This window comes from Tatumella morbirosei, from assembly GCF_000757425.2.
Classification (GTDB): domain Bacteria; phylum Pseudomonadota; class Gammaproteobacteria; order Enterobacterales; family Enterobacteriaceae; genus Tatumella; species Tatumella morbirosei.
This window is the reverse complement of sequence record NZ_JPKR02000003.1, coordinates 921,889-1,152,574: the sequence shown is the minus strand read 5'-3', so window position 1 is coordinate 1,152,574 and position 230,686 is coordinate 921,889. Positions and strand designations below refer to the sequence as shown.

The window sequence follows — 230,686 nt, the reverse complement described above, 5'->3', positions numbered from 1 at the left end:
TGTTAACCGCTTTATCACTGACAGCAATAGTATTTAATATTATCGACCTTATGAACGGAAAGGCCGGTACCAGTCATTCGATGCTGATCACCTCCTGTTTTCAGACACTGGTCTATGTGTGGATGTATATCAGGCTAAATCGTCGACAAGCTAAGGCATAAATGCACCACACGTAAGATACTCTGCGATGGTGAAGAGAGACTCCAAGCCGTCTTAAGGTAATTTGATACAGTGATGATCCCCGGTCATCACACGCGCTGTTTCTCACCCAGCGGAAATACTCGCGTTTTACGGTAGCGGTCGGGGTATATCCTGCATCCCCGGGGGGGATTCAGGAGTGTTTTAAACCAACGGAAATAACGGGTTGGAAGCTTCTGAATGCGGGTGACGAATTTTGTAAGCAATAATCTGCTTTTTTGTGCTTCCCTGAGATTAAAAATGAGATTGCCGTCAAAGAATTACTGATGATCCTGAGGGTTGTGTGTTCATTTGTTCTGTAAATGATAAAATGTTCAAATGCAGACCAGGCTCTGAATAAGCCCCAATGAGCCCCCCAGAACATCAACCCGCGTTACCTTTCAGGAGGCAGTCGAATTCTATGAATACCCAATTATATCCTTCCGCACATATCGCGGAACTATTCTTCCCTGAAATGACTCAGGAAACTAAAGTTGCGGATATTGTCCGTCGGATTGCTGATATCGGTTATTACCGGGGCTTCGAAACCGGGATTATTCATCAGCCGGAAATTGCTCGTCAGATTCGCTCGGTAGCCGAAGAGCGACGCCTGAATGTGACACAGTGGCTAACTTTTGAGTTATTAAAAGATAACTTAAATATGTGCAGCCTGGATGCTGAACTCCGTAAAAAGTCGATGCTGCGGGCCTGTGAGCTGGTACATCTGGCGGCGGAATGCGGCACGACTAAATTGTCACTGGTCAGCGGTAGTGATCCGGGTCCGGAGCAGCGTGAGGAAGCAAAGAAAGTATTTGGTGAGGTACTGGTACAGATTGGTGAAGTGGTGCGTCAGTATCCGGGCATGATTATGCAGATTGAACCGCTGGACCGTTTTGCCCATAAATGCCAGCTGATTGGTCCGACCCCGGAAACTGTAAGTTGGATGAATGATCTGAAAGCTGACTGCCCGGATCTGTATATGGCGTGGGACAGTGCTCATGTGGCATTGAATGAGGAAGATCTGGCTGAATCACTCACTCTGTCGGCACCGCTGATTGGACAGTTGCATCTGGCGAATGCCATCCTCGATCCGGCAGCGGAAGGGTACGGTGACTGGCATATGAAATTTGGTGAGCCAGGCTTCCTTACTACGGAAGTTGCAGGAAATATTATTGCGACAGCGCTCAGTCTGCCATTGCCGATGCATAACGGACCGGTTTCGATCGCCGTAGAAATGCGAACTACAGCTCAGGATGATCTGTGGGATAACGAACGGCAGTGTCGCGAGTTTTTACAGGCGGCATGGCGGGTTGCTCTGGGGCTGTAACCTGAACATAAGCGCCTTAAAGGGGACTAAGCAGACTCAAAATCAAAAAAACCTGATATTCTGCACCGCAGAAATCAGGTTTTTTGTGCCATCTGACTGGTATCAGGCTTTCGGTGTTACCGGAGTCAATAATGGCTGCCCGTTAAGAAATGCCGTGATGTTGTCAGTGACCAGTTTGGCCATATCGGCCCGGGTTTCATGAGTACCGCTCGCAATATGGGGAGTCAGCACGACTTCCGGACGATTCAGCAGTGCTTCCGGCACTGACGGTTCTGCGGCAAATACATCCAGCCCGGCGCCGCCAATGTCTCCGTGGGTAATCGCGTCGACTAAAGCAACCTCATCAACCACGCTGCCACGTGAAATATTAATCAGAATTCCCTGTGGGCCCAGCGCCGTTAGCACCTGTTTGTTAATCAGGCCCCGGGTCTCAGGGTTGGCACTGACACAGACCACCAGAATATCACTTTGATGGGCCAGTTCAGTCAAATCGCCATACCACTTAACGTCCTGTTCACTGACCGGATGTCGGCTGAAGCAAGCAACAGACATTGAAAAACCGCGCGCCCGTTTAGCAATCGCCTGACCAATCCTGCCGTAACCCACAATGCCCAAACGTTTACCGGTAACTTTACTGGCCAAAGGAAAAGAGCCTGAGGCCCAATGACCTTGTTCAATAAAGCGCTGGGCGGCGTTGATACGTCGGGATGCATTGAGGAGCAGTGCAAATCCAAGATCGGCGACATCATCGGTTAAAATGTCCGGGGTATTAGTGACCTGGATATTTTTGCTGATGGCGGTGGCAACATCAATTCCATCGTAACCGACGCCAAAAACCGCGATCAGTTTTAAATTCGGAAAACGGCTGATCATCTCTGCATTGACCGTCGACTCTCCGCTGGCCACGATGATCTCAGTCTGTTCACTTATCGCCTGAATCTCTTCAGGCGATGACTGAGTGTAGAAACAGAGCTGATAATCGTTTGCCAGTTTTTCTGCCAGTGCCGGTGGAACTTTGTCGGCTAACACCAGGGAAGAAGACATATTTTTATCCTGTATTAAAGAGAGTGTCCGCCGGCAACCGAAGATTATTTCTGGAACGATAATTGTTTTCCGGTTACCGGAAGTTTATTAAAATTAATACATAACGTTCCCAGTGTATAGCATCCTGCACATATCGCAAAATAGACTAAAACACTTTCGTAACTGCCTGTGGTCTGCAGGATAATCCCTACCAGAATCGGCACCAGGATACCGGCGACACTGTTGGCCATATTCATTAGTCCGCCGACCATACCTACACGATCTTTTGGTGCAAGAATAGCAGGGAAGCTCCAGTATAAGCTGCCAAAAGTCAGAAAGAATGCGGCGACCGCCAGCAATATGACCGCTTTTTGTGGGTCAGTAATGGAAGATAAGGCATACAGAGCGCCCAGGCAGACAATACCCGCCAGAGATAACATCCCCTTCAGAGCAACACCATGGCTGACCCCTTTTTTCACCAAAAAGTCAGTAAAGAATCCGCTGAACAGACAGCCGACGGTCCCCGAAATAAAGATCAGGAAAGTTGAATTGCCGATAGCCGCCAGTTCCAGCCCCTGGGCCTGAGCCAGATAACTGGGGCCCCAGGTCAGTAATCCCCAATACACCATGCCCCAGGAGGCACGACCAATCATAATGGCGATCATCGTCAGCCAGCTAATCCCCAGACCTTTGGTAGGTTGTTCGTCGGTGTCTGTGGCGTCAGTCAGATTACCGGCCTTGATAACATCAAGTTCCTGCTGGTTTACTTTCGGATGCCATTCCGGGCGATCCCGAATGATTCTCCATGCGAAGAACCCCAGTAGCATGGTGAACACCCCTACCACGACGAAAGTAACTCTCCAGGAATCCAGTAACACAATCAGGTGGGCGACAATAATACCGCCAAAAGCTACACCGAGTGGGCTGCCGGAATCCATGATGACCGCACCGCGTCCTCGTTCGTTTTTGGTAAGCCAGGTGGAGCTTAGTTTCGCACCACTGGGAGATACCGGGGCTTCCATCATTCCCAGGCCGATACGGGCCAGAATCATGCTAATACCGCCGGTGGCAAAACCGATAATGGTCTGGAAGAATCCCCAGCCAAACAACGCCCCGGTAACTACTTTACGCGGCCCGAAACGGTCAAGCATCCAGCCGCCTGGAATTTGTAATAACGCATATGACCAAAAGAAACTGCTGAGTATCAACCCCTGCATGGCCGGGGAGAGTGAGAATTCGTCTTTTATATAAGGCATACCAATCGACAGAGTGATACGGTCCATCAGGTTTACCGCGAGTAAAAAGAACATAGCACCAAACATTATCCAGCGGAAACGTGTGGGCTTATGGTTATTTGCAGGAGTCAGTGTAGAGTCAGACATAATTAACCTTCAGTTTTAATCGTTTTGGAATAACAGCAGGGGGTAAATAGTTTCAATTCAACTCTGCTGTGAACTTTGGTTAGGTCTTTTTATTGTGTTATCAGTCAGCCAGTGTTTAAACAGACAATTAACGTCTGGCTTATTATCAGAACAGAAGTTTTCCGCAGGACGGCCATCCACCAGAACATTAGCTGCTGAGTGAATAGCCCAGCCAGTTTTCCAGTTGCTGGCGTGATTGCTGCAGCACCTTCAGGCTGATGGCCGGATCGACCGGAGTATCCCCCCGCAGCGGATAACTGTCGCGTTGGCGATGCATACGCAGTGGTATTTCCAGGCTGCAAGGGATTCCACGTTGTTCCAGTTGTTTAAGCATAGGAACGTAGTCGAGTTGGCCCTGGCCTATGGGGGTAAACCACACCTCGCCGTCGCGTACTTCAAGGTCTTTCAAGTGACAGTGAGCAGCCAGTGGCAGCATTTCTATGGCTGCCTGAATAGGATCGACTTCCGGAATCAGTGACACGATATTACCGGCATCAACGTTAACTGATACCGCGGGGCTGCCTACGGCTTCTACCAGTGCTGCGCCGTCATCAGCCAGACGGAACACGTCATAATTGGGGTCGCCACCGTTTTCCAGACAAATAATACAGTTTTCCTGTTCCGCTATTGGTGCCAGTTCACGCAGGTTGCTGATAATGTTCTGCCGGTCTTCTTTTTTGCCGACACAGACATTGATCCATTTGGCTCCGATCATTCCGGCAAAACGAATGCGGCGGGTAAATTGCTCCACAGCATCGGTAGCACCAAAATTCATGGTGGCTCCCAGTGAGTGGGTCAGTAGTTGATGCTTATCCAGCAACCGGCGGATTTCACGGGCATTCTCTTCAGCAAATAATTCCGGAGGCATGTGTCCTACATAACCCTGGTTATAGGCCAGTTCTACATAGCGGAAACCTGATTCGCGGATGGTGGCGAAGGCGATATCAGGATCAACACCATCGAACATTGCTGTATTCACGCCAACAATGAGTTTACTCATACAGTGGACTCCTTAATGAACGGTGCACATCAGCGGGGGAGAGATATACCCGCTGGTGCGCTGACTGTGATCTGACGCAGTGAGTTCAGTGATAAGTTAGCTGCGACTGCATCTGTGGTTTATTTTTCAATCCGCCCGGTCCCGGCTGGGTGTAGCAGAGTTTCGTAGTAACCAATACGCTCTACTTTTGGGCCTGAACGTCCAGCTTCGAATTCAGAATTCAGCCAGGTATCCACCAGCATCAATGCCAGTTCACTACCGATGACCCGGGCGCCCAGCGTCATAATCTGTGCGTTATTACTTTTACGGGCACGTTCTGCCGAATAAACATCATGACATTGCGCGGCACGGATGCCCGGCACTTTATTGGCCACAATAGCCATACCAATCCCGGTACCACAGAACAGAATACCTCGCTCGAAAGTTCCTTCACGTATAGCCGTGGCCAGGTTGAAGGCAATGTCCGGGTACATTTGATCGTTACCCTCAATATCGTGGCTGAAGTCAGTGACTTCGATACCGCGTTCTGCCAGGTTTTTTTTCACCAGATTTTTTAGCTCTGTGGCAGCATTGTCTGCGCCGATAGCAAGTTTCAGCATTTCTCTTTCCTCATGACTGATAACGTATTCATTGAACTTATGCTCGGATGTTGTTCATGTGATGGTTCCGGGCTTAACATTGAGAACTGTTATTGTACTAAAGTTCAATGAATGAACTAATGATATTAGTAATAGCAGGGAAAAAAGTAGGAAAAAAGTGCATGAAAGGCAGTTTGCGGGGCATTTTACGAATTTAAGACTCCGCTCACAAAATCACAATGTGAACATTTGATTGGGTGGTGGCTTCTGCTAGCTTCAGGGGGTGATGGTTTCAAAACATGCCAGTCGCTGGTTACCGGGCTTGGAAATGTCAAATTTTGTGGAGAAACAAACATGACCTGGATTTTTAACCGCCCCTCAGATTTTGCAAAAGAGATGGTCGCAGGATTTGTAAACGCTCATTCCTCTATGGTGCGTCAGGTTCCCGGCGGTGTTGTGCGTAATACCAAAAGCAAACCAGGCAGTGTTGCCGTCGTGGTCGGCGGAGGTTCCGGACATTACCCGGCATTTGCCGGTCTGGTAGGGCAGGGTCTGGCTCATGGTGCAGCAATGGGTAATCTGTTTGCGTCACCTTCAGCGCAACAGATCTGTTCAGTGGCCCGTGCGGCTAACAACGGTGGCGGTGTGCTGCTGATGTTTGGTAACTATGCCGGGGACGTACTACATTTTGGTCTGGCCTGCGAACGCCTGCGCGCAGAGGGTATCCCGTGTGAAGTGATGCCGGTTACCGATGATATTTCCAGCGCACCTCTTGCCGAAAGAACCAAACGCCGTGGGGTTGCCGGCGATTTGGTCGTATTTAAAACCGCGGCGGCGGCTGCAGAACGTGGGGACTCACTGGCTGAAGTCCTGGCTGTGGCTCGTCATGCCAATGATAATACCCGAACACTGGGCCTGGCATTTTCAGGTTGTAAATTCCCCGGGGCGGAACAGCCGTTATTTACTGTGCCGGAAGGAAAAATGGGCTTCGGCCTGGGGATTCATGGCGAACCTGGTATCAGTGAACTGCCAGTCAGTTCTTCCCATGAAATAGCCTCAAAACTGGCGACCAAACTATTGGAAGAGCGCCCTGAAAGCATTTCACAGACCCCGGGAGCCCGGTTAGGTGTCATTATTAATGGCCTGGGTTCGGTAAAATACGAAGAATTATTCGTCTTATGGAATGATATACAGCCCCTGCTCGAAAAAGCCGGTGTGGAACTGGTTGATATTCAGATTGGTGAATTCGTCACCAGTTTCGATATGGCCGGGTTCTCGGTGAGTTTTGTCTGGTTCGAGGGGGAGATAGAGGAACTGTGGCTGGCACCGGCAACCACTCCGGCTTTCAGCCGGGGTTCTGTTCTGCGACATGAACCCTTGGATCCGGTACAGTTACAACAATCCGGTGAAGTAAAAATTCCTGAAGCGACTGAAGAGGCTAAAACCGCCGCGGAAAACACCATGGTTATCCTGAATGCGCTGGAAACCCTGTTGACTGAAAAATGCGACGAACTGGGCCAGATTGATGCCATTGCCGGTGATGGTGACCATGGTATCGGAATGTTGCGCGGTGTGGTCGCCGCCTGCAAAGCCGCTAACCAGGTGCTTGATCAGGGCGCGGGAGTTGGGTTCCTGTTACAGACAGCAGCAGATGCCTGGTCTGATGATGCGGGCGGAACCTCCGGAGCTATCTGGGGGGTGATTCTGAATACGCTGGGGACAACGCTGGGTAATAGTGAAAAACCGACCGTGACCAGCGTAGCCAAAGGGGTGGTACAGGCTAACCACGGGGTTATGCATTTCGGTAAGGCTAAACCCGGTGACAAAACGCTGGTGGATGTGCTGTTGCCATTCAGTGAAGCTCTGGACAGTGCTGCGGCGGAAGGTCTTTCTCTGGCGGATGCCTGGCACAAAGCTGCTCTGGTGGCAGAAAAGAGTGCTGCTGAAACGGCCCAACTGGTGCCAAAAATTGGCCGTGCCCGTCCGCTGGCTGAGCGAAGTGTCGGAACACCAGATGCGGGTGCTGTGTCTCTGGCATTGATGATTGCGACAGTCGATAAACACCTGAGTCATAAGCATCAAAATGCCCGACAAGGGGAGCAGGTATGTCAGTAAATATGGTGATTGGCACCAGCCATAAAACCTATTTTGGTTACCAGCAAACCCGCCAGTGGTGTCGCCAGGTAGCGGAAATTTTACAACAACAGTCTCCGGAACTGCTGGCACAGCTGGAGTTGTTCACTTTCCCTGCCACCCCGGCACTGGAAAGTGCGCTGCAATGTTTCTCGGGTACGCCAATGGCGACCGGTGCGCAGAACATCTGTGGCGCACCTCAGGGGGCATGGACCGGCGAGAATTCGTCAGAAATGGTCAGTGAGATGGGGGGACGTTATGCCGAAATCGGTCATGCCGAACGCCGTCGTTACTTTGCTGAAACTACTGAACTTATTCAGCAAAAAATTGCGAGATCCTACGCCAGCCAGTTAACACCGGTTATTTGTATTGGTGAGGAGCTGGAAGTCAGTCCGCAGCAGGCTGCAGGTATCGCTATTCAGCAGGTCGATGAACTACTGGTAGCTTTTGCAGGTGAGCCTTTGCCGGCAACTATTTTTGCCTGGGAACCTCAGTGGGCAATTGGTGCCGAAAAGCCAGCCAGTGACGGCTATATTCGTTTTGTCTGTAAGACGCTACGTAACCATCTTCATGAGAAATATGGCCGTCAGTGTCAGGTCATTTATGGTGGCAGTGCCGGTCCCGGGCTGCTCAGTCGGTTATGGCCGGATGTAGACGGCATTTTCCTGGGACGTTTTGCGCATCAGCCTTCTGCCTTTGGTGAGATTCTGGCAGAAGCAGGGCAAATCCTCAGCAAAAAGTAATCAGTTGGGCCGCGGTATTGTACTCCGACGTACTGCGCTTTCATTGTCTGAAAGCGCATCATCTCTGTTATACTTCACGCATATGTTCACCCTTTAAACACTTTTGTTGAATGGAGAAACTGGCGGATGGAAAAATCAGGTATGTCCAGGGACTATGAATTACTGACCGAAATTGCAGTAGCTTATTACTGCGACGAAGTGACTCAGGAAGAAATTGCCAATAAGTTCGGTTTCTCACGAATCAAAGTCGGAAGATTGCTGAAAAAAGCTAAAGAGGAGGGGATTGTTGAAATTAACGTCCGCTACCATCCTGTTTTTAGTACTCAGCTTGAAAAACAGCTCAAAGAGCGTTTTCCTGTGACCCGGGCCCTGATTGCCCTGGATCATAATGATGAAGAAGAACAACGACGTCAGGTCGCCGCTCTGGTCTCAGCACATCTTAATAATGTACTGAAAGACAACATGGTGGTTGCCGTCGGGCAGGGGCGTAATGTTGCTGCTGTTGCTGAATCATCAGGGACCATTCAGCCAAAAGATTGTCGGTTTATTTGTGGTATTGGCGGCACACATCGACCGGGAGATATCATCAATGCTGACCATATCAGTCGTTTATTATCGAAAAAGTTTGGTGGCAGTAGTGAGTCGCTGTATGCCCCAGCCTATGTCGAAAATATACAGCTTAAAGAGTTATTGTTGCAAAACGGTACAATCAAAGAGACTTTGGATCGCGGCCGTAAAGCGGATATTGCTCTGGTCGGTATTGGCGACATGAATGAAGACAGCTATATGGTCAAACTCGGTTGGTTCACCCCACAGGAAATTAACGATGCCAGCCTGACTCAGGGGGTGATCGGGGATATTGCCGGATATGACTTTTTTAATGCCCGCGGCGAACATGTCAACACAGTCATGGATAACCGGGTGATAGGTCTGAATGTCGAAGAACTAAGACAGATCCCGTGTGTTATTGCGATCGCTGCAGAAAATACCAAAGCAATGGCCATCATGGGGGCATTGCGCACCGGAGCCATTGACATTATTGCCACCAGTGCACGTAATGTGCGATCAATACTCAGTATGAGTCAGTAATTCCCCAACATGCACAGTCAGGGAAATACAGACAGTCAGGCGGTTACCTGAGGCAGTGCCAGTGGAACTGCCTGCGACTTATGCCTTATTTGTCACGTCCTCTTATTTCGTTTTACCGATAATACCTCTCCCGGTGCCAGAAGTTTGATCCGGGCGTTTTTTCCTAATCTTTTTATTCACTGCGGCCGGTTTTTTTGGCCAAAAGTGCTAACAAAATCTTTACTTAACTTTCTTCGCGATCTGGCGTTGGTTTTACCAATCCTTGTCTATGATTAACTGTGTAAGCGGTGATTTCCGGCACAAACAGGATTGTTGTCGGAGGTCCGGGAGAGTGGTGTTTTTGCTGATATTTGTTAACAGAATGCTGCAAAAGGCGATTCTTTTGGATTATCTGTTCATCGGCCAATGTCAGGAAGACTTTCCGGCAACAGGGAAAACTGGCCCGGGCCGACAGACTGATTTTGAATAGCTGATTTAATTATCAAAGGATGAACGCTATGCCAGTAGTCCCTGACCAGCAGGTTATTCGTCAGATCATCTCCGGGCACTATGCCGATCCATTTTCGTTTTTGGGAATGCATCTGGTGGCGGCCAGTGTAGAAGTGCGTGCCTTGTTACCCGATGCCGATCAGGTGTGGGTTATCGACTCCAAAAAACAAAGTCGGGTGGCTGAACTCCAACGTTATGATGATGGTGGGGTATTTATTGGAGTGATTCCGCGCCGAAAGAAAACGTTTCGTTATCAACTTGAGGTTCGCTGGGGCGATGATACCCATTTGCTCGATGATCCTTACCGTTTTGGCACCCTGATTCAGGATATGGATGCCTGGTGGCTGGCTGAAGGTAACCATCTGCGTCCTTACGAAGTGCTCGGTGCCCACCCGACGGTCTATGATGAGGTACCGGGCGTCACCTTCGCTGTATGGGCCCCGAATGCACAGCGGGTATCCGTCGTCGGAGAATTCAACTTTTGGGATGGCCGTCGTCATCCGATGCGGTTGCGCCGGGAAAATGGTATCTGGGAACTGTTTGTTCCAGCGGTACAGGAAGGGCAGTTATATAAATTCGAGATTATTGACTGCCATGGGAATACCAGTCTGCGTGCCGACCCTTACGCTCTGGAAACCCAAATGCGGCCGGAAACGGCATCACTGGTTCGTCGGTTACCGGAAAAAGCTCCCGCTTCTGAGTTGCGTCGCCAGGCAAATGCACTGACTTCGCCGGTCTCCGTCTATGAGGTTCACCTTGGATCCTGGCGTCGTCATACCGACAATAATTACTGGCTGAGTTATGGGGAACTGGCCGAACAACTGGTTTCTTATGCTAAATGGATGGGGTTTACCCATATTGAGTTGATGCCGGTCAGCGAACATCCGTTTGATGGTAGCTGGGGATATCAGGCACTCAGTATCTACTCTCCGACCCGGCGTTATGGTTCACCTGATGAGTTTAAAGCGTTTATTAATGCTGCTCACGAAGCCGGTCTGAACGTTATCCTGGACTGGGTACCGGGACATTTTCCTTTTGATTCACACGGTCTGGTGCAATTCGATGGCACGGCACTGTATGAATATGCTGACCCCCGAGAAGGATTTCACCGCGACTGGAACACACTGGTTTATAATTTTGGCCGCAATGAAGTACGTAACTATCTGGCCGGGAACGCTCTGTACTGGCTCGAACGCTATGGGATAGACGGTCTGCGGGTCGACGCTGTGTCTTCCATGATTTATCGCGATTACAGTCGACCGGACGGAGAGTGGCTGCCAAATTATTATGGCGGCCGCGAAAATCTCGAAGCTATCGCTTTTCTGCGTTATACCAACCATACCATCGGCAGTGAAGCCCGTGGGGCAATAACTATGGCCGAAGAATCCACCGACTATCAGGGAGTCACTCTGCCGCCGGAGCACAATGGGCTGGGCTTTCATTACAAATGGAATATGGGCTGGATGAATGACTCATTGCGCTATATGCAAATGGATCCAGCATATCGCAAGTATCACCACAACCTGATGACCTTCGGTATGGCCTATGCCTATACCGAAAATTTTATGTTGCCGCTGTCCCATGACGAAGTGGTACATGGTAAAGGTTCATTGCTGGATAAAATGCCCGGTGATTGCTGGCAAAAATTCGCTACTCTGCGTGCTTACTTCGGCTATATGTGGGCACATCCGGGTAAAAAGTTACTGTTTATGGGCAGTGAATTTGCCCAGGGCCGGGAATGGAATGTGAACCAGAGCCTGGACTGGCACCTGCTGGAGGAGCCGGCAGGCTGGCATAAAGGCGTTCAGTCACTGGTACGTGACCTGAATCACTGTTACACCGGACATCCGGCGATGTATCAGCTGGACTTCGATCAGCGAGGCTTTGAATGGTTGGTGGTGGATGATAGTGAAAATTCGGTTTTTGCTTTTGTCCGTCGGGATAACGAAGGTAATGAGATGTTGGTGGTCAGCAACTTCACGCCGGTAGTTCGTTATAACTATCATATTGGTGTGTCAGAACCCGGACGCTACCATGAAGTGCTCAATACCGATTCTGTCTATTATCGTGGCAGCAACCTTGGTAATCAGGGAGAGGTCATCACTACTGATGAACCGATGCATCAGCGCGAATATTCGCTTTCACTGCTACTGCCCCCACTGGCCACGTTGTATCTGTGGCGGGAGGCGATGTAATGAGCGTACTGTTGCCGGGCAAACCTTATCCTTTTGGTGCCAGCCTGCAGGACAATGGGGTAAATTTCTGCGTTTTCTCGGCTGCTGCAGAGAAAATAGAGCTATGCCTGTTTGACAGTAAAAATAACGAACAAAGACTGGAGATGACGGCCCGCACCGGCAATCTGTGGCATGGATTTTTGCCGGAGGCTAAAGCCGGTCTGCGCTATGGTTATCGTGCTTACGGTACGTTTGACCCGTTACGTGGTCTGCGGTTTAACGGTCAGAAACTGCTGATTGACCCCAGTGCCCGGGCGCTGGAAGGCTCACTGAAGGATGATGCCCATCTCAATGGCGGTATATACCAGCCTGAACCGGTGGATACCGCCTACCGGGTCCCCAAATCCGTGGTCACCGACGAACACTTTGACTGGGAAGACGATACCCCCCTGATGACTCCGTGGGGGCAGACCGTTATTTATGAGTCCCATGTGCGTGGTCTGACTATGCTTCATCCGCAGATTCCGGAAGATATCCGTGGGACTTATCTGGCTCTCGCCCATCCTGCCATGCTGGCTCATTTCAAAAAACTGGGTATTACTGCAGTAGAACTGTTGCCGGTCGCTCAGCATTGTGATGAGCCCCGGTTGCAGCACAGGGGATTGCACAATTATTGGGGCTATAACCTGCTGGCGGCCTGGTCACCGGAACCCCTTTATGCCACCCATCGTCAGGGGAGTTCGGCAGCCAAAGAACTAAAAACGGCGGTGAAAGCTCTGCATCAGGCGGGGATTGAAGTAATCCTGGATGTGGTATTTAACCATACCGCTGAACTGGATATCGATGGCCCGACACTCTCGCAACGCGGGTTAGACAACACCAGTTGGTACTGGCTGAATGCGGATGGAACGAATAAAAATGTCACCGGTTGTGGTAATTCGATGCGGCTGACAGATAACGATGTGGTTGGTTGGGTATTGTCATGCCTGCGTTACTGGGTCGAACAGTTCCATATTGATGGTTTTCGTTTTGACCTGGCACCGCTGCTGGGACGCACCCCGGAGTTTCGTAGTGACTCGCCGATGCTGCGGGCAATCACCACCGATCCGTTGTTGAGCCGTTGCAAACTGATTGCCGAACCCTGGGATATAGGCCCGGGGGGATATCAGCTTGGGAATTTCCCGGCGCCTTTCGCCGAGTGGAACGACCAGTGGCGGGATGGGATGCGGAAATTTTGGTTGCACGGGACGCTGTCAATGGGCGATTTCGCCGGGAAACTTTCCGCGTCTGCCTCTCTTTTCAAACACGAAGGAAGATTACCGAATGCGACCATCAATATGATTACGGCGCATGATGGTTTTACCCTGCAGGATTTAGTCAGTTTTAACCACAAACATAATCATGCTAACGGTGAAAACAACCGTGACGGCCATGATGATAATTACAGCCAGAATCATGGGGCTGAGGGGCCAGAGGCCAGTGACAGCGTTATTGTTCAACGGCGCCTCAGTCAGCGGGCTTTACTGGCAACCTTGCTGCTATCCCAGGGGACACCGATGCTGCTGGCCGGAGATGAAATCGGACACAGCCAGCAGGGAAATAATAATGCCTATTGTCAGGATAACCGGCTGAGCTGGCTCAACTGGCAACGGGCTGATTATGCGCTGACTGACTATGTGAGTGCTCTGATTAAGTTAAGAAAAAAAATTCCGGCGGTCACGCTTAATCGCTGGTGGACGGAAGGTTCCGGAGATGTGGTGTGGCTTAACCGTCACGGACAACCAATGACGACAGATCAGTGGCTGCAACCCGGACTGCAGTGTCTGCAAATATGTTTATCTGACCGCTGGTTAATGGTGGTCAATGCTTCACTTAATGACGTCGATATGACATTACCCACGGGTAGCTGGCATGCCGTTGCACCTTTTGATAATCCTCTCCGTACCCTCGCTGACGGCTTATCCTGTCGGTCTATGGCAAAAACAGTCTGTGTATTCACCCGGGATCTACCAATAACACCAGGAAGGATTCAGCCATGACTACATTAGAGATGAATGATCGCATGATGCTGGCCCGGCAGTTACCGGGAAAATCGGTAGCACTGATTCTGGCCGGTGGTAAAGGGTCAAGATTACAGGGGCTGACAGCGACCCGTGCCAAGCCGGCAGTCCACTTTGGCGGCAAATTCCGTATTATCGATTTTGCTCTGTCAAACTGCCTTAATTCAGGTATTCGACGAATCGGGGTGATCACTCAATATCAGTCACATACGCTGGTACAGCATATTCAGCGTGGCTGGTCCTTCCTGAATGAAGAGATGAATGAATTTGTTGATTTGCTGCCGGCACAGCAACGGCAAAGTTCCGGCCACTGGTACAGGGGCACGGCAGATGCCATCTGCCAGAATCTGGATATTATCCGCCGCTACCGTGCGGAATATATTGTGGTGCTGGCCGGTGACCATATCTACAAAATGGATTACTCCCGGATGTTGATTGACCACGTCGAGAAAGGCGGAGAGTGCACCGTGGCCTGTATTGAAGTTCCGCGGCAGGAAGCGGGTGCCTTTGGCATTATGGATGTCGCGCAGGATGGTCTGATCCTGTCTTTTCTTGAAAAACCAGCAGATCCGCCGGGTATTCCCGGACAGCCGGATAAATCGCTGGCCAGTATGGGGATCTATATTTTTAACGCCGCTTATCTGTTCCGCCTACTGGAACAGGATATGGCAAATGAAAAATCCAGCCATGATTTTGGCAAAGATATCATCCCGCTTATTACGCGGGAAGGTAAAGCCCGGGCGCATTCTTTTAGTCTCTCTTGTGTGACATCCAGCGATGATCTGCCGCCTTACTGGCGTGATGTTGGTACGCTGGATGCTTACTGGAGGGCAAACCTCGATCTGGCCTCTGTGACACCAGAGCTGGATATGTATGACAGTCACTGGCCGATCCGCACCCATATGGAACCTCTGCCACCGGCAAAATTTGTTCAGGATCGTTCCGGTCGGCATGGAATGACGCTGAATTCGCTGGTCTCCGGAGGATGTGTTGTTTCCGGATCGGAAGTGGTGAATTCGGTTTTATTTTCACGTGTCCGGATCAACTCATTTTGCAATATTGATACCAGCATCCTGTTACCTGATGTGGTGATTGGCCGATCCTGTCGTTTGCGCCATTGCATTATTGACCGCGCCTGCCAGATCCCCGAAGGCATGGTTATCGGTGAGAATGCCGAAGAAGACAGTCGCCGTTTTTACCGCACGGAAAGCGGTATTGTGCTGGTTACCCGCAGAATGCTGGAAAAATTATAACGCGCGGTGTACCCGCCGGATTACTGTACAACGCGCCATGCGGATTGGCTGACGCGAGACAAATCAGGAGCTCCAATGCGAATATTACATGTTTGTTCCGAGCTGTTTCCTCTACTCAAAACCGGTGGTCTGGCTGATGTTGCCGGGGCATTACCTGCGGCACAGATTGCTGGTGGTGACGATGTTCGTGTCCTGATTCCGGGCTTTCCGGATATCAAAAAAGGGCTGGGAGAAACCCACCGGGTTACGGGTATTGATACCTTTGCCGGATATGTTGAATTGCGCTACGGCACTTTTCAGGGGGTGGGCATCTATATTATTGATGCCCCCGGTTTATATGACCGGCCGGGTAGTCCGTACCATGATCAGTCGTTAAATGCCTATGGGGATAACCATCTGCGTTTTGGGGTGCTTGGTTGGGTGGCTTGTGAACTGGCAGGTGGGGCTGATTATTTATGGCGACCGGAAGTGGTGCACTCCCATGACTGGCACGCCGGGCTGGCCTCTGCCTACATTGCGGCACGCGGGTACCCGGTGAAGACTGTGTTTACGGTTCATAATCTGGCCTATCAGGGGCTGTTTTATGCTCATCATTTACATCAGTTGTGGCTACCGGATGATTTCTTCAGGATGCATGGTCTGGAATTTTACGGGCAGATCTCATTTCTGAAAGCCGGTCTGTTTTATTCCGACCATATAACGACAGTCAGCCCGACCTATGCGCGGGAGATTACCCGACCGGAATTTGGTTATGGGATGGAATCTCTGCTCTCAGAACGTCAGTTCCAGGGCCGGCTGACCGGAATTCTGAATGGTGTGGATGAGGATATTTGGGACCCGGACAATGACCCATTGCTTACTGCGCGCTACAACGCTGAGCATTTGCAGTCTAAAGCACAAAATAAAACATCGCTGCAACGGACGATGGGACTGGACACTGACAGTTCACGGCTACTGTTTGCAGTGGTCAGTCGGCTGACCAGCCAGAAAGGATTAGATTTAGTATTGGAAGGACTACCGGAGTTGCTTTCCCAGGGCGGGCAACTGGTATTACTGGGCGCTGGTGATGTACCACTACAGCAGGCATTTCTGGCAGCGGCGGCGGAACACCCCGGTCAGGTCGGGGTGCAGCTGGGCTATCACGAAGCGTTTTCACACCGGATTATGGCCGGGGCAGATGTGATTATGGTCCCCAGTCGTTTTGAACCCTGCGGACTGACTCAGTTATACGGACTGAAATACGGCACTCTGCCTCTGGTCAGACGTACCGGGGGGCTGGCGGATACCGTTGTGGATTGTGCTATCGAAAATCTGGCGGATAACACGGCCAGTGGTTTTGTGTTTGAGGAGAGTAATGGTAAGGCCATCAGTAATGCTATCCGCCGTGCTTTTGTGTTGTGGAACCGCCCACGCCACTGGCGCAATGTTCAGCGCCATGCAATGCGTCAGGATTTTAGCTGGTCGGTGGCTGCACGAGTCTACCAGCAACTTTATCAGCGTTTAACCGGCACAGAATTTCAATGACGGTTAGCGGCGACCTTTACCTGTTTGATTTGTGAAACTGCACACCAGCATCAAGGAATACAACGCTATGACATCACCGTTTATTTATAACGCCCCAACTGTCAGTGTGGATGCGCTTAAGCATTCCATTGCTTACAAGCTCATGTTTATTCTCGGTAAAGATCCAGCCATCGCGACGAAGCATGACTGGCTAAATGCCACGCTGTTTGCGGTGCGTGACAGGATGGTCGAACGCTGGCTTAAATCTAACCGGGCGCAACAGTCTCAGGATGTGCGCAAAGTCTATTACTTATCAATGGAGTTTCTGATTGGTCGTACCTTGTCCAACGCGCTTCTGGCACTGGGGTTGTACGATGACATCAATAAAGCGTTAGATGAGATGGGATTGGACCTCGAAGACCTGATCGATGAGGAAAATGACCCGGGGCTGGGGAATGGTGGTTTAGGCCGTCTGGCGGCCTGTTTCCTTGATTCACTGGCCACCCTTGGCTTACCGGGCGGGGGCTACGGGATTCGTTATGAATACGGGATGTTTGCCCAGAAAATTGTTGATGGTCAACAGGCCGAATCTCCGGATTACTGGCTGGAGTATGGTAACCCGTGGGAGTTCCAGCGCTACAGTACCCGCTATAAAGTCCGGTTCGGTGGCCGTTTGCAACACGAAGGTTCTAAAACCCGCTGGCTGGAAACCGAAGAAATTGTCGCGGTGGCTTATGACCAGGTGATCCCGGGATTTGATACTGATGCCACCAATACCCTGCGGTTGTGGGGGGCTCAGGCCAGTAACGAAATTAACCTGGGTAAATTTAATCAGGGTGACTATTTTGCTGCGGTGGAAGATAAAAACCATTCCGAGAACGTGTCACGGGTACTCTACCCGGACGACTCGACTTATTCGGGGCGGGAACTACGTTTGCGCCAGGAGTATTTCCTGGTATCGGCGACGGTACAGGATATTCTTAAGCGACATCATCGCACTCATCAGACCTACGATAATCTGGCGGATAAAGTCGCCATTCACCTGAATGATACCCATCCGGTACTGTCGATTCCTGAACTGATGCGACTGCTGATTGATGAGCATAAATTTAGCTGGCAAAAAGCCTGGGATACGGTCAGCAAAGTTTTTTCATATACTAACCACACCCTGATGAGCGAAGCGCTGGAGACGTGGCCGGTCGATATGCTGGGGAAAATTCTGCCGCGTCATCTGCAGATCATTTTTGAAATTAATGAATATTTCCTTAATGAAGTGGAAGAGAAAGTCCCGGGTGACGATGACCTGAAACGTCGCGTATCGATCATTGACGAGAACAATGGCCGCCGTGTTCGTATGGCCTGGCTGGCGGTGGTGGCCAGCCATAAGGTGAACGGGGTCTCTGCACTGCACTCCGACCTGATGGTACAGTCTTTGTTTGCCGATTTCGCGCGGCTTCACCCGGATCGTTTCCTGAATATGACCAACGGGGTAACACCGCGTCGCTGGCTGGCGCTGGCCAATAAGCCGCTCTCCGATCTGCTGGACGATGCCATTGGCCATCACTGGCGTACCGACTTAAGCCAGTTGGAAGAACTGAAACAGGATATTGATTATCCAAGCTTTTTACAGGCTCTGCAGAAAGCTAAACACGACAATAAAAAGCGGCTGGCAGGTTACGTCGCCGATAAACTGGAAATAGTGATCGATCCACACAGTCTGTTCGATGTGCAGATTAAACGTATTCACGAGTACAAACGTCAGTTGCTGAATGTGCTGCATGTTATCACCCGCTACAACCGCATTATCGATGATCCGGAGGCGGAAGTGGTACCACGTACCGTGATTTTTGCCGGTAAAGCGGCCTCGGCCTATTATGCAGCTAAACAGATTATCCACCTGATCAACGATGTTGCCACGGTGATTAACAATGATCCCCGTACCCGTGAAAAACTGAAAGTAGTGTTTATTCCTAATTACAGCGTCAGTCTGGCACAGTTGATCATCCCGGCTGCGGATCTGTCAGAGCAGATCTCTCTGGCAGGAACCGAAGCTTCCGGGACCAGTAATATGAAGTTCGCCCTGAATGGTGCGTTGACCATCGGAACCCTGGACGGGGCCAACGTCGAAATGCTGGAGCATGTGGGTGAAGATAATATCTTTATTTTTGGTAACACCACACCGCAGGTCGAAGATCTGCGGAAAAATGGTTATAACCCACATGATTATTATGATAAAGATCCCGAACTGCACCGGGTACTGACGCAGATTGCGACCGGCACCTTCAGTCCGTCAGAACCAAAACGTTATCATAATCTGTTCGACAGCCTGGTCAACCTGGGGGACCATTATCAGTTGCTGGCCGACTACCGTAGCTATGTTGATACCCAGGATAAAGTCGATGAACTGTATCTGCAAAAAGATGAATGGTCACGCCGGACCTTACTGAATATCGCCAATATGGGGTATTTCTCGTCCGATCGTACCATCAGCGAATATGCAGAGAAAATCTGGGAAATCAGCCCGGTGAAGATGTAACTCTGTAATGGCGGGGCAGGGAGTTTCTGCTCCGCCGTATGATCCCGAAAATAAAAAACCTCTGCTCCGTTGAAGTCCACCGTTTCTGCTTCTTCTTGTATTTCAGTATTCACTATTCCCACCATAGCTAACCCAGCCAGACCCGGAGCAGTGGATTAACAGGCTGTTTTCCTGTCTTTGGGAATCACATTAGCGTACACAAATCTGTTTGGTGCAGAGGTTACCGGCGGCGTATAACATGCTGAGTGTCTGTTTCTTAAAATGCTGCTTCTGCTGTTACCGATATCAAAAATTTCGGCAATGCCGGCACCCACCACAGGATTCTTTTTCGATATGCATACAGATAAAAAATTTCGTTTATATCGTCCGCTGAAAGGGATAACTCATACTTTCGGCGATGAATGGTTTGCATTAAAAGCAGAAGCTTTCGCCCGTTTTTTCGGGACACCCACCTTTCTGATTGGCCAGACCATCGCGGTGATCGTGTGGATTGTACTGAACGTTGCTGGCCTGCTTAAGTTTGATCCTTATCCGTTTATTCTACTCAACTTAGCTTTTAGCATTCAGGCGGCTTATGCTGCCCCCTTGATCCTGTTGGCGCAAACCCGCCAGGCGGAGCGCGATCAGGCACATGCACTGGCCGATGCACAACATCGCGAAGATCTGGATGCTGCTATGGCAAGTCGCCAGGTGCTATCTGAAGAGTTGTCTGAACAGCTGCTCGAATTGCTGAAGCAAAATACCCAACTGACTCAACAGACCCTGCAAATGGCTGAGCGTATCGAAACACTGACCCGGCAGCTTGAGCAGCGTTAATCGTGTTATTTTTACCCGGAGACTACAATGACCCGGATGCTGACCAACAGAAAAAGCGCAACAACAAAATGCATGCATTCTCTGACAGGAGTAGGGGTGTTACAGGGATAATCCCGGGCTAAACAGGGCAAAGCTGCTGTTTAGTTATCTGAAACACAGGTAACACTTGTAAAAACCTGAGCCTTTACGGTAGGATACCCACCGCTGTCGGGCGTTAGCCAACGTTGCCGCCAGAGTCCTCTTAGTTAAATGGATATAACGAGCCCCTCCTAAGGGCTAGTTGCAGGTTCGATTCCTGCAGGGGACACCATCGTACCTTTCAGGACCCTCCATACACCTCAGCGAATTCCTGATAAACACTGACTCCAGCTGGATTTAATTTCCATGCCCGTCCATACATGTTCATTGACAGCCGCATACTATCCTGGGTAAAAATTGGTTAAAGTTCATTTACCCGCAAAGCATTTCTGTTTCATTCTCTGTTATCCGTCACCGGTGAGGTTGCAGGATACATTTTCGCCGGCTGTAGTTACCGACGAAGCCGGTATGAATGCTGTACCAACTGCCGGAAAGAAGCTTTGCGGAGCAGATTTTCAGTTACGGTTTATTTTCCTGTTTATCCGGATAAAGTATCTTCAGAACATCTTGTTTCGAAAGGTCAAAAATATCAAGATCCTGATTATCATCTCTTCCCTGCATATAAATAGATTTTTCATTTTTAAAATTCTGGTGATGAGTCATAAAGAGTGCCATCAGATAATCGATATCTTTGGCATTCAGGGATGTTTTTAATTTTATTACCTTGTTGTAGCACTCAGGATCATAATCACCGGTTCTGTCTTTCAGCAAACATTCACTTAACATAAATGAGGGTTCGCTATGACCCAGGTTATATATTGAAATAATATTAATTGCTTCCCGGTACTCCCCGGATGAAGCAAGTATTCCGGAGTACATGCGCAGGATGTTGATGTTTTCGGGATTATCTTTGTAAAGCTGATTTAATTGCTTCATAGCCAGAGTCTTAGAAGATTTATCATCAGACATTATGTACTCTCTGACCAGGCCAGAGGCAGTAATAGTTGATAAGTCCTGACTGGATTCAGCATAAACCCCGGGAGTTAGTATAAACAATGCCGGTATTAATAATTTTTTTATGCTCATATCATCCTCTGCTGAACGGTGTCAGAAGTATGGTTTTTCTGAGAGAGGATGGTATAGGAACAGCACTGCCAGTATACCCTGATTCATAAATATATCCGGCGGTGATTTCTATTTTTGGTGACTGAATTGTATTACTGTTTATCAGAAAGCGAGTGGTTCCAATAAAAATGTCATTATTGCCTGTAGCAACATACTCACCTGATTGTCTTTGTAAAGAGTATTCTCTGTAACTTAATAAATCCCTGACCTTACACCAAAATAAAACATTACCATTTCCAGCAGCCCTGGCTGCATTGGTTGCGCCGGTCGCAGATACTGAAAGCTGCTTTCCGGCCGGAATATTTTCGTCATAAACGGTTAACTTCACTGAAAAGCTGGCATGTATACCCACACCCTCAATTCTGAGGTCGGCAAACTGAGAATAATGCAATGATTTTATTGCCATAACAGATTCACTCCCTGTGAAAAATGTTCACCGCACCATAGCAAAAATGTGACGTTGTTCATAGGTCAGTAGTCAGAGCGAGTTTGTCTATGTTGGCAGCGAACTGCTTTATCTTTACCGGACAGCCCTGATCCAGAATAGAGGTGATCACAGACTGAATACGGGGAGATTAGGGTGGAAAAATTGTTATATGGCGTGGCCTATTACCGCGAATATCTGCCGGAAGAGCGGCTGGATGAAGATATTCGGCTAATGAAAGCGGCGGGAATTAATGTGGTGAGAATCGCTGAAAGTACATGGAGTAGTTATGAGCCGCGGGATGGAGAGTTTGATTTCTCGCAGGTGTTAACAGTACTGGACCGGATGCATCAGCATCAGATTTCAGTCATCATCGGCACTCCCACCTATGCGCTCCCCGGCTGGCTGGCAAAAAAACATCCTTCAGTGATGGCAGAGACACCACAGGGAGTGAACAAATACGGTCACCGGCAAAAGATGGATATCACCAGCCCTGTTTATCTGTTCTATGCCGAACGGATTATTCGCCGATTGCTGGCCGCTACAGCCCGCCATCCGGCGGTGATCGGTTTTCAGGTCGATAACGAAACTAAATACTACGACACCTGTGGTTCGCATGTTCAGCGGGATTTTGTGCAACACCTGAAACAGCAGTTTGCCGGTGATACCGATAAGTTGAATGCCGAATTCGGTCTGGATTACTGGAGTAACCGGATCGATGACTGGGAAGATTTTCCGCCGCTGGAAAGTACCATTAATGCCAGTCTCGGGGCCGCTTTTCAGCGATATCAGCGCGAACTGGTGAGTCAGTTTCTTTGCTGGCAGGTCCGGCTGGTTCATGAGTATCGTTTACCACAACAGTTTGTAACCCATAACTTTGATTTTGAATGGCGGACCTGGTCGTTTGGTGTGCGAGGTGAGGTTGACCACTTTGTGGCATCCCGTCCGCTGGATATCACCGGGGTTGATATCTATCATCCCGGGCAACACGCACTGACGGGCGCAGAAATCGCTTTCTGCGGGGATATTGCCCGTACCACCAAAGATAATAATTATCTGGTACTGGAAACCCAGGCTCAGGCCTTCAAAAACTGGACACCTTATCCTGGTCAGTTACGCTTGCAGGCCTTCAGTCATATAGCGTCCGGAGCTGCAATGGTTGGCTACTGGCACTGGCATTCGCTGCATAATTCCTATGAAACCTACTGGAAAGGGCTACTGAGTCATGATCTGCAGCCCAATCCTGTCTATCACGAAGCACAACAGATAGGGCAGCAATTTGCCTGTTTATCGCCGACACTAGCGGGACTGAAGAAGTGCAACCACGTGGCGCTATTGGTCAGCAATGATTCACTGACCGCGATTGACTGGCATCCGTATCAGGGCCATCAGTTTGGCCGGCATAAACAGCACCAGTATAACGATCAGGTTCGCAGTTATTACGATGCGCTGTACCGGTTGAATATCGAGGTTGATGTTCTTTGCGTCGATGACCCTCGGGTGAACCGTTATCAGTTGCTGATTGCACCCTTACTCTATGCGGTTTCCGACCAGTCACTTCAGCGTTTAAATCAGTTTGTAGAGCAGGGGGGGCATGTGCTCTATTCGTTTAAATCCGGTTTTGCGAATCAGCATCTTAAAGTGCGGCATCAGCGCCAGCCGGCGGTGATCCGTGAAACTATTGGCGCCAGTTATCAGTTATTTGTTGAACCTCATGAGGTCACTTTACAGTCAGATGTACTGCAGCTCGACGGGGAAGACGCGGTGGTTACTGACTGGATGGAACTGCTGGAAACTGACGGGGCAGATACCGAAATCTGGGCTCGATATCAGCACCCCTACTGGGACCAATATGCTGCAGTGGTTCATCATCAGTATGGTGCCGGTACTGCAACCTATATCGGTTGTCCGCTGACTGCCGGGGTGTTATCCGGCGTTATAACCCATTTAACCCGGCGAATCGAACTGACCATTGACAATGGCGGGTTGCGTTTTCCTCTGGTTGTTAAACGGGCGATTAGCCGGACAGGTTCAGCTCTGTTGTTTCTGTTCAATTACTCTGCGCAATCACAGGAGGTGACTCTGCCTTTTGCTGGCGGCCATGAATTGCTGACGGGAAGTCGTTTCGCTCAGGGCAGTGTTCTGACACTGCCCGACTGGGGTGTAGCAATCTTTGAATCGGAGACTGCATAATGGCTATCGGTGATGTAAATAGTGATCTGCAACCTGTCGGGCTGCGCGAACGGCTGGCTTTTGGTATCGGGGATTATGGTACTAACCTGACTTATACCCTGATGGTGACTTTCCTCGCTTACTTTTATACTGATGTGGTGGGTATATCAGCGTTACTGATTGGCTCACTGATGTTTTTTGCCCGGGTACTCGACGGTCTGATTTGTATATTCGTCGGGATCCGGATTGATAAAACAAGCTCCCGACTGGGAAAAGCGCGTCCCTGGGTACTCTGGACTGCGGTACCGTTTGGCCTGGCGGCATTTTTAATGTCGACCGTGCCGGCCATCAGCTATCCGCTAAAAGTCGCCTATGTCTGCGCCACCTATTTACTGGCGAATATTTTTTTTACCGCCAACAATATCGCTTATGGATCGCTGCTGGCACTGATCACCCGGGATACTTATCAGCGTGGTATCCTCAGTGTTTTCCGTAAAGGGCTGTCTACCTGTGGGTCGCTGACTGTCGGGGTACTGACCCTGCCGCTGGTAGCGTTCTTTGGCAACAGCCATACCTCGTGGGTCATCGTGTTTGGTATTTTAGGTTTCTTTACTGCACTTTGTCTGTTGCTAACGGCACTGGGCACCAAAGAGCGTGTGACTCCGGTGAGTAAAGATAACAGCCAACGAATCAATGCCCGCCTGGTGATGCATTCCATGCTGGCGAATCGCTACTGGATGATGATCTTCTTTTATCTGCTGATTACTTTTACCAGCCTGACAGCACTGTCATCGGTCGGAGTTTACTACTCTAAATATATCCTGTCAGATGTCAGCCTGATTGCTTATATCAGCATGGCGCAATATATCCCGGGTTTGTTGACCCTACTGATTATCCCTTTTTTGCTAAAAAAGCTGGGCAAACGCAGGTTGGCGATGACCGGACTATTGGTTTGCTGCATCGCTTATCTGATCCCCTTGCTGGGAAAACAGGATGCAGTGTTTGTGATTATTTCGACCGTAGTGCGCAGTATTGGGTTCTGCGGAATCGGTGCAACGATGTTTGCGCTGTTGGCTGACACCATTGATTATGGGGAATGGCGAAGCGGATTACGGATTGAAGGGATACTGTTCAGTGCCGGAACACTGGGGCAGACGCTAGGGATGGGGCTGGGAACGGCCAGTGTGGGATGGATACTCGGCGCAGCAGGATTTATCAGTGGAGGCAATGGACCCCAGTCAGAAACGGTTATCCACACCATTGAGTTTTTATTTATCTGGTTCCCGCTGCTGTTAGCAGTAATGAACATGATAATACTGTGGTTTTACCGGCTGGATAGTTTTTACGAAACTGTGGCCCGCGATCTGTCGGCTGGGCGTTATTCTGCAGAAAAGGATACCCGGAGAGTCAAAACCAGGCAATTACAGGGCCTGCCGTGAGCTTCTTCACAAACTTTCAGCTCGTTACCCGCAGCTCCTGGCAGGGGTATTATCATTCTGGTAAACCCCTGCCGGATAATGATCTATGAGCGAACTGAACGATGCTGAGTTAATCAGTTTTTCACCGCTGGTAAAGAGTTTCACGTTTAACGCGTTTATGGTGTCTGGGTTTACGCCAATCAGCCCCGGCAGCAAACTGGATTTCTTTATTCACCGCGCTAATGGCATGAAAGGTTATATGCTAAATCTGACACTGAAAGGAGAAGGGGTTATCCACCATGCAGAGGGAGAATTTCACTGCCAGCCAAATGAGATGTTATTGTTCCCTCCGACAGTGATTCACCATTACGGAAGAGCCAGGGAGAGTCTGGCCTGGGATCATCTGTGGATCTACTTTATTCCCCGCCCTTACTGGAGTGACTGGCTGCACTGGGACCGAAATGAAGGTGACATAGGACGAATGCAGTTGGCGGATACAGCTGACAGTCTTCAAATGTCTGAGATGTTTCGGGACGTTATCCGCAATAATGCGGCGGCAGACCCTCTGTCAGATGCGATGGCGATGAATACCCTCGAACGGATTATTTTGCAGACTTTTCAGCGCCAGCCGCACAGCAATCATTATCACCGTGATCCGCGGATCACTACCGTCTGCCATTATCTGAATGAACATCTGGCTGAAGATATCCGGATTGAGGCTCTGGCACGAATGACTTTTCTTTCTCCTTCACGGCTGACCCACATTTTTCGACAGCAAACCGGTAAAACTATCTATGGCTGGCGTGAACAGCAGCGTGTTTCCCGGGCCTGCGATTTATTACAACAAACGCAGTTATCCGTGACGCAGATTGCCAGGGCAGTGGGATATCAGGATCCGCTCTATTTCTCCCGTGTTTTTAGTCAGCACCGGCAAATCAGTCCCCGTGAATACCGTAAACGCTTTGAAAACGTTCCGCTTTTCTAAATTATTTCTCAACCTCTCTCTGGCTTAGCGTGGGGCTGCCAGTGATAACTCTGCTATGGCTTTTGATTCGGTCAGGAGGCTGGAAGATATGCATATAACGTATTGTCGGCGGGGTTGACCGGAAGAACAAAACTGGCAAATTATTTTTGTTGAAGATGCATGAAAAATGCTTATGCTTTCTTCTGTGTCAGACATAGTCAGTTTATCAGAGTATTTTCACCAGATTCGGTATTCGTTAAGTCCTGTGGAACTCTGTTGTGTTATGTAAGAACCCCTCATCAGTAGTATGTCGTCTGCCTGTATGTAACCTGAATCAAGGAAAGTCATGGATAAAAGCATCCTGCAGGAAATCGGTAAGAAAACAATTATCGATATCGAACTTAAGGTTGAAGTCATTAATCAGCTTTTACCATTACTCAATCAACAACAGAAAGAAAAGTTGACAGAGTTGTTCAGTGATTTATCCCCTTTTTATGATTCCGCCACACAGTTCCTGGAGCAGCAATCCGGTTCGGGAGATACTAATGAAAGGGTCTGATGCTGTACAGTCACAGATTAATTTACTGCATTCACAATATTCGAATATTGAACGGGATGGGTACTTTTATGCCCGTCTGTCAGAACTTGAATCGCAACACTACTGGCAAAAAAGTCAGGAACGTAAGCAAGCTGAAGCTCAGCAGAAACAGCAAAAAAAGCATCAGGAGCAACAACAGGCCACAGCTAATGCTGCGGCGTCGTATGCCAGAAGAAATAAACTTCAGGCCACCAATACGGCCCTAAAGATTATCAATGAAGATTCAGCAGAAAGCCCTGAAGAACTGCTACTGGCATTGATTTACCGGAAATGTCATTTGCTGGCGGCTAAAAAATTTTCGCTGGATGCTGCACTGGAAAAAATACGAAAAATTGTCGGTGATGAACTTATCCATCAGTACATGGAACAATCAGTCAGAAATATCTCTACTATAGATGCCGCTGCGCTTGAACGTAAGTTTAGTGAGATAGTCACGTCAAAAGGAAAAACAAGTCATGTTAATCTTTAGAGTCCTTAGTCTTATTATTGGCTTTGGTGCTTTTTTTCTGTTGTCATCATTGGCTGCTGGGGCAGGGGTGACTTCTCCGGTTGCCATTATGTGGATAGGTGGCTTTCCGGGAGTTCTGATCATGTTGGCCAGTTTTGTCTGTTTTGAGTTGTATTGCAGGAAGAAAGGCAAAAATGACAGCGAGAAGCAGTTTATCCATGCTGCAGTAATAAATAGCGTGAAATACCGTATCGTGAGTGTTGTGATTGGCTTTCTGTTTTTTATGTGGTGGTCCCAGTGGCTATCACGGCCCGGAGATGGAGTGTTCCTGTCTGTTGTTCTGAAAGTGGTACCCGCTGTGATTGTTTACCTGCTGGTCGCGAAAGTGATTAATGCTATTCCTGCCCATTCAGAGAAAGTACAGTCAGAAGTGAGACGTCAAGATGATCAGAATAAGCAACGTGAGCAGCTGCAACGTGAACAAAAGAAAACACAGTTGGCGTTGTTAAACGAAGGCATTGCGACAGTTAATGTGCAGGAGAAAGATGCAGCAGTTGTACACAGTTTTTATAAATCGCTGAAATGGATAGCTGAACAAGTCCGTATGCAGCCACTGAAAGCCGCCACTTATCGCTATGCTATCGAATATCTGGATTATGCCTACGCCGACCAAAATTTTACCGAACAACTACAGAAACGTAGTGCGAGTGAAGATACCGGAACGTTGGTGAATGAATATCGGGCATTCATCCAGCAGCAACTGCCTTTGGCCCGTGGTTATAACGAAAGGAAAGCCGCCTGGGAAGAATCTCTTAAATTAGCGCCTGTTGCTGCCCCCGGAGTCAACGACATTTAACTTTGTTGACAGCCGTTCTGCAACGGACGGCCTGTCTTTCTTCCATAGCTCTCATCACACCGCCTGAAACCTCCTGAAGGGCGCAAATCTTCCCCGCCTTCCTCAAAGGGTTCTTTCCGCCATAACCGATTCGGTAAATAACGCAAACTGTCTGGCCTTGGCGCTGGTCAGTCGACCGGAGGGAAATACCGCCCACAGATCGATGTCAGGCAATGCCCAGTCGGTTAATACTTTCACCACCTCACCGGATAGCAACTCTTCGTAAAACATCCAGTCTGAGGCGATACATAATCCCATATGATTCAGGACTGCGGCGCGTTGTCCTTCGGCAGCACTGACCCGCATCCGTCCCTGAAGGCTGGCAGAAACTGTCGTCTGCTGGCGGGTAAAAGTCCAGACCGTAGGTTGTGCGGTATAGAGGATGGCCTGATGCTCAGCAAGAGCTGTCGGAGTAAAGGGTTCGCCACAGGTTTTCAGATATTGCGGGGTGGCAATCACCGAACGTTTAGCGGTCGCCAGCTTACGGGCAGTCGCGGAAGAGTCTGGCAGTTTGCCCATTCGCAATGAAACATCGACCCCCTCGGCCAGCAAATCAATGACCCGATCATCGAGGATCACTTCAGTGTGTAGTTCCGGGTGGCTGTCCAGAAAACGGGGCAACTGAGGAATAATATGGATTCTGGCAAAAGTGGTCGCAGCTGAAATACGCAACTGGCCGGATAAACCACTGGCCGAATGGCGGGCGGCCAGTTCCGCTTCGTCAGCTTCATCCAGGGCTGTTTTGGCACGTTCATAATAGCGCTGTCCCGCTTCAGTGGGAGTCAGCCCATGTGTGGTCCTGGCCAGCAACCGGGTATTCAGGTGACTTTCCAGCCGGGCAATCAGTTTAGAGACTGCCGGCTGGCCGAGACTGAGTTGACGAGCCGCGGCGGAAAATGAGCCGGTCTCAACTACCCGGACAAAAGTCGCCATGGCCTGAAATCGATCCATAATATTCCTTCAGGGAACAGAGAGAGTCTGAAAGCAGACTCTACCATTCCCTGAAGGCTCCCACCAGTTGCAGATCCGGGGGCTCAGACATGACTCTGCGTTATCAGGATTTAGGGGGACGTCCTGCCTGTAACTTTTTTTGCTCACTGAAATCGTTACGGATCTGTACGTGGCTCAACAGAGCAAAAATAAAGGTTCCCCCGGTAATATTACCCGCCAGAGTGGGCAGAGCAAAAGGCCACAGAAACTCTGACCAACTGAGGTGGCCGTTAAATACCAGGTAAAAGGCCTCTACGGAACCCACGACAATATGCGATAAACCAGCCAGTGACATTATCCAGGTGATCATGGTAATCACCAGAATTTTAGCTGCACCTGAGTGAGGAAACATCCACACCATGGTAGCAATCAGCCAGCCGGAAACCAGCGAACCGCAAAACATTTGTACGGCATCATGATTTACGGCCTCTTCACTCAGATGAGTGAACGAGTTTTGCAGTTCGTCAGTAAATACTGGCATATGATTAAATGACAGAGCTACCAACGCAGTACCTATAAAATTACCGGCCAGTACCAGCCCCCAAAGCCGCATCAGCAGTTTGAAATTATTCATCACGGGTTTATGCATCACCGGCAATACGGCAGTGATGGTATTTTCAGTAAACAATTGCTGATGGGCGATAATCACAATGATGAAGCCGACACAATAGCCGAAGTTTTCCAGCAAAAAACTACCTGGCAGCCCTTCGGTATGTACCTGCAACAGGCCCTTTACCAATAGTGAGGTGCCCATCGACAATCCCGCCGCAATCGCTGACAGGAGCAGCGCCATACCGTCGCGTTCCAGCTCTTTTTCACCGTTCTGGCGTATGGTTTCATGAATAGCGACGGCTTTCGAAGGCAGTTGTTCCTCTTCAGTATTTATTGAAGTTTCATTACTTTTTTCTTCGCTGTCGACCTGATTGTCACGGGGAGCTGAAGAGTGGGAATTTTGCACGTGGCCTCCGGTGGAAAAGATGAATATTTCATAGTTCTGAGTGTAGTATTTTTCTGCACTTTTGAAGGAAAAATCAGTCGTAGTTGTTGTTATTGCGATGTTGTCTTAATGAAGGTGAGGTGAAATTCAGTTGTAAAAGCCGGAGTGGGGGGAGACAACCCTGTCAGGGTTGTTTTTACAGCACGAATAGCACAAACCCGCATGGTAATTGATGTCGCATCTGGTAGGATTTAGCGCCGGACGATAAATAGCTGTGCTGAAATCCCGCGGAAATGAGAGCCGTAAACTGTGGGTAAATCACAATAAGCGTAACAAAGTTTTATCATTGGCCGGTTTTTAGGCAGAAAAGTTGTCGTTAAGGAACTTTTAAGTAACCGTTTCCATTTTCGACATTCGGCAGAGAGTTTCCTTATGGTATAGTGCGGCCTTCTTAACGTAATCGTGAATATAAGTTGCATGCTGGAAGCCAAAGAACTTACCTGTGCCCGGGATGAGCGGGTGTTATTTTCACAGCTCTCATTTACGGTCGGTGCCGGCAATATTGTCCAGATAGAAGGGCCTAACGGGGCTGGTAAAACCTCCTTGTTACGTATCCTGGCTGGCCTGAGCCGTCCGGAATCCGGAGAGATTCTGTGGAATCAAACGGCAGTTGGCCGGCAGCGTGATATCTGGCAACGTGAGATGTTATATCTTGGACATCTGCCCGGGGTAAAAGGGGTATTGTCTCCGCTGGAAAATCTGCGTTTTTTTCATCCGGATTGTAGCGATGAGCAAATTTTTGATGCACTGGATGAAGTGGATTTGACCGGTTATGAGGACGCGATTGTTGCCCAGCTTTCTGCAGGCCAGCAGCGCAGAGTCGCACTGGCCAGACTATGGCTAAGCCAGGCACGGTTATGGATACTGGATGAACCGCTAACGGCCATCGATAAAGCCGGAGTGGAAAAAATAATGTCACAATTTGCCAGTCACGCAGGGCGGGGGGGATCCGTTATCCTTACCACCCATCAGGATCTGCCCGATCAACAGGATGTGGTGCGTAAAATTCGCCTGACAGCGGAAGGACGTGACGAATGCTGGTAAGTATTATTCGCCGTGAACTTAAAATTGCCTTTCGCAGTGGTTCGGAAATTATTAATCCGCTGTGGTTTTTCCTGATAGTGATTACGTTGTTTCCGCTGGGAATTGGCCCCGAATCAAAATTACTTGCCAGAATTGCACCGGGTATCGTCTGGGTGGCGGCATTGCTGTCATCATTACTGGCACTGGAACGCTTGTTCCGTGATGACTTTCTGGATGGTTCACTGGAACAGTTGGTGTTATTACCGACCCCGTTACCTTTAACGGTACTGGGAAAAGTCATAGCCCACTGGCTGGTGACCGGGGTACCGTTAATTATTTTGTCGCCCCTGGCCTCGTTATTATTGTCGCTGAATTTTCAGGGCTGGTACGGGCTGGCGATGACACTGCTACTGGGTACACCGGTGTTGAGTTTTATCGGTGCTATCGGGGTAGGGCTGACGGTGGGGCTCAGACGTGGCGGAGTATTATTGAGTTTACTGGTTTTGCCTCTGGTCATTCCGGTGCTGATTTTTTCAAGTGCAGCCATTGATGCTGCCAGTCAGGGATTATCGATAAGTGGTTACCTGGCCATATTAGGCGCAATGCTAATCGCCAGTATTACTCTGGCACCTTTTGCCACAGCCGCAGCGGTACGTATTAGTCTTCAATAAACTGCGAGTTGTGCTGCTTTTAGTAAATATTAGTGAGCAATACAAAATGTGGAAATGGTTACACCAACTGGCAAAGCCAGAACGGCTTTATAACATCTGCGGCAGGTTTATTCCCTGGGTAAGTCTGGCGGCGTTGATTACTTTACTGCTCGGATGGATTTGGGGATTTGGTTATGCCCCGCCGGATTATCAACAGGGCGACAGCTACCGTATTATGTATATTCATGTGCCGGCAGCGATGTGGTCGATGGGTGTTTATGCCTCAATGGCCATTGCGGCATTTATTGGCCTGGTCTGGCAGATGAAAATGTCTGATCTGGTGGCCTCAGCCATGGCTCCGGTCGGGGCGGTATTCACCTTTATCGCTCTGGTGACCGGCTCTGCCTGGGGCAAACCGATGTGGGGCACCTGGTGGGTCTGGGATGCACGTCTGACATCGGAACTGGTACTGCTGTTTATCTATATGGGGGTCATTACCCTGTATAACGCCTTTGATGATCGTCGGGTTGCGGGGCGTGCCGCCGGTATCCTGATTCTGGTCGGGGTAGTGAACCTGCCTATTATTCATTACTCGGTTCAGTGGTGGAATACCCTGCATCAGGGCTCTTCCGGTATTTTGCAGCAGGACATTGCTCCATCGATGCGTACCCCGTTACGCTGGGCCATCCTCGGTTATCTGCTGGTTTTCATTTCTCTGACCCTGATGCGTCTGCGTAACCTGATTCTGGTCACCGAACGAAATCGCCCCTGGGTTTCTGCTATTGCAAATAAGGGGCGTAGCTCATGACACCTGCTTTCTCTTCATGGTCCAGTTTTTTCCAGATGGGAGGTTATGCCTTCTATGTCTGGCTTTCTGTCGGTATGACGTTACTGGCACTGGGATGCCTGATCATCCATACCCTGGTACAACGAAAACAATTATTAAAAGAAATAAGACAGCGTGAATCCCGTGAACGCAGGATCAGCGCTGCAAAACGAAAAAAAACCGCCGCTAACACGGCAGGAGATCACTTGTGAACATTCGTCGTCGTCGCCGCTTACTGGTTGTGGTGGCAATACTGGTCGGCCTCGGTCTGGCGACTGGTTTAGTTATGTATGCACTGCGTTCAAACATTGATTTGTTCTATACACCCAGTGAAATTCTGAACGGACGGGGTCCTGAGCATAAGGATATACCTCATCCGGGGCAACGGTTACGCATTGGCGGTATGGTTATGCCAGGCAGCGTAAAACGTGATCCGAAAAGTCTGGCAGTGGAGTTCAAACTGTATGACGCCAACGGCGTTGTCAGTGTGAGCTATGTCGGTATTCTTCCTGATCTGTTTCGTGAAGGGCAGGGGATTGTCGCAGAGGGCGTGCTGGAAGATGGTAATCTGATCAAGGCCGATCAGGTGCTGGCCAAACATGATGAGAAATACACGCCACCAGAAATTGAAGATGCGATGAAACAGAACCACAAAGGGCCTGCTAAACGCTATCAGAACCCACAAGGTGAGCAACAATGATACCTGAAATAGGCAGTTTTTTGTTATGCCTGGCCCTTGGCCTGGCTGTGTTACTGAGTATTTACCCGCTGTGGGGAGCCGCGCGACAGGACAGTCGTTTGATGGGACTGGCCCGGCCTTTGACTTATGGTTTGTTTACCTGTATTGCGGCAGCATTTCTGATTCTGGTGCATTCTTTTATTGTCAACGACTTTACTGTGGCCTATGTCGCTGAGAACTCCAATACCATGCTGCCAATCTGGTACCGCATTGCAGCAACCTGGGGAGCTCATGAGGGATCGTTACTGCTCTGGTTACTGATGCTCAGTGGCTGGACACTGGCGGTAGCGTTGCTGAGTCGTGGTATGCCACAGGATGCCATTGCCCGGGTGCTGGCGGTGATGGGCATGATTAACCTTGGCTTCCTGCTGTTTATTACTCTGACCTCCAACCCGTTTATCCGGACATTACCTGATTTCCCCGTTGATGGCAGCGATCTCAACCCAATGCTCCAGGATATCGGACTGATTTTCCACCCGCCATTACTCTATATGGGGTACGTCGGATTCTCAGTGGCATTTGCGTTTGCCATTGCTTCACTGATGACCGGGCGGCTCGATACGGCATGGGCCCGCTGGTCACGTCCGTGGACGACAGCGGCGTGGATTTTCCTGACCATCGGGATTGTTTTAGGGTCGGCCTGGGCTTATTACGACCTGGGCTGGGGTGGCTGGTGGTTCTGGGATCCGGTTGAAAATGCCTCGCTGATGCCGTGGCTGGCCGGAACCGCATTGATTCACTCACTGGCGGTGACAGAGAAACGCGGGACCTTTAAATCCTGGACTGTGTTACTGGCTATTACCGCCTTCTCACTGAGTCTGTTGGGGACCTTCCTGGTACGTTCAGGTGTACTGGTATCGGTTCACTCGTTCGCGTCCGATCCTTCCCGTGGTATTTTTATTCTGATATTCCTGGTGATTGTCATCGGTAGTTCGTTACTGCTGTACGCTATCCGTGGTGGACAGGTGCGTAGCAGGGTACAGAATGAAGGCTGGTCGAGAGAGTCGTTTCTGTTAGGAAATAATGTTCTGTTGATTGCCGCTATGCTGGTGGTATTGCTGGGGACTTTGTTACCCCTGGTACACAAGGAACTGGGCCTGGGCAGCATTTCGATTGGTGCGCCGTTCTTCAATACTATGTTTACCTGGCTGATGGCGCCGTTTGCTCTGATGTTGGGTATTGGGCCTCTGGTACGCTGGCGTCGTGATGAACCTCAGAAATTGTATAAGCGGTTAATTATTGCGGCGGTTGTCACTCTGATTGCTTCCGTTGTCCTGCCATTACTGTTGCAGGACCGTATTGAAGCGATGACGGTGGTTGGTCTGCTGATGTCAGTCTGGGTAATTGTACTGACGCTGATGGAACTTCATGAGCGTGCAACCCATCGCCATACCTTTTTCCGTGGGCTGGGACATCTGTCCCGCAGTCACTGGGGAATGGTTCTGGGGCATCTTGGCGTGGCGGTGACGGTGATTGGAATAGCGTTCAGTACCCAATACAGTGTTGAACGCGATGTCCGTATGAAAGCCGGTGATAACGTCGATATCCATAATTATCATTTTGTTTTCCGTGATGTTCAGCGCCTGGTGGGTCCTAACTATACCGGCGGGGTGGCAATTATTGATGTCACCCGCAACGGAAAACAAGAAGCTGTGCTGCATGCAGAGAAACGTTTTTATACCGCCGCCCGCACCATGATGACGATGGCTGCAATCAGTGGCGGTTTTGGCCGCGATCTTTACGCAGCCCTGGGTGAAGAGATAGGCCAGGGTTCCTGGGCCGTTCGTCTCTATTACAAACCTTTTGTTCGCTGGATTTGGTTCGGTGGTGTGTTTATGGCGGTTGGCGGTATTTTGTGTCTGCTCGACCCGCGGTATCGCTCCCGCAAGAAAGCACAGGCACAGGAGGAATCACTGTCATGAATAAAAAAATTCTGTTCATCCCGTTAGTGTTGTTTCTGCTGCTGGCAGCGGCGCTACTGTGGCAGTTGAACCGGAATGCAGACGGGGATGATCCAACGCTTCTGGAATCAGCGCTGGTCGGCAAACCGGTACCGGTGTTCAAACTGGAATCACTGCAAAACCCGGGACAACTGTACAGTCAGAAAGCGCTTATCAATGGTAAGCCGTTACTGCTGAATGTCTGGGCCACCTGGTGCCCGACCTGCCGTGCCGAGCATGAGTATCTAAATACGCTGGCTGAGAAGGGGGTCCGGGTCGTTGGACTGAACTATAAAGATAACCGGGTGAAAGCGATTAACTGGCTAAATACTCTGGGGAATCCATATGCTCTGAGCCTCTATGATGGTGACGGAATGCTGGGGCTGGATTTAGGTGTTTATGGCGCGCCGGAAACCTTCCTGATCGACGGCAAAGGTATTATCCGTTATCGCCATGCAGGCGATTTGAATGCTGAAGTCTGGAAAGATGAAGTCCAGCCGTTATGGAACAAGTACAGCAAGTTGGCGGAGGATTGACCCGAATGAGAAAACTGATCCTTTTCCTGGCGGCAATGATGACCAGTTTTAGTCTGTGGGCGGCGATAGATACTTATCAGTTTAAATCTCTGGCACAGGAAGAACAGTATCGGGATCTGACGCAGTCACTACGTTGTCCAAAATGTCAGAATAATAGCATTGCTGACTCCGGCGCGATGATCGCAGCGGATATGCGTCAGAAGGTTTATGAACTGCAGCAGCAGGGGCAAACCCGCCAGCAGATTGTCGAATATATGGTGAAACGTTACGGGAACTTTGTCACTTATGAACCTCCGGTGACACCGTCCACCATTATTTTGTGGGTCGGTCCGCTGTTATTTGTAGTTGCAGGTGCTGCGATAATTATTATGCGTAGCAGAAGAAAAAAAACGCGGGCTGAGCTGGACAGTACAGAACAGCAAAGACTGGCTGCGTTACTGGATAATGACGGGAAACCGCTATGAGTGCCCTTTGGTTAAGTATTTGTATTTTATTACTGGCGGCGTGTGCTTTAATTCTCACCAGTGGCTGGCGTTCAGGAAAAGACACCAGCAATCAGCGTGATCAGCTAAATAAATCTTTTTATCGTCAACGTCTGACAGAGCTGGAAGAGGACGAACAGCAAGGGGTAGTGGCTGAGAAACATGAAATGATTGCTGAGTTACAGCAAACATTACTGACCGATATTCCGGAAAATCAGCAGCAGGCTAAAGCGCGGACTTCCGGTCGCTGGGTACTCTGGCTGGGACTTATCGTCTTAGTACTGATCACCCTCGGCATGTATCTGAAAACGGGTGGGTTGTTGCAGGTCATGCAGTGGAATCAGATCCGTAATGATTATCCGGCGTTGCGCCAGCGGTTAATGGATCCCAATGCTAAAAACCTGAGCATGCAGGAATTACAGGAATTCGAGGTTGGATTGCGGACTTCTCTGCAATCAGAGCCGGATAATCTGAATGACTGGGAAATGCTCGGTCGTCTGGGGATGGTGCTGAATAATGTTCCACTCTCCAGCCAGGCCTTTCAGCGGGCGTTGAAATTGTCACCTAATAATACGGCGTTGAAACTGGATTATGCGGAAGTCCTGGTACGTTCACCGGATCCTGAAGATAACCGTCAGGCAGAGGTCATGCTGGGTGATATGCTGAAAGCTGAGCCGCAAAATCTCCGTATCCTGAGTCTGCTGGCGGCCGATAGCTTTACAGAGCAAAACTATGATAAAGCGATTGGTTATTGGCAAAAAATGCTGACCATGATCCCTGCCGATTCGAAGGAAGCAGACGCGGTACGTAAAGGCATAGAGCAGGCCCGGACTAATGCAGGGCAGCAAACCAGCAAGCTGACATTGAATATTGCCATTGCGCCGGCAGCAGAAAAAATGTTAACACCTAACGGAATATTGTATATTTCCGTAACTGACGGTGTTTCTCCGGTTCCGGTTGCGGTGAAACGACTGCCGTTAAGCCATTTTCCGCTGACGATTACGCTCGATGACAGTAATGCGATGATGCCGGAACGTTTGTTATCTGCACAGCATACTATTCAGGTCCGTGCGCGGATTTCCCGGAACGGAGCAGCGAATCCTCAGTCAGGGGACTGGTTCGGCCAGACTGATAAAATTCAGTATAACGGTCAACAGACAGTGGCTGTTGAAATCAACCAACAGCAGCCCTGAACTCACCAATCAATCATTGCAGAGGGAGCTCAGCATGCATTACCGCCTGACCAGTCTGGGGGTGGCCAGTTTACTACTGGTAGGGTGCGCCGGCAGTAAACCGGCCACTGACAACACAAAGCAGGTCACGAAGCCTGAGACGCAACAAATAGCGAAATCTACTGTTGCGGCCCCGCAGTCACAACCTGCAGCCTCAGGGACCGGGCAGCGTAGTGATCCGTTGGAAGGTTTTAACCGCACGATGTTTAATTTCAACTACAACGTGCTGGATCCTTATGTTCTTCGTCCTGTAGCAGTCGCCTGGCGTAATTATGTCCCGGTGCCTGCCAGAACGGGGCTGAGTAATGCGTTGAGTAACCTGGATGAGCCTTCCAGTATGGTGAACTCCCTGTTACAGGGGCATGTAAACCAGGCGGCTATCCATTTCACCCGCTTTTTCCTGAACTCTACACTGGGGCTGGGCGGGTTTATTGATGTGGCCGGTAAAGCTAACCCTAAACTGGCTCGTGAACATGCCAATGGATTTGGTACAACGCTGGGTCGTTACGGTGTTGGCTATGGTCCGTACGTGGAACTGCCGGCGTATGGTAGCTTCACTGTTCGCCAGGATGGCGGTGATATGGTTGACACTCTGTATCCGCCATTGAGCTTCCTGACCATCTGGCTTTCAGCCGGTAAATGGGCCCTGGAAGGTATTGAATCACGAGCCGAATTACTGGATTCCGACGCAATGCTGAAACAGCAAAGTGATCCGTACTCGTTTATCCGAAATGCATACTTCCAGCGGTACGATTTCCTTGCCAACGGCGGAAAACTGAAACCTGAAGTTAACCCGAATGCTCAGGCGATTCAGGGGGATTTAAGCGAGATTGACTCTGACTGACTGAGGTGTTTTTCAAAGTTGATCATTTAAAGGGCCGGAGAAATCCGGCCCTTTTTTTCAGAAGCGATAGTTAAAGCCGGCACCGTACAGCCAGGCTTTACCCGTAGAATTAAAGGTATAAGGTCCTTCATGAATGGTGACATGCTGTCCATGCATATAGGAAACACCGACATCCACTGAGGCATCCGGGGTAAAGGCGTAGGATGCGCCAGCACTCAGCCAGACTCTGTCCTGGTCAGGAATTGAGATGCTGCGATAATTCGCTGATGCCGGGCTGTCATCAAAGGCGATACCGGTACGGAAGGTCCAGTTGTCATCATAGAAATAGGTGGTACCTAATGCCAGACGATAGGCATCGCGGAATTTTTCATCTTTCTGCATCAGTATCTGGCCATTATCACCGGTTCCTTTCAATTCCTGGAACTGACTCCAACTGGTGTAAGCCATACTGTAATGTACCGCCCAACGGGGTGCCACTTTATGCCAGCCGGAGACTTCCCACATTTCTGGTAAATTCAGCGTCAAAGCACCAGGAATACTGCTGCCATTGGTGCCATACAGCCCCGCCTGTTGCCAGACGGCATTGTAGGCGGAAGGTAGCTGACTGCTGTAGTTGCCATGAAATTTCACTTTGACTTCGGAGCGATAGGTAAAGCCAAAACGATTGTTCTGGTCCACTTCGTACAATATTCCGGCATTCCAGCCATACGCCCACTTGTTGCCTTTCAGATGTGAAATCTGAGTGTTAGCAGGGATGCCATAAGCGGCAAAACTCTCTCCGGCATATCGTTCCAGTTTAGCTTTGGAGTAGATGGCATCGAAACCGACACCAAAACTCAGATGGCTGTTCATCCGCCATGCGGTACTTAAATTGAGGTTAGTGGTCGTTAAATCGGTGTTGCCGCCATAAGGCCCGGCGGTATAGCCGCTGGGAAATTCAGTGGCGAGACCATAGTTGGAGGTGGCGGAAGCGCCAATCCACCACTGATCATTGATTGGCTGAATATAATGGATATCCGGCACCCAGGCGGTTGGAGCGATATTATTAGCATCCAGACTGGCTCCCGACGGACTGGTACCGCTAATGTTGACGTCAGGGTCAATGAACACTGCACCGACCGAGAATGCCGGACGGTCGAAAAGGGCCATTGTCGCGGGATTACGGCTGGCGGATGCGGCAGTATCGCCCATGGCGCCTTCACCGGAATAGGAACGCCCCAGTCCGATGGCTGAAAATTCGTTTAACTGGTACCCGGCCGCCAGCACCTGGCTGGTTGCCAGAGTTACCCCGATAGCCACGGCGGTTTTTAACCACTGCTTTTTAGGTGTCATAAGTTTAACCTCATGTTATTTTTGTATTTTCTGCAACCAAAGCTATCAGGAGACGTTGCAGTGTAGGGTTCAGTCTCAACTACTCTGACCAGTTCGATGAGTATAGGTCCGACCTGTTGCTATGTTGCAATATTGTTATTTAAATATTTCTATGCCGATCATAAAAATGAATAAAAATTATCCAAAACCTGACAAAGCAAGCGGACTGTGAAATTCATGGAGGAGGGTTGTTGCGTTGGATCAAGCTTTGCGCGTTCTTCGGCCCCGGAGGGTGCTTTCGTCTGGAACCGGAGCTTACCGGAGCTGTACACTGTGCTAAGAAATTCACAACCGCACCGGAGCAGATGATGACTGATGCAATAAAAAAATGTAGTGCCAACGAAACCGCAGCCTGTTGTTGTGTGGATGTTGGTACGGTAATGGATAACAGTGACTGTACTGCCAGCTGGTCAGCGAGCTATGCTGATCGAAATGCGGCGGAGTCGGCACTGGCAACTCTGACGGCCAAAGCCCGTGCAATAGAATCTTCGCCCTGCGAAATTCAGGCGGAATTTAATGATCAAACAGAATCTGTCCGGCTGGACGCGGAATTTATTTTTAGCTGCCAGGCTGAAAGTATGATTTTCCAGTTAGGTCTGCGTTAATTCCTGCCTGAGCCGCTGCCGCGGCTCTCTGTTCTTTCAGCAATGAGTCAGGTTTTCAGCCCTGGCCGTTCGTATCAATTCGTGTTGCTTCTCTCATTTTTTGTTACCGCTATTGGCGTAAAAATCGCATCCGGGCAACACTGACTATCAGGTCAGACCTCTTTCCTGACAAGCCACAGCCGTCACAAGGAAACCGAATGAATAAATCCCAGCCTTTACGTACGCGACAGGGCGAACGAATTGTATTTACTCATGGTTTACGCACACCGTTTGTCCGCCAGGCGACCGATTTTCACGGGCTGCCTGCGCTGGAATTAGGCCGGATTTTAATCTCAGAGCTGATGGCACGCAGTGAGCTATCCCCCGAAATTATTGAGCTGCTGGTGTTTGGGCAGGTGATACAAATGCCGGAGGCACCCAATATTGCCCGTGAGGTGGTTCTCAGTAGTGGTTTACTGCCGCGAACTGATGCGTACAGCGTTAGTCGAGCCTGTGCTACCAGCCTGCAGTCCGTTGCCAGCGTGGCTGAGAATATGGTAGCGGGTCATTGTAAAGCGGCCATTGCGGGCGGGGCAGACTCATCGTCGGTATTACCGATAGGAGTATCGCGGCCACTGGCAAAGGCTTTACTGGATATGAGCAAAGCCAAGGGCTGGTCTAAGAAACTGGCATGCCTGTCCGGCATGGGATTACGTGATTTTCTGCCTCAACAGCCGTCGGTGGCGGAATATTCGACAGGATTGCGGATGGGAGATACCGCCGAGCAGATGGCAAAGAGCTATCATATCAGTCGGCAGGACCAGGATAACTATGCCAGAAAATCACATCAGCTGGCGGCACAGGCCTGGGATAGCGGGCAGTTGGATCAGGAAGTGATGACTGTCTGGCTGGCCGGAAAATCAGCACCGGTCAGCCGGGATAACACGGTGCGTGCTAACAGTTCTGCAGAAGATTATCAGCGCCTGAAGCCGGCGTTTGATCGCCGGCATGGCAGTGTGACGGCGGCCAACAGCAGTATCCTGACCGACGGTGCGGCAGCAGTGATAATGATGACTGAATCGCGGGCACGTGATTTGGGACTCCGGCCATTAGGATTCTTACGGAGTTATGCTTTCACCGCTGCCGATGTATGGCGGGATATGCTGCTGGGGCCCGCTTTTGCATCGCCGATCGCTCTGGAACGCGCCGGTATTACTCTGCAGGATTTAACCCTGATCGAAATGCATGAGGCTTTTGCTGCGCAGGTGTTGGTCAATCAGAAAATGTTCAGCGATCCACAGTTTGCCAGCGAGACGCTGAAAAGGATGCAACCTCTGGGAGAAATTGACCCACAGCGCTTCAATGTGCAGGGCGGGTCGCTGGCTTACGGTCATCCGTTCGCCGCTACCGGAGCGAGGATGATTACTCAGACGCTTCACGAGCTACGACGCCGTGGCGGAGGGCTGGGGCTGGTCACTGCCTGTGCGGCAGGGGGCTTGGGTGCGGCAATGGTCCTGGAGGTCGAATAATGACGACAGATACTGCGTTCCGTCTGACGATTGGCGATGATCATGTTGCCGTGATTACCCTCGATGTAGTGGGGGAGAAGGTGAATACCCTGAAAGCAGAGTTTGTTGATCAGTTACGAACAGTGATTGATGTGGCACGTAAGGATCCTCAGCTGGCCGGGCTGGTATTCATTTCCGGGAAGAAGGACAGTTTTATCGCCGGTGCGGATATCCGGATGATCGACAACTGTCAGAGTGCCGGTGAGATAGAAACTATTTCACAACAGGCTCAGTCGGTGATGGCTGATATTGCCGCATTGCCGGTACCGGTTGTGGCAGCTATCCACGGAGCCTGCCTTGGCGGAGGCCTGGAGTTCGCTCTGGCCTGTGATATTCGCCTCTGTACCGATGACGAGAAAACCCGCCTTGGCTTGCCGGAAGTACAGTTGGGGCTGTTGCCGGGGGCCGGGGGTACCCAGCGCCTGCCGGCGCTGATTGGGCTGGCGGAGGCGCTGCCGCTGATCCTTACCGGAAAAACCCTCAGGCCTCGTCAGGCACTGAAGATGGGTCTGGTGGACGAGATTGTCAGCCCTGATGGGCTGCTACAGATAGCACGGCAGAAAGCCATTGCCGGGAAAACGACACCCCGCCGCCCCGATATCAGACAGCGTTTGTTGTCTGTCAGGGGAATACGGCGAATCTATTTCCGCATGGCAAGACGACAGGCTGAACAAAAAAGCCGTGGCCATTATCCGGCTGTCGAACGGATACTCTCTCTGCTGGAACAGCATCGTACAGTGCCTTCTGCCGGAGATTATCAGCAGGAAAGTCGTTATTTTGCGGAACTGGCGATGACCCCGGAGTCTGTTGCATTACGTCGGTTATTTTTTATCTCTACAGCCCTGAAAAAACCGCAGGAATTGCCGCCGGGAGTGGTTCCGGTGAACCGTGTCGTTGTGCTGGGGGGCGGGCTGATGGGAGGGGGGATTGCCGCTATCAGCGCACTAAATGCCGGCGTGGCAGTGCGTATCAAAGATATCACGCCGCAGGGTGTCCGGCATGCCATCGACTATAGTGCCGGAATTCTGAAGAAAAAAGTTCAGCGCAAACATTTGCGCAAGGCAGAGATGGCTCAGCAGATGTCGCGGATTACCGGAGACACTGAATGGCGGGGAATGAGCCACTGTCCGCTGGTGATTGAAGCCGTGTTTGAGGATTTGCCGACCAAACAGCAGATGGTGGCTGAAACGGAACAGCGTTGTCTGCCTGCCACTGTGTTTGCGTCCAATACTTCCTCGTTGTCACTGCAGGATATTGCGCGGCATGCAGAACGACCCGAAAATATTATCGGGCTACACTACTTCAGCCCTGCGGAGAAAATGCCGCTGGCTGAGATTATTCCGCAACCGGCAACTTCCGAAAGGACTCTGGCGCTGACTCTGGCATTTGCCAGACAGCAGGGCAAAATTCCGCTGGTAGTTGCTGATCGCCCGGGATTCTATGTAAATCGTATTCTGACTCCTTACCTGAATGAAGCAATGCACTGTCTGCTGGAAGGTGAACCGGTGGAAGTTATCGATCAGGCACTGGTCGATTTTGGCTTTCCCCTCGGTCCGTTTCAGTTGCTGGATCAGGTCGGGATTGATGTCGCGGCCAAAATATCCCCTGTGTTGTATCAGGCTTATGGTGAGCGCTTTCAAACGCCTGAGCGAATTTCAGCTATGATTAATGATGGACGAAAAGGCCGTAAAAATGGTAAGGGATTTTACCTCTACCCGGCAAAAAAAACGTGGTTCCCCAGTAAAAAGCAGGCTGATCCGGCTATCTATGCATTACTGCATGTGAAACCTCATGCACAGCAGGATCCGGCCGACATTGCAAGGCGTTGCGTACTGATGATGTTGAATGAGGCGATGCGTTGCCTTGACGAGCAGGTGATCCGTAATGAGGAAGACGGTGATGCCGGGGCGGTATTTGGTATTGGCTTCCCCCCCTATCTGGGTGGGCCCTTTAACTATATCCGGCAACAAGGGGAAGCTGAAATTTTACGGCAACTGGAGCAGGCAGCCAGCCGGTACGGTGAACGTTTTACTCCTTGTCGGCCAGTTTATGAGCCATAGGCGGATATGCAAATATCCTATGGTGAAGTTTGCCCGGGCCGCTGCTATTTTAACTGGCGAGCGGTTAACAGAAGCCATGGGGATAGCCGGGAAAAAGCAGGATTTGCGCCGGGTCAATATGAGAGGAGATAGGTTGTTCAGTAAATAAACAATTGGTTGACTGTAGCACAGGCTTTAGGTAAAACACCTGCTTCATTGCTTTTTGCGGTTTGCTGCAGGTAATGAAACCGTTCTTTTTTCAATTAACAGCGGTGCCATATGCAAGTTTATATCATGCGTCACGGTGAAGCGGCGCTCGAAGCGGACAGTGATTCAGTCAGACCCCTGACACATTGCGGTTGTAGTGAGTCACGACAAATGGCCAGTTGGCTGTGTAAACAAACTGTCGATATCGAACGTGTGCTGGTAAGCCCTTATCTGCGTGCTGAACAGACCCTTTCTGAAGTCCGTGGCTGTCTGCAGCTGCCGAAAGAGTTTGAAGTATTACCTGAGCTGACTCCTTCCGGGGATGCAGCAAGTGTGGCCAGTTATCTTGAGGTCCTGGCGAAACAGGGCGTAAGCTCGGTATTAGTCGTTTCTCACCTCCCGTTAGTCGGCTATCTGGTATCAGCGCTCTGTCCACAGGAAGCTCCACCGATGTTCGCCACCTCAGGCATTGCCTGTGTCCGCTTTGACGAAAAGAGCGGGCAGGGGGAGTTGCTGTGGCAGGTTAGCCCTTCAAGGCTTGATAAAGCGATGTAACCGGAACTGACCCGGGGGCAAACCCCGGGTCAGGGTAATTCCGGGGGCTGCCACTCTTCTGTCTCAATCAACACCAGTAATGCGGCATCGCCTCCAAACAGGCGAGGGGCCTGGTGAAAGGCCATCACATAGGGATGCTGAGCCAGCCACAACGGTGTCTGTTGCTTCAGGATGTGCTTTCCGTGCCCATGCATGACACTGGCACAAAACAGATGCTCCCTGCGGCAGGCAGCGAGTAATGCTCCCAGTTCCTGTTTTGCCTGTTGCTGTGTCAGACCATGCAGGTCGAGAAATATTTCCGGCGTGTAATCCCCACGACGCAGTTTCTTAAGCTCATAGTGACTGACATCGGCCCGCACATAGCGGACAGGCCCTTCCTCAGCCAGCAGCGGCTGGAATTCATCAGAAAAATAGTGACTGTTATCTGCCTGTTCCGAGAGTGCGCGTTTTTCAGTAATTTTACGTCCCGATGCCCGTAACGGGGTATGCAGTACGGTATCCTGTTTCAGGCGTCGGGTATCTGACATCAGTTGCCGGAACAACGCCTGGTCTTCATGAGCTGTTTTTTTTGAATTCATATGACCACTGGATCTGTCAGGGCGGATAAAAGCGTATTTTCCCTGCTTCCTGTTAAATTGCAAATTCGATTCAGATCTGTGACTGTCGGCTATGGTTATCAGCGGCAGCCGGTCAGAACACACACCACATAACAAATGTATTTTTGTCGCTTTGGATAAGTCGATTCAGGATAGCAGATAAAAGCTGGCTTTTTATCATCAGGACGCTGAATTCTGAGTCACTTCATGGCAAACTATCGCCAGTTTTTGGTTATCGCCCCCGGAGGGCAATGTGGACAAAATTTTCGTCGATGAGGCAGTGAACGAACTGCACACCATTCAGGATATGCTGCGCTGGGCAGTAAGCCGCTTTTCAGCGGCTGATATCTGGTACGGGCATGGCACAGACAATCCCTGGGACGAAGCTGTTCAGCTGGTTTTGCCAACGCTCTATCTTCCGCCGGAAATTCCGGAAGATATGTATACAGCGCGCCTGACCAGTAGTGAAAAAAAGCGTATTGTGGAGCGGGTGATCCGCCGGGTTAACGACCGGGTGCCGGTCGCTTATCTGACTCATAAAGCCTGGTTCTGCGGACATGAATTTTATGTGGATGAGCGTGTACTGGTCCCACGTTCGCCGATCGGTGAGCTGATTAACCATCGTTTTACGGGCCTGATTAATATCCAGCCTGAGCGTATTCTTGATATGTGTACCGGCAGCGGTTGCATCGCCATCGCCTGTGCGCATGAATTCCCGGAAGCAGAAGTGGATGCCGTGGATATTTCGGCAGATGCCCTGGCCGTAACGGAACAGAATATTGAAGCACACGGTTTGCTGCATCAGGTGACTCCTTTGCGTTCTGACCTGTTCCGTGATTTACCCGCCATTAAGTATGATTTAATCGTGACCAATCCGCCGTATGTTGATGCTGAAGATATGGATGATTTGCCGGATGAATACCGCCATGAGCCGGAATTAGGGCTGGCAGCCGGTAGTGATGGCCTGGTGCTGGTACAGCGAATACTGGCAAATGCCGCAGATTATCTGACCGATGACGGCGTGCTGATTTGTGAAGTCGGTAACAGCATGGTGCATATGATTGAGCAGTATCCTGAAGTGCCTTTTACCTGGCTCGAGTTTGAAAATGGTGGTGACGGGGTGTTTATGCTGGACAGGCAGCAACTGATTGAGGCGATGCCTTACTTCAGACAGTACCAGTTTTAATTTCAGGATTGACCGGTGGCCTGCCGGTTTGTGTTGCAGAATTGAGGAACTACCATGGCCGGAAATAGTATTGGACAGCTTTTCAGAGTCACCACCTTTGGTGAATCACATGGGATTGCCCTGGGATGTATCGTGGATGGTGTCCCCCCAGGCATCCCGCTCACTGAAGCAGATATTCAGCACGATCTGGACCGCCGCCGTCCGGGGACTTCGCGTTATACCACTCAGCGGCGTGAACCGGATCAGGTGAAAATCCTGTCAGGTGTATTTGAAGGTGTTACCACCGGAACCTCTATTGGTTTACTGATCGAAAATACCGATCAGCGTTCTCAGGATTATAGTGCGATTAAAGATCTGTTCCGTCCGGGACATGCAGACTACACCTATGAACAAAAATATGGTCTGCGTGACTATCGTGGCGGTGGTCGTTCATCCGCCCGTGAAACTGCAATGCGGGTTGCGGCCGGAGCTATTGCTAAAAAATATCTGCAACAGGCTCATGGTATTGTCGTTCGTGGCTATCTGGCTCAGATGGGTGATGTGCGTTGTGAGTTACGCGACTGGCAGCAGGTAGAACAGAATCCTTTCTTTTCAGCAGATGAGACGGTGCTGGATGCGCTGGATGAATTGTTGCGTGGCCTGAAGAAAGAGGGCGACTCCATTGGCGCTAAGGTCAGTGTCGTGGCGGAAGGTGTTCCTCCAGGGCTCGGTGAACCGGTGTTTGACCGGCTGGATGCCGATCTGGCACATGCCCTGATGAGCATTAATGCCGTGAAAGGCGTTGAGATTGGTGATGGATTTGCGGTGGTCAGCCAGCGAGGGAGTCAGCACCGGGATGAAATCCGCCGTGATGGTTTTCAGAGTAACCATGCAGGTGGCATTCTGGGGGGGATCAGTAGTGGTCAGGCGATCCTGGCGACCCTGGCTCTGAAACCGACGTCCAGCATTACGGTACCAGGTAAGACTATCACCCGGCAAGGTGAGGAAGTGGATATGATCACCAAAGGGCGTCATGACCCTTGTGTGGGGATCCGTGCGGTGCCAATTGCAGAAGCAATGATGGCAATAACTTTGATGGATCATCTGCTGCGTCATCGTGCTCAGTGTGCAGACGTGCAGAGTAGTGTTCCTCGCTGGTAAATACGATGAAAAAAATTGCGCTCGCGGTTCTGATGTTGCTAGTGAATGCCAGTGCTGTGGCTGCAACACCCTGGCAGCAGATTCAGAAACCTGTCAGTGGTCCGCCACAATCCATTGGTAGCTTTGCTAACGGTTGTATTATTGGCGCTCAAAGCCTGCCTCTGAATGCTGAAAATTATCAGGTGATGCGTCAGGATCAGCGGCGTTATTTTGGTCATCCAGATTTGATCCAGTTTATTCAGCGCTTTAGTGCCCGGGTTGCCGAACAGCGACTGGGTGAAGTACTGATTGGTGATATGGGGATGGCGGCGGGTGGACGCTTCAGCAGTGGCCATGCCAGCCATCAGACCGGCCTTGATGTTGATATCTGGTTGCAACTGCCTAAGTCACGCTGGACGGCACAGCAGCTTTTGCATCCTCAGCCCCTGGATCTGGTCTCTGCCGATGGTAAACATGTGGTTGCCAGACACTGGACTCCTGCAGTGGCACAGATGATCAAACTGGCCGCAGAAGATCCACAGGTCACCCGCATTTTTGTGAATCCGGCAATAAAGCAGCAACTTTGTCTTCAGGCTGGTAGCGATCGTAACTGGCTGAACAAAGTTCGTCCGTGGTTTGCTCATCGTGCACATATGCATGTCCGGTTGCGTTGCCCTCCGGGCAGTACTGAATGTCAGGATCAGCCACCACCACCGCCAGGGGACGGATGTGGTGCTGAACTTCAAAGCTGGTTCCAGCCAGCGAAACCTGGCAGTGGCGCTCCGGTCAAACGGACACCTCCGCCGTTACCACCTTCCTGTCAGGCATTGCTCGATAAACATTTATTGTAAGGAACACTATGGAGTGGTTTTTGGTCTCACCCGGGACGGTTGCTCTGTTATTTCTGGTGGCGGTTGCTGCTGCGTTTATAGACTCGATTGCCGGGGGCGGCGGATTGTTAACCGTCCCGGCACTGTTGGCCGCCGGACTCTCACCGGCCAACGCCCTGGCCACCAATAAGCTGCAGTCGGTGGGAGGTTCCTTTTCAGCCAGCCTCTATTTTATTCGCCGTGGCGCGGTCAGGCTGTCTGAACAACGCCTGAATATCGTCATGACTTTTATCGGTGCCATGACAGGCGCCATAGTGATTCAGCATTTAAGGGCTGATGTGCTACGCCAGTTGTTACCGTTATTGATGATTGGTACCGGTTTATGGTTTTTACTGATGCCAAAAGTCGGGGAGACGGATCGTCCGTCAAGACTCACGGGCCTGGGATTCGCACTGGTGGGCGGCGGATGTGTTGGCTTCTATGACGGATTTTTCGGACCCGGTGCAGGCTCGTTTTATGCACTAGCGTTTGTGACCCTGAGTGGCTTTAATCTGGCTAAAGCTACTGCTCATGCCAAGTTGCTGAATTTTACCTCTAACTTTGCCGGTCTGCTGTTTTTTATGTTCGGTGGCAAAATTGTCTGGGGACTGGGTGCCGTGATGTTGTTCGGAGCATTTTGTGGCGCACGGCTAGGGGCCCGGCTGGTACTGACCCGTGGACAGCAATTGATCCGGCCGATGGTCGTTATCGTGTCGCTGGTCATGAGTCTGAAACTTTTATGGGACAGCCACGGTCAGGCGATTCTGCAGGCTTTAGGGCACTGAATCTGACCCACAGGGAGCAAAGTCGCTCTACATGCGACTTAAAGTGACGTAAATCAGGTAAAGAGTAAGCAATGACAACACATAATTATCAGGATCTGATGGTCATTTTTGACCAGTGTTTTTATCAGGATTTTAATACCCGGCTGGTCAAAGGGGACGACGAGCCTGTTTATCTGCCGGCAGATCGACACAGTGATTTTAACCGGATCGTTTTCGCTCACGGTTTTTACGCCAGTGCCCTGCATGAGATCTCCCACTGGTGTGTCGCCGGCGAAGCCCGCCGTAAGCTGGTGGATTTTGGTTACTGGTATTGTCCTGATGGCCGTGATCAGCAGACCCAGCAGCAATTTGAAGCTGTAGAAGTGACACCGCAGGCCTTTGAGTGGATGTTTTCGGTCGCCGCCGGATTTCCGTTTAATGTCAGTTGTGACAACCTGGAAGGTGACTGTGAACCTGACAGGGTCGCTTTTCAGCGCAAGGTTCATCAGAAAATAGCGGATTTCCTGACCCGGGGAATTCCTGAACGCCCCTTGCGGTTTATTACGGCATTAAACCGTTTCTATGCGACTCCGGTGCTGAATGCTGAACAGTTTCCGTGGCCGGAAGAGCTGTGCTGAGCGGTATTTCCCTGAATAAGAGGTTCTGAGTAATGGTAGAGATTGAAGCGCATATCCTGGCAATGATCGATGATATGGTGGAAAGCGCTTCCGATGATCAGTTATTTGCCGGTGGCTATTTACGCGGGCATTTGACTCAGTCGGTTGCAGAACTGGAGCTGCAGGGAGAAAGCAGCCCGCAGGCATTGAAACAGAAGGTTGAACAGAGCCTGCAGGCAGCTATCCGCCAGCAGGAGTTATCGCCGCCCGACCAGGTACTGGTCCTGAGCCTGTGGGAAGAGCTTTATCATAAGGCCAGCAATGCTTAAGCTGGCTGAGTCACAGAAGGTGCTGCTATCATCCGTTGACGGGGCGGCCTTTCAGTAGTTTTCTTATCCAGAAACGGTTTGGCTGCAAGGCGTCAAGAGTTGTGGCATCCAGAGGCTGAGGCTCACCACTGATCTGTGCCGCCAGAATTTCGGCAGCCAGAGGGGCACTGCATAATCCCCGTGAACCCAGTGCTGCCAGCACGAAGAGTTGTGGCCAGACCGGCGCTGCTGTGACCAGTTCCGGTTTGTGGCTTTGTTGCTGTAATGCCGAATATTGAGTCAGAGTGGCATCATAATCGGGCAGAGCCCCGGTCATGGGTAAGTGGTCACGGATAGCGCAACGCACACCGTTTCTGGCCTGGTGTAGTGAGACATCAACTTCAGTGGTCCATGGGCTGTCTGGCAGGCAGTTAATGAGCCGCTGACGGTTTTCCTGTTGATCTGTTTCGCTGAAGCAGGCGTTCTCCTCCCCCCGATGATAACTGGCACCAATACAGTGGGTCTGAAACTGTGGGCTGAGCGGGGTCAGATATCCGTCGTAGCAGAGCACAGTTTTCAGTGCGGACAAGCCCGGGGACGCAGGGACATGACTGACCTGTCCTGCGACCGGATAGACCGGTAAATGTGCCGACTGGGTCAGTTGGCTAACCCGGTGACCGTTGGCCAGCACCACTGCAGCGTGTTGTTTAGCCGGATGGGATGTGAAATTTAACTGCCAGCCTTCCTTCTCTGGTTGCAATGACAGCAGATCATGCTGCCAGTAGCAGGTCATTCCCTGTTGCTCCGCCAGTCCGATCAGATTGGTTGTCAGTTGCGCGGGATTGAGCCAGCCTCCTTGCGGATAAAAAATACCGCCACAGTCCAGCGAAACTCCGGCCAGTTCACTGGCCTGTTTAGCGTCAACGTCGCGGGCAATCGAAGCGGGTAAATCCATCTCCAGCATCTGTTCAATTTTACGCTGACTCTTATCATCCCATCCCAGTTGCAGTACTCCGCTCCAGTCATGTTCAAATTCACAGGGCAGGGTGTCATAAAACCGCCGTGCAAAACTGAATGCTGTCGGGAAAAAAGTGGCCAACGCCGGATCATGGTTGTTCAGCAGAGGATAGAGCGCACCCTGACGGTTGCCTGAGGCATTGGCTGCCGGAGCCTCATCCGCGCAATACAGGCTGACCCGGTAACCCCGACGCAGCAGAGCGAGTGCCAGGCAGGCACTGGCAATGCCCCCGCCAATAATCGCAACTTCTTTTCCGGTGACCGCTGGCCGGTGAAACCAGGGACGTGCAACCGGAACAGATACAGCCTGAGGAAGGCTTCCGCAGAGCATCTCACGTTTGCGTCCAAAGCCTTTGCGTTTTTCGGCCTGAAAACCGGCCTGTTGCAGACCACGACGGACAAAACCAGCCGCGGTAAACGTGGCAAAGGTACCCCCCGGACGTGACAGACGAGCCATCGCTGAAAATACCCGATCATTCCACATCCGGGGATTTTTTGACGGGGCAAACCCATCCAGAAACCATGCATCGACCTGATGATTCATGCTGTCATCAAATGTATTAATCAGCAGGTTAACATCTCCCAGCCACAGGTCCAGTGTGACCTGTCCATGATTAAACAACATTCTTTGGCCGCCGGATAACGCATCAGGCCATTGTTGTTGTAGCTGGTGGGCATATTCAGCCAGTTCCGGCCAGTGACGGTGGGCCACAATGATATCCTGGCGGGTCAGTAAATATTTTTCACAGCTGATGAAGTGCAGACGCTTAACGCTGGCTTGTGGATTCTCAGCCAGCGCACGGTCAAATGCCTGCCAGAGTGTCAGAAAATTGAGGCCTGTACCGAAACCGGTCTCAGCAACAATAAAAAGATCGCCCGGATGGTCGGAAAAACGCGCCGGGAGCTGGTTTCCGCCCAGAAAAACATAACGGGTTTCATTAAGACCGTCGTCATTGGAAAAATAGACGTCATCAAAAAATTCAGAAACAGGTGTACCCTGTTCGTTCCATCGGAGGGTAGCATGTTCTATTCGGCAGGGCTTCACGGCTTAAGGCTCATTGGTCAGGCAGTAAGCGAATTTTATCGATATCATACCTGCGACGCAAATTTACACGGGAATTTGCTGATCGGACTTGTTCGGCTTACAAGTGTACGCTAAAGTGCACCGTAAATCGAAGAGATGTGAATGAGGACTTTTGAATGAAACGTGCAGTGATCACTGGCCTGGGGATTGTTTCCAGCATTGGTAATAATCAGCAAGAGGTACTGGCATCCCTGCGGGAAGGCCGTTCTGGTATCACCTTTTCAGAAGAAATGAAAGAAGCCGGCATGCGCAGCCATGTCTGGGGCAATGTAAAGCTTGATACCACCGGCCTGATTGATCGCAAAATTGTGCGTTTTATGAGTGATGCATCTGTTTATGCTTATCTGTCGATGGAAGAAGCGGTTAAAGATTCCGGTCTAAGCGTAGAACAGTATCAGAACAACCCGCGTGTCGGCCTGATTGCCGGTTCAGGAGGTGGTTCTCCGCGTTTCCAGGTTTTTGGTGCAGATGCCATGCGTAGCCCGCGCGGCCTGAAAGCGGTAGGACCTTATGTGGTCACCAAAGCGATGGCTTCCGGGGTATCTGCTTGTCTGGCAACCCCGTTTAAAATCCACGGCGTAAACTATTCTATCAGTTCAGCCTGTGCCACTTCTGCACACTGTATCGGTAATGCAGTAGAACAGATTCAGTTAGGCAAGCAGGATATCGTCTTTGCTGGTGGTGGTGAAGAGCTGTGCTGGGAAATGGCCTGCGAATTTGACGCAATGGGTGCGCTGTCAACTAAGTATAACGAGACTCCGGAAAAAGCGTCCCGTACTTATGATGCTAACCGTGACGGCTTTGTTATCGCCGGTGGTGGCGGAATGGTTGTGGTTGAAGAACTGGAACATGCGTTGGCCCGTGGTGCGCATATCTATGCCGAAATTGTTGGCTATGGTGCGACTTCTGATGGTGCAGACATGGTGGCTCCGTCGGGTGAAGGTGCAGTACGTTGTATGAAGATGGCGTTGCAGGGCGTAGATACCCCGATTGATTATCTGAATACTCACGGAACCTCTACTCCGGTAGGTGATCTGAAAGAGCTGGGTGCGATTCGTGAAGTCTTTGGTGATAACACCCCGTCACTGTCTGCGACCAAAGCAATGACCGGACACTCTTTAGGGGCTGCCGGTGTGCAGGAAGCGATTTACAGCCTGCTGATGCTGGAACATGGTTTTATTGCGCCAAGCATTAACATCGAAGAACCGGACGAAGCAGCCAGCGGTATGAACATTGTGACTAAACCGACTGAGAAAAAACTGACTACTGTCATGTCTAACAGTTTCGGTTTTGGTGGCACCAATGCCACGCTGACAATGCGTAAGTATCAGGCATAAGCCCGATTGCATAGATGCAGAAAACCCGGCCCTGATTATAGGGTCGGTTTTTTTTATGCCGGTTCAGCGGCCACTATTTCAGGTATTCACTTACCAGCGCTACCCAAAAGCTGGCGCAGGGGACAATCAGCTGATCATTAAAATCATAACCCGGGTTATGCAGGGCACTGTAACCTTGTTCGTCACCATTGCCTGTCAGCAGGTAACAGCCACGGGGATTCGCTTCCAGCATATAGGTGAAATCTTCACTGCCCATTAATGGCGGAGTGTTAAGGTGGACTTTGTCTGCACCAAACCACCGGGTGGCAACTCCGGCCGCAAAGGCGGTCTCTTCCTGAGCATTGACCAGCACCGGACTGCCGTTTAACTGTTGGATACTGGCGGTGGCACCGAAACTTTCTGCCTGGGCCGTCACCAGTTGCCGGATTCTGGTCAGCACCTTATTACGCACTTCGGGTTTGAGTGCCCTGACACTCAGTTTCATGATAGCCGTATCATTGACCACATTTGGTGCATCGCCGGACTGAATACTGCCAATAGTAATCACCGCAGCATCTGCCGGAGCAACATTACGCGAAACAATACTCTGTAATGCACAACCGATCTGGCAGGCTACCAGTGTGGCATCGATACCGTTTTCCGGCATGGCACCATGAGCACCTTTACCAGAGACAGTGATTTGCAGGTTATCAGAAGAAGCCATAAAGGCACCGTCGGCGAAATAGAACTCACCTGCTTTCAGGCCAGGCATGTTGTGCATAGCAAAAAGGGCATCACAGGGAAAGCGGCAGAACAGACCATCATCTATCATTGCTTTTGCGCCACTGAGGGTCTCTTCAGCAGGCTGAAAAATCAGTTGCAGTGTGCCATTAAAATCGGGGTTCTCTGCCAGATAACGGGCTGCGCATAGCAGAATGGTGGTATGGCCGTCATGGCCACAGCCATGGAATTTTCCAGGCTGGTGGCTGCTCCATGTTTTACCACTATTCTCCTGAATCGGCAGGGCATCCATATCTGCCCGTAACCCCAGTCGTTTTACGCCCTGGCCCCGCCTGAGGGTAGCAACCAACCCGGTCCCGCCAATTCCCCGGGTCACAACATATCCCAACTTCTCCAGATAGTCGGCCAGCCACTGACTGGTGAGATGCTCTTCGAAGCCTGGCTCAGGGTGACGATGTAGCTGAGGGCGAATGCCGGTAAATTCCTCCGAAAGTTTTACGATTTCACGGGTAATCCTTTCCATTATGTTATCTCCGTTAAAAATGTAGGGGTATTGTAGGGCGCAGGGTGTTCTGTGTTATACAAAACGTGAGCTTTAATCATACTGCTCGGGGGCATCGGGCTGAGCCAGGCAGATAGCACGGGATGACCGTTATCCGATTTGATCTGTGCGGCGGCTGTGTCAGAATCGGTGATTCACTGGTTTTACCGGGAATGTCCGGTTCTTTCACGGGTTCTGTGTGCAGCACGGGGCCGGGATCTTAATGGAGTTTATTTGTCATGGCTGAAGCTGCGTTACCGGAAACAACTGCCTCAACACTACCGGTAGGAGTGACCTCCTTCTCGGTTTTTATTACCTACCTGACGGCCGGACTGGCACTCCCGGTCATTCCGTTGTATGTACATCAACAGTTAGGAATGAATGATGTCATGGTCGGTTTTGCGGTGGGGATTCAGTTTTTCGCCACCTTACTGACCCGTGGATTTGCCGGTAAGCGCGCAGACCAGCGAGGTGCGAAGCTGACAACTCTGCAGGGGATGTCCGTCATCATTCTGGTCGGGGTGGCTTATCTCTGTTCCGCATTACTGAACGGCTCAGTGGCCTTACAGTTTACCCTGTTAATTATTGGCCGGTTATTACTGGGATTTGGTGAAAGTCTGTTGTTTACCGGCAATCTGACCTGGGGCCTGGGTCTGATTGGTCCTAAGCGTTCAGGTATCGTCATGTCATGGAATGGGATGGCAATCTATGGGGCTCTGGCGGCTGGCGCCCCGTTAGGTTTACTGATCCAGCATCATTATGGTTTCATTGGCGTCAGCGCGGTAGCCACGCTGTGTCCTGCTGTGGCGCTGCTTTGTTGTTTCAGTGTCCGGTCAGTCCCGGTTTCCAGCGGTAACCGGCCGTCGCTGTTTAGCGTGGTCCGGCAGATCCTGACCCCGGGCGTGGTGCTGGCATTGCAGGGAGTAGGATTTGCCGTGATCGGTGCTTTCACTTCTCTCTATTTTGCGGATCGTCACTGGGGAAATGCTGGTTATACACTGACGGCCTTTGGATTATTTTATGTCGTGGTGCGTATCTTTTTTGGCGGCTTCCCGGACAAAGTTGGTGGTGTAAAGGTTGCTATGATTTCACTGGCGGTGGAAACCGTTGGATTACTTTTGCTCTGCCTGGGGACTCAGGAATGGATGGCGTTTGCCGGCGCCGCGCTGACAGGGTGCGGATGTTCACTGGTTTTCCCGGCAATGGGAGTGGAAGTTGTCCATAGTGTAGATGCCAAAGTCAGAGGGACGGCTCTGGGGTGTTTCTCAGCGTTCCAGGATATTGCCTATGGCATTAGTGGCCCAATCGCCGGGCTACTGGCCAGCGGATTTGGCTATGGCTCGGTTTATCTGGCGGGAGCCTGTGCCGCGCTGGCCGGTTTAATTATTTCTCTGCGGTTACTTTTTCAGGCAAACAACGCCCGCAGCCGCTGACAAGCCTCCAGTATTTCGGCCCGTTGCAGGGCCGAATAGCCCAGGATCCAGCCCTGTAATTTCTGACCACTGATAAACAGAGGGGAGACCGGAGGCAGAATGAGTCCGGCAGCCATTGCCTGGCGGGTCAGGACGGTTTCCTCTCCCTGTAGCAGTTCAACGGTTAACTGCAATCCCCCATCGCCAGGCATCACCCTTAGCCATTGACCAAAGTTTTGTTGCAGTTGTTCGGTCAGCAGCTGACGCCGGCTACCATACAGTTTACGCATTCGCCGCAAATGTTGAGCAAAATAACCTCGCCGGATAAATTCGGTAGTTACTGCCTGCGAGAGCTGCGGGGTATGTCCGTCGGTCAGGGTTCTCGCCCGGACCATACTGTCGGTTAATGATACGGGCAATACCATCCAGGCCAGCCGCAGCGACGGAAAAAGGCTTTTAGAGAAGGTTCCCAGATAAATTACCCGCTGCTGACGATCCTCTGATTGTAGTGCCGGTAACGTCGTATCCTGGTAATGGAACTCGCCGTCATAGTCATCTTCAACCAGCCATGCTCCATGTTGTTTAGCCCACTCCAGCCATTCTTTCCTGCGTGTAGAGCTCATCGACATACCCAACGGATACTGGTGAGCCACCGTCAGGTAAGCCAGTTTTGCAGCAATATCCGGAACCTGTGCCCCCTGATCATCCAGTGTCAGAGACGATAATTTTGCACCAGCGGCAAGAAAGGCATTGCGTGCTCCCGGATAACAGGCCTGTTCGGTCAGCACCTGATCCTGAGGATCAATCAACAACATGCTGATTAACTGCAATGCCTGTTGAGAGCTGTTCAGAATAATCACCTGCTGAGCTGTGCAATTTACCTGTCGTGAAAGCGCCAGATAATCGGCAATTACTGTCCGTAATTCGGGAAGGTCCTGAGGATCGCCGTAGCCAAACAATTTCAGATCCTGACGACGAAGTACCTCATCGTATAATTTTTGCCAGGCTGGAAAGGGAAATTCCCGCAGATCCGGAGAACCAGCAGCGAATGCGGCCGGAACCCGCGGATCCTCACATCCCCCGGTGGCCACAATTTGCCGGCCACGTTCTGACAGTGTTGGCAGAGAAAAGGGATCGTTTAGCGGACGATTGATTGTTCTGACCGATGTCGCGACAAAGCTACCTTTCCCCTGATAACGCACCAGATAACCTTCACTTTCCAGCTGGCTATAGGCGGCCTCTGTCGTCACCCGGGACAGTGACAGGTCGGCGGCCAACTGACGACTGGAAGGTAATTTCTGTCCTGCAGAAAGGTGTCCGCGGTGGATGGCCAGGCGCAGAGTCTCACATAATCGCTCGCGATGGCCACGGCCTGGTAAATTGTCAAATATCACCAGCCAGGGGGAGGGTGGTAGCATAGTGGTCTTATCTGCCTGCCAGAAGTGGTATTAGTGGTCTTGCTATCCTGCGGTAATCTGAACTCAGTTAGCAAGGAGAAAAATGATGAACTTTAATCTGTCAGCTGTTGCCCAACCGAGCCAGTCAGTCGAATATTTACAACGTAAATTGGCATTTTACTCAGATGCCTGGGATCTGGCGGAGGATGTGCAAAAGGGTAATCCGGGGATTGTCGTATTGGATGTCAGGTCTGAAACGCACTACCGGCAGGGACATATCACTACCGCGCGGAGTTTTCCTCATCGCACAATGACCGCAGAGACGCTGGCACAACTGGATCCGTCATTACTGTATATCACTTACTGTGATGGTATCGGCTGCAATGGTTCGACAAAAGGTGCATTAAAACTGGCTCAGGCGGGTTTTTATGTGCGTGAGTTGATTGGCGGACTGGATTTCTGGAAGCGTGATCAACATCCGGTGACAACCGGGGAACTCCCCGGGGAGTGGCCGTCATCACCGGCGGATAAAGAGTGTGGATGTTAGAACAGCCACAACAGCAGAATAATAACCAATACCAGCAGGATAACCAGCCAGCTACGGGGTATACGTGACCAGTAACTGGCTGGCGCCGGCGCGGGAATATCGGCAGTCAGTGGCCGGGGGTTGGTCACGGACTCTTTTTTCCCGGCCAGAATCAGCTGTTCTGCCCGTAAACGAAACAAACGATGCAACACATCCTGAGCCTGAACTTCAGTCAGAGGTTGGGTAGCGACTGAAGGGAATTGCTGCTCGCAGTAACCTGTCAGATGCTGAACCTCTGTTTCAGATGGCGGTTGTTTCAGCGATTTTAACAACGCCGGTAATGTTAGCGGCAGAGTCTGGCTATGGGTAAGTAATGCAATTCTGGCCTGCAGATACTGGTTCATCAGTGGATAAAATCGCGATGGAATCGGATCACCATTTTTTAATGAAATCAGGCTGAACAGCTGTTGCCAGACTGCCGACGGAGAACCGCCACCGGAAATGGTTAGTTTAATCACCTGTTGTTGCAAATTCTGATGTTCAGCCGGAAGCAATGTACGATCCGTCGTGCGTATTTGTTGCGGCTGTGGAATATCCATCTGACCGTTTTGCAGCATGGTCAGTACCTGTTGCAACTGGGGCTGGGTCAGTGAGCTCAGCACGGTCTGGCCAAAATTCTGGCGGATAAAATGACTCACGGCCTGACGATTATTTCCTACCGGCAGCAAGTCTGTCAGTTGCTGGAGTAGAATTCTGGCTGAACGGGCATTTTTTTCCTGAATAAGCCGTCCGGTCAGCCATTGCTCTGCGGCGGGAAAGTGGCTGGAAAGCAGTTCATTGTCATGCTTTACACCCGACTGATGGCGGATACCTGCCCATAGCTCAGCCGGCTTCAGAGAACTGATGGCCATAATCCGGACAATAATACGTTCCAGCGCAGTTCGCTGGGCAGTCGTCAGTGCAGCCGGTGATGCTGGAGTATGAGTTTCCCGTGAATGGGCAGAAGGCGTTGTTTCGCCAGTGACCCCGGATGGGCCGCGGAGTGGTTGCATGACAAACATTCCAGCAAGTAGAGAAAATTCAGCCCGGGGTTAGCCGGAGTATCAGCCAGTATGATAACAATCCCCCTGAGAAATCCCAAGGGATAAGCAGGGAGATTTAGTTAAACATATAACAGAAAGTGGCTAACGGGGCAGATTTTGTCCGGCCCTGCGTCCGAGTGGGGTTCGTAGTCGCTGAGCAAGCACTACTCCGGCCAGAGTTAATATGCCGCCGATCCAGTGCCAGCTATGCAATTTCTCATGCAGAAATATAATCGCGATAATGGCGGTAAAAACCGGAGAAAGGTTCAGAAAAATGCTGGCTGTATTGGCGCCAAGACGAACGACCCCCTGAATCCATAACCACGGGGCCATGACGGAGGCAGGGATCGCAGCATAAAGCACCAACGGGATGCTATGAACGGTTAAGGCAATATTCGGGGTGAGTAAAAAGCCCGGAATGAGCAGCAGTACTGCAAACAGGATCTGAACATACAGACTTTGCCACTGTGGCAGATTCATCGACCAGCGTTTGGTGAGCACACCATACAACGCATAGGCCGCAGCAGCCACAATCATCATCAGCTCTCCGCTGCCTAATCCATGAGTAAACAACTGTTGTGGGTGGCCCTGACTGATAAGCCAGGTGAGTCCGGAAAAGGAAAGAATTGCGCCAAACACGATACCCAGCGTCGGTGTCAGTCTCAGTATAAACAGGCTAAATATAATCGTGAGTAACGGAATACTGGCGACAATAATCCCAATAAACAGGGCACTGACTGTTCGTGCCGCGTAATAGGCCAGGCTCTGATACAACACCATCCCCAACGCCCCCCAGAATCAACAGGTTTTAACCATTCACGTGACAGCGCTGCACGGTTACGGATCACTGAAGGTAAAACGAATGGCGTCAATATCACTAACGCAATAATCCAGCGATAAAAGGATATCGCCTCCGGAGTAATCACACCTACCGTCAGTTTGCTAACAATAGAGTTGATCGCCCAGATAATCACGGCGCCGAGGGGGAACAAAAAATTCATAACCAGTCCTTCAACAGAATATCAGTGCAGTCTCCCGGGTATGACCGCCTTAGAGTGTTTAACAGAGTCGGTTAAGATGACGGACAAGAGACACTAAGGCAAGCGATTCACCGCACAAACGCCGGATGTTTTCCGGCAGGCTTTATGACAGAATATCTTTATAATTCCGGTTCAACAGGACAAAGTCAGTGAAAATTGTTGTTGATGAAAATATGCCGTATGCCCGCGAACTGTTCAGCCGGCTCGGCGATGTGATTGCAGTGCCAGGACGAACAGTCTCTTCAGCAGAACTGCGGAGTGCAGATGCATTGATGGTGCGTTCGGTCACCCGGGTGAATCACTCGTTGTTGGAAGGGACCCCGGTAAGTTTTGTCGGTACCGCGACAGCGGGTCAGGATCATATCAACACTGCGGATTTACAGGCACAGGGTGTGGCTTTTTCTGCCGCGCCAGGTTGTAACGCTATTGCGGTGGTTGAATATGTGTTCTCAGCACTGCTCGCCCTGGCCGAACGAGACGGCTTCCTGTTGACGGATCGTACTGTTGGTATTGTCGGGGCCGGTAATGTCGGTGGGCGGTTACAGCGCCGACTGGAAGCGGCTGGCATTAAAACGCTGATTTGCGATCCACCTCGCGCTGATCGTGGTGATGAAGGTGAATTTCATTCGCTGGAAACACTGGTCCATGAAGCGGATGTTCTGACCTTCCACACGCCATTATTCAAAGACGGACCTTATAAAACTCTGCACCTGGCAGATCAGGCGCTGCTGGAACAACTCACTGAAGGTACCATTTTGATTAATGCCTGCCGTGGTCCGGTAGTAGATAACCAGGCACTGCTGACTGTTCTGGAGAACCGCCAGGACCTCTCGGTGGTACTGGATGTCTGGGAACCCGAGCCTGAGTTGTCGTTAGCGTTGCTGGACAAGGTGGATATCGCAACGGCACATATTGCCGGCTATACCCTGGAAGGGAAAGCCCGCGGAACTACCCAGGTTTTTGAAGCATGGTCAGCCTTTATCGGTCAGCCACAACAGGTCCCCTTAGCTGAGTTACTGCCTGTCCCGGATATTCGCCAACTGACCCTGCGGGGAGAATGTGATCAGGCAATGCTAAAACGTCTGGCACATCTGGTGTATGATGTGCGCCGTGATGATGCCTTGTTACGTGCAGTTGCTGATAAGCCAGGGGAGTTTGACCGCCTGCGTAAGCAGTATTGGGAACGCCGGGAATGGTCCTCTTTACAGGTGGATTGCGACAATGCAGACACCGCAGAAAAACTACGCTTACTGGGTTTTAATGCAAAGTTTACCGGTAATTGCTGAGTTTTTTGGCTATCACTACCTCTTGTTCAGGCGGTGGATCTCACCGCTTTATTTTTTGTTTTCTGGAGTAAACCAACATGTCTGACGGCTGGAATATCGCTCTCTTAGGAGCCACTGGTGCAGTGGGAAGTGCTGTACTGGAGTTGTTGACGGAGCGTCAGTTCCCGGTTGGTGAGTTATTCTTATTAGCCAGCGAAAACAGTGCCGGAGAGTCGGTGCGGGTGGATGGAAAAAACCATCTGGTACGTTCTGCAACAGACTTTGACTGGGCACAGGCGCAGCTGGCGTTTTTTGTGGCCGGCAGTGAAGCCTCTGCACAATATGCTGAGCAGGCTGCCAGCTCCGGGTGTCTGGTCATTGACAGTAGCCCTTTGTTTGCCCTGGAGCCAGATGTACCGCTGGTTATCGCTGAGGTTAATCCTCAGGTATTAGCCGATTACCGAAACCGTAATATCGTCAGCGTGGCGGATAATCTGGTCAGCCAGTTATTATGTGCGATTAAGCCACTGGCGGATGCGGCAGGGGTCGGTCGTATACAGGTCACTAACCTGCTATCGGTCTCCAGTCACGGTAAAGCCGCGGTGGACGGGTTGGCAGGGGAAAGTGCTCGTTTGCTTAATGGCGTACCGGTTGATGAACATTATTTTGGCCGACAACTGGCGTTTAACCTGCTGCCGTTAGTGCCGGATGAGCAGGGGAGTGTGGCGGCAGATCGCCGGCTGGTGGATCAGGTTCGAAAAATCCTGCAGGACGAAGGGTTGCCGGTGTCGGTCAGTTCCGTCCAGGCCCCCGTGTTTTATGGTAATGCCCAGAGCGTACAGCTGGAATGTCTCAGACCTTACTCGGCGGACGAAGCTCGCAATGATCTGGCAGTGTCCGGAGATATTCTGCTGAGCGATGAGGGTGAGTTTCCGACCCCAGTGAGTGATGCGACCGGAAGCGGTCAGTTGTGCATTGGATCGTTACATAACGATTATGGGATCCCTGAACAACTGCAATTCTGGTCAGTGGCCGACAATATTCGTTTCGGCGGAGCACTAATGGCAGTGAAAGTTGCTGAACGGCTGGTGCAGGAGTATCTGTAACCATGTCTGAAGTGAAGACACGTAAGCTGGCGCTGGGTATCGAATATGACGGTAGCCGTTATTACGGCTGGCAGCGCCAGCCAGAGGTCCGCAGTGTGCAGGGATATCTGGAGCGGGCATTAACTACCGTAGCTAACCATGAGGTTAACGTCTTTTGTGCCGGCCGTACTGATGCGGGTGTTCATGGCACCGGTCAGGTGGTTCATTTTGAAACCAGTGTACAGCGGCCGGACAGTGCCTGGACTTTGGGGGTGAATGCTAATTTACCCAAAGACATTGCGGTACGCTGGGTGAAAGAAGTGGCCGATGATTTCCATGCCCGGTTCAGTGCGACTGCACGGCGCTATCGCTATATTATTTATAATCAGCGATTGCGCCCGGCAATCCTCGATCAGGGAATCACTCACTTTTATCATCCGCTGGATGAGGCTGCTATGCACCGTGCAGCGCAGAGCTTATTAGGCGAAAATGATTTTACTTCATTTCGTGCGGTACATTGCCAGTCCAAAACCCCGTGGAGAAACATCAGTCATATTCATGTGTGGCGCCAGGGGGCCTTTGTGATTGTCGATATTAAAGCCAATGCATTTGTACATCATATGGTGCGCAATATCGTCGGCAGTCTGCTTGAAGTAGGTTGTGGTAACCAGCAGGAGTCATGGATGGCGGAATTACTGGCAGCAAAAGACCGTAAACTGGCGGCAGCTACAGCCAGGGCGGAAGGTTTATATCTGGTCTCGGTGGATTATCCGGCTAAGTTCGAACTGCCGGATGTCGAGCCTGGTCCGTTATTTCTGACCGGCGATGATTTATTCTCAGGTAAAGGATAAGCATTCATGGAGTACATCCATTTTATTATTGATTTTATTCTGCACATCGATGTTCATCTGGCACGGTTGGTCGCGGATTACGGAGTCTGGGTTTATGCCATTTTGTTCCTGATCATTTTTTGTGAAACAGGTCTGGTGGTGACTCCGTTCCTGCCGGGTGACTCCCTGCTATTTGTAGGGGGGGCTCTGGCGGCACTCCCTGGCAATGATTTAAATATTCATTTGCTTGCGCTGTGTATTATTGTGGCTGCTATTGCAGGAGATGCAGTTAATTACACCATCGGGCGGTTGTTTGGCGGTAAACTGTTCAGCCGGGAAGATTCAAAGATCTTTCGCCGTAGCTATCTGGATAAGACCCACGCATTTTATGCAAAGCACGGTGGCAAAACGATTATCCTGGCGCGTTTTATCCCGATCATTCGGACGTTCGCGCCGTTTGTGGCCGGAATGGGTAAAATGTCTTACCGCCACTTTGCATTGTTTAACATCGCCGGGGCGATTGCCTGGGTAGTATTGTTCAGCTATGCCGGTTACCTGTTTGGTGATTTACCGGTGGTGCAGAAGAATCTTAATTTGCTGATTGTTGCTATTATTGTTATTTCGGTCTTGCCCGGCATTATCGAAGTCTTGCGGCATCGCAGACAGGCAGCACGGAAAAATTAGTTTTTCCTGCAGGCCTCAGACGGTTAAACCAGATTTTTATCCACAGTGTGGGCGGGTTGTGGTTTAATGGGCGTCATTTACCGGCTGTTGGATAAAAATTCAGCAGAAATAAAACAACTGGATAACCCAGGTTCAAACAGAAAGGTCATCAATGAGCTGGATTGAACGCATTCTTAATAAAAGTAATGTTACCCCAACGCGTAAAGCGAGTATTCCTGAAGGGGTTTGGACGAAATGTGATAGCTGTGGCCAGGTGCTCTATCGCGCGGAGTTAGAAAGGAATCTTGAAGTCTGCCCTAAATGCGATCATCACATGCGTATGCATGCCCGTGATCGTTTAGCGTCATTTATGGACCAGGGGACGACAGTTGAACTGGGCAGTGAGCTGGAACCTAAAGATGTTCTGAAGTTCCGCGACCAGAAAAAATACAAAGATCGTCTGTTGGCCGCACAGAAAAGTACCGGCGAGAAAGATGCACTGATCGTCATGAAAGGTGAGTTGCATGGTATGCCAGTAGTGGCTGCCGCGTTTGAATTTTCCTTTATGGGCGGGTCAATGGGCTCAGTAGTGGGAGCGCGTTTTATTCGTGCAGCAGAGCAGGCTCTGGAAGATAATTGTCCTCTGATCTGTTTCTCTGCCAGTGGTGGCGCGCGTATGCAGGAAGCATTGATGTCGCTGATGCAGATGGCTAAAACCAGTGCTGCGTTGGCAAAACTGCGTGAGCGCGGGCTGCCGTACATTTCGGTACTCACCGATCCTACTATGGGTGGAGTTTCTGCCAGTTTTGCGATGCTGGGCGATTTAAATGTTGCTGAACCCAAAGCACTGATTGGTTTTGCCGGCCCGCGGGTTATCGAACAGACGGTTCGTGAAAAATTACCCCCTGGCTTCCAGCGCAGTGAGTTTTTGATTGAGAAAGGGGCGATTGATATGATTATTCGTCGTCCTGAAATCCGTTTCAAAATCGCCGGATTACTGGCAAAAATGATGAATCTGCCGGCACCTTTGCATGACGGTATTCAGTCTGAACCTGAGACTGAAACGGAGCATGACGAGACCTGACAGTAATGATAAAGACGCTTTAGGGCGTCTTTTATTTATGCACTGTAATGATATCAACGGGACACATGGAAAATCTTCACCTACCGCAGGCCACGTCTCCTCTTGCTACGTGGCTGACTTATCTGGAAAACCTGCACAGCCAGGCGATTGACCTGGGCCTTGAGCGTGTACGTCGTGTAGCCTCTGCGCTTAATTTGTTAAAGCCGGCCCCCTTTGTTTTCACGGTGGCCGGCACCAACGGTAAAGGGACCACCTGCCGTACTCTTGAAACATTACTTATCGCAGCGGGTTACCGCGTTGGTGTGTATAGCTCACCCCACCTGGTTCGGTATACCGAACGGGTACGTATTCAGTCTCAGGAACTCAGTGAGGCAGAGCATACTGCCAGTTTCGCTTTTCTTAATCAGGGGCGTGGTGAAACTTCACTGACCTACTTTGAATTCAGTACCCTCTCGGCTTTATACCTGTTTCGCGAAGCGAATCTGGATGTGGTTATCCTTGAGGTAGGGCTCGGGGGACGCCTGGATGCCACCAATATCGTGGATGCTGATGTGGCGGTGGTGACCAGCATTGCCCTGGATCATACCGACTGGTTAGGACCAGACCGTGAGAGTATTGGCCGGGAGAAAGCCGGTATTTTCCGCCAGGGCAAACCCGCCGTGGTCGGAGATCCGGACATGCCAGCGTCTGTTGGCCGCGTTGCGGCAGATAAAGGTGCTGTCCTGCTGCAACGGGATCACCAGTGGTCCTATCATGAAAAGGGAGTTGTCTGGGATTTCCGTGACATCCAGGGAGAACTACAGCAGTTGCCGGTACCGAAGGTGCCACTACCGAATGCCGCCACTGCGCTGGCCGCATTGAGGGTATCGGGATTACAGGTCAGCGAAGCTTGTATCCGCGAGAATTTACCTAATGCTGAATTGCCAGGGCGCTTTCAGACCATCAGCGAATCTCCGCGGGTGATTCTGGATGTGGCTCATAATCCTCATGCAGCTGCCTACCTGGCATCGAGATTAGCGACTTTACCTGAGACTGGTAAGGTGCATGCGGTGGTGGGAATGCTGCATGATAAAGATATTGCCGGAACACTGGCTGAACTTATCAGTCAGGTGGATTACTGGTATTGCGCGCCGCTTGAAGGTCCACGCGGAGCCAGTGCTGAAGAATTAGTCGTCCATTTACCACAGGCGGCCAGTTTCGCCTCGGTAGACGAAGCGTGGCATGCAGCAAAACTTCAGGCTGACGCGCAGGATATCATTCTGGTTTGCGGCTCCTTCCATACGGTAGCGCATGTGATGACGTCTATCTCAGGGGAGAGAGGAAGTGGCGAGTAAATTTCAGAATCGTTTAGTGGGTACCGTCATTCTGGTGGCTATCGGGGTTATTGTGTTACCCGGGCTGCTCGACGGTAAGAAGAAACACTATAAAGAGGAATTTGCAGCAATCCCTCTGGTGCCTAAGCCGGGCGACCAGCAGGATAATGATCTGGTACCCCCGGTGACGCAACCACTCACCGGGCATACCACAACGGCTCCGGGTACGGCAACGACGCCACCTGGCGGTGAAAACACCGATACTGACACCCCGGTTAACAGCGCAAATACCACCGGGCAGAGCAGTGCAAACACGCAGCCTCCGTCACAACAGACGCAGCAGCAGGCGCAGAATGATGCTACTGCACGACAACAGGAAGAGGCTCGCCAGAAGCAGGCACAACAGGCACGTCAACAGGCTGAACGTGAAGCCAGTCAGGCTCAGGCACGTGCTCAGCGCCTGGCCAGTGAAGCGGCAGCCAAAGCTAAAGCGAAACAGGCTCAGGCCGAAAAAGAACGTCAGCGCGCACTGGAAGCACTGAATGATCAGCCTGCAACACAGCCCTCTGCCCCAGCAGCGGAAACGAAGGCGGATGCACCGACCGGTCAGGCTTATGTTATCCAGCTTGGAGCACTGAAAAATGCGGCTAAAGTGACTGAAATTGTGACAGAGCTAAGGGCGTCAGGTTTCCGGGCTTACTCGATACCAGCGACACCCGTTCAGGGCCAGATCAATCGCATACAGGTAGGGCCAGACAATTCGAAAAGTCGCCTGCAATCGCAGATTGAACAGTTGAAAAGTAAAACCGGCCTGAGTGGAGTTGTCAGGCCATATACCGTGCGGTAATGGCAGCCTTTCGTTACACTGTCAGATCGCGTTTTCAATAATACTTATGAAAATCAGCATGTTACTTAGCTGAACTTACAGGGGCAATGAAACGAAATTTTCATTGCCCTTTTTCTCTGCAGTCGGGGGAAAACGGTACGCAAACGTTTTCTTTTTCTGTTAAAATGCGCCCCGAACAGATTGCAGAAGGGATCACTGTTGCACCGGAAGAGCTCATGAACTGGATTGATTACGTCATAATCGGGATTGTCGGATTTTCGGCTTTAGTTAGTCTGATCAGAGGATTTGTGCGGGAAGCCTTATCTTTAGTCACCTGGGGATGTGCTTTTTTTGTTGCCAGCCACTATTTTTCTTATCTGGCAGTCTGGTTCACCGGGTTTGAAGAACCCATGGTACGTAATGGTGTAGCAATAGCCGCGCTGTTTATTGCGACGCTGATTGTCGGGGCGATTGTCAATTATGTGATTGGATCGCTGGTTGAAAAAACCGGACTGTCGGGTACTGACCGTGTACTGGGTGTTTGTTTCGGAGCATTACGAGGGGTGTTGATTGTTTCAGCTATCCTGTTTTTTCTTGATACATTCACCGGGTTTTCTAAAAGTACGGACTGGTCACAATCGCAGCTGGTTCCGCAATTCAGCTACATCATCAGATGGTTTTTTGACTATTTACAGAGCACGTCGAGTTTTTTACCCCGGTCATAAGGCAGGGGAGATACGGCTTTAATGAGGAAATGACAACATGTGCGGTATTGTCGGTATCACCGGGTTTCTGCCGGTCAACCAGTCTATTTACGATGCATTAACGGTATTACAGCACCGCGGCCAGGACGCGGCGGGGATCTGCACCATTGATGCGATGAACTGCTTCCGCCTGCGGAAAGCAAACGGACTGGTGAGCGATGTGTTTGAAGCACGTCATATGCAGCGCTTACAGGGGAATATGGGGATTGGCCATGTTCGTTACCCGACAGCAGGAAGCTCAAGTGCCTCTGAAGCCCAGCCTTTTTACGTTAACTCTCCTTACGGTATTACGCTGGCACACAACGGAAATCTGACCAATGCTCATGAACTGCGCTCACGTTTATTTGAGTATGGCCGTCGTCATGTGAATACCACCTCAGACTCTGAAGTGCTGTTGAATGTTTTTGCCCAGGAACTCGACCGTTTTCAGGTCTATCCGTTGACGGCAGAAAATATTTTTGCCGCCGTAGAATCACTACATACTCTGGTCCGCGGGGCCTATGCAGTGGTATCGATGATTATTGGCCACGGTATGGTCGCTTTCCGTGACCCGAATGGCATTCGTCCTTTGGTTCTGGGTAAACGTGTATTGCCGGATGAACGCACTGAATATATGGTTGCGTCTGAAAGTGTTGCCCTGGACACCTTAGGCTTTGAATTTATACGCGATGTGGCACCGGGTGAAGCCGTTTATATCACCGAGCAGGGTGAACTTTCTACCCGGCAGTGCGCAGCGAACCCGAAAAGCCATCCGTGCTTGTTTGAGTACGTTTATTTCGCGCGTCCTGACTCATTTATCGATAAAATTTCGGTGTACAGTGCCCGTGTTCGTATGGGGACTAAACTGGGTGAGAAGATTGCCCGTGAGTGGGAAGACCTGGATATTGATGTGGTTATTCCAATCCCGGAAACCTCTACCGATGTCGCATTGGAAATTGCCCGTATTCTGGATAAACCTTATCGCCAGGGGTTCGTTAAAAACCGTTATGTCGGCCGGACCTTTATTATGCCTGGACAGCAGATGCGTCGCAGTGCGGTTCGACGTAAGCTGAATGCAAACCGTGCCGAATTCCGTGATAAGAATGTGTTGCTGGTTGATGACTCCATTGTCCGTGGCACCACTTCTGAGCAGATAATTGAAATGGCCCGTGAAGCCGGAGCGAAGAAAGTGTATCTGGCTTCAGCGGCACCGGAAGTGCGTTTCCCTAACGTCTATGGCATCGATATGCCCAGTGTTACCGAACTGATTGCTCACGGACGTGAAGTTGATGAAATCTGCCACCTGATTAAAGCGGATGCGTTAATTTTCCAGGATCTGAATGATCTTATCGACGCCGTACGTGAAGAAAATCCGGATATCACAGAGTTTGACTGCTCGGTGTTTGATGGAATCTATGTCACCAAAGATGTTGATCAAGGCTATCTGGATTATTTACAGTCACTGCGCAACGATGATGCTCAGGCGATTGCCAGACAAAATGAAGTCGAAAATCTGGAATTGCATAACGAAGGTTAAACTTCTCGTAATGACATAAAAAACATAGGGCGGATTTTCCGCCCTGTGTTTTTTGGAATTCTGTTCGCCTCAATGCCCCGTCACACGTTATGATGCTGGTTTTTAGTGCACCTCCCGGAGCAGGTTATGAAAAGACTCATTGTTGGTTTATCAGGAGCCAGCGGCGTTATTTACGGTATTCGTCTGTTAGAGGTACTGAAAGATCTGCCTCAGGTGGAAACCCATTTAGTCATGAGTCAGTCTGCCCGTCAGACACTAGCCATGGAAAGTGATATCAGCGTGCGGGAAGTTCAGGCGCTGGCAGATGTGGTGCACGATAATCGTGATATAGGCGCCAGTATCTCTTCCGGTTCATTTAAGACTGATGGTATGGCCCTGCTGCCTTGTTCAATGAAGACATTGTCAGGAATTGTGCACAGCTACAGTGACAATTTGCTGACCAGGGCGGCGGATGTGGTTCTGAAAGAGCGGCGGACACTGGTACTCGGTGTACGTGAAACGCCTTTACACCTGGGGCACCTGAGAATGATGACGACCGCCGCAGAGATGGGGGCGATTATTATGCCGCCGGTGCCTGCGTTTTATCATCGCCCGCAAAATGTCATGGATATCGTCGACCAGACAGTTAACCGGATTATTGACCAGTTTAACATTGAGCTGCCTCAGGACTTATTTGCCCGCTGGCAGGGCAAGAGCTAAACCCAGCACGCACTAAAATGATTCATTGCCCGGTAATGGCACCAAAATGGTGCCTTTTGTGCATTGTGGTGGTGCATTTCTGCCGGCAACCAGTCACAGAGCTTTGTCAGGAAGGTGTTTAATCCGCGACAAAATAAAGTATTGGTCGGTTCCGGCCTTTTTCAGGTAAGGTGATGCTGCCTGGCACGAAAAGTGCTAAATAATTTGTGAACACACAACATTCATTACTCAACACTATAAAAAATATCAACCTGAGGGCAGTCTATGAAAAAGCGAGTATTAGCTCTTTCTCTAATGTTGGCAATTTCCAGCGTTGGCAGTGTATTTGCGGCAATTCCCAAAACGCTGCGTATCGGAACCGACCCAACGTATCCGCCCTTTGAGTCAAAAGATTCCAGTGGTAAACTGGTGGGTTTTGACATTGATCTGACAAACGAAATTTGTGCGCGTATCCACACTAAGTGTACCTATGTGGAAGGTGACTTTGACGGACTGATCCCGTCACTGCAGGCCAATAAAATTGATGCCATCATTTCCTCGTTATCTATCACTGAGAAACGTGAGAAACAGATCGCGTTTTCAGAAAAACTGTATGCGGCGAACTCCCGACTGGTGGCGGTGAAAGGTTCTACCCTGCAGCCGACACTTGCATCGCTGAAAGGTAAAAGTATTGGGGTAGAGCAGGGAACTACTCAGGAAACCTATGCTAACGAATACTGGCGTCCACAGGGAGTCAATGTTGTTTCTTATTCCGGACAGGACCAGGTGTATCAGGATCTGCATGCCGGACGTATCGATGCTGCTTTCCAGGATGAAGTACAGGCCGGAGAAGGCTTCCTGAAAAGCCCTGTAGGAAAGGGTTATGCCTTTGCGGGTCCTGCGGTTAAAGACGATAAAATCTTTGGTGTGGGAACCGGAATGGGAATGCGCAAAAGTGACACAGAGCTGAAGGCTGCGGTGGATAAAGCTTTCGAGTCTATGCGTAAGGATGGAACTTACGACAAACTGGCGAAAAAATATTTCGACTTTAATGTCTACGGCGATTAATTCGCCGCGAGCTGCCCGCCGCCAGTTGCGGGCAGTGGTTGTCTCTTTTGTTGCAGGAATTGTTTAATGCTCTATGGATATACCGACGTCATTATGAAAGGCGCGCTGGTAACGATTGAACTGGCAATCAGTTCTGTGGTTCTGGCGGTTATTTTGGGACTGATAGGCGCCGGAGCCAAACTTTCAAAAAGCACAATCTTACGATCTGTGTTCGGTTTATATACCACCATTATTCGTGGTATCCCCGATCTGGTATTGATGCTGCTTATCTATTACGGACTGCAGATTGCTCTTAATCAGTTTACAGACCTGATGGGTTGGGAACAGATTGATATCGATCCCATGGCGGCCGGGATTATCACCATCGGCTTTATCTACGGCGCTTATTTTACTGAGACGTTCCGTGGGGCTTTCCTGTCGGTCCCTAAAGGGCAGACGGAAGCAGCTACGGCTTATGGCATGACCAGTTCTCAGGTATTTCGTCGGGTGTTATTCCCATTGATGATGCGTTTCGCACTGCCTGCCATTGGTAACAACTGGCAGGTTATTCTAAAAGCGACGGCATTAGTGTCATTACTTGGCCTGGAAGATGTGATTAAGGCGACGCAACTGGCAGGTAAAAGCACCTGGCAGCCGTTCTACTTCGCGATTGTCGCCGGAGTCATCTATCTGTTCTTTACCACAGTCTCCAATGGTGTGTTGTGGTGGCTGGAACGCCGCTATTCAGTTGGGGTGAAAAAGGCCGAATTATGATTGATATTATTCACGACTATTGGCAGTCATTGCTATGGACGGATGGCTACCGGTTTACCGGCGTAGCGGTAACACTCTGGCTGTTAATTTTGTCAGTAGTGATTGGTGGAGTGATGGCTGTCATACTGGCCATTGCCCGCGTATCATCGAACCGCTTTATTAGTACTCCGGTATGGATCTTTACCTATGTTTTTCGTGGTACACCCTTGTATGTACAGCTACTGGTGTTTTACACCGGAATGTATACCCTGGAAGTGGTGAAAGGCAATGAGTTGCTGAATGCCTTCTTCCGTAGCGGTATGAACTGTACCTTACTGGCCTTTGCACTAAATACCTGCGCTTACACCACCGAGGTGTTTGCCGGAGCTATTCGTTCTGTACCACACGGTGAAATTGAAGCCGCGCGGGCTTATGGTTTTTCCCGTTTCAAAATGTATCGTTGTATTATTCTTCCTGCAGCGCTGCGTATTGCACTGCCGGCTTACAGTAACGAAGTTATACTGATGTTGCACTCCACATCACTGGCGTTTACCGCCACGGTGCCCGACGTTCTGAAAATAGCCAGAGATATTAATGCCGCGACATATCAGCCTTTTACTGCGTTTGGTATTGCTGCGATTATTTATCTGGTCATTTCTTATGGTCTGATTACGCTGTTCCGTATGGCCGAGCGTCGCTGGCTGCCACATGTTAAATCCTGATCCCGCTGAGTAAAAATATGGCTGAAATAAAATTAAGTGTGACAGAACTCCACAAACGTTATGGAGAACATGAGGTTCTCAAGGGAGTTTCATTACAGGCTGCGGCTGGTGATGTGATTAGTATTATCGGATCTTCCGGGTCCGGTAAGAGTACGTTTTTACGCTGTATTAATTTTCTGGAAAAACCCAGCGAAGGCACCATTGCGCTGAATAAAGAAAATATTAATCTGGTGCGTGACAAAGATGGCCAGCTTAAAGTGGCCGACAAAGAACAATTGCGGAAATTACGTACCCGCCTGACCATGGTGTTCCAGCACTTCAACCTGTGGAGCCACATGACAGTACTGGATAACGTGATGGAAGCTCCGGTTCATGTTCTGGGAATCAGCAAGCAGGAAGCCCGTGAGCGGGCAATTAAGTACCTGGATAAAGTCGGTATTGATGAGCGGGCACGGGCGAAATATCCGGTACATCTGTCCGGTGGTCAACAACAGCGCGTATCCATTGCCAGGGCGCTGGCGATGGAGCCTGAAGTTCTATTGTTCGATGAACCGACATCTGCGCTTGACCCTGAACTGGTGGGCGAAGTGCTGCGAATTATGCAGCAACTTGCAGAAGAGGGGAAAACCATGGTGGTGGTTACCCATGAGATGGAGTTTGCCCGCCACGTCTCTAACCATGTTATTTTCCTGCATCAGGGGAAAATTGAAGAGCAGGGTCATCCGGAGACGGTATTCAGTCAGCCGAAAAGCCCGCGTCTTCAGCAGTTTCTTTCCGGCGCATTAAAATAACCACTTCCCTGCCTGTATCACTATCTGTGGTACAGGCAGGAGTATATTCAGCAGGAGTTGCTGCACAGACTATCGCTTCTCAGGCGATGAAACAGTCAGCAATTGCCTTCCTGCTAAAAATTCTGTAAACAGATATTTATCGTCACGCGTAGCGAGAACTGTTTATGTCTTCTCCCGGATTAATTTTGTGGTCTGACTCAGGATTTCATAGTCCTTATGCCATGTCGGTGTATGTCTGTATGCAGGAGAAAGGGCTGCGCTTTAGCGTAAATACGCTGAATCTGGAACAGAACCAGCATACCCGCCCGGAGCTGTCTTCGTTGTTGCTGACAGGGCGAGTCCCTTGTCTGCAACATGATGGGTTTACACTGTCTGAATCTTCAGCTATCGCTGAGTACCTCGACGAGACATTCCCTGCACCAGACTATCCACGAGTTTATCCGTCTCATCATCAGCAAAAAGCAATGGCCAGACAGGTCCAGGCCTGGTTACGCAGTGATTTTCTGGCATTGCGTACGGAGCGGCCAACCGATGTTATTTTTTCCGGACGAAAATACCCCCCGTTGTCTGCTGCGGGGGAACGTGATGTAAAAAAACTGATCAGTGGTGCTTCTCAGCTGATAGGGCAACATTCTTCGTTGTTTGGTCAATGGTCAGTGGCTGACTGTGATTTAGCCGTGATGCTTAACCGACTGACAAAGCACGGTGATCCTTTGCCGGAAAGACTTCAGGAGTATGCAGCATTTCAATGGCAACGAGCGTCGATACAGTTGTGGGTGAATGAAGCGGTAAAGCTAAATAACAAATAAACCGGCGATGGGCAGAGTAATATTTAACATTAACTTTACGTCCATTGTAATAATTGTCTGATAATATTAGATACTGTGAGTATCTGCGAGATAAAAGGGTTACGGATGGTGGAGCAAATTCCTGAAGACGGTATTGAGTGGGTTGATATCGTAAGTGAAGATGATGAAGTCGTCAAAACAGCCAGTCGTGCGCAAATGCGTGCAGAGTGTCTCCGTCATCGGGCAACCTATATCGTGGTGCATGATGGAATGGGGCGAATTCTGGTTCAGCGTCGTACAGAGATTAAAGATTTTATGCCGGGGAAGCTGGACGCTACCGCGGGTGGCGTAGTGCAGTCAGGTGAAGATTTGCTGATCTCTGCACGGCGTGAAGCTGAGGAAGAACTTGGCATTGCGGATGTGCCTTTTGCTGAACACGGCAAATTCTACTTTGAGGATCAGCACTGTCGTGTCTGGGGTTCATTATTCAGTTGTGTGTGCCACGGCCCCTTTGCGATGCAGGAAAGCGAAGTCGCAGAAATCTTCTGGATGACACCGGAAGAAATTACTGTACGTTGTGATGAGTTTACCGACGACTCACTGAAAGCCTTATCTTTATGGATGAGTCGGAACAGCGAAGCCCGTCGCGCATCTAACGAAATTCAGTCCTGATCCCTCCTGGATTGAGTGCCGAAAAGTCAGCAGGCGGGCATTATGCCCGCCTGTTCTGTTGATACCTCAAAACTGTTATTGGTGAGTTTCGGCCTGTTTTGACTGGATGGCAGTCAAAGCGATGGTATAGACGATGTCATCTACTAAGGCACCACGCGACAGGTCATTCACTGGTTTACGCATTCCCTGTAACATCGGTCCGATAGAGATCAGATTCGCCGAGCGCTGAACTGCCTTATAGGTAGTATTTCCGGTATTCAGATCGGGGAAGATAAACACAGTCGCACGCCCGGCGACCACTGACTCAGGGGCTTTAGATTTCGCCACATCTTCCATTATCGCCGCGTCGTACTGTAAGGGGCCATCGATGATTAAGTCCGGGCGTTTCTCTTTGGCCAGGCGAGTGGCCTCCCTGACTTTTTCAACATCACTGCCTGCGCCTGAATTCCCGGTTGAATAAGAGATCATTGCCACTCTCGGCTCTATGCCAAAGGCTGTGGCTGAGTCTGCAGACTGAATCGCGATTTCGGCCAGTTGTTCGGCAGTTGGGTCCGGGTTAATGGCACAGTCGCCGTACACCAGCACCTGTTCCGGCAGCAGCATGAAGAACACAGAGGAGACCAGTGAGCTGTTAGGTGCAGTCTTAATCAGTTGCAGAGGGGGACGGATGGTGTTTGCGGTGGTATGAACTGCCCCGGAAACCAGACCGTCCACTTCGTTTTTCTCCAGCATCAGTGTTCCGAGAACGACATTATCTTCCAACTGTTCTCTGGCGACAATTTCTGTCATCCCCTTACTCTTACGCAGTTCAACCAGCCTTGCCACATAATCTTCACGTACTTTCAGGGGGTCGATGACTTCGATCCCTTTGCCAAGGGTGACGCCCTGGGTGGCCGCTACGCGATGAATTTTATCCGGAGAACCCAACAGGATACAGGTGGCAATCCCACGAGCTGCACAGATGGCAGCCGCTTTGACTGTTCTCGGCTCATCCCCTTCCGGCAGGACAATGCGTTTAGCTGCCTGACGGGCCAGTTCTGTCAACTGATAACGGAATGCCGGAGGTGACAGCAGACGGTTCCCGGCAGAGGCACCACTGAGTGAGTTCACCCAATCGGTATCGATATAACTTGCCACATACTCCTGAATTTTTTCAATTCGCTGAGTATCATCGATAGGAACTTCCAGATTAAAACTCTGCAAATTAAGCGAGGTTTGCCAGGTGTTAGTATTCACGGTAAAAACGGGGAGTCCGGTTTGTAGTGCCCGTGAGCAGAGGGCCTGGATCGGCGGATCAATTTCATAACCGCCGGTCAGTAAAATAGCCCCAATTTCTACACCGTTCATTGCTGCAAGGCAGGCCGAAACCAATACATCCGGCCGGTCTGCCGATGTCACCAGCAGAGAACCCGGGCGAAATAATTCCAGCATATGTGGCAGGCTGCGGGCACAGAAGGTGACTGACTGAATACGCCGGGTGTGAATATCACCTTCGTTAACCACCCTGGCGTTCAGATGACGACACATATCAATGGCCCGGGTGGCAATCAGGTCGAAACTCCAGGGAATACATCCGAGTACCGGTAACGGACTGCTTTCACGAAGTTTGGTGGTATCCAGATTGGCAATACTCGCTTCGGTGGAATCTTCGAAAATTTCAGAAAGGTCAGGGCGGGTCCGGCCTTGATCATCGACCGGAGCATTGAGCTTATTAATGATGATGCCTGAAATGTTTTTATTTTTCTTTCCACCGAAACTGCTCTGAATAATTTCGATACGTTCTCTGAACTGGGCGGCGGTATCGTTGCCGGGGGACATCACAAAGATGATTTCGGCATTCAGAGTTCGGGCAATTTCATAGTTCAGAGCATTCGCGAATTCATGCTTACGGGTAGGGACGAGACCTTCGACTAATACCACCTCAGCATCACGGGCGTTCTCGTGATAACGGGCGATAATCTCTTCCATTAATACATCCTGCTGATTAGAGCCCAACAGATTTTCGACGTAAGACATACGAAGGGGTTCTGCAGCAGGAATCACCGAGTTATGACGAATAATAGCCGTGGTGTGATCTTCTGCATCGTTGTTGGAACGAGGCTGCGCTATAGGTTTAAAGATGCTCAGGCGCATCCCTTTTCGTTCCATAGCACGGATAACACCGAGACTGACGCTGGTCAGACCGACACTGGTGCCGGTAGGAATTAGCATAATTGTGCGGGACACAATCGACCTCTCTTTTTTTATTCGGTCCTAAAACAACACCGCCAGCCTTAGCTGACGGTGGGGGATAAATCAGGCTGTCAGTCTTGCCGCATCCCGGGCAATGACGAGTTCTTCATTGGTTGGAATAACCAGTACCGGGCGGGTACCGGGTTGATTGATAAAGCCGGATTCGCCGAAACGTGCTGCCAGATTGCTGTCATCATCCACTGCCATGTTCAGTAAGGCCAGTTTTTTCAGTGTCAGTTCCCTGACTTTGGCCGCATTTTCACCAATTCCGCCGGTGAACACGACAGCATCCAGTCGGCCGTCCATCAGGGATGTATAGGCACCAATATATTTTGCCAGGCGATGACAGAAAACGTCCATGGCACGCCGTGCATTCTCCAGCGTCAGGTAATTATCTTCCACATAACGGCAATCGCTGGTGGTTTCGGTCAGACCCAGCAGACCGGACTCTTTGGTCAGCATGTGGTTGATCTGTTCTGTGTTCATCCCCAGATTATCGTGCAGGAAGAAAATGATAGCCGGATCAATATCACCACAGCGGGTACCCATCACCAGGCCCTCCAGCGGGGTTAATCCCATTGAGGTATCCACAGACTTGCCATCGCGGATGGCTGTGACTGATCCACCATTACCAAGATGACAGGTGATGACGTTGAGTGTTTCTACCGGTTTTTCCAGCATCCGGGCCGCTTCACGAGATACGTAATAGTGGCTGGTACCATGAGCGCCATAACGGCGAATGCCATGCTGTTTGTAGAGTTTATACGGGAGAGCGTAAAGATAAGACTCCTCAGGCATTGTCTGGTGGAAAGCGGTATCAAATACCGCTACATTTTTACTGGAAAGATGTGGAAAGTTTTTCAGTGCTTCTCTGATGCCTGTAAGATGAGCCGGATTATGTAACGGGGCAAAATTAGAAGATTTGCGGATTTCCTCAATGACCTGGTCATTGATAACCACCGATTCTGTAAGGCTCTCACCGCCGTGGACGACCCGGTGCCCGATAGCAACAATTTTATCTGAAAGTTCAGGTTGCTGGTGCAGGATAGTGTGGACAATAAAATCGAGGGCCTCACTATGGGCAGCACCAGCTCCCAGAGTAGCTTCCTGTTTATTGCCGTCATGTTTCCACTTTATCCTGGCTTCTGGCAAATTGAAGCATTCAGCCAGTCCTGAAAGATATTCATCCCCGCTTTCAGGGTCTATGATGGCAAACTTCAAAGAAGAACTGCCGCAGTTAAGAACCAGGATTAACTTACTCGACATGGAAGCACCTATTTGTTTAAAGTGGCGATTAACAGCGCCATCAGACGTTAATGTAACCCATGAATGCAGACAGGTTTAGAATAAATACCCGGCCAGGGCAATATATTGTCCATACTCAAAAAATCAGTGATTTCTGCGTTTTTTTTTGAGTATGTGACCATAAGTTGCCGTCTCCGGATCCACTCATTTTGGCAGAATCAGCGACTGCTCAACAGCCAACGGGTGGTTACAGCGAGCATAAATTTACCCTGGTTGATGCTCGGATTTCAAAATTTTTTGATGTTTTATTGATATAATTGAGGTGCCGTGATGAGTAATTCAGGCAACGTAAGCTGGTTTGGCGTATTGCAACGCGGGCAACACTATATGAAAACCTGGCCTGATGATAAACGTCTGAGCCCGGTGTTTCCTGAGCACCGGGTCGGTAAGGCGATACGTTTTGCTGTACGTTTTATGCCGCCGCTGGCTGTCTTCACCCTCTGCTGGCAGATTGCACTGCATGCGCAGTTGGGACCGGCGGTAGCCAGTGCCTTATTTGCCTGCAGTCTGCCATTACAGGGGCTGTGGTGGATGGGTAAACGTTCAATGAAGCCACTGCCACCGTCATTGTTGAACTGGTATCACGCCTTGCGGGAAAAACTTGCCGAGGCAGGCCAGGCCACAGCCATGCCGGAAGGGCCGCCGACCTACCAGTCTTTGGCGGATATTCTGAAACGGGCATTTCGTCAGTTGGATAAAACGTTTCTTGATGATCTGTGACAGGGCGTGGTAGCGCCTGTAGCATGGCCGTAAAAGGACGAATGTCACCAAATCTACGGCTAAATGTTGTGTATTAAGAGTAGCGATTTCGATACGGCCCGGGAAAAACAATGTTTAAAACCTTTTTGTTTGATTTAGATGGTACTTTGGTAGACTCGTTACCTGCAGTCGAGCTTGCCTGGACAGAGTGGGGACACAGACATCAGATTGATGCTCAGCAGATTCTCAACTTTATCCATGGTAAGCAGGCGATTACCTCATTGCGTCATTTTCTGGCGGGTAAACCCGACTCTCTGATCCGCGAGGAGTTTGCCTGGCTTGAACATCGCGAAGCGACACAGACCGAGGGTATTGTTCCACTACCAGGGGCTACGCAGTTGCTTGAATCCTTAAACCGTCAGCAGATTCCGTGGGCCATTGTCACTTCCGGGAGTTATCCTGTCGCGTTTGCCCGTTATCAGTGTCTTGGGTTGCCCATGCCGGAAGTTTTTATCACGGCAGAAAAAATTGCCAGGGGTAAACCAGAGCCCGACCCCTATCTGACAGGTGCACAACAGATGGGATATAGCCCACAACAATGTGTGGTGGTTGAAGATGCCAGCGCCGGGGTGATTTCAGGCCTGACGGCAGGTTGTGCGGTGGTAGCAGTGAATGCTCCTCAGGAAACGCCCGGCATTGAAAACTGTCTGCTGCGTCTGACTTCGCTCGGGCAATTATCCGTGCACCTGCAGGAAGATAACAGTTTCCGGCTCAGTAAAATGCCCTGAACTACTGTGATTACTGCCCGCGATGGAGTAACGCGGGCATTCACTGCGGCAAAATATTAGTGATAATGTTCTGAAATTTTATCCAGCGTCGTGGTGCAGCTTGCACAAAATACTTCCATAAAATCATTTGCTTCTGGCATCTCATCTCTGAGTTCCGCAATCCGACTTTCCAGACCTTCTTTCACATGCTGAAATTCATCGTTATGGAAGCGCAGTTCATTTAATGCCTTGATGTATGCCGATAAAATATCAGCGGCTTTGACGATGGCTTTATAACGCGGATCGACATTTTTCTGAATGATCAATCCTGAGAAACTTTCCCGTAAATCTTCGGGCAGAGTCTCGATGCATTCCTGCTCTGCCAGGGTCTCCAGTCTCTTAAACGCTTCAGTGAATTGTGGATTGTGGTACTTGGTTTTGGAGTTAATATCCTGCAACTTGGTTTCAGAGACTTCATGGTACAAGGCGATCACCGCGGCCCTGTCTGGGTCCAGGGTGTTACCATAACGCTTATTGCCAATGACGGTCAGTAAATGGGCGATGACCGCGACCTGATGGCTATGCTCTGCGACATTCTCTTTCTGAAAACAATGCATTAATGCCCAACGTTTGATTAACGGCATCCGGGTGATCCATGCCATAAATGTACTTTGTAGTTTCATTATCTGGTTCCTTAAGCGCCGGTATCTGTAGACTTTGGCGTCAATAATAGCAGGAGTTTGTGGCTGCAGGACGCAAGACAACAGGGTGAAACAGGTGAGGGCCATGGAAAAGCAGGGGGCCGGCCCTGAAGGGCCGGACGGCAGAGCAGAGACTACTGGCGATAATGTTCCAGGAAACGGCCAAATTTTCCGATAGCCATTTCCAGGTCATCAACCCTTGGCAGAGTGACTATCCGCACATGGTCTGGCCAGGGCCAGTTAAAGGCGGTACCTTGTACCAGCAAAACTTTTTCCTGGAGCAGGAAATCCAGTACCATTTTCTGATCGTCATGAAGGTTGAACTTTTTAGGATCGATACGTGGGAACATATACAACGCCCCCTGTGGTTTCACACAACTGACCCCGGGAATATCATTAATCAGTTCCCATGCCCGATTCCGCTGTTGGTACAAACGGCCTTCCGGGACAATGAATTCGCTAATGCTCTGGTAACCACCCAATGCTGTCTGGATAGCATGCTGTGCCGGAACGTTGGCACACAGTCGCATCGAGGCCAGCATCTCCAGCCCTTCAATATAGCCTTTGGCATGCTTTTTAGGGCCGTTAAGTACCATCCATCCCTGACGGAATCCGGCAACCCGGTAGGTTTTAGATAACCCGTTAAATGTCACCGTCAGTAAATCCGGGGCAAGTGCCGCGATGGAGTGATGCTGAGCCTCATCGTAAAGAATTTTATCGTAAATCTCGTCAGCAAAAATAATCAGGTTATGTTCGCGGGCGATAGCCACGATTTCCAGCAATAATTCTTTGCTGTAAACAGCTCCGGTCGGATTATTAGGGTTAATAATTACGATCCCACGGGTGCGGGGGGTAATTTTAGCCCGGATATCCTCAAGATCAGGAAACCAGCCGGCAGACTCATCGCACAGATAATGAACGGCTTTACCACTGGACAATGAAACAGAGGCTGTCCACAGTGGATAATCCGGAGCCGGAACCAGCATTTCATCACCGGTGTTCAGCAACGCCTGCATGGATTGCAGAATTAATTCTGAGACACCATTGCCGATATAAATATCTTCTACCGTCACATCGCGCATTCCGCGTTTCTGGTAGTGCTGCATAATGGCTTTACGGGCGGAATAGAGCCCTTTTGAATCACAGTAACCCTGAGACGTGGGCAGATGTTTAATCACATCAACCAAAATTTCGTCCGGTGCTTCAAATCCGAAAGGTGCGGGATTTCCGATATTGAGTTTGAGAACTTTGTTACCTTCTTCTTCAAGGCGCTTCGCCTCTTTCAGAACCGGACCCCGGATATCGTAACAGACGTTATCAAGTTTCGCGGATTTTTCAATTTTCTGTGTCATTACAATCGCCTTGGATGGCAGAGTCCATTTGTCTGCCCTGTGAGTCATCCCTATAAATGTACTCCTCTGATTCAGCTAAAAGAAGGGTAAAGATGTGTTTTGGCGAGTTGTTCAGCTCATCAGTTATTTTAATGTTATTATATAATGCAAATCATTAGATTATTGGATGTAATGACCATAATGTTGCAATAAAACAGGTTTTTGTTCCATCACCTTGCTTCCTGTATCCACTTGATATTAACCGAATATCTGAGTGCTCTATTTTATGGTCACAAATAAAATTCGGCTTATACCGGTTAGTGTTAATTGATTATTTATCTTTGTAATCGCTTTCATTTTTATTGTAAAGATTAGAAAATCAACCAATAGCATTCCGAATCAATAGTTAATTAAGATAATTCTGCTAAATGCTAATAAATACTGACATTTTATTTATCATTAAACTGGAAAATTACATTTTAAAAACATAGGGATAGTTTATATCTGAGAGGAAAAGTCCTTTAAAGTAAACTCCGGTGGGAAAAGAATAGGAAATCAGAGTCTCTGAATATGAACCAGGTCAAAAATTATGTACTTTTATATAAAAATAATTCCAATTTACGGTTAAAAATGATTAAGTATTATTAATAAATTTAATACGGATTGAAATCTGTAATGAATTTTACGCGCTGCCTTTTAATCAGGCAGAAGTCATCTAAAATTATCGATGCAGCATTCCGGAGGTAATGCAGTAGCAACCAGGTGAAGTATCTAATCTAATTGCCTGTATTAACTCGAGATTTTTGGGTCCCTTAGGGCGTTTGAATTGACTGGCCAGATTGCCGTCGATCCCTTGCCCGATGATCTCCGGGTTCTGTTTGTATCCTGTCAACAGACAGGTTTAGTAGTAACACCAGGGCAGTAAGTAATAAAAACTTATAAGTGACTATAAAATATGACAAATACTAATCCTCCAATTATGAATCTGGACCTCGACCTGTTAAGGACATTTGTTGCAGTAGCTGACCTGAATACTTTCGCTGCAGCAGCAGCGGCAGTTTGCCGGACGCAATCTGCAGTGAGTCAGCAAATGCAGAGGCTTGAGCAACTGGTTGGCAAAGAACTGTTTGCCAGACACGGCCGTAATAAGTTATTGACCGAGCATGGTATTCAGTTACTGGGTTACGCCCGTAAGATATTACGCTTTAATGATGAAGCTTGTGCATCTCTTATGTACAGCAATGTCCAGGGCGTACTGACCATAGGCGTTACCGAAGACACCGCTGAAACGTTATTGCCTTATGTCCTTAATCGTATTACCACTTTGTATCCGAAACTGACCATTGATATTCGTATCAATCCTTCGGCAACGGTTTTCACGCTGCTGGAAAATAAAGAGGTTGATCTTGTGCTCGCTACGGCAGGCCATGAAGGTGTCATCAGTCAGGTATTACGTACATCGCCGACATTATGGTTCTGTGCCGCAGATTATGCTTTCCGCCACGGCGAAGCATTGCCTCTGGTTTTACAGGATGAGCCAAATCCTTACCGTGAGATGGCTATTGACAGTCTGAACCGTAATGGCACGCTGTGGCGAATTTCTTACGTAGCCACCTCGTTATCTGCAGTGAAAGTCGCCGTTAAATCAGGGCTGGGGGCGACTGCACGTCCTGCAGAAATGATTGGCCCGGAAGTTCGGGTTCTGGGGAATGCCGAAGGGTTACCTGCGTTACCCGATACTCAGTATCTTCTGTGTCGTCTGGAGAACAGCGATAACGAGCTACTGCGGTCAATTTTTACTGTGTTACAACCGCTGGCTGATCCTTCACATCCGCTGTCTGCACATGATGAGTATCGTGGTGACGATGAAGAGGATATTCCAGAGTTTAATGTCAAAGATATGGCTGGCGAATAGCACATAATCTTCATACCGGGTTGACCCCGGCCCGAAAACCCCCGTCGGTTGAACAATCGCTGGCGGGTGTTTTATCTCCCCCATTTCATCTCTACTGCGAAAAAAACCGTAAACAGGTTGTTTTTTGCTCACTCCCGCCATAAGCCTGTTCCTGATCAAAAAAATAATCTGTCTTCAGGAAGGAAAATTATCAAAGACCTGCCAGACTATAAGGACTTAGTGTGTGATTTGAACAGGTTGGCAGTTATACGACCTGAACTGAAGCGATTTAGCTGGACGAAGGCGCACTACTTGTTAATAATATGTTCGTTTTGTGAATTAGTCTTTAACTATAATTGTCAAGGTTGACAAAAGGTTACCAAAAGGGGTAAAAAACCCATAAAAATGCTGTGGATACGAAACGACAGCACTCTTTATAACGTTAATACCCTTCCCTTGAATTGTTGTGGTGATGGACGGTTGCGGTCTGATAAGTCTCTGAGCCACGTTTGATGAGTAAGCATGAGTATGTCAACAACCATTGAAGTAATTGCACATCATTGGGCTTTCGTTGTATTCGTCGTTATTGCCTTCGGACTCTGTGCCTTCATGTTAACCGGTGGCTGGTTACTCGGAGGCAGGGCTAAAGCCCGATACAAAAATACTCCTTTCGAATCGGGTATCGACTCGGTCGGTAATACTCAGCTGCGTTTGTCTGCAAAATTTTATCTGGTGGCGATGTTCTTCGTCATTTTCGATGTCGAAGCCCTGTTTCTTTACGCCTGGTCTACGTCAGTGCGTGAAAGCGGCTGGGTCGGCTTTGCAGAAGCGACAATTTTTATTTTGGTATTACTGGCAGGTCTGGTGTATCTGGCGCGGATTGGTGCGCTGGACTGGGCGCCTGCCCGGCGTCGTGTCCCTGTCACTACTGACGCTGGACGCAGTGATATTCCCTCTCAAAAGCAGTAACAGCGAGGCATTAAAATGGACTATACGCTGACCCGCATAGACCCCGAAGGTAATGGCGACAATGATCGTTACCCTCTGCAGAAACAGGAAATTGTAAGCGATCCCCTTGAGCAGCATGTTCATCGCAGTGTGTACATGGGCAAACTCGAACACGCATTACATGACATGGTTAACTGGGGCAGAAAAAACTCGCTCTGGCCTTATAACTTCGGTCTTTCCTGCTGTTATGTCGAAATGACAACCTCTTTTACTGCAGTGCATGACGTGGCGCGCTTCGGCGCGGAAGTTATGCGTGCGTCTCCCCGCCAGGCTGATTTTATGGTGATAGCCGGCACCCCGTTTACCAAAATGGCCCCTGTCATTCAGCGTTTATATGATCAAATGCTGGAGCCCAAATGGGTTATTTCGATGGGGGCCTGTGCTAACTCCGGCGGAATGTACGATATCTATTCGGTCGTGCAGGGCGTGGATAAATTCCTGCCGGTGGATGTTTACATCCCGGGTTGCCCGCCCCGTCCGGAGGCTTACATGCAGGCATTGTTGCTGTTGCAGGAGTCTATTGGTAAAGAACGTCGCCCTCTTTCCTGGGTCGTCGGCGATCAAGGGGTATATCGGGCCAATATGCCGTCGGAGCGTGAACGTAAACGCGGTGAGCGTATTGCCGTGACAAACCTGCGCAGCCCGGATGAAATTTAAGCCGGTTATTTAGGGATGCTCATACCGCGCGTTGGCAGAAGTAAACCCGCCGGATTTCATCCTGATGTCATCTTATAAGTGCCTGAGTACGGGCCGAAATGGTGAATATCGTATGACTGATTTGAACACGCAAGACGCCGTTCTGCCGGCATGGCAAACACAGGATCATCTGGATGATCCTGTTGTTGGTGAATTGCGTAATCGTTTTGGCCCTGAGGCCTTTACTGTACAGCCCACCCGTACCGGAATACCGGTAGTTTGGGTGTCGCGTGAACTATTACCGGAAGTCATTACTTTTTTACGCAAGCTGCCTAAACCTTATGTCATGTTGTATGACCTGCATGGTGTCGATGAACGGCTACGTACTCACCGTCAGGGCTTGCCGGCGGCTGACTTTTCTGTGTTCTACCATCTGTTATCCGTAGAACGTAACCGCGACATCATGATAAAAGTCGCATTGTCAGAAAACGATCTGAATTTACCCACAGTCACCACCATTTTCCCGAATGCTAACTGGTATGAACGTGAAACATGGGAGATGTTTGGCATTACCTTCCGTGGTCACCCGCATCTGACCCGAATCATGATGCCAGACACCTGGACAGGTCACCCGCTGCGTAAAGACTATCCGGCCCGCGCGACTGAATTCGATCCGTTCTCACTGACTAAAGCCAAAGAAGATCTGGAAATGGAGGCGTTGACCTTTAATCCGGAAGCCTGGGGCATGAAGCGTGGTACCGCGAACGAAGATTTTATGTTTCTGAACCTGGGGCCTAACCATCCGTCTGCGCATGGTGCTTTCCGCATTATTCTGCAACTGGATGGTGAAGAGATTGTCGACTGTGTTCCGGATATTGGTTACCACCACCGTGGCGCCGAGAAAATGGGGGAACGCCAGTCCTGGCATAGTTATATTCCCTACACCGATCGTATTGAATACCTCGGTGGTTGTGTGAATGAAATGCCGTACGTGCTGGCGGTAGAAAAACTTGCAGGGATCACGGTACCGGATCGCGTCAATGTGATTCGTGTGATGTTGTCCGAGTTATTCCGCATTAACAGCCACCTGTTATATATCTCCACTTTCATTCAGGATGTCGGGGCAATGACTCCGGTGTTCTTTGCGTTTACTGATCGCCAGAAAATTTACGATGTGGTTGAAGCTATCACCGGTTTCCGTATGCATCCGGCCTGGTTCCGTATCGGCGGTGTGGCGCACGATTTACCGAAAGGTTGGGAGCGCCTGCTACGCGATTTCCTCGACTGGATGCCAAAACGTCTGAAAGAGTATGACAAAGCGGCATTACGTAACACGGTTCTGGTTGGGCGTTCCAAAGGCGTCGCTGCTTATAACCAAAAAGAAGCGCTGGAGTGGGGCACCACCGGGGCTGCATTACGTGCTACCGGGCTTGATTTCGATGTCCGTAAGTGGAGGCCATACTCAGGCTATGAAAACTTCGATTTCGAAGTCCCTGTCGGCGATGGTGTCAGCGATGCGTACAGCCGTGTGATGCTGAAGATGGAAGAAATGTGGCAGTCACTCCGTATTCTTGAACAGTGTCTGAATAATATGCCAGCCGGCGCATTTAAGGCCGATCATCCGCTGACCACTCCGCCGCCGAAAGAACGTACCCTGCAGCATATCGAAACTCTGATTACTCACTTCCTGCAGGTTTCCTGGGGTCCGGTGATGCCGGCTAATGAATCGTTCCAGATGATTGAAGCCACCAAGGGGATTAACAGCTACTACCTGACCAGTGACGGCAGCACGATGAGCTACCGGACCCGGGTCAGAACCCCGAGCTTCCCGCACTTGCAGCAAATACCGTCGGTGATTCGTGGCAGCCTGGTTTCAGACCTGATTGTCTATCTCGGCAGTATTGATTTTGTTATGTCTGACGTGGACCGCTAATGATGAATGACCAGAAAATAGCTGTTAAAACGATTGACCCGGCAGAAAATTTTGTGCTGAACGCAGAAGAGTACCAGGCAATTGAACACGAAAAGCATCATTACGAAGATGCCCGTGCAGCGTCGATAGAAGCATTAAAAATTGTTCAGAAACATCGTGGTTGGGTGCCAGACGGTGCAATTGAAGCCATTGCAGATGTGCTGGGTATCCCTGCCAGTGATGTGGAAGGCGTCGCGACCTTTTACAGCCAGATCTATCGTAAACCAGTGGGACGCCATGTTATTCGCTACTGCGACAGTGTGGTCTGTCACATTACTGGTTATCAGGGGATTCAGGCGGCGTTAGAACAGGCGTTAAATATTAAGCCAGGCCAGACAACGGCTGATGGCCGCTTCACACTGCTGCCGACCTGTTGCCTGGGCAACTGCGACAAAGGGCCGACGATGATGGTCAACGAGCAGACGCATGTCCATCTGACCCCGGAATCGATTGCCACTTTACTGGAGCAGTATCAATGACCGTTAAGACTATCATTCGTACTGCGGAAACCCATCCTCTCACCTGGCGCATGCGTGATGATCATCAGCCGGTGTTTCTGGAGGAGTACCGCAGTAAAAACGGCTATGCCGGTGCTATTAAAGCGCTGCAGTCGATGGCGCCCGATGAAATTGTGGCGCAAATAAAAGACTCCGGGCTGAAAGGGCGTGGTGGTGCGGGTTTCTCCACCGGTCTTAAGTGGAGCCTGATGCCAAAAGATGAATCCATGAACATCCGCTACCTGCTGTGTAACGCAGATGAGATGGAACCAGGCACTTATAAAGACCGACTGCTGATGGAACAGATGCCGCATCAACTGGTGGAAGGGATGTTAATTGCGGCATTCGCTCTGAAAGCTTATCGCGGATATATCTTCCTGCGCGGTGAGTATATTGAAGCTGCCGCTAACCTGCGGCAGGCGATTCAAGAAGCGACAGCGGCCGGACTGTTGGGGAAAAATATCCTTGGATCCGGTTTTGATTTTGAGCTGATGGTGCATACCGGGGCCGGACGTTATATCTGTGGCGAAGAAACGGCACTGATTAACTCGCTGGAAGGTCGCCGTGCTAACCCTCGCTCTAAGCCGCCATTCCCTGCCTCAGCGGGTGCCTGGGGCAAGCCTACCTGTGTCAATAATGTTGAGACCCTGTCGAATGTGCCAGCCATCATCGCCAATGGGGTGGAATGGTACAAAGGGATTTCCGGGAGTGAAGACGCGGGCACCAAGATGATGGGCTTTTCCGGAAGGGTGAAAAACCCGGGTGTCTGGGAATTGCCGTTCGGGATTACTGCCCGCGAAATTCTGGAGGATTATGCGGGGGGGATGCGCGATGGTCTGAAATTTAAAGCCTGGCAGCCAGGCGGGGCGGGTACCGATTTTCTGACCGAAAGCCACCTCGATCTGCCGATGGAATTTGCCAGCATTGGTAAGGCCGGGAGTCGTCTGGGAACCGCGCTGGCGATGGCGGTCGACCACGAGATCAATATGGTGTCACTGGTGCGTAATCTTGAAGAGTTCTTCGCTCGTGAATCCTGTGGCTGGTGTACCCCATGCCGTGATGGTTTGCCCTGGAGTGTGAAGATTCTTCGTGCTCTGGAGCAGGGCAAAGGCCAGCCGGGTGATATCGAAACATTACAGCAATTATGTCGTCAGTTGGGGCCGGGCAAAACATTTTGTGCCCATGCACCGGGCGCCGTGGAGCCTTTGCAGAGTGCGATTAAATATTTCCGCGACGAGTTTGAAGCGGGTATTGCACCTCAGGTATTCGGCAATCTTAACCAGATTGCGGGCATCCAGCCTAACCTGCTGAAATCACGCTGGTAGCGGGTGTCAGCTTTCGTCTGCACAGCATGCGAAAGCGGCTCTGAAACCACGAAAATTATAAGTATTATGTTTAACGCTCGTGCCGGCACGAGCCTTACGGAAGCATGTTCACTATGGCTACTATTCATGTAGACGGTAAAGAATATGAAGTAAACGGGGCTGACAATCTGTTGCAGGCTTGTCTCTCTCTCGGGCTGGATATTCCTTATTTCTGCTGGCATCCGGCGCTCGGGAGCGTGGGTGCCTGCCGCCAGTGTGCGGTAAAGCAATATCAGAATGCCGAAGATACCCGTGGACGTCTGGTGATGTCCTGTATGACTCCGGCTTCTGACGGTACCTTCATTTCTGTTGAAGATGCCGAAGCGAAGGAATTCCGCGAAAGTGTGGTGGAATGGCTGATGACCAACCACCCGCATGACTGTCCGGTTTGCGAAGAGGGCGGTAACTGCCACCTTCAGGATATGACCGTAATGACGGGCCACAGTTTCCGCCGTTATCGGTTTACCAAACGTACTCACCAGAATCAGGATCTCGGTCCTTTTATTTCCCATGAAATGAACCGCTGTATCGCCTGTTACCGCTGTGTCCGTTACTACAAGGACTATGCCGGAGGAACTGATCTTGGAGTTTATGGCGCACATGATAATGTTTACTTCGGACGGCCGGAAGATGGTACGTTGGAAAGCGAATTCTCAGGCAACCTGGTCGAAGTTTGCCCGACCGGGGTATTCACCGATAAAACTCATTCTGAACGTTATAACCGTAAATGGGACATGCAGTTTGCTCCCAGCATCTGCCAGCAGTGCAGCATTGGTTGTAACATTAGCCCCGGCGAGCGGTATGGTGAACTCCGTCGTATAGAAAACCGCTTCAACGGCAGCGTTAACCATTACTTTTTATGTGACCGTGGCCGGTTTGGTTATGGTTATGTCAACCGTGAAGACAGACCGCGCCGTTCCAGACAGTTACGTGGTTCCGACTGGGTTTCCCTGAGTGCAGAGCAAATAGTTAATGCAGCGGCAGATGTTATGCGTCAGGGGAAAAAAGTGGTGGGTATTGGCTCCGGACGCGCCAGTATTGAAAGCAACTTCGCCCTGAAACAACTGGTCGGTGCCGACAACTTCTCTACCGGGATGGCCAGTCATGAACATAACAATGTCATGCGTATTCTGGAAGTGTTGCGTAATGGTGGCGTTTATACCCCGTCTTTACGTGAGATTGAATCTTACGATGCGGTGTTAGTGCTGGGCGAAGATCTGACTCAGGTGGGGGCTCGCGTTGCTTTATCGGTTCGTCAGGCAGTGAAGGGCAAAGCCCGTGAACTGGCGGCAGCCCAGAAAGTTGCTGACTGGCAGATTGCCGCGATTCTTAACATAGGACAGCACGCTAAGCACCCATTATTTGTCACGCACGTTGCTGAAACCCGGTTAGATGATATTGCTGCATGGAGCTATCGTGCCACCGTCGAAGAGCAGGCGCGTCTGGGGTTTGCCATTGCGCATGCCATTGACGGGGATGCTCCGGCAGCCGGAGAGTTTGAGCGTACACTGAAGGGTAAACTGGATGTGGTCGTCCAGGCACTGAGTGGCGCGAAAAAGCCACTGATCATCTCCGGAACCCACTCCGGTAGTCCGTCGATGATTGAAGCAGCAGCTAACGTTGCCAGGGCACTGAAAAATAAAGGGGCTGATGTTGGTATTACGTTGCTGGCTCCTCAGACCAACAGTATTGGTCTGGCGATGCTGGGCGGGAAGCCGCTTGAATCTGTGCTGGATATGCTGAACACGGGCGAGGCGGATACCGTCGTCATCATGGAGAATGACCTTTACCGTCATGCTCCTGCAGCCCTGGTCGATGCGGCACTGAATAACAGCCATCAGGTGATTGTGCTGGATCATCAGCAGACCCGAACTCTGGAAAAAGCCGATTACATCCTGCCTGCATCCACCTTCGCAGAGAGCGATGGTACCGTGGTAAACCATGAAGGTCGGGCACAACGGTTCTTCCAGGTATTTGATCCAGCATTTTACGATAACAGCGTACAGGTTACCGAAAGCTGGCGCTGGCTGCATTCGCTGCATGCGGTGCTGGAAAGCCGGAAAGTTGACTGGTCACAGCTCGATCATGTGATTGATACGGTTGTTGCAGAATATCCTCAGTTGGCCGCGATTAAAGAAGCGGCACCGGATGCTTCGTTCCGTATTCGTGGCCAGAAACTGGCGCGTTCACCTCACCGTTACAGTGGCCGTACCGCCATGCGTGCCAACATCAGTGTACATGAACCGCGTCAGCCTCAGGATAAAGACACGATGTTTGCGTTTTCGATGGAAGGTAACAACCAACCCTCGGCACCACGGTCGCAGATTCCGTTTGCCTGGGCACCTGGCTGGAACTCACCACAGGCGTGGAACAAATTCCAGGATGAAGTGGGCGGCCATTTGCGTAATGGCGACCCGGGCGTTCGGTTGATTGAACCTTCGGACAGCGGACTTAACTGGTTTACTCCTGCTGCACAAACTTCGGATTCCGGACAATGGCAGGTAGCACCAATGTATCGCCTGTTTGGTAGTGAAGAGTTATCTCAGCGTTCATCCGTGTTCGGTCAGCGTATGAGCGAGGCGGTGATGGTGATTAATCCTCAGGAAGGGGAAAAACTGGGCATTAATGAAGGCGCACGGCTGGAATTACAGTGTGGTGGTGAAACCGTTAACCTGCCGGTGCATTTCTCTGCGGCACTGCCCGCCGGTCAGGTCGGTTTACCACTGGGCATGCCGGGTGTTCCTTTGTTCCTGTCTGGCGCAACCATTGAAAAACTGCAGGAGGCAGCACAATGAGTTGGTTTACTCCTGAAGTCATAGCGGTTCTGATTCAGATAGTGAAAGCGATAGTGATCCTGCTGGTGGTGGTGGCCTGTGGGGCATTCATGAGTTTTGCTGAGCGACGTCTGCTGGGTCTGTTCCAGAACCGCTATGGACCTAACCGTGTTGGCTGGGGCGGATCGCTGCAACTGGCCGCCGACATGATTAAAATGTTCTTTAAAGAGGACTGGGTTCCTCCTTTCACAGACCGCGCTATTTTTACGCTGGCTCCGGTGATTGCTTTCGTTGCGTTGTTGCTGGCATTTGCTATCGTTCCGGTCTCTCCACAATGGATGGTCACTGACCTGAACATCGGGTTGCTGTTTTTCCTGATGATGGCAGGTCTGGCGGTTTATGCGGTGCTGTTTGCCGGCTGGTCGAGTAATAACAAATATTCTCTGCTTGGCGCGATGCGTGCATCGGCGCAAACCCTGAGTTATGAAGTATTCCTCGGTTTATCGCTGATGGGCGTGGTAGCACAGGCGGGGTCATTTAATATGACCGCCATTATCACCAGTCAGACACACCTGTGGAATATCATTCCTCAGTTCTTTGGATTTGTGACCTTCTGTATTGCCGGAGTTGCGGTGTGCCACCGACACCCGTTTGATCAGCCGGAAGCGGAACAGGAACTGGCCGACGGTTACCACATTGAATATGCCGGGATGAAGTTTGGTCTGTTCTTTGTCGGTGAGTATGTGGCTATTACTACCGTTTCAGCGTTAATTGTTACGCTGTTTTTCGGGGGGTGGTTAGGCCCGTGGTTACCGCCATTCATCTGGTTTGCCATCAAAACTGCATTTTTTATGATGATGTTTATTCTGATCCGCGCCGCGTTACCGCGTCCGCGCTATGACCAGGTGATGTCGTTCGGCTGGAAAGTATGTTTGCCGTTGACGCTGTTGAACCTGCTGGCGACTGCCGCAGTGATTCTGTACAACGCGCAATAAGGAGTAACACCATGACATTGAAAGAGATTGTGGTGGGCTTTGCGACACAGGTGCGCAGTATCTGGATGATAGGGATGCATGCCTTTGCTAAGCGCGAAACCCAGATGTACCCGGAAGAGCCGGTTTATCTGCCGCCACGGTATCGCGGAAGGATTGTGCTGACCCGTGACCCTGACGGTCAGGAACGTTGTGTTGCCTGTAACCTGTGTGCGGTTGCCTGTCCGGTGGGCTGTATCTCCTTGCAGAAAGCGGAAATGAGCGATGGTCGCTGGTATCCGGAGTTTTTCCGGATCAACTTCTCTCGCTGCATCTTCTGCGGATTATGTGAAGAGGCTTGTCCGACTACGGCGATTCAGCTGACTCCGGATTTTGAACTGGGTGAGTTCAAGCGTCAGGACCTGGTATACGAGAAAAATGATCTGCTGATTTCAGGCCCCGGGAAATATCCCGAATATAACTTCTACCGGATGGCCGGTATGGCTATTGACGGTAAAGAGAAAGGTTCCGCCGAAAACGAAGCCAAACCTATCGACGTTAAAGGCTTATTACCCTAAGGAGTCGGGAATGGAGTTCGCATTTTATTTTTGTGGGGCAATCGCGGTGTTAACCACGCTTAGGGTGATTACTCACACTAACCCGGTGCATGCCTTGCTGTATTTAATCATCTCGCTGTTGGCGGTTGCCGGGGTGTTCTTCTCACTCGGGGCTTATTTTGCGGGTGCGCTGGAAATTATCGTTTATGCCGGTGCGATTATGGTGTTGTTCGTGTTTGTGGTGATGATGCTGAATCTTGGCAAAGTGCAGCAGAAACAGGAACAGGAGTGGCTGAAGCCCTCACTGTGGATTGGTCCTGGCATTATTGCATTACTGCTGTTGGTTGCCCTGGTCAAAGCTATTAGCAGCATCAATGACCAGGGAATCGATGGTACGGTAATTGATGCTAAAGCGGTGGGTATCAGTTTATTCGGACCTTATGTGTTGGCGGTTGAACTGGCATCCATGTTGCTGCTGGCAGGCGTTGTGGTGGCTTATCACATTGGTCGTGAAGACCGGCGGGGGGAGGTGCTGAGCAACCGTCCCGACGACACCATCAAAGCGAATAAGGAGGAAAAAATATGATACCTCTGCAACACGGGCTCATCCTTGCAGCTGTGTTATTTGTCCTGGGGCTGACGTCACTGGTCCTGCGTCGTAACCTGCTGTTTATGCTGATTGGTCTGGAAATCATGATTAATGCGGCGGCACTGGCGCTGGTGGTTGCCGGAAGTTACTGGGGCCAGGCCGATGGGCAGGTCATGTATATTCTGGCGATAAGCCTGGCGGCGGCAGAAGCCAGTATCGGGTTGGCTTTGCTGCTGCAATTGCATCGTCGTCGTCAGACTCTGAATATTGATTCAGTGAGTGAGATGCGCGGATGAATCTTCTCTACTTAACCGTATTACTGCCATTGATTGGCTTTCTGTTACTCGCATTTTCACGTGGCCGTTGGTCCGAAAACCTTTCCGCCACTGTAGGAATGGGATCGGTGGGACTGGCAGCCCTGGTGACTTTATATGCCGGTATTGATTTCTTTAATCACGGACGAGTGGCCTATCAGCAGGCACTCTGGACCTGGATGCAGGTCGGACAATTTAATATTCAGGTGAATCTGACGCTGGACGGCTTGTCACTGACCATGTTGTCAGTCGTAACCGGAGTGGGCTTTCTGATTCATATGTTTGCTTCCTGGTATATGCGTGGTGAAGAGGGCTATTCACGGTTTTTCGCCTATACCAACCTGTTTATCGCCAGTATGGTCGTGTTGGTTCTGGCTGATAACCTGATGCTGATGTATCTCGGCTGGGAAGGAGTAGGGCTGTGCTCATATCTGCTGATTGGTTTTTACTACACCAATCCGGACAACGGCAAAGCGGCGATGAAAGCCTTTATCATTACCCGTATCGGTGATGTGTTCCTCGCGTTTGGCCTGTTTATCCTCTATAACCAACTGGGTACACTGAACTTCCGGGAAATGGCTGAACTGGCTCCGACACAGTTTGCCGGCAACAATCATTTGCTGGATTGGGCAACACTGATGCTGCTGGGGGGTGCCGTCGGTAAATCTGCACAGTTACCATTGCAAACCTGGCTTGCTGATGCGATGGCGGGCCCTACCCCAGTCTCGGCACTGATTCACGCGGCCACCATGGTCACGGCAGGGGTGTATCTGATAGCCCGTACTCACGGTCTGTTCCTGCTGACGCCGGACATCCTGCATCTGGTTGGCATTGTGGGAGCCATTACTCTGGTACTCGCAGGGTTTGCGGCACTGGTTCAAACCGATATCAAACGTGTGCTGGCCTACTCGACGATGAGCCAGATTGGCTATATGTTCCTGGCGTTAGGTGTTCAGGCCTGGGATGCCGCTATCTTCCATTTGATGACTCATGCTTTCTTTAAGGCCTTGCTGTTCCTGTCCTCAGGTTCGGTCATTCTGGCCTGCCATCATGAACAGAACATTTTCAAAATGGGGGGATTGCGAAAAAGTATTCCGCTGGTGTATGTCTGCTTCCTGGTAGGGGGCGCTGCACTGTCGGCCCTGCCGGTGATTACAGCCGGTTTCTACAGTAAAGATGAAATCCTTTACGGTGCCATGACCAGTGGTCACCAGATTCTGATGTTAGCCGGACTGGTGGGGGCGTTTCTGACCTCAATTTATACCTTCCGTATGATCTTTATTGTGTTTCATGGTGAAGAGAAAATTAAGGCCCATGCTGGCAAGGGCATCACCCATCACTTACCCCTGCTGATTCTGCTGGTGCTGTCCACCTTTATTGGAGCATTGATTACCCCACCGCTGGCCGGAGTGTTACCGCAAAGTCTGGGTGGTGAAGCAGGTAAAGTCGGTCTGGAAATCACTTCCGGTGTCGTGGCGATTGCCGGGATTGTGATTGCCGCTCTGTTGTGGCTGGGTAAACGGCAACTGGTGTCCTCGGTGGCTGCCAGTGCGCCAGGCCGCTTCCTGTCCCGTTGGTGGTTTGCGGCCTGGGGCTTCGATTGGCTGTACGACCTGCTGTTCGTAAAAACTTATCGCGCCATTGCCTGGCTGCTGAAATCAGATCCGTTCAATACGCTGATTAATCTGCTGGCAGTGGTTTCCCGTGCAGCCAGTAAAGGGCTGACGGTGAGCGAAAATGGTTATCTGCGCTGGTATGTCGCTTCAATGGGCATTGGTGCAGTTGTTGTGCTGGCGTTAATGCTGGTGGTTTGAGGTGAGCAGGTAGCGGCAGGGCTATAGTGTTGCCCTCGCTGCCATGCTTAATAAATTTTCGCGGATGACAGTCATTCGCGGATCACTAAAAGGGAACCAAACGCCGTGTTACTACCTTGGCTAATTATAATCCCCTTCGTTGGCGGCTTTCTTTGCTGGCTGGCTGAACGCTTTGGTGTCAGAGCTCCGCGCTGGATAGCACTGCTGACTATGGGGTTAACGCTGGCACTTTCCTTGCTGCTCTGGTCGCAGGGAGGTTATTCATTAACTCAGGCTGCGGGGATACCGCAGTGGCAATCTGAATTCTCAGTGCCGTGGATCCCGGCATTTGGCATCAACTTCCATCTGGCGATTGATGGTTTGTCATTGCTGATGGTGGTGCTGACCGGTCTGCTCGGTACGATGGCAGTACTCTGTTCCTGGAATGAAATCCAGAAATATCAGGGTTTCTTCCATCTGAATCTGATGTGGATCCTGGGGGGTGTGATTGGGGTGTTCCTGTCACTGGATATGTTCCTGTTTTTCTTCTTCTGGGAACTGATGCTGGTGCCGATGTACTTCCTGATTGCACTGTGGGGGCACAAAGCCTCTGATGGTAAGACCCGGATCTCGGCAGCGACCAAATTTTTTATCTATACCCAGGCGTCTGGTCTGGTGATGCTGATTGCTATCCTCGGGCTGGTACTGGTGCATTTCCAGGCCACCGGCGAATGGACATTCAGTTATGAAAGATTGCTGAATACTCCGATGTCACATACGGTGCAATACCTGTTAATGCTTGGCTTCTTTATCGCGTTTGCGGTGAAAATGCCGGTCGTGCCGCTGCATGGCTGGCTGCCTGATGCTCACAGTCAGGCCCCTACCGCAGGTTCGGTAGATTTGGCAGGTATCCTGCTGAAAACCGCCGCTTACGGCCTGTTGCGCTTCAGCCTGCCTCTGTTCCCGCAGGCGTCAGCGGAGTTTGCACCTATTGCGATGGGACTGGGGCTGTTAGGGATTTTCTATGGGGCGTGGATGGCGTTCTCACAGACTGATATTAAACGTCTGATCGCTTACAGCTCTATTTCACATATGGGCTTTGTGATGATTGCCATCTACACCGGTAGCCAACTGGCGTTCCAGGGGGCAGTGATCCAGATGATTGCTCATGGTCTTTCATCAGCGGCACTGTTTATTTTGTGTGGTCAGCTTTACGAACGACTGCATACCCGTGATATGCGGCTGATGGGCGGACTCTGGTCGAGGATTAAGTGGCTGCCGGGGCTGTCATTATTTTTTGCCGTCGCAAATTTGGGGATGCCCGGTACCGGTAACTTTGTCGGTGAATTTATGATTCTCACCGGGAGTTTCCGGGTCGTGCCTGCAGTGATTATCATCGCTACCTTTGGTCTGGTGTTTGCTTCGGTGTACTCGCTCATCATGATGCAGCGTGCCTACTACGGCGCACCTAAATCTGATTCACCGTTGCGCGGAATGAATGCCCGTGAGTTTCTGATGATTCTGGTACTGGTGGTATTACTGGTTCTGCTGGGAGTTTATCCTCAGCCGATTCTGGATACCTCAAATGCTGCAATTAGCAATATTCAGCACTGGTTTGCCGCTTCAACTTCAATAACAAGGCCTTGATTAGCCATGACAATAACTACTGAACAATTGATTGCGCTTCTCCCCCTGTTAATCACCGGATTAACAGTGGTGGTGGTGATGCTGTCTATTGCGTGGCGACGCAACCACTTTGTGAACGCTACACTGACAGTCATTGGTCTTAACCTTGCGTTGTTATCTCTGTGGTTTGTCGGCCATAACGGTGCAACGGATGTCACTTCTCTGTTACGGGTGGACGGTTATTCGGTCTTCTATTCTGCGCTGGTGATAATGGCTGGCCTGGCAACCTGTACCTTTGCTTTCCCGTGGCTGAAGTCGTTTCATGATAATACCGACGAGTTTTATCTGTTGGTGGCTATCGCGGTATTAGGCGGGATTGTACTGTCGAGCGCTGATCATCTGGCATCACTGTTTATTGGCGTTGAACTGCTCTCACTGCCGCTGTTCGGTCTGGTGGGTTACGCGTTCCGGCATAAACGTTCACTGGAAGCCGCCATTAAATATACCATTCTGTCGGCAGCAGCCTCGTCATTCCTGCTGTTCGGTATTGCACTGGTCTACGCAGGGAGTGGTGATTTAACCTTCGCCGCGCTGGGACAGAATCTGTCCGGTGCCGGGTTGGGTTCACCGCTGATGATGGCCGGTTTTGGTATGATTATCATTGGAATTGGTTTTAAACTGTCGCTGGTGCCGTTTCATTTGTGGACCCCGGATGTGTATCAGGGGGCACCTGCACCGGTCTCCGCATTTCTTGCGACCGGCAGTAAAATTGCCATCTTTGCCGTGATGATGAGACTGTTTATCGATGCGCCAGTCAGTCACAGTGAAGGTGTGCGGACTGCGTTGGGAGTGATTGCATTTGCTTCTATCCTGTTCGGTAACCTAATGGCGATTGCCCAGACCAGCATCAAACGCCTGCTTGGATACTCTTCTATTGCTCATCTCGGATATCTGCTGGTGGCATTGATTGCCGCTGAATCACAGCAATTATCGATGGAAACGACGGGCGTTTATCTGGCCGGTTATCTGTTCAGCAGCCTGGGGGCCTTTGGTGTGGTTAGCCTGATGTCTGCAGCCGGACGGGAAAATGATACTGATTCGTTGTACTCTTATCGTGGTCTGTTCTGGCACCGTCCGGTGCTCTCGGCAGTCATGGCGATGATGATGCTGTCGCTGGCAGGGATACCTTCGACACTGGGCTTTATTGGTAAATTCTATGTACTGGCTTCTGCAGTTAACGGTAAATTATGGTGGCTGGCCGCCGCAGTGATTGCCGGTAGTGCTATTGGTCTTTACTACTATCTGCGCGTGACGGTCAGCCTGTTCCTGAGTGCGCCGGGATTACATCATCGTGATACGACCAACAGTTGGGGCTATACCGCTGGTGGTATCGTCACCCTGATTTCTGCCATTCTGGTGCTTTTGTTGGGGATCTTCCCACAGCCATTGATTACCCTGGTAAAACTTGCCCAGCCGTTTATGTAATTTCTCTGCGTAAACCTGCAGTGATCAAAAGGCCATGGATTCCATGGCCTTTTTTATTTATGTTATTTTTTCCCGCTTTTACAGGAGTTGTTATGGCCCGTTTTACAGATAAAAATGTACTGATCACCGGAGGCACCAGTGGTATGGGGTTGGCCGGTGCACTACGGATCTGCCGGGAAGGGGGAAAGGTTGCCGTGACCGGACAGAACCCACAGCGCCTGGCTGACACGCGGACACAACTGCCGGAAGGTTCACTGGTACTGAAAGATGATGCCGGGCAGGCAACGACCGGCGAATCTTTGGCAGCCGCGGTTGCCGGCTGGCAACGTCTCGATGGCCTGTGGCTGAATGCCGGATTTGCCTCTATCGGGATGCCTGAATCAGTTACCGCCAGCGATTTTGACCGGATGATGCAGGTGAATGTACGCGGGCCAATGCTGCAACTGGTCAGCCTGTCGCCCTTACTGAATCCCGGGGCGTCGGTAGTGATTACCTCGTCATCATCGGTGTATGAAGGAGCCGCAGCAACCAGTCTCTACGCCGCGACTAAAGGTGCACTGGTGGCGATGGTGCGTAGCTGGGCTGCGGCACTGGCAGAGAGAAATATTCGTGTCAATGTACTGCTTCCCGGACCGATAGAAACTAATTTCCGTGATTTTCTGCCACAGGAAACGCGGCAAAATTTTGAGGAGTTTGTGGTGAGTCAGGTGCCCCTGAAACGCGTTGGTACTGCTGAGGAGGCCGCTGCAGTGGCATTGTTCCTGCTGTCTGAAGATGCCTCTTATGTCACCGGAAGCCAGTTTGCGGTGGACGGCGGGCTGGTGCGTTACTGATATAACGCGAATTATCTCAGAGCATAAACAGACTGGAGAACTTAATGACCGGGATTATATGGAAAGATCTGCACCATAGTGAATTATCAGTCAGTGATTTGTATCAGCTACTGACGTTGCGAAATCAGGTGTTTATCGTGGAACAGCAGTGTGTCTACCAGGATATTGACGGTGCTGATTTGCTGGGAGAAAACCGCCATCTGTTGGGATTTCTGGACGGGCAACTTGCGGCTTACTCCCGGTTGCTCGTTCCGGAAGAGAGCGGGCAACCTCTGAGTATTGGCCGCGTTATTGTGGCCTCTTTTGCCCGTGGGCGACAACTGGGTCATCTGTTGCTGAAACAGACTCTGCAGATCTGCACTGTGCGTTACCCGGGAAGGGCAGTGTATTTATCAGCACAAGCGCATTTACAGGAATTTTATGCGACTCAGGGCTTTGTCGCTTGTACCGCCCCCTACAGTGAGGACGGTATAGAGCATATCGGAATGTTGTTGCAGGGTACTGACAAGTGAAAGTGGCGAAGCAGGGCGCTTCGCCATGAAGTGATGTGTGGCTGTTACGTTAATGCCGACGATGGAGCCTGATCACTCTATATTTCAGTTTATTACCCTTACAGCGATTTCAGGAACGCCAGCAGATCCGCATTGAGTTGATCGGAGTGCGTAACCGCGAAACCGTGTGGCGCATTGTCATAGACCTTCAGCTGTGCGCCTTCTATCATCTCTGCCGCCAACTTACCGGTGGTTTCAAAGGGCACTACCTGATCGTTGCTGCCATGAATCACCAGGGCAGGGACATCTATTTTTGCCATGTCTGCGCGGAAATCTGTGGTAGAGAATGCCGTGACGCAGTCAAGCGTCCCCTTTAGTGAGGCGAGCAGGGCAATATTCAGCGTCTGGGTCAGGACACCCGCTGATACTGTCTGTCCTGCATTAGTACCGTAGAACGGCACCGCGAAATCACTAATGAATTGCGCGCGATCTTTACGCAGGCCATCGAGGATTCCGGTGAATACCGACTGCTCAACACCTTCAGGGTAGCTTTCTGACTGGCCGAAGATTGGCGTCACTGCACCCAGAAGCACCAGGCCATCTACGCGAGCTGTACCGTAATTATTGATATAGCGTGCAACATCACCTCCCCCCATGGAGAATCCAACCAGCGTCACATTTTGCAGGTCAAGATAGTTAATCAACTCATTAATATCTGATGCGAAAGTGTCGTAATCGTAGCCAGTCCAGGGCTGATCCGAGCGACCAAAACCACGGCGATCAAAAGCGATAACGCGATAACCATTCTCAGCCAGAAAATTCAGCTGGCTGTCCCACATATCAGCATCCAACGGCCAGCCGTGGCTGAAGAGAACCGGTTTGCCTTTTCCCCAGTCTTTAAAGTAAATCGACGTACCGTCTGTGGCTTTAATTGTACTCATGGTATTCCCCCTATGATTAAAAGAAACTATCTGTTATTCCGGTGCAACCAGATATCGGGCGACGGGTATTTCGTCACCCTGATGGAAGGTATAAACGCGGGTCTGAATTTTATGGTCGTTCATGGTATAGCGCTCAAGCTGGCGCAGATGTTCCATCCATGAACCCACCACAAACGTTTCAACGAAGATGCCCGGCTGGAGAATATCTTCATAAACGGCCCAGTTGATGGCTCCGCCGCGACGGCGCACGCGGCGCATATCTTGCATGCAGACCGTAAAGTCGTGAGCATCTTGTAGACGAATCTGATATTCGTAGCTCACCCTCACCGGCCCACGGTCATGATTAATATCCAGTGCAGGGACCGCTTCGCCGGTTTCAGTAACGTCCAGATTCAGGTCAGGGTCTTTGTCTAACCGCCAGCGTAGTACGGTGAAACAGGCAAGTACCATCCCGACGATGGCGATACTTAGTGAAACCGGGATACTGTAGTGAGAAGCCAACTGTCCCCAGATTGTGCTACCCAGGGTCATTGAACCAAAGAAAACCGTCAGGTAAACCGCCAGTACGCGTGCCTTAACCCATTTAGCAGCACTGCGCTGTGCACCCAGGTTGAGTGTGGAAAGTACGACTATCCAGGCAAAGCCGGTAAAAAAACCGGAGACATTAAGCAGCCAGAAGTGACGGATAAATGCCAGTGCGAGCATGGTGGCGGCAAACAGCAGGCTTGCCAAAACCATTAGCTGGTCGGCATTAAAACGCTTGCGCAGACGAGGCAGCAGCACGGCACCACAGATGGCTCCGACGCCGATAAAAGCCAGCATGATCCCGTACCCCCCAGGGCCGAGTCCCAGTTCTCTGCGTGCTACCAGAGGGAGAAGCGCCCATCCGGCACTGCCGAACACAAAGAAAGCCGCGGTACGTACCAGTACGTTACGCAGTACCGGGGCTGCATGAACGTAGCGAATTCCCGCCCGTACTGCTGAGAAAAAATGCTCAGGTGGCAAACGCTGTACGCTAGGGGCTTCTTTCCAGCGATAGAGAACCCAGGCCACGCCCAGTACGGAAAACGCATTCAGCATAAACACCACCCACGGACCTGCAAATGACAGGATTAGCCCGCCCAGAGCCGGACCTATGGCACGGCTGATGTTGATACCCAGCGAGTTCAGCGCAATAGCAGGGCCGAGTGCACTTTTGTCGACCAGATCGGGCACTATGGCCTGGAAAGGCGGTGAGCTCATGGCGGCACCCATGCTCATCAGGAAGGCGGCAATCAGCAGTACCCACGGAGTGACATGTCCGGTAAAAGATAATACTGTCAGTCCCGCCGCCGCGATAAACACCCAAAACTGAGAGAACAGCAGATATTTTCGTCTGTCGATGATGTCCGCCAGTACACCGGAGGGTAGTGCAAACAGGAACATAGGTAAGCTTGCGGCAGCCTGTACCAGCGCAACGTTCAGCGGATCGGCACTGAGCGTGAGCATTGTCCAGTTGACACCCACATCATTCATCCAGGAACCGATGTTAGACACCACTGTTGCAATCCACAGCATACGAAAAACAGGCTGCCTCAAGGGTTGCCATGGAGAGGCTGGCATGGCCGGAGCGAACGTATTTTCTTCATCCGGAGTGACGTTACTGGTTTCATTAACCTGCGTCATGCTGAACCTCTCTTTCCTTGCCTGACCCTATATGCCACTCACCCGGGCCGGTGATGGCTAGTGTGGTAAAGATTATCAAAAGCAGCCATCCAAACTGTCCTTCAGCAATACTCCAGTCAGGATGTACGACCAGCATGGCAACCAGAAGTACGCCGATGACGGGCAGACAGGCGAGCCGGGTGAAAATGCCTGCCAGAATGAAAATCGGACAGATGACCTCTGCAAAAATAGCCGGAAGCAGGCTCATGTAGGGACCGAGGCCGAACGGATCCTCGATACGTGTCAGTTCTTCGCTGAAGTGAACTACTTTTGGCTGCCCGTGCACATACAATAACAGCAGGCAACCAGTGAGGCGCAGGAAGAACAGCCCCGCATTAATGCGGGACGGCTGAGAGAATAAACTCTTCATGGTTATCAGAAAGCGAAGCAGCTGCAGCCGAGTGCGCCCCAAAAGGCGTTCTCCCCGGATACCGGTATATTGGCGCCACGTGCAAAATCATGCGAATGGCTATGTACACTACATGGACCGCTGCACTGGTGGGGCATCTGCCGCATTCCCACACGGGTTTGTGTGTCTGGCGGTGCGCTGCGGTAGTGACCCGGAACTTTAACAACAGGTGACCATTCTGGCAGTACAGGGATTGAAGGCGGTGCTTCACTGCTGAACGAGCCTGCGGCGTAAACAATATTACCGTCAACAAGGGTCAGCACCGACTCGATTCCCTTGATCTCTTCTTCGGGTACACTAAAGTAGTCCTTGCTAAGAACCACCATGTCAGCCAACTGACCGGCAATTATCTGACCTTTTTTACCCTGCTCACTTGAGAACCAGGAGCTGCCCTGAGTCCAGAGCATCAATGCAGTATCACGGTCAAGGCGGGCATTGACGTCATACATCTGCATTCCTCCGACTGTGCGACCGGAGACCAGCCAGTAAAGTGCTGTCCATGGATTATAGCTGGCAACCCGGGTCGCATCGGTGCCCAGACCCACCGGCACGCCAGTCTCCAGCATACGAGCAACCGGTGGGGTATGACGGGTCGCTTCAATGCCGTAACGCTCTGCAAAATATTCGCCCTGAAACGCCATGCGGTGCTGCACCGCGATGCCACCGCCCAGTTCTTTGATACGATCGATATTACGTTGTGTCACAGTTTCTGCGTGGTCAAAGAACCAGTGCAGACCGTTGAACGGAATTTCACGGTTCACTTTTTCGAACACATCCAGCATACGGCTGATCGATTCATCGTAGGTTGCATGCAGACGGAACGGCCAGCGGTGCTCAACAAGATGGCGTACCACGCGCTCCAGCTCATCTTCCATTCCCGGCGCCAGGTCCGGACGCGGCTCAAGGAAGTCTTCAAAGTCGGCGGCCGAGAACACAAGCATTTCACCGGCACCGTTGTGGCGGAAATAATCGCTGCCCTGACCCGGCGTCAACATATCTGTCCATTTTTCGAAATCTTCCAGCTCATGACCTGGACGTTGAGTAAACAGGTTGTAAGCGATGCGCAGGGTCATCTGCTTTTTCTCATGTAACTCAGTAATGACTTCGTAATCTTCCGGGTAGTTCTGGAAGCCACCACCTGCATCAATGGCGCTGGTCAGGCCCAGTCGGTTCAGCTCACGCATAAACTGTCGGGTAGAATTTACCTGCTGCTCAAGCGGTAATTTCGGCCCTTTTGCCAGCGTAGAGTAGAGAATCATAGCATTTGGACGGGCAATCAGCATTCCGGTCGGGTTTCCATTGCTATCACGCTGGATCTCACCACCCGGAGGATTAGGAGTATCTTTGGTATATCCCACAACCTTCAGTGCGGCACGATTGAGCAGGGCACGGTCATAGAGATGAAGAACAAAAACCGGGGTATCTGGTGATGCCTCGTTGATTTCATCCAGCGTTGGCATACGGCGTTCAGCAAACTGGAACTCCGTCCAGCCACCTACCACACGCACCCACTGCGGATTAGGTGTACGCAGCGCCTGTTCTTTCAGCATACGCAGCGCGTCAGCTACCGATGGCACGCCTTCCCAGCGCAGTTCCAGGTTGTAATTGAGTCCTCCACGAATAAGGTGCAGGTGCGAGTCATTCAGACCAGGAATCGCGGTATGACCTTTCAGATCGATGACTTTAGTGCCTTCACAGTGGTGCTGCATGACCTCTGTCAGGCTGCCTACTTCAAGAAACTTGCCGTCGCGAATAGCCACCGCGTCGGCAATCGGATTTGCACGATCGACGGTATGAATACGGCCATTGGTAAGAATGACATCAGCTTTGCCAAGGGTAACCATAGGATCTCCTGAGATGAGTTGTCCGGAACGGAAATGCAGACCGTGGACAATAATTTTCCTGCCGTGACAGCAGGATATTGGGATGACGGAATTATGATCAGGATACTTGTAGAACGTCTAGTTATACAAAGGGATAGGTATACGTTCGTATAGTTATACCTAAAGATAATATTGTGAAAATAAAAAGGTTCTTAGACTGTGCTCAGACAGAGACTGGTATGGGCAGCGGCATAAATGTGACGCTGATTATCCCGGGGCTGCCAGTTGACTCTGTTTATATATTCCACTGAATTTAACCACAATAACCTCAATGGGCCTTAACATGACTAATCGTAAGCTTGAAGTACTGACGCCGCAGAACTGCCAGATTATCTTTATCGACCAGCAACCTCAGATGGCGTTTGGCGTCCAGTCAATCGACCGTCAGGTTCTGAAAAACAACGTGGTTGCACTGGCGAAGGCAGCCAAAGTCTTCAACATCCCGACAGTGCTGACTACCGTTGAGACTGAAAGCTTTTCCGGTAACACTTTCCCGGAACTACTGGACGTGTTCCCGGGGCAGGACATTCTTGAGCGTACCTCGATGAACTCATGGGATGACCAAAAAGTCCGCGATGCACTGGCCGCTAACGGTAAGAAAAAAGTGGTGGTTTCAGGACTGTGGACCGAAGTCTGTAACAATACCTTTGCATTGTGCGCGATGCTGGAAGGCGACTACGAAATCTACATGGTGGCTGATGCATCAGGCGGTACCACCAAAGAAGCACACGACTATGCTATGCAGCGCATGGTTCAGGCAGGCGTGATACCGGTGACCTGGCAGCAGGTGATGCTGGAGTGGCAGCGTGACTGGGCGCACAAAGACACCTACACCGCTGTGATGGATATTGCCAAAGAACATTCAGGTGCTTACGGCATCGGCGTTGATTACGCTTACACCATGGTTCACAAAGCACCCTCACGTCAGAAGACTGAACACCGTACCCTGGCTCCGGTTCCTGCGAAAGTCCGTTAGTCCGTTTTAAATGGTCCGTCTCCCGGGGGACGGACCTTTATTTGATTAAGGAGGGCCCGTGAGTCCTTTATTATTGTCTCTGGGCGTGGGCGTGCTGATAGGTCTTATTTACTCACTACTTAAAGTACAGTCACCGGCTCCTCCTGCAGTGGCACTGATAGGGCTGCTGGGAATGGTGATGGGTAGCACGGCCGGCGGTAAACTGTTTCATACTGAAGCATCCGCGCGGGTACCCACTGCTGTGCAGAGTCAGACAGTGAGTGATAAGCAACTGTCTTTACCACCACGTATTGGCCAACAGGCGGACTAAACATGCTGAAATCCTACTCAGTCTCACTGACTGTCGGTATATTGGTTGGATTAATTTATGCCGTTCTGGACGTTAACTCGCCTGCGCCACCGATCATTGCCCTTGTGGGTCTGTTGGGTATGCAGGTTGGTGAGCATCTAATCCCATTGATCAAAAGACTGGTCAACCGTCAGCCGGTAAACCGGCACTGGTTTCGACACGAATATTACCATAAGATTGGCGACAAGACTCCGCCCTCTGGTGACAAAACCACCTAAGGATGTGACTCACAGGGCCTGAGCTTTATTTAAGGAAAACAGCATGGAGCTGTTGCAGCGCATTATCGTTGTCGATGATGAACGTTCGGTCCGCAATGGTCTGGTTAATCTGCTGGAATCTGAAGGTTATCAGACAGAAGCGTTCGGATCGGCAGAATCTCTTCTTTGTGATGAAGCAGCGATAGTCAATGCAGCGCTGTTTATCATTGATGTTCACCTGAAGGGCATCAGTGGATTTGAGCTTTTCATCCATCTGACCCGGCGGTTAAGAAAACCGGCGGGTATTATTATTTCCGGAAACGGGGATGAAAATATGATGCGGTATGCAATTAATCTGGGCGCCATCGCATTTTTATCTAAGCCGGTTGATATCGATACGTTGTTTGAGCTCATACGAAATGAGTTTTCCCAAAGGTAACCTGTCGATGATTACAACGCAGCAGACATTTAATTCCCCGGATAATGATGACTTCATTTTGTCTGAGGAGATAACCGTTAGCCCGCTTGCGTATGAAGGGAATATTGACTGGCTGCTGTGCCGTAATGCCAGCAGTGGCGATACCTTTGTTATGGCAACGGCGGGTAACGAAGCGTCAGTATTTCACATCACTCAGTTGCTGAAAAATGAATTTGCACTGCGCCATAAACTCTCTGATCACTGGTCGCTCAGGCCTGTTAAGCGAACTCATTATAAGGGCAGATATGCGCTGATATACCGGGCGTTCAACTATCGTACGCTGGCCGACTTACTCTGCACGCCACCTGGCAGCATCATAGAGTTTCTAAACTACGCGACTTTGCTTTGCACAACGCTAAGCGTTGCTCATCAGCAGGGCCTGGTGCATGGGGATATTAAACCCGCAAACTTTTTTTTCAGTGAGGATGGTAGCGTTTACCTGGCAGGGTTCGGGTTGTCATTCGTCCAGAATGATTTGCTTATACAGCCTGACCTGCCTGTCTCAGGGGGAACGCTTGCCTATATGTCTCCTGAGCATACCTCCCGGTCTGCCTATCCTGTCAGCCGTGTCAGTGATTTATATAGCCTGGGTATTGTGCTGTATGAACTCCTCACCGGCAGACTTCCCTATGGGAACGTGGAAGGAGGGCATGCAGAATGGGTACATCACCACATTGCCTCTGAAGCGACGCCTCCCCACTTGCTGTGTACAAACGTACCGGTGATGATCTCTTCGATAGTTTTGAAGCTCCTGCACAAATCGCCGGAATATCGTTATCAGACTGCAGACGGTTTGCTGGCTGACCTTCGCCGCTGCGCCACAACACTCTTGTCGGAGGGCAGTATTGAGTCCTTCTCTCCCGGAATGCAGGATACTCAGATGGAGAGCTATTCGACACAAGCGCTGTATGCTGACCATCCGCAGGCGACCTATGTTCTGGCTGCGTTTGATGAAGTCAGCCGAAGTGGTAAGCACGCCCTGGTTGCGGTGAGTGGCATGCCTGGTGCGGGAAAATCGTCGCTGATAGCTTCCGCGCTGAAGTTGCTGCGAAATAAGAAATCATTGCTTACCGTGGTAAAGGCTGACAAAAATTCACCGTTCCTTCCCTACGCTGTGTTTACCGCGGCTTTCAGAACGCTGACGTTGCACGTATTGGGTTTACCTGTGCAAGAGATGACGCGCTGGAAAACACACATTTTGCGCCTGATGGGAGAGCATGCTGGTCTGGCCGTGAATCTGGTTCCAGAGTTAGGGATACTGCTTAACCAGAAGTCTGTCGTGCAGACGCTTTCTCATACGCGTGATGCCCGGGATCGTTTTAATCTGGTGGCCTTCAACCTGATAAAAGCCTTTTCTGCCCCGGGTCGGCCACTGGTTATGCTTTTGGATGATATTCACTGGGCAGATCAGGCCTCGTTACATCTTTTACAGAATCTGTTGAGCCGGAGTGACGAGATCCCTCTTCTTCTGGTTATCACGCATCGTGACAGCATTTCCTTACCTTGTCCCACAATCGCCAATAACCTCAAGTGTATTCGGGAAAATGCGCATCGGATAACTGATATAACGCCTGAGCCCTTGACGGAAATAAGCATTGCCAACTGGCTTGCCGATCGTTTTCATGCCCGCAGTACAGAGACAATGGAGCTGGCAGCGCTGATGCATGAGAAGACCGCCGGAAACCCGCTCTCCACTCAGGAATTTTTTCGGCAGGCTGTCATTGATGGCCTGATTACCTATAATGCCCCGTTGAGATGGGCTTATGATTTACAGGCACTACGCAACAGCCACTATACGGCAAACGTAGCCGCCAGCGTATTACTGAATCTGTCTTCTCTCCCTTTACCGACCCGCGAATGGCTGGGACAGATTGCTGCCCTGGGGAGTACAGGTGAACTTTGTTTATTGAGCGATATGACCTCTGTTGAGGTTAAGGATATTGCAGGGTTACTCCGGCCTGCAGTGACTGCCGGATTTATCACGCTCAATGAAAATGTCTTTTCTTTTATGCATGACAGTATTTATGAAGCCGCCTTAAGTCTGCTGAATGATGAAAATAAGGATCATTTTCATTATAAAGCTGCGCGTTACTACATGCAGGAATCTTCGCTTAATATGACCAGTGAGTTTCTGTTCAGAGCGGCGCACCACCTGCTGTCGGTGAATCATTTATCCCTGTTGACTTCCGATTATGATGGCGTCAGCCAGTTTTTGCTCCGCGCCAGCAGATGCGCCAAAACCAGCGGTGATTGCGTTTCCGGGTTGCGTTATTTGCGGGCAATCAGGTTGCTTCATGAAAGTGTAGGTATCGAAATCACCGGTGAATATCTTCTTGAAGAGGCGGAGTGCGAGTTTTTCAATAGTAACTTTTCCTCCGCGCTGGAACTGAGTGCCCGCATCCAGTCATCATCCGGTCAGGTGGCAAATAAGGCGCAGGCGGCCTGTCTGATGGCTGAGATCCATATGCGGCAGTCCGACAGTAAACTTGCGCTGGAAACGGCGCTCACATGGCTTAGGGTATTTGGCATCGAGTTGAATCGCAATCCTACCCGGGAGGAGTGTGATGAAGCACGGAAAGTACTTAAAGATGATGTGGGGAAAAATCCGTATACCCGGTTTCGTTCTCTCGGACTGGTTGAGTGTAAAAATTCCGAGGCTGTCATGAATCTGCTGGCAGGTGCCAGCACCTTTGCGGCGTTTATCAATCCACGACTGCACTTCATGCTTCTGTGCAGGCTATTGCATCTGTCGATGGAGCGGGGTCTGTCAGGCGCATCTACACTCGCGCTTTCCTGGTATGGGGTAGTGTGTGGGGATCAATACGATGAGTACAGTCGTGGATTTGCCAGCACCTTGCTGGCACGTGAACTGGTTTATAAACATGATTTTGTCAGCTTTAAGGCTCGCACGTTACTGGCTCTCGACCAGGTCAGCGTATGGACTATGCCGATGAGCTATGCCATAGATCGAGCGAAAGCAGCATTCGATGTTGGCGTTGAAACGGGTGACAGGACGTCGGCCTGTCTGGCTCTGCGTCATCTGATCATGAACTATCTGGCTCGTGGTGATCACCTGGATGGGGTTTGCACTTCTATCACGCGCGGGATGTTATTTGTCAGAAAGGCAAAGTTCCGGGATGTGGAAGTGATTCTCGGCATGCAGATGGACTATGTTATGTTTCTGAGAAAGCCACGTGGAGACTCGTTCAGTGGCGATAATTTTCTGATACCGGTACCCGTAGCCATGAAGCCTGAGCAGGCTGTTGAGCCAGTGTTTCTGATGCAGTTCTGGTTACGACTCTATAAGGCCATGGCACACTTTTTCGCCGGCGAATATGCACAAGCAACTCGCTGGTTCAACGATGCCGGACAATTTACCGCATTTATTCCCGGACATGTTCACATGTTGGATTATCATCTTTACAGCGCGCTGTCACTGACGGTGCCTTTAAATACGGGGACCATGACAGAAGAGTTACGACATCAGCTGCAACTTCATCTTGAGCGGATCGTGACCTGGTCTAACGAAAACAGCAGGACATTCTCAGATAAGGAGGCGTTGCTGCGTGCTGAACTTTATCGGCTGGAAGGTGATACAGCCCAGGCTCTGGAGCTGTTTGAAAAGGCCATAACGTTATCACGTGAAGGCCAGTTTCCGCATATTAACGCTCTTGCCTGTGAGCTTGCTGCACGGATGGTATACGCATTAAACATGCCTTTTGCCGGTGATAGCTATATCAAGGGTGCTATCGCGGCGTGGGATCGGTGGGGGGCGGGGGCGAAAGTGCATCAGTTGGAAACGCAGTACCCGGCGCTGGCAAGCCACTCATCCCAGACGGCGTTGAGCACCGTACCCTTTGAGCAAAGTGCAGTTATCAGTGACCTGCAGAGCATAGTGACAGTCATGCGTGCGTTGACTGAAGAGATTAATCTGGACCGGCTTATCCATATTCTTATGATGATACTCGTTGAGCGGGCCGGTGCTCAGCACTGTATGCTGATTCGTCTTATCGACGGTAATACTCCGGAAATCCAGGCTAGAGCCTCGACGACCTCTGAGGGTGTTAAGGTCAAAATTGTTCAGGAATTGCCGACCGCAACCGACCTCCCTCTTTCAGTATTGTCAGCGGTTATCCGAACGGGCCAGGAGATCCGCACCGGGAAACCAGAAGTATTCAGCCCGTTTAGCCATGATAGCTATCTGGTTGCATCGGGTGCTGCGGTGATGTGCGTACCCATGTTCAGGCAGGCGCAGATGGTGGGTGTCATCTATCTGGAAAACCGGCTGATGCCCGATGTTTTTACCGCCGAACATTCCAGGATAGTTTCCATGCTCGGTGCTCAGGCCGCCGTGTCTCTTGAAACAGCCCGGCTTTATGCCGGGTTGCTCGAGGAAAACATACAGCGCAGGAAGATTGAAAAGCAGCTTCGTGCCAGCCAGACTTCTCTGATGCTGGGTGAAAAAATAAGTCATACCGGGACATGGCATTGGCTGATCGAACCCGATATCCAGTATATCTCTGATGAGTATAAGCGCATTATGGGATTGCCTGAAAGTCAGATGACAACCTCAATGGTTGAGTTTCAGAGCCGGGTGCATCCGGACGATCTTCCCTACCTGAAAGCGCAAATCGAGTCATGGGCACTTAAAGGTAAAGTGATGCAGGCTGAATTTCGCATCGTTCGTGATAACGGAGAGTGTCGCTATATAAAGGGCATCGGTGAGCCAAATGAAAACTGGCCTGAGGTCCGCGAGTATTTTGGCACCCTGACCGACATTACCTCCCAGCGTCAGGCGGAAGACGCGGTCAGGAGCGCCCAGACCGATCTTGCCCGGGTGGCCCGGGCATCTACAGTTGGGCAGTTGACCTCATCAATTGCACATGAAATTAATCAGCCACTGATGTCGATTGTATCGAATGCCGGAGCAAGCCAGAGATGGCTGAAACGCGAGCCTGCTAATCTGGAAAATGCAAGCCGGGGGCTGAGTGAGATAATCCGGGAAGGTCAGCGGGCAGGTAATATTATACGCGGTCTTCAGGCTCTGACGCGCAATCAGATGACTGAATTTTCCAGCGCAAACATGCATCAAATTGTACATGACATCATCATACTGACCCGACTGGAACTTGAACGCCGGAACGTTGCTCTTGAGCTGAATTTAGCGGCGGTCAACGACAGGGTATTCTGTGAGAACGTTCAGATTCAGCAGGTTATGATTAATCTTGTGATTAACGCCATAGAGGCGATGTCCGATAAATCTGGCTCGCGCAATCTGCGGATTGCCTCGTCTCATCCTTTGCCAGACATGATTCGTATCGATGTTGTGGACAATGGCACCGGCATGACAGATAAGGTTATCGGTAAAATTTTTGACTCGTTTTATACCACCAAGCCGGAAGGGATGGGGATGGGGCTAACCATAAGTCACGAAATTATTAAACGACACGGTGGTGAACTCAACGCAGAGAACCGGGAGGAAGGTGGCAGCCTTTTCTGGTTCACCTTGCCTCTGCAATGCCAGAATACTTCTGATATTCGTCCCGAAGGGTATACGGGAGAAATGTCTGGGATAAGCAAATAATGATGAAGGGATTTTAGGGACTAGTTGTCATCAGGCAGCCCCAGTTTCTCCGACATCCGTACGAGCTCCGGGACAGACCTGACCATCATCTTTTCCATGACTCTGCGCTTGTGAACTTTCGCGGTAATTTCACTGATCCCCATTTCTGCGGCTATCTGCTTGTTGAGAAGCCCCCTGATAATAAACTTCATCAGCTCTTTTTCCCGTGGTGTGAGAGAATGATAACGGCCCGTGACTTCGAGCTTCTCCCTGGACAATCGGGCACTTTTCTCTGAAAGTTCAAGAGCATCTTCAATGACTCTGATGAGTTCATCAGGCATAACCGGTTTGGTCAGAAATTCAAACGCACCTGCTTTCATGGCCCGAACCGTAATCGGGATGGTGCCATAGCCGGTAAGGAAAATGGTGGGGATAGTATGCCCCCGTTCTGTAAGATAAACACTGACCTCTAAACCATCAAATCCGGGCATGTTCAAATCCACGATTAGGCAGCCAGGGGTTTTGTATTCCGCCAGGTTCAGAAAATCAGAAGGGGAGGTAAAGGCTGCAATTTCATACCCCTCCGAACTGAGAAGGTTTTGCAACGAGGTGATTACAGATTCATCATCGTCAACAAGATATACAGTTTTATCCATAGCAACTCATTATGACTGTCAGGTGTTCTGTTTTTTCACAGGCAGACCAATATAACGCTTAATGTATTTACGCAACACCCTCAATCCTAACAGATTGTCACATTTATTAATGTTTTACACCATTCGCGCTTACAAAAAAATAGATTGCTGTGACTGAGTTGATTTGGCCACCTGAATAGCGGTGATATCATCGCCTCAGGCCCAAAAACAAGTGCCATGACGAAATGTCGGGATTGATTAACGTGCAACTCCCGGCCGGCGATAGAGGGGGCCGCTGAGTATTGGCTATGTTAATTGTGGCGCTTTTTGCCAGAGGGAAACGTTTGGGGCATCAATAGCTGAAACAGACTTTGCAGACCTGTTCTGTCTGTTGTCCGGAAAGGGCAGTGTATTTGTCAGCACTAGCGCCTTAACAGGGATTTGGGGTGGCTCATGGATTTGTCGCTTGTACTGAACCCTATAGTGAGGGCGGTATAGAGCATATCGAAATGTTTGGCAGGGTAATGAGTAGTGAAAGTGGCGAAGCAGGGCGCTTCGCCACGCAGTGATTAGCCGGCAGTCATCTGTCGGTCATCAACATATTTACGCTGGTCAGGTGCCGGAGGCACGTACTGATACATCCAGGTTTCGCTCAGCGTCTCTCCCTGCGATCGCAGGAACAGCCGCATGTTGACCGGTGCGGTAGAATCGCTGTTCGGGTACCAGTCGAACAGAATCCGGTAGGCTTTGAGGGGTTCAACATACAGAATCTCAACCTGTTTAAAGGTGCCGGAGGAGAGTGTGATGACCGGCTCAATACCTTTAGGTGCAGCAGCCTGCAAGTCTCCGCCGACAAAATCGACCGCGAAACGGCGGCACCAGACTTCCGGAAAATGTTCGCCCGGAGCCCAGCCTTCAGGGAAACCACCGATACCGGTTCGGGTAGCCGCAACCCGGGCCAGCGGACTTTGTACCGGAGGTAGCCCGCTCCAGTAGAGTTTATAGCCGAAATTCAGCTCGCTGCCGGCGGTGACTGGGGCTTCAGGTTTCCAGAAGCAGACAATATTATCCAGGGTCTCACCGGTAGTCGGGATCTCCATCAGGTTAATGGCACCTTTACCCCATTTGCCAACGGGTTCTACCCACAGGCTTGGACGTTTGTCATACCAGCCAATCACATCCTGATAGTCATTAAAGTCATGATCCAGCTGCAGTAAACCAAAACCACGCGGGTTTTCATCATTAAAACTGTTGAAGGTCAGGCGTTGAGGATTATTCAGTGGCCGGGCAATCCACTCTCCTTTTCCTGTCCACATGGCCAGACGGTCGGAATCGTGGATCTGAGGATGATAGGTGTTACACATCCGACGGTCATTGGTTCCGCAACTGAACATGCTGGTCATTGGTGCGATACCTAACTGTTCGATAGCTTTGCGGGCATACAGGTTATTTTCGACAGTCATCACCACACGGTCTTTTTCACAATCAATAGTGAACTTAAAGGCTCCGGTAATGCTGGCACCGTCCAGTAGGGCGTAGACGACAAAACTGGTGTCTTGCGGTTTTGGTGTTTCAAACCAGAAGGCAGTGAAATCCGGGAACTCTTCGTGATTAGTGAAGGTATCAATTGCCACACCACGGGCAGATAAACCGTACTGATAAGTATCATCGACGGCACGGAAATAGCTGGCACCGAGGAAAGAAACGATATCGCGGCGCGCCAGTTCGGGCTTTTTAAACGCCCGGAACCCGGCAAAACCCAGATCGGTTTTTCCCACCAGTTGTTTTACGTCAACATGCGCATTGTTATAGCTGAACAGCTCCGGGCGGAAATGAATTTCCCTCGCCTGACGGCTGGAAGGGTCTACCGAAAACATCCTGATGCGTCGTTTAAAGCCCATGCCAACATGGAAAAACTGCACATCCAGCTGACGGTCCGGAATATTATTCCACAAGGAGTGCCCGGCATCGTACTGAATAGCGTTGTAATCCTGTGGTGTCAGATTGGCCAGTGTTTCAGGTAACGGACCCGGAGCGCCCCCCCAGGGCTGTTTTGCCAGAGCAGCTGCCTGCTGTTTCAGTTGGTTAAAATCGAATTGCCGGGCATGTCCGTCGGCGATACCGTCAGCCGCCCAGGCGGAGTTTCCCAGCAGGGAAGATAATCCTGTCATGGTCCCGAGGGCGGAAACCGCCAGCGAGCCTTTCATAAACATTCTGCGATTCATACCGGAAACATTTTCCTTGGTTGTTCAGGTGTATATTGGCTGCGGCGACAAAGTCACTGCAAATTGTGCCGGTGAATGGTGTTCATCCACTACGACAGGGCACCGCTTCTAAAATTCATTGCTAAGAAATTTATCAGAATAATCAGAGAAAAGGTGCATTTTCCAGCGGCCGGTCAGGTTATTTTACTTTCCGGACTCATGATGAGCGCAGGGCTTACTCTGCTGGTGATGCTGAGATGGTCGTTTTCAATGGCCTTGGTTGCCTGAGCTTGTAATCACTCGCGGACAGTATTTTAATGAGTCTCTTTGTCAATTCTCATAGCCCGAAGCAGCCTGTGTCAGTGGCTGCATCGGACTCAGCCACGTTAACTGTTCAGGAGCTGTAAGTTGAATATTGAAATGCTGTCTACCGGCGATGAAGTGCTGTACGGTCAAATCACCGATACCAATGCTGTCTGGCTGGCGGATACTTTTTTTTCTCACGGTCTGGTAATGACCCACCGCTCGACAGTAGGTGACCAACTGGATGCTCTGGTGGAAGAGTTACAGCAACGTAGCCTGCTGGCCGATGTGCTGATTGTTAACGGCGGACTGGGACCCACCAGCGATGATCTGAGTGCCCGGGCCGCAGCCATTGCCTGCGGCGTTGAACTTGAACTGAATCAACAGTGGTTGCAGCGAATCGAAGCTTTTTTTAGTGAAAGGGGGCGGACGATGGCTGCTTCTAACCGCAAACAGGCCGAAATTCCGCAGCATGCCGAAATAATGGATAACCGGGTAGGGACAGCCTGCGGTTTTGCGGTGACCCTGAATAATTGCCGGATCTTTTTTACCCCCGGGGTGCCGTCAGAATTTAAGGTAATGGTCACCGAACAGATTTTGCCGCGGCTGGCTGAACAATTCAGCCTGCCGGAGAAACCTCTCTGCCTGCGACTGACGACTTTTGGCCGTGGTGAAAGTGATCTGGCGGCGCAACTGGACAGTTTAGCACTGCCACAAGGCGTCTCTCTTGGATACCGGGCAGCCATGCCGGTGGTGGAAATTAAACTGACCGGACCTGGCAGTGAGACGGTAGCAATGAACAACTGCTGGCAAACTATCCGTCAGCAACTGGCTGACTGGATTCTGTTTGAAGGAACTGAAGGGCTGCCGGCTGTACTGGCACGTGAAATCAGACAGCGTGGTTTAACCCTGTCGGTGAGTGAGAAATTTACGGCCGGATATCTTCACTGGTCACTGGCATCGGCCGGTGTGCCGTTGCGGGGCGGTGATTTACCGGCCGCGGGCGTGGAGACCCTTGCTGAACTGGCACAGCGCGCGGCACTGCTGGCTGAACATCAACGGGCATCACTGGCTCTGGCCGTCGGTGAACTGAGTGACGAGTCGCTGGGGGTTTGTCTGGTGACCCCACAGGGTACTGAAGCGCAGCAGCTAACTTTTAATACTCAGCGTCACTCGCTGTCAGCCCGTCAGGAGCTGATCAGTACGGTTGCGATGAATATGTTATTACGTTGGCTGCAGGGGAAAAATTCTCCGGCCACCCATAGCTGGCTGGAAGTGACCGGTCATTTACTTCTTCCTTAATCTTTTTGGCAGCGAGCAGCTGCCTGTCCTGAAAGGTTGTGACAATGCAGCTGAATGATATTTCATTTGGTGTGACCGACTGGCAGGTCGTCGTCGGAGAAAAGCATGCCGGTGAGCAAGGGATGGCTGTCTGGAAAACCCGGCTGTTTGATGATATCCGGGTCAGAGAAGTGACTTATTCTGCCGGTTACCTGGCCGATCACTGGTGTAAAAAAGGCCATATTCTGTTCTGTCTGGAAGGTGAGATGGTCACTGAACTTGAAGATGGCAGGACATTTACCCTGAAAGCCGGTATGAGCTATCAGGTGGCGGATCACGCCGAGGCACATCGTTCCTCAACGATCAGTGGTGCACGGTTATTTATTGTCGACTAATGGGCGGATGAATCAGCTATCGCCGGTTTGGTCCGGCGATAGCGAGAGGCTAAAGTTCCAGTTCAATATCGCCGACGGGTCGACAGCAGCAGGGTAAAATTTCACCCTGGCCGACAAATGCCAGCGGTTCACTTCGGTAGCAGACCTTGCCTTTACGCAGTTTCAGACGACATGATCCACAATAGCCTTCCCGACACTGATACTCTACCGGCAGCTGATGTGCTTCAAGTGCGCTCAGCAGGTTAGGGTAGGCGTTTTCAACACACTCAAGCTCACGACCTGAGCGGCTGAGCAGGATGACACTGGACTTATCCATTATTAAAGCTGGAAGTCGTTAAAATCATCAGCACCGACTTCAGAGTCGATTTGACCGACCAGATAAGAACTGACTTCCACTTCCTGTGGAGCAACCTGAACGTTGTCCGAAACCAGCCAGGAATTGATCCATGGGATCGGGTTGGAACGGGTCTGGAATGGCAGGTCCAGCCCGACAGCCTGCATACGGATATTAGTAATATATTCAATATACTGGCAGAGAATATCTTTGTTCAGGCCAATCATTGAGCCGTCACGAAACAGATATTCTGCCCACTCTTTTTCCTGAATGGCGGCTTTCTTAAATAACTCATAGCATTGCTCCTGGCATTCAGCAGCAATCTCTTTCATTTCTGGGTCATCTTCACCGCTGCGCATCAGGTTCAGCATATGCTGGGTACCTGTCAGGTGCAGGGCTTCGTCACGGGCAATCAGACGAATAATTTTGGCGTTACCTTCCATCAGTTCACGTTCCGCAAAAGCGAACGAACAGGCAAAACTGACATAAAAACGGATGGCTTCCAGCGCATTGACACTCATCAGACACAGATAGAGCTGTTTCTTCAGGGTACGCAGGTTAACGACAATCTCTTTACCGCCCACCTGATGGGTGCCTTCACCCAGCAAGTGCCAGTAGCTGGTCATTTCGATCAGATCATCATAATACCCGGTGATGTCTTCAGCGCGCTTAAGAATCTGTTCATTAGTCACAATATCGTCAAACACCAGCGCCGGGTCGGTCACGATATTTCGGATGATATGGGTGTAAGAGCGGGAGTGAATAGTTTCAGAAAACGCCCAGGTTTCAATCCAGGTTTCCAGCTCAGGAATAGAGACCAGCGGCAATAACGCGACGTTCGGACTGCGGCCCTGAATAGAATCCAGCAGTGTCTGATATTTCAGATTGCTGATAAAAATGTGCTTTTCATGCTCAGGCAATGACTGATAGTCAATCCGATCACGGGCAACATCAACTTCTTCAGGGCGCCAGAAAAAAGAGAGTTGTTTCTCGATCAGTTTTTCAAAAATATCATATTTTTGCTGATCGAAACGGGCAACATTCACCGACTGTCCAAAAAACATCGGTTCTTTTAACTGGTCATTTTTGTTTTGCGAGAATGTAGTATAGGCCATAAGCAGACATCCGATAGATACAGGCTAACGTTTTAGCGGTTAAATAGCTAAAGTCAGGGGCCGGTGGCGGCCCCTGGCAGAGGTTTAAATCTTGCAGGCGCCGCCTTCACAACCGTCATCGGCGGGTGCCAGGTCGTCCTGAGCATCTTCAGCACCGTCACGGGTGTTCTGGTAATAGAGCGTCTTAACGCCAAATTTGTAGGCAGTCAGCAGGTCTTTCAACAGCTGTTTCATTGGGACCTTACCGTTAGCAAACCGGGAAGGGTCATAGTTGGTGTTTGCCGAAATCGACTGGTCGACAAATTTCTGCATCACACCCACCAGTTGCAGGTAACCGTCGTTCGATGGCATTTCCCACAGCAGCTCATAGTTATTTTTCAGCTCTTCATAATCTGGTACTACCTGACGCAGGATACCGTCTTTTGAGGCTTTAATACTGACATGTCCGCGCGGGGGCTCAATGCCATTGGTAGCATTGGAAATCTGCGATGATGTCTCTGAAGGCATCAGCGCAGACAGAGTCGAGTTACGCAGGCCATGAGTTTTGATAGATTCTCTCAGTGATTCCCAGTCCAGATGCAATGGTTCATTGCAGATAGCATCGAGATCCGCTTTGTATGTATCAATCGGAAGCACGCCGGCCGCATAAGTGGTTTCATTAAACCACGGGCAGGCACCCTGTTCTTTAGCCAGTTCGTTAGAAGCTTTCAGCAGGTAGTACTGAATAGCTTCAAAGGTTTTATGTGTCAGGTTATTCGCGCTGCCATCAGAATAACGTTTACCGTGTTTCGCCAGGTAGTAAGCATAGTTAATCACGCCAATACCCAGAGTACGACGACCCATCGCTCCGCGTTGCGCGGCAGGGATCGGGTAGTCCTGATAATCCAGCAGGGCATCCAGAGCTCGTACCGCGAGCACCGCCAGATCTTCCAGTTCATCAAGATGACTGATAGCTCCGAGGTTAAATGCCGACAGGGTACACAAAGCGATTTCGCCATTCTCGTCGTTGACATCTTCCAGCGGCCGGGTAGGCAGGGCAATTTCAAGACACAGGTTTGACTGACGCACAGGAGCGACCGCCGGATCAAACGGACTGTGGGTGTTGCAGTGGTCAACGTTTTGAATATAAATACGTCCGGTTGAAGCTCGTTCCTGCATCATCAGTGAGAACAGTTCTACCGCTTTAATCCGTTGTTTACGGATGCTGCTGTCCTGCTCATATTTGACATACAGGCGTTCGAATTCATCCTGGTCAGCAAAGAAGGCATCATACAGACCAGGCACGTCCGACGGGCTGAACAGGGTGATGTCTTCGCCTTTGAGTAAACGCTGGTACATCAGTTTGTTGAGCTGCACTCCGTAGTCCATATGACGAACACGGTTTCCTTCCACACCACGGTTGTTTTTTAACACCAACAGGCTTTCTACTTCCAGGTGCCAGAGCGGATAGAACAGTGTGGCCGCACCGCCACGAACCCCCCCCTGGGAGCAGGATTTTACCGCTGTCTGGAAGTGTTTATAGAACGGAATACATCCGGTGTGGAATGCTTCCCCGCCGCGAATCGGGCTACCCAGTGCACGAATGCGACCGGCATTAATTCCGATACCAGCACGTTGTGAGACATATTTCACAATGGCGCTGGACGTGGCATTAATAGAATCCAGGCTGTCACCACATTCAATTAACACACAGGAGCTAAACTGGCGGGTCGGGGTACGGACACCCGCCATAATTGGAGTGGGAAGTGAAATCTTAAAAGTGGATACCGCGTCGTAAAAACGTTTGATGTAATCAAGACGGGTTTCACGCGGGTACGCAGAAAACAGGCAGGCAGCCACCAGAATATACAGGAACTGCGCACTCTCATAAATCTCACCGCTCACACGGTTCTGAACCAGATATTTGCCTTCCAGCTGTTTTACTGCGGCATAAGAGAAGGTCATATCGCGCCAGTGGTCAATAAATCCGTCCATTTGCGCAAACTCTTCGGCCGTGTAATCTTCCAGCAGATGGTTATCATACTTACCACGTTCGACCATAGCAGTCACGTGGTCATACAGCGCAGGGGGCTCAAACTGACCGTAGGCTTTCTTACGCAGGTGGAAAATTGCCAGTCGTGCCGCGAGATACTGGTAATCTGGTGCATCACGGGAAATCAGGTCCGCGGCTGCTTTGATGATAGTTTCATGGATATCGGAAGTTTTGATTCCATCATAAAACTGAATATGTGAGCGCAACTCGACCTGCGAGACCGAGACATTGTGAAGACCTTCTGCTGCCCAATCGAGTACCCGGTGTATTTTATCGAGATTGATTCGTTCCTGGCTTCCATCGCGTTTCGTAACGAGCAGACTTTGGTTCATGTCGCGTTTACCTATCTATGCATGAGTATCAGTGAGTTATACATTTTGCGTAGTTATGCACAGCATTTTCTTTGTGAATAAAACTGTGGATAACCACTACATGTAGGGGCTGTACGGAAAATATATAACAAGATAGGGTTTATTCTAGTGAGTTCGCCGGACTTAACAAGAGGAAAAATAGATGGTGAATCGGCTTGTAATTTTCGAATTTTCCCCCAGGCCGCATGATTAAAGGCACTCTCTGATGTCAATAATTGAAAGAAAAAATTTCTTTTTGCGATCGGTCGCCGGTTTTTCATTCAGCAGGGGCGGCGGAAGGTCATTTATCTGTCTAAAGCCATTAACAGGGTGACAGTCACTGCATCAGCCTCCGACAGGCATATTTTATCGTACTGCCGGAGGGTTTTCAGGCAAAAATCACCGGAGGGTGATAATCAGACCCTTTCCGGGCAACTGGTGTGAATCATATAATTAACATCCACGCCATGTCCCAGCCGGAACTGGTTAGTCAGCGGGTTGTAATGCAGCCCGATCATCCCTTCTTCACGTAACGGGGTTTCGTCTACCCAGTTCAGCAGTTCTGCCGGGCGGATAAACTTTTTAATATCGTGAGTACCACGCGGAACCATACGTAAAACATATTCAGCACCAAATACGGCCATCAGCCAGGCCTTAGGATTACGGTTAATGGTAGAGAAAAATACCTGCCCACCCGGTTTAACCAGTCTGGCACAGGCATGAACCACCGAGCGTGGGTCGGGAACGTGCTCCAGCATTTCCATGCAGGTGACCACGTCATACTGTCCGGCAAAAAGGCCAGCGTGCTCTTCAACGGTACGCTGAACATAATCTACGCTGACACCACTTTCCAGCGCATGCAAGCGGGCGACTTCCAGAGGTTCGGCTCCCATATCGAGCCCGGTAACATCGGCGCCTTCACGGGCCATGCTTTCCGCCAGAATTCCGCCGCCACAGCCAACATCCAGAACTTTCTTACCGAACAATCCCTGGCTGTTCTGGCTAATATAGCCGAGTCGCAGGGGATTAATACGGTGCAGAGGCTTGAACTCGCCTTCCATATCCCACCATCTGGAGGCCACTGCTTCAAATTTGGCAATTTCCTGATGGTCGACATTCTGCTGTTTTTCCGCTGAAGGCATATTCATGGGTCTCTACTCCTGACAAAATTTTCCCGAGTATAAACGCTTACAGAGCTTGCGGCACCCTCCGCTTGTGGATCTGCGTAACTAATCTGATGCTAAGGTGCACCGCAGGGCGGGAATGTGATATGATTTGCGGTCTGAATAGTCGGCAATATCTAGAGGGATATCGGCTCCATGAGCGACTTAGCAAGAGAAATCACCCCGGTTAATATCGAGGAAGAATTAAAAAATTCTTATCTTGATTATGCCATGTCGGTCATCGTTGGCCGTGCGTTACCTGATGTGCGTGATGGTCTGAAACCAGTACACCGCCGTGTGCTGTTTGCCATGAACGAGCTGGGTAATGACTGGAACAAAGCCTACAAAAAATCTGCCCGTGTTGTCGGGGATGTCATCGGTAAATACCACCCGCATGGTGACTCTGCTGTCTATGAAACCATTGTTCGTATGGCACAGCCGTTTTCACTTCGCTACATGCTGGTCGACGGTCAGGGGAACTTTGGTTCGATCGACGGTGACTCCGCGGCAGCAATGCGTTATACCGAAATTCGTATGTCCAAAATTGCCCATGAATTGCTGGCTGACCTGGACAAAGAGACTGTTGATTTTGTACCTAACTATGACGGTACAGAACAAATCCCGGAAGTTATGCCGACCAGGGTTCCGAACCTGCTGGTGAATGGTGCTTCCGGGATTGCGGTGGGGATGGCGACCAATATACCTCCGCACAACCTTAATGAAGTGATTAACGGTTGCCTGGCGCTAATTGATGACAGTGAAATCACTGTCGAAGGGCTGATGGAACATATTCCTGGTCCGGATTTCCCGACCGCCGCCATTATTAATGGCCGCAGGGGGATTGAAGAAGCCTACCGTACTGGTCGCGGTAAAATTTATATCCGTGGTCGAGGTGAAGTCGAGACAGATGCGAAAACCGGCCGTGAAACGATTATCGTGCATGAAATCCCTTATCAGGTGAATAAAGCACGGCTTATTGAAAAAATTGCTGAGCTGGTTAAAGAAAAGCGTATTGAAGGCATCAGTGCACTTCGTGATGAGTCAGATAAAGATGGTATGCGCATCGTTATTGAAGTAAAACGCGATGCCGTCGGTGAAGTAGTTCTTAATAATCTCTATTCCCTGACCCAGTTACAGACCTCTTTCGGTATCAACATGGTGGCGCTGCATCAGGGCCAGCCAAAGATTATGCCGCTGAAAGATATTCTGGAAGCTTTTGTCCGCCACCGTCGTGAAGTCGTTACCCGGCGCACCATCTATGAGCTGCGTAAAGCCCGCGATCGTGCGCATATCCTTGAAGGCCTGGCCATTGCGTTGGCGAATATCGATCCGGTGATCGAGTTAATTCGTAACGCACCCTCTCCGGCTGAAGCAAAAGCGGCATTGATCGCCAAAGCCTGGGACCTGGGTAACGTCGCTGCAATGCTGGAAAAAGCCGGTGATGATGCTGCCCGACCGGAGTGGCTGGAACCTGAATACGGAATTCGTGACGGTGCTTACTACCTGACAGAACAGCAGGCTCAGGCCATTCTGGATCTGCGTTTGCAGAAACTGACAGGCATGGAGCATGAAAAACTGCTGGATGAGTACAAACAGTTACTGGAAGAGATTGCTGAGCTGATTTTCATTCTGCAGGACTCGAATCGTCTGATGGAAGTGATTCGTGAAGAGCTGGTAGCTGTCCGTGAACAGTTCGGTGACCAACGTCGAACAGAAATCACCGCTAATTCTGCAGATATCAATATTGAAGATCTGATTAACGAAGAAGATGTGGTGGTTACTCTGTCACATCAGGGCTATGTCAAATACCAGCCACTGACCGACTATGAAGCACAACGTCGTGGTGGGAAAGGTAAGTCTGCTGCCAGAATTAAAGAAGAAGACTTTATTGACCGTCTGCTGGTGGCTAACACCCATGATACGATTCTTTGTTTCTCCAGCCGGGGTCGCCTGTACTGGATGAAGGTCTACCAGTTACCGGAAGCCAGCCGTGGCGCCCGTGGACGGCCAATCGTTAACCTGCTGCCGCTGGAAGCCAATGAGCGTATTACGGCGATTCTGCCGGTACGTGAATATTCTGAAGGTTTGAATATTTTTATGGCAACCGCCAGCGGTACGGTGAAGAAAACGTCACTGACCGAATTCAGCCGCCCACGCAGTGCCGGGATCATTGCTGTAAATCTGCGGGATGACGATGAACTGATTGGTGTAGCGCTGACCGACGGTAATGATGAAGCCATGCTGTTCTCAGCGGCCGGTAAAGTTGTACGCTTCTCTGAGCAGGCGGTCAGACCGATGGGACGTACCGCCTCCGGTGTCCGCGGAATTAAACTGGCGGATACTGACAGGGTAGTATCGCTGATTATTCCGCGTGAAGACGGGGCAATTCTGACGGTGACCCAAAACGGCTATGGTAAACGTACTGCCAATCAGGAATATCCGACCAAGTCACGTGCGACTCAGGGGGTTATCTCGATTAAAGTGACAGAACGCAATGGTCCGGTGATTGGTGCGGTTCAGGTGGTCGACAGTGATCAAATCATGATGATCACTGATGCCGGAACGCTGGTCAGAACCCGTGTATCTGAGGTCAGCGTGGTAGGCCGTAATACCCAGGGCGTCATTCTGATTCGTACTGCAGAAGACGAGAATGTGGTAGGTCTGCAGCGCGTGGCTGAACCGGTTGAAGAAGAAGAATTGGATGCTATTGATGGTACGGTGGCAGAAGGGGATGACGATCTCGGCCAGGAACCAGAAACCGATGATGATGCTGAGCCCGAAGATGAATAAATCTCTGCGGGTTGCAAAGTAGCAAAAAGAGGCATCGCTGGCGATGCCTCTTTCATTACCGGCTATTCTCACCGCATTTCCCTTGGCCGGACCTGTTAAACCGGAGGGTATGTGTTAGTCTTACTCCTATCAGAGATTGCTGTGACTTTGTACTGATGATCTGCCGGGACGGTTCCCGATATCATTTCATTTGCGTCGGCCTATTGCAGTGAGTTCCCATTGAAATACCTTGTCTCTTTTCGCACCACACTACGGGTTTCCCGTTATCTGTTTCGTATTCTGGCACTGTTACTCTGGTTACTTGGGGGGCTGCTGAGTGCGTTCTATCTGCTGAATGTTCTGCACGAAAAAGAGTCAGATATCCGGGAGCAGTTGTCCGGGAACTATAATCAGGCCGGATGGTTTATCGCCCATACCAATGAGGCGATGCGTGAACTGAAATACATCACTGAAGGGCAACTGAATAAAACGCCGGATGATGACACTACATTTACCCTGAGCAGTGGTAACAAAAACTTCTCACCCCAGTTTTCACCCTTATTTAGCGACGATGACTGCACAGCGATCAACGCTGACTGGAGGGCTACACTAAATACGTTAGGCGGTTTTCTGCATTACTGGGAAAGTCAGTATGTCTCTTCTTACGAAATGAGTCGGATTTTCCTGCTGAACAGTGGCAGTAATTGCCTGGCGACTTTTTCATTCAGTACCAGTGAAGTCAATCAGGATACCAGTACCAATTCTCTTCAGGAAAATGTACTGCGTTTTCACAATAGCAGCCCTGCCGAACAACGTAATCCGGTGTACTGGATTGAGCCGGGTAATCAGCCCGGAGTGGGGGCATTTTACATGATGATGCCGGTCTATACCGGTAACCAGCCGGTGGCGTTACTGAGCTTTGAACAGAACCTGCGGTTAGATGAACTGGTGACACCTGGCGGAGCAGCGGTTACCACATCGATTATCGATGATGACGATCAACTGATGCTCTCGACTGACAGAACAGTCACCAGCCATATGTTTGATAATTTACCGGATGACAAACAATGGTTTGGGTATCTGGACGGTTATCAGCAACTGGTGCTAAAGCAATCACTCGCGCCCAGCCCGTTCAGCATCATCTATTCTCTGCCCACCGGGCTGTTGTTTAATCAGATGAAGCTGATGATCATCAATGCGATTTTACTGAACATTTTCAGCGCATTAATACTCATCGCGCTGGCTATGATCTTTGAACGCCGCATGTTATTACCGGCAGAAGATAATGCAGTCCGGCTGGAAGAACATGAGCAGTTTAACCGAAAAATTGTCGCTTCGGCTCCGGTCGGGATTTGCATTTTGCGTACCAGCGATGGTAGCAACATACTGAGCAATGAACTGGCCCACAATTATCTGACGTTACTGACCACAGAGGATAAACAACGGCTGACAGAAATCATTGGCGGGCAGCAGGTGAACTTTGTGGATGTTCTCACCGGTTCAAATACCAATCTGCAAATCAGCTTTGTGCACAGCCGTTATCGAAATGAAAACGTGGCTATCTGTGTTTTGGTCGATGTCAGTGCCAGGATAAAGATGGAGCAGTCGTTGCAGGAGATGGCGGATTCTGCGGAACAGGCCAGTCAGTCTAAATCGATGTTCCTGGCGACCGTCAGCCACGAGTTGCGTACTCCATTGTACGGAATTATCGGCAACCTGGATTTGCTGAAAACCCGTGAAATGCCCAAAAGCTCTGAAGCGCTGGTCAGTGCTATGACTAACTCTTCTGATCTTCTGCTGAAAATAATTAATGATATTCTCGACTTTTCTAAAATTGAATCTGAGCAGTTAAAAATTGAGCCTGGGGCGTTCTCGCCACATGAAATGGTCGGTCATATCATCTCCAACTATTTGTCACTGGTGGTTAAAAAACGACTGACGCTGTATTGCCTGATAGAGCATGATGTCCCGTCTTCACTGTACGGTGATGCCATGCGATTACAACAGGTAGTTTCTAACCTGCTAAGTAATGCGATTAAATTTACCCATACCGGCTGTATTATTCTGCATATATATCAACAACAGGGGTACCTGGCATTCCGTGTTCGTGATACCGGAGTAGGTATTCCGACACGCGATGTTTTACGCTTGTTTGATCCGTTCTTCCAGGTTGGCACGGGTGTACAAAGGAATTTTCAGGGAACCGGCCTGGGTCTGGCTATCTGTGAAAAACTGATCAATATGATGGACGGTGATATTGAAGTGGAATCAGAGCCAGGTATGGGTAGCCAGTTTATAGTACGGATTCCGGTTTATCAGGGAGTATGGACGGCGACTGATGACGATCTTGCCGGCAAAAGGGTATTGCTGATGCTGAAAAATAGTACCTTTGCTGAATATCTGCAACGGCAGTTGCAGGCCTGGTCGATGATAATCCTGACCAATCCGCAACAACTGACGGCAGATGACATTATTCTCACGGATTGCGACAGGGGAGGAAATGAAGTCTGCAAAGCCCGGATCTGTTTTAGCAGTGAATATACTGACTTTCCCGGAGAGGTTAAGCCAGGGGTTTGGGTGATTCCAACATCAATGCCACATGAAATCCCTGAACTGTTGAAACGTATTTTCCGGCCGTTCAGTGAAGTGAAACTGTTGACTGAGCAGTTATCAGGCAGTACAACCGGGGTCAGCAATGAAGATATCCTGATTCTGGTAGTCGATGATCACCCGATAAACCGGATGCTATTGTCCGGTCAGTTGCATACTTTGGGGTATCAGGTAAAAACGGCTCAGGATGGCGTAGATGCTCTGAATGTACTGAAGCGTATTGAGGCTGATATTGTGCTCAGCGATGTGAATATGCCGAATATGGATGGTTATTGCCTGACTCAGACGTTACGGGAGATGGAGTTCCGGCGGCCCATTATCGGGGTTACCGCGAATGCATTAGCCGACGAGAAGCAGCGCTGTTTACAGGCGGGTATGGATGACTGTTTATCGAAGCCTGTGACCTTGCAGGAACTAAAAACCCTTCTTACCGGGTACGCTGACCAGGTCAGGGCCGCGCGGTCAACGCTTGTCTGAGCGGAGAAAATAGCCCGCCTGCCGTCAGGGCAGGGGGCTTACTCGCTTATCAGTCTTTCGGCAGCGTCGCGCTGACAGAAGAAAGATAGTTCAGCAATGCGATATCGTTATCGACACCCAGTTTCATCATGGCTGATTTTTTCTGGCTGCTGATGGTTTTGATACTGCGGTTAAGTTTACGGGCGATTTCGGTGACCAGAAATCCCTCGGCAAATAACCGTAATACTTCACTCTCTTTGGGTGACAGTCGTTTGTCTCCGTAACCCCCTGCACTGATTTTTTCCAGCAACTTTGCCACAGATTCCGGGGTATATTTTTTACCCTTTTGCAGTGCAGCCAGGGCTTTAGGCAAATCAGTCGGTGCACCTTGTTTCAGTACAATACCTTCAATATCCAGATCCAGTACTGAACTGAGAATTGCCGGATTATTGTTCATGGTCAGAACAATAATGGCCAGGTCAGGGTAGTGGCGTTTGATGTACTTGATCAGAGTGATCCCATCGCCGTATTTATCTCCCGGCATTGACAGGTCGGTAATCAGTACATTGGCTTCAAGTTTAGACAGGCTATTGATAAGGGTAGTCGAATCTTCAAATTCACCGACCACATTCACCCACTCCAGTTGCTCCAGAGATTTACGGATCCCGAACAAAACAATCGGGTGATCATCGGCAATAATTACGTTTAAGTTATCCATTGTTTTTGGCTACCTTACTGCAACAGTGTTTGGACGTAGTGTTCAATATCACTGGTAGTATTTTTAATGTTTAAATCGTCACGCTCTTTAATAAGACGCTCCAACTGTTCACACTGTGTTTTGCCATCTTCCAGACCCAGCATAGCAAAAACACCTTTCAGGCGGTGAGCAGTCAGGGCGAGCGCAGCATAATCTTTATTATCAAGCTCAAGATATAATTTGTTGACATCATCGGGCACAGTATCCTTAAATATCTGAAAATACTCGGGTTCACTGAGTAATTGTTCCCTTTCTTTTTCAGGAGCATCCTCCATCTCGTCCTTGGTCATTTGTTTTTCAATCAGCGTTAGCAATGCTTCCAACATTGCCTGGTTCAGATTGTAATTCACCCTGTATTGCTGTGAGGTGATTGCTGAGTAGCCAGGTTCTGAACCGGTGATCAGCAGTGCCCATCCTGACAGCCTTGCAGGTACATCGGTCACCAGAAAATCGAAGTCCTGACCCGGTACCCTGTCGTCGGCAATCAGGCACTTGGCTCCCCAGAACTCCAACTGCCGGCTGACAATTTTATAGATATCATCAACCACCACATCAACCAATACTGTTATTCCGTCCAGTATCTTCTCTTCTCTGAGAATGGTTGGCTGCTCAACGGGAAGAGATATCAATACACTAAAATGAGTACCGATATCTGGCTTAGAGATAATATCCAGCCGTCCGTTCAGATTCTGGCAAAACTGACGACAAAAAAACAAATCCATGCTGTTGGATTTTTCATCGTTCAGCGTACTGACTTCTCCACTGAAAGGAAAATCGGCATTTGCCAGCTCATTCTTATTCAGACCCTGACCAGTATCTACAATATTTATCAATAGTCGATCAGTATGTTCCGGGCTTGCGCTGATTCGGACAGAAATTTTGCCCCAACGGGTGGTTCCGAAGGAATACCAGAGCAATGTAAGCAGAATTTTGCGTAAGATCTCCCGGTCACCAACCCTGACTTCATCCGCCGGGCGCAAATTATTGACAATGATCTCCAGACCACGCTGGTTCATCGCCGGCAGAATCTCCATGACAATGTCATCCAGTAGTTGCTGAAGCAGGAAGGGTTGCAAATCAGGTGACCATTGATGATTTTCCAGCTGGTTCAGCAGAATAGTATTATCGGTCAGCCTGACTAAATGTTCTCCGGAATCAATCAGCGATTGCCAGACGGAGGGGGGCAGAGAAGACTGCACCTGCTGAATTTGTTGCGACAAATGCTGAAGTGGTTCGCGAAATGCATTACCAATATTGTCGAGTAGTTGGCGGCGCATCTCATGATTCTTATCCAGAATTCGCTGGGCATTTTGCAGCTTCTTATTGACCAGTATCTCACGGTCCTGATTACGGATCATAAAGAAGCAATATTGAGGCGAACACTGACTCTGTTGGTGCCTGACCTCGTAGACTTCATTATTGATAGTCACCTGCAACATGCCCTGAACATTGTCAGACAGGGTAACGATTTTTTGCAGATTGAGATGTGGGATTAACTGTGATGCTGTCTCATTGCTGACGACTTCCCTGTGTGTATTAAAATCATAGATAAGGAAACCCAACGGCAGACTTTCTACCATCTCTTTATTCATTCTGCGTAACAGATCAACTTCCGGGTCAGCAGATTTCTCTGCCGGTGCTGGAGCATTCCGCAATAATACGCTGGCCGTAAGGGAGAGTATCAGCAGCAACAGACACAGGCTTAATGAGAAAGAAAAATGGTGCAATGTGGCGGCGAGCAGAGTGATTAATGACAGGTTATAGGTGACGACCAGCGGAGCGCCGCTCAGAGAAGATGCCAAATCGACTGAAGCGGAGGCCAGATTGACCCGGTCTGAACCACTACTGCTGTCTGAGTTACCGGATGAATTCTCGGTACTGTGAAATACTAAGCGGGAAGCATCAAGTTCAGTGCTCAACATATCCTTCACTGGCAAATCAAACGCCACCACGGTCGCCAGATGGCCTGGCTGATTAAAGGTGGTTCTGATAGTGAAGTAGTAATCACTGCTGTCAGGCATGTGTCGCAGCGCAGAAAAACTCTCTCGCTCATCCAGCATATTTGCCTGTTGCAGCATTTCGGCTCTGCGGGCCGATACCTGTCCGGTAATACTTTCACCATTATAGCGGCTAATCATATCCTTTAATGGCAGGGTAGAAATCATCGTTAAGCTGTTGTCCTGGCCATTCAGATAATACATAGACCAGGTGCTTTTCTTTAATGCCCACAGGGTATCAAGAAAATCAGATGCCTTGCGTGCCCCTGTCAGTGTATTGCTGTCGTGAGAACCAAAAATCAGCGCTTCTGTTTTTTGTTTATCTTCATCGGGTGCATAAATATCCGGGCGTAACCGGGTTTCCTGGATTGTGGCGTTATCATCATTCTCACTGTCGGCCGCAGAGTTTTGTGCCTCATAGATTTGCTAGGTGGCAAACCGGTAATTATCAATCCGTAACTGAGCTTCCCGGGCAAAGCTTTCCAGCAGAGCCTGCTGATGACGTAACTGGACGCCCAGGCTGTCATAGATGATACCCAGCATAATAGCGACAACAATCACGCTGATAAATATCATTGATTTAAATAACTGGTTCGGCAGCAGGGCGATTTTTTTTCCGGGCATAAAGATACTGGACCTGAGATAAGATGACATTTCACACAGAAGGCGGGCGGTTGACAGTGGCAGTCAGCAGGACATCTCAGACAGCGACTTCGTTACTTTACAAATACCAGACCGGAGGCGGTATAAGCAGGCCCGGAACGATTAGCGTTAACCATGGCTAAAAATATCCTCAATAACACTGGAAGTAAAGCTGACGGCTGAAATAAGCCCCGATATTTCTTTGCCAGTGGGTGAAATCTGACCAGTCGGCGCATCGTTTTTTTCCGCATAATAAAATCCGAACACTGAAGTTTTTTTGGATATTGTTATCAGAAAATACCGAAAAAAACACCGCCATATTTAGGACATCTTCTGCCGATAAACTGTATGCCTGTTCAGAGGCTGTCAGCAAATATTTAAAATCTGCCTTCACGGGTAATTTCGCCCTGTGATATTTTCACCAATAAATAATAAACCTCTGATGACTGGGCGATGGCATAGTCAGAATTCATTGAGTTCAGAGCCGTACGGGGAGGTGCCAGTTATCAGGCAAAAAAAACCGGACACGAAGTCCGGTAGGGAATAATTAAAGCAATACTCATTCGGGGTGAATGAAGGTAATAATAAAATAAATGATGATAGCAAGACGAATTATATTCCTGTCTTAGCAATTTAATTTATCATTCAGTGCTGTAATTTTTAACATTCAGGCATTGTTGGGAACATTTTACTTTTTTGACAAATAGTGCGCAATTCTTTTCATAAATAAACTTTTGGTTGATTTAACCTTTAGTGCTCATTAAAAAAGAACCTGGAGTCGAGAAAGTTCCGCGGCATTTACATTTTGAAATTAATCTGAAATAAATTGAAGCAGATTAGCTCTTTTAGTATCATTTCGACGATAGATTATTTCTCGCTCTGAAATAACATGACGTAGAAAGCAGTAACTTTACTTTTTTATACTATTTTCCTGAGTCGACGTCTGACGTTACGGGTCTCATTCGAGGGTAATAACATGAAACTTAGCGTTCTTTCACTGATGGTTCCTGCACTGCTCGTTGCAGGTTCTGCCAGTGCTGCTGAAATATATAACAAAGATGGCAACAAATTAGATCTCTTCGGTAAAGTTGACGGTTTGCACTATTTTTCAAGCGACGATGGTTCAGATGGCGACCAGTCGTACTTACGTTTTGGTTTTAAAGGTGAAACTCAGATCAGCGACCAACTCACCGGTTACGGTGAATGGGAATATCAGGTTGCACTGAACAACGCGGAATCTGATGGTAGCGCAGACACTTATACTCGTGTTGGTTTTGCCGGTCTGAAATTTGATAATGATGGTTCTTTAGATTACGGCCGTAACTACGGCGTTCTGTATGATATTGCTGGCTGGACAGACGTACTGCCTGAGTTCGGGGGTGATACCTACGGCGCTGATAACTTTATGTTCCAGCGTTCCAGCGGATTACTCACCTATCGTAATACTGACTTCTGGGGGCTGATCAACGGCCTGAATATTGCTGTTCAGTACCAGGGTAAAAATGGCAGCTCCAGTGAAAGTGCCAACGGTCGTGATGTATTAGGACAGAACGGCGACGGTTGGGGGATGAGCGCGACCTATGATCTCGGTCAGGGCTTCTCGCTGGGTGGTGCTATGTTCTCCTCTGATCGTACTAACCAGCAGAACAACTATACTTCAGGTGGTAACCATATCCTGGGTCAGGGTGATAAAGCTCAGGCTTACACCGGTGGTCTGAAATATGACGCGAATAATATCTACCTGGCCGCCATGTACACCCGGTCTTATAACGCCACCCGTTTTGGCAGCAGTGATTCAACCGCTTATGGTTATGCGGATAAAGCGGATAACTGGGAATTAGTCGCTCAGTATCAGTTTGACTTTGGTCTGCGTCCGTCACTGGCATTTGTTTCTTCGCGCGGTACCAGTGTTCAGGGATATGGCTCTCAGAACCTGAAAAAATATGTTGATGTGGGTGCCACTTACTACTTCAACAAAAATATGTCCACTTACGTGGATTACCAGATTAACCTGCTTAAAGACAACCAGTTCACTGACGATGCTGGCATAAATACTGATAACATCGTGGCTACAGGCCTGGTGTACCAGTTCTGATATAATAACGGGGAATGGATAGAGCCCATTCCCCGTCTTTTACGCTGTTAAGTTCCACGTTTACATCCTGCGTTTTTCGACTCCATAGCGATTAAAATTTTCCGCCGCATCTGCATACAATTGCTGATGGCTACCTTCCAGTGCGGATCCTGCCTGGGTAAATACCGCAAACGATAACCATTGTGTCCACAGTAGTTTTGCCTGTTGCCGGACAGAGGAAATTTTTTTCATCTTTGCACCTCGCCAAATGTTAATCTTGCGTAATATTCGGTGCAAAATATGTGCCAGCCAATAGCACGGATATTCACGGTACATCCACCCGCCTTTTGTTAACATAGCGCCTCTTTTTGGTGCGCCCCTGCGCTGTTATGGCCGGTGGGTTTACGGCAAGCTGTTTATATTTATTCCGGGAAGCAAATTTCATGAACGTTTTTTCCTGCAGGAGTCTGTTGCTCTGTTTAATCCTTGTCTTAGCCGGATGCGATAATTCAGGATCTTCCATAGAGCAGAACTTGATTATGGCCGGTAAGACCATGGGAACAGTCTGGCGGGTATCGGTTGCAGATGTGCCTGCATCCCGCCGTGATCAGTTACAGAAACTCATCCAGCAGCAACTGGATCATGATGATCAGGAGTTGTCTACATGGAAGTCTGACTCGGCTTTGTCCAGGTTTAATCAGTATCAGGGATCTGAGCCATGGCCGGTCAGTGAGGCTATGGCAGATATTGTGACAATGGCACTGCGTATTGGCGCCAAAACGGGGGGAGCGATGGATATCACAGTCGGACCGTTAGTTAATCTTTGGGGCTTTGGTCCGACAAAAGCGCCGCAGCATACTCCGACACAGGCACAGATCGATCAGGCAAAGGCGTTGACCGGACTGCAACACCTCAAAGTGATCCAGACGTTTAAAGGACAGGCATTACAGAAAGATCTGCCGGGGTTGTATGTAGATCTTTCCACTATGGGAGAGGGGTATGCAACAGATCATCTGGCAAGACTCATGGAGTCTCAGGGTATCACTAATTACCTGGTTTCTGTCGGGGGAGCTTTGCTCTCCAGAGGTCATAATGCTCAGGGCAACCCTTGGCGTGTAGCCATCGAGAAACCGACTGACCTGGAAAATGTGGCGCAGGCAGTGGTCAATCTACAGGGGCATGGCATCAGTACTTCCGGAAATTACCGCAACTATTACGAACTGGATGGGCACAGGATCTCGCATATTATCGATCCATCGACCGGCAGGCCGATAGAGCATAAACTGGCCTCAGCCACAGTTATTGCCACCACGGCCGGTGAGGCTGATGGCTGGGATACAGGTCTGATGGTTCTGGGAACCGAAAAAGCCAAAGCACTGGCCCTGAAACAGCATCTGGCTGTATTTTTGATTAGCCGTGAGGGTGATAAATTTGAAACCTGGGCTTCACCATTATTTAAAACCTTTTTGGTATCCGAAGAGAAATAATCTGCAGAGGACATGATGCTGGACCTGTTTGAAGGTGAAGCGCCGTGGCAGGAGACGCTGGCAGAAGATGCGGTGATCCTGCGGCGTTACGCAAAAGAAGATGATCAATGGCTGTTTAGCCAGATACTGGCGGTTGCCGGACAGCAGCCGTTTCAGCATCGGATCACTCCGGGAGGCTTCCGAATGTCTGTTGCCATGACCCATTGCGGGGCCCATGGCTGGGCCGCCAGTTTATCACAGGACAATGCAGGGTCGCCCAGGCCGCAGCTTCCGGAAGCATTACGTGATTATGCTGTCCACACAGCGGCCAGCGCGGGGTTCAAAAGTTTTCTGCCTGACTCCTGCCTGATGAACCGTTACGCTGTCGGCAGTAAACTCTCATTACATCAGGATAAAGATGAAAAGGATTTACGTCAGCCCATAGTGTCCGTGTCACTTGGGTTACCGGCCGTGTTTCTGTTTGGTGGTTTTGAACGCAGCGATCCCACCACCAAAGTGATGCTGGAACACGGTGATGTGGTCGTTTGGGGCGGTAGGTCACGGTTGCGGTTTCACGGGATTCAGCCCCTGAAGCCGGGCTGGCATCCTTTGACGGAAGAGTTTCGCTATAATATGACGTTTCGTTGTGCCGGCTGACGGCGGGTCACTGATTGATCCAGGTAAAAACACACTGTCTGGTCAGGGCAAAGCGGGCCTGAAAGCACCTACTCCGCGGATAACGTGTTGAGAGTGTCTCGTCAAGTTGTAGGGTAGCTGTTTGTTGCTGTTCATCAAGAGCCAGTAAACGTACCTGCAGAAAATCAATATAATGTCGGACCTCCGGCCACAGAGCCTTATATAAACTTTCTTTCAGGGAAAATAACAATGTGGTGGCCTGTGCCAGGGGCAGAGAGAGCGAACTGAGCAGCTGTTTTTCAGCATCATCCATTAGAATGTTACTGGTTTCTTCGGCCAATTCCTGATTCATCCAGTGTTCAACATCAATACCCACGGCCCTTTTTTCGGTATCGGCAAGTGCAAAGACCAGTCCGGCAGTATGCGAAAGAGATGCAGTAAATGCGGAAGGCCAACAGGGGGCTCGATCGGCATCGTTGGTCAGGATAAATTCAGCCACGCCGCATAATGCCGCAATTTCCCGGACCAGCCAGCGACTGGCGAGATACTCCGCCTGACGTTTGCGTGCCGCACGCTGAATCGCTGGCGGGCAGGGGATCCTAAGTTCAGCAAACAAATCCGGAGTAAAGGCCTGGATATCAAAAGTTGCACAGGCGATGAACGGGGCAGAGGATGTCAGAGCTGCCCGGGTAATAAACTTACCTGCAGGCGGAGCTAAAGGATGGCTTACAAACGCCGGAAATTCGGCAGATGATATTGTCATGACTGGATGTATTGTCAGCTTCAGGGGAGCGGAAAGGACCGGCGCTCCCTGCACCGGCGCCTGGATTATAGTACAGCAGACTGGAAATGACTTAACGGATAGCGCTGCCGTCCCTGAGAATCAAAATTATGGGTTGCCAGCCAGGAGTTAAGTGCCCGCGACAATCTTTGCCATTCACTGTCGATGATCGAATACCATGCAGTGTCCCTGCTACGGCCTTTGTAAACCACAGCCTGGCGGAAAATACCTTCAAAACTGAATCCCAGACGTGAGGCTGCTTTACGGGAAGGGGCATTAAGATGATCGCATTTCCATTCATAGCGCCGATAACCCAGCGTTTCAAAGACATGCTTCATCAGCAAAAACTGAGCTTCAGTGGAAAGGGGGGTACGCTGTAGTCGCGGGGAGAACATCACATGTCCCACTTCTACCACGCCGTTACCGGCATCTGCCCTCATCAGAGACAGAGAACCGATAGCTTTACCTGTTTTGTTCTCTGTTACCGCAAAATGCAGAGGATCCTGACTACGGGCCGCAGTAGCAATAAATTGTTGAAATGGTTCGAAAGAATCAAAAGGGCCCGCAGCCAGGTAAGTCCACAGACTGTTGCTGTCATCCAAACAGTGAAAAGCCTGATATAACTCTTGTGTATGTCGGTCCGCATCCAGTGGCTGTAGTTGGCAATACTGACCTGCTAAAGTCACCGGGGAAGGCAATGGCCTTGGCTGCCAGTTATCCATTGTCTGTCCAACCGGTTGTCCGTACTGATTGATTCTGTCAGTCATCAGTGATTGCCTTGTCTCTGGAGGTTAGAATACTCACCATACCATATCAGTAGCAGATGATATGAGTAGAATACCAGCGAACATCTGCGGAAAAAACCGGGAGCTATCTGCTCATCACTCCTGAAGGGATGGTAAACTGACGCTTACAGAAGCCAAAACCGTCAGACAGGATCTAATAGTTAATGACTCTTGATGATATGCGCATATTTGTCACCATTGTAAACACCGGCAGCTTTACCAGTGCGGCGGAGCGTTTGATGTTGTCAAAACAGTTTGTCAGTCGCCGGGTGGCGGCACTGGAAACCGGACTGTCCGCTCAGTTGCTGGTACGAAATACCCGGCGGTTATCGGTTACTGATGTCGGACAGGTTTTTTTTCAGCATGCCAGCCGTATCCTTGATGAAGTCAGGCAGGCTGAAGAAGCTATTTCGTTGCGCCAGAGCCAGCTGGTGGGCAGCTTCAGGATTAGCCTGCCCCATACCTACGGACTGAAACATATTGCGCCGTTGCTTTCCCGCTTTCAGCATCAGAATCCGGCAGTCAACCTGAACATTGAGATTAATGACCGGTTCGTTGATTTAGTGGGGGAGGGATTTGATATGGCGCTCAGAATCGGGGTTTTGGCCGACTCCAGCCTGATCGCCCGCAAGCTGGGTGTTTTGCCCATGGTTATCTGTGGTAGCCCGGAATATCTTCAACTGGCTGGACTCCCCTCAGATCCGGGTGAATTAGCCAGCCATCGTTGTTTGTTGTACGGAAAAGAAGGTCTGCATGGCTGGAATTTACCGGTTCAGGGGAAAAACCAGTTGTTTCCGGTGAAGGGACCGGTATCCAGCAACAATGGTGAAGTCCTCAGGGAATCTGCAGAAGCTGGTCTGGGACTGGCTCTGCTGCCCCGTTTTATTGTGGAAGAGGCGATACAGGCAGGGCGTCTCATGCCGGTACTGGCTGATTACACACCACCGGGACTCACGCTGAACGCCATGTATCCTCAGCATCGCCAGCACAGCCCGGTGATTCGCGCTCTGCTGTCATTTATTAGTGAACATATCTCTTCTGAGCCTGTACGCAAGGGCTGAACGCTACATCACGGCAGGCGATAGCCTGTCGAACCAGTCAGCCTGACTTCAGCCAAAATTTTGCTTATCATAGACAAAAAAACTGAATGATATTTCAGGCCAGGCCTTTTATCTTATTTTCAGGCCGAAAACCCTGGTTATTTGACGGTGTTTTTTATATCACTATGAAATACATGTGATTTATATTCTATTCTTCACTGGCCTTTTTATAATTTCTTCCTAACTTTTCTAAGATAAGCACTGATTTTTTACGATAATTGTCAATCTGATTGAGATAATAAGTAATATTTCAGAATATTGATGTTCAGTATGGTTGATGTATGATGTCTTCATTCCGCAGGCAGTCGGGTCAGCCGTAAAGGCAGCTGCTTCCGGTGAAGTTACAGGTAAGGTTATGATGTCGGCGAAGTGCGGTTGAATCAGGGAACGTAAACTATATCGGGCTAAGTTCAATGCAGTATTTTGGTGGGCTCGTTTTCGGGACACATCATTGAGGGTAGTGAAAGTCGCCGGACAATCTGAGACTGGCGACAAGTGATAACTTTCGGGAATTTAAAAATTTTTGCTTATAAATACACTTTCCAGATCGGAAAGTCGGGGGATAAGCGCTTTAAAAGGTGAGGTGATAAAATGCAATATCTGTCATTAGAAAAATATCGTAATGGTCTGCTGCTGTTGACTCGTGTACTGTTAATGATTCTGTTTGTGTTATTTGGCTGGCAGAAACTGACCGGATTTGAAGGAACCATCGGCTATATGGCGTCTGTCGGTGCTCCATTACCCTCTGTGGCTGCAGTGATTGCAGTAGTGGTAGAACTGGGATTTGGTATTCTGATTATCCTCGGCTTTTATACCCGTCCGCTGGCGATTATCCTGGCTATTTATACCGTTGCGACCGGTTTGTTGGGGCATCAGTACTGGCACATGACAGGTATGGAACAATACGGTGCGATGATTAACTTCTACAAAAATATCAGTATTGCGGGTGGCTTCCTGGCGCTGGCGCTGACCGGACCAGGTAAATATTCAATTGACCGTAAATAATTTACAGGTCTGAGATAAAAAACCGGGGTATTCCCGGTTTTTTTTACCTAAAATAACGGGAGAGAGACAATGCAGCCGACAAATCTGTTGCAGCTCGAAAAACGCTGGCGCCATCATCGTGAACCGGTATTGCTGGCAGCCTCCGGAGGAGCAATTGATACTATCAGTTTTATTACGCTGTTTGGTCTGTTCACAGCTCATGTGACCGGCAACCTCGTGGTGGCCGGAGCCTCCCTGGCTGGTAACAGTGACGGTATTCTGGCTAAATTAGTGGCAATTCCGGTATTTATGTTGGTGGTGGCAGTGACTACCCTGATTATTCAGTCCAGAAAAACATTGAGTGCCGGTTTACTGGCCAGCTTATTTGGTGCTGAGATTCTGTTACTGGCATTATTTGCCCTCGCAGGGTTACTGTCTCAGCCGTTTACCGATGCCGGCGATATCCATGTGCTGATTACGGGTATGTTGGGGGTGATGGCCATGGGGATACGAAACGCCACCAGTCGTCTGTTACTGGCTTCGACCAGCCCAAGCACCATGATGACGGGAAATGTAACTCAGTTGACCATTGATATAATGTCGTTGATTAAAAACCCTGGTCCGGAAAACCGTGCGAAACTGGTAAAATCATCGACATCGGTGGCTGGATTTACAATTGGGGCAGGGGCAGGAGCAGTGGCTTACATCGTGGCGGGCTTCTTTAGTACACTGTTGCCGATTCTGTTGATTGCGGTTGTCGCGGTGTGGGAAATCCGCTATATGCGCTCGCAGTCAGCGCCCGGTCCTGTCTGAAGAGTTCCCGCCGGACAACCGGCGGAAACCCTTAAAATTCACTCACCAGCCACATATCTGATTCATCGAACATCTCTTCGAGCAAACGGTTGAGTTTTTCACGATCACTTTTGCTGGCATCGCTATTCAGCCCATTGTTTTGCATGGGCTTTACCCTGACTTCAGCCTCCGGGAAAATATGGTGTACCCGGCGGGTCAGTTCTTCCAGGATGATCTCTCTGGCATTTTCCAGACCAGCGACATTGCGTTTATCGTACACTAATTCTACAAACATAATTGCTGCACTCATAACTGGATGTATAACCAGTAATTTAGCAGTTAGCCTGACAATATGCAGCAATTTTTTATGTGGCAGAGAAAATTATTATTTGCTAACTCATTTGAATCAGTCGCTACCGACAATGGCTGAAAGAACAATTTTTATGCTATTCAGCCATTCTCGTCAAAGGTCAGCCGTTTAATACTAAATGGAAAGGTTTATCGGAATACTCTCCAGCCTTTTATCCTTTTCATTACCAGCGCTGGTGAACCCACGGAGAAATTTTTTCCTGATAAATATTTTCCAACGCCTGCATGGTTTCTTTCGAAAGAGCGCCGATCGTACTGGCCTTAGCGTTAGCCTGAGACTGAGTTCTATTCTTTGACCCGGGAATGATTACCGATACGTTTTCATTCATTAATATCCAGCGTAATGCAAACTCAGCCATCATTAAATCTTGGGGTAAAAGACGACGAATATCTTCTACCGCATCAAGAGCCACCTCAAACGGAACACCTGCAAAGGTTTCACCTTTATCGAATTGCTCGCCGTTACGGTTGAACGAACGGTGATCATCCGCAGGGAAGATAGTATCGGCCTTCATTTTTCCGGTTAGTAAACCGGAAGCCAGCGGCACGCGGGCAATGACACCGACATTTCTGCGTCTGGCTTCTTTAAGCAGAAGCTCTGCCGGGCGCTGTCGAAAAATATTATAAATTAACTGAACAGACGAAACATTGGGGTACTCCAACGCTTTCAGTCCTTCTTCAACTTTTTCTACAGAAACACCGTAGCTGTGAATTTTTCCTGCATTGATCATCTCATCCATGACTGCAAAAACATCAGGATCATAGTAAATTTCGCTCGGAGGGCAGTGCAACTGGACCAGATCAAGAGTTTCGGACTGCAAATTATCCCTGGAGCGGTCGACGAAATCATTGAGATTCTTTTCGGTATATCCAGAGGCCACATGAGGGGATAAACGACGACCAATTTTGGTGGCGACATAAGGCCGTTCGCCGCCGCGTTCATTCAGAACCTGGGCTATAATTTTTTCTGAACGCCCATCCCCATATCCGTCGGCAGTATCAATGAAGGTCATACCTGCGTCCAACGCTGCGTTTAACGCGCCCTTAGCATCCTCCAGGCTGACGTTTCCCCAGGTTCCTCCGATAGCCCAGGCACCAAATCCGATTTCAGATACGCTTCGCCCTGTTTTACCCAATATTCTGCTTTTCATTAGAGAGTCCTTGTGATGTCAGGAATATGATTACGTGCTGATTGACCTAAATCCGCAGTTATGTTGTCGATAACAATAACGTTTACCAAGAGCAAGATCGCGTGCTAAAAGGTTAATAGAATTCATTGAAGCAATTAACAGGATTCATCATTGGTATGGAACGTATTGATTTTGCTGATCTTCAGGTTTTTCTGGTCGTTCTACGTTGCAGAAGCTTTAAACAAGCCTCTATCGAGCTTGGATTGTCGTCATCGGCGGTAAGCCACGCAATTCGCAGAGTAGAAACCAGGCTGGGTGCCAGACTGTTGAACAGGACCAGTAGGTCGGTTTCAGCTACAGGCCTCGGGCTGGAGTTTGCCGAAAAGTTAGCTACGGGATTTGATGCTATTTCATTGGCTCTGGATACTGTAGATGCGCCAGGCCGGGGACGATCGGGCGTATTGCGTCTGAACGTCTTTGCAGATGCTTCAACACAATTAATTGCCCCGGCTTTGAAAGAGTTTGCTTCAGAGTGGCCGGAAGTCAAATTGACAGTTGTTGTTGAAGACCGACCAGTCGATATTACTGCCGGAGGATTTGATGCAGGCATGCGTTACGGTCATTTGGTACCTGAAGACATGGTAGCCGTTGCATTGACAGGTGCACAACGCTGGATAGTTGTGGGTTCTCCTGAATATATCAAACAATACGGTGTTCCCGACTGTCCGGCTGAATTGTCAGAACATAATTGCCTGCAATTATTACTTGGAAACAATGCAAGTTTTCGTTGGGAGTTTGATTCTCCTGAAGGCGATTTCAGTATCAACGTCCCGGGAACTATCACGATAAAAGATACTGCTACGACCATTGATGCTGCAGTCCGGGGGATTGGTCTTGCGTATGTGCTGGAGTCTCGTGTTCATGCCGAGCTTGCAAATGGTTCTCTGATGAATGTAATGCCTGCATATTTTTCTCTGGGGGAACCGTTCAATATGTATTACAGCCATCGTCGGTATGTACACCCTGCTTTGCGCGGGCTGATTAATATAATACGTAAAAATAATGGATTGTTAGCGCTCCCCGGGACACCTCGTCACAATTAGACTGGCTTTGTTTAGGTGGTGAGGATGAACCTGAAATAGTTACCTCTGACTGTCATGTGGTTAGTTTCAGTTTGATAATTTTTGCGCGGACTGGATAAAGAGTCAGACTGGCTCCTGCGTAACTAAGCTTCACTACACTCTAATCAGTAAGGTATGACGGGGGTTGAACCCGTCAAGATTTCTCCGTCCGTGACGGTTACTTTTACCATTTTAAAATCGAAGGCAATAAAAAAGCAGCCATAACAGGCTGCTTTTTAAGGGATTATTTGGTCGGCACGAGAGGATTTGAACCTCCGACCCCTGACACCCCATGACAGTGCGCTACCAGGCTGCGCTACGTGCCGACGCTGGACTCACATAGTACGTATAATTTTGCAGATTGCAATATCTGCAAGCGCTAACTGACTCATAAATAATCAGTTTGCGATAAAACGTTTTTCTTCCGTCAGGACCTGTAACAGCAAGCCCAGCTCCGGTCTTTGGTTGCGCAGTCGCTGACCCTCGGCATTGTAAGTGGTGTAATTCCCGTCATTATCCAGTACCAACGTAGAATCCGGAGTAGTGATGATCAGACGGTTATTGTTATCGCTGGCGGTGACCCAGTGATGCCGTTGTTGCGGGCTAAACAAATCCTCGCCCTGGGAGTAATTTTCTGGCGCTGTAGTGACGTGCAGCAGACGCTGCATCAGCGTGGTCATAATATCCTGGTGCTCGGTGAGATTTTCTACCGACTGTGCAGGGGTAGATGGCCAGTGTACGACTAACGGTACCTGTAACCGCTGGCGGTTTCCATCACTATTATCATCTCCGCTTAATGCCACACCACGGCGTGCTGTGATTATCACGACTGTATTGTCCAGTTTTCCCTGTTGCTGCAGGACAGAGAGAATCTGACCAATTTGCTGGTCGGTATCGCCAGCGGTGCGGTCGTAATTTTGCTGGCGGGCAGCAGGGGTCTTACCGCTGGCATCGACTCCGTCCAGAGAAACCCAGGAGAACCAGGGGGCAGTCGCCCCCTGCTGCTGCTGTAGCCAGTCCTGCCATTGCGCCACGGTCTGTTGATCATTTTGCTTTTTGGCAGGTGGCAGAGAATAATCGGCCAACAGTGCCTGGCGATATAATGGCTGGTTAAACCCTTCTGAAGAGAATAAACCAAACTGATATCCCTGAGTATTCAGAGCACTTAACAACGCCGAAGGTGTCCGGCTGGCCAGAATTCCATCCATATAGCTGGATGAAATTCCATAAAACAGACCGAACAAGCCGTTTTCGTTGTTCTGACCGGAACTGTAATGGTGCATAAAGCGCACATTCTGGCTGGCAAACTGACTCAGAATTGGAAAGTTTTTAGCTACAGACGATTCATTAATGCCGTTGACAGTAATCAGCAACAGATTGTGATGGGTGGCATTTTTTTCAAAACTGATATCGCTCAGTGGGTAAGCTACCGACACGGCATCCGGATCACCTTGCTGAATCAACCGGCGTTGATATTCTTCCGGGTCCAGTAAACCATGTTTCTCCAGGAACCGTCGGGCGGTCATCGGATACGACAATGGCAGATTGGCCTTCTGCATGGTAATGGGGCGATAGAAATTAGCGTCCGCCCAGATATACATCAGATGACTGGAACAGAAGGCGACGATAAACAACACGGCCAGTGGTTTGCCGAAACTTCGGCGGTTAAGGCTCCGCAGTTTCTGCCAGCTCCAGGTTGCCAGGAGTATCTCGACAAGAAACATCAACGGGACTGCAATAAACATTAATTGCCAGTCGCGTGTCATCTCACTTTGTTGTGGGTTGACGACCAGATCCCAGACCACCGGATTCAGGTGGAGATGAAAACGGTCAAACACTTCGCTGTCTACCAGCAGCAGTGTCAGACCGCTGGTGGCCAGAATCGCTGACAGTGCCCGCAACAATCGCTGCGACATCACGATAAAGGTTAGCGGGAAGATAATCAGCAAATAGACGGCAAATACAATAAAACTGAAATGACCGATCCAGCTACAGTAAGCATAAATTCTGCCCGCCAGTGAGGCAGGCCAGTCAGTGACCAGCAGATAACGGCTGCCAAGAATAAGCGCAAAAAAGATATTAAACAGGGCGAACCAGTGGCCCCAGCTTATCATCTGGGAGACTTTTTCCCTGTAGCGCTGCTGGTTGTTTACCATAGTGATCAGATCATATCATTATTAATGTGCATGATCTTCGCGGACAGAAGCCTGCAGGGCTTCCGCGAAGGAACGAGCCAGTGTATGGCGCTGTGCGGGAGAAACACTGGAGTTGATCAGGTTGGTGACCATGTTACCTAACACCATCAGGGAGAGGTCGGTCGGAGCCTGGTTTTTTTCCAGCACTTCTGCCAGTTCTGCGAGGATCTGTTCCACGCGTTCGTCACTATATCGGGATGATTGAGGCATATTATCAGTTAACTAAGTCGTAAAAGGCGGACATTCTACTGCAAACGCCGTTTTTTTTCTGCAATTTTATTGCTTGTTTATCTTAAGCACTCAGGCATTTTTGTTAACCTCTGTTGTAACGTATTACTGCTGTTTTTTCACTTTTTTTCGCATTCATGCTGTTTTACTGCCTGTACGCTCCTGGTCAGAGAGAGTCTGTGGTGTTGTACCAGCGATTTGCATTGAAAGACGGGCGGGGCAATGGTTGAATACGCATCTGATTGAGAAGGAGAGTCTGCCATGAGTCTGGATATTGACCAGATTGTCGTACACCAGTTGATTAAACGGGGTGAAGACCAGCTTGAGCTGGTACTGCGCGATTCACTGCTGAGCGCAACGGAAGCCGTCGCTGAGATGCTGGAAGAATTACACCGTGTTTACAGCGCTAAAAATAAAGCTTACGGCCTGTTTAACGAAGACAGTGAACTTGCTGAATCACTGCGCGAGTGCCGCAACGGAAATCAGGACTTTTTGGCTTTCAGCCGCGCAGCTACGGGCCGCCTGCGTGATGAGCTGGCGAAATATCCGTTTGCCGATGGCGGGGTGGTATTATTCGCTCGCTATCGTTATCTGGCCACCGAATATCTGCTGATCTCTGTACTGAATAGCCAGAGTAGCATGCGGGTCAATGAGAGTCTGGATATTAGTACTACCCACTATCTGGATATTAATCATGCAGATATTGTGGCCAGAATCGATCTTACTGAATGGGATACCCGGCCGGAATCTTCACGCTATCTGACGTTCCTGCGCGGTCGGGTGGGGCGTAAAGTGGCTGATTTCTTTATGGACTTCCTGGGAGCAGGGGTAGGACTGGATACTAAGGCTCAGAATCGCAGTCTGTTACAGGCTGTTGATGACTACTGTGATGAAGCGAGTCTGGATAAAAAGGAACGCCAGGATTATCGTCAGCAGGTCTACACCTACTGCAACCAGCAGTTGCAGGCTGGCGAGGAGATAACCGTACAGGAATTATCCGGTGAACTGCCGTCGCTGGGGGAAAAAAGTTTTGAAGATTTCACCCGGCAGCAGGATTATTCGCTGGAGGAAAGTTTTCCTGCAGATCGCGGGACTTTGCGTCAGCTAACTAAATTTGCCGGCAGCGGCGGGGGACTGACACTTAATTTTGATGCAATGCTGCTGGGCGAGCGAATTTTCTGGGATCCGGCCACAGATACGCTGACGATAAAAGGCACGCCGCCTAATCTGAGAGATCAGTTACAACGCCGTACTTCAGGTAAATAACGGTTGAAACTTCAGCGATAAAAAAAACGCCGCATTATGCGGCGTTTTTTGACTGGCTGTGCAATTAAGCGCGAACGAAGTCGATGTGTGCCAGTTTTGGCTTGAACGGGTGACGCTGAACAGCCTGAACTTTGACTTTGGTTTCTTTACCGTCAACTACCACAGTCAGAACTTCTGAGTAGAACTCAGGATTGATCTGCATGTTGATAACAGCGTCATGATCCAGTTCGATAGCTACAGCTGCTTCGTTTCCGCCGTAAATAATGGCTGGAAATTTGTTAGCTGTGCGCAGGCGGCGGCTCGCACCCTTACCCTGCTCTTTACGTACTTCTGCATTAATAGTGAACATCTTAATTTCTCATTTTAATTCTGCTACAGGCGACCCAGCAACAGAAGGTTATCCCAATGTACTTTTACCGAATGTAAAAGTGCGCGGCATTATAGCCGCTTCCCTGGCAGCGGGCAAATAAATTCGGGCCACAAGGGCTTAACGAAGCTGATTGGCCTTACGGTAACGCCCCTGATAATCAAACACTTTATGGCGGATTTGCCAGAAATGACCTTTCTTACGGGCAACAATAAAGTCGGGATGACGGAATAGTTCATCGCAACCGGCCAAATCCGCCGCATTCTGCCAGCGTAACGGGGTGCCTGGCGCTTTATGATGATGGCGGATAAAGAGGAGTTCAAAAATATGACGTTGTGCGGCGGTTTTCAGGCGAAACTGTTCGCTGACATCACTGCCATCTTCGTCATAATAGGTCACTTTCAGCCATTCCCCGCGATTATCCTGACCTGGTTGCAGGGTCATTCCGGCACAGCGTAACACCAGAGCATCCTTTAGTTTCAGTGCGGCCCTGAGCATATCGTCAGGGTCTGCCAGCACACACTGACAGTGATGACAGACTCTGGCAGCAATATCATTTTCCGCATTACACTGCGGACAGGATTTAAAACGAAACCTGAAATCACATTGCTGTCGTGGCTCGTCAGGAGGCTCAATCATTCCCTGGCATCGGCGTCCGAAATGTTCGCTGATGGTCCCGTCGGCCGTCATCTTTCCCCAGAAAGTATTGGCAAATCCGCAGGCAGGGCAAAACACCTGTACGGGCTGATTATCACTGGCCCCTTTGGGGCTACCAATTTCCGGACTGTACAGATCGTGGGGATTTCCCGCATAGTCTAGAATCAGGCAATCCTTCTTCCCTGCCGACAGACGCAATCCGCGACCGACAATCTGTTGATACAAACTCACTGATTCGGTCGGGCGAAGAATCGCTATCACATCCACATGCGGAGCATCAAAACCGGTCGTCAGAACAGACACATTGACCAGATATTTGATCTGTTGTTGTTTAAATGCCGTAAGAGTTTCGTCACGCTCTTTTGCCGGGGTCTCACCACTGATCAGCGCACTTTTCGGGGGTAACAATCCCAGAATTTCCCGGGCATGCATCACGGTGGCCGCAAAAATCATGACCCCGAGCCGTTGTTCAGACAGTTCAATAATCTGCTGTATAATCGCCGGAGTGACTCTGCGCTGCTGACGAAGCTGTTTATCCAGTTCCCGCTCTGAAAACAATCCTTGTTGACCATCGAACAGTGCTGAAAAGTCATAATGCACTACCGGCATATCCACGCGCTGAGGTTCCACCAGATAACCCTGTTTAATCATATAGCGTAAGGGCAGTTCATAAATACATTCATGAAACATCGCCTGCTCGTCACCCCGTACTATGCCGTGATAGTGAAAATGATAAATCCAGCCTTTTCCCAGCCGAAAAGGGGTCGCTGTCAGACCCAGCAATTTTAGGTCAGGGCGCCGCTGGCGCAGATAACTGAAAATGGTCTGATACTGGCTGTCATCATCGTCGGCGATACGGTGGCATTCATCGACAATGACCAGTGAAAATTCAGCATCAAATGCATCAAGGTTCCGTGCGACAGATTGCACGCTGCCAAAAACGACTTTTTCCTGGCTCTGTTTTTGCTTCAATCCGGCAGAAAAAATGTCCGCCGACAGGCCCAGGGCCTGAAATTTGGCATGATTCTGGGCCACCAGCTCTTTCACATGCGCCAGCACCAGAACTCTGCCCCGGGCTTTACGAGCCAGTTCAGCGATAACCAGACTTTTGCCGGCCCCGGTAGGTAACACAATCACTGCCGGTTGCGGATGCTGACGGAAATAACGAATGGCGGCATCCACCGCTTCCTGCTGATAAGGGCGTAAAGTAAAAGACATAAAACATCACTTTTGTAAGGAGTATCGCATCGGATGACATATCACCACTGACAGCCAGCTTAGGTTCACGTTATAATGACAGAACGAAAATGGCGATAAGTGCCATTGTATTTTCCCTTCGCTGCAACAGGCAAAAAGAAATTCATGCGACTTGATAAATTCATCTCTCAACAACTGGAAATCAGCCGGGCTATTGCCTCACGAGAAATTCGTGCACAAAAAGTCACTGTGGATGGCGAAATCATTAAGGACAGTGCTTTTAAGTTAGAACCGGAGCATCAGGTTGAGTATGACGGCAACAGTCTGCAACAGCAGACAGGCCCGCGGTATTTCATGCTGAACAAACCAGAAGGTTATGTCTGTGCAACGGAAGATGAAGAACATCCGACGATTATCTATTTTCTTGAAGAGCCAATGGCGTGGAAGCTGCATGCTGCCGGGCGGCTGGATATTGATACTACCGGACTGGTATTACTGACCGATGATGGTCAGTGGTCGCATCGCATCACTTCTCCGCGCCATCATTGTCAGAAAATCTATCATGTGACGCTGGAAAATCCACTGGGTGATCAGGTGGCGGAACAATTTGCCAAAGGTATTGAGTTACGGGGCGATAAAGATGCGACTAAGCCAGCCTCTCTGGAAGTCCTGAGTCCGACAGAAGTATTACTGACCATTAGTGAAGGTCGCTACCACCAGGTGAAGCGTATGTTTGCAGCCGTCGGTAACCACGTTGTGGCATTACATCGCCAACAGATTGGCGAGATTGTGCTGGATGACGCGCTGGAACCGGGGGAATACCGTGAGCTGACCCGGGAAGAGATCGACAGTGTCGGGTTACCGGTTGAATTACAGAAAAAATAGCGGGTCGTTAGTTATTTTCGTGGAGATACACCTTGAGGTTGATTGTTATTCTGGGTTTGCTGGCGATGCTGATGCCACTGTCTATCGACATGTATCTGCCGGCGATGCCACAGATTGCACGTGAGTTAATGGCGCCCGATGGTAAGGTACAGATGACGCTGAATGCCTATATTCTGGGCTTTGCCGTCGGGCAGTTATTTTACGGGCCGCTGTCTGACAGTCTGGGGCGGAAAACCGTACTGCTGCCGGGAATACTTATCTTTATTCTGGCCGCAATAGGATGTGCGATGGCAGGCACCATCGACCATCTGATAGGGATGCGACTGGTGCACGGGCTGGCAGCTGCTTCAGCCGGAGTGGTTATCAACGCGGTTATACGTGACAGCTATTCCAGTGCAGAGTTTTCCCGAATGATGTCGGTGATGATGCTGATAACCACCCTGGCGCCGCTGGTCGCGCCTATTCTCGGAGGGTGGTTATTAATGGCAGGTAACTGGCAGGCTATTTTCTGGGTACTGGCGGTTGCGGCAGTCATTGGATTCCTGCTGGTTGCCTTTGTCATTAAAGAATCGTTACCGGCAGAAAATCGGCAACCACTTCATCTGAGAACTATTCTTAGTAATTTCATCATTTTGTTTCGTAATAAAAAAGTCTTCAGCCTGATGATGGCCAGTGGCTTTTCTTTTGCTGGTTTGTTTTCATTCCTGAATTCGGGCCCGTTTGTGTATATCAATCTGTATCACGTTTCTCCACAACATTTCGGCTATTACTTTGCGCTCAATATCGTGTTTTTATTTGTGATGACGTTAATTAATAGCCGGGTGGTGCGTAAAACTGGCCCCCTGTTTCTGTTCAGAATGGCGTTAATTATTCAGTTTATTATGGGGTTGTGGTTGTTGCTGGTCTGCGCATTTCACTTAGGTTTTATCCCACTGGTGGTGGGTGTGGCTGCTTTTATCGGCTGTGTATCGATGGTGGCATCGAATGCGATGGCGGTAATACTTGATGAGTTCCCACATATTGCCGGCACAGTCTCTTCGCTTGCCGGAACTTTGCGTTTTGGTATCGGGGCTATTACCGGAGCGGTATTGTCATTATTCAGCTTTAATTCTGCCTGGCCAATGGCCGGAATGATTGCCGGATGTGCAACATTATCGGTGTTACTCTTCTGGTATGCTTCACGCCACAAAGTCGCCTGAGATTCACAGTCAGCAAAAGCCCTGGCCTTTTCAAAGTTCAGGGCTTTTTGTTATTTATGTTTATAATTTGTAATTAAGATGATAAGAATGTGAATGACAACTGACCCCGGTGGCAAAATGAACAGCCCGGGCAGCGAAACGTTGTCATGACTTGCTGAGATACGGCCACGCTTTCTGTTTTACAATTCATTTTTGGGGGAATACTTTTGGACAAACTGCCATTGCCGATCATCCATCGTTTACCCCATATTTACCGCTGGTCATCAGAGTCACCCGCAACGCTCATCATTCGTGAGGCAACTGAGGCCGCATCGGCTTTAGATGTGATTATCTTTGAATTGCTGGACGGGCAGGGGGGACAGTCACAACAGATGATGTTGTCGTTACAGGAAATGCTATCGGATATCGACACTGACAGTCGGGTGCTGGAATGGCAGGGAGCGAGTTGTCTGTTGGTCGCGAGTGACGATGAGGCGAGCGTCAATTGCTGTCTGAAAAATAACGGTGTCGCGATTACCGAAACTTTCGCCCGGCGATAAACAGGTTTTGCAGAAATAAAAAAACGCTACTCATGGCAGCGTTTTTGTCTGGCTATAGACTTTAAAGACTTAATGACATTAACTCTGAACGTTGTTGCTTAAAACCCGTCTTGCTTCGCGATAGCGAGTTTTCCAGTAACTGTCATTAAGATTTGAAATCATTACCCCACTGCTGGTTGATGCATGGACAAAGTTATTATTGCCCAGATAAATCCCTACATGGCGACCGGTAGAACCTGCGCGGAACAAGACCAGATCACCCGGACGTAATTTATTACGTGCAATCTTAGAACCGGTATCCTGCTGACCTGAGGTCGAGCGCGGTAAGTCCAAACCAAACTGTTCGCGGAAGGTACGCTGTACAAACGCAGAACAGTCTATACCGCGTTTAGTATCACCCCCCATCCGGTAACGTACACCTTTCCAGTCAGCGTACTGATCCATAATTTTGGTTTTAACATCCACATTACGGACCATCTGTTCAAATTCATCCTGAGACGCCTGAAGTAAAAAACCGCTTTGGTTTTTAACTTCATGCTTCTCTACTCTGGCCGTATTATTGCCAGGTGTACTACAGGCTGAAAGTAACGTTGCTAATGCAATTGCGGGCACAACCCGCCAGATATATCTCAGAGTCGGTTGAGATTTGACCATTATAGATAGTTTCCTTCAAAGTCCTTACGACAAAATGCCGCTAGCCAGATAACAGAACAGAAAGAGAAAAATCAGTGGGGATAATAAACATTATTCCTTCAACTGCAGGCCAGTTACAGCAACCCGCGGGAAGATTAAGCGTTTATGTAAATGCAACCCCTGATATAAAAAGCAGATTACCGCATAAAATGACAACTGGCGAGAGCTTTTAAGCAATTTTTTGATATAGATTAATTCGAAAAATTCGCTAAATGACATTTCTCGCAATTTATTACCTAAACCGTCCTTCACCTTAAGCTGATTCTGGAGGGTTTTCCCGCCAGAAAAATCACTTTTTTAGGTAGGGTTCGCAAAAAATATTCTAAAAATCATGGGTGTATTCAGGATTATTTGTTCCGGTTGTTCTCAGGGGGCTGCTTTATCACGAAACGGGTAAATGTCTCAGAATGTAAAATTCGATAATATTTTCTGACTCAGGCCGCATGCTGGTGCAACAAGCACTATAACAGCCCACAACGTTGGGTCATCAAGGATCTCTGCTGCAGCGACTTCAGTCAGAAAAAATGGCTACCGGTTGTGGCCATATTGCAGTGTATTGTTCGGAAATTGACCATACACTCTGCTTAATTATATTCCTGGCATACAAAATGCTTTAGTTGACGAGTTGAGCTGAAAGAAAATAACTAAAGCATTGCTAACCAGACTTTATGTCGGGATACAACATTAAGAGGTATGTATGGCGAAGGGCGCATTTAAACAAAAATTAGGGCTGGTGGACCTGAGCCTGCTAGGGATAGGGTCAATGATTGGGTCTGGGTGGCTGTATGCCGCGCTGACCAGTTCAGGATATGCCGGCGCTCAGACTGGGTGGGCGTGGATCCTTGGGGCTATTATTGTATTGCTGATCGGTCTGGTATTTGCTGAACTTTCTGCGGCAATCCCGCGAGCGGGCGGATTTGTGCGCTATCCAAATTTCTCACACGGTAATGTTGTGGGTTTTGTTATCGGTGTAAGTTCACTGCTGGCTTATACCAGTACCGCGGGTGTAGAAGTGGAGGCGGTACGTCAGTATGCACAATACTGGTGGCCGGCCATCAGTAATCCCGACGGCAGTCCGACCGGACTAGGTTTTATGGTACAAATTCTACTGCTGGTAGGTTTTTTCCTGCTTAACTACTGGAGTGTGAGTGTCTTTGGTCGGGTAAATACCATTGTCACGACCTTTAAATTTATCGTGCCGTTATTAACGATTGGTACGTTATTTATGTATTACCACGGCGCAAACCTTGATGTACCCCCTCCACCCCCTGGCGGAGCACACGGTATCTTCACTTCACTGACTGGTGCCGGAATCGTCTTTGCGTATCTGGGGTTCCGCCAGGCGGTAGACTTCGCCAGTGAAGCTAAAAATCCACAACGTAACGTTCCACTGTCGATAATGATTGCGATTGCTGTCAGCTTCGTTATCTATATCGCCTTGCAATATGCCTTTATGGGGGCAGTGCCTTCTGAAGCTTTAACCGCCCACGGCTGGGACGGACTGAAGCAAATCTTCCAGTCACCTTATGCCGATCTGGCTCGTAGTCTGGGGATTACCTGGCTTATTAACCTCATCCTGGTCGATGCTGTTATTTCTCCGGCGGGAACAGGAAATATTTATCTGGCGGGTGCCAGCCGGGTGTTATTTGCCTGGGCACGTAACGGACATTTATTTAAAGTTTTCGGTCAGGTGGATGCAAAATCAGGGGTACCTCGCGGAGCCTTGTGGTTGTCACTGATTCTGTCTATAGCCTGGACGTTACCGTCAGAATTCCAGGTGTGGGGCGGTTTGATTGGTGCCGTGACATCGGCCACGGTGTTTACTTATATGCCCGGTCCTGTCACGCTCGGCGCGTTCCGTCGTCATCTGCCAGATATGGCTCGTCCATTCCGCTTACCGGTTGCGGCAATTCTAAGCCCGCTGGCATTTGTGGCCAGTACACTGCTAATTTACTGGAGCGGCTGGTCAGTTAACGAATTACTGATTCCTATCCTGATCCTTGCCTGGCTGGGTTATGCCATCTTCGGTAAGAAAACAGTGACCTCGGCTCGTGACCTGAAATGTTCCTGGTGGCTGCTGGTCTATTACGTACTGGTGTTGCTGGTGTCTTATCTGGGAACCTTTGGAGGTACCAATGCAATCAGCGCGCCTATGGATATGATCCTGGTCGCAATTATTGCGCTGGCTTGTTACTACTGGGGAGTGGTAACCAGTCTTCCGGTGCCAGAAATTGTTGACCATGAAGAACTGGCAGACTAACGTTTTTTCAGTAAGTTTATTGGCTGTTAGCCGGTAATGAAAAGCGCCCGATAGGGCGCTTTTTCTTTGTATCCAGAAAACCCTCAGCCAGGCTGGGGGTTCCGTAAAGCTTTCAGCTTTGGGCCGTATATAAAAAAACCTTTTGATTTGTTAAAACACCTTGCGTTCTGGCAACGGTAAAGGTTCAACAGGAAATCAAAAGGGGGTCCCAATGAGGGACGAAAAGAGCTTAGCGCATACCTGATGGAACTGTAAATATCACATAGTTTTCGTACCTAAGTACCGAAGACAGGTCTTTTATGGAGAGCGGCGAAGGGCAACAGGGAGCATTTTAAGGAAGCTGCGTGAATGGAAAAATGTGAATATCCTGGAAGCAGAATGTTGTGCTGATCATATTCATATGCTTTTGGAGATTCCGCCGAAGATGAGTGTATCGGGATTTATGGGTATCTGAAGGGCAAAAGCAGTCTGATGCTGTATGAACAGTTCGGAGATTTGAAATTTAAGTATAGAAACAGGGAGTTCTGGTGCCGGGGATACTATGTAGACACGGTAGGCAAGAACACGACAAAGATACAGGAATATATAAAGCACCACCTCGAAGCGGATAAAATGGGAGAAAAGTTGTCGATCCCATATCCGGGAAGCCCGTTTACGGGTCGTAAGTAATCCAAAATGCAAATGTCAGATTGCGACGCGCCTGTTAGGGCGCTGCTGGTAAGAGAGCCTTACAGGCGCATTTAAAAAACCTCCGGCTATGCCGGAGGATATTTATTACTTATATAATTACTGGCGACGGCCTGGTAATTTCCTGTCGAGAAAATTCACCAGTCGATCACTGCCTGAAGTTAACAGCCACCAGCTCATCCCGACCAGCACGACTGAAAGCGATCCCACTGCAATATCAGTAAACCAGTGAGCCCCGGCCATGACCCGTGGCAGAGCAAAGACGAAGAAAATAATGGCGGCTTTAATAAAGGCGCGGCCACCAAAGTAGCGCCACATAAAACAGGCAAAGATCATCAGCATCATGCCGTGATCGCCGGGAAAACTGTCTGATGAAGCATCTTTGGTCGGAATACCGGTGAGTTCACCCACACGGTGAACATTTTTGAAGAATAATGTCGGGCTGGAATGTACCACGGGGATCTGATGTCCCAGTTGGTTCAAAACTACGGCGCTCAACAGCATAGTGACACCAATAGCCAGCATGCGATGGCGGCCGGGAATAGTATTTTTTTTCCAGTATGAATAATACAGCAGGCCCATGGCGATGAGCGAGACCAGATCAAATCCACGGAAATTAGTGATTGCCACAAATTTAGCGAACCACGGATGTGTCACCATACGGTTGTTAAAGTCGAAAAATATCGATTTATCAATGGTAAACCAAAAACCGTGGTGTTGTGGAACAAACCACGAAAAAAACAGAGCAAAACCCAGAGCATTCAGCAACAGGATAGTTATCAGACGTGAAGGGCGCATTTTTTTAACTCAAAGTGAAAACTAACTAAACAGATTATTACAGAAAAACTAAATGAATCTTCAATATTGGAAGTTTTTAACCGGAAAGATCAGCCTGCAATCGCATTCCATCCCCGGAGAGACCCCTTGTGAAGCACGGCAATTATACCGGTTAATCAACAGAGATATTGATCGAATCAGGTGATCGGTTAAGTAAAACTGTAACTGTTTAACAACAGAGCGCAGGAAAAGAGTGAGCTTAAAGAGGAGAGCTTCCGGGACATGAGTTTTAATAGCGAAAGTGGCCGGGTTAAGAGGATAACAGGCAGTGGCCGGGGGAAAGTATTTGCCGGTCAGGGTGAATAAGAACAGTGAAACAGTCTTCCGCGGGATGGACCGGATATCCGGCCCATCCCGGAACATAGCAAATTAATCTGCTCTTCCCATATAACGACGTTCAGGAATGTGAATTCTGATTTTATCGCCATTACTGAGGTACTCAGGAACCTGAATCACCAGCCCTGTGATCATTCCTGCCGGTTTGGTACGTGCGCTGGCAGAGGCACCTTTAATGCCCGGAGAAGTATCTGTGATTTCCATGTCTACCGTCTGGGGGAGTTCCAGCGCCAGAATTTGCCCGTCCATCGTCAGAACATGAATGCCCGGAATACCGCTTTCCGGGATAAACAGCAGCTCTTCTTCGATCTGCTCTTTATTGAAGTGGTAAGGGGTATAGTCCTCATCATCCATAAACACATACTCTTCACCGTCAATATAAGAGAAGGTGACAGCACGGCGGCTCAGGGAAATGGCATCGAGGATATCATCGCCTTTGAAGCGCTCTTCCACTTTCAGACCGGTACGGATATCGGTAAAGCGCATTTTGTACAGAGTTGCTGCGCCACGCGCACTAGGGCTCTGGACATCAATATCTTTCACCAACAGTAACTTTCCGTTCCAGGTGACTGCCATGCCACGTTTTATTTCATTCGCCTTTGGCATTGGATCTCTCTCTATGTAAGCAATTCAGGTTTATGCGCGCAACGTTACTCGTGCAACCGACGGCAGGCAATAGGTTAACAGAGAAATTATTTCATCGCGGCTGTCGGCACTAAGAATTAATGTTACTCTGACGCTTATTATCCTGCCTTGCCTGACCCGGAGTTCTGAGTGAAATGTCGTTCTCATTGTGGCGCTTGCTGTACTGCCCCCTCCATCTCTTCACCTATCCCGGGAATGCCCGACGGTAAACCGGCAAATACTCCCTGCATACAGCTGGACGAAGCTTTACGCTGTCGAATTTTCGGCTCGCCCCTCCGACCGAAAGTCTGCGCCAGTCTGCGGCCTTCTGCAGAGATGTGTGGCGATTCACGGCAACAGGCCCTGGTCTGGTTGCTGGATTTGGAACAGGCAACCGCTCCCTGAACCGGTTTGCTGAAGCTATGCTGACACTCTTCCCCTGAATAATCGCTATCCGCAACACTTCAGTCCCGGGGCCGAATCATCGGTCAAAAAAATTATAAATTGTGCGTAGCCTCAAAATTTTGCAGCATAATTTAGCTTATTTGTTGCGGCTTAAATTTTTGCGGAGCACTATAACTGATACGTTTCAGCCTCATCCGGATCCCTGCTACTGTGCCACGGGATTTTTTTTATCACCGATAGCTGAAACGATTCAACAAGAGATAGCGAGGAGTCCTATGTTCCAGCTCGATGTTAAGGCGATACACACCGGCGCCAGCGCCAGTGATAAAACCGATGCTATTCGTCAGGTAGCTGCTGCGTTAGCGGCTGCCGGTAACGTAACTGAAGCGTATGTCAGCGGTATGCTGGCGCGTGAGCAGCAAACTTCTACTTTCCTGGGCAACGGAATCGCGATCCCCCACGGAACAACAGACACACGTGATCTGGTGCTGAATACCGGCGTTCAGGTATTTCAGTTTCCGCAAGGGGTCAGCTGGGGGGACGAACAGCTGGCCTATGTGGTAATAGGCATTGCAGCGAAATCAGATGAACACCTGACTCTGTTACGTCAACTGACGCATGTATTAAGTGATGACAGTGTGGCTGAAACGCTGAAAACTGCGTCAGCAGAAGAGCTGCGATCTATCCTGATGGGTGAGAAACAGGCCGCTGAGTTTCGTTTTGATGCGTCGATGATAGCCACCGGCGTTACAGCAGAAGAATTGATGACTCTGCAGGCATTGAATGCGGGCAGGCTGAAATCATCCGGCGCTGTGGATACTTCCTTTGTCAGTCAGGTGATTTCCGAACGTCCGTTGAATCTGGGGCAGGGGATCTGGCTGAATGATAGTGCCAGCGGAAATCTGTTCAGTGCCATTGCTGTCAGCCGACCGGCGACCGCATTCACCACACCGGATAATGAGCCGGTAGGCATGCTTATCACCGTGGCGGCTGTTGATGATCAGCCACTGAGCGCACTGGGTTATTTGCATCAGTTACTGGTGAATAAAAAGGCAGAACGGCTTTTATCTGAAGATGCGGCCGGAATTCTGACGCTGCTGACCAGTGAATATACCGAGGTCAGTGAGGCCGTCACCGCTGAGTTTGTGATTCGTAATGAACATGGGCTACATGCCAGACCCAGTACTGCGCTGGTCACCGTCATCAAAAGCTTTAACTGTGATATTACCGTCACCAATCTGGATGGTAGTGGTAAACCCGCCAATGGCCGTAGCCTGATGAAAGTCGTTGCCCTTGGCGTTAAAAAGGGTCACCGACTTCGTTTCACCGCCAGTGGCGAAGATGCAGCAGCGGCGATTGAAGCCATCAGACAGGCTATCGACAGCGGACTCGGGGAGGGCGCAGCATGAGCCGCCGGGTCGCAACAATTACGCTGAATCCTGCTTATGATTTGGTCGGCTTCACGCCGGCTATCGAACGCGGAGAAGTGAATCTGGTAAAAACCGCAGGTCTGCATGCCGCAGGTAAAGGGATTAATGTGGCACGGGTCCTGAAAGATCTGGGGATCGATGTGACGGTGGGTGGATTTCTGGGCAAAGAAAATCAGGATGGTTTTCAGCAACTGTTCAGCGAACTGGGTATTGCTAACCGTTTTCAGGTAGTGCAGGGACGTACCCGGATTAACGTTAAACTCACCGAGCAGGACGGCGAAGTTACGGATTTTAACTTCTCCGGCTTTAATGTCACAGCCCAGGACTGGGAACGTTTCACCACCGACTCTCTGAGCTGGCTGGGACAGTTTGATATGGTCTGCGTGAGTGGCAGCCTGCCAGAAGGTGTAGAACCCGCGGCATTCACTGAGTGGATGAAGGCACTCCGCCTGTTATGCCCATGCATCATCTTTGACAGCAGCCGTGCTGCGTTGGAAGCAGGGCTGAAGGCTGCACCCTGGCTGGTTAAACCTAACCGGCGTGAGCTTGAAATCTGGGCTGGCAAACCGCTGCCGACGCTGCAGGATGTGATAGCCAGTGCCCACCAGTTACGCGAAGAAGGCATCGCCCATGTCGTGATTTCTCTGGGAGCGGAAGGGGCTTTATGGGTCAATGCCTCCGGAGAATGGCTGGCAAAACCGCCGGCCTGTGAAGTGGTTAGCACAGTGGGTGCGGGAGATTCAATGGTCGGTGGGCTGATTTACGGGTTGCTGATGCGCGAGTCAAGTGAGCATACCTTACGGCTGGCAACCGCGGTGGCAGCTCTGGCGGTTAGCCAGAGTAATGTAGGCGTCGCTGACAGAACACAACTGGCAGCCATGATGGCACGTGTCGATTTACAACCCGTGCAATAACAGCAGAAGAGGAATAAATGATGAAAACGCTGCTGATAACTGATGCGTCACTGGGCAAAGCCAGTGCATTCATCGCCGGCAAAGCGGCACAGAGCGCTGCCGAAAAATGCGGACTGATATTCACGACTTCTCCGCAGGAAGCTGAACTGGTGATTGTCGCCGGTGGAACGGTACCTTCAGACAATACCCTGTCAGGAAAAAAAATCTGGCAGGGAGGGTTACAGGCATTGCTGAACGATGCTGAAGCTTTTCTGCATCAGGCGAAAGAACAGGCAGAATTGTGGCAGGCACCGCAGGCGATGAACGCTGCCGCGGCTGATGCTGCCGCGGCTGATGCTGCTGCCAGCAATACTACCGCAAAACGCATTGTCGCTGTGACGGCCTGTCCGACCGGGGTCGCCCATACCTTTATGGCTGCTGAAGCCATTGAGGCCGAAGCGAAAAAACGTGGCTGGTGGTACAAAGTTGAGACCCGTGGATCCGTGGGTGCCGGCAATGCTATCACCCCGGAAGAAGTGGCTGCGGCGGACCTGGTAATTGTTGCTGCCGATATTGAAGTTGACCTGGCAAAATTTGCCGGAAAACCGATGTATCGTACCTCAACCAGTCTGGCCCTGAAAAAAACCGCTCAGGAATTTGATAAAGCGCTGAGTGAAGCCAAAACATTTTCACCCGCCGGTAATAATCAGTCGGCATCGAACAGCGACAGTAATAAAGAGAAATCCGGAGCTTACCGTCACCTGCTGACCGGGGTTTCTTATATGTTACCTATGGTTGTCGCAGGCGGTTTATGTATTGCCTTATCCTTTGCCTTTGGCATTAACGCTTTTAAAGAGGCAGGAACTCTGCCTGCAGCGCTAATGCAAATTGGAGGGTCCACTGCTTTCGCCCTGATGGTGCCGGTACTGGCAGGTTATATTGCCTTCTCGATTGCTGACCGGCCGGGGTTAACACCAGGACTGATTGGCGGGATGCTGGCGAGCAGCACCAATGCTGGTTTCCTTGGCGGGATTATCGCCGGTTTTATTGCCGGTTACGTCGCCAGATTTATCAGTACCCGGCTGAAATTGCCACAAAGTATGGAAGCCCTGAAGCCGATTCTGATCATTCCGTTGCTGGCGAGCCTGGTCACTGGTTTACTGATGATCTATGTGGTCGGAAAACCGGTCGCTGCCATTATGGAATGGCTGACCCACTGGCTGGGTAACATGGGTACGGCGAATGCGGTTCTGCTGGGTGCGGTTCTGGGCGGCATGATGTGTACTGATATGGGCGGGCCGGTAAACAAAGTGGCCTATGCCTTTGGGGTTGGGTTGTTAAGTACCAAAACCTACGGACCGATGGCTGCGATTATGGCGGCAGGCATGGTCCCGCCTCTGGCTATGGGGCTGGCGACCTTACTGGCACGTAGTAAGTTTACTAAAGGCCAGCAGGAAGGAGGCAAAGCCGCGTTGGTTCTGGGGCTGTGCTTTATTTCTGAAGGTGCTATTCCGTTTGCTGCCCGGGACCCTATGCGGGTCATCCCATGCTGTCTGGTGGGGGGGGCGGTGACCGGAGCTATCTCGATGGCTGTCGGAGCACAGTTGATGGCTCCACACGGCGGGTTGTTTGTGTTATTGATCCCCGGAGCCATTACGCCGGTACTGGGGTATCTGTTAGCAATTATCGTCGGGACAGTACTGGCAGGCATTGGTTATGCCATGCTGAAACGTCCGGAAACAGCTACTGCCTGACAGGCGCTGTGTAAAAAGAAAAAGGGCGCCTGGCGCCCTTTTTTATACTCAGGCTGTCTGTTGTGCTTTCAGCCAGGCAATCTCGTCTTTCCAGATCTCCGGATCAACGGTCTCCAGAATTAAAGGGATGCCGTCAAAACGTGAGTCTTTCATTAACCAGCTAAAGACTGTTTCACCAATATTTCCCTGGCCCAGACTATGGTGCCGATCGACCCGGCTGCCAAATTCACTTTTGGCATCGTTGAGGTGCATGCCGCGTAGATAGTTAAAACCGACAATCCGTTCAAATTCACGGAATGTGGCTTCGCACTGTTCGACGCTGCGTAAATCATACCCTGCGGCAAAGGCATGGCAGGTATCAATACAGACACCCACCCGGCTTTTATCTTCGACATGATGAATAATCTCGGCCAGATGTTCGAAACGGAATCCGAGATTGCTACCCTGACCGGCAGTATTTTCAATAACTGCTGTTACACCCTGAGTCTGATCAAGGGCAATATTTATCGACTCCGCAATCAGCTTCAGACACTCTGATTCTGATATCTGTTGCAGGTGGCTGCCGGGGTGAAAGTTTAGCAGAGACAGACCGAGCTGTTCAGCTCGTTGCATTTCATCAATAAACGCTAGCCGGGATTTCTCCAGGGCTTCATTCACCGGATGCCCGAGGTTAATCAGGTAGCTGTCGTGGGGTAAAATTTGTGCAGAGCTGAAATTGTATTTTTCACAGGCCTGGCGAAACGCGCTGATGGTCTCCTGCGTGAGTGCGGCGGCGCGCCATTGCCGTTGATTTTTGGTAAACAGAGCAAAAGCGGTTGCTTCCAATTCATGTGCACGCAGGACCGCATTCTCGACCCCGCCAGCAGCGCTGACATGCGCACCAATAAACTTCATAGCCGTTTCTCCTCAGTTTCGGGCTTCGTGACGATTTATAACACTATAATACCTGAGGAATTCATTCATAACATGCCATCAGAGCAGAATCCCGGGGGGGCCGGACATGAAGTGGCGTCTGACAACGCTATTTCCGGAAATTTAGACTGTAACGCCCCGTAACAGTCGTATGTTACGGGGCAGAGTGACGGGTTTAATTCGTTAGTTCATCAACCGCCATAATCCAAGATTGACCAGACCTCCACCGACAATCAGCCAGATAAACACCATTAAGCCCAGTAACAGTGGTTTCAGGCCGGCTTGTTTCAGTTGTCCTGCTTTGGTAGTCAGCCCCAGGGCGGCCATTGCCATTGCCAGCATCAGATTATCGGCCTGATGGATGACTGTCAGCAGGCGGTCAGGTAGCAGATGAAAAGAGTTAACACAGGCAACCAGGATAAAAATCAAAGCAAACCAGGGGAAAGTCACCTTGCCTTTCTCGCCTGCCTGGTAAGGTGAGTTTCTTTTCATCCACTGACCCAGCAGTAACAGGAAGGGGGCCAGCATCATTACCCGCAGCATCTTGGCAATTACCGCATTGTTTTCCGCATCAGTGCTGATGGAGTGGCCGGCAGCCACTACCTGCGCGACTTCATGAATAGTCGAACCGGTATATATACCAAACTGCGCGGCGCTCAGGCCCGGCAGCAGCGGGTGAACAATCTCCCAGATTAACGGGTAGATAAAGATAGCCGCTGTGCCAAAGATCACCACTGTCGCGACAGCAACCGCCACATTTCCGGCATGAGCTTTTACCACCGGTCCGGTAGCCAGTACGGCGGCGGCACCACATATACTGCTGCCGGCACCAATCAACCAGACGGTTTGACGGTCCAGCTTCAGCCAGTAAATACCCGCTATACAGGTCAGAAAAAAAGTACTACTCAGCATAATGATATCGGTGAGCAAACCCTGATAACCAATATTACTGATTTGCTGGAAGGTCAGGTTGAAGCCGTAAAGGATAATCCCGCCACGTAACAGATAGTGTTTACTGAAGGTGATTCCGGCAGCACAGTGCTCAGTGAAAGATTCCGGCAGCAGATTGCCAATAATAATTCCTGCCAGGATAGCCAGCGTCAGGGCACCCAGCCCCAAACCAGATACCAGATGAAATTGTGACAGCAGGATAGTACCGGTAGCGATAGCCGTGGTCAGCAGAATTCCGCTCAGTTGCCGGAATCCGGTGTCAGGGAAAAATACAGGGTGTTGTGTGCTCATAGCCGTGCTCTCCTTGGGGGTACTGATGTCTATGGTGCAGCGATTTCCTTTAAAAGAGAAATCGATTATAATTTTATAACCAACCATTATAAGTGGTAAGTGAGATCAGCAACGGGCAGGAGAGAGGGACGATGCATATTACATTGCGGCAGTTGGATGTGTTCTGTGGAATAGTCAGATGGGGTTCTACCACCCAGGCTGCCCGACAACTGGCGCTGTCACAGTCAGCGGTCAGTGCTGCTTTGGCAGATCTGGAAAACCAACTGGATGTACAACTGTTTGACCGGGCCGGAAAGCGGCTAATTGTTAACGAACACGGCCGGCTGTTATATCCGAAAGCAGTGTCATTGCTGGAACAGGCAAAAGAGGCGGAACAGTTATTCAGGGATGATGACGGGGCGATTCGTATTGGCGCCAGTAGTACTATCGGCAATTACCTGCTGCCGCAGATGATGGCAAATTATCGTCATGATTTTCCACAGGCTCCCCTGGAACTCACCGTAGGAAACAGCCTGGAGGTCATTCAGGCGGTCGCTGATTTTCGGGTGGATGTCGGGCTGATTGAAGGGCCATGTCACGTGGCTGGGATTGTTAGTGAGAACTGGCTGGAGGATGAGCTGGTCGTATTTGCCGCCCCCCGGTCAGAGATCTTCAGCCAGCCAGTGACTCTGCACAGTCTGGCCCGGTCACCATGGATTTTGCGGGAGAGGGGGTCGGGCACCCGCGAGATTGTCGACTACCTGCTATTGTCCCATCTGCCAAATTTCAGTGTTGCGATGGAACTGGGAAATTCCGAAGCGATTAAGCACGCAGTCCGTCACGGGATGGGGACCAGTTGTTTGTCGCGGCGGGTGATTGCCGATCAGCTGGATAATGGCACTCTCCGTCAGGTCGATATTCCTTTGCCTTCACTGACGCGAACACTGTATCGCATTCATCATCAGCAGAAGCATTTATCCCGTTCACTGCTGCGGTTTCTAAGATACTGCCATGAATAAATATCAGCGAAGAACCACGACCCGCGGCTGCTTCCGTGGCAGGCTCAGGCAGGTTTGCTAATAATTACTGACGAATCATGAAGGTAACTAATAACACAAGTGGTAATGCTATACAGTGATGGCTTTGCTGGTACAATCGCGCCTCATTTTTATCCAGCATAGTGTTTACTGATGAATAATAATTCAAATACCACAGATAAGCCTGCCCTGAAGCGTGTACTGAAAGCCCGCCATCTGACGATGATTGCCATTGGCGGTTCAATCGGAACCGGACTGTTTGTTGCCTCGGGTGCCAGTATTTCTCAGGCCGGTCCGGGCGGTGCGCTCCTCTCTTACGCGATTATCGGTTTGATGGTCTATTTTCTGATGACCAGTCTGGGTGAACTGGCGGCTTATATGCCGGTGTCCGGTTCATTTGCCACTTATGGCGCTAAATATGTTGAAGAGGGTTTCGGCTTCGCGCTTGGCTGGAACTACTGGTACAACTGGGCGGTGACGATAGCCGTCGATCTGGTGGCCGCTCAACTGGTGATGGGCTACTGGTTGCCGGAAGTGCCCGGCTGGGTATGGAGTTGCCTGTTCCTGGCAGTGATTTTTCTGCTGAATGTCATTTCGGTAAAAGGCTTTGGTGAAGCTGAGTATTGGTTTTCTCTGATTAAAGTCGTTACCGTGGTGATCTTCATTATTGTCGGCCTGCTGATGGTGACCGGGATTATGCGGGGTACCGACAGCGGAGGATGGCATAACTGGACGATTGGTGGTGCGCCGTTTGCCGGTGGTTTTTCGGCCATGATTGGTGTGGCGATGATTGTCGGCTTCTCTTTTCAGGGCACAGAACTTATCGGCATTGCGGCGGGTGAATCTGAAAATCCGGGTAAAAACGTCCCACGGGCGGTTCGGCAAGTGTTTTGGCGTATTCTGCTGTTTTATGTACTGGCGATCTTAATCATCAGTCTGTTACTTCCCTATACCGATCCACGGTTGTTGCACAATGATGTGAAAGATATCAGTGTCAGCCCGTTTACCCTGGTATTTCAGAATGCCGGTCTGTTGTCTGCCGCTGCGGTGATGAATGCCGTGATCCTGACTGCGGTGCTGTCTGCCGGTAACTCAGGGATGTACGCTTCAACCAGAATGCTGTTCACTCTGGCTCAGGAAGGGAAAGCCCCAAAAATTTTCGCTCGTCTGACAGAGAATGGTGTGCCGCGGAATGCGCTGATTGCCACCACCGTCGTCGCAGCATTGTGTTTCCTCTCGTCGAAGTTTGGAAATCAGACGGTGTATATGTGGTTGCTGAATACCTCAGGCATGACCGGATTTATTGCCTGGCTGGGTATTGCGGTCAGCCACTATCGGTTCCGCCGCGGCTACATCGCCAAAGGGCTGGATTTGTCCGCATTGTCTTACCGTTCAGGGTTATTCCCACTGGGGCCGGTGTTTGCTTTTGTCCTGTGTCTGTTAATTACCCTTGGGCAGAACTACCAGGCCTTTATGGCCGATACCATTGACTGGTATGGCGTGGCGGCAACCTACATTGGTATCCCGCTATTCCTGGTGATCTGGCTCGGCTACAAGTGGACCCGTGGTACCCGGTTTGTGCGATATCGGGACATGGAATTTCCGGCGGTTGAAAAAAATAATCACTGATTGTCTCTGAAAACCCTGTGATGACTAAACCCATGCTTAGCATGGGTTTTTTTATGGGAAAACCGTCAGACGTCTGGCCGCAACGATTTTATTCTGAGGCTTATTCTTCTGGCAGGCTGACCAGCAGATGACGGGCATGGAAACGCACGTGATCTTCAATCACGCTGGCGATAAAGAAATAACTGTGGTCATATCCCTGTTGCCAGCGCAGGGTAAAATCAAACTGTTGCTGGTGGGCAATCTCTTCCAGAACTTCTGGCTGTAATTGTTCAGGCAGAAAAGAATCTGCGCTGCCCTGGTCTATCAGAACAGGCAGGCGGTGTGCTGCCTGCTGCATCAGGACACTGGCATCATATTGCTGCCAGTCTGCCGCATTTTCTCCAAGGTAGGCGGTGAATGCCTTCTGGCCCCATGGCACCGAGCCCGGGTTAACAATCGGAGCGAAGGCAGAGACTGAAGTAAATCGTCCGGCCTCCCGTAACGCCAGCACCAGAGCGCCATGGCCCCCCATTGAATGCCCCATGATGGCCTGGCGATCGCTGAACGAAAAGTGTTCTGTCAGCAGGGCGGGCAGTTCGCTGGTCAGATAGTCATACATCCGATAATTTTTATCCCAGGGGGCACGGGTCGCATTCAGGTAAAACCCGGCCCCCTGGCCGAGATCGTACGCCGGGTCATCGGCTACATCCTCACCGCGCGGGCTGGTATCCGGCATAATCAGGGCAATACCGGCTTCTGCTGCCAGGCGCTGGGCACCGGATTTTACCGAAAAGTTCTCATCGGTACAGGTCAGGCCTGCCAGACACCAAATCAGGGGAACCGGCTGGTCACCGGCCTGAGGGGGCAGAAACACGCTGAATTTCATCGGGCATCCCAATACCCCGGAGGTATGTTGCCAACGTTGCTGCCGACCGCCAAACATCAGATGTTCTTCACAAAGTGTCAGTTCAGACATGATAGCTCCTGTCATAGTTATCGAATGCAGATCTGCCCTTCAATGGCCGACAGTGCTGCGTATTGTAAGTGTAGTGCCATAAAGCGCCAGGACGTCAGGGGACAGAGCTGCCACCTGCTGTGGGCTGAGCAAAAAAATGTCAGCATGAGCTGTTTCATAGCATCGACATTCGGAGTAAATGCATCCCGCCTCCAAATCAGACAGGTGGATACCTTACCATATTGCGGGGGCAGGGCATGGGTTCGGATGCGGGTACGATCACTGATTTGTGCCAGAACAGAGGCCGGTGTAATCGCCAGCCCGGCACCGCCGGCAACACAGGCAATCATTGCATGATAAGAGTGGATTTCCATAATACTGCCAGGTTGAGCGCCACCGTCTCTGAACCAGTCCTCAAGTTTCATCCGGTAGGAACAACTGTTGCGAAAGGCAAAAAAAGTCTTACCCTGCACATCCTGCGGACAGGTCACGGTTTGGTGTTCGCTGCTGGTGATCAATACCAGCTCTTCGTCAAACGCGACACAACTGTCCAGTTCATCATAGCCTTCCGGACTGTCGGCCAGTGCCGCTGCCACCGTACCTTCCCGGACATGATCGATAATCTCACCGGAAGTCCCGGTAATCAGTGACAAAGAGACGGCCGGATAGCGTTGGTGAAATGCCGAAAGTAAGCCCGGCAGCCGGGTCGCGGCCGTGCTTTCCATGGTGCCCAGCGCAAAATTACCGGCGGGTTCCCCCTGGCGGGTCATATTCAGCGCTTCTTCACTTAAGGCCAGGATTCGCCTTGCATAGCTGAGAAAATTATGCCCCATCGGTGACAGGCGAACCCGTTGCTTTTCGCGGATCAACAGATCAGCTCCCAGCTCTTCTTCCAGCTGTTTAAGCCGGGTGGTCAGATTGGAAGGAACACGGTGCAGTAATTCAGCCGCACGGGCGACAGAACCGGTTTCGGCCACTGCACAAAACATCCGAAGCTGCACCAAATCCATAACGATTCTCTTTAGGTAATTCAGGTAATTCGGGTCTTTCACCCGGGTTTTGGATTGTATGCGCTGTTACAGAGCCAGGCAACCGTGATATTTCCGCGTTGGACAGTGAAAAAATTTTTAGCAATGAACGATGATGATCAGCGTAAGAGACTGGATAATCCGTGCCGACTGCTTCACAATATGCACTGTTTATGATGCTCCGTCCATGTAAGGGCAGAGAATTCACCTGCCGGAGAATAATGAATGTCCCTTTTTAGTCAGGAAGCGGTGCTGGTCCATGAAGCCCTGGTAGCACGCGGTCTTGAAACCCCGTTACGCAAACCTGCCCGTGAACTGGATGATCAGGCTCGTAAAACCCTTATCGCGGGTCATATGACCGAAATTATGCAACTGCTCAATCTGGATTTGCAGGATGATAGTCTGACCGAGACTCCGCATCGCATCGCCAAAATGTATGTCGATGAGATTTTTTCCGGACTGGACTATGCTAATTTCCCGAAAATCACGGTCATCGAAAACAAGATGAAGGTTGATGAAATGGTGACGGTACGTGACATTTCTCTGACCAGTACCTGTGAACACCATTTCGTCACTATCGACGGTAAAGCCACCGTGGCGTATATCCCGAAAGATAAGGTGATTGGTTTATCTAAAATAAACCGCATCGTGCAGTTTTTTGCCCGCCGCCCTCAGGTTCAGGAACGTCTGACCCAACAGGTTCTGGTGGCACTGCAAACATTGCTTGGCACCAATAATGTGGCTGTGTGTATTGATGCCGTTCACTACTGTGTGAAAGCGCGCGGTGTTCAGGATGCGACCAGTGCGACAACTACGACCTCGCTGGGTGGGTTGTTCAAGTCGAGCCAGAATACCCGTCAGGAATTTTTACGCTCAGTCAGACATAACTGATTTTCCTGTCTGTGGAGACTGCCGAAGTACGGCAGTCTCCTGTTTACTGATCCCCGTCAGGATACCTCATGCCGCGTTACCCTCAACTGGACTTTATTCGTGGTGTAGCCATCGCCGGAATTCTGTTGCTCAATATTGTCAGTTTTGCCCTGCCGTCAGCCGCGTATCTCAATCCCGCATGGTCGGGCACTATCAGCCTGCCTGACACCGTCAGTTGGGCGCTGACCGAAATCTTTGCCCGGCTGAAGTTTCTTAACCTGTTCGCCTTGTTGTTTGGTGCCGGTCTGGTGTTTCAGATACCCAAGGGAGGAGGATGGATCCAGTCACGGCTGGGATGGTTGATTGCTTTTGGGGTACTGCATGCTTTACTGCTGTGGGAAGGCGATATTCTGGTCGCCTGGGGGCTGGCGGGCATGCTGAGCTGGCGACTGATACGTGATGCCCGTTCAGCAGAACTACTAATGCGTACCGGGGGGCTGCTGTATGCCTTTGGCTGTCTGATGTTACTGGTCTTTGGCCTGATCTCCGGCGGGACAGGGGGCAGTGACTGGCTGCCTGGCCAGTCCGAAATTATCTATGAGCAACAGATTAAGCTGCATGGCGGTATGCTGGCTTTTGATTACCGGCTCGATCATCTGGGCTCAATGCTGGTGTCGTTTTTCTGTCAGTACGGCTGGGAGTTATCGGGGCTGATGCTGGTGGGCGCGGCACTGGTACACAACGGCTGGTTAATTGGCAAACGTAGTCAGGCTGACTATTTCCGTGATGCCAGACGGCTGCTGATCCCTGGACTGTTGCTGGAGTGTGCGGGAGCCCTGGCACAATGGCAGACCGGATGGTCATTCCGCTGGAGCGGTTTTTATCTGCAATTGCCAGGTGAAATTGCCAGTCCTCTGGTCAGTCTTGGCTACGTAGCACTGGTACTAGGCAGCTGGAAAAAAATATCGGCGACCAGATTGAATACTGTGTTTTCTGCTATCGGTCGGTTGGCTCTGAGTAACTATCTGCTTCAGACACTGGTATGCACACTGATTTTTTCGATCGGTGGTTTATTTATGCATTTTAGTCGCTGGCAACTACTGATGATTGTACCCCTGGTATGGCTGATTAACGGGATGTTTTCAGTTGGCTGGTTACACTTCTTTCGTCAGGGGCCAATGGAAAGATTGTGGCGCTGGCTGACACAAAAAACGGCCTGAGGTTGTGATTTAACCTGTCATGTGTAATCGCTTCCACTTTTCTTTGCTGAAATCTGTGTTCCCTTGCTGCTGTAAAGGGCTCTCCTGTCCTGACAAAGGGCAATTGTGACTGCGTGGCAAGCTGAATCGCCATGTATCCTGCTGTAATCCCCGTAAAATGTGTAGTGGATCACCCTTCATGATTCTGCCTGATGTAAACGGTTTCAATTTGTGACTAATTTCACATTACGGCAACATCTCACCCCCTAGTATAAGCTCATTACCTGTATCAGTTGTAATGGTGCAGGGCTGTCAGCTATTACCTTATAAAACTTACCGATATTCCACCCGGAATACAGGTAATAGCCTGACCCTTTGGGCGGGGAAACCGCAATATTTTTTTGAGCCTTTAAGCATCGTCATTATTAACGATGCTGGCCTGTCGTTAACCGGAGTCGTTATGAAAACAAGGGTACTTGCTCTGACAGTATTAATGGCAGGAATGATGGCATCTTTTGCCAGTCATGCTGCTGACGCGCGTATTGGTGTGACGATTTATAAATATGACGATAATTTTATGTCAATGGTCCGCAAGGATATTGAGAAAGAAGCCAAAGCGGTCGGTGGTGTGCAGTTATTAATGAATGACTCGCAGAATGACCAGTCCAAACAGAATGACCAGATTGATGTATTAATGGCGAAAGGGGTTAAAGTGTTGGCAGTTAACCTTGTTGACCCGGCAGCCGCACCTACGGTGATTGATAAGGCCCGCAGTAATGATGTCCCGGTGGTATTTTTTAACAAAGAACCAACGGCAAAAGCACTCGCCAGTTATGACAAGGCCTATTATGTAGGTACAGATTCTAAAGAGTCCGGTGTTATTCAGGGGCAGCTGATTGAAAAACACTGGAAGGCTAATCCTGGCTGGGATTTAAATAAAGACGGTGTATTACAGTATGTATTACTGAAGGGCGAACCCGGGCATCCTGATGCTGAAGCTCGTACCCGCTATGTTATCGAAACACTTAATAAAGATGGCATAAAAACCCAACAGCTGGCGTTGGATACCGCTATGTGGGATACCGCGCAGGCGAAAGATAAGATGGATGCCTGGTTGTCAGGACCGAATGCCAACAAGATTGAAGTCGTTATCGCTAACAACGATGCGATGGCAATGGGGGCTGTTGAAGCCCTGAAGGCACACAATAAAGCGTCTGTTCCGGTGTTTGGCGTCGATGCATTACCTGAAGCCCTGGCACTGGTTAAATCGGGTCAGATGGCAGGAACGGTATTGAATGATGCGGAAAATCAGGCTAAAGCCGTAGTAGATATGTCTAAAAATCTGGCTGAGGGTAAACCTGCCACGGAAGGGACTGCATTTACCCTGAAAGATAAAATCGTCCGTGTCCCCTACGTACCGGTTGACCGCGATAATTTATCTAAATTCGTAAAATAATCATCAGCAGGGCGCAGTCTCAGACTGCGCCCTTATTTTGTCTGTTGTCTGATAGCCGGAGATGAACTGGTGAGTGAACCCGATAACAACCATGGTGAATTTTTGCTGCAAATGCAGGACATCAGCAAAAGCTTCCCCGGCGTTAAAGCGCTTGACCATGTGAATTTAGATGTCCGGCCTTATTCTATCCATGCATTAATGGGCGAAAACGGTGCCGGAAAATCGACATTATTAAAATGTCTGTTTGGTATTTACAGCAAAGACAGCGGAAAAATATTATTCCGTGGCAAAGAAGTTAATTTTAAAAGCGCTAAAGAAGCTCTGGAAAATGGTGTTTCAATGGTACATCAGGAATTAAATCTGGTGACCCAGCGCAGCGTGATGGACAATATGTGGCTTGGCCGTTATCCGTTAAAAGGAATATTTGTCGACCAACATAAAATGTACCAGGACACTAAACAGATTTTTGATGAACTGGATATTAATATCGATCCACGGGATAAAGTCGCAACGTTATCTGTTTCACAGATGCAGATGGTGGAAATCGCCAAAGCGGTCTCCTATGATGCACGGATCGTTATTATGGATGAACCCACTTCCTCCCTGACAGAAAAAGAAGTTAATCATCTGTTTACTATAATCCGTAAGCTAAAAGATCGTGGCTGTGGAATCGTCTATATCTCTCACAAAATGGAAGAAATATTCCAGTTGTGTGACGACATTACGGTATTACGCGACGGGCAGTGGATTGCGACCCAACCACTGGCCGGGATGAATATGGAACAGATCATCGCCATGATGGTGGGGCGTTCTCTGACTCAACGCTTCCCTGACAAACAAAATCACCCCGGTAATGTGATCCTTGAAGTGAGAAATCTGACTTCGCTGCGTCAGCCTTCTATCCGGGATATCTCCTTTGACCTGCATGAGGGGGAAATCCTCGGAATTGCCGGTCTGGTGGGTGCCAAGCGTACCGATATCGTGGAGACACTGTTCGGACTACGGGAAAAATCGGGTGGCACAATCCGTTTGCACGGACGACCGATTAAAAATCATAGTGCTAATGAAGCCATTAATCATGGGTTTGCGCTGGTCACCGAAGAGCGGCGGACGACCGGCATCTATGCCTACCTGGATATTGGATTTAACTCGCTGATCTCGAATATTAAAAAGTACAAAAACAGCCTTGGATTTCTGGATAACAGCCGGATGAAGAGTGATACGCAGTGGGTGATTGATGCGATGCGGGTAAAAACACCCGGCCATCATACCTCCATTGGTTCTCTCTCCGGGGGGAATCAACAAAAGGTCATCATTGGGAGGTGGCTGCTGACTCAGCCTGAGATTTTGATGTTGGATGAGCCCACCCGTGGCATTGATGTTGGCGCAAAGTTTGAGATTTACCAGCTCATTTCTGAGCTGGCTAAAAGAGGCAAGGGCATCATTATTATCTCTTCGGAGATGCCGGAGCTATTGGGGGTCACTGACCGTATCCTGGTCATGAGCAATGGCAGGGTTGCAGGCATTGTCGATACAAAAACCGCGACACAGAACGAGATCATCCGTCTGGCATCGTTGCATCTTTAATGAAGTAAGGGCTGTGATAATGAAAGCAACCACTAAAAAAAATCTGCTGACATGGGTAAAAGAAGGGGGAATCTATATTGTTCTGCTGCTGTTGTTGGGCATTATCATTTTCCAGGACCCGACGTTTTTGAGCCTGATGAACCTCAGTAACATTCTGACTCAGTCTTCTGTCAGGATTATTATTGCGTTGGGGGTCGCGGGACTGATAGTCACTCAGGGAACTGACTTATCTGCCGGGCGTCAGGTAGGGCTGGCGGCGGTGGTGGCTGCCACGCTGCTTCAGGCAATGGACAATGCCAATAAAGTCTTTCCCCATATGGCGGCATTACCCATTCCTTTGGTTATCCTGATCGTCTGTGCTATTGGCGCAGTCATAGGGTTAGTTAACGGAATTATCATCGCCTACCTCAAAGTCACCCCCTTTATCACTACGCTGGGAACCATGATTATCGTCTACGGAGTTAACTCTCTCTATTACGATTATGTGGGGGCATCACCTGTCGCCGGATTTGAGCATAATTTTTCACAGTTTGCTCAGGGCTTTATGCGATTTGGCGATTTCAAACTTTCCTATATCACTTTCTATGCGGTAGTGGCGATTGTCCTGGTATGGATCCTGTGGAATAAAACCCGTTTCGGAAAGAACATATTCGCCATCGGTGGAAATCCTGAAGCGGCGAGAGTCTCTGGGGTCAATGTGCCGTTAAACCTGATACTGATTTATGCTTTATCCGGGGTATTTTATGCCTTCGGCGGTATGCTGGAAGCAGGGCGTATTGGTAGTGCGACCAACAATCTGGGTTTTATGTATGAACTGGATGCGATTGCAGCTTGTGTCGTCGGCGGAGTCTCCTTCGCCGGAGGGGTGGGAACTGTCGCCGGGGTGGTGACCGGGGTAATTATCTTTACGGTGATCAACTATGGGCTGACTTACATCGGGGTCAATCCCTACTGGCAGTACATTATTAAAGGCGCGATCATTATTTTTGCGGTGGCACTGGATTCTCTGAAGTATTCCCGGAAGAAGTAGCAGAAATGGCCGGAGTTTCGGCCGGATCCTGCTTATCCGCGGCGGACGGTATCTGAGGGGTATCGTCCGCCGCTGCTTTTTCTGTCTCTGCAGGTGGGTGGTCTTTATCATTCACCGTCTCAGAGGCTGATTTGCGGCTTAACTCATCCAGTTGCTGAGGGGTGATTGCCGGATAACCCGGGCCATTTTCCGGGATTTCAGGCACGGCAGGAATAGGCACCAGTGGACCCAGGAAACGCGGTTCACTGCGGAAAATGTACAGGTCAGCCAGAGCAGCCAGCCGTGCTCCGACTTCGCGTATCCGAATGCCCAGCATATTTTTTGGCGACGGAACGGCGTAGCACTGGGCCTGAATTCCCTGGTGCATCGCTATAAACAACGCGCGTTCACAGTGAAAACGCTGGGTGATAATAATAAAATCGTTAGTATCAAATACCTTGCGGGTGCGGATGATTGAATCCAGCGTACGAAAGCCGGCATAGTCCAGCACGATATCGGCCGGGTCGACACCTTCCTTAATCAAATCTTTGCGCATGGTGCGGGGTTCATTATAACTTTGCAGCGCATTATCTCCGCTTAATAGCAGGTAATTCACCTTTCCGCTATTATAGGCATTCAGTGCGCCCTGAATACGATACAGATAATACTGATTCGGCTCACCTCCGCGGTAATACTTGGAGGTGCCGAGTACCACCCCCACTTCACGATGGGGTAAATCACTGATGTTTTCGTAAATATAAGGCGCAGTTTTCCAGCTGATCCATCGATCAAGACCCAATGCAGTGATCCCTGCCAGCAGGATCAGGCAACAGATAATGGTTAAGATGCGTTTCAGCATGCGGCCTTATGACTCACTGGTTGATAGTTGAAAGTGACCCAAGGGTACTTGAGCCACTTGCGACAGGCAAGACTGATGTGTGACCCGGCGAAAGACACGCGCTATTACCGGGTCACGGACATCAGATAGATGTACGGCGGTAATGGCGGTACTGAGGTTTCCAGAAATTATCTTCTACTGCCTGAGTCAGGACTTCTTCAGAGGTTTCTATAGCAACGCCTGCCGCCTGGGCGGCTTTAGCTACCTCAATGGCAATGTAGCGAGATACCTGCTGAATATCTTTCAGTTCCGGTAAGACCGGGCCTTCACCTTTGGTAGCCAGTGGAGAACAATCTGCCAGTGCACGGCTGGCGCTCATCAGCATGGAGTCGGTGATCCGGCTGGCTTTTGAGGCGATAACACCCAGTCCGATACCCGGGAAGATATAGGCATTATTACACTGGGCAATCGGGTAGGTTTTATCTTTCCAGCTGACCGGCGCGAACGGGCTTCCGGTAGCGACCAGTGCAGCACCTTCCGTCCAGGCGATCAGGTCTGCCGGGACTGCTTCAACACGGGATGTCGGGTTAGACAACGGCATAATGATAGGGCGAGGGCAGTGGCTGTGCATTTCACGGATAATTTCTTCTGTGAACAGTCCCGGCTGACCAGAAACCCCGACTAATACCGTCGGCTTCGCATTGCGGACCACGTCCAGTAGCGAAATTGCGTCATTTTCTACCTGCCAGCCAGCCACATCCTCAGAGGCCTGGATCAGACGGGTCTGGAAAGGTAACAGATTAGGTAGCTTATCGGTCAGTAAACCATAACGGTCGACCATCATCACCCGGCGACGGGCTTCAGCATCGCTCAGACCTTCGGCCTTCATTTCAATAATGATCTGCTCGGCAATCCCACACCCGGCAGAACCTGCCCCCAGGAAAACTACAGTCTGGTCAGAAATCTTGCCACCGGCAGCACGACTGGCGGCGATCAGCGTTCCCACAGCGACTGCTGCGGTGCCCTGAATATCATCGTTGAAACAGCACAGTTCATCACGGTATTGCTCCAGCAATGGCATGGCGTTTTTCTGAGCAAAATCTTCAAACTGCAGCAGAACATTGGGCCAGCGACGTTTTACCGCAGAGATAAATTCATGAATAAATTCTGCATATTCCTCGCCTCCAATCCTCGGGTTGCGCCAGCCCATATACAACGGATCGTTTAGCAACTGCTGGTTATTGGTTCCGACATCCAGCGCGACAGGCAGCGTGTATGCCGGGCTGATACCCCCACAGGCGGTATACAGAGATAATTTGCCGATAGGGATCCCCATTCCGCCGATCCCCAGGTCACCCAGTCCAAGGATCCTTTCACCATCGGTAACAACAATGACTTTGACGTTCTGTTTGGTCGCATTTTGCAGCATATCTTCGATATGCTCACGGTTGGGATAAGAAATAAATACCCCACGGGCGCGGCGGTAGATCTCGGAAAAGTGTTCGCAAGCGGTGCCTACCGTCGGGGTATAAATGATAGGCATGACTTCTTCAAGGTGGTCATCCAGCAGGCGGTAAAACAGGGTTTCATTCGTGTCCTGAATATTTCGCAGATAAACGTGCTTATCGTTGTTATTCTTGAACTCCTGAAACTGGTGCCAGGCACGCTCAGCCTGTTCCTCAATGGTTTCAACGGTTTCCGGCAGGAGACCATTAAGATTAAATTCGTTACGCTCATCCCGTGTAAAGGCACTGCCTTTGTTAAGTAACGGAAATTCGAGAAGAATAGGACCCGCGTAAGGGATGTATAACGGGCGTTTGCTTTCGTAGTCGAGTTCCATGTCGTGCATGCTCCTCAGAATAGACTCCGGTGACCGCACAGTGTCACCGAAGATGTCAGTGTCAGACAAAAATATAGCGTTAACCGCCGAATGATAAGTAGAAAAGATCAATAAATTGTTAATGATGACGCAAATTTGACCAACAATATTCAGGGCGCTGTCTGCAGAGCGATCACCTGCAGCTGGTGGCAACCCAGATCCTCGAGTGTTGCACGGGTAGCTTTGTGCTGACTCAGTTTGGCTCCGGCGGTCTCAGCCAGTACGGCCTGACGAATCGCATGACAATCTCCGCCCTGTAAATTCATTAAAATTAGTGCAGATTGTAGCGGCGGTAACGACGGGTTATAGGCGGCATTTTCGGCGTAGCGTCCGGCGTAAACGGTACCTTTATCACTTAACAGAGCAACGCCACTGTAAGCGCCGGAATAGGGGGCATAGCTGGCAGCAGCTGCCTGAATGGCGGCATTGATCAGGGGATCCTGATGGCCGACAAAAGATTGTGTATCTTCATCCATCAACACCTGACTAATTTGCAAATCAGCAGGACCGAAGGCTTCCGGCAGATATTCTGCCAGAGTCCGCGGCGGCCGGCCGGGCAGACATACCTGCAGCAATCCTCCGCTGTTTAGTTCGTTCATAAATTGCCGGCAATGCCCGCAGGGGGTGTAGTTGACCGTAATAGCGACCAGTTGCTTTTCTCCGGAGAGCCAGGCATGAGTCACTGCACACTGTTCTGCATGAATGGTTTGTTGTAAAGGAGCGCCGCTAAACTCCATATTGGCCCCGAAGTACCAGTGACCGCTAATGCCGCGTGCGATAGCCCCGACATTGAATTCAGATAATGGCGTCAGCGCACAACTGGCGGCCAGAGGCAACAGCGCAAGAGCCAGCGCATTTTCGTCTAAGCCGCTGCGTGCCATGAGCCGTGAGATAGTTTGCGGATCAAGGATAGCCTTAAATTGTGAGCTGTCGATGAGCGGCAATAATTCCTGCTGTAAGATGGCATCAAGGTTCGCAAAAGCGGATCTGTATCGTGGGTGCATACCATGCCTCATTCAATGAACCTAAGTTGGGTAGGTTTTTATATGTGATCTCTGTCAAATGTACAATGTAACCGTCAGTTTTGATTACAACTATGCGGGACCTGTCGCAAAGTTACCTGCTGCTCAACCTTGTCTGCGGCAACAATAAAAATCTTAAAGAAAAAAAGCCGGCGGAGACCGGCTTTACATCAACAGATGAGGCTTGTTGGGTTAGCGTACCGGCATTCCCGGTTGAGCGCCGCTGTCAGCTGAGAGGATAAACAGATCTTTGCCGCCATTACCGGCTGACAGTACCATCCCTTCGGAAACACCAAAGCGCATTTTCCGCGGTGCGAGGTTGGCCACGATAATGGTCAGTCGTCCCACCAGAACTGACGGGTCAGGATAGGCGGCACGAATTCCAGAGAAAATCTGCCGCTTCTCACCCCCGACATCCAGCATCAGACGCAACAGTTTATCAGACCCTTCGACCAGCTCTGCCTGTTCAATCAAAGCGACACGCATATCCACTTTGGCAAAATCATCAATGCCTATCACGCCTTCAGTCTGCTCTTCAGCCTTGTTAGCCGCTTTTCCGGGGGCGGCTGAAGATTTTTTATCCGCCTTAGCGGCGACCGGGGCAGGTGTCTGTGCGGCATCTTCTTTCGATGCATCCACCAGGGCTGTCACCTTCGCCATTTCGATACGCTGGTAGAGCGCTTTAAATGGCGCAACGGTATGACCTGTCAGTGGTTGTGACACGCTGTCCCAGGTCAGTTCACTGTTCAGGAAGGCTTCAGTCCGCTGAGCCAGTTCCGGCAGCACCGGTTTGAGCCAGGTCATCAGAATACGGAACAGGTGAATACCCATTGAGCAGATAGCCTGCAGATCAGCCTCACGGCCTTCCTGTTTGGCGACGACCCACGGAGCCTGCTCATCCACATAGCGGTTTGCCAGGTCTGCCAGGGACATAATTTCTCGGATAGCGCGGCTGTACTCACGGCTTTCCCAGGCATCGCCAATTTTTTCACTGGCATCAACAAAGGTCTGGTACAGCGCCGGGTCGGCCAGATGATCAGACAGTTTTCCGTTAAAACGTTTAGTAATAAATCCGGCATTACGCGACGCCAGGTTAACGACTTTATTGACAATATCTGCATTAACCCGCTGTACGAAATCTTCCAGATTCAGGTCAATATCATCAATACGTGAAGAGAGCTTGGCGGCATAGTAATAACGCAGGCTGTCGGCGTCCAGGTGTTGTAACCAGGTACTGGCTTTAATAAATGTCCCGCGGGATTTCGACATTTTGGCACCGTTTACCGTGACGTAACCATGAACAAACAGGTTATCAGGTTTACGGTACTGACTGCCTTCCAGCATTGCCGGCCAGAACAGGCTATGGAAATAGACGATATCTTTTCCGATAAAGTGATAAAGCTCAGTCGTCGAGTCTTTTTTCCAGTACTCTTCGAAATCGATATCACCCCGTTTGTCACACAGATTCTTAAACGATCCCATATAACCGATTGGCGCATCCAGCCAGACATAGAAATACTTGCCCGGAGCATCCGGAATCTCGAAACCGAAATACGGCGCATCACGCGAAATATCCCATTGTTGCAGACCGGAGTCGAACCACTCCTGCATCTTATTCGCGACCTGTTCCTGCAATGCCCCGGAGCGGGTCCAGGTTTGCAGCATGGCGGAGAATGATGGCAGATCGAAGAAGAAGTGCTCCGAATCTCGCATTACCGGAGTGGCGCCGGAAATCACTGACTTAGGTTCAATCAGTTCAGTCGGACTGTACGTTGCCCCGCAGACTTCGCAGTTATCGCCATACTGGTCTGGTGTTTTACACTTCGGACAGGTTCCTTTGACAAAACGGTCCGGCAAAAACATCCCTTTTTCCGGGTCATAGAGCTGCGAAATGGTGCGGTTTTTAATAAAACCGTTTTGTTTCAGACGACCATAAATTTGTTCAGACAGTACGCGGTTTTCTTCACTGTGAGTGGAGTGATAATTGTCATAACTGATATTAAATCCGGCGAAATCTGCCTGATGTTCCCGGCTCATCTCACCAATCATTTGCTCCGGGGTAATCCCGAGTTGCTGTGCTTTCAGCATGATAGGTGTACCGTGAGCGTCATCAGCACAAATAAACCACAGGGTATTGCCACGCATTCGCTGGTAACGTACCCAGATATCTGCCTGGATGTGTTCCAGCATATGCCCGAGATGGATTGATCCATTGGCGTACGGCAGAGCGCACGTTACCATTATTTTTTTAGCGAGCTGATTCATAGTTTGCGTAGCTTTCTGTTGGTTTGGAAATGAGTTCTGAATGGTAACCGAAGGCACCGTTAACGTAAACAAGCGCTGGGGGGATAATGGCAGGATCGCCGGGCACAGGAGCGATCTGTTACACTAGGGTTGAACAGCGGTTTATTGTGCATAGTGGTTACCACGTAATCTGTCAGAAGGAGAAGGGATGATGCCAGATTCCCGCCAGCAATATTCACCGGAAGCTCTGTATCAGCAGGTGAGCGCCGTCGTACAACGCTTTGTACATCCGACTCTGCAACAGGATTTGGTCCGGCTGAATGCTCTGCATCATGTGGCGCTGCTGGACAACGTATTACATATCGAACTGGTGATGCCGTTTGCCTGGCAGTCTGGTTTTGAGGCATTACAGCAGGCGGTGAACGCCGAACTGCAACAACTGTCAGGAGCCTCTCGCGTCGAGTGGCGACTGACCCACGAAATCGCCACCCTGAAACGGGTGAAAAATCTTCCTTCGGGGCACGGCGTAAAAAATATTATTGCCGTCAGCTCAGGCAAAGGAGGGGTAGGAAAGTCCTCGACAGCCATCAATCTGGCACTGGCACTGATGGCTGAAGGAGCCCGTGTGGGGCTACTGGATGCCGATATTTATGGGCCATCAATACCGTTAATGATTGGGACGGAAGAGAGACGGCCTTCCTCACCTGACGGCAAACATATGGCTCCTGTTATGGCTCACGGGCTGGCCACCAACTCGATAGGTTATCTGGTCACCGAGGATAATGCGATGGTCTGGCGCGGGCCGATGGCCAGTAAAGCATTGCTGCAATTACTTAACGAAACCCTGTGGCCGGAACTCGATTATCTGATTATTGATATGCCTCCCGGCACAGGAGATATCCAGCTGACGCTGGCGCAAAATATACCGGTAACGGCGGCGATGGTGGTGACCACCCCCCAGGATGTGGCACTGCTCGATGCCCGCAAAGGCATCGTGATGTTTAATAAAGTCGATGTCCCGGTACTGGGTGTGGTGGAAAATATGAGCGTTCATATCTGTAGCCAGTGCGGTTTTCATGAGCCAATTTTTGGTACTGGAGGTGCTGAAAAACTGGCTGAAGATTACGGTATCGAATTGTTGGGACAGATCCCGCTGCATATTTCATTACGTGAAGACCTGGATGCCGGAGAACCCACAGTCATCCGGCAACCGGACAGTGAATTTACTCAACTTTATCGCCGGATGGCTGCGACGGTGGCGTCGAAACTCTACTGGCAGGGTAAAGTGATACCCGCGGATATCAGTTTCCGCGCTCTGTAATCGTGCTGTCTGCGTTATCACTGTCAACGCGGTGATGACGCGGATAGTGCATCAGAATATAGGGACCTTCTTCCGCTTCTCCGCAGGCAATGTCCTCCCAGCCATGTTGCAGGTAAAACTGGTGGGCAGCATGATTTTTGGCCATGCATTTCAGACTGCCGGTTGCCGTAAACTGTTGCTGAACCTGTTGCAATAGTGCCGAACCTACACCGACTCGATGGTAATCCGGACTGACAAATAAACTGTGCAGAAAATTATCTACCGGCGACCAGGCCGCGAAACCGGCACGCTGCTGATCTACCATGGCAACGAATACCTGCTCACCGAGAATCAACGGGTCAAAATCTTCCAACTGCCAGTCATCGCCGCTCAGCCAGTGCCAGTTACACCGGCGACTGGACAGATACAGGGTCCTGAGAAACGGGCGATCGGCTTCACAGTAGGGCCGAATGATTAGGATCGGGGACTTTTCCATAGGCAAACTCTATACCGTAGAACAGATTAAGTGAAACAGTTCAGCATATGACTCAACCACCGTTTAATAGATTTTAGTTATTAAATTGATAACGACAGAATATTGGTGGTCTCAGCGCTGTCAGGGTACTTTAGAATTCAACTTTTACGGAGGGCTACGAATGTCTATTATCAATACTAAAATCAAACCGTTTAAAAACAATGCGTTTAAAGATGGCCAGTTTGTCGAACTGACAGAGAAAGACACCGAAGGCAAATGGAGCGTTTTCTTCTTCTATCCTGCTGATTTTACTTTTGTCTGCCCGACTGAATTAGGTGATGTTGCTGACCATTACGACGAATTCCAGAAACTGGGAGTAGATATTTACTCTGTTTCTACCGACACCCATTTCACCCACAAAGCATGGCACGGCAGCTCAGAAACCATCGCTAAAATCCGTTATGCGATGATTGGCGACCCGACGGGTGCACTGACCCGTAATTTCGAAATCATGCGTGAAGACCAGGGGCTGGCTGACCGTGGAACCTTTATCGTTGACCCGGAAGGCGTCATCCAGGCGATCGAAATTACTGCTGAAGGTATCGGCCGTGATGCTTCTGACCTGCTGCGTAAAGTGAAAGCGGCTCAGTACGTGGCGACTCACCCTGGTGAAGTTTGCCCTGCAAAATGGAAAGAAGGTGAAGCGACGCTGTCTCCTTCACTGGACCTGGTGGGTAAAATCTAACCTTCCTGCCAGCCAATATTCTGTTTTATTCGGGTGCTACGGCACCCGTTTTTCTGCCAGGAGATCGCTATGCTTGATACCACATTAAAAAACCAACTCAGTATTTATCTTGAAAAACTGACCCGTCCGGTGGAGTTAATCGCAACTCTGGATGACAGTAAAGCTTCCGGAGAAGTACGGGAACTGCTGAATGAAATTACCGGACTGTCCGACAAGTTAACTCTGACGCTGGATAACAGCCTGGCAGTGCGTAAACCCTCATTTATGATTTCTCAGCCAGGCCAGAACCATGGTCCGCGTTTCGCCGGATCGCCACTGGGGCACGAGTTTACGTCCCTGGTGTTGGCATTGCTTCAGACCGGCGGTCATCCGTCGAAAGAGAGTCAGGAACTGTTATCTCAGGTTGCCGCACTGGACGGTGAACTGAACTTTGAAACTTATTACTCATTATCCTGCCACAACTGTCCTGACGTGGTACAGGCGCTCAACCTGATGGCGATTCTGAATCCTCAGATCACTCATACGGCTATCGATGGTGGCGTATTCCAGAACGAAATTGAACAACGCGAGATCATGGGTGTTCCGGCGGTTTTCCTGAATGGTAAGAGCTTTGCTCAGGGCCGCCTGACGCTGAGTGAAATTATTACTAAAGTGGATACCAGTGCTGGTCAAAAAGCCGCTGAGTCGCTCAACCAGCGTGAGCCCTATGATGTTCTGATTGTCGGCAGCGGTCCTGCCGGTGTTGCGGCTGCCATCTATGCGGCACGTAAGGGTATCCGGACCGGGTTAATGGGCGAGCGTTTTGGTGGTCAGGTGCTGGATACAGTAGATATCGAAAACTATATTTCGGTACCAAAAACCGAAGGAAGCAAACTGGCCGGAGCATTACGACAGCATGTGTCAGATTATCAGATAGATGTTATCGAAGCTCAGACCGCAAGCCAGCTGCTGCCGGCTCAGGTTAATGGCGGGTTGCATTCTGTGGCTACCGCCTCCGGTGCTACCCTGAAAGCCAGGTCGGTTATCCTCGCGACGGGTGCCCGCTGGCGTAATATGAACGTGCCGGGAGAAGAGCAGTACCGGACCCGGGGGGTGACTTACTGTCCACATTGTGATGGCCCGCTGTTTAAAGGCAAACGGGTTGCTGTGATTGGTGGCGGTAACTCCGGAGCTGAAGCAGCGATCGATTTGGCCGGTATTACCGAACATGTCACATTGCTGGAATTTGCCGGCGAATTAAAAGCCGATAAAGTATTGCAGGATAAACTGCACAGCCTGAAAAATGTTGATGTCATCGTTAATGCTCAGACACAGGAAGTCACTGGTGATGGCAGGCAAGTGACGGGTCTGCGTTATCAGGACCGTCAGACCAGTGAACAACATAATCTGTCGGTATCAGGGATCTTCGTACAGATTGGTTTGTTGCCTAATACCCAATGGCTGAGTGAAAGCATCACCCTGAATCGCTTTGGTGAAATCGAAGTTGACAGTAAATGCGAAACTAATCAGAAAGGAATTTTTGCTGCCGGTGACTGCACCACCGTACCCTATAAGCAAATTATCGTCGCCAGCGGTGAAGGAGCTAAAGCTTCACTGAGTGCTTTTGATTACCTGATCAGAACCACACCGGCTGACGAATAATCCGTTGCCACCCACAGGTGATTGTCCTAAACATCACCTGTGGCTTTTTGTCAGATGTTTTTATCCGCCATTGTCTTCATACATCATTTTTGATGATCTTACTTTCCCTGTAATCACTCACTGGCAAATCGCCAGCTTCCATCCGGACGCTATACACAGACAAAGACTCTGACATAGCGGGTATTAAGTCATAAATAAGTATTTATATATCAGAATATAATTATTAAATATTATTCAACTTTAGTTTAATGGTCTTATATTTATTGATTGTTAGCACGTTATGCTGATAATTGCCCGCAACTGTCCCGCATAATCCCATTCCTTTTGTAAGGGTAAATTTCCCTTATTTCCGGCAATGGCAGAACTCAAAACAATGAAAATCAGATATCAGGCTCTCAGTCTGTTCGCCCTGCAGGGCATGCTTTGTAACGCTTACGGTGCCGCACCTCAGGATATTTCATCACTGTATCAACTCCCGGAGACGACGGCTTCCCCGAAAGTCCCTGTCAGTGCCAATCCGGCACCGCTGAACACAACCCCGGTAAAGCATTATGACCGCTGGTTCCCGCTACTCGGGGACAAAGCTGTGCAGATGGGATATGAACTCCCGGAGCCCTTCGGGATTGGTATCAACTATATGAATATCAGACAGAATATTGATGTCAGTTCGATCAACTTCACCGGACTCGGTCTGGGGAATATCGCCTTACCCCCAGGGATGTTCAAAATTGATGCCAGCAAAACACGGCAGTACAGTAAAACCCGCACGCTGAGGCTGGATGCCTGGGTACTGCCATTCTGGAATATCTATGGAATCCTGGGTAAGACCCGCGGCCATTCGGTTTCATCAATCGGAGTAGATTCTGATCCCGCCGATTTTAAAGGCAATATTCTGGACCAGCTGATTTCTAATGTGGTCCACAGCATGCACAACGCGGGTCAGTTCGATAATCTCAATTTCGAACTGAAATTTAAGGGAAATACCTATGGAATAGGGACTGTACTGGCTGGAGGCGTCGGTAACTGGTATGGACTGGTCGATTTCAACTATACCCAGACTCACTTTGATATTCTTGACGGCAGCATCAATGCGTTGACTGTTTCGCCGAGGATAGGTTATCGCTTCGACACTCCGGGGATACGCCGGATAGGTCTGACCCCGGGAAAACTGAACGTCTGGGTGGGAACGATGTACCAGAATGTTCAGCAGGAGTTTAAGGGGAATCTGAATGATTTGACGATGCCGGCTTCGTTGAAACAGTTGATGGCGATGGCGAACCGTAACGGAAACGGACGTTTTGATGTGAAACAGCGCCTGCAATCGCCATGGAATGTCCTGATAGGTGCCCAGTACAGTATTACCCGCCATTTTAATATAGCCACCGAAATAGGATTTGCTGAGAGAAACAGTTTCTTTGTCTCAGGGGAATATCGTTTCTGATGTATTGCCGGTTAGCGAAAATATTGGTACTGGGGGGGGCACTGTGGTCATCGTTGACTTCTGCGCAGGTTTTGCCCTCACGTCAACAAATTGACCATTGGCTGACTCCGTTGGGAGCAAGCCGGACGTTCGACTCAGGCCACGGCATAGACTGGGGGATTATGCCCGGCCCTTTTTACACCCCGGAGCTGGGGGTAGGGCTGGGGATGGTGGTGGCCGGATTGTACCGTCCAGATGCTAATGATCATATCAGTCAGAACTCATCGGTCACGGTCAGTGGTTATGCCAGTAGCACCGGGGCTGCCGGACTGCATCTGAACAACTACAGCTTCTACGACAATGATCGCTGGCGGTTATTTACCGAAGCAACCTTAAGCCATACCCCAACATGGTACTGGGGGAAGGGGTTTACAGCCGGTCGTCAGAACCGAAACCGGGTAAGGTATATTTCTCAGGAAATCAGTGTGATACCTCAGGTTTTACGTCAGATTGCTCCGGACACGTATCTGGGTGCTGGCTGGTCACTGAATAATATGCAAGCCGGTGGCATCCGGGATAAACACAAGCCGGGGCCTGAACAGCAGGCTGACGGGCAGGGAGTATTCAGTAGCGGCCCACTGCTCAGCCTGAGCTATGACAGTCGTGACTTTGTGCCTAATCCGCATCGGGGAATCGATGCCAGCCTGCAGTATATTCGTTACCGGCGTCAGACTGGCAGTGATACCGGATTTGATGCCTGGACGGCCCATTTCAGTGCTTATCATGCCCTGGATGATAAACGGGTGATTGCTTTTGAAATCAACGGTGCATTTACCGGCGGGCAGGTGCCCTGGAATATGCAGCCGTTGCTGGGGGACAGTAATCATTTCAGAGGTTACTACCCGGGACGTTACCGGGACAGGAATGTGATTACCACGCAACTGGAATACCGTCATGCGCTGAGCTGGAGGAACGGCGTTGTCGGTTGGATTGGCAGTGGAACAATGGCACCGCATTTTTCGGCATCGTTAGCTGAACGCTGGTTACCCACGGTTGGCGCTGGATATCGCTTTGAATTTAAACCCGGGATGAATATCAGACTGGACTATGGCATCGGCAAAGGCAGCAGCGCATTTTACTTTCAGGCAGGAGAAGCGTTTTGAAAACAGGGATGGGTGTCTTATTACTGGCGCTGTTACTTTGTGTTCCGTTGGCGGAAGCAGTAGTGCCTGTCAGTATCGATTTTTCTTATCAGCCGCAACAACAAGCCAGCGAAGCCTGGCCGGTAGTGAAGCCGTTATCTCCTCCGGAGGGGCTGCGCCCATGCTGCGCATTTGGTTATGATCTGAAAACCCGGTTGGCGGGTATCCCTGTGCCCGGGTACCGGATTAATAATGTGATTGATGCCGGAAATACCGGCCAGCACAGTTATAATGACAGCCACTGGGGGGCTGTGTTGGCACTGACGGGACTTGACCCGGAGCACAACGGCATTATCTATACCAGGCTTGGCGGGTTTATCGATACTGCGCATATCCGTGACAGCGCAGATATGACGTTCTGGATATTCAGCCAGCTCTACCCGGGACTGGGAAAAGCCTTCACTATCTCACCGGGTGAAGACGAGCTGGCAAAGCGGGAGATAGTGTTCAGTGCTTTTCATCCACCAGACGATCCTGCTACCGCCTATACTCTGGCGGTCTGGATATCGGCGAGAATAGCCTTTGAGATTGCAGCCTGGCACGAAATTGCACAATGGTATGGGTTTGAATCGGTTCCCGGATTTTCCGAGGGTATTTCCGCATTCTCCCCGGAAGATCTCTATTCTAATCTGGTCGGGGTTCGTCTGGCTGCGACCCTCCTGCTGACAGGGCATGGTTACAGTAAGCGTGGTTTTAACACTGCAATGAGCACGCTGCTGCCGGAAGCTTTGCAGCGGCTCGAAGCTGAATCCCCGCAGGGGACTCGTTTTCATTTTGATATGCTGGATGGCGAATGGTGGAACAGCCGCAGAGCAGTCCCTGAAAAATTCTTAGTGCTGAAACGTAACTATCTGACCGGCAATGATCGAATTCCGACCCCGGTTCCCGGTCAGCCGGAAGCCAGTCTGGCACTGACCTTGCCAGTGACCTATGCGGGGGAATCGTTGGCCGCCTTGGGTGAACTACGTCTGTTTACCGGTCAGTCGATGCAGCAGTTACCCGTTTCGAAATGCTACTACCACTGGCCTGACTTTCAGGCACTGGCCAGTGCGGCACAACTCAGTGACAGACAACAATTACTTCGGTTGAAGGCTGAAGCACAATGAAAGCGGAACCACAGACACGACAGGAACGCTGATAAGCCACAGGGCATGGTATCGTGTATTACTTCATTTAAAGAGGGTCGCTGCTGTCGGCAGGTAAACGGGAAGACAAAAACAGTCATTCCGGGAGGCCCTGTTCAGTAAGGCCTCCCTACACGAGTTACCTGAGCACTCTGATTTTGCAGTTTTTCCCTTTGACCTTCACCTGTTGCAACTGGCGAAAGGTTTTGGTCACAGCAGCTTTATGGAGTGCGACATAGGCATGCATCGGAAACAGATCGATTTTTCCGATATTTTCGGCGTTCAATCCTGCCTCTCCGATCAGCGCACCCAGAATATCACCCGGCCGGATTTTCGCTTTCCGTCCGCCATCAATACACAACGTGACCATGGAAGCTTCCAGCGGGGTAGGTGAAGAGGCCGGTAAGCTGCCGGCCTGCATCCACTGAGGTTTCAGGCTAAGGTAATCCTCCAGCGTGTTGGCCCGCTGGATTTCAGCCGGTGCCACCAAACTCACCGCCAGTCCTTTCTGACCGGCACGAGCGGTACGACCAATTCGGTGAACATGAACTTCCGGATCGAAAGACAACTCGTAGTTAACCACCATTGCCAATTCTTTAATATCCAGACCACGCGCGGCGACATCGGTGGCAACCAGAACCCGGCAGCTCTGGTTAGCAAACCGGACCAGTACCTGATCCCGGTCGCGCTGTTCCAGGTCACCATGAAGTGCCAGTACGCTGATGCCGGAGTCGGTCAGTGCTTCACACACTTCCTGGCAGTCGCGTTTGGTATTGCAGAACACCACACAGGAAGCAGGCTGATGATGGCTGAGCAGTGCCTGTAACAAAGACAACTTTTCACCGCGGGTGGCTTCATAAAACTGTTGTTCAATATCGGGTAACGCAGAGACATCACCGGTAGTAATACTGACCGGTTGTTGTTGCACCCGCGCACTGATGTTTTCTATTCCTTGCGGATAAGTGGCAGAAAACAGCAGGGTCTGGCGTTGCGCTGGCAGATAACTGATAACATCATCAATAGCTTCACTGAATCCCATATCCAGCATCCGGTCAGCTTCATCCAGTACCAGCACTTTCATTCGTCCGGCATCCAGGCTTTTTCTGCTCAGATGCTCCTGAATGCGCCCCGGAGTGCCGACGACAATATGCGGGGCATGCGCCAGTGACGCCAGTTGCTGACCCATGGGTTGACCACCGCACAGGGTCAGAATTTTCAGGTTTGGAATATAGCGTGCCAGACGCCGCAGTTCTTTCGTCACCTGATCCGCCAGCTCGCGGGTCGGACACAGAACCATCGCCTGAGGAGTGAATTGTAAAGCATCAATGTTAAGCAACAGTCCGATACCAAACGCTGCAGTCTTGCCGCTGCCAGTTTTGGCCTGCGCACGAACATCACGACCTTGCAGAATTTCCGGCAGGGCTGCGGCCTGAACTGGTGTCATGGCGGTATAACCAAGTTCGGCAAGGTTTTCGAGCTGCGCGGCAGGCAGCGACAGGGAAGCAAAAGGTTGGGTCACAGGGTTTACTCTCAGACGATTAACAGGGGCAGGCCAGCCGGTATGGCAGTGCAGCAACGCTGATGTTGCCGTCAGCCTGAATACAGATAGGCCTATAATAACAGAGATAACCCGGGGGCGGCAGCGCTAAAATCAGACGGGATGTCTGTTCATAATGTTAAAATATCTACACTATGACGGCTGAGGATACACTCTTCTTAATATAGATTAACCAATATCTCATCCTGGTTCTGTCAACAATCACCGTCTAATGAAAACAAGTAATACGTCAGGCTGAGATTACCTGACGGGCGCTAATCATGTTAGATCATTCAACCCGCTGGTTTATTTAATCATTGTTTTGTGGCTGACTTTGATTGAGCTACAGGATGTAGCCATGTGGGTCCATTTCTATTGTTCTCTTCGCCATAAACCGTTAAACGCTGACTTTCACATTTATCCGGACTTCACCAGTGCGGTTAACAATCCGGAATAATACTTTTTAGTTATTAATTAACCACCTGTCGATTATTTATATATAGCTTCGGACCAAAAGCGGCCGTGGATAAAGCATTGATATTGTCTGGGATTGTAGGGAGATACCACGCGGTTATGGGAGACAACAGGTCACCCCCGGCTGCTTTCCGGGATGGATTTACTACAACATTTGGTAGTGAATAAACATCATAAAAACCAGGCATTATTGCCACCTCCATCTTTTTATGACCTGATCTTTAAAGGGGTAATTATTTATAATATTGAAATTTATGGTATTTTTATTAATTAATTCGCTACAGGCATCATGAAGAATATATGACATGAATGTAGTAAATAACAATTATTTTTTATTTACTACTACATCCTTTCGTGTTGAAATGATTATTAATCTCATTTGCAATTGCATATTGTTACAATTTAATTTTCATTCCTGTCTTAGGGTATCACTATTCCATCTGAACCTGAGCACGGGAGTTCATAGCATTTATCCCGGCAACATAACCCGTGTTAAGAATCTGAGAAAGGCAGTAATGAATCAAAATAAAAACTTCAGACACCACAAATTCCCGCTAAATAAAATGTGGTTTGTCGTTTCTGGTGGAATCTTAATTTCTTCCGTTAACGGCTATGCGGCTGACGACAGCAATACCCTGACGGTGACGGCACATACCGCAAAGCAACAATCTGATACCGGATATTCCAGTCCGGTATCTTCTGTTGCCAGTAAAACGCCCACCTCAAAGCTTGACGAAGCGCAATCAATCAGTGTTGTAACCAATAAGCAGCTGGAAGATTATCAGGCCAGCAGTGTGGCTGACGCTATGCGTTTTGTCAGTGGTACGTCGCAGTCAAATACTTTAGGGCAGACTGAGGACGGGATTACACGTCGTGGATTTGGTAGCAATTCTGACGGTTCGATTTTTCGTGATGGTATTCGCAGCAGCCAGGGACTTAATCTGGATGCCACTACTGATCATGTTGAGGTCTTAAAAGGCTCCTCTTCCCTGTTATACGGAATTTTAAATCCGGGGGGATTGATCAATGTGGTGAGTAAAAAGCCACAGTATGACTGGCACACCATTGTTGGCGGACATTATAACAGTACCGGTGGCGGGGCAGGCAGTATCGACGTGACCGGTCCGTTGGGTGACGGTTTTGCTTTTCGCCTGATTGCCGAAAAACAGGATCAGAGTTACTGGCGTAACTTCGGTACGGATAAACATAACCTGATAGCACCGTCATTACAGTGGTATGGCGATAAAGCCAGTTTCTATATTAGTTATGAAAGCTTTGAATACGATATTCCCTACGATCGTGGTACTGCTTTTATTAATGGTAAACCGATTAGTATCGGTTATAAAACCCGGATTGATGATTATTCCAATCACGCCTGGGGACGTAATCAGACGTTTAATACTCACTGGGATTATCAGTTCAACGATATCTGGTCGACCCGAGTCACTCTGGGAATGAACCAGCGCCAGTACAATAGTAATACTATGACGGCTACTGCGGTGAATACCACCACCGGGGTTGTCAGTCGACGTCCTGATGCATTTCGCGGTTTTAACCACAAAACAAAATATGTTTCCTGGGATATGATAGGTACCCCGGAAATACTGGGTATGACGCACAATCTGGTATTTGGTACGGATTACGAGATGGATCAGACTTATCGCGCTCATGCCTACAATGGTAAAGTAAATACCGATTTCACCTTAAGTAATCCGGTGTATGGATTAGAAACCATTACGGACAGTACTACTGAAAAGAAATCGGGAAGTAATTTACTCAATCGTCTGCATAGTCGTTCAGTGTATGTCAAAGATAACGTTGATCTTACCTCTCGCTGGACCGTTGTGGCTGGCGCACGCTATCAGCATTATGAGCAGCGTGAATCGAGCGGTAGTGCATCAACCTTAGATTATAGTGACACTGGTAATCGCTTTCTGCCGCAGACGGGGCTTATCTACAAGCTGACCCCTGCTGTTTCGTTCTACGGCAGCTTGAGTAAATCCTTTACGCCGTCAACGAATCCGGACGATTACGGCAATGTTGAAGCGCCGGAGCATGGAACGACCTATGAGGTCGGCAGTAAATGGCAAATCAATCCTTCACTGTTAGCGACAGTAGCCGTCTATCGTATCGATGAACGCAATGTTGCCTTGTCACTGAATGGCGAGACTTATGCAGTGGATAAAGCCCGTTCCAGTGGTATTGAATTCGAACTGAATGGTGAAATCTATCCGGGCTGGGATTTAAGCGCGAATTATAGTTATGACCAGGCAAAAATTGTTAATGATACAAAGAATTCAGACAACAACGGCAATCGCCTGCAAAATGCGCCGCGTAATTCCGGAGGAGTCTATTTAAGCCATAATTTACAATTTAACAGGTTGCCGGGGAGTTTCAGAATGGGTGGGGGAGCTCAGTATGTGGGTACCCGGGCCGGAGACCCGAACAACAGCTTCACCCTCCCTGGGTATACTGTGGCTGATGCATTTATTGGATGGGATAATCAGCTAATTGGTAAAAAGACCCACCTACAGTTGAACGTGAATAATTTATTTAATAAGCATTACTATACGTCCAGCGGTGGCAATTTACGGGTGCCTGAAGGTGAACCACTTAATTTTGTTCTGAGTGCAAGTGTCGAGTTCTAAAACATAAAGTGAGCTGTGCATAGCGGGGCACAGGTTAGCGAAAATTACTGAGTGATGATTCGTGATAACCTGTGCTCCGTTGAGTTTTAACCTTACCTGACCGTATTGCTTAGCTAATCCGCTGTCGTGTTGATTTTTCTGTGCTGTACAGTCTGCCTGGTCACATTTGTATCGATTTTTCTGTGGGTTCCCCCTCTGTTTGACACTCTGAATGATGCAGCAACTACTCTGTCTTTGCTGTTTGTTCATGGAGTCCACGATATCCCCGGCAAAACTCCCGGGGCGTTGATGATTTACAAAGCTTAGGGTTAGCATTACTATCCATAGCTAAGGTTAGTCAGCTGTGATGACCTGAACAATTTAGTCCAATGACTCGGGGTGCCCTATGTGGCTGAGAAATACCCGTTGAACCTGAACCGGATAATGCCGGCGGAGGGAAGTCAGATGCCAGAGCCCCGGTATCCGTTTCCTGACGCCCGTCAGGAGCGTTGAAATGTCTGAAGTCACTTCTGTTTTTTCTGCCCGTCAGTCTGCTGTATCCTGGCAGCAGTTCTCAGCGTCCCCACCACTGGTGCATTGCATGACAAACCTGGTAGTACAGGCCCAGACCGCAAATATTTTACTGGCAGCCGGTGCGTCTCCGGCGATGGTGATTGATCCGGAAGAAGTCCCTGTGATGGCCCGCCATGCGGGAGCTCTGCTGATTAATGTTGGCACCCTAACACGGGAACTCAGCGAAGCGATGCAGTTAGCAGTGAATGCGGCCAGTGAGGCAGGGGTCCCCTGGACTCTGGACCCTGTTGCCGTGGGCGTGTTGCCGTTACGCACGGATTTTTGCCGTCGTTTACTGGATGCCTCACCGGCGGTGATACGGGGTAATGCTTCTGAAATACTGGCGCTGGCAGGGAAAGGTGTGGGGGGACGGGGAGTCGATAGCCTGGAGGACTCATCACGGGCCGTGGATGCCGCTCTCCGGCTGGCGACAGACTATCGGACCCTGGTGGTGGTTTCCGGAAAGACAGATTATGTGACGGATGGTCACCGGATTATCAAAGTACAGGGGGGATCACCGATGATGACTGCGGTCACCGGAACGGGTTGCGGTCTCTCGGCACTGGTCGCGGCTTACAGTGCGCTACCGGGCGACAGGATTCATCACGTCGCTGCCGCCTGTCAACTGATGTCGCTGGCCGGTGAACAGGCTGCCCACCGGTCTGCAGGACCCGGGAGTTTTGCCGTTCAACTGATTGATGCTCTCTGGCAATTACGCCACGACACGTGTCAGGAGGCGACTGATGCTGCGTATTAATGCACTGACTATCGCTGGAACGGATCCCAGCGGTGGTGCCGGAATTCAGGCCGATCTGAAAACTTTTTCAGCACTGGAAGCCTACGGCACCAGTGTGATTACCGCATTGGTGGCGCAAAATACCTGTGGTGTTCGTTCGGTATTTCCGGTGCCGGCAGAGTTTGTCCGCCAGCAACTCCGGGCCGTGCTGGACGATGTCAGGATTGATACCCTTAAACTCGGTATGCTGCTTAACGCAGAGATTATCCGGATGCTGGCGAACGAACTGCGGAAAACGACCGTGCCGTGGAAGGTTCTCGATACGGTAATGCTGGCGAAAAGTGGCGATCCGTTGCTGGATCCGCAGGCGGTGGCTCTGCTCAGGGATTCACTGTTGCCGGAAGTGTCGTTGATCACACCGAACCTGCCTGAAGCCGCAGCACTGCTGGGATGCCGGGAAGCTACCAGCGAACAGGAAATGTTGAACCAGGCGAATCAGTTGCTGAACACCGGCTGTCAGGCGGTATTGATTAAAGGCGGGCACCTGCGGAGTGACGAAAGCCCTGACTGGCTGGTCAGTCAGGGAGTTCAACAACGTTTTACCACGACACGCATTGATACCCGTAATACCCATGGTACTGGCTGCACCCTGTCGGCGGCACTGGCCGCTCTACGACCACGCTACCCGGACTGGGCAGCCACCGTGTCAGCCGCTAAACAGTGGCTTTCCGGGGCCATTGCGGCGGCCGATAGCTTGCAGGCCGGGCAGGGTAACGGGCCGGTACATCATTTTTATCGCTGGTGGTAATCACTCAGTAAACTGCGCGGTGTTAGCGCTGAGTAGTGGACAGTACTCCGGCAGCCGGCAGTTCACTGCTTTAGGCAACAGCTCGAACCGAAAATGGTTACCCTGCAACGGCTCTCCGTCCAGGTTGAAGGTCATATTATGGCGGGCCCTGATCTCCAGTTGACGACACCGGCCGGCAATCACGCCCGGATTGCCGGGAGTACCCGCCAGATTATGCAACAGCGAGGGTAGCCACTGTTCGGCAGTGACAATGCTGATATCGAGTATCCCGTCATCAATCAGGGCCGTCGGACACAACTGCTGGCCACCGCCTGCCTGACGGGCGTTTCCAATACCAATAACCAGAGCGTCGCCCTGCCAGCTAAAATCATCGCTGATGATTTCGCACCGGTCAGGTTGCAGCGTATCCATTCGTAATAAGCCATGGACGACATAAGACATCCCCCCCAGGGCAGCTTTCAGCTTATCGGGAGTTTCGGTAGTGATGCGGGTGCCAAATCCGCCGGTCGCCATGTTGATAAAATAACGCTGGCCGTTCACTCTCACCAGATCAACCGCCGTTACTTCACCCTGTAAAGCCAGCCGCAGAGCGGCTTCCAGAGACTCCGGGATGGTAGCGGAACGGGCAAAGTCATTGGCGGTGCCCAGTGGCAATATTCCCAGCGTCGGGCGGGTATGGAGGGGGAGTCTGGCCAATGCAGTGGTCAGTTCGTTGATAGTACCGTCACCCCCGGCAGCAATCACGGTATCGGCATGAATCGCAGAGGCTTCGTCCAGAAAACGGCTAATATCGCCATGCTCCCAGGTGACACGGACTTCAATCTGATGTCCTTCACTCCGCAGACGATAAACTGCCTGACGTAGCGGCTCAACGGAGGCACTTTTTCCGTTCACCATGATCATGGCTTTACTGCTGAGTTTCATTCCTCTGTTCCCGAAAAGACAAGCCAGTTAACCGAATTTATAACATAAAATCGCGGATTGCCGAAATTACCCCATCTGAAATATCATTTCTATAGGTACTCCGAAAGATAGTGAAAATTTATTTCTCAGCAAAGAGTCTGTCAGGGATAATTATCCTGGTGCTGAAATTCACAGTGCAGTGCGGGCTTTGCTATCTACATGGTTGACTGTTTCTGACATAGTTTTTGTTCAAGCCATGGAGAAAATTGAGCATTGAAACGTTTAGCATTTCTCAATCGGCTATCTTGCATAACAGAACCGAGAAATAAAATAAACCAACAAACGAAACTAATAAATGCTATGAAAAGCAATGGGGTATATTGGGCATCATTACTTTTGGTTGCCAGATTAAGAGCCTTCAATGAAATAGAAAGCAGTACCGCACTAAAAATTAGCATAACTACCCAAACTCTTACTATACAGCTCCAGTATTCTGACTCATTCCAACTGAATTCATCCTGGTCGATGTTCATCTGTTGTGGGCTTTTTAAAAAAGCGTTTAATTCGATGTTATTTTCAGCGACCCCTTTTTCTCTTGCGTAGTACAACACATATTGACTCCAGCGCCAAGGGATCATAATACCTATTCCCTGGAGTAAGGTATTAATAATATTTTCTGCTTGCGGGTTGGGATCACTGCTTTCCAACCGACCGATTTGATAGAATACTTCGCATTTGGTCTTACTACTTGCTGTCGCAAACTGACGTTCTCTTCGGTACCTTACTTTTGTGTAAATCCAGCTAATCACTGATCCTATGGCTGCTCCCATAGATACCAGAAGGGTTTCACCAATGGATTCCCTGATATTTTTTACCCATTGTAAAAATTCATTCATAACTAACGATCTCCAGAAGATTGATAAAAAAGTTATATAGGCCTGCTTACAAGATAATGATGTCTACCCTCAATAGCTGCTGACACTTATGCGCCAGCCAAGGAGGACTCTCCATTTTACAGTACGTTAGGAGCCAGAGGCATCTTTTGTCCGGGAAATTTTATTCTATTAAAGTGACATAAATGTGTTGTTGAATGAACGGGGTCCGGAAGGGGTGAGATGATTTATATCGAAATAGACAGAAAAACATCCAGAAAAAAGAAAAACCCGCCAGGGGGGCCAGGCGGGCTAATGAGGTGGATTCTGAGGTAATCAGAGAATCTTTATCCTTCGTTATAATGGGCTAATTATAACCACTGTCGTGACAGATAACTGTGATCAGATTCTAAATAGCAAAACTCAGGCCTGAACCACTGAAGCATGCGGGGCCTGAGTGGTGGCTCCGTCCGGCAGATTACGTAATAACAGGGCATAATCAAGGCAGATATCCGCCGGTACCCGCATCCAGACTTTGTGGCCATCTCCCGGGGCAACCTCTGTTGGCTGATTTTTGCTGTTCAGCAGCTCATTCAGTGTGAAAGTAAGATTACCTTCAGGGGTCATGATTTCCAGACTGTCATACAGCAAAAATTTGTTTTTCACCGCAACTTCCACATAGTCATCCCGCCGTTGGCCGGTAAACTCACCGACAAACTGTTGGCGGTCTGATACGGAGTAGCCTTGCTGATAATTCTGGTAGCTGTCATGCGTATGCCGGCGCAAAAAGCCTTCGGTATAACCGCGATGAGCCAGTCCTTCCAGCGTATCCAGCAGCGAGGGGTCAAAGGGTTTACCTGTGACGGCGTCGTCAATCGCTTTACGATAGACCTGTGCCGTGCGGGCACAGTAATAAAACGATTTGGTGCGCCCTTCGATTTTAAGCGAATGAACCCCCATCTGGCTCAGACGTTCCACATGAGCAACGGCACGCAGATCTTTGGAGTTCATGATGTAAGTGCCATGTTCATCTTCAAAAGCACTCATCGGCTCTTCGGGCCGCATCTTTTCGGTTATCAGGAACACTTTATCGGTGGCCGGGCCGATACCCAGAGCCGGTTCAACCTGCTGTACCGGGATGGGCTGAAATTTTTCGACAATATTGCCGATATTATCTTCTTTTCCTTCCTGAACCTGATAATCCCAGCGACAGGCGTTGGTGCAGGTGCCCTGATTAGGGTCGCGTTTATTCAGATAGCCGGAAAGCAGACAACGGCCAGAATAAGCCATGCACAATGCGCCATGGACAAAGACTTCCAGTTCCATCTCCGGCACCTGACGGCGTATCTCCTCGATTTCTTCCAGAGATAACTCGCGTGACAAAATGACGCGACTCAGTCCCATCTGCTGCCAGAATTTCACTGTGGCCCAGTTAACGGCATTTGCCTGCACCGAAAGATGAATATCCATTTCCGGGAAGGCCTCGCGGACCAGCATAATTAGCCCGGGATCAGACATAATCAAGGCATCAGGCTGCATATCCACGACCGGTTGCAGGTCACGGATAAAGGTTTTGAGTTTGGCATTGTGCGGGGCGATATTTACGACCACATAAAACTTTTTCCCCAGGGCATGAGCCTCCTCAATACCTTGTCGCAGATTCTCGTGGCTGAATTCATTATTACGCACCCGCAGACTGTAACGCGGCTGTCCGGCATAGACCGCATCGGCACCATAAGCAAAGGCATAGCGCATATTTTTCAGGGTGCCGGCAGGGGAAAGTAGTTCAGGTTTAAACATGGTCATTCTCGTTTCTGATTTCTGGTCAGGACACCCGCAGGGTGTTGTCAGCGCCGAAAAAAATCGACCCTACAAAAAGAAGGGGAATTGTAGAGGGGCAGTGCCGGGATGTAAATCATTTCAGATAGCAACGCGCCTGTCAGTGCAGCCGGCTTTTATGAGTATCCCAGCGATATCCAATCCCATAAACCGCGCGAATAAAGGTTTGTTCACTGTCCATATTTTCCAGTTTACGGCGCAGGTTTTTAATGTGGCTGTCGATAGTTCTGTCGGTCACCACCCGATAATCGTCATACAATAGATTGAGCAATTGTTCCCGGGTAAACACTTTCCCGGGCTCCTGGGACAACGTTTTCAGCAACCTGAATTCTGCCGGGGTCAGTTCCAGCGGCTGGTTATCCCAGCTCACCTGAAAACGCCCGGTATCAATGTCCAGCCCCGGAATATCTTCAGTCTGTGCCTCATCCCGCCGTACCAGACAGCGACGAAGGATAATTTTTACACGGGCGACCACCTCGCGCGGACTAAAGGGTTTACAGACGTAGTCATCGGCACCTATTTCCAGCCCAAGCAGGCGATCGATTTCTTCACTGCGGGCGGTCAGCATAATCACAGGCAAATCGGAAAACTGACGTAGTTCGCGGCAAATACTCAGACCGTCTTTACCGGGCAACATTAAATCGAGGATCATCAGGTCTGGCGGTAATTCCCTGACTTGAGGAATAACCTCGTCACCCCGAGAAACTACTCTCACCTGATAGCCGGCGGCTTCCAGATAATCTACCAGCAGTTGTGCCAGTTTTGGCTCATCTTCTACTACCATAATCCTGGCTGAAAGTTTTTCTTCGGTCATGAGTCCGGCCTGTCCGTAGTGAAAGGAAGTTTCACCTTGATAGTAACACCTCCGGCGGGGGAGTGCTGACAGCTAATTTCGCCATGATGAGCATCGGCAATAGCACGGCAAATGGCCAGACCCAGCCCGGAGCCACCACTGGCACGGTTGCGGGAGTTTTCGGCACGGTAAAATCTGTCAAAGATATGCTGCTGTTGCTCGCGGGTAAGCCCGGGGGCGCTGTCAGAGAATTCCAGGCACCAGCCATTCGCTTGTGCTGCCAGGGTCACCCTCAGCTCACCCGGAGCATGGGTATAGCGCAGACTATTTTCCATCAGATTATGGCATAACTGGTTAAGCCGGTTAATATCGCCATAAAACGGTGCCTGCGGCGGACAGTAGCAGCTCAGCGCGATCCCTGCGGCCACGAAACGTTGCTGAAATGCGGTGGTCACCTGGCTGAGCAGTTCACTTAAGTCGCAGTTCATCATCTGATAACGCAATGCTCCTGAATCTGACAGCGCCAGTTGATGCAGATCATCGACCATTTTTTTCAGGATCATCACTTCACTTTGCAACGACTGCAGAGCTTCGGGGGTAACACGTCTGACCCCGTCCTGTATTGCTTCCAGCTCGCCTTGCAGTATGGCCAAAGGGGTACGCAATTCATGGGAAATATCGGCCATAAATGCCCGGCGATTGGTTTCCGTTTTTTCCAGCGACTCTGCCAGTTGGTTAAAATCCCGGGCTAGCTGGCCAAGTTCGTCCTGGCTGGTCACTTCCACCCGAGTGGTCAGTTTTCCGGCAGCCAACTGATGCGTGCCATTCACCAGTCGTTTCACGGGTGCCAGTAAACCACGCGCCAGAAACCAGGTCACAATGGCAGCCAGCAGGGTGGTCAGTCCGACGATGATCCAACTGGCCCTTTTCTGCTGATGATCAAAATTGATATCTGTACTGCGGGTCAGCTGTTCCGGGGGAGAACCTAACACCCAGCCAACAGTTTTGCCATCGGTGGTGACAATCGGATGTTCGACGCGTTCGTACGGCAGGCTCTCCCGGGGGCCTATCAGAACCCGGTAGCGGAGATCGACTATCCAGAACGGTGTTCGCCAGCCGGGGCGTGGATAGTTAGCTTGTTGCTGATTTTGTTCCAGTGAACGTAACAGGGAGTAGATTATCCGGTTATTGTTTCTCAGGAAGGTCCAGTCACCGTGTTGCTGATACTGCTCGGCCAGCGCATCACTGAGCAGGTTCAGCCGCTGTTCATTACTCTCGCGAATATAGTCAACAAACCCGTGTTCGAAACTGATTCTGACAGCCCAGTGCATGGTGACCAGCACCAGCAGACAGGTGCCAAAGATAGTCACAAACAGTTTGCTGCCGATATTAAAGGTCCAGCGGCTTTTCATCGGCGATGACCTGTTTTCTTTAACAGACTATTGCGGCTGAGATCCTCCGGGATAAACCAAAACACGCCGATCGGCAGCCAGAGGAAAATACCGATAGCCAGCCAGAGATAGCTAAAGGTGTGGCTGAGTGTTTCGGTATCCATTAACTGTTGATGGCTAAATGCCCCCATAGCGAGCCCGGCCAAAGTAACCCCGGTACTCATCGCTAATTGCATCACCATCGACAACAGGCTGTTACCGGAAGAGGCCAGAGTGTCCGGCAACTCTTTCAGTGTCAGGGTATTCATGGTCGTGAAGCGGACAGAATTGACTCCGCCAAGAATAAACAGGACCAGAGGAAGAGCATAGATCAGATCGAATTTCATCAGCACTGGCAGCGTCAGAACAATCAGGCCAAGTAACAGGGTCGAACTGATCAGCGCCATCCGGTAGCCTGTCTGATTCACCAGTCTGACTACGACCCGTTTGATAAGCATACTGCCGGCAACCATTGGCAGCATCATCAGTCCTGCATGAAATGGACTAAAACCCAGCGCCAGCTGTAAAAACAGTGGCATGGTAAAGGGCAACATTCCACTGCCGGTCCTGGCAACCATACTGCCAATCAGCCCGATACGAAACACGTGATTCTTAAATAAGGCCAGGTTAAACAGGGCGTTTTCACGCCGCCTGGCATATAGGGGATACAGAGCCAGACAACCCATACCGCTGCTGAGTAGCACGGCCAGCAACAAGGTATGGCTGGATGCCCACTGACGGCTTTCCAGCGCCAGGGTAAGCGCAGCCATGGCAATAGCTAGCATCAGAAATCCCGGGAAATCAAAACGACGGCCCGGCAGACTGTAATTGGGCAGCAATTTCAGGGTAGCAATGGTACCCACAATGCCCACCGGCAGGTTGATCAGAAAGATCCAGTGCCAGCTGGCGTATTCAACCAGCAGTCCGCCAACGGTAGGGCCAGCCATCGGGCCGAGTTGTCCGGGCAGGGTAACGAAAGCCATTGCCGCCATATATTCGGAACGTGGCACAATTTTCATCACGGTCAGGCGTCCCACGGGCACCATCATGGCACCGCCAATACCCTGCAGCACCCGCGATAAAATCAGTTGTTCAAGATTGCCTGAAATTGCACAACACAAGGAACCGAGAGTGAACAGCACAATGGCGCTACAAAAGACATTTCTTACCCCGAAGCGGTCTGCCAGCCAGCCACTAAGCGGCAGCATTACGGCAACGGTCAATACATACGAGACAACGACCATATGCATATTCAGCGGGCTGTTATTCAACGCTTTGGCCATAGAGGGCAGGGCAGTGTTCACAATCGTGGTATCCAGCGACTGCATAAAAAAGCCGAAAGCGACTATCCACAATTGCCAGCGAACCGAAGTCGCTAGAGGTGCGTTGTTTTCATTGGTCATAAAACAAGGTCCTGTGGCCCGGATTTACGTTTCCTGAGTTTATCCATCATCAGGAACACGACCGGGGTGGTATACAGGGTGAGTAACTGGCTGATGATAAGGCCTCCGGCAATCGAAATGCCCAATGGTTGCCGCAGTTCGGCGCCATCCCCGTAACTCATTACCAGCGGTAATGCACCGAATAGTGCGGCCAGAGTGGTCATCAGGATAGGACGGAACCTGAGCAGACAGGCCTGATATATAGCTTCACGTGGTGTCAGCCTGGCTTCCCGCTCCGCCACCAGCGCGAAATCTACCAACATGATGGCGTTCTTTTTTACAATACCAATCAGCAGCAGAATCCCCAGCATAGCTATCAGGCTAAAAGGGGTATCGAAAATCCGTAATGCCACCAAAGCACCGACACCGGCGGGGGGCAGGGTCGAGAGAATCGTCACCGGATGGATATAACTCTCATACAGCATTCCTAATACAATATAGACCGCCGCAATGGCCCCGACAATCAGCCACAACTGGCTCGACTGTGACTGACGGAACAGTTTAGCATCTCCGGCAAATTCACCACGGACACTGGCAGGCACACCCAGACGGACCATGGTGGTTTCAATCGCCGAAGAAGCCTGTGACAAGGCGATTCCGTCCGCCAGATTAAAGGAGAGGGTCGCGGCTGCCGACAAACCCTGGTGGTTAACTGATATCGGGGTGTTAGCGGCTTCCCAGTGGGCTATTTGTGACAGAGGAATCGATTTGCCTTCATTATTGATCAGGTACATTTGTGACAGTGCCGTGGCATCACGGGTATATCGGGGATCAACTTCCATCACGACCCGATACTGATTCAGTGGCCGGTAGATAGTCGATATTTGCCGCTGGCCGAACGCATCATTCAGCAGGGCATTGGCCTGAGCTACACTGATCCCCAGTTTTGCCATCTCAGCCCGGTCATAGACCAGTTGCAGTTCACCCCCATTGTCTTCCTGATCAGAACTGACATCGGTAAGTTGCGGTAACTGGCGAAATGCTTTCAGGATAACCGGTGACCACTGGCGCAGTGCCTGCAGATCATCGGAAAGCAGGCTGAATTGATAGCTGGCATTGGATTCCCGTCCACCGGTACGGATATCCTGAACCGGGCTTAAATAAAGCCGGGCGCCGGGTTCTTTCGACAGTGCCTTACGTAACCGGTCGATGACTTGTCTGGCGCTGACATCCCGTTCAGACAGCGGCTTAAGCGAGATATACATTGAACCACTGTTAGTCCGCATTCCTCCGGTAAAGCCGGTCACATTATCGACCGCCGGATCGGCGCTGACAATCCGCATAAAATCTTCCAGCTTACCGCGCATTGCCTGAAATGAAATACTCTGATCCGCGGAGATACTGCCGGAAATCCGTCCGGTATCCTGTTCCGGCAGAAAGGTTTTAGGGATAGTGATAAACAGCAGAATATTGAGCGCCAGAGTGGCCAGCAACACGCACAGTGTCAGTTTCGGGTAGTGCAAAACGCGGTGTAGCGAGCGGGCATATCCTGCCTGCAAAAGGTCTGTGGCCCGACGAAATATACTCCGCCTTGCCGGTGCCTGGTGGCCTGTCACCCGTAATAACCTGGCGCACATCATTGGTGTCAGTGTCAGAGAGATAAATAATGAAATAATAATGGCGACCGACAGAGTCATCGCGAATTCAGAAAAGAAACGGCCGATCAGACCACCGAGCATCATCAGAGGTAAAAAAACCGCGACCAGTGACAGACTCATCGCAATCACGGTGAACCCAACTTCCCGCATACCGGTCACTGCGGCTTTAAATGGCTTCATACCGGCTTCGACATGTCGCGAAATATTTTCGAGTACCACAATAGCATCATCGACCACAAATCCGGTGGCTATCGTCAGGGCCATCAACGACAGATTGTTCAGACTAAAGCCACACAGATACATAGCGGCAAAGCTCCCTACCAGCGATACCGGAACGACTACCGCCGGGATCAGGGTGGCCCTGGCCGATCCCAGGAAAAAGAACACCACCAGAATCACCAGGGCCACAGCAATGAGCAGAGACTGTTCGACTTCACTGAGAGAAGCCCGGATCGTCGGGGACCTGTCCTGAGCGATGCTTAGCTGTATGGCTGCCGGGATCTCCTTCCTGAGTTCAGGGAGTCGCTCACGTATCCGGTCGACGGTCGAAATCACATTAGCATCAGCGGTTTTCCGGACCATCATAAGGATGGCCGGTTTACCATTACTGAGTCCGGCATTCCGGCTATCCTGAACATCATCAGTAATGGTGGCAACATCACTCAGCCTGACAACGCCACCGTCTTTTTGATGAATAATCAGGGGCCGGTAGTGGGCAGCATTATTCAGAGCATCATTGGTGGCTAGTTGCCAGCGTTGATCTCCTTCATCAATGGCCCCCAGAGGCCGTCTCTGATTAGCATTACTGATGGCGGTACGTACCTGGTCGAGTGACACCCCCTGATTAAACAGTTGCTGCGGATCAACATCGACCCGTACGGCCGGCAGCGATCCTCCGCCAATGGTGACATCACCCACCCCCTCAATCTGAGATATCGACTGTGCCAGCCGGGTGGTGGCGTAGTCATACAACTGACCCCGTGAGTAAGTCTCTGAGGTCAGTGTCAGAATCATCACCGGAGCATCTGAAGGATTCGCTTTACGGTAAGTCGGACGTGAAGGCATGCCCGTCGGGAGCAGACTTTGTGCGGCATTCAGGGCCGCCTGAACATCGCGGGCAGCACCATTGATGTCACGGTCCAGATCAAATATCAGAATGATGCGGGTATTACTCAGTGAACTGTACGATGTCATCTCACTGATACCGGCAATCCTGCCGAGCGAACGTTCCAGCGGAGTGGCAATGGACGCAGCCATGGTTTCGGCTGAAGCTCCGGGCATACTGGCAGAGATGACTATCGCCGGAAAATCGACCTGTGGCAGCGCGGCCACCGGTAATAAGCGGAAACCCAGAATACCGGCCAGCAGTATGGCAGCCGCCACCAGCAGGGTAGCGACGGGGCGATAGATGAATAATGCCAGAAACCTCACGGCAACGACTCCGGCGACGACGGATGAGTTTCGTGGGGTTTCAGCCGACGACTCAGCCTGTCAAACAGCAGATAGATGACGGGAGTGGTAAACAGGGTAAGAACCTGGCTGACGACCAGCCCCCCGGCCATGGCAACGCCCAGCGGCCGACGTAACTCAGCCCCCACACCAAAGCTTAGCATTAAAGGCAGCGCACCCAGCAGGGCAGCCATGGTGGTCATCAGTATCGGCCTGAAACGCAACAGGCAGGCCTGATAAATGGCTTCCTGTGGAGTGACTCCCTGTTCACGTTCTGCGGAAAGGGCGAAATCAATCATCATGATGGCATTTTTCTTGACGATACCAATCAGCAGGATAATGCCAATAATCGCGATGATATCCAGTTCATGGCCGGAAACCAGCAGAGCCAGTAATGCGCCGACACCGGCGGTAGGCAAGGTTGAGAGAATAGTGACCGGATGAATAAAACTTTCATAAAGAATACCCAACACAATGTACATCGCCACAATGGAGGCGATAACCAGCCAGACGGTACCCGAAAGCGCAGCCTGAAAGGCCAGGGTACTCCCCTGAAAGTGGGTCAGCATATCTGAGGGTAAATTCAGTTGGTTTTCGATCTGGGTGATAGCATTCACCGCTTCTCCGAGAGAATAGCCATCGGCGACGTCAAAGGATATTGTCGCTGCAGGAAATTGATCGAGATGGTTAATTGCCAGCAAAGCACGGCGCTGTTCTACCCGGGCGATAGAGGTTAGCGGGATCGTGCCACCATCGCTGTTGGTCAGGCGGATATTGTTGAGTGCCTGTAATCCCGGATCCATCGCCGTCTGCTGTGACAGCACCACGCGGTACTGGCTGGACTGGGTATAAATAGTGGAAATCAGTCTCTGGCCAAAAGCGTCATACAGGGCATTATCAATATCCGCCATGGTAATCCCCAGCCTGCTGGCGGTATCGCGGTCAACGCGGATAAAGGCCTCATTCCCCTGATCCTGCCAGTTGCTGCTGACTTCACGCAGTTGTGGGGCCTGTCGTAGTTTGCCCAAAAGTTTAGGTATCCACTCTGCCAGAGACTCCTGAGAAGGGGACTGCAGGGTAAACTGATAAGGCGTGCGACTGGCTTCGGTATCGATAGTCAGATCCTGTACTGCTTGCATCCATAAACTGATACCCGGCAGACCACTGACTGATTGTTGTAACCGTTGTTCAATTTGCGGAATGCGATCATTCCGTTCTGAGAGCGGTTTCAGGGTAATCTGTAATCGCGCGTTATTCAGTGACGGGTTAGTCCCGTCGATGCCGACAAAGGCGCTGACGTTGGCCACATCCGGATCTTTCTGCAGGATATCCGTCACTTCACGGGTGCGTCGGGTCATGCTGGTCCACGAGACATTTTGCGGGCCCTGAACGCTGGCCAGAATCAGCCCGTTATCCTGTTGTGGGAAAAATCCTTTCGGAATCAGTACCCAGAGTACAATGGTCAGTACCAGCGTGCCGATAGCGACGCTTAAGGTTAGCCACGGGTGATTCAGCACCCGACTGAGTAAACGACCATAACCGTCAATCACTCGCTCAAATATCCGTTCGCAGGCCAGTGAAAAACGGTTTTGCTGATGCAGCGTGCCATTTTTTAGCATGCGTGCGCACATCATCGGAGTCAGGGTCAGCGAGACCACGGCGGAAATCAGGATAGAAACTGCCAGCGTGACAGCAAACTCCCTGAATAACCGGCCAACCACATCGCCCATAAACAGCAAGGGGATTAGCACGGCAATCAGGGAAATCGTCAGCGAGATGATAGTAAAACCGATTTCACCCGCCCCCCGAAGCGCGGCCTGTAACGGGGGAACGCCTTTCTCGATATGGCGGGAGATATTTTCAATCACGACTATCGCATCATCCACCACAAAACCGGTGGCAATGGTCAGGGCCATCAGTGTCAGATTATTCACCGAGAATCCCAGCAGATACATCGCTGCAAAGGTGCCAATCAGCGAGAGCGGTACGGCCACTGCGGGAATGATGGTGGCCGGAATATTTCTCAGGAACAGATAAATAATCATGACCACCAGTGCAATCGCCAGCAGTAATTCAAACCGGGTGTCACTGACAGAGGCGCGGATGTTCATGGTCCGGTCACTGATCAGTTCCAGTTTCACTGAGGCCGGCAGGTTACTCTTCAGGGTGGGTAGCAGGGCACGAATATTATCGGCCGTGTCAATGATGTTCGCGCCAGGCTGACGCAGAACATTCAGGATAATGGCTGCCTGTCCGTTACTCCAGGCCCCCAGCCACTGGTTCTCAGCGCCCTGAGTGACAGTGGCTACATCTCCCAGCCTGACCGGAGCATTATTCCGGTAGCTGATGATTAGCTGACGGTAGTCTTCGGCGCTTTGTAGCTGATCATTAGCCGATAAAGTAATGGCCCGTTCAGGCCCGTCAAGACTGCCCTTGGCGGTGTTAACGTTACCATTATCGATAGCGGTACGAACATCCTCACTGGTAAGCCCTAATGCGGCTAATGCCTGTGCATTGAGATCCACCCGCACCGACGGCCGTTGCCCGCCAGCGAGGGTCACCAGTCCCACTCCACTGACCTGGGATATTTTCTGCGAAATCCGGGTTTCCACTAAATCCTGTACCCGGGTGAGTGGCAGACTGGAGGTGGTGACCGCCAGTGTCATAATTGGTGGGTCAGCCGGATTGACTTTGTTATAGACCGGGGGATTCGGTAAATCATCTGGCAGGTAGCTCATCGCAGCATTAATAGCCGCCTGAACCTCCTGTTCGGCAATATCCAACGGCAATGTTAGCTGAAATTGCAGAGTGACGACCGAAGCTCCGCCGGAACTGCCGGATGACATCTGTTTCAGACCCGACATTTGTCCAAACTGGCGTTCAAGTGGAGCCGTCACCGCGGATGTCATGACTTCCGGGCTGGCGCCGGGATATTGGGTCACGACCTGTATCGTGGGGTAGTCCACCTCAGGTAATGCCGATACCGGCAGAAAACGGTAGCCGAGAATCCCAGCCAGTACGATAGCCACCATCAGTAATGTGGTGGCGACTGGCCTCAGGATAAACTGGCGGGAAGGTCCGCCGGAAGAGCTGTCCGGCAGCAGGTTCATTGGTCTGTTCCTCCGGCATCACTGTCAGCTACAGCCGCAGAGCCCTGGACGATATTCACCGCGGAGCCTTCGGTTAGTCTGTCAATACCGTCGGTGATCACTCTGTCTCCGGCACTCAGCCCGGCGGTAATGACTACCTGCTGGTTCTGTTGCAGACCTACCGTCACTTGTTTTCTGCTGACAGTGTTCTGCTGACTGACTATCCAGACAAAATTGCCTTCGGTATTCATCTGCAGTGCAGAGACCGGCATCAGAAGGGCATCGGCCAGGGTACTGACCCGCAGATGGAGGTTGACGAACTGATTAGGAAACAGCCGGTCATTCTGGTTGGCAAATCTTGCCTTAATCTTCAGCGTACCCGTAGTACTGTCTATCTGATTATCCAGACTAAGTAAGCTACCCTCTGCCAGTTTATGGCTGTCACTGCGATCCCAGGCCTCCGCCAACAGTGGTTGCCCTTGCTTCATCGCGCCGACAATCTGTTCAATAGCGGCCTCTGGAACGGTAAAAATCACATCAATCGGGTGCGTCCGGGTAATAACCACAATCCCGGTGGTATCCCCGGCAGTGATGTAGTTACCCGCATCCACCTGCCTGAGCCCGACACGACCAGAGATCGGCGCGGTGATCCGGCTATAGGTCAGATTGAGCTGGGCATTATCCACGGCAGCCTGATCACTCTTTACCGTACCTTCACTTTCACGGACCAGTGCCTGCTGGTTGTCCAGATCCTGCTGAGAGACCAGTTTGGTGGTGGCAAGCTTCTGATAGCGACGCAGATCATTGCGGCTATTGTTCAGTGTGGCCTGATCTTTGGCCAGTTGCCCCTGAGCCTGTAACAGAGCAACATTGAAGGGACGCGGATCAATTTCAGCCAGTAACTGACCTGCAGTCACGGTATCACCTTCCCGGAAGTGTAACGCCATGAGTTGCCCGTCCACACGGCTGCGAACGGTGACCATGGCTGAGGCCGTCACCGTGCCCAGGGCGGTGATATATCGTGGGACTGTTTCCCGACGAACCGTGGCAATTTGTACCGGAACCGCCGGGTCATGGCTGGCAGAACTTAGTCCCGGGGCCGGACTGGCAGAAGAGGAAGTGGTGTTTTTGGCATGCCAGAAATGGATGGTGGCTAAGACCAGCACAATGACGACCAGTATTAAAAGCACCACCGTGGACACCCGAAATTTTGCTTTCATGTTCTGCTATGCTCTCCTGCATCTGAACCGAAGTTTTCTCCACACTCTGACCCAACAGTATAACTCTAAGTTCCGGCAGAAAATTGGAGGAAATATGGATATCGGCACTGGAAGGCTCTGAACGGTAGTTCAGGCAGTCAGACAGGGAGAAATCACGCCCCTTGACGGGGCGCTACGGCTAGCGAAACAGTGTTGCCGCCCAGCGGGCCAGTCCGAGGGTGACGGACCCAAAATCATCACCGCTGGCGATAGGTGTGTCGGGTAAGACTCTGGCAATCGCATCACGCAGCAATGGTGAGCGGGCACTGCCTCCGGTGAGATATATGACTTCCGGTTTGCAGTCAGCGGTGGCCATGACGGCGGTAATTTGCTGGATCATCTTGTCAAGTGGCTGGCTGATGGCTTCATTCAGTTGCCCGACGTTTAGCGTGGTTTCCAGACCCCGGTCGATATAGTGCAAGGGTATGGTGGTCAGCTCACTGTCAGACAGACGAATTTTGCTCTCTTCGGCACTGCGAACCAACTGATAGCTTTGCTTGTGGCGCCAGACATTAAACAACCGACGTACCAAATCACTTTGCTGTGCCTCTTTGACCATTTGTTGCAATAGTTTGCCGCACTCTGTGGAATAAAACTGGCTTTGGGCATTGACGTCATTTATGGCTACCGCATTCCACCAGGGCAGGGTAGGTAAACCGGTGCCTTTGAGAGTGATGCCTCCCTGGCCCAGCAATGGCATCAGCGTTTTAAATGCCAGCATAATATCCAGGTCATTTCCGCCGACCCGACAACCACTGTGACCCAGCAGGCTGTCCACTCTGTCGACCTTATCACGCCATTGCGGTCCCATCAGCAGCAGTGAGCAGTCCGTGGTCCCTCCGCCGATATCGACCACCAGTACCCGGGTTTCCTCGCTGAGTGTCGCTTCGAACTCCAGCCCTGCGGCCACGGGTTCGTATTGAAATTCAACTTCGCGAAATCCGGCACGCTGTGCAGCACGTAACAGAATATTTTGAGCCTGGTGGTTCGCTTCCTCACCGCCGGTCCCCTGGAAATTGACCGGACGGCCAATCACGGTATGAGTTATCGGGGTATTCGTCTGTTGCTCTGCCTGATGACGAATGTGCAGCATCATCGCACACACCAGATCCTCAAAAAACGCAATTTGCTGAGATTTAAGGCCAGAAGCACCCAGAAAAGACTTGGGAGATTTTACAAACCAGGTGTCTTCCGGGTCAGCAATATAGTTCTCCAGAGCCTGAAGTCCGAAACTGACGCTATCGGTAGTGACCCGAATATCTTCTTCACGATTCAGACGTAATGCATATTGCAACAATGCCGTGTTTTCCGGGGTAGGAAAACCGACCTCGTGGCAGCGGTATAGCCATTCACTGGGCACAGTACGCAGTGGTGCTGAGATCATTGAGGGGAGCAGTGGCGAGTCCTTTTCCAGCAATAACTGGCGGAAAATGCCCTTCTGTTCTGTTGCTACAGAACAGTTCGCGGTACCGTAATCAAAACCAATAAACATGGCTGTCGCCCCCTGAACACAGAAAAAAGGGGGCGACTTTACCTTGTTAAACGACAGGCGTAAACGGTCAGCGGTTAATTTGCTGAATGGAGTTTTAGCAACTCCGTGCGGGTAAAGGGTTTTTCAATTCCGGCCAGTCTGGCCGAGAGTTTAGCCAGAAACTGTTGAGTGGTGGCGGGTTGCCCCTGAAACATAATCCACACCGGCAGCACCAAGAATACGGCCAGTTGCAGCACAGAAATCGCTTTCAGTTCCGTACGACGCTGAATAAACAGATAGAGTGAACTCAGGCTCAGCCCCAGGATAGCGCCACTCACGACTTCACTCGGGGAGTGAGCATGCAATTGCAGTCGCGAGAAACCTATAGCTAACGGCAGCAAATAGCCGGTGACCATCAGCAGGCGACGCCAGAAGACCGGACGCTGTGCCGAAATCATCCACATTAATACCGGCCAGAAAGTCGAGGACATGGTGGTATGTCCGCTGAAACCAGTGAAGTTGTAAGTTCTGCTACCAATAAAAAAACCCAGGAACAAAATTTTTGAAATACTGACAATCATGCCGGCAGTGCCGAAGGTGACTAACCAGCCAAAAGCGGTTTGCCAGCGCCCGCTTTTCCAGAAAACAAACAAGGCAATCAGCACAGCGGTAGGCAGCAGCAGCATGCTGTCACCCAGGTAAGTCAAATTTTTCCAGTACATGTTTTTCCTGGTAGGGTCTGCCCGTAAAAAAGGCACAGGCCAGATGATTAATCAGTAATCAGGTTTAAGAGTGGCCGCAGAGTATATAGCGTAATAAGAAAACCGGCTATGGGGGTGAGTCTGAAGATTAGTGACGCATTTTTCTGGCATCAGGGGCACGAAGTCCCTATAATCGCCGGCGTAAACCCTCTCAATTTGCCCGTACAATCTGTTAATTTTCAGAAACTACCGGCTTCAGTTTCAGGTCTCAAAAAAGTATGACTGACACGTCCCATCAGTGCGTAATCGTGGGCATTGCCGGAGCTTCGGCATCCGGTAAAAGTTTGATTGCCAGCACTCTCTACCGTGAAATTCGTGACCAGGTGGGTGACGAGCATATCGGTGTTATCCCGGAAGATTGTTATTACCGGGATCAAAGCCACCTCACTATGGAAGAGAGGATTAAAACCAATTATGACCATCCAAATGCGATGGACCATGATTTGTTACTGACACATTTGCAGGCAATTAAAGCCGGGCATGCGATAGACCTCCCGGTTTACAGCTATTCTGAACACACACGGATGAAAGAAACGATTAAGCTGTTGCCGAAGAAAGTCATCATTCTGGAAGGGATCCTGCTGCTGACGGATGCCCGGTTGCGTGAAGAAATGAATTTCTCCATTTTTGTGGATACGCCGCTGGATATTTGTCTGATGCGCAGAATGAAGCGGGATGTGAATGAACGCGGCAGGTCAATGGATTCGGTAATGACTCAGTATCAAAAAACCGTCCGGCCTATGTTCCTGCAATTTATTGAACCTTCGAAACAGTATGCCGACATCATTGTTCCTCGCGGTGGGAAGAACCGGATTGCTATCGATATACTTAAAGCAAAAATTAATCAGTTTTTTGAATAATGATGGCAGGGAAGAATCCTCTTCTTCCCCCTGAGCAGAGTTACGGAGAGATCAGTATGAGATTGTGTGACCGCGATATCGAAGTCTGGCTGGACACTGGCAGGCTTGAAATTTTACCCCGTCCGCCTGTAGAACGTATCAGTGGTGCTACAGTGGATGTGCGGCTGGGTAACAAATTCCGAACCTTTCGTGGGCATACGGCTGCGTTTATTGACCTTAGCGGTCCAAAAGATGAAGTCAGTGCCGCCCTTGACCGCGTGATGAGCGACGAGATAGTCCTGCCGGAAGGTGATGCATTTTTCCTTCATCCCGGGGAACTGGCTCTGGCAGTCACTCTGGAATCAGTGACGTTACCGGATGATTTGGTGGGCTGGCTGGATGGCCGTTCATCACTGGCCCGGCTTGGACTGATGGTTCACGTGACCGCGCACCGCATCGATCCTGGCTGGAAAGGGCGGATTGTGCTGGAGTTCTATAATTCAGGTAAATTGCCATTAGCGCTCCGACCGGGTATGTTGATAGGAGCATTAAGTTTCGAGCCTTTGTCCGGCCCGGCTCTGCGGCCATATAACCGCAGAGAAGATGCAAAATATCGCGATCAACAGGGTGCAGTAGCCAGCAGGATCGATAAAGACTAAAAAATCACACCGGGGATGGTATGAGAAGATTGATAACCACATTGGCGATTTTACTGGTGGTCGTTGTCGCGGGAATGACGGCACTGGTTATGCTGGTGAATCCGAACCAGTTTCGTGGATATATGGCACAGGAAGTCGCCAAACGCAGTGGTTATCAGTTAAAACTCTCCGGTGATTTACGCTGGCACGTCTGGCCACGGCTGAGTATCCTGAGCGATCAGGTTTCTCTGACCGCACCCGGCGCCACTGACCCTGCCGTTAGTGCTGAAAATATGCGGCTGGACGTTGAATTAATGCCGTTACTGTCCCACCAGCTTAAGGTGAGCCAGGTTTTACTGAAAAATGCCGTCATCCGTGATCTTCCAGCCACTACCCGCGAGCATCAACAAGGTGAGCCCGTAGCTCCGCCAGAAGGTCCTGTTTTTGGATCCTTTGGACGTGGCTGGAGTTTTAATATTGCGCGACTCAATATTGCTGACAGCCTGTTTATCTGGCAGGACGCCCATGGAAATCAGATCAACTTTCGTGATGTCAACCTGACGATTCATCAGCCACAGTACAAGCAAGGTAACTTTGAGTTCAGTGGCAGAGCTTCCCGTAATCAGCAAAATCTGGTATTGGATGTGAGGGGATCTCTGGATGCGACTCAGTATCCTCATCAACTGGGATTACAGGTTTCCCGTGCCAGCTATAAGATTTCCGGCGTTGATCTCCCTGCTGATGGAATCAACGGACAGGCTTCGTTTAATGCTGTCTGGAAGCCCTCCGGCAACCAGTTCGATGTGACCGGGTTATTACTGGAGGCTAATAACAGTGATTTTACAGGTGAACTTCACGGCCATTTACTCCCCGCACCCGCATTACAGGTGCGTCTGAACTCGAAAACTGCTGATTTCGACCAGTTACTGACCTCCGCCAGAGCCTCGGGCAGCCAGACCGGCCGGCCGGCGGTCCGAGCACCGGTTATCGCCGATACCGATAGCCAACCGTTACAGGAAGCATGGCTACGTGATGCGATGATGGACATCAACATTCATGCGGATAGTGCTGTCTGGCGTGGCTTACAGCTCAAACAGCTGCAACTAAGCGCAACCAATGCACAGGGATTAATGACCATCAATACCCTCACCGGGGAATTGGGTAATGGTCACTTCTCTCTGCCCGGACAGATCGATCTGCGTTCTGACGTAGCACAGGTTACTTTTGCTCCGGATTTACAGAATATTCAGGTACAGCCCGCGCTGGCATTCCTGCAACTTCCACAGGCACTCCGGGGTGAACTGACCATGAAAGGCCAGTTCAGCGGGCAGGGATTAAGTAACCAGGATATCCTTAACCAGTGGCATGGACAGGCAGATGTGAGTGTATCTCAACTGGATACCGCCCCGTTTAATTTACGGCAAATGGTGAGCGATGCAGTGGCCAGAACCAGCGATCGGGTGCATTCTGAAAACGTAATCAAAGCCGAAGTCCCTCCGTTAAAAGGTAATATCCGCCTTGTCCCGGGCAATCTGACCCTCTCTCAGTTGCAGGGCGAAAACAGTGATATGAAACTGACTGGCCTGGGCAATATTGATTTCGCCCACCGGACGATGGATGTGACCTTCGGACTGATGATGAAGGACTGGAAAGGTGACAATAAGCTGGTTAAGTTGCTCTCTGAGCAGGCGGTGCCGGTACGTTTTTATGGTCCGTGGAGCAAGCTACAATATTCGTTACCCGTGAGTCAGTTACTGAACGGTAATCTGCGTAATGAAATGAAAAAACGGATTAATCAGTGGGTTGACCATAACAGCAAACCTGGCAGGGAAAAATAACACAATCTCTATGAGACCAGGCCTGTGAGGCTGTTTTCAGCCCCCTTAGAGGGAATAATGTGCCTGGTGTCAATGCTGCAAATCAAATCTCAGGATTATGGCAATCACCGCAAACTTTGGTCCCTGAGGGTAAAGCTGGCATTGGCCTGTTAATCAGCGAATAATTCTGAGGTTTTCAAGACAAACATTAGCGTTGGTAAATATCGGCATAACAGACAACCACTCGTAGTGAAATCCACGCCAGCCTGAGCGCAGTCACGACGGGATTTCAGAAGATACTGATGCAGATTAACGTGTGTTATCACACATAATCGGGGCACTAATTTTTACTCAAAAATGGAATGTTTATGACCAAATTAAAAGCTGTCATTCCGGTTGCCGGATTAGGTATGCACATGTTACCGGCCACCAAAGCGATTCCGAAAGAGATGTTGCCGATAGTTGATAAGCCAATGATTCAGTATATCGTTGATGAATGTGCTACCGCCGGAATCAAAGAAATTGTGCTGGTTACCCATGCCTCGAAAAATGCGGTTGAGAACCATTTTGATACGACCTATGAACTCGAAGCATTACTGGAACAGCGTGTTAAACGTCAGTTACTCAAAGAAGTTCAGTCCATCTGTCCACCCGGTGTGACTATCATGAATGTTCGCCAGCCTCAGCCTCTGGGACTGGGGCATGCCGTCCTTTGCGCCCAGCCCATGATTGGAGATAATCCGTTTGTGGTGGTTTTACCAGATATTATTCTGGACGGTTATACGGCAGATCATTTGCGCTATAACCTGGCAGCGATGATTTCCCGTTTCGAATCTACCGGAAACAGTCAGGTTTTATGCCAGCATATGCCCGCAGAAGAACTTTCCGAATATTCGATTATTACCACCCGTGAACCACTGAATAATCCTGGTGATGTCAGCGAAATAGACTTATTCGTCGAAAAACCTGACGAGGTCCCGGAGGTTGATTCTGATCTGGCGGCCGCAGGCCGTTATGTATTGTCTGCCGGAATCTGGCAGGAACTGGAGAAGACTGAACCCGGAGCCTGGGGAAGAATTCAACTGACAGACGCGATTGCCAGTCTGAAACAGAAAGAAACGGTTGAAGCGACTCTGTTAAGCGGTGTGGATTATAACTGTGGACGCAAACTGGGGTACATGCAGGCATTTGTCAGCTACGGATTACGTAATCCTTCTCAGGGCCAGGAATTCCGTGACAGTATCAGGAAAATCATTTCTAAATAATTGAATAACCGTTATTTCAATTCATAAAAACACGGAGTCAGATATGTCAGTTTTAGTCACAGGTGGCGCAGGTTATATCGGTTCTCATACGGTGCTAGCCCTGCTGGAGCGTGGTGACGAGGTCGTAGTACTGGATAATCTTTGTAATGCTTCTGAAGAATCCCTGCGCCGTGTTGCTCAACTGGCGGGTAAAGCAGCAATTTTTGTTGAGGGAGATGTTCGCGACCGTCAGTGCCTGCAGAAATTATTTGCAGAACATTCGATCACAGAAGTGATTCATTTCGCTGCCCTGAAAGCAGTAGGCGAATCCACACGGATGCCACTTGAATATTATGATAATAATGTCTCAGGCACGGTAGTATTGCTGGAAGAGATGCGTAATGCCGGCGTCAGGAACTTTATTTTTAGTTCGTCAGCAACGGTTTATGGTGAAAATGCGCCGGTCCCTTATGTCGAAACCTCCCCGATTGGCGGTACTACCAGCCCTTACGGTACCTCGAAGGTAATGATCGAACAGGTCCTGCAGGATTTTTCTAAAGCAGACCCTGATTTTAATACCATTGCCCTGCGGTATTTCAATCCTGTCGGCGCACATCCTTCAGGGAAAATTGGCGAGGACCCGGCGGGTATCCCTAATAATCTGTTGCCTTATATCGCGCAGGTTGCTATAGGCAAATTAGAACAGTTAGGAGTGTTTGGTGATGATTACGATACGCCGGATGGAACCTGCCAGCGTGATTATATCCATGTGGTTGACCTGGCAGAAGGTCATCTGAAAGCCCTGGATCATCTGAAAAATACTCAGGGATATCGTGCTTACAACCTGGGTGCTGGTAAAGGTTATTCAGTACTGGAAATGATTAAGGCATTTGAAAAAGCCTGCGGTAAACCGGTTCCTTATGCTATAAAACCGCGTCGCAGTGGTGATTTGCCAGCCTTCTGGGCAGACCCTTCACTGGCAGAGCGTGAACTGGGTTGGAAAGTTTCCCGCGGATTGGATGAAATGATGCAGGATACCTGGAACTGGCAAAGCCAAAATCCACAGGGGTATCGTTAATGATTACTGAACGGAAAGGTTAGATCCTTTCAAAAGACGATAGGCTGAAAAGTTAGTTGATATTTTGTAGTGTTCAGGTAGCTGAAGAGCCTGGGGCGGTAGCGTGTATAAATTCTGATCATATACTGTTCCAGGCCATAATTCGGGTATGTAAAATGAAGTTTTCATTCGGTTATTTAGTTGATGTGATATCAGTACTGACTGAGAAAGAGCTTAAGGTCAGGTATAAAAGTAGTTTCCTCGGATATTTATGGTCTATTGCAAACCCATTACTCTTTGCAGTAATTTATTATTTTATTTTCAAATTGGTAATGAGGGTTCAAATACCCAACTATACGGTGTTTTTGATTACAGGATTATTTCCCTGGCAATGGTTCGCGAGCTCAGTCAGTAATTCATTATTCTCTTTCATTTCAAATGCGCAGATCATTAAAAAAACCATATTTCCACGTTCTATCATTCCTTTTTGTAATGTTTTCATGGAATTCTTGCATTTCCTTTGTACAATACCGGTAATTATTGTTTTTCTTCTCATCTATAAAATGACACCGTCATGGTCGTGGCTATGGGGAGTACCGTTGATCGGTATGGCTCAGATGATACTCACATTCGGCTTGTCTCTGGCAATCAGTTCTATGAATCTTTTTTTTAGGGATCTTGAGCGGTTTATTCCTTTAGGCATCATGTTGATGTTTTACTGCACACCTATTCTTTACTCTTCAGATTTGATTCCTGCAAAATATCAATGGATGCTAACAATAAACCCAGTGTCAGAAATTATGTTAGCCTGGCGTGATCTGTTTATGAATGGGGTTATTCACTATCATTCTATTCTAAGTATTTATATCTATTCATTTATATTTTTAGCCGTTGGCGCTTTTATTTTTAATAAGCTTAAGTACCGCTTTGCAGAGATATTATAATGACGATTGCTATTGAATTCAAAAATGTAAGCAAATCATACCCTCTTTATCATCATATCGGAAGTGGTGTGAAAGATTTGATATTTCATCCTGGTAGAGCATTATCCTTGCTAAAAGGAAGAAAATACAAAGCAATTGAAGATATAAGTTTTATTGTTAATAAAGGTGAAGCGGTTGCATTAATCGGACGCAATGGCGCGGGTAAGAGTACCTCACTCGGGTTGGTCACAGGAGTTATAAGACCTAGTTCTGGAAGTGTGACTACTCATGGGCGTATTGCTTCAATGCTTGAGCTTGGTGGAGGTTTTCATCCTGAACTCACCGGAAGAGAAAATATTATTCTTAATGCGACCTTACTTGGGCTAAGAAAAAAAAAGGCACTTGAAAAACTCGAAGATATTATTGAATTTTCTGAGCTTGGAAGTTTTATTGATGAACCCATTCGGGTCTATTCCAGTGGTATGCTCGCAAAATTAGGGTTTTCTGTGATTAGTCAGGTTGATCCTGATATTTTGATTATAGATGAAGTTTTAGCCGTCGGTGATGTTTCATTTCAGAGAAAATGTATTGAGACAATCAGAGAGTTTAAAAAACGTGGTACTACCATTCTTTTCGTTAGCCATAATATGAGCGATGTAGAGAAAATCTGCGATAAAGTTATATGGATCGAAAACCATAAGTTACAGGCTGTAGGTAAAGCCGACGTGATTATCCCACAGTATTTTAAAGCGATGTCATAATATGAATAAAATCAAAATATATACAAGCCATCACAAGCCAAGCGCATTTTTGAATGCAGCCTGTATTGAGCCTCTTCATGTCGGTAAAGCAAATACTCTAAATACAATATGCTGTGAGGGAGATGATCGCGGTGATAATATATCCTATAAAAATGCTTTTTATTGTGAGCTAACTGCACAGTACTGGGCATGGAAAAATTCCGATGATGCAGTCTACATTGGATTTATGCACTATCGCAGACATTTAAACTTCTCACAGGTACAGGACTACCCTGAAGATAACTGGGGAGTTGTTGTTCATCCTGAAATTGATAATGAATATACAGAAAAATTTCAACTTACAGATGATGGTATTTCCAGTGCAATGGAAAATATCGACATTCTGTTGCCCAGGAAATGGTCAGTCTTAAATGCCGGTAGTAAGAATAACTATGTGCATTACGCGAAAGGTGAATATCTTCATATTGAAGATTATGATCTCGCATTAAAAATATTAGTTGAACTTTATCCTGAATATAAAAACAGCATAGATGTTTTTAATCAGGATACAGAAGGCTATTATACTAATATGTTTGTAATGAGAAGAGCGATTTTTGATGAGTATTCAGAATGGCTTTTTACCATTACGGATGAGCTTGAAAAAAGAATTGCATTCAGAAATTTTAACGCTCAGGAAAAGAGGGTGATTGGGCATATTTCTGAAAGACTTTTTAATATTTTTATTATTTATAAAACAGGTCAGACTTCTGATTTAAAAATTAAAGAGGTACAGAGAACATTTGTTGCAAATGAAACATTCAACGGAAAAATTAAACCTCTATATGATGAAAATTCAATTCCGATAGTTATCTGCTTTGATGATAATTATACGATTTCTGGTGCAGCATTAATTAATTCTGTAATTAAGAACTCTACCACCAATAACAATTATGATATTGTTGTTTTAGAAAATGGCATTTCAACTGAAAATAAAGAACGATTACATAATCTTATTCGTGGTTATACAAATTTTAGCCTGAGATTTTTCGATATTAATGCTTTTTCAGAGCTGAGTAATGTGCATATCCGCGGCCATTTTACCGCAGCAACATATGCGCGATTGTTCATACCAAGATTATTTTCACTGTACAATAAAGTTCTTTTTATTGATGCTGATACTATTGTTGAAAGTGATGTAGCTGAATTGATCCAAATCGACCTTGCAACCAATCTTGTCGCTGCAGTTCGTGATATTGTGATGGAAGGTTTTGTTAAATTTGGTACAATTTCTGATTCCTCAGATGGTTTGATGCCAGCCCGAAAATATTTGATTTCCACACTGGGTATGGATAAGCCTGAACGTTACTTCCAGGCTGGAATTATTATTTTCAATATCCAGCAAATGAGCAAAGAAAATACATACTATAAGCTGATTGAAGTGATGAACGGCAAAAGGTTTTGGTTCCTGGATCAGGATATTATGAATAAGGTATTTTATGACCGGGTTCATTATCTCCCACTTGAATGGAATGTTTATCACGGAAATGGCAATACTGATGACTTTTATCCAAATTTGCAATTATCAACCTACACGGAATTTTTGCGTGCCAGAAAATCACCGAAGATGATCCATTTTGCTGGTGAGAATAAACCCTGGAATACCAGAGATGTAGATTATTTTTATAATTTCGAAAAATACCTTAACGCAACTTCATGGCAAAATGAGTTAGTCAAAAGACTTACACCACTTACGGTTGTTTCTTTAGAAAGTAAAATAATACCAGAAAAAATACTTTTCCAGACTAAAGTTAAAAGAAAATTAATGCCTCTGGTGAATCGATATGCGCCTACCGGAAGTAATCAGCGTAATATCCTGATTAAATATTATTATAAATTTCGCAGAAAAATATTGGGTTAAAAAATGATAAGCTCAAAAAATATACTAATCGTTGGCGCAGGTTTCTCTGGCGCAGTCATTGGCCGGGAATTGGCCGAAAAGGGCCATAAAATAAAGATTATTGATGGGCGTTCACATATTGGTGGCAATTGTTATAGTGAACGTGATCCTGAAAGTAATGTTATGGTTCATACATACGGACCTCATATATTCCATACTGATAATAAGATCGTCTGGGATTATGTCAATCGTTTCAGCGAAATGATGCCTTATACTAACAGAGTAAAAGCGACTGTTTCCGGTCAGGTTTTTTCGTTGCCTATTAATTTACACACGATCAACCAGTTCTTTAAAACAACCTGTTCTCCGGACCAGGCGCGGGAATTAATTGAAAGCAAGGCTGATAAGTCAATCAATGATCCGCAAACATTTGAACAACAGGCTTTACGTTTTATAGGGCGAGATCTTTATGAAGCTTTTTTTAAAGGATATACGATAAAACAGTGGGGACTTTCACCTTCAGAACTCCCTGCGTCAATCCTTAAAAGACTGCCAGTGCGCTTTAATTATGATGATAATTATTTCAATCATAAGTACCAGGGGATGCCTAAGGAAGGGTATACTCCGCTTATCCAAAATATTCTACATCATCATAATATTGAGCTGGAACTTAACCGGCATTATAAAAGTTGTGATAGTAAAAATTTCGATCATTTATTTTTTACCGGACCATTAGATGCCTATTATGAATACAGTTTTGGTCGCTTAGGATACCGTACACTCGATTTTGAAACTATCAGACATAATGGCGATTACCAGGGGACTGCTGTAATGAACTATTGTTCTGAAGATGTTCCTTTTACCCGTATTACGGAACATAAATTTTTCTCCCCATGGGAAAACCATACCCGTTCAATTTGCTATAAAGAATATAGTCGAAAATGTGAAGAAGCAGATATTCCTTACTATCCAATTCGTCAGATGGGGGAAATGAAAATGCTTGAGCGCTACGTGGCACTGGCAAAGAAAGAAACTAAAGTAACCTTTGTCGGAAGGCTGGCAACATATCGTTATCTGGATATGGATGTCACAATTGATGAGGCACTTAAAGTAGCAGATTTGTATCTGTCCAGCCTGACTAAAGGAGCGAAGATGCCTGCTTTTGCGGTAAATATGGAATGAAGATTACCAGTCTGATCGTCACCTATAATCGCTGTGAAAAACTGCAGGCAACACTTATAGCAACATTGAAGCTTCCGTTTGAAACTGTGGTTGTGGTGAATAATCATTCTACGGATGGAACGAGTGAATTATTAGCAGAGCAGACTGATCCCAGGCTATATATTATTAATGCAGAGGTTAATCGTGGCGGCGCTGCAGGATTTGCTATCGGCGCTGAATATATAGCCAATAATTTGCAGAGTGACTGGGTTGTTTTTTATGATGATGATGCTTTTCCGGATGATGGTTTTATTGACTGTTTTAATGAGGTCAATAGCCATGAATACTCCGTATATTGCTCAAGAGTTATAGATAAACAGAAACAAGTCTGCAGGATGAATATCCCATGGCTGAAGGCTCAGAATACCTTTACTGATAGTTTAAAATATCTCCGACAACCGCAGGATTTTTTACCGGATGAGAATCAGGTTTCCGAGGTAGTAACGTTTTCTTTTGTTGGTTGTATTATTAGCCACGAAGTTCTGAAAAAAACATATCATCTTATCGATAAAGACATATTTATTTATTTTGATGATGTGTTTTATTCTTATAAATTGCATCTCAGTGGTGTTAAAATTCTCTATCATCCAAAATTATTGATGCATCACGACATAAATGCTTCGGCAAAGGAGCAGTTACCCCCCTGGAAAATATATTATCTGGTAAGAAATATGATACTTTCCAGATATATCTTTAAAGGGACAGGTTTTTTCTGCAGAACAGCTATCAGCTTACGAGTTTTTAAATACCTGATTAATTCAGTACGAAATTCCGAACGGCAGAAGAGTCTTTTTTTTCTTGGGAAAGCGGTCAAGAATGGAATATTGAACAAAAGAGATAGTATCTAAAATTAATAATTATGATGTATATATATGAAAAAAATATGTTATTTCATAAATTCTGACTGGTATTTTGATCTCCACTGGTTAGAGCGAGCGATGTCAGCTAAGAATGATGGTTTTGAGGTTTGTGTAATCACGCGGTTCCATGGAGACCGATTTCTGAAAAAGTTCACAGAACTTGGAGTGCATTGTTTTCCATTACCACTTAAAGAACGATCGTATAATGTATTTGGATTTGTTTATTTTTCGGTAGAAACCTTCAGGATTCTGAATAATCTGAAACCCTCATTAATACATGCAGTAACGATAAAACCTATTATTGTTGGTGGATTGTATTCGAAGATATTTTCAAAACCATTTGTAGCAAATGTCGTTGGTTTGGGACGTGTTTTCAAACCTGTGAGCTGGTCAGGCAAGGTGATTAAAAAATCTGTATGTGAATTATATAGCTATATTTTTTCTAATAAAAAAAGTCGCATCATATTTGAACATAAAGATGACTTTTCTGTTTTCACTCAGTATGTCCGTTTTAATTCACAACAGGCTGCTGTGATTGACGGATGTGGAGTAGATACAGAGCTTTATAATTATTCTGTAGAGCAGTACTACGAACAGCCAGTTGTATTATTCGCCAGCCGCATGCTCCATAATAAAGGTCTGTCTGCACTTATAAATATTAAAAAGTCATTAGCGGCTGCAGGCAGTCCATTCAGACTTCTAGTCGCTGGTATTCTGGTTGATGATGATCCGGATGCTATAAAAAAAGCTGATATTGAACGTTGGGTTAAAGAAGGGTCTATTGAATGGTTAGGAACACGAAATGATATCGACTCCTTGATTTCCCAGGTGAACGTTGTTGCACTACCGACACTTTACCCGGAAGGTGTACCAAGAATATTGATTGAATCAGCATCAAAGGGTAGAGCATGTATTGCTTATGATAGCGGTGGTTGCAAAAGTATAATTATTAACGGCTATAATGGTTATCTGATCCCTAAAGGAGATGAAGACGCTTTCTGCCTGCATTTAAGGAAATTGTTAGATAATAAAGACCTCAGGGAAGTAATGGGTATAAACGGACGAAATCTCGTTATTGAAAAATTCTCATCATCTGAAGTGATTGCTAAAACAATAAAAATTTACAACACCGTCTCTGACTGATTGTTTGAATTATATGCAAATCATCAGGATTTAGCACAAAAGTTTTTGTATCCGGGTACGTGCAAAAGATAATTTATTGTTCTAATTGTGCGGAATAACTGGTTATTCATTCCCGATACTGGTAGTTTTGATTAATATTTTTCTCGTTCATAAGTAACTTATACTCTCAGAGAGTTTACCCTGAGTTGATCAGACAGGAGATAGAGATGTCCAAGCAACAGATCGGCGTAGTAGGTATGGCAGTTATGGGTCGTAACCTGGCTCTGAATATCGAAAGCCGCGGTTATACTGTGTCTATTTTTAACCGTTCACGTGAAAAAACGGATGAAGTGATTGCTGAAAATCCAGGCAAAAAACTGGCACCTTACTACAGTGTCGAAGAGTTTGTAGAATCCCTGGAAAAACCACGCCGTATCCTGTTAATGGTACAGGCCGGTGAAGCAACAGATAAGACTATCGCTTCCCTGACTCCCCATCTGGATAAAGGCGATATTCTTATTGATGGCGGTAACACCTTCTATAAAGATACCATTCGTCGTAATAAAGAACTTTCTGACCAAGGCTTTAACTTCATTGGTACCGGTGTTTCCGGCGGTGAAGAAGGCGCTCTGAAAGGTCCTTCAATCATGCCTGGTGGCCAGAAAGAAGCTTATGAACTGGTTGCGCCGATTCTTGATAAAATTGCTGCTCGTGCCGAAGGTGAAGCTTGCGTTGCTTACATTGGTCCGAACGGTGCTGGTCACTATGTAAAAATGGTGCACAATGGTATCGAATATGGCGATATGCAGCTGATTGCTGAAGCTTATTCTCTGCTGAAAGGTGCATTAGATCTGAGCAATGAACAACTGGCTGAAACCTTCAGCGAGTGGAACACCGGCGAGCTGAACAGCTACCTGATTGACATCACTAAAGATATCTTTACTAAGAAAGATGAAGCCGGTAACTACCTGGTCGATGTGATTCTTGACGAAGCAGCGAACAAAGGGACCGGTAAATGGACCAGCCAGAGCTCTCTGGACCTGGGTGAACCATTATCACTGATCACCGAGTCAGTGTTTGCACGTTACCTGTCATCTCTGAAAACTCAGCGTGTTGCGGCGTCTAAAGTCCTGTCTGGTCCGACAGCGAAAACTGTTGAGGGTGAAAAAGCTGAATTCGTTGAGAAAGTACGTCGTGCACTGTATCTGGGGAAAATCGTTTCTTACGCTCAGGGCTTCTCTCAACTGCGTGCTGCGTCAGAACAGTATGAATGGGATCTGCACTACGGTGAGATTGCGAAAATCTTCCGTGCGGGTTGTATTATCCGTGCTCAATTCCTGCAGAAAATTACCGATGCTTATGCAGAAAATGCTGACATCGCTAACCTGCTCCTGGCACCATACTTCAAGAATATTGCTGATGACTACCAGCAGGCACTGCGCGACGTAGTGGCTTATGCGGTACAGAATGGTATTCCTACTCCGACATTCTCAGCTGCAATTGCTTACTATGACAGCTATCGTTCAGCCGTGCTGCCAGCCAACCTGATCCAGGCACAGCGTGACTACTTCGGTGCGCACACTTACAAGCGTATCGACAAAGACGGCGTATTCCATACTGAGTGGTTAGATTAATCAGTAATAATCTGTTTCATAAAAATCCGAAGATGACCTCTTCGGATTTTTTTTTCCCTGTGGATAGGGTTTCGTTCCGGCACTGGCGATTCGATTTCAACATTACCAAATGAGGGTATCATTTGTGAGTTGAAAACATTTATATCCACATTAAATATGACGGTATTTTAACGAGATAATGGCTGTATTTTTGAAAAGATGACCCGGGGTTTAGCTAGAGTTTAAGATTAAAATTCCGGGTAGAAACTATTGTTTGTTTGTTTTAATAAACACAACTAACCAGCGGTTTATGCCCTGATAGAGTACAGATCTTTTAGCAAAGTTTGTTGTTATTTACAATTAAATATTTTAAAGTAGATATTAACCATTAATTGTGTATCCTTTACGTTGGTTATCGATAATGCAGTCCTGTAGTGTGATTTATTGCTTTAATGGTTCAATCTCTAAAATTCCGTTAAATTTTTCTGTAGTGGGAATAATCCCAGTGAAAATTGATTATATTAGTGTATTATTATTTTTTGTTATCTGTTCAGAAGTGATTTGAAATTTAAAATGCGAGGTGTCTGCTATGTCTCTTCCTGATGTAACTGCAATAATTACCACTTATAATTCAGAGGGATATATAGAAGAGACGCTCAGAAATATAACCAGCCAGACACTGAGCAACATTCAAATAATTTTTGTTGATGATGCATCTTCTGATTTAACAACACAAATAATTCAAAAATATTGTGAACATGATGACCGTTATACTCTGCTCGTTAACGAAAGTAACTATGGTGCCGGTTATTCAAGAAACCGAGGGCTGGATTACGCCAAAGGGGAGTATATTATATTCCTTGATGATGATGATTTATATAATGAAAATATACTATCAGAATCATACCATAGGGCTATAGAAAACAACGCGGATATTGTTGTGTTTCGTAGTGATATAATAGATGATCAAAATGGTAATATATCATCAGCAGAATGGACGATTGCACATGATATGTTACCGAAGGAAAAAACATTCAATGCATCGCAGGTTACTGGTAATTTCTTTAGAAGTTTTATCTGGTGGGCATGGGATAAATTAATTCGCCGTGAACTTATCTTAACTTCGGGGTTGAAATTCCAGGGGATACGAACCACAAATGATTTATATTTTGTGTGTGCAATTATGTTACAGGCAAGATCTATTACTATTCTGGACGAGGTGCTGATTAGTCACAGGGAAAACCGTACCGGGTCATTATCGAATACCCGTGAACTTTCTTATCACTGCTCATTAGAAGCGGTCGAAAAATTAAATGATTTTATTATATCTAAACCCGATTTTAAAAGACTACAATTAGACTATATCAATTATAGTGTTGAATTTTTAGGTTGGAGCTTGTCCACGTTAAAAAACTGGCAGTCATATAAGCATTTTTTTTCGATGATCCAGTCTTTTTATCAGGCACTTCCAGTAGTTAATTACAATGATTTTGAGTCTGAGTATCTTGCAGAAACCTATCAGGGATTTTATTCAGCTACTGCTGAAGATATGCTTATGATATTAAAATGTCGTCTCGAGAATGATATTCGACATTTAACACAGATAAATGATGATGGTAACAAAAAACTAATTTCTCTTGGTAATAATATTGAAAAATTAAGTATTGTTAATGACGAATATACAAATCAATTGCATCAACTCGAAGGACAGAAAAATGAAATGACTCATGCGCTTCAACAACAGATCGAACAAAAAAGCGAACTTGAGCGTAAACTGCAATCTGCATTGAAAGAGAATGAACATTTGCTGATAGTGACGAAACAGTATCAGGAGGCAATTGCTGCTTCACAGAGGACGTTTTGTGCAAAAATTATTGGATTTTTTGTGCGGAACGGGAACAAAACAAGATAATTTGATTCAGTTAAATATCACCAGTTATCACTGGACCATCGTGAAAGCGATGGTCCAGAATACTCAGGGAACCAGCAACGGGCCTTCGCGCAATGCTTCTCCTCCCGCCAGTCTGACAACCAGCAGTCCCGGGGTGGCGTATCTGACCCAGTGTCGGGCATAAAGTAATCCATCCTGCTGACCAAACAGGGGGGTCAGTTGGTCACTGACGGGGTCAAGAATCTCAGCAACCACTTCACCGGCACGGATCCATTCTCCCGGCTCACGGGTATAGATAATGACTCCGGCATGCGGTGCTGTCAGATATTCACAGCCAGCCAGGGGGGCCGCCAGCGGTGCCGGTATCGCAGGAAGGTCCGGAGTATCACCAGAGATGTACCCCCAGGCTGTCAGGCTGTTAATAATCGCCTGCGCATCATTACGGGCCTGAGTGTGGCTGACATCCCGTGCCCCTCGTAGCTCCAGAGTGACCGGCTTGAGTGCTTCGGGTAGTGGAAAGCGATCCGCAAACTGTCGATGCAGGGTATACCAGGGCTCCGCACAGGCTTCATCGAAGGGTTCTCCGCCGGATATATCGGCAATCAGGGCTGTCCGGCAACCCAGATAATGTCCCAGTGTGGAAATCTGTGGCCAGGCCTGCGGGGTGGTATACAAATGTGAAACGGCTTCCCAGTCGCAGTGCATATCAATCATGATATCGGCTTTACAGGCCATGCGCATCAGGATGGCGCGCTGTGACTGTAACTCACCTTCAGGAACATACTGGTCAAAATAACTGTCGATGGCGCGACGAATGACACGTTTATTTTCCGCGATATCGGGTCCAAGATTGGGCCCTGCCAGCTCAGACAGTTGCTGACCGATCGCCGGAAACTGGCGGTTAAAATCCTGTCCGCTGTTACTTTCGAACCGGCCCAGTGGCTGACCTTGTAACTGTTGTGAAAAACCGATGGGATTGGCGATGGGGACCAGCGTTATTCTGGCGCGCAACTGTCCGCTGTGCTCCAGCGCACTGAGGGCATGTTTCAGATACCAGGCGACGGCAACGCCTGGCAGTTCATCACTATGTAGCGCTGCCTGAATATAGATTTGCTGATCGTGGTCATCGCCATACTCGTAGCTGTCGATCTGCCGTTGAGTACCAAAGGCGGATCCCTGTATCGGGTAACTTTTGTGTTGCATAGGCAGTGGTCCTGCAGACACAACTTGCCGCTAAGCTAAGTTGTGGATTAGTGGGGCCGGAGAAAATGCCGGAAAGATTCAACCTTTCCGGCAGAGGGCAGGTTACTTCACTGAAATATCGGTAGTGAAATATTTTTTCTGCAGTTTATCGAAAGTACCGTCGGCTTTAATTTTTGCGTAAGCGTTGTTGAGTGCGTTAAGCAGCTCGGTATCGCCTTTACGCAAACCGATTGCGGTACCCGGTCCAATGATAGGGTCGTGAACCGCAGGACCGGTCAGGGCAAAGTCCTTACCAGCAGGCTGTTTCAGGAAACCGATACCGGCCTGAGCACCGTCGGTAAATTCTGCATCCAGCCGGCCGGCGACCAGGTCATTTTCAACCTGGGACTGATCGCTGTAAGCGACAACATTCACGCCATAGGGCTGCCATTTGGCGCGGGCATAACGTTCCTGAACGGTTCCCTGTTCAACACCGACCGATTTACCTTTCAGAGACTCTGCGGTTGGCAGCAGGCCAGAACCTTTGCGCGCGACCAGCATCACCGGCGTATTATAAACAGGCACAGTAAAGTCGATCTGTTTCAGGCGTTCTTCAGTGACCCCCATATCTGACAGAATTGCATCAAATCTACGCGCTTTAAGGGCGGGGATCATGCCGTCAAATTCGTTTGTCACCC

At 49.6% G+C, this 230,686-nt stretch carries 195 protein-coding genes, 2 tRNA genes, 2 pseudogenes and 1 riboswitch (2 of these 200 running past the window's edge); of the genes and pseudogenes, 131 read left to right on the top strand and 68 right to left on the bottom strand.

Annotated features, from left to right (window positions below; all coding sequences use genetic code 11):
- Positions 1 to 161, top strand: the 3' portion of a protein-coding gene (locus HA49_RS08130) for a hypothetical protein (protein WP_038021934.1). Its footprint begins 46 nt before the window's first position; the window shows 161 of its 207 coding nt (coding positions 47-207); its start codon lies off the left edge, out of view; it ends in the stop codon at positions 159 to 161.
- Between the two features lie 437 nt (positions 162 to 598).
- The gene (locus HA49_RS08125) at positions 599 to 1,504 is read left to right on the top strand and encodes a sugar phosphate isomerase/epimerase family protein (protein ID WP_038021931.1); all 906 of its coding nucleotides are present in this window, start codon (positions 599 to 601) and stop codon (positions 1,502 to 1,504) included.
- A 102-nt stretch (positions 1,505 to 1,606) separates the two neighbouring features.
- On the opposite strand, the gene HA49_RS08120 is transcribed toward HA49_RS08125, so the two are convergent.
- The 4 genes from HA49_RS08120 to HA49_RS08105 form a co-directional block, all read right to left on the bottom strand.
- Complete coding sequence (locus HA49_RS08120) at positions 1,607 to 2,548, bottom strand: 2-hydroxyacid dehydrogenase (RefSeq protein WP_038021929.1); 942 nt, start codon at positions 2,546 to 2,548, stop codon at positions 1,607 to 1,609.
- A gap of 44 nt (positions 2,549 to 2,592) precedes the next feature.
- A complete protein-coding gene (locus tag HA49_RS08115; RefSeq protein WP_046791719.1) occupies positions 2,593 to 3,909 on the bottom strand; it encodes an MFS transporter in 1,317 nt (438 codons plus the stop codon).
- Positions 3,910 to 4,096: 187 nt separating this feature from the next.
- Positions 4,097 to 4,948 (bottom strand): sugar phosphate isomerase/epimerase family protein, encoded by an 852-nt coding sequence (locus HA49_RS08110; RefSeq protein ID WP_038021927.1) that lies wholly within the window; start codon positions 4,946 to 4,948, stop codon positions 4,097 to 4,099.
- 119 nt (positions 4,949 to 5,067) lie between these two features.
- Positions 5,068 to 5,547 (bottom strand): RpiB/LacA/LacB family sugar-phosphate isomerase, encoded by a 480-nt coding sequence (locus tag HA49_RS08105; RefSeq protein WP_038021925.1) that lies wholly within the window; start codon positions 5,545 to 5,547, stop codon positions 5,068 to 5,070.
- A gap of 333 nt (positions 5,548 to 5,880) precedes the next feature.
- On the opposite strand from HA49_RS08105, the gene HA49_RS08100 reads away from it, so the two are divergent.
- The 10 genes from HA49_RS08100 to HA49_RS08055 all read left to right on the top strand — a co-directional run bounded on the left by HA49_RS08100 (position 5,881) and on the right by HA49_RS08055 (position 20,632).
- Positions 5,881 to 7,641, top strand: a complete 1,761-nt coding sequence (locus HA49_RS08100; RefSeq protein WP_038021922.1) for a dihydroxyacetone kinase family protein — start codon at positions 5,881 to 5,883, stop codon at positions 7,639 to 7,641.
- On the top strand, positions 7,632 to 8,402 hold the full coding sequence (locus HA49_RS08095) for a triose-phosphate isomerase family protein (RefSeq protein ID WP_038021920.1): 771 nt from the start codon (positions 7,632 to 7,634) through the stop codon (positions 8,400 to 8,402). Before HA49_RS08100 ends, HA49_RS08095 begins: the two co-directional genes overlap by 10 nt.
- 126 nt (positions 8,403 to 8,528) lie before the next feature.
- Positions 8,529 to 9,491, top strand: coding sequence for a sugar-binding transcriptional regulator (locus tag HA49_RS08090; protein ID WP_038021917.1), 963 nt, complete (start codon positions 8,529 to 8,531; stop codon positions 9,489 to 9,491).
- 497 nt (positions 9,492 to 9,988) lie between these two features.
- Positions 9,989 to 12,175: a 1,4-alpha-glucan branching protein GlgB gene (gene glgB / locus HA49_RS08085; protein WP_038021914.1), complete on the top strand. Its 2,187-nt coding sequence runs from the start codon at positions 9,989 to 9,991 to the stop codon at positions 12,173 to 12,175.
- Positions 12,175 to 14,193: a glycogen debranching protein GlgX gene (gene glgX, locus HA49_RS08080; protein WP_046791718.1), complete on the top strand. Its 2,019-nt coding sequence runs from the start codon at positions 12,175 to 12,177 to the stop codon at positions 14,191 to 14,193. The genes glgB and glgX overlap by 1 nt, the downstream gene beginning before the upstream one ends.
- On the top strand, positions 14,190 to 15,467 hold the full coding sequence (gene glgC / locus HA49_RS08075) for a glucose-1-phosphate adenylyltransferase (RefSeq protein ID WP_038021912.1): 1,278 nt from the start codon (positions 14,190 to 14,192) through the stop codon (positions 15,465 to 15,467). The genes glgX and glgC overlap by 4 nt, the downstream gene beginning before the upstream one ends.
- A 75-nt stretch (positions 15,468 to 15,542) precedes the next feature.
- Positions 15,543 to 16,991 carry a glycogen synthase GlgA gene (gene glgA / locus HA49_RS08070; protein WP_038021909.1) on the top strand — a complete coding sequence of 483 codons (1,449 nt, stop codon included), beginning with the start codon at positions 15,543 to 15,545 and terminating at the stop codon, positions 16,989 to 16,991.
- A gap of 67 nt (positions 16,992 to 17,058) precedes the next feature.
- The gene (gene glgP, locus HA49_RS08065) at positions 17,059 to 19,506 is read left to right on the top strand and encodes a glycogen phosphorylase (RefSeq protein WP_038021906.1); all 2,448 of its coding nucleotides are present in this window, start codon (positions 17,059 to 17,061) and stop codon (positions 19,504 to 19,506) included.
- A gap of 333 nt (positions 19,507 to 19,839) precedes the next feature.
- A complete protein-coding gene (locus HA49_RS08060) occupies positions 19,840 to 20,322 on the top strand; it encodes a DUF1003 domain-containing protein (RefSeq protein WP_038022710.1) in 483 nt (160 codons plus the stop codon).
- A gap of 235 nt (positions 20,323 to 20,557) precedes the next feature.
- Positions 20,558 to 20,632, top strand: a tRNA-Arg gene (locus tag HA49_RS08055).
- Between the two features lie 287 nt (positions 20,633 to 20,919).
- Here the strand turns inward: HA49_RS08055 and HA49_RS08050 are convergent.
- Positions 20,920 to 21,486, bottom strand: a complete 567-nt coding sequence (locus tag HA49_RS08050; protein ID WP_038021903.1) for a tetratricopeptide repeat protein — start codon at positions 21,484 to 21,486, stop codon at positions 20,920 to 20,922.
- Position 21,487: 1 nt separating this feature from the next.
- Positions 21,488 to 21,931 carry a hypothetical protein gene (locus tag HA49_RS08045; protein WP_038021901.1) on the bottom strand — a complete coding sequence of 148 codons (444 nt, stop codon included), beginning with the start codon at positions 21,929 to 21,931 and terminating at the stop codon, positions 21,488 to 21,490.
- Between the two features lie 174 nt (positions 21,932 to 22,105).
- On the opposite strand from HA49_RS08045, the gene HA49_RS08040 reads away from it, so the two are divergent.
- The 6 genes from HA49_RS08040 to HA49_RS08015 all read left to right on the top strand — a co-directional run bounded on the left by HA49_RS08040 (position 22,106) and on the right by HA49_RS08015 (position 28,405).
- Positions 22,106 to 24,142: a beta-galactosidase gene (locus HA49_RS08040; RefSeq protein ID WP_038021899.1), complete on the top strand. Its 2,037-nt coding sequence runs from the start codon at positions 22,106 to 22,108 to the stop codon at positions 24,140 to 24,142.
- Complete coding sequence (locus tag HA49_RS08035; protein ID WP_038021896.1) at positions 24,142 to 25,560, top strand: MFS transporter; 1,419 nt, start codon at positions 24,142 to 24,144, stop codon at positions 25,558 to 25,560. Before HA49_RS08040 ends, HA49_RS08035 begins: the two co-directional genes overlap by 1 nt.
- Before the next feature lie 85 nt (positions 25,561 to 25,645).
- Positions 25,646 to 26,524 carry an arabinose operon transcriptional regulator AraC gene (araC, locus tag HA49_RS08030; protein WP_038021894.1) on the top strand — a complete coding sequence of 293 codons (879 nt, stop codon included), beginning with the start codon at positions 25,646 to 25,648 and terminating at the stop codon, positions 26,522 to 26,524.
- A gap of 325 nt (positions 26,525 to 26,849) precedes the next feature.
- Complete coding sequence (locus tag HA49_RS08025; protein ID WP_038021892.1) at positions 26,850 to 27,062, top strand: hypothetical protein; 213 nt, start codon at positions 26,850 to 26,852, stop codon at positions 27,060 to 27,062.
- Positions 27,049 to 27,570, top strand: coding sequence for a hypothetical protein (locus HA49_RS08020; protein WP_038021890.1), 522 nt, complete (start codon positions 27,049 to 27,051; stop codon positions 27,568 to 27,570). Before HA49_RS08025 ends, HA49_RS08020 begins: the two co-directional genes overlap by 14 nt.
- A complete protein-coding gene (locus HA49_RS08015; RefSeq protein WP_038021887.1) occupies positions 27,557 to 28,405 on the top strand; it encodes a hypothetical protein in 849 nt (282 codons plus the stop codon). The genes HA49_RS08020 and HA49_RS08015 overlap by 14 nt, the downstream gene beginning before the upstream one ends.
- A 102-nt stretch (positions 28,406 to 28,507) precedes the next feature.
- Here the strand turns inward: HA49_RS08015 and HA49_RS08010 are convergent, their stop codons facing one another.
- Together HA49_RS08010 and HA49_RS08005 are read right to left on the bottom strand one after the other, a co-directional pair.
- On the bottom strand, positions 28,508 to 29,395 hold the full coding sequence (locus HA49_RS08010) for a LysR family transcriptional regulator (protein WP_038021885.1): 888 nt from the start codon (positions 29,393 to 29,395) through the stop codon (positions 28,508 to 28,510).
- A 103-nt stretch (positions 29,396 to 29,498) separates the two neighbouring features.
- Positions 29,499 to 30,392 carry a formate/nitrite transporter family protein gene (locus HA49_RS08005; protein WP_038021882.1) on the bottom strand — a complete coding sequence of 298 codons (894 nt, stop codon included), beginning with the start codon at positions 30,390 to 30,392 and terminating at the stop codon, positions 29,499 to 29,501.
- 456 nt (positions 30,393 to 30,848) lie between these two features.
- Between HA49_RS08005 and ccmA the strand changes: the two genes are divergently transcribed.
- The 10 genes from ccmA to mlaA are packed head-to-tail and all read left to right on the top strand — an operon-like array spanning position 30,849 to position 38,703.
- On the top strand, positions 30,849 to 31,475 hold the full coding sequence (gene ccmA / locus HA49_RS08000; protein ID WP_038021879.1) for a cytochrome c biogenesis heme-transporting ATPase CcmA: 627 nt from the start codon (positions 30,849 to 30,851) through the stop codon (positions 31,473 to 31,475).
- On the top strand, positions 31,466 to 32,125 hold the full coding sequence (gene ccmB, locus HA49_RS07995; RefSeq protein WP_038021875.1) for a heme exporter protein CcmB: 660 nt from the start codon (positions 31,466 to 31,468) through the stop codon (positions 32,123 to 32,125). The genes ccmA and ccmB overlap by 10 nt, the downstream gene beginning before the upstream one ends.
- 46 nt (positions 32,126 to 32,171) lie before the next feature.
- Complete coding sequence (locus tag HA49_RS07990; protein ID WP_038021873.1) at positions 32,172 to 32,912, top strand: heme ABC transporter permease; 741 nt, start codon at positions 32,172 to 32,174, stop codon at positions 32,910 to 32,912.
- Positions 32,909 to 33,142, top strand: coding sequence for a heme exporter protein CcmD (ccmD, locus tag HA49_RS07985; RefSeq protein WP_038021871.1), 234 nt, complete (start codon positions 32,909 to 32,911; stop codon positions 33,140 to 33,142). Before HA49_RS07990 ends, ccmD begins: the two co-directional genes overlap by 4 nt.
- Entirely contained in the window at positions 33,139 to 33,630 is a 492-nt protein-coding gene (gene ccmE, locus HA49_RS07980) for a cytochrome c maturation protein CcmE (protein WP_038021868.1), read from the top strand. The genes ccmD and ccmE overlap by 4 nt, the downstream gene beginning before the upstream one ends.
- Positions 33,627 to 35,591: a heme lyase CcmF/NrfE family subunit gene (locus HA49_RS07975; protein WP_038021865.1), complete on the top strand. Its 1,965-nt coding sequence runs from the start codon at positions 33,627 to 33,629 to the stop codon at positions 35,589 to 35,591. Before ccmE ends, HA49_RS07975 begins: the two co-directional genes overlap by 4 nt.
- Positions 35,588 to 36,145 carry a DsbE family thiol:disulfide interchange protein gene (locus HA49_RS07970; protein ID WP_038021863.1) on the top strand — a complete coding sequence of 186 codons (558 nt, stop codon included), beginning with the start codon at positions 35,588 to 35,590 and terminating at the stop codon, positions 36,143 to 36,145. Before HA49_RS07975 ends, HA49_RS07970 begins: the two co-directional genes overlap by 4 nt.
- A 5-nt stretch (positions 36,146 to 36,150) precedes the next feature.
- Positions 36,151 to 36,609, top strand: a complete 459-nt coding sequence (locus HA49_RS07965) for a cytochrome c-type biogenesis protein (protein ID WP_038021861.1) — start codon at positions 36,151 to 36,153, stop codon at positions 36,607 to 36,609.
- Positions 36,606 to 37,820, top strand: a complete 1,215-nt coding sequence (gene ccmI / locus HA49_RS07960) for a c-type cytochrome biogenesis protein CcmI (protein ID WP_038021858.1) — start codon at positions 36,606 to 36,608, stop codon at positions 37,818 to 37,820. The genes HA49_RS07965 and ccmI overlap by 4 nt, the downstream gene beginning before the upstream one ends.
- A 34-nt stretch (positions 37,821 to 37,854) precedes the next feature.
- Positions 37,855 to 38,703: a phospholipid-binding lipoprotein MlaA gene (mlaA, locus tag HA49_RS07955; protein ID WP_038021855.1), complete on the top strand. Its 849-nt coding sequence runs from the start codon at positions 37,855 to 37,857 to the stop codon at positions 38,701 to 38,703.
- A gap of 57 nt (positions 38,704 to 38,760) precedes the next feature.
- On the opposite strand, the gene fadL is transcribed toward mlaA, so the two are convergent.
- Complete coding sequence (gene fadL / locus HA49_RS07950; RefSeq protein WP_038021852.1) at positions 38,761 to 40,035, bottom strand: long-chain fatty acid transporter FadL; 1,275 nt, start codon at positions 40,033 to 40,035, stop codon at positions 38,761 to 38,763.
- 347 nt (positions 40,036 to 40,382) lie between these two features.
- Between fadL and HA49_RS07945 the strand changes: the two genes are divergently transcribed.
- The 4 genes from HA49_RS07945 to sixA all read left to right on the top strand — a co-directional run bounded on the left by HA49_RS07945 (position 40,383) and on the right by sixA (position 45,027).
- On the top strand, positions 40,383 to 40,679 hold the full coding sequence (locus HA49_RS07945; RefSeq protein ID WP_084706389.1) for a YfcZ/YiiS family protein: 297 nt from the start codon (positions 40,383 to 40,385) through the stop codon (positions 40,677 to 40,679).
- A 197-nt stretch (positions 40,680 to 40,876) separates the two neighbouring features.
- Positions 40,877 to 42,187 (top strand): acetyl-CoA C-acyltransferase FadI, encoded by a 1,311-nt coding sequence (gene fadI / locus HA49_RS07940; RefSeq protein ID WP_038021850.1) that lies wholly within the window; start codon positions 40,877 to 40,879, stop codon positions 42,185 to 42,187.
- Positions 42,187 to 44,286: a fatty acid oxidation complex subunit alpha FadJ gene (gene fadJ / locus HA49_RS07935; protein ID WP_046791717.1), complete on the top strand. Its 2,100-nt coding sequence runs from the start codon at positions 42,187 to 42,189 to the stop codon at positions 44,284 to 44,286. The genes fadI and fadJ overlap by 1 nt, the downstream gene beginning before the upstream one ends.
- Positions 44,287 to 44,544: 258 nt before the next feature.
- Complete coding sequence (sixA, locus tag HA49_RS07930; protein WP_038021848.1) at positions 44,545 to 45,027, top strand: phosphohistidine phosphatase SixA; 483 nt, start codon at positions 44,545 to 44,547, stop codon at positions 45,025 to 45,027.
- 29 nt (positions 45,028 to 45,056) lie between these two features.
- On the opposite strand, the gene smrB is transcribed toward sixA, so the two are convergent.
- Positions 45,057 to 45,605, bottom strand: a complete 549-nt coding sequence (gene smrB, locus HA49_RS07925) for an endonuclease SmrB (RefSeq protein WP_038021846.1) — start codon at positions 45,603 to 45,605, stop codon at positions 45,057 to 45,059.
- Between the two features lie 271 nt (positions 45,606 to 45,876).
- Between smrB and prmB the strand changes: the two genes are divergently transcribed.
- From prmB to HA49_RS07895, 6 genes are all read left to right on the top strand, one after another.
- A complete protein-coding gene (prmB, locus tag HA49_RS07920; RefSeq protein ID WP_038021844.1) occupies positions 45,877 to 46,809 on the top strand; it encodes a 50S ribosomal protein L3 N(5)-glutamine methyltransferase in 933 nt (310 codons plus the stop codon).
- A 54-nt stretch (positions 46,810 to 46,863) separates the two neighbouring features.
- On the top strand, positions 46,864 to 47,949 hold the full coding sequence (gene aroC / locus HA49_RS07915; protein WP_038021841.1) for a chorismate synthase: 1,086 nt from the start codon (positions 46,864 to 46,866) through the stop codon (positions 47,947 to 47,949).
- 5 nt (positions 47,950 to 47,954) lie between these two features.
- On the top strand, positions 47,955 to 48,779 hold the full coding sequence (gene mepA, locus HA49_RS07910) for a penicillin-insensitive murein endopeptidase (protein ID WP_038021839.1): 825 nt from the start codon (positions 47,955 to 47,957) through the stop codon (positions 48,777 to 48,779).
- 8 nt (positions 48,780 to 48,787) lie between these two features.
- On the top strand, positions 48,788 to 49,582 hold the full coding sequence (locus tag HA49_RS07905) for a sulfite exporter TauE/SafE family protein (RefSeq protein WP_038021837.1): 795 nt from the start codon (positions 48,788 to 48,790) through the stop codon (positions 49,580 to 49,582).
- Positions 49,583 to 49,653: 71 nt separating this feature from the next.
- Positions 49,654 to 50,199, top strand: a complete 546-nt coding sequence (locus tag HA49_RS07900; RefSeq protein ID WP_038021833.1) for an elongation factor P hydroxylase — start codon at positions 49,654 to 49,656, stop codon at positions 50,197 to 50,199.
- 32 nt (positions 50,200 to 50,231) lie between these two features.
- Positions 50,232 to 50,507 carry a YfcL family protein gene (locus HA49_RS07895; protein WP_038021831.1) on the top strand — a complete coding sequence of 92 codons (276 nt, stop codon included), beginning with the start codon at positions 50,232 to 50,234 and terminating at the stop codon, positions 50,505 to 50,507.
- Between the two features lie 28 nt (positions 50,508 to 50,535).
- Here HA49_RS07895 and mnmC read toward each other — a convergent pair whose 3' ends face one another.
- On the bottom strand, positions 50,536 to 52,548 hold the full coding sequence (mnmC, locus tag HA49_RS07890) for a bifunctional tRNA (5-methylaminomethyl-2-thiouridine)(34)-methyltransferase MnmC2/FAD-dependent 5-carboxymethylaminomethyl-2-thiouridine(34) oxidoreductase MnmC1 (protein ID WP_038021829.1): 2,013 nt from the start codon (positions 52,546 to 52,548) through the stop codon (positions 50,536 to 50,538).
- A gap of 155 nt (positions 52,549 to 52,703) precedes the next feature.
- On the opposite strand from mnmC, the gene fabB reads away from it, so the two are divergent.
- Positions 52,704 to 53,924, top strand: a complete 1,221-nt coding sequence (gene fabB / locus HA49_RS07885) for a beta-ketoacyl-ACP synthase I (protein ID WP_038021826.1) — start codon at positions 52,704 to 52,706, stop codon at positions 53,922 to 53,924.
- A 73-nt stretch (positions 53,925 to 53,997) separates the two neighbouring features.
- Here fabB and HA49_RS07880 read toward each other — a convergent pair whose 3' ends face one another.
- The gene (locus HA49_RS07880; RefSeq protein ID WP_038021823.1) at positions 53,998 to 55,167 is read right to left on the bottom strand and encodes a M20 aminoacylase family protein; all 1,170 of its coding nucleotides are present in this window, start codon (positions 55,165 to 55,167) and stop codon (positions 53,998 to 54,000) included.
- A gap of 257 nt (positions 55,168 to 55,424) precedes the next feature.
- Here HA49_RS07880 and HA49_RS07875 point away from each other — a divergent pair, with 257 nt between their 5' ends.
- Positions 55,425 to 56,618, top strand: coding sequence for an arabinose transporter (locus HA49_RS07875; RefSeq protein WP_038021820.1), 1,194 nt, complete (start codon positions 55,425 to 55,427; stop codon positions 56,616 to 56,618).
- On the opposite strand, the gene pdxR is transcribed toward HA49_RS07875, so the two are convergent.
- Positions 56,591 to 58,015 carry a MocR-like pyridoxine biosynthesis transcription factor PdxR gene (pdxR, locus tag HA49_RS07870; protein ID WP_038021818.1) on the bottom strand — a complete coding sequence of 475 codons (1,425 nt, stop codon included), beginning with the start codon at positions 58,013 to 58,015 and terminating at the stop codon, positions 56,591 to 56,593. The two genes, HA49_RS07875 and pdxR, sit on opposite strands and share 28 nt — an antisense overlap.
- Before the next feature lie 82 nt (positions 58,016 to 58,097).
- Here pdxR and HA49_RS07865 point away from each other — a divergent pair, with 82 nt between their 5' ends.
- The gene (locus tag HA49_RS07865; RefSeq protein ID WP_038021815.1) at positions 58,098 to 58,541 is read left to right on the top strand and encodes a rhodanese-like domain-containing protein; all 444 of its coding nucleotides are present in this window, start codon (positions 58,098 to 58,100) and stop codon (positions 58,539 to 58,541) included.
- Here HA49_RS07865 and flk read toward each other — a convergent pair.
- Positions 58,538 to 59,572, bottom strand: coding sequence for a flagella biosynthesis regulator Flk (gene flk, locus HA49_RS07860; protein WP_038021812.1), 1,035 nt, complete (start codon positions 59,570 to 59,572; stop codon positions 58,538 to 58,540). The two genes, HA49_RS07865 and flk, sit on opposite strands and share 4 nt — an antisense overlap.
- Before the next feature lie 132 nt (positions 59,573 to 59,704).
- Positions 59,705 to 60,603, bottom strand: a pseudogene (locus HA49_RS07855) (DMT family transporter).
- 188 nt (positions 60,604 to 60,791) lie between these two features.
- Between HA49_RS07855 and pdxB the strand changes: the two are divergent.
- From pdxB to yfcD, 16 genes are all read left to right on the top strand, one after another.
- Positions 60,792 to 61,928, top strand: coding sequence for a 4-phosphoerythronate dehydrogenase PdxB (pdxB, locus tag HA49_RS07850; protein WP_038021807.1), 1,137 nt, complete (start codon positions 60,792 to 60,794; stop codon positions 61,926 to 61,928).
- Positions 61,929 to 62,005: 77 nt separating this feature from the next.
- The gene (locus HA49_RS07845; protein WP_038021805.1) at positions 62,006 to 63,013 is read left to right on the top strand and encodes an aspartate-semialdehyde dehydrogenase; all 1,008 of its coding nucleotides are present in this window, start codon (positions 62,006 to 62,008) and stop codon (positions 63,011 to 63,013) included.
- A gap of 2 nt (positions 63,014 to 63,015) precedes the next feature.
- The gene (truA, locus tag HA49_RS07840; RefSeq protein ID WP_038021802.1) at positions 63,016 to 63,843 is read left to right on the top strand and encodes a tRNA pseudouridine(38-40) synthase TruA; all 828 of its coding nucleotides are present in this window, start codon (positions 63,016 to 63,018) and stop codon (positions 63,841 to 63,843) included.
- Between the two features lie 6 nt (positions 63,844 to 63,849).
- Positions 63,850 to 64,506: a DedA family protein gene (locus HA49_RS07835; protein WP_038021800.1), complete on the top strand. Its 657-nt coding sequence runs from the start codon at positions 63,850 to 63,852 to the stop codon at positions 64,504 to 64,506.
- A 151-nt stretch (positions 64,507 to 64,657) separates the two neighbouring features.
- Positions 64,658 to 65,569: an acetyl-CoA carboxylase, carboxyltransferase subunit beta gene (accD, locus tag HA49_RS07830; protein ID WP_038021798.1), complete on the top strand. Its 912-nt coding sequence runs from the start codon at positions 64,658 to 64,660 to the stop codon at positions 65,567 to 65,569.
- Between the two features lie 65 nt (positions 65,570 to 65,634).
- A complete protein-coding gene (gene folC / locus HA49_RS07825) occupies positions 65,635 to 66,903 on the top strand; it encodes a bifunctional tetrahydrofolate synthase/dihydrofolate synthase (protein ID WP_038021796.1) in 1,269 nt (422 codons plus the stop codon).
- Positions 66,893 to 67,729 carry an SPOR domain-containing protein gene (locus tag HA49_RS07820; protein ID WP_038021795.1) on the top strand — a complete coding sequence of 279 codons (837 nt, stop codon included), beginning with the start codon at positions 66,893 to 66,895 and terminating at the stop codon, positions 67,727 to 67,729. The genes folC and HA49_RS07820 overlap by 11 nt, the downstream gene beginning before the upstream one ends.
- A gap of 215 nt (positions 67,730 to 67,944) precedes the next feature.
- Positions 67,945 to 68,433 (top strand): colicin V production protein, encoded by a 489-nt coding sequence (gene cvpA, locus HA49_RS07815; protein WP_038022700.1) that lies wholly within the window; start codon positions 67,945 to 67,947, stop codon positions 68,431 to 68,433.
- Between the two features lie 37 nt (positions 68,434 to 68,470).
- Positions 68,471 to 69,988 (top strand): amidophosphoribosyltransferase, encoded by a 1,518-nt coding sequence (gene purF / locus HA49_RS07810; RefSeq protein WP_038021792.1) that lies wholly within the window; start codon positions 68,471 to 68,473, stop codon positions 69,986 to 69,988.
- A gap of 126 nt (positions 69,989 to 70,114) precedes the next feature.
- Complete coding sequence (locus HA49_RS07805) at positions 70,115 to 70,687, top strand: UbiX family flavin prenyltransferase (RefSeq protein ID WP_038021790.1); 573 nt, start codon at positions 70,115 to 70,117, stop codon at positions 70,685 to 70,687.
- A gap of 264 nt (positions 70,688 to 70,951) precedes the next feature.
- Positions 70,952 to 71,734, top strand: a complete 783-nt coding sequence (locus tag HA49_RS07800) for a lysine/arginine/ornithine ABC transporter substrate-binding protein (RefSeq protein ID WP_038021787.1) — start codon at positions 70,952 to 70,954, stop codon at positions 71,732 to 71,734.
- A gap of 66 nt (positions 71,735 to 71,800) precedes the next feature.
- Positions 71,801 to 72,487: a histidine ABC transporter permease HisQ gene (hisQ, locus tag HA49_RS07795; protein ID WP_038021785.1), complete on the top strand. Its 687-nt coding sequence runs from the start codon at positions 71,801 to 71,803 to the stop codon at positions 72,485 to 72,487.
- Entirely contained in the window at positions 72,484 to 73,188 is a 705-nt protein-coding gene (locus tag HA49_RS07790; protein ID WP_038021783.1) for an ABC transporter permease, read from the top strand. Before hisQ ends, HA49_RS07790 begins: the two co-directional genes overlap by 4 nt.
- A gap of 17 nt (positions 73,189 to 73,205) precedes the next feature.
- Entirely contained in the window at positions 73,206 to 73,979 is a 774-nt protein-coding gene (hisP, locus tag HA49_RS07785) for a histidine ABC transporter ATP-binding protein HisP (RefSeq protein ID WP_038021780.1), read from the top strand.
- A 164-nt stretch (positions 73,980 to 74,143) separates the two neighbouring features.
- A complete protein-coding gene (gene yfcF, locus HA49_RS07780; protein ID WP_038021777.1) occupies positions 74,144 to 74,788 on the top strand; it encodes a glutathione transferase in 645 nt (214 codons plus the stop codon).
- 105 nt (positions 74,789 to 74,893) lie between these two features.
- The gene (gene yfcD, locus HA49_RS07775) at positions 74,894 to 75,439 is read left to right on the top strand and encodes an NUDIX hydrolase YfcD (protein ID WP_038021776.1); all 546 of its coding nucleotides are present in this window, start codon (positions 74,894 to 74,896) and stop codon (positions 75,437 to 75,439) included.
- Between the two features lie 75 nt (positions 75,440 to 75,514).
- Here the strand turns inward: yfcD and pta are convergent, their stop codons facing one another.
- On the bottom strand, positions 75,515 to 77,650 hold the full coding sequence (gene pta / locus HA49_RS07770; protein WP_038021773.1) for a phosphate acetyltransferase: 2,136 nt from the start codon (positions 77,648 to 77,650) through the stop codon (positions 75,515 to 75,517).
- Positions 77,651 to 77,734: 84 nt separating this feature from the next.
- Positions 77,735 to 78,937: an acetate kinase gene (locus HA49_RS07765; protein WP_038021770.1), complete on the bottom strand. Its 1,203-nt coding sequence runs from the start codon at positions 78,935 to 78,937 to the stop codon at positions 77,735 to 77,737.
- A gap of 309 nt (positions 78,938 to 79,246) precedes the next feature.
- Between HA49_RS07765 and yfbV the strand changes: the two genes are divergently transcribed.
- A complete protein-coding gene (yfbV, locus tag HA49_RS07760; RefSeq protein ID WP_038021768.1) occupies positions 79,247 to 79,696 on the top strand; it encodes a terminus macrodomain insulation protein YfbV in 450 nt (149 codons plus the stop codon).
- Between the two features lie 110 nt (positions 79,697 to 79,806).
- Positions 79,807 to 80,463: a sugar phosphatase gene (locus tag HA49_RS07755; protein ID WP_038021764.1), complete on the top strand. Its 657-nt coding sequence runs from the start codon at positions 79,807 to 79,809 to the stop codon at positions 80,461 to 80,463.
- Between the two features lie 56 nt (positions 80,464 to 80,519).
- Here the strand turns inward: HA49_RS07755 and yfbR are convergent, their stop codons facing one another.
- Together yfbR and HA49_RS07745 are read right to left on the bottom strand one after the other, a co-directional pair.
- Positions 80,520 to 81,125: a 5'-deoxynucleotidase gene (gene yfbR, locus HA49_RS07750; RefSeq protein WP_038021761.1), complete on the bottom strand. Its 606-nt coding sequence runs from the start codon at positions 81,123 to 81,125 to the stop codon at positions 80,520 to 80,522.
- Between the two features lie 152 nt (positions 81,126 to 81,277).
- Positions 81,278 to 82,495, bottom strand: a complete 1,218-nt coding sequence (locus HA49_RS07745; RefSeq protein ID WP_038021758.1) for a pyridoxal phosphate-dependent aminotransferase — start codon at positions 82,493 to 82,495, stop codon at positions 81,278 to 81,280.
- A 934-nt stretch (positions 82,496 to 83,429) separates the two neighbouring features.
- Here HA49_RS07745 and HA49_RS07740 point away from each other — a divergent pair.
- From HA49_RS07740 to HA49_RS07665, 16 genes are all read left to right on the top strand, one after another.
- A complete protein-coding gene (locus HA49_RS07740) occupies positions 83,430 to 84,389 on the top strand; it encodes a LysR family transcriptional regulator (RefSeq protein ID WP_046791716.1) in 960 nt (319 codons plus the stop codon).
- Between the two features lie 501 nt (positions 84,390 to 84,890).
- A complete protein-coding gene (locus HA49_RS07735; protein ID WP_038021755.1) occupies positions 84,891 to 85,337 on the top strand; it encodes an NADH-quinone oxidoreductase subunit A in 447 nt (148 codons plus the stop codon).
- Positions 85,338 to 85,352: 15 nt separating this feature from the next.
- Complete coding sequence (locus tag HA49_RS07730) at positions 85,353 to 86,033, top strand: NuoB/complex I 20 kDa subunit family protein (protein WP_038021753.1); 681 nt, start codon at positions 85,353 to 85,355, stop codon at positions 86,031 to 86,033.
- Between the two features lie 112 nt (positions 86,034 to 86,145).
- Complete coding sequence (gene nuoC / locus HA49_RS07725; protein ID WP_038022697.1) at positions 86,146 to 87,945, top strand: NADH-quinone oxidoreductase subunit C/D; 1,800 nt, start codon at positions 86,146 to 86,148, stop codon at positions 87,943 to 87,945.
- Between the two features lie 2 nt (positions 87,946 to 87,947).
- Positions 87,948 to 88,463 carry an NADH-quinone oxidoreductase subunit NuoE gene (gene nuoE / locus HA49_RS07720; protein ID WP_038022689.1) on the top strand — a complete coding sequence of 172 codons (516 nt, stop codon included), beginning with the start codon at positions 87,948 to 87,950 and terminating at the stop codon, positions 88,461 to 88,463.
- Complete coding sequence (gene nuoF / locus HA49_RS07715; protein ID WP_038021750.1) at positions 88,460 to 89,806, top strand: NADH-quinone oxidoreductase subunit NuoF; 1,347 nt, start codon at positions 88,460 to 88,462, stop codon at positions 89,804 to 89,806. The genes nuoE and nuoF overlap by 4 nt, the downstream gene beginning before the upstream one ends.
- 113 nt (positions 89,807 to 89,919) lie before the next feature.
- Complete coding sequence (gene nuoG / locus HA49_RS07710; protein ID WP_038021748.1) at positions 89,920 to 92,640, top strand: NADH-quinone oxidoreductase subunit NuoG; 2,721 nt, start codon at positions 89,920 to 89,922, stop codon at positions 92,638 to 92,640.
- Positions 92,637 to 93,614, top strand: a complete 978-nt coding sequence (nuoH, locus tag HA49_RS07705; RefSeq protein ID WP_038021745.1) for an NADH-quinone oxidoreductase subunit NuoH — start codon at positions 92,637 to 92,639, stop codon at positions 93,612 to 93,614. The genes nuoG and nuoH overlap by 4 nt, the downstream gene beginning before the upstream one ends.
- Before the next feature lie 11 nt (positions 93,615 to 93,625).
- Positions 93,626 to 94,168 carry an NADH-quinone oxidoreductase subunit NuoI gene (nuoI, locus tag HA49_RS07700; protein WP_038021743.1) on the top strand — a complete coding sequence of 181 codons (543 nt, stop codon included), beginning with the start codon at positions 93,626 to 93,628 and terminating at the stop codon, positions 94,166 to 94,168.
- 10 nt (positions 94,169 to 94,178) lie between these two features.
- Positions 94,179 to 94,733 carry an NADH-quinone oxidoreductase subunit J gene (nuoJ, locus tag HA49_RS07695; RefSeq protein WP_038021741.1) on the top strand — a complete coding sequence of 185 codons (555 nt, stop codon included), beginning with the start codon at positions 94,179 to 94,181 and terminating at the stop codon, positions 94,731 to 94,733.
- Positions 94,730 to 95,032, top strand: coding sequence for an NADH-quinone oxidoreductase subunit NuoK (gene nuoK / locus HA49_RS07690; protein ID WP_038021740.1), 303 nt, complete (start codon positions 94,730 to 94,732; stop codon positions 95,030 to 95,032). The genes nuoJ and nuoK overlap by 4 nt, the downstream gene beginning before the upstream one ends.
- Positions 95,029 to 96,864, top strand: coding sequence for an NADH-quinone oxidoreductase subunit L (gene nuoL, locus HA49_RS07685; RefSeq protein ID WP_038021737.1), 1,836 nt, complete (start codon positions 95,029 to 95,031; stop codon positions 96,862 to 96,864). Before nuoK ends, nuoL begins: the two co-directional genes overlap by 4 nt.
- Positions 96,865 to 96,969: 105 nt before the next feature.
- Positions 96,970 to 98,490: an NADH-quinone oxidoreductase subunit M gene (gene nuoM, locus HA49_RS07680; RefSeq protein WP_038021734.1), complete on the top strand. Its 1,521-nt coding sequence runs from the start codon at positions 96,970 to 96,972 to the stop codon at positions 98,488 to 98,490.
- A 6-nt stretch (positions 98,491 to 98,496) separates the two neighbouring features.
- A complete protein-coding gene (gene nuoN, locus HA49_RS07675; RefSeq protein ID WP_038021731.1) occupies positions 98,497 to 99,954 on the top strand; it encodes an NADH-quinone oxidoreductase subunit NuoN in 1,458 nt (485 codons plus the stop codon).
- Between the two features lie 92 nt (positions 99,955 to 100,046).
- The gene (locus HA49_RS07670) at positions 100,047 to 100,787 is read left to right on the top strand and encodes an SDR family oxidoreductase (RefSeq protein WP_038021728.1); all 741 of its coding nucleotides are present in this window, start codon (positions 100,047 to 100,049) and stop codon (positions 100,785 to 100,787) included.
- A 44-nt stretch (positions 100,788 to 100,831) separates the two neighbouring features.
- On the top strand, positions 100,832 to 101,299 hold the full coding sequence (locus HA49_RS07665) for a GNAT family N-acetyltransferase (RefSeq protein WP_038021725.1): 468 nt from the start codon (positions 100,832 to 100,834) through the stop codon (positions 101,297 to 101,299).
- Between the two features lie 98 nt (positions 101,300 to 101,397).
- On the opposite strand, the gene HA49_RS07660 is transcribed toward HA49_RS07665, so the two are convergent.
- The 4 genes from HA49_RS07660 to HA49_RS07645 are packed head-to-tail and all read right to left on the bottom strand — an operon-like array spanning position 101,398 to position 106,176.
- A complete protein-coding gene (locus tag HA49_RS07660) occupies positions 101,398 to 102,219 on the bottom strand; it encodes an alpha/beta fold hydrolase (protein WP_038021723.1) in 822 nt (273 codons plus the stop codon).
- A 33-nt stretch (positions 102,220 to 102,252) separates the two neighbouring features.
- Positions 102,253 to 103,884, bottom strand: coding sequence for an MFS transporter (locus HA49_RS07655; RefSeq protein ID WP_038021721.1), 1,632 nt, complete (start codon positions 103,882 to 103,884; stop codon positions 102,253 to 102,255).
- Positions 103,871 to 104,293, bottom strand: coding sequence for a DoxX family protein (locus HA49_RS07650; protein WP_084706407.1), 423 nt, complete (start codon positions 104,291 to 104,293; stop codon positions 103,871 to 103,873). The genes HA49_RS07655 and HA49_RS07650 overlap by 14 nt, the downstream gene beginning before the upstream one ends.
- A 5-nt stretch (positions 104,294 to 104,298) precedes the next feature.
- The gene (locus tag HA49_RS07645) at positions 104,299 to 106,176 is read right to left on the bottom strand and encodes an amidohydrolase (protein WP_038021719.1); all 1,878 of its coding nucleotides are present in this window, start codon (positions 106,174 to 106,176) and stop codon (positions 104,299 to 104,301) included.
- Positions 106,177 to 106,498: 322 nt separating this feature from the next.
- On the opposite strand from HA49_RS07645, the gene HA49_RS07640 reads away from it, so the two are divergent.
- Genes HA49_RS07640 through HA49_RS07620 form a run of 5 tightly spaced genes read left to right on the top strand, consistent with a single transcriptional unit; the run spans position 106,499 to position 113,799 of the window.
- Positions 106,499 to 107,191, top strand: coding sequence for a hydrolase (locus HA49_RS07640; RefSeq protein WP_038021715.1), 693 nt, complete (start codon positions 106,499 to 106,501; stop codon positions 107,189 to 107,191).
- A 58-nt stretch (positions 107,192 to 107,249) separates the two neighbouring features.
- On the top strand, positions 107,250 to 107,501 hold the full coding sequence (locus HA49_RS07635; RefSeq protein ID WP_038021713.1) for a DUF1427 family protein: 252 nt from the start codon (positions 107,250 to 107,252) through the stop codon (positions 107,499 to 107,501).
- Positions 107,502 to 107,503: 2 nt separating this feature from the next.
- Positions 107,504 to 107,758, top strand: coding sequence for a DUF1427 family protein (locus HA49_RS07630; RefSeq protein ID WP_038021710.1), 255 nt, complete (start codon positions 107,504 to 107,506; stop codon positions 107,756 to 107,758).
- Positions 107,759 to 107,801: 43 nt separating this feature from the next.
- Positions 107,802 to 108,176, top strand: a complete 375-nt coding sequence (locus HA49_RS07625; protein WP_038021707.1) for a response regulator — start codon at positions 107,802 to 107,804, stop codon at positions 108,174 to 108,176.
- A gap of 7 nt (positions 108,177 to 108,183) precedes the next feature.
- Entirely contained in the window at positions 108,184 to 113,799 is a 5,616-nt protein-coding gene (locus HA49_RS07620; RefSeq protein WP_046791715.1) for an ATP-binding sensor histidine kinase, read from the top strand.
- A 20-nt stretch (positions 113,800 to 113,819) separates the two neighbouring features.
- Here HA49_RS07620 and HA49_RS07615 read toward each other — a convergent pair whose 3' ends face one another.
- Positions 113,820 to 114,434, bottom strand: a complete 615-nt coding sequence (locus HA49_RS07615; RefSeq protein ID WP_038021704.1) for a response regulator transcription factor — start codon at positions 114,432 to 114,434, stop codon at positions 113,820 to 113,822.
- Between the two features lie 425 nt (positions 114,435 to 114,859).
- On the opposite strand from HA49_RS07615, the gene HA49_RS21970 reads away from it, so the two are divergent.
- Positions 114,860 to 114,982, top strand: coding sequence for a hypothetical protein (locus tag HA49_RS21970; RefSeq protein WP_281177695.1), 123 nt, complete (start codon positions 114,860 to 114,862; stop codon positions 114,980 to 114,982).
- On the opposite strand, the gene HA49_RS07610 is transcribed toward HA49_RS21970, so the two are convergent.
- Positions 114,983 to 116,638, bottom strand: a complete 1,656-nt coding sequence (locus tag HA49_RS07610; protein WP_038021700.1) for a glucan biosynthesis protein D — start codon at positions 116,636 to 116,638, stop codon at positions 114,983 to 114,985.
- Positions 116,639 to 117,037: 399 nt separating this feature from the next.
- On the opposite strand from HA49_RS07610, the gene HA49_RS07600 reads away from it, so the two are divergent.
- Both HA49_RS07600 and HA49_RS07595 read left to right on the top strand, forming a co-directional pair.
- Positions 117,038 to 118,222 (top strand): nicotinamide mononucleotide deamidase-related protein YfaY, encoded by a 1,185-nt coding sequence (locus tag HA49_RS07600; RefSeq protein WP_038022686.1) that lies wholly within the window; start codon positions 117,038 to 117,040, stop codon positions 118,220 to 118,222.
- 44 nt (positions 118,223 to 118,266) lie between these two features.
- Positions 118,267 to 118,596: a DHCW motif cupin fold protein gene (locus HA49_RS07595; RefSeq protein ID WP_038021695.1), complete on the top strand. Its 330-nt coding sequence runs from the start codon at positions 118,267 to 118,269 to the stop codon at positions 118,594 to 118,596.
- Between the two features lie 49 nt (positions 118,597 to 118,645).
- Here HA49_RS07595 and yfaE read toward each other — a convergent pair whose 3' ends face one another.
- From yfaE to ubiG, 4 genes are all read right to left on the bottom strand, one after another.
- Positions 118,646 to 118,912 (bottom strand): class I ribonucleotide reductase maintenance protein YfaE, encoded by a 267-nt coding sequence (yfaE, locus tag HA49_RS07590; RefSeq protein ID WP_038021693.1) that lies wholly within the window; start codon positions 118,910 to 118,912, stop codon positions 118,646 to 118,648.
- 2 nt (positions 118,913 to 118,914) lie between these two features.
- The gene (nrdB, locus tag HA49_RS07585) at positions 118,915 to 120,045 is read right to left on the bottom strand and encodes a class Ia ribonucleoside-diphosphate reductase subunit beta (RefSeq protein ID WP_038021690.1); all 1,131 of its coding nucleotides are present in this window, start codon (positions 120,043 to 120,045) and stop codon (positions 118,915 to 118,917) included.
- Positions 120,046 to 120,129: 84 nt separating this feature from the next.
- The gene (gene nrdA, locus HA49_RS07580; RefSeq protein WP_038021687.1) at positions 120,130 to 122,409 is read right to left on the bottom strand and encodes a class 1a ribonucleoside-diphosphate reductase subunit alpha; all 2,280 of its coding nucleotides are present in this window, start codon (positions 122,407 to 122,409) and stop codon (positions 120,130 to 120,132) included.
- Positions 122,410 to 122,843: 434 nt separating this feature from the next.
- The gene (ubiG, locus tag HA49_RS07575; protein WP_038021683.1) at positions 122,844 to 123,575 is read right to left on the bottom strand and encodes a bifunctional 2-polyprenyl-6-hydroxyphenol methylase/3-demethylubiquinol 3-O-methyltransferase UbiG; all 732 of its coding nucleotides are present in this window, start codon (positions 123,573 to 123,575) and stop codon (positions 122,844 to 122,846) included.
- A 171-nt stretch (positions 123,576 to 123,746) separates the two neighbouring features.
- Here ubiG and gyrA point away from each other — a divergent pair, with 171 nt between their 5' ends.
- Entirely contained in the window at positions 123,747 to 126,380 is a 2,634-nt protein-coding gene (gene gyrA, locus HA49_RS07570; protein WP_038021680.1) for a DNA topoisomerase (ATP-hydrolyzing) subunit A, read from the top strand.
- A gap of 219 nt (positions 126,381 to 126,599) precedes the next feature.
- Positions 126,600 to 129,446, top strand: a complete 2,847-nt coding sequence (rcsC, locus tag HA49_RS07565) for a two-component system sensor histidine kinase RcsC (protein WP_038021677.1) — start codon at positions 126,600 to 126,602, stop codon at positions 129,444 to 129,446.
- 49 nt (positions 129,447 to 129,495) lie between these two features.
- Here the strand turns inward: rcsC and rcsB are convergent, their stop codons facing one another.
- The 3 genes from rcsB to HA49_RS22000 are packed head-to-tail and all read right to left on the bottom strand — an operon-like array spanning position 129,496 to position 132,803.
- Positions 129,496 to 130,143, bottom strand: coding sequence for a response regulator transcription factor RcsB (rcsB, locus tag HA49_RS07560; protein ID WP_038021674.1), 648 nt, complete (start codon positions 130,141 to 130,143; stop codon positions 129,496 to 129,498).
- A gap of 14 nt (positions 130,144 to 130,157) precedes the next feature.
- Positions 130,158 to 132,548, bottom strand: coding sequence for a phosphotransferase RcsD (gene rcsD / locus HA49_RS07555; protein WP_342667035.1), 2,391 nt, complete (start codon positions 132,546 to 132,548; stop codon positions 130,158 to 130,160).
- 57 nt (positions 132,549 to 132,605) lie between these two features.
- Positions 132,606 to 132,803 (bottom strand): hypothetical protein, encoded by a 198-nt coding sequence (locus tag HA49_RS22000; RefSeq protein ID WP_342667031.1) that lies wholly within the window; start codon positions 132,801 to 132,803, stop codon positions 132,606 to 132,608.
- Between the two features lie 994 nt (positions 132,804 to 133,797).
- Here HA49_RS22000 and ompC point away from each other — a divergent pair.
- Complete coding sequence (ompC, locus tag HA49_RS07545; RefSeq protein ID WP_038021670.1) at positions 133,798 to 134,916, top strand: porin OmpC; 1,119 nt, start codon at positions 133,798 to 133,800, stop codon at positions 134,914 to 134,916.
- Between the two features lie 60 nt (positions 134,917 to 134,976).
- Here the strand turns inward: ompC and HA49_RS07540 are convergent, their stop codons facing one another.
- A complete protein-coding gene (locus tag HA49_RS07540; protein ID WP_156994573.1) occupies positions 134,977 to 135,147 on the bottom strand; it encodes a hypothetical protein in 171 nt (56 codons plus the stop codon).
- Between the two features lie 191 nt (positions 135,148 to 135,338).
- Between HA49_RS07540 and apbE the strand changes: the two genes are divergently transcribed.
- Both apbE and alkB read left to right on the top strand, forming a co-directional pair.
- Positions 135,339 to 136,382, top strand: coding sequence for an FAD:protein FMN transferase ApbE (apbE, locus tag HA49_RS07535; protein WP_038021665.1), 1,044 nt, complete (start codon positions 135,339 to 135,341; stop codon positions 136,380 to 136,382).
- Between the two features lie 15 nt (positions 136,383 to 136,397).
- Positions 136,398 to 137,018 (top strand): DNA oxidative demethylase AlkB, encoded by a 621-nt coding sequence (gene alkB, locus HA49_RS07530; protein ID WP_038021661.1) that lies wholly within the window; start codon positions 136,398 to 136,400, stop codon positions 137,016 to 137,018.
- A 7-nt stretch (positions 137,019 to 137,025) separates the two neighbouring features.
- Here the strand turns inward: alkB and HA49_RS07525 are convergent, their stop codons facing one another.
- On the bottom strand, positions 137,026 to 137,760 hold the full coding sequence (locus tag HA49_RS07525) for a 4'-phosphopantetheinyl transferase family protein (protein WP_038021658.1): 735 nt from the start codon (positions 137,758 to 137,760) through the stop codon (positions 137,026 to 137,028).
- Positions 137,761 to 137,825: 65 nt separating this feature from the next.
- Positions 137,826 to 138,545 carry a GNAT family N-acetyltransferase gene (locus tag HA49_RS07520; protein ID WP_038021656.1) on the bottom strand — a complete coding sequence of 240 codons (720 nt, stop codon included), beginning with the start codon at positions 138,543 to 138,545 and terminating at the stop codon, positions 137,826 to 137,828.
- A gap of 182 nt (positions 138,546 to 138,727) precedes the next feature.
- Here HA49_RS07520 and HA49_RS07515 point away from each other — a divergent pair, with 182 nt between their 5' ends.
- From HA49_RS07515 to HA49_RS07505, 3 genes are all read left to right on the top strand, one after another.
- Positions 138,728 to 139,624, top strand: a complete 897-nt coding sequence (locus HA49_RS07515; protein WP_038021654.1) for a LysR family transcriptional regulator — start codon at positions 138,728 to 138,730, stop codon at positions 139,622 to 139,624.
- 630 nt (positions 139,625 to 140,254) lie between these two features.
- Entirely contained in the window at positions 140,255 to 140,668 is a 414-nt protein-coding gene (locus tag HA49_RS07510) for a DoxX family protein (protein ID WP_038021651.1), read from the top strand.
- 69 nt (positions 140,669 to 140,737) lie between these two features.
- Positions 140,738 to 141,460, top strand: coding sequence for a YoaK family protein (locus tag HA49_RS07505; RefSeq protein WP_038021649.1), 723 nt, complete (start codon positions 140,738 to 140,740; stop codon positions 141,458 to 141,460).
- 31 nt (positions 141,461 to 141,491) lie between these two features.
- Here HA49_RS07505 and HA49_RS07500 read toward each other — a convergent pair whose 3' ends face one another.
- Complete coding sequence (locus HA49_RS07500; RefSeq protein ID WP_038022674.1) at positions 141,492 to 141,734, bottom strand: DinI family protein; 243 nt, start codon at positions 141,732 to 141,734, stop codon at positions 141,492 to 141,494.
- Between the two features lie 238 nt (positions 141,735 to 141,972).
- A complete protein-coding gene (locus HA49_RS07495) occupies positions 141,973 to 142,959 on the bottom strand; it encodes an aldo/keto reductase (protein ID WP_038021646.1) in 987 nt (328 codons plus the stop codon).
- A 155-nt stretch (positions 142,960 to 143,114) separates the two neighbouring features.
- Between HA49_RS07495 and HA49_RS07490 the strand changes: the two genes are divergently transcribed.
- Positions 143,115 to 144,041 carry a LysR family transcriptional regulator gene (locus tag HA49_RS07490; RefSeq protein ID WP_038021643.1) on the top strand — a complete coding sequence of 309 codons (927 nt, stop codon included), beginning with the start codon at positions 143,115 to 143,117 and terminating at the stop codon, positions 144,039 to 144,041.
- Between the two features lie 267 nt (positions 144,042 to 144,308).
- Here HA49_RS07490 and HA49_RS07485 read toward each other — a convergent pair.
- From HA49_RS07485 to HA49_RS07475, 3 genes are all read right to left on the bottom strand, one after another.
- Positions 144,309 to 144,385 (bottom strand) — tRNA-Pro (locus tag HA49_RS07485).
- A 72-nt stretch (positions 144,386 to 144,457) separates the two neighbouring features.
- On the bottom strand, positions 144,458 to 146,215 hold the full coding sequence (yejM, locus tag HA49_RS07480; RefSeq protein ID WP_038021642.1) for an LPS biosynthesis-modulating metalloenzyme YejM: 1,758 nt from the start codon (positions 146,213 to 146,215) through the stop codon (positions 144,458 to 144,460).
- A 21-nt stretch (positions 146,216 to 146,236) separates the two neighbouring features.
- Entirely contained in the window at positions 146,237 to 146,464 is a 228-nt protein-coding gene (locus HA49_RS07475) for a YejL family protein (RefSeq protein WP_038021639.1), read from the bottom strand.
- A gap of 279 nt (positions 146,465 to 146,743) precedes the next feature.
- On the opposite strand from HA49_RS07475, the gene yejK reads away from it, so the two are divergent.
- Complete coding sequence (gene yejK, locus HA49_RS07470; protein ID WP_038021636.1) at positions 146,744 to 147,748, top strand: nucleoid-associated protein YejK; 1,005 nt, start codon at positions 146,744 to 146,746, stop codon at positions 147,746 to 147,748.
- A gap of 64 nt (positions 147,749 to 147,812) precedes the next feature.
- Here the strand turns inward: yejK and rplY are convergent, their stop codons facing one another.
- The gene (gene rplY / locus HA49_RS07465) at positions 147,813 to 148,097 is read right to left on the bottom strand and encodes a 50S ribosomal protein L25 (RefSeq protein ID WP_038021634.1); all 285 of its coding nucleotides are present in this window, start codon (positions 148,095 to 148,097) and stop codon (positions 147,813 to 147,815) included.
- 138 nt (positions 148,098 to 148,235) lie between these two features.
- Complete coding sequence (gene radD, locus HA49_RS07460) at positions 148,236 to 149,990, bottom strand: DNA repair helicase RadD (protein WP_038021632.1); 1,755 nt, start codon at positions 149,988 to 149,990, stop codon at positions 148,236 to 148,238.
- A 144-nt stretch (positions 149,991 to 150,134) separates the two neighbouring features.
- Here radD and rsuA point away from each other — a divergent pair, with 144 nt between their 5' ends.
- The 3 genes from rsuA (at position 150,135) to HA49_RS07445 (ending at position 152,592) form a co-directional block, all read left to right on the top strand.
- Positions 150,135 to 150,854 (top strand): 16S rRNA pseudouridine(516) synthase RsuA, encoded by a 720-nt coding sequence (gene rsuA / locus HA49_RS07455; RefSeq protein ID WP_038021630.1) that lies wholly within the window; start codon positions 150,135 to 150,137, stop codon positions 150,852 to 150,854.
- Between the two features lie 32 nt (positions 150,855 to 150,886).
- The gene (locus HA49_RS07450) at positions 150,887 to 152,053 is read left to right on the top strand and encodes a Bcr/CflA family multidrug efflux MFS transporter (RefSeq protein ID WP_038021627.1); all 1,167 of its coding nucleotides are present in this window, start codon (positions 150,887 to 150,889) and stop codon (positions 152,051 to 152,053) included.
- Between the two features lie 206 nt (positions 152,054 to 152,259).
- Entirely contained in the window at positions 152,260 to 152,592 is a 333-nt protein-coding gene (locus tag HA49_RS07445) for a YejG family protein (protein WP_052752457.1), read from the top strand.
- Positions 152,593 to 152,670: 78 nt separating this feature from the next.
- On the opposite strand, the gene mepS is transcribed toward HA49_RS07445, so the two are convergent.
- A complete protein-coding gene (gene mepS / locus HA49_RS07440) occupies positions 152,671 to 153,246 on the bottom strand; it encodes a bifunctional murein DD-endopeptidase/murein LD-carboxypeptidase (RefSeq protein ID WP_038021625.1) in 576 nt (191 codons plus the stop codon).
- A gap of 736 nt (positions 153,247 to 153,982) precedes the next feature.
- Between mepS and HA49_RS07435 the strand changes: the two genes are divergently transcribed.
- Positions 153,983 to 155,545, top strand: a complete 1,563-nt coding sequence (locus HA49_RS07435; protein WP_038021623.1) for an APC family permease — start codon at positions 153,983 to 153,985, stop codon at positions 155,543 to 155,545.
- A 262-nt stretch (positions 155,546 to 155,807) separates the two neighbouring features.
- A pseudogene (tnpA, locus tag HA49_RS07430) lies at positions 155,808 to 156,214 on the top strand (IS200/IS605 family transposase).
- A 117-nt stretch (positions 156,215 to 156,331) separates the two neighbouring features.
- Here the strand turns inward: tnpA and HA49_RS07425 are convergent.
- Both HA49_RS07425 and yeiP read right to left on the bottom strand, forming a co-directional pair.
- The gene (locus tag HA49_RS07425; RefSeq protein WP_038021620.1) at positions 156,332 to 157,030 is read right to left on the bottom strand and encodes a phosphatase PAP2 family protein; all 699 of its coding nucleotides are present in this window, start codon (positions 157,028 to 157,030) and stop codon (positions 156,332 to 156,334) included.
- 408 nt (positions 157,031 to 157,438) lie between these two features.
- Positions 157,439 to 158,011: an elongation factor P-like protein YeiP gene (yeiP, locus tag HA49_RS07415; RefSeq protein WP_038021615.1), complete on the bottom strand. Its 573-nt coding sequence runs from the start codon at positions 158,009 to 158,011 to the stop codon at positions 157,439 to 157,441.
- 168 nt (positions 158,012 to 158,179) lie between these two features.
- On the opposite strand from yeiP, the gene HA49_RS07410 reads away from it, so the two are divergent.
- The 4 genes from HA49_RS07410 (at position 158,180) to fruA (ending at position 162,511) form a co-directional block, all read left to right on the top strand.
- On the top strand, positions 158,180 to 158,434 hold the full coding sequence (locus HA49_RS07410; protein ID WP_072055919.1) for a YkgJ family cysteine cluster protein: 255 nt from the start codon (positions 158,180 to 158,182) through the stop codon (positions 158,432 to 158,434).
- A 275-nt stretch (positions 158,435 to 158,709) separates the two neighbouring features.
- Positions 158,710 to 159,843 carry a fused PTS fructose transporter subunit IIA/HPr protein gene (gene fruB / locus HA49_RS07405; RefSeq protein WP_038021609.1) on the top strand — a complete coding sequence of 378 codons (1,134 nt, stop codon included), beginning with the start codon at positions 158,710 to 158,712 and terminating at the stop codon, positions 159,841 to 159,843.
- On the top strand, positions 159,840 to 160,778 hold the full coding sequence (gene fruK / locus HA49_RS07400) for a 1-phosphofructokinase (protein ID WP_038021606.1): 939 nt from the start codon (positions 159,840 to 159,842) through the stop codon (positions 160,776 to 160,778). The genes fruB and fruK overlap by 4 nt, the downstream gene beginning before the upstream one ends.
- A 20-nt stretch (positions 160,779 to 160,798) precedes the next feature.
- Positions 160,799 to 162,511, top strand: a complete 1,713-nt coding sequence (fruA, locus tag HA49_RS07395) for a PTS fructose transporter subunit IIBC (protein ID WP_038021603.1) — start codon at positions 160,799 to 160,801, stop codon at positions 162,509 to 162,511.
- Between the two features lie 48 nt (positions 162,512 to 162,559).
- On the opposite strand, the gene nfo is transcribed toward fruA, so the two are convergent.
- A complete protein-coding gene (gene nfo, locus HA49_RS07390; protein ID WP_038021599.1) occupies positions 162,560 to 163,405 on the bottom strand; it encodes a deoxyribonuclease IV in 846 nt (281 codons plus the stop codon).
- Between the two features lie 201 nt (positions 163,406 to 163,606).
- Positions 163,607 to 164,665, bottom strand: a complete 1,059-nt coding sequence (locus tag HA49_RS07385) for a YeiH family protein (RefSeq protein ID WP_046791714.1) — start codon at positions 164,663 to 164,665, stop codon at positions 163,607 to 163,609.
- Positions 164,666 to 164,796: 131 nt separating this feature from the next.
- Between HA49_RS07385 and yieE the strand changes: the two genes are divergently transcribed.
- Positions 164,797 to 165,663, top strand: coding sequence for a DNA-binding transcriptional regulator YeiE (gene yieE / locus HA49_RS07380; protein ID WP_038021596.1), 867 nt, complete (start codon positions 164,797 to 164,799; stop codon positions 165,661 to 165,663).
- Positions 165,664 to 165,834: 171 nt separating this feature from the next.
- Complete coding sequence (locus HA49_RS07375) at positions 165,835 to 167,310, top strand: amino acid permease (RefSeq protein WP_038021594.1); 1,476 nt, start codon at positions 165,835 to 165,837, stop codon at positions 167,308 to 167,310.
- 100 nt (positions 167,311 to 167,410) lie between these two features.
- Here the strand turns inward: HA49_RS07375 and fghA are convergent, their stop codons facing one another.
- The gene (gene fghA / locus HA49_RS07370; protein WP_038022664.1) at positions 167,411 to 168,268 is read right to left on the bottom strand and encodes an S-formylglutathione hydrolase; all 858 of its coding nucleotides are present in this window, start codon (positions 168,266 to 168,268) and stop codon (positions 167,411 to 167,413) included.
- A 14-nt stretch (positions 168,269 to 168,282) separates the two neighbouring features.
- Complete coding sequence (gene ptrR / locus HA49_RS07365) at positions 168,283 to 169,254, bottom strand: putrescine utilization regulator PtrR (RefSeq protein WP_084706387.1); 972 nt, start codon at positions 169,252 to 169,254, stop codon at positions 168,283 to 168,285.
- Positions 169,255 to 169,497: 243 nt separating this feature from the next.
- Between ptrR and folE the strand changes: the two genes are divergently transcribed.
- The 5 genes from folE to mglC all read left to right on the top strand — a co-directional run bounded on the left by folE (position 169,498) and on the right by mglC (position 175,414).
- The gene (gene folE, locus HA49_RS07360; protein ID WP_038021593.1) at positions 169,498 to 170,163 is read left to right on the top strand and encodes a GTP cyclohydrolase I FolE; all 666 of its coding nucleotides are present in this window, start codon (positions 169,498 to 169,500) and stop codon (positions 170,161 to 170,163) included.
- A 68-nt stretch (positions 170,164 to 170,231) separates the two neighbouring features.
- Complete coding sequence (gene yeiB / locus HA49_RS07355; RefSeq protein WP_038021591.1) at positions 170,232 to 171,362, top strand: DUF418 domain-containing protein YeiB; 1,131 nt, start codon at positions 170,232 to 170,234, stop codon at positions 171,360 to 171,362.
- A 439-nt stretch (positions 171,363 to 171,801) separates the two neighbouring features.
- Positions 171,802 to 172,797 carry a galactose/glucose ABC transporter substrate-binding protein MglB gene (mglB, locus tag HA49_RS07350; RefSeq protein ID WP_038022659.1) on the top strand — a complete coding sequence of 332 codons (996 nt, stop codon included), beginning with the start codon at positions 171,802 to 171,804 and terminating at the stop codon, positions 172,795 to 172,797.
- 69 nt (positions 172,798 to 172,866) lie between these two features.
- Positions 172,867 to 174,384, top strand: a complete 1,518-nt coding sequence (gene mglA / locus HA49_RS07345) for a galactose/methyl galactoside ABC transporter ATP-binding protein MglA (RefSeq protein WP_425427714.1) — start codon at positions 172,867 to 172,869, stop codon at positions 174,382 to 174,384.
- 19 nt (positions 174,385 to 174,403) lie between these two features.
- Entirely contained in the window at positions 174,404 to 175,414 is a 1,011-nt protein-coding gene (gene mglC, locus HA49_RS07340) for a galactose/methyl galactoside ABC transporter permease MglC (RefSeq protein ID WP_038021587.1), read from the top strand.
- Here mglC and sanA read toward each other — a convergent pair.
- The 4 genes from sanA to metG form a co-directional block, all read right to left on the bottom strand.
- A complete protein-coding gene (gene sanA, locus HA49_RS07335; RefSeq protein WP_046791713.1) occupies positions 175,365 to 176,252 on the bottom strand; it encodes an outer membrane permeability protein SanA in 888 nt (295 codons plus the stop codon). The genes mglC and sanA overlap by 50 nt on opposite strands.
- Before the next feature lie 121 nt (positions 176,253 to 176,373).
- Positions 176,374 to 178,071 carry an NAD-dependent malic enzyme gene (locus HA49_RS07330; RefSeq protein ID WP_038021585.1) on the bottom strand — a complete coding sequence of 566 codons (1,698 nt, stop codon included), beginning with the start codon at positions 178,069 to 178,071 and terminating at the stop codon, positions 176,374 to 176,376.
- Positions 178,072 to 178,220: 149 nt separating this feature from the next.
- Positions 178,221 to 179,114: a cytidine deaminase gene (gene cdd / locus HA49_RS07325; protein WP_038021582.1), complete on the bottom strand. Its 894-nt coding sequence runs from the start codon at positions 179,112 to 179,114 to the stop codon at positions 178,221 to 178,223.
- A gap of 210 nt (positions 179,115 to 179,324) precedes the next feature.
- Positions 179,325 to 181,397 (bottom strand): methionine--tRNA ligase, encoded by a 2,073-nt coding sequence (gene metG, locus HA49_RS07320; protein ID WP_038021580.1) that lies wholly within the window; start codon positions 181,395 to 181,397, stop codon positions 179,325 to 179,327.
- 187 nt (positions 181,398 to 181,584) lie between these two features.
- Between metG and apbC the strand changes: the two genes are divergently transcribed.
- Entirely contained in the window at positions 181,585 to 182,697 is a 1,113-nt protein-coding gene (apbC, locus tag HA49_RS07315) for an iron-sulfur cluster carrier protein ApbC (protein ID WP_038021577.1), read from the top strand.
- On the opposite strand, the gene HA49_RS07310 is transcribed toward apbC, so the two are convergent.
- A complete protein-coding gene (locus HA49_RS07310) occupies positions 182,678 to 183,172 on the bottom strand; it encodes a GNAT family N-acetyltransferase (protein ID WP_046791712.1) in 495 nt (164 codons plus the stop codon). The two genes, apbC and HA49_RS07310, sit on opposite strands and share 20 nt — an antisense overlap.
- Positions 183,173 to 183,332: 160 nt before the next feature.
- Here HA49_RS07310 and ahpC point away from each other — a divergent pair, with 160 nt between their 5' ends.
- From ahpC to HA49_RS07285, 5 genes are all read left to right on the top strand, one after another.
- Complete coding sequence (gene ahpC, locus HA49_RS07305) at positions 183,333 to 183,896, top strand: alkyl hydroperoxide reductase subunit C (protein WP_038021575.1); 564 nt, start codon at positions 183,333 to 183,335, stop codon at positions 183,894 to 183,896.
- A gap of 69 nt (positions 183,897 to 183,965) precedes the next feature.
- A complete protein-coding gene (gene ahpF, locus HA49_RS07300) occupies positions 183,966 to 185,537 on the top strand; it encodes an alkyl hydroperoxide reductase subunit F (RefSeq protein WP_038021573.1) in 1,572 nt (523 codons plus the stop codon).
- A gap of 373 nt (positions 185,538 to 185,910) precedes the next feature.
- Positions 185,911 to 186,978, top strand: coding sequence for a hypothetical protein (locus HA49_RS07295; RefSeq protein ID WP_038022653.1), 1,068 nt, complete (start codon positions 185,911 to 185,913; stop codon positions 186,976 to 186,978).
- Entirely contained in the window at positions 186,978 to 188,120 is a 1,143-nt protein-coding gene (locus HA49_RS07290) for a BamA/TamA family outer membrane protein (RefSeq protein WP_038021571.1), read from the top strand. The genes HA49_RS07295 and HA49_RS07290 overlap by 1 nt, the downstream gene beginning before the upstream one ends.
- On the top strand, positions 188,117 to 189,265 hold the full coding sequence (locus HA49_RS07285; RefSeq protein WP_052752456.1) for a DUF4056 domain-containing protein: 1,149 nt from the start codon (positions 188,117 to 188,119) through the stop codon (positions 189,263 to 189,265). Before HA49_RS07290 ends, HA49_RS07285 begins: the two co-directional genes overlap by 4 nt.
- 157 nt (positions 189,266 to 189,422) lie before the next feature.
- Here HA49_RS07285 and dbpA read toward each other — a convergent pair whose 3' ends face one another.
- Positions 189,423 to 190,802, bottom strand: a complete 1,380-nt coding sequence (gene dbpA / locus HA49_RS07280) for an ATP-dependent RNA helicase DbpA (protein WP_038022649.1) — start codon at positions 190,800 to 190,802, stop codon at positions 189,423 to 189,425.
- A 1,007-nt stretch (positions 190,803 to 191,809) separates the two neighbouring features.
- Between dbpA and HA49_RS07275 the strand changes: the two genes are divergently transcribed.
- The 3 genes from HA49_RS07275 (at position 191,810) to thiD (ending at position 196,038) form a co-directional block, all read left to right on the top strand.
- Complete coding sequence (locus HA49_RS07275; RefSeq protein WP_038021568.1) at positions 191,810 to 193,942, top strand: TonB-dependent siderophore receptor; 2,133 nt, start codon at positions 191,810 to 191,812, stop codon at positions 193,940 to 193,942.
- Positions 193,943 to 194,306: 364 nt separating this feature from the next.
- A riboswitch (TPP riboswitch) is annotated at positions 194,307 to 194,397 on the top strand.
- Positions 194,398 to 194,435: 38 nt separating this feature from the next.
- A complete protein-coding gene (gene thiM / locus HA49_RS07270) occupies positions 194,436 to 195,251 on the top strand; it encodes a hydroxyethylthiazole kinase (protein WP_046791710.1) in 816 nt (271 codons plus the stop codon).
- Positions 195,238 to 196,038, top strand: coding sequence for a bifunctional hydroxymethylpyrimidine kinase/phosphomethylpyrimidine kinase (gene thiD / locus HA49_RS07265; RefSeq protein WP_038021566.1), 801 nt, complete (start codon positions 195,238 to 195,240; stop codon positions 196,036 to 196,038). The genes thiM and thiD overlap by 14 nt, the downstream gene beginning before the upstream one ends.
- Here thiD and yegS read toward each other — a convergent pair whose 3' ends face one another.
- From yegS to HA49_RS07210, 11 genes are all read right to left on the bottom strand, one after another.
- Complete coding sequence (gene yegS / locus HA49_RS07260; protein ID WP_038021564.1) at positions 196,039 to 196,962, bottom strand: lipid kinase YegS; 924 nt, start codon at positions 196,960 to 196,962, stop codon at positions 196,039 to 196,041.
- A 194-nt stretch (positions 196,963 to 197,156) separates the two neighbouring features.
- The gene (locus HA49_RS07255; protein WP_038021562.1) at positions 197,157 to 197,837 is read right to left on the bottom strand and encodes a hypothetical protein; all 681 of its coding nucleotides are present in this window, start codon (positions 197,835 to 197,837) and stop codon (positions 197,157 to 197,159) included.
- 399 nt (positions 197,838 to 198,236) lie between these two features.
- Complete coding sequence (gene trhP / locus HA49_RS07250) at positions 198,237 to 199,613, bottom strand: prephenate-dependent tRNA uridine(34) hydroxylase TrhP (RefSeq protein WP_038022645.1); 1,377 nt, start codon at positions 199,611 to 199,613, stop codon at positions 198,237 to 198,239.
- Between the two features lie 139 nt (positions 199,614 to 199,752).
- Entirely contained in the window at positions 199,753 to 200,466 is a 714-nt protein-coding gene (gene baeR, locus HA49_RS07245) for an envelope stress response regulator BaeR (protein ID WP_038021560.1), read from the bottom strand.
- The gene (gene baeS, locus HA49_RS07240) at positions 200,463 to 201,857 is read right to left on the bottom strand and encodes an envelope stress sensor histidine kinase BaeS (protein WP_038021558.1); all 1,395 of its coding nucleotides are present in this window, start codon (positions 201,855 to 201,857) and stop codon (positions 200,463 to 200,465) included. Before baeS ends, baeR begins: the two co-directional genes overlap by 4 nt.
- Positions 201,854 to 203,278, bottom strand: a complete 1,425-nt coding sequence (gene mdtD / locus HA49_RS07235) for a multidrug transporter subunit MdtD (RefSeq protein ID WP_038021556.1) — start codon at positions 203,276 to 203,278, stop codon at positions 201,854 to 201,856. The genes baeS and mdtD overlap by 4 nt, the downstream gene beginning before the upstream one ends.
- Positions 203,275 to 206,346, bottom strand: a complete 3,072-nt coding sequence (gene mdtC / locus HA49_RS07230; RefSeq protein ID WP_038021555.1) for a multidrug efflux RND transporter permease subunit MdtC — start codon at positions 206,344 to 206,346, stop codon at positions 203,275 to 203,277. Before mdtC ends, mdtD begins: the two co-directional genes overlap by 4 nt.
- Complete coding sequence (locus tag HA49_RS07225; protein ID WP_038021553.1) at positions 206,343 to 209,474, bottom strand: MdtB/MuxB family multidrug efflux RND transporter permease subunit; 3,132 nt, start codon at positions 209,472 to 209,474, stop codon at positions 206,343 to 206,345. The genes mdtC and HA49_RS07225 overlap by 4 nt, the downstream gene beginning before the upstream one ends.
- The gene (locus tag HA49_RS07220) at positions 209,471 to 210,673 is read right to left on the bottom strand and encodes an MdtA/MuxA family multidrug efflux RND transporter periplasmic adaptor subunit (protein ID WP_038021551.1); all 1,203 of its coding nucleotides are present in this window, start codon (positions 210,671 to 210,673) and stop codon (positions 209,471 to 209,473) included. The genes HA49_RS07225 and HA49_RS07220 overlap by 4 nt, the downstream gene beginning before the upstream one ends.
- Positions 210,674 to 210,851: 178 nt before the next feature.
- A complete protein-coding gene (yegD, locus tag HA49_RS07215) occupies positions 210,852 to 212,204 on the bottom strand; it encodes a molecular chaperone (protein ID WP_038021549.1) in 1,353 nt (450 codons plus the stop codon).
- Positions 212,205 to 212,278: 74 nt separating this feature from the next.
- Entirely contained in the window at positions 212,279 to 212,905 is a 627-nt protein-coding gene (locus tag HA49_RS07210; protein ID WP_038021547.1) for a phosphatase PAP2 family protein, read from the bottom strand.
- A gap of 257 nt (positions 212,906 to 213,162) precedes the next feature.
- Between HA49_RS07210 and udk the strand changes: the two genes are divergently transcribed.
- The 13 genes from udk (at position 213,163) to HA49_RS07145 (ending at position 228,827) form a co-directional block, all read left to right on the top strand.
- A complete protein-coding gene (udk, locus tag HA49_RS07205; protein WP_038021545.1) occupies positions 213,163 to 213,804 on the top strand; it encodes a uridine kinase in 642 nt (213 codons plus the stop codon).
- Positions 213,805 to 213,860: 56 nt separating this feature from the next.
- Positions 213,861 to 214,442, top strand: coding sequence for a dCTP deaminase (gene dcd, locus HA49_RS07200; protein ID WP_038021543.1), 582 nt, complete (start codon positions 213,861 to 213,863; stop codon positions 214,440 to 214,442).
- A gap of 20 nt (positions 214,443 to 214,462) precedes the next feature.
- Complete coding sequence (asmA, locus tag HA49_RS07195) at positions 214,463 to 216,259, top strand: outer membrane assembly protein AsmA (protein ID WP_038021541.1); 1,797 nt, start codon at positions 214,463 to 214,465, stop codon at positions 216,257 to 216,259.
- A gap of 347 nt (positions 216,260 to 216,606) precedes the next feature.
- Positions 216,607 to 217,503: a UTP--glucose-1-phosphate uridylyltransferase GalF gene (gene galF, locus HA49_RS07190; protein ID WP_038021539.1), complete on the top strand. Its 897-nt coding sequence runs from the start codon at positions 216,607 to 216,609 to the stop codon at positions 217,501 to 217,503.
- A gap of 43 nt (positions 217,504 to 217,546) precedes the next feature.
- Positions 217,547 to 218,560, top strand: a complete 1,014-nt coding sequence (galE, locus tag HA49_RS07185; protein WP_038021537.1) for a UDP-glucose 4-epimerase GalE — start codon at positions 217,547 to 217,549, stop codon at positions 218,558 to 218,560.
- Positions 218,561 to 218,715: 155 nt separating this feature from the next.
- On the top strand, positions 218,716 to 219,483 hold the full coding sequence (locus HA49_RS07180) for an ABC transporter permease (RefSeq protein WP_038021535.1): 768 nt from the start codon (positions 218,716 to 218,718) through the stop codon (positions 219,481 to 219,483).
- Positions 219,483 to 220,223: an ABC transporter ATP-binding protein gene (locus HA49_RS07175; RefSeq protein WP_038021534.1), complete on the top strand. Its 741-nt coding sequence runs from the start codon at positions 219,483 to 219,485 to the stop codon at positions 220,221 to 220,223. The genes HA49_RS07180 and HA49_RS07175 overlap by 1 nt, the downstream gene beginning before the upstream one ends.
- 1 nt (position 220,224) lies before the next feature.
- Positions 220,225 to 222,120 carry a DUF4422 domain-containing protein gene (locus tag HA49_RS07170; RefSeq protein WP_038021532.1) on the top strand — a complete coding sequence of 632 codons (1,896 nt, stop codon included), beginning with the start codon at positions 220,225 to 220,227 and terminating at the stop codon, positions 222,118 to 222,120.
- Between the two features lie 6 nt (positions 222,121 to 222,126).
- Positions 222,127 to 223,281 carry a UDP-galactopyranose mutase gene (gene glf / locus HA49_RS07165; protein ID WP_211259061.1) on the top strand — a complete coding sequence of 385 codons (1,155 nt, stop codon included), beginning with the start codon at positions 222,127 to 222,129 and terminating at the stop codon, positions 223,279 to 223,281.
- On the top strand, positions 223,278 to 224,168 hold the full coding sequence (locus HA49_RS07160) for a glycosyltransferase (protein ID WP_038021528.1): 891 nt from the start codon (positions 223,278 to 223,280) through the stop codon (positions 224,166 to 224,168). Before glf ends, HA49_RS07160 begins: the two co-directional genes overlap by 4 nt.
- Before the next feature lie 24 nt (positions 224,169 to 224,192).
- A complete protein-coding gene (locus HA49_RS07155) occupies positions 224,193 to 225,323 on the top strand; it encodes a glycosyltransferase family 4 protein (RefSeq protein ID WP_038021526.1) in 1,131 nt (376 codons plus the stop codon).
- 206 nt (positions 225,324 to 225,529) lie between these two features.
- Positions 225,530 to 226,936, top strand: a complete 1,407-nt coding sequence (gene gndA, locus HA49_RS07150) for an NADP-dependent phosphogluconate dehydrogenase (protein ID WP_038021524.1) — start codon at positions 225,530 to 225,532, stop codon at positions 226,934 to 226,936.
- 568 nt (positions 226,937 to 227,504) lie between these two features.
- Entirely contained in the window at positions 227,505 to 228,827 is a 1,323-nt protein-coding gene (locus HA49_RS07145) for a glycosyltransferase family 2 protein (protein ID WP_052752454.1), read from the top strand.
- Positions 228,828 to 228,890: 63 nt separating this feature from the next.
- On the opposite strand, the gene HA49_RS07140 is transcribed toward HA49_RS07145, so the two are convergent.
- A complete protein-coding gene (locus HA49_RS07140) occupies positions 228,891 to 230,009 on the bottom strand; it encodes a M14 family zinc carboxypeptidase (protein WP_038021520.1) in 1,119 nt (372 codons plus the stop codon).
- A gap of 102 nt (positions 230,010 to 230,111) precedes the next feature.
- Positions 230,112 to 230,686, bottom strand: the 3' portion of a protein-coding gene (locus HA49_RS07135) for an ABC transporter substrate-binding protein (RefSeq protein WP_038021518.1). 211 nt of this gene lie beyond the right edge of the window; the window shows 575 of its 786 coding nt (coding positions 212-786); the start codon falls outside the window, past its right edge — the gene reads right to left on this strand; its stop codon occupies positions 230,112 to 230,114.

What these genes read in the sequence shown, in the direction of transcription:
- HA49_RS07295 (WP_038022653.1), top strand. Translation starts at nt 185,911, where the DNA reads ATGAAAATCAGATATCAGGCTCTCAGTCTGTTCGCCCTGCAGGGCATG.
- glgC (WP_038021912.1), top strand. Translation starts at nt 14,190, where the DNA reads ATGACTACATTAGAGATGAATGATCGCATGATGCTGGCCCGGCAGTTA.
- truA (WP_038021802.1), top strand. Translation starts at nt 63,016, where the DNA reads ATGTCTGAAGTGAAGACACGTAAGCTGGCGCTGGGTATCGAATATGAC.
- HA49_RS07290 (WP_038021571.1), top strand. Translation starts at nt 186,978, where the DNA reads ATGTATTGCCGGTTAGCGAAAATATTGGTACTGGGGGGGGCACTGTGG.
- HA49_RS07905 (WP_038021837.1), top strand. Translation starts at nt 48,788, where the DNA reads ATGGAGTGGTTTTTGGTCTCACCCGGGACGGTTGCTCTGTTATTTCTG.
- yejK (WP_038021636.1), top strand. Translation starts at nt 146,744, where the DNA reads ATGAGTCTGGATATTGACCAGATTGTCGTACACCAGTTGATTAAACGG.
- aroC (WP_038021841.1), top strand. Translation starts at nt 46,864, where the DNA reads ATGGCCGGAAATAGTATTGGACAGCTTTTCAGAGTCACCACCTTTGGT.
- HA49_RS07845 (WP_038021805.1), top strand. Translation starts at nt 62,006, where the DNA reads ATGTCTGACGGCTGGAATATCGCTCTCTTAGGAGCCACTGGTGCAGTG.
- HA49_RS08110 (WP_038021927.1), bottom strand. Translation starts at nt 4,948, where the DNA reads ATGAGTAAACTCATTGTTGGCGTGAATACAGCAATGTTCGATGGTGTT.
- apbE (WP_038021665.1), top strand. Translation starts at nt 135,339, where the DNA reads ATGAACGTTTTTTCCTGCAGGAGTCTGTTGCTCTGTTTAATCCTTGTC.
- fabB (WP_038021826.1), top strand. Translation starts at nt 52,704, where the DNA reads ATGAAACGTGCAGTGATCACTGGCCTGGGGATTGTTTCCAGCATTGGT.
- flk (WP_038021812.1), bottom strand. Translation starts at nt 59,572, where the DNA reads ATGCAACCACTCCGCGGCCCATCCGGGGTCACTGGCGAAACAACGCCT.
- HA49_RS07255 (WP_038021562.1), bottom strand. Translation starts at nt 197,837, where the DNA reads ATGAATGAATTTTTACAATGGGTAAAAAATATCAGGGAATCCATTGGT.
- yfaE (WP_038021693.1), bottom strand. Translation starts at nt 118,912, where the DNA reads ATGGATAAGTCCAGTGTCATCCTGCTCAGCCGCTCAGGTCGTGAGCTT.
- nuoL (WP_038021737.1), top strand. Translation starts at nt 95,029, where the DNA reads ATGAATCTTCTCTACTTAACCGTATTACTGCCATTGATTGGCTTTCTG.
- HA49_RS07160 (WP_038021528.1), top strand. Translation starts at nt 223,278, where the DNA reads ATGAAGATTACCAGTCTGATCGTCACCTATAATCGCTGTGAAAAACTG.
- udk (WP_038021545.1), top strand. Translation starts at nt 213,163, where the DNA reads ATGACTGACACGTCCCATCAGTGCGTAATCGTGGGCATTGCCGGAGCT.
- glgB (WP_038021914.1), top strand. Translation starts at nt 9,989, where the DNA reads ATGCCAGTAGTCCCTGACCAGCAGGTTATTCGTCAGATCATCTCCGGG.
- glgP (WP_038021906.1), top strand. Translation starts at nt 17,059, where the DNA reads ATGACATCACCGTTTATTTATAACGCCCCAACTGTCAGTGTGGATGCG.
- mepS (WP_038021625.1), bottom strand. Translation starts at nt 153,246, where the DNA reads ATGGTCAAATCTCAACCGACTCTGAGATATATCTGGCGGGTTGTGCCC.
- nuoC (WP_038022697.1), top strand. Translation starts at nt 86,146, where the DNA reads ATGACTGATTTGAACACGCAAGACGCCGTTCTGCCGGCATGGCAAACA.
- HA49_RS08020 (WP_038021890.1), top strand. Translation starts at nt 27,049, where the DNA reads ATGAAAGGGTCTGATGCTGTACAGTCACAGATTAATTTACTGCATTCA.
- HA49_RS07880 (WP_038021823.1), bottom strand. Translation starts at nt 55,167, where the DNA reads ATGGAAAGGATTACCCGTGAAATCGTAAAACTTTCGGAGGAATTTACC.
- ccmA (WP_038021879.1), top strand. Translation starts at nt 30,849, where the DNA reads ATGCTGGAAGCCAAAGAACTTACCTGTGCCCGGGATGAGCGGGTGTTA.
- accD (WP_038021798.1), top strand. Translation starts at nt 64,658, where the DNA reads ATGAGCTGGATTGAACGCATTCTTAATAAAAGTAATGTTACCCCAACG.
- HA49_RS07895 (WP_038021831.1), top strand. Translation starts at nt 50,232, where the DNA reads ATGGTAGAGATTGAAGCGCATATCCTGGCAATGATCGATGATATGGTG.
- HA49_RS07670 (WP_038021728.1), top strand. Translation starts at nt 100,047, where the DNA reads ATGGCCCGTTTTACAGATAAAAATGTACTGATCACCGGAGGCACCAGT.
- HA49_RS07630 (WP_038021710.1), top strand. Translation starts at nt 107,504, where the DNA reads ATGCTGAAATCCTACTCAGTCTCACTGACTGTCGGTATATTGGTTGGA.
- HA49_RS07210 (WP_038021547.1), bottom strand. Translation starts at nt 212,905, where the DNA reads ATGTACTGGAAAAATTTGACTTACCTGGGTGACAGCATGCTGCTGCTG.
- glgX (WP_046791718.1), top strand. Translation starts at nt 12,175, where the DNA reads ATGAGCGTACTGTTGCCGGGCAAACCTTATCCTTTTGGTGCCAGCCTG.
- HA49_RS08060 (WP_038022710.1), top strand. Translation starts at nt 19,840, where the DNA reads ATGCATACAGATAAAAAATTTCGTTTATATCGTCCGCTGAAAGGGATA.
- ccmB (WP_038021875.1), top strand. Translation starts at nt 31,466, where the DNA reads ATGCTGGTAAGTATTATTCGCCGTGAACTTAAAATTGCCTTTCGCAGT.
- HA49_RS07805 (WP_038021790.1), top strand. Translation starts at nt 70,115, where the DNA reads ATGAAAAGACTCATTGTTGGTTTATCAGGAGCCAGCGGCGTTATTTAC.
- HA49_RS07645 (WP_038021719.1), bottom strand. Translation starts at nt 106,176, where the DNA reads ATGGTTACCCTTGGCAAAGCTGATGTCATTCTTACCAATGGCCGTATT.
- HA49_RS07500 (WP_038022674.1), bottom strand. Translation starts at nt 141,734, where the DNA reads ATGTTTGTAGAATTAGTGTACGATAAACGCAATGTCGCTGGTCTGGAA.
- mglC (WP_038021587.1), top strand. Translation starts at nt 174,404, where the DNA reads ATGAAAGCAACCACTAAAAAAAATCTGCTGACATGGGTAAAAGAAGGG.
- mepA (WP_038021839.1), top strand. Translation starts at nt 47,955, where the DNA reads ATGAAAAAAATTGCGCTCGCGGTTCTGATGTTGCTAGTGAATGCCAGT.
- dcd (WP_038021543.1), top strand. Translation starts at nt 213,861, where the DNA reads ATGAGATTGTGTGACCGCGATATCGAAGTCTGGCTGGACACTGGCAGG.
- fruK (WP_038021606.1), top strand. Translation starts at nt 159,840, where the DNA reads ATGAGCCGCCGGGTCGCAACAATTACGCTGAATCCTGCTTATGATTTG.
- rsuA (WP_038021630.1), top strand. Translation starts at nt 150,135, where the DNA reads ATGCGACTTGATAAATTCATCTCTCAACAACTGGAAATCAGCCGGGCT.
- HA49_RS07180 (WP_038021535.1), top strand. Translation starts at nt 218,716, where the DNA reads ATGAAGTTTTCATTCGGTTATTTAGTTGATGTGATATCAGTACTGACT.
- HA49_RS07765 (WP_038021770.1), bottom strand. Translation starts at nt 78,937, where the DNA reads ATGTCGAGTAAGTTAATCCTGGTTCTTAACTGCGGCAGTTCTTCTTTG.
- HA49_RS07650 (WP_084706407.1), bottom strand. Translation starts at nt 104,293, where the DNA reads ATGAAGAGTTTATTCTCTCAGCCGTCCCGCATTAATGCGGGGCTGTTC.
- HA49_RS07640 (WP_038021715.1), top strand. Translation starts at nt 106,499, where the DNA reads ATGACTAATCGTAAGCTTGAAGTACTGACGCCGCAGAACTGCCAGATT.
- nuoJ (WP_038021741.1), top strand. Translation starts at nt 94,179, where the DNA reads ATGGAGTTCGCATTTTATTTTTGTGGGGCAATCGCGGTGTTAACCACG.
- sixA (WP_038021848.1), top strand. Translation starts at nt 44,545, where the DNA reads ATGCAAGTTTATATCATGCGTCACGGTGAAGCGGCGCTCGAAGCGGAC.
- HA49_RS07990 (WP_038021873.1), top strand. Translation starts at nt 32,172, where the DNA reads ATGTGGAAATGGTTACACCAACTGGCAAAGCCAGAACGGCTTTATAAC.
- yfbV (WP_038021768.1), top strand. Translation starts at nt 79,247, where the DNA reads ATGAGTAATTCAGGCAACGTAAGCTGGTTTGGCGTATTGCAACGCGGG.
- HA49_RS07505 (WP_038021649.1), top strand. Translation starts at nt 140,738, where the DNA reads ATGCAGCCGACAAATCTGTTGCAGCTCGAAAAACGCTGGCGCCATCAT.
- HA49_RS08125 (WP_038021931.1), top strand. Translation starts at nt 599, where the DNA reads ATGAATACCCAATTATATCCTTCCGCACATATCGCGGAACTATTCTTC.
- HA49_RS07510 (WP_038021651.1), top strand. Translation starts at nt 140,255, where the DNA reads ATGCAATATCTGTCATTAGAAAAATATCGTAATGGTCTGCTGCTGTTG.
- mglB (WP_038022659.1), top strand. Translation starts at nt 171,802, where the DNA reads ATGAAAACAAGGGTACTTGCTCTGACAGTATTAATGGCAGGAATGATG.
- folE (WP_038021593.1), top strand. Translation starts at nt 169,498, where the DNA reads ATGTCCCTTTTTAGTCAGGAAGCGGTGCTGGTCCATGAAGCCCTGGTA.
- ahpF (WP_038021573.1), top strand. Translation starts at nt 183,966, where the DNA reads ATGCTTGATACCACATTAAAAAACCAACTCAGTATTTATCTTGAAAAA.
- HA49_RS07800 (WP_038021787.1), top strand. Translation starts at nt 70,952, where the DNA reads ATGAAAAAGCGAGTATTAGCTCTTTCTCTAATGTTGGCAATTTCCAGC.
- yfbR (WP_038021761.1), bottom strand. Translation starts at nt 81,125, where the DNA reads ATGAAACTACAAAGTACATTTATGGCATGGATCACCCGGATGCCGTTA.
- yfcD (WP_038021776.1), top strand. Translation starts at nt 74,894, where the DNA reads ATGGTGGAGCAAATTCCTGAAGACGGTATTGAGTGGGTTGATATCGTA.
- HA49_RS07525 (WP_038021658.1), bottom strand. Translation starts at nt 137,760, where the DNA reads ATGACAATATCATCTGCCGAATTTCCGGCGTTTGTAAGCCATCCTTTA.
- nrdB (WP_038021690.1), bottom strand. Translation starts at nt 120,045, where the DNA reads ATGGCCTATACTACATTCTCGCAAAACAAAAATGACCAGTTAAAAGAA.
- HA49_RS07385 (WP_046791714.1), bottom strand. Translation starts at nt 164,665, where the DNA reads ATGAGCACACAACACCCTGTATTTTTCCCTGACACCGGATTCCGGCAA.
- HA49_RS07835 (WP_038021800.1), top strand. Translation starts at nt 63,850, where the DNA reads ATGGAGTACATCCATTTTATTATTGATTTTATTCTGCACATCGATGTT.
- ubiG (WP_038021683.1), bottom strand. Translation starts at nt 123,575, where the DNA reads ATGAATATGCCTTCAGCGGAAAAACAGCAGAATGTCGACCATCAGGAA.
- HA49_RS07875 (WP_038021820.1), top strand. Translation starts at nt 55,425, where the DNA reads ATGGCTGAAGCTGCGTTACCGGAAACAACTGCCTCAACACTACCGGTA.
- HA49_RS07475 (WP_038021639.1), bottom strand. Translation starts at nt 146,464, where the DNA reads ATGCCTCAATCATCCCGATATAGTGACGAACGCGTGGAACAGATCCTC.
- baeS (WP_038021558.1), bottom strand. Translation starts at nt 201,857, where the DNA reads ATGAAAAGCCGCTGGACCTTTAATATCGGCAGCAAACTGTTTGTGACT.
- HA49_RS07740 (WP_046791716.1), top strand. Translation starts at nt 83,430, where the DNA reads ATGACAAATACTAATCCTCCAATTATGAATCTGGACCTCGACCTGTTA.
- ahpC (WP_038021575.1), top strand. Translation starts at nt 183,333, where the DNA reads ATGTCTATTATCAATACTAAAATCAAACCGTTTAAAAACAATGCGTTT.
- HA49_RS07900 (WP_038021833.1), top strand. Translation starts at nt 49,654, where the DNA reads ATGACAACACATAATTATCAGGATCTGATGGTCATTTTTGACCAGTGT.
- rplY (WP_038021634.1), bottom strand. Translation starts at nt 148,097, where the DNA reads ATGTTCACTATTAATGCAGAAGTACGTAAAGAGCAGGGTAAGGGTGCG.
- fadL (WP_038021852.1), bottom strand. Translation starts at nt 40,035, where the DNA reads ATGACACCTAAAAAGCAGTGGTTAAAAACCGCCGTGGCTATCGGGGTA.
- gyrA (WP_038021680.1), top strand. Translation starts at nt 123,747, where the DNA reads ATGAGCGACTTAGCAAGAGAAATCACCCCGGTTAATATCGAGGAAGAA.
- HA49_RS07220 (WP_038021551.1), bottom strand. Translation starts at nt 210,673, where the DNA reads ATGAAAGCAAAATTTCGGGTGTCCACGGTGGTGCTTTTAATACTGGTC.
- ccmI (WP_038021858.1), top strand. Translation starts at nt 36,606, where the DNA reads ATGAGTGCCCTTTGGTTAAGTATTTGTATTTTATTACTGGCGGCGTGT.
- ptrR (WP_084706387.1), bottom strand. Translation starts at nt 169,254, where the DNA reads ATGGATTTGGTGCAGCTTCGGATGTTTTGTGCAGTGGCCGAAACCGGT.
- asmA (WP_038021541.1), top strand. Translation starts at nt 214,463, where the DNA reads ATGAGAAGATTGATAACCACATTGGCGATTTTACTGGTGGTCGTTGTC.
- HA49_RS07655 (WP_038021721.1), bottom strand. Translation starts at nt 103,884, where the DNA reads ATGACGCAGGTTAATGAAACCAGTAACGTCACTCCGGATGAAGAAAAT.
- HA49_RS22000 (WP_342667031.1), bottom strand. Translation starts at nt 132,803, where the DNA reads ATGCCCGGAAAAAAAATCGCCCTGCTGCCGAACCAGTTATTTAAATCA.
- HA49_RS07730 (WP_038021753.1), top strand. Translation starts at nt 85,353, where the DNA reads ATGGACTATACGCTGACCCGCATAGACCCCGAAGGTAATGGCGACAAT.
- nuoN (WP_038021731.1), top strand. Translation starts at nt 98,497, where the DNA reads ATGACAATAACTACTGAACAATTGATTGCGCTTCTCCCCCTGTTAATC.
- HA49_RS07275 (WP_038021568.1), top strand. Translation starts at nt 191,810, where the DNA reads ATGAATCAAAATAAAAACTTCAGACACCACAAATTCCCGCTAAATAAA.
- HA49_RS07595 (WP_038021695.1), top strand. Translation starts at nt 118,267, where the DNA reads ATGCAGCTGAATGATATTTCATTTGGTGTGACCGACTGGCAGGTCGTC.
- nuoG (WP_038021748.1), top strand. Translation starts at nt 89,920, where the DNA reads ATGGCTACTATTCATGTAGACGGTAAAGAATATGAAGTAAACGGGGCT.
- mlaA (WP_038021855.1), top strand. Translation starts at nt 37,855, where the DNA reads ATGCATTACCGCCTGACCAGTCTGGGGGTGGCCAGTTTACTACTGGTA.
- yegD (WP_038021549.1), bottom strand. Translation starts at nt 212,204, where the DNA reads ATGTTTATTGGTTTTGATTACGGTACCGCGAACTGTTCTGTAGCAACA.
- HA49_RS07435 (WP_038021623.1), top strand. Translation starts at nt 153,983, where the DNA reads ATGGCGAAGGGCGCATTTAAACAAAAATTAGGGCTGGTGGACCTGAGC.
- HA49_RS07175 (WP_038021534.1), top strand. Translation starts at nt 219,483, where the DNA reads ATGACGATTGCTATTGAATTCAAAAATGTAAGCAAATCATACCCTCTT.
- HA49_RS07425 (WP_038021620.1), bottom strand. Translation starts at nt 157,030, where the DNA reads ATGCGCCCTTCACGTCTGATAACTATCCTGTTGCTGAATGCTCTGGGT.
- purF (WP_038021792.1), top strand. Translation starts at nt 68,471, where the DNA reads ATGTGCGGTATTGTCGGTATCACCGGGTTTCTGCCGGTCAACCAGTCT.
- HA49_RS07310 (WP_046791712.1), bottom strand. Translation starts at nt 183,172, where the DNA reads ATGGAAAAGTCCCCGATCCTAATCATTCGGCCCTACTGTGAAGCCGAT.
- nuoF (WP_038021750.1), top strand. Translation starts at nt 88,460, where the DNA reads ATGACCGTTAAGACTATCATTCGTACTGCGGAAACCCATCCTCTCACC.
- nuoH (WP_038021745.1), top strand. Translation starts at nt 92,637, where the DNA reads ATGAGTTGGTTTACTCCTGAAGTCATAGCGGTTCTGATTCAGATAGTG.
- HA49_RS07735 (WP_038021755.1), top strand. Translation starts at nt 84,891, where the DNA reads ATGAGTATGTCAACAACCATTGAAGTAATTGCACATCATTGGGCTTTC.
- HA49_RS07660 (WP_038021723.1), bottom strand. Translation starts at nt 102,219, where the DNA reads ATGAGTACAATTAAAGCCACAGACGGTACGTCGATTTACTTTAAAGAC.
- ccmD (WP_038021871.1), top strand. Translation starts at nt 32,909, where the DNA reads ATGACACCTGCTTTCTCTTCATGGTCCAGTTTTTTCCAGATGGGAGGT.
- trhP (WP_038022645.1), bottom strand. Translation starts at nt 199,613, where the DNA reads ATGTTTAAACCTGAACTACTTTCCCCTGCCGGCACCCTGAAAAATATG.
- HA49_RS08115 (WP_046791719.1), bottom strand. Translation starts at nt 3,909, where the DNA reads ATGTCTGACTCTACACTGACTCCTGCAAATAACCATAAGCCCACACGT.
- HA49_RS08090 (WP_038021917.1), top strand. Translation starts at nt 8,529, where the DNA reads ATGGAAAAATCAGGTATGTCCAGGGACTATGAATTACTGACCGAAATT.
- apbC (WP_038021577.1), top strand. Translation starts at nt 181,585, where the DNA reads ATGATGCCAGATTCCCGCCAGCAATATTCACCGGAAGCTCTGTATCAG.
- cdd (WP_038021582.1), bottom strand. Translation starts at nt 179,114, where the DNA reads ATGCACCCACGATACAGATCCGCTTTTGCGAACCTTGATGCCATCTTA.
- HA49_RS07490 (WP_038021643.1), top strand. Translation starts at nt 143,115, where the DNA reads ATGGAACGTATTGATTTTGCTGATCTTCAGGTTTTTCTGGTCGTTCTA.
- smrB (WP_038021846.1), bottom strand. Translation starts at nt 45,605, where the DNA reads ATGAATTCAAAAAAAACAGCTCATGAAGACCAGGCGTTGTTCCGGCAA.
- HA49_RS07790 (WP_038021783.1), top strand. Translation starts at nt 72,484, where the DNA reads ATGATTGATATTATTCACGACTATTGGCAGTCATTGCTATGGACGGAT.
- HA49_RS07170 (WP_038021532.1), top strand. Translation starts at nt 220,225, where the DNA reads ATGAATAAAATCAAAATATATACAAGCCATCACAAGCCAAGCGCATTT.
- HA49_RS07620 (WP_046791715.1), top strand. Translation starts at nt 108,184, where the DNA reads ATGATTACAACGCAGCAGACATTTAATTCCCCGGATAATGATGACTTC.
- HA49_RS07975 (WP_038021865.1), top strand. Translation starts at nt 33,627, where the DNA reads ATGATACCTGAAATAGGCAGTTTTTTGTTATGCCTGGCCCTTGGCCTG.
- thiD (WP_038021566.1), top strand. Translation starts at nt 195,238, where the DNA reads ATGCTGCGTATTAATGCACTGACTATCGCTGGAACGGATCCCAGCGGT.
- HA49_RS07495 (WP_038021646.1), bottom strand. Translation starts at nt 142,959, where the DNA reads ATGAAAAGCAGAATATTGGGTAAAACAGGGCGAAGCGTATCTGAAATC.
- HA49_RS07615 (WP_038021704.1), bottom strand. Translation starts at nt 114,434, where the DNA reads ATGGATAAAACTGTATATCTTGTTGACGATGATGAATCTGTAATCACC.
- HA49_RS07145 (WP_052752454.1), top strand. Translation starts at nt 227,505, where the DNA reads ATGTCTCTTCCTGATGTAACTGCAATAATTACCACTTATAATTCAGAG.
- folC (WP_038021796.1), top strand. Translation starts at nt 65,635, where the DNA reads ATGGAAAATCTTCACCTACCGCAGGCCACGTCTCCTCTTGCTACGTGG.
- metG (WP_038021580.1), bottom strand. Translation starts at nt 181,397, where the DNA reads ATGAATCAGCTCGCTAAAAAAATAATGGTAACGTGCGCTCTGCCGTAC.
- fadJ (WP_046791717.1), top strand. Translation starts at nt 42,187, where the DNA reads ATGACGACAGATACTGCGTTCCGTCTGACGATTGGCGATGATCATGTT.
- HA49_RS07865 (WP_038021815.1), top strand. Translation starts at nt 58,098, where the DNA reads ATGATGAACTTTAATCTGTCAGCTGTTGCCCAACCGAGCCAGTCAGTC.
- yegS (WP_038021564.1), bottom strand. Translation starts at nt 196,962, where the DNA reads ATGAAACTCAGCAGTAAAGCCATGATCATGGTGAACGGAAAAAGTGCC.
- HA49_RS07540 (WP_156994573.1), bottom strand. Translation starts at nt 135,147, where the DNA reads ATGAAAAAAATTTCCTCTGTCCGGCAACAGGCAAAACTACTGTGGACA.
- fruB (WP_038021609.1), top strand. Translation starts at nt 158,710, where the DNA reads ATGTTCCAGCTCGATGTTAAGGCGATACACACCGGCGCCAGCGCCAGT.
- mdtD (WP_038021556.1), bottom strand. Translation starts at nt 203,278, where the DNA reads ATGACCAATGAAAACAACGCACCTCTAGCGACTTCGGTTCGCTGGCAA.
- baeR (WP_038021560.1), bottom strand. Translation starts at nt 200,466, where the DNA reads ATGACCGAAGAAAAACTTTCAGCCAGGATTATGGTAGTAGAAGATGAG.
- pta (WP_038021773.1), bottom strand. Translation starts at nt 77,650, where the DNA reads ATGCTAATTCCTACCGGCACCAGTGTCGGTCTGACCAGCGTCAGTCTC.
- fadI (WP_038021850.1), top strand. Translation starts at nt 40,877, where the DNA reads ATGAATAAATCCCAGCCTTTACGTACGCGACAGGGCGAACGAATTGTA.
- HA49_RS08120 (WP_038021929.1), bottom strand. Translation starts at nt 2,548, where the DNA reads ATGTCTTCTTCCCTGGTGTTAGCCGACAAAGTTCCACCGGCACTGGCA.
- cvpA (WP_038022700.1), top strand. Translation starts at nt 67,945, where the DNA reads ATGAACTGGATTGATTACGTCATAATCGGGATTGTCGGATTTTCGGCT.
- HA49_RS07600 (WP_038022686.1), top strand. Translation starts at nt 117,038, where the DNA reads ATGCTGTCTACCGGCGATGAAGTGCTGTACGGTCAAATCACCGATACC.
- HA49_RS08095 (WP_038021920.1), top strand. Translation starts at nt 7,632, where the DNA reads ATGTCAGTAAATATGGTGATTGGCACCAGCCATAAAACCTATTTTGGT.
- HA49_RS07610 (WP_038021700.1), bottom strand. Translation starts at nt 116,638, where the DNA reads ATGAATCGCAGAATGTTTATGAAAGGCTCGCTGGCGGTTTCCGCCCTC.
- yieE (WP_038021596.1), top strand. Translation starts at nt 164,797, where the DNA reads ATGCATATTACATTGCGGCAGTTGGATGTGTTCTGTGGAATAGTCAGA.
- hisQ (WP_038021785.1), top strand. Translation starts at nt 71,801, where the DNA reads ATGCTCTATGGATATACCGACGTCATTATGAAAGGCGCGCTGGTAACG.
- HA49_RS07520 (WP_038021656.1), bottom strand. Translation starts at nt 138,545, where the DNA reads ATGACTGACAGAATCAATCAGTACGGACAACCGGTTGGACAGACAATG.
- HA49_RS07225 (WP_038021553.1), bottom strand. Translation starts at nt 209,474, where the DNA reads ATGAACCTGCTGCCGGACAGCTCTTCCGGCGGACCTTCCCGCCAGTTT.
- nuoK (WP_038021740.1), top strand. Translation starts at nt 94,730, where the DNA reads ATGATACCTCTGCAACACGGGCTCATCCTTGCAGCTGTGTTATTTGTC.
- HA49_RS07965 (WP_038021861.1), top strand. Translation starts at nt 36,151, where the DNA reads ATGAGAAAACTGATCCTTTTCCTGGCGGCAATGATGACCAGTTTTAGT.
- radD (WP_038021632.1), bottom strand. Translation starts at nt 149,990, where the DNA reads ATGTCTTTTACTTTACGCCCTTATCAGCAGGAAGCGGTGGATGCCGCC.
- nrdA (WP_038021687.1), bottom strand. Translation starts at nt 122,409, where the DNA reads ATGAACCAAAGTCTGCTCGTTACGAAACGCGATGGAAGCCAGGAACGA.
- HA49_RS08105 (WP_038021925.1), bottom strand. Translation starts at nt 5,547, where the DNA reads ATGCTGAAACTTGCTATCGGCGCAGACAATGCTGCCACAGAGCTAAAA.
- fruA (WP_038021603.1), top strand. Translation starts at nt 160,799, where the DNA reads ATGAAAACGCTGCTGATAACTGATGCGTCACTGGGCAAAGCCAGTGCA.
- nuoI (WP_038021743.1), top strand. Translation starts at nt 93,626, where the DNA reads ATGACATTGAAAGAGATTGTGGTGGGCTTTGCGACACAGGTGCGCAGT.
- nfo (WP_038021599.1), bottom strand. Translation starts at nt 163,405, where the DNA reads ATGAAGTTTATTGGTGCGCATGTCAGCGCTGCTGGCGGGGTCGAGAAT.
- rcsB (WP_038021674.1), bottom strand. Translation starts at nt 130,143, where the DNA reads ATGGATAACTTAAACGTAATTATTGCCGATGATCACCCGATTGTTTTG.
- HA49_RS07515 (WP_038021654.1), top strand. Translation starts at nt 138,728, where the DNA reads ATGACTCTTGATGATATGCGCATATTTGTCACCATTGTAAACACCGGC.
- hisP (WP_038021780.1), top strand. Translation starts at nt 73,206, where the DNA reads ATGGCTGAAATAAAATTAAGTGTGACAGAACTCCACAAACGTTATGGA.
- ompC (WP_038021670.1), top strand. Translation starts at nt 133,798, where the DNA reads ATGAAACTTAGCGTTCTTTCACTGATGGTTCCTGCACTGCTCGTTGCA.
- galE (WP_038021537.1), top strand. Translation starts at nt 217,547, where the DNA reads ATGTCAGTTTTAGTCACAGGTGGCGCAGGTTATATCGGTTCTCATACG.
- HA49_RS07330 (WP_038021585.1), bottom strand. Translation starts at nt 178,071, where the DNA reads ATGGAACTCGACTACGAAAGCAAACGCCCGTTATACATCCCTTACGCG.
- galF (WP_038021539.1), top strand. Translation starts at nt 216,607, where the DNA reads ATGACCAAATTAAAAGCTGTCATTCCGGTTGCCGGATTAGGTATGCAC.
- glgA (WP_038021909.1), top strand. Translation starts at nt 15,543, where the DNA reads ATGCGAATATTACATGTTTGTTCCGAGCTGTTTCCTCTACTCAAAACC.
- HA49_RS07140 (WP_038021520.1), bottom strand. Translation starts at nt 230,009, where the DNA reads ATGCAACACAAAAGTTACCCGATACAGGGATCCGCCTTTGGTACTCAA.
- HA49_RS08035 (WP_038021896.1), top strand. Translation starts at nt 24,142, where the DNA reads ATGGCTATCGGTGATGTAAATAGTGATCTGCAACCTGTCGGGCTGCGC.
- HA49_RS08025 (WP_038021892.1), top strand. Translation starts at nt 26,850, where the DNA reads ATGGATAAAAGCATCCTGCAGGAAATCGGTAAGAAAACAATTATCGAT.
- HA49_RS08010 (WP_038021885.1), bottom strand. Translation starts at nt 29,395, where the DNA reads ATGGATCGATTTCAGGCCATGGCGACTTTTGTCCGGGTAGTTGAGACC.
- yeiB (WP_038021591.1), top strand. Translation starts at nt 170,232, where the DNA reads ATGCCGCGTTACCCTCAACTGGACTTTATTCGTGGTGTAGCCATCGCC.
- HA49_RS07665 (WP_038021725.1), top strand. Translation starts at nt 100,832, where the DNA reads ATGACCGGGATTATATGGAAAGATCTGCACCATAGTGAATTATCAGTC.
- HA49_RS08100 (WP_038021922.1), top strand. Translation starts at nt 5,881, where the DNA reads ATGACCTGGATTTTTAACCGCCCCTCAGATTTTGCAAAAGAGATGGTC.
- HA49_RS07375 (WP_038021594.1), top strand. Translation starts at nt 165,835, where the DNA reads ATGAATAATAATTCAAATACCACAGATAAGCCTGCCCTGAAGCGTGTA.
- thiM (WP_046791710.1), top strand. Translation starts at nt 194,436, where the DNA reads ATGTCTGAAGTCACTTCTGTTTTTTCTGCCCGTCAGTCTGCTGTATCC.
- HA49_RS08015 (WP_038021887.1), top strand. Translation starts at nt 27,557, where the DNA reads ATGTTAATCTTTAGAGTCCTTAGTCTTATTATTGGCTTTGGTGCTTTT.
- yeiP (WP_038021615.1), bottom strand. Translation starts at nt 158,011, where the DNA reads ATGCCAAAGGCGAATGAAATAAAACGTGGCATGGCAGTCACCTGGAAC.
- HA49_RS07745 (WP_038021758.1), bottom strand. Translation starts at nt 82,495, where the DNA reads ATGACACAGAAAATTGAAAAATCCGCGAAACTTGATAACGTCTGTTAC.
- nuoE (WP_038022689.1), top strand. Translation starts at nt 87,948, where the DNA reads ATGAATGACCAGAAAATAGCTGTTAAAACGATTGACCCGGCAGAAAAT.
- pdxR (WP_038021818.1), bottom strand. Translation starts at nt 58,015, where the DNA reads ATGCTACCACCCTCCCCCTGGCTGGTGATATTTGACAATTTACCAGGC.
- HA49_RS07970 (WP_038021863.1), top strand. Translation starts at nt 35,588, where the DNA reads ATGAATAAAAAAATTCTGTTCATCCCGTTAGTGTTGTTTCTGCTGCTG.
- sanA (WP_046791713.1), bottom strand. Translation starts at nt 176,252, where the DNA reads ATGCTGAAACGCATCTTAACCATTATCTGTTGCCTGATCCTGCTGGCA.
- yejM (WP_038021642.1), bottom strand. Translation starts at nt 146,215, where the DNA reads ATGGTAAACAACCAGCAGCGCTACAGGGAAAAAGTCTCCCAGATGATA.
- HA49_RS07755 (WP_038021764.1), top strand. Translation starts at nt 79,807, where the DNA reads ATGTTTAAAACCTTTTTGTTTGATTTAGATGGTACTTTGGTAGACTCG.
- gndA (WP_038021524.1), top strand. Translation starts at nt 225,530, where the DNA reads ATGTCCAAGCAACAGATCGGCGTAGTAGGTATGGCAGTTATGGGTCGT.
- HA49_RS07155 (WP_038021526.1), top strand. Translation starts at nt 224,193, where the DNA reads ATGAAAAAAATATGTTATTTCATAAATTCTGACTGGTATTTTGATCTC.
- alkB (WP_038021661.1), top strand. Translation starts at nt 136,398, where the DNA reads ATGCTGGACCTGTTTGAAGGTGAAGCGCCGTGGCAGGAGACGCTGGCA.
- HA49_RS07945 (WP_084706389.1), top strand. Translation starts at nt 40,383, where the DNA reads ATGACTGATGCAATAAAAAAATGTAGTGCCAACGAAACCGCAGCCTGT.
- HA49_RS08050 (WP_038021903.1), bottom strand. Translation starts at nt 21,486, where the DNA reads ATGAGCATAAAAAAATTATTAATACCGGCATTGTTTATACTAACTCCC.
- HA49_RS07625 (WP_038021707.1), top strand. Translation starts at nt 107,802, where the DNA reads ATGGAGCTGTTGCAGCGCATTATCGTTGTCGATGATGAACGTTCGGTC.
- HA49_RS08045 (WP_038021901.1), bottom strand. Translation starts at nt 21,931, where the DNA reads ATGGCAATAAAATCATTGCATTATTCTCAGTTTGCCGACCTCAGAATT.
- yfcF (WP_038021777.1), top strand. Translation starts at nt 74,144, where the DNA reads ATGTCTTCTCCCGGATTAATTTTGTGGTCTGACTCAGGATTTCATAGT.
- araC (WP_038021894.1), top strand. Translation starts at nt 25,646, where the DNA reads ATGAGCGAACTGAACGATGCTGAGTTAATCAGTTTTTCACCGCTGGTA.